Origin of the sequence: Acinetobacter amyesii (genome assembly GCF_023499985.1) — a bacterium.
Lineage (GTDB): Bacteria > Pseudomonadota > Gammaproteobacteria > Pseudomonadales > Moraxellaceae > Acinetobacter > Acinetobacter amyesii.
On record NZ_JAMCOU010000032.1, the window covers coordinates 1 to 230,686 of the forward strand.

Below are 230,686 nucleotides of genomic sequence, written 5' to 3' on the forward strand. Positions count from 1 at the left end.
CAAGAGTGAACCACCTGATCCCTTCCCGAACTCAGAAGTGAAACCTCTTAGCGCTGATGGTAGTGTGGGGTTACCCATGTGAGAGTAAGTCATCGCCAGCTCATTATTCGAAACACCCCCTGACTAGTGCAGGGGGTGTTTTTTTATGCGTGAGGAAAAAGGGAAAGAAAATGGAGAGGGAAATAGAATGAAATTAATAATATATCTAATTAAATAATTCATTTATAAGGTGAATTGTTCCTAATAAAAGAATAAATTAGCTGAATAATGAGTCTAAAAAAGACAAAAAATCGGGCGTTCTGTTCAAAATTATGCTATAAAAAATAAAACGGCATAAAAATTGCTTATAAAGTGCGGTTAATTATAGGGGGAGTTATTAATGAAATTAGCGATGGGGTTAAAGGTTGCCAATTCCTTATCATTAACACCTCAATTACAACAAGCCATTCGTTTATTACAGCTTTCAAGTTTGGAGTTGGAACAAGAAATTCAAATCCAACTTGACAGTAATCCTCTATTAGAGAAAGTAGAAGAACAAAATACCGTTGAAAGTTTGAATAGCTTACAAGAGCAAGAAAGGGACAATAAAGACTTAACCAATGAATTAAATGCCGATCATTTACCTGATGAGTTACCGGTAGATACGGAGTGGGATGATGTTTATACCCATCAACCCACAAGTTTAGGTGCTGCTGAGTTTGAAGAGCGCGAAGATAATCGTCAGGGTCATCAAAGTTTACAAGCGCATATGCTTGAGCAAGTTAATCTTTTACACTTTTCTATGATCGATAAATTAATTGCACACTGTATTATCGATGCATTAGATAACAAAGGTTTTTTAGATTGTGAATTAAATGAAATTACCCAATCGGTTCAGCATCTTTTAGACTCTATGGATTATGAAGAAGAAGTCGAAGATGACGAAGTTTTGGTGGTTTTAAAGCATATTCAGCGTCTAGATCCTGTGGGGGTAGGCTCACGCAATCTTGCTGAATGTCTAATGGTACAAGTTGAAAATCTTCCTGAGCATATCGAATATCGATATGAAGCTATTTTATTATTGAAAAATTATGAATTGCTGATTAGTAATGAATTACCCAAGTTGATTAAGCAAACCGGTTTAAATACGGAACAGCTTAAACTAGCCATTTCTTTGTTAAAAACATTAAAGGCACATCCAGGGCAAGAATTTGAAGATAAAGATTCAGACTATCAAATTCCAGATGTTGTGGTCTTAAAAAAGAATGAACATTGGTTGGTTCAATTAAATCCTGATGTAATGCCAAAACTACGGGTAAATTCTTTTTATGCCAATATGATCAAGCGTGCTGATCAAAGCGATGACAATCAATATTTACGTAATCAAATGCTTGAAGCTAAGAATTTCATTAAAAGCATTGATGAACGACATAAAACTTTATTAAAAGTGGCAACTTGTATTGTTGAGCATCAACGAGCATTCTTTGAACAAGGGCCTGAGGCAATGAAGCCTTTGGTACTGCGTGATATTGCGGAAGAAGTTGTACTCCATGAATCCACAGTTTCCCGTGTAACTACAAATAAATATATGCTCACACCACGTGGATTATTTGAGTTGAAATACTTCTTCTCAAGTCATGTTGGAACGTCATCGGGTGGGGAAGCGTCTTCGACTGCAATCCGTGCAAAAATTAAAAAGTTGATTGCAGAAGAAAATACACGTAAACCTTTGTCTGATAATGCAATTGCAGTGTTGCTTAATGCAGAAGGTATTGATGTTGCTCGTCGTACGGTTGCGAAGTATCGTGAATCGTTACATATTCCATCATCTTCAGAGCGAAAAGTGTTGATCTAAATTTGAAAATCTGACTATTCTAGAGGTTCATTATGACGAAATAATGAATCTCTTTTTTTTATAAGGAATAGCCGAAATGATCTGATCGTGTAAATGTATGCTTCGCATATTGAGTTGGATAATTCGGCTTGAACTTTTCAGGTCCTGAAAGAAGGTGAGGGATAGAATTATGCAGATTACAATTCGTGGCCACCATTTAACAATTACGCCAGCAATAGAAGAAAATATTCGTCTTAAATTTGCGGAAATGACCAAACATTTAGATCAGGTCAATAGTATGCAAGTTAAGTTGACTAAAGATCATCAAGTTGATAAACGTTCAAAAAAAGGCAGTGATAATCATATTGCAGAAGCGATTATACGATTACCCGGGACCGAACTTTTTGCGCAAGCTTGCGCTGATGATATGTATACCTCGATCAAAAAATTGTCTGAAAAATTAAAAAAACAATTGCATAAACATCGAAAAATGCAGCTCATTTATATGCCTTTAACGGTTTAGATTGTACATTGTACAAAAAGAGGTTTTTTATAACCTCTTTTTTTATATATATAATGTATGTGACTAATGAATTATTTTTTAGATTTATAGTAAAATGACGGGTTTTACACCGTTAGTCCTATATGGGGTCTTGTGATGAATAGTGAACAGCTCACTGAAATTTTAAAAGCTGCTTTTCCAGAAGCTGAGGTTGCAGTTAGTGGGCAAGGCGGCAAATATGATCTACGCATCGTCGATGATCAATTTGAAGGCAAACGTCCTGTTGCTCGTCAACAATCTGTTTATGCACCTTTGAACTCCTACATTGCCAGCGGTGAAGTACATGCAGTAACAATTCGTGCAATGACCAAAGAAGAATGGCGCAAAGCAAGCTTATTCGGAGCTTAATAATTAATGGATAAATTTCTGATTCAGGGCGGTACTAAGCTCGAAGGTGAAGTTCGTATTTCTGGTGCGAAAAATGCTGCATTGCCATTACTCGCTGCAACTATCCTTGCGGATACACCTATTACATTAACCAATGTTCCAAATCTAAAAGATGTGAACACCTTAGTGAAATTGATTGCAGGTTTAGGTGTTCAAATCAGTTATGAAGGTGATACGGTTAAGGCAGATACTTCTAGCTTAGATAACCAATTTGCACCATATGAACTCGTGAAAACCATGCGTGCATCTATTTTGGTGCTTGGGCCGTTATTGGCGCGCTATGGTAGTGCAAAAGTGTCTTTGCCGGGTGGATGTGCAATTGGTTCACGCCCTGTAGATCAACATTTAAAAGCTTTAGAAGCACTTGGTGCTGAAATTGAAGTTGAAGCTGGCTATGTGCATGCCAAAGTGGATGGTCGTCTAAAAGGTGGCGAAGTTGTCTTTGATATGGTCACAGTTGGTGGTACTGAAAATATTCTAACTGCTGCGGTTCTTGCAGACGGTGTCACCACGATTCGTAACGCGGCTCGTGAACCCGAGATTACTGATCTTGCTAATATGTTGATCAAGATGGGTGCAAAAATCAAAGGTTTAGACACAGATACTTTGGTTGTTACAGGTGTTGAAAGCTTACATGGCTGTGAATATGCCGTTGTTGCAGATCGTATCGAGACAGGTTCTTATCTTGCTGCTGCGGCAATAACTGGCGGTAAAATCAAAACCACGCATACAGATCCAAACTTGTTGGAGTCTGTACTGGATAAATTTGAAGAAATGGGCGCGGAAGTTACGCGCGGCGAAGATTGGATTGAACTGGATATGATGGGTAAGCGCCCGAAAGCAGTAAGTTTCCAGACTTTACCACATCCAGAATTTCCTACCGATATGCAAGCACAGCTGATGGCGGTGAATGCAATTGGTCGTGGTTTTGCCACAATTTCAGAAACGATTTTTGAAAACCGTTTCATGCATGTGCCTGAATTAGCACGTATGGGTGCCAATATTCAGGTTGAAGGTAATGATGCTGTTGTTACAGGTGTAGAGAAATTATCTGCTGCACCGGTGATGGCAACTGATTTACGAGCTTCTTTCTCATTGGTTTTAGCAGCACTTGCCGCTGATGGGGAAACGTTGATTGACCGTATCTATCATATTGACCGTGGTTATGAAGATGTTGAAGCGAAGTTACAAGGTTTAGGTGCCCAAATTAAGCGAGTAAGTTAATGAGCGATATGAGAAACGATGATCCCAATTTTGACGTAATGGGCAATTTTGATCATGGTTTAACTTTAGCATTAAGTAAGGGACGTATCTTAAAAGAAACTTTGCCATTGTTAGAAACAGCTGGCATTAACTTATTGGAAGATCCGGATAAATCTCGTAAGTTAATTTTTCCAACGACCCATAAGCACGTACGTATTTTAATTTTACGTGCTTCTGATGTACCAACTTATGTTGAAAATGGTGCTGCAGATATTGGGGTGGCAGGTAAAGATGTGCTGATGGAGCATGGTGCACAAAATGTATATGAACCATTGGACTTAAAAATTGCCAACTGTAAGTTAATGACGGCTGGTAAAGTCGGCATGGTTCGTCCGAAAGGTCGTTTAAAGATTGCAACCAAGTACGTCAATTTAACCCGTCAATATTATGCAAGCTTAGGCGAGCAAGTTGATGTGATCAAACTTTATGGTTCAATGGAACTTGCACCTTTGGTTGGTTTAGGTGATTACATCGTCGATGTTGTGGATACAGGGAATACTTTACGTGCCAATGGTTTAGAGCCTTTGGAAGAAATCTGTAAAGTGTCTTCACGTTTAATCGTGAACAAAGCAAGCTTTAAACGTAAGCAAACTTTGTTGAACCCAATTCTTGCACAGCTAGAAAAAGCCGTGGAAGAACGCGAGCAAGCAAAAAAATCATAAGTTGTTAAGTTTCTAGCTATGCTGATCAAACCGCTCAAATCTGGGCGGTTTTTTTATGAAAACTAAAAAATAATGATAAAACTGTATTTTCACCAATTTTAACGAAGTTATTTTCAATAAAACTCCACATGAACACATGCGATAGATGTCCACAAGCTGCGCTAAAACAGGTAAACTAATCTTTTCCAATAGATTACCTTGTGGGTAAATTGATGCGACGTTTATCGACTCAAGATCAAAACTTCAAGCAAGCTTTTGCTGACTTGTTGGCTTTTGAAACTGTGAATGATCCAGAACTTTTAAAAACCGTTGACCAAATCATTGCTGATGTTCGTCAGCATGGTGATGCTCATGTTCTTAAATTGACACAGCAGTTCGATCGACATCCAGCGCATCAATTCTCAGAATTAGAGCTGACACAAGCACAACTGAAAGCAGCATTTGAGGGTTTAAGTTCAGAAGTGCGTGAAGCCTTAGAACTTGCTGCGAACCGTGTTCGTGAATTTCACCAAGCACAAAAGCAAGACGGCTGGACCTATGTTGATGCTTTAGGAAATACCCTTGGTCAAAAGGTCACACCGCTGGACCGTGTAGGTATCTATGTGCCAGGCGGTTTAGCTTCTTATCCGTCTTCTGTATTGATGAATGCTGTACCTGCGCATGTTGCTGGCGTGCCTGAAATTATTATGGTGGTGCCTGCGCCGAATGGCGATTTAAATCCATTGGTTTTGGCGGCAGCTTATTTGGCCGGCGTACACCGTGTATTTACCATTGGCGGCGCGCAAGCGGTTGCAGCATTGGCTTACGGTACAGAAACCATCCCATCTGTAGATAAAATCACAGGCCCGGGTAACCGTTTTGTTGCTGCAGCAAAACGTGCGGTATTTGGTCAAGTTGGCATTGATATGATTGCAGGGCCATCCGAAATTTTGGTCTATGCAGAAGGTCAAAACAATGCTGAATGGCTGGCGATGGATTTGTTGTCGCAAGCGGAACATGACACTGTGGCTCAAGCGGTGTTCATTACGCCAGATGCAGATCTTTTAGATCAAGTAGAACAATGGATTGAAAAGCATTTAGGAGCTTTGCCTAAAGCAGATATTGCGCGAACTTCAATCGAAAACCGCGGCGCATTGGTTTTAGTCAAAGACCGAGCGGAAGGCGCCGAATTGATTAACCAAGTTGCGCCTGAACATTTGATGCTGTGCTTAGATGAAGCGCAGGAAATGGCTGAAGATATCCGCCATGCCGGCGCAATCTTCATGGGGCGTTATACACCAGAAGCGATTGGTGATTATTGTGCAGGTCCAAACCACGTGTTGCCAACCTCCGGCACAGCGCGTTTCTCATCGCCGCTCGGTGTTTATGATTTCCAAAAGCGCTCAAGTTTAATCATGTGTTCTGAAGATGGCGTGAAAACTTTAGCGAAAACGGCTGATACATTAGCGCAGCAGGAAAACTTAGATGCACATGCGCGTTCAGCACGCTATCGTTATCAGTAATAAAATATAGACTAGGTGAAAAACTTAGTTTTCCAAAACTATAAACCTCTCCCTAACCCTCTCCTGAAAGGAAAGGGGAAATCTCATAAAATGAATATTCCTCTCCCTGAACGAGCTTTAAGGATTCCTTTAAAGCGAAGTGCAAGAGAGGTTAGGAGAGGGTGAAAAAGAGCAAAATAAAATGCCAAATATTACCGCTGAACAAATGCGTTTTTGGAGCCCTGATGTACGTGAATTAGAACCGTACACACCGGGTGAACAGCCTAAAATCCAAAATATTTTAAAACTCAATACCAATGAAAACCCATATCCGCCATCGCCAAAAGTAGTGGACGCAGTACAAAAAGTATTGGCAAATTCTGCTGATGTTTTACGTTTATATCCAGATCCAGATGCGTCTGAGTTAAAGCAAGCGATTGCAAAACAGCAGCATGTGCCTGTTGAGCAGGTTTTTGTCGGTAATGGATCGGACGAGGTGCTGGCGCACATTTTTAAAGCCTTTTTTGTGCAAGAACTGCCGGTTCTGTATCCAGATATTACCTACAGTTTTTATCCGGTATATAGCCAATTTTTTGGTATAGCTGCCAATACTAAAATTTTGCCGCTGAACGATGACTTTGAAATAGTGGTGGATGACTATAAACAGCCAAATGGCGGCATCATCATTACCAATCCGAATGCGCCTACTAGCATTGCTTTAGGTTTGTCTGCAATTGAGGAAGTCCTGCAAGCTAATCCAAATTCAGTGGTTGTGATTGATGAAGCGTATGTCGATTTCGGTGCGGAATCTGCTGTAGCTTTGGTTGCCAAATATGAAAACCTTGTTGTTTGTCAAACGACGTCTAAGTCGCGTTCACTTGCCGGTTTGCGCGTTGGTTTCGCGATCGCGCAGCCGCATTTAATCGCAGCGCTTGAAGCGGTAAAAAACAGCTTTAACTCTTATCCGATGGACCGTTTTGCGATTGCAGCAGCCGTGGCGTCATTTGAGGATCAAGCGTATTTTGAAGCGCAAAATGCCAAGGTGATCGCGAGCCGTGAAAAACTTGTAGGTCAGCTGTCTGAGCTGGGCTTTAAGGTATTGCCGTCTGCGGCAAACTTTATTTTTGCCTCATTGCCTAATAAAGATGCAGGTGAGTTGGCTGCTGAATTGCGCGAACGCGGAATTATCGTGCGTTATTTTAATAAGCCGCGGATTAATCAATTCCTTCGTATCACCATTGGTACAGATGAACAAAATCAGCGCCTTGTAGATACTTTGAAAAAGGATATTTTGGCTTAATCTTTGCAATCTCCGCGAAATGTAAATCTAGCCTAATCTTCCTTATTTAAAAGGAAGTTGGGATAGATAGATCAAAAAAGCGATTCAATTGAATCGCTTTTTTGTTTAATCTGGCGTATACCACGTATTTAACAAATCCAGCATCGCTTCGACTTTATCAAAACATTCTTGATATTCAGCATCGCAATCAGATGCGATGGTGATTCCGCCGCCTGCCCACAGCGAAACCTGATCTTGGTATTTTTGAATAGAGCGGATCAAAATATTCCAAGAACCCGTGCCGTCGTGATTAAAATAACCCATTGAGCCGCAATAGGCACCGCGTGGAGCACCTTCAAGTTCATTAATAATTTGCATCGCACGGATTTTAGGTGCACCGGTAATCGAACCGCCCGGCAGTGCCGACATCAGAACCTCAAAAGGGTTTACATCTGTTTTCAGCACGGCTTCAACTTCACTGACCATGTGATGCACTTGATTAAAACTTTCAATATCAAAAAGTTTAGGTGTTTTTACAGAACCTGTTTTTGCATAAACACTCAAATCATTACGCAGTAAATCGACAATCATGACATTCTCAGCCATGTCTTTTTCAGATGATTTTAACCGTTGTTTTGACTGCTCATCTAAAATTGGATCTTCATAGCGAGGCATCGTGCCCTTGATTGGCTTAGTAATAATTTTGCGTTCAGGCTTAAAATCTATAAAAAGTTCAGGCGAACAACTTAAAATTTCAAAATCATTAATACGTAAGTAGCCTGAATATGGTGCATCAGTCAGTGACCAAAATTCTTGAGCGGTATCTAAGAGTGAACCGTTTGCTTGAGCTGTGAACTCTTGGGTTAAATTAATTTGATAGCAATCACCCACTTTAATATATTCCTGCACTTGATCAAAGGCTTTCGTGTAGTCTGACTTAGACCATCTTGCAGTACATTTTTGTCTTAATTTAAATTGATTCTGAGTGATCTCTGTTTGAATGAACTGATCAATGTAGTCGTAAATCTTAGCTGCAGAATGATCTGAACTATAAAAATACCAACCATCATTCTCTAATTTTAAAAAACTGGAAAATTGTCCTAAAAACAAGCGAGGTTGCGCTTTGGCGTGCAAGGAAATCTGTTGCTGCGCTGCATAATCATAGCTAATAAAACCAGCCCAGCCCCCAGAAAACCCGCTGCCTAAGTTTGAACATAAATCTTGGAAGGCAATATTTTGCAAGGGCTGAGTATCAGATTCCTCATATTGATCTAAATTGGTACGGACATAAGCTTTAAGTTCATCATTCTTCAATTGTTGATATTGATTTGCCAAAAAGCAAATAAAAGGTTGGTTTTGATCTTCTAAAAAAATCACATGTGGCAAGGGCGCAAGCGCTTGCAAAATTTTTTGAGCACTAACAGTTTGTTTGAGAATAAATTTTTTAAAAGAAATTGGTTTTTGCATCAACAGAGAAATTAAATTTAAAGACTAAAATGGATTTTATACCATTCCTAATTCATTTGGCTTGCAAATACCGTTTATCGGTAAGAATTAGATTGCGACCAACGACAGTTGAACAAATTTCAGCTTGGATATAATTTAATCGAGCGAGCAAACAACTCAAGGAAAGATTTAGCAGTTGTCACAAAATAATATTACAGCTGAATAAATCGAGTGGTTGAAAATCAAAAAAAATAAATACTCTTGGGAGAGTACCGTATGAAAAATTTCACTAAATTAGCTCTAGTTTCTTCAATCGCATTTAGTGCGAATGCTATGGCTATGCAAGCAATGGACGATGCTGCACTTAGTTCAACCACTGGTCAAGATGGTATTAACATCGGGATTGGTATCTCTAAAATTGAAATTGAAAAACTTTTCATTCACGATAACGACGGTTTAACGGATACAGCTAAGGGCGGTACAAGTACTGCTGGTGCGATCGTTATTCAAGGTAACAAGAAAGCTGGTGATCCTTTAGAAAATAAAGGTATCGTTATTGGTGCAAACTATGATAACGGTGGGGCTTATCTTCTAGCTTCTCGCAATTTAGCTGATTTACGTATTGATACTGATGCTGGTACTGGTGCAAATGGTGCATTCATTAACATCGCAGCTGATGTTTCTGGTTTAGATATCAAAATCGGTGAAATTGGCGTAACAGCATCTGGTACAGCGGGTACTACAGGCATTCGCCGTGGTGGTGACGATAACAACTACAATGCAATTTTATCTGGCCTTTCTCTAAAAACGGGTCCAATGACTGCAAATGTTCAGTTGGGTGCTGCTCCACAAGGTGCAATGATTAAACTGAGTACGACAATGGTTGGTGGCTTAGAAATTAAAGATCTGGGTATCCTAGATGCATCAACTAAAACGGCTACACGCGAAGCAGGTGAAATCTTTATCGAAAGCATCAAAGTTGCTGATGCTAATAAAACTGACTTAACGATTAACCAAGATGTTCGTGTTTATGGTAAAGAAGGCACAAACAATGGTTATATTCAAATGGTAAGCAACTCTGGTCCAATTGATAACTATGTGAAAGGTATTCATTTAGGAAGTAAAGACGCTGGTTCAATTGGTGATATCGAAGTTCAAGGCTTACAAACGTTCTACAGCCCAGCAATGGGTGTATATAACCAAGGTTCTGTAATTACAATTTCTAGTAAGTAATTTAGAATAAAAATAAGGCGCGTGTTGATCACGCGCTTTTTTTTACAAAAAAGTGCGGAATGACCCAATAAAGCATAAAAAAATGCTGTTTTTTTATAAAAAAAAAGGTATCTTGCATAATACATGGATGTAGAGCAATAGCTCTAAAAAATAATGAAAAAAGGCACATCATTGCCGATAACTAAAAGTTAGAAGATATGTTAGAGATAGCAGTAGGCTCGGCATTGATGTATTACTTTGCCAAAGAGTCCTTTGATTTAAAAGAAAAGCCAGTTGGAACAGTTCACTATACCGAAACATTGGATTCACGAAATGATTCCTTTACTCGGATGCACCGTGAATCTGTAAAAATTAAACCTGCCATAGAAGATCAATTTCGAGGCATCGTTCGGCAAGCTTATGACTACAGTTGTGGTTCAGCAGCCTTAACCACTTTATTAAATGGTTATGTCGGGACACAGCTAACTGAACAACAGACCATGAATGGTTTGCTGAAATTTGGTGAAACTGAAAAAATCATCGAACGTCGAAGTTTCTCCTTATTAGACATGAAACGTTTTGTCGCTGCTGTGGGGCTAGACAGTGGGGGCTACAAAGGTGAGTTTTCAGATCTAGTTAAGCAAGGTCAGCCTGCGATTGTTCCCATTTCATATGCTGGTTTTAAACATTTTGTGGTTTTTAAAGCCTATAAAGATGGGCGTGTTTATGTTGCAGATCCAGCACTGGGCAATATCAGTTTCGATGAAGTTAGATTCCAAGAAATATGGGAAAACAACACATTATTCTTAATCAACGTTGCGCCTGAGCAACGTAAAAATTTATTAGCTTTGCAAGATTCAGACTTGCGACATGTTGAAGATGCAACCGTGAACCGTTATGCATTGGTTGATATTCAATATCCGCAGTTTTACATGGAAAAAATTGCAGACAAGGCATCTACGATACGACTTGATAAAAACATGAATGAAGAGTCGGAGTCTTATGGTAAATCGAATTACAACTTTCTAAGGCTTTACTACAAGAGTAAATAATTAGATGAATGCGTATAACAAAGTGTCAGGATTAAAAAAATAAAAACGGTGGGAAGGAACATGAATCGTAAATGGATGAACAAAACACTACTAGCCATGAGTATTCAGGTGGTGATGGGGGTTGCCTATGCAGCTGAAGAGCCAAGCCTTGGAGAATATGATCCGGTTGAACAAGAGACAGTCGTAGAAGAGTCTGTATCTCCTGCTGCTGTAACTCAAGCTGATACTGCACAAGAAGCTGCTGCCGAGCCAGAAATTGGACAGTATGAATCTGTTGAAGAGCCAGTACAAGCTGAGGCACCACAAGTAGAAAGTGCTACTGCCACTGAAAAGGCATCGACAGCACTTCAACAGCAAGAGGGTGATGCGAGTCAAGAAGCTAACTTACAGGAAGTATTTAGCTCGAATGAACGTCAGTATTCATTGATTAAAAAAGGTGAAATATCATCTTTTTACGATATCGATTATACTTATTACCGTGATACTCAACTTGATATGGAAATGGCACAAGGCCAACTTTATCAACTCCGTGTACAAGAGAATGCCACACATTCAATGACCAATACATTTACCGTGCAATACGGTGTAATGGACAATTTGACATTCTCTGCATCTGTGCCTTTAGTGGCGAAAACTGATTTATTAAAAGATACTTCAACTGCTGGTTTAGGGGATATTTCTTTAGGCGCACGTTGGGAACCATTCCCATTGAAGCAAGGTCGTTTGCCACTGATTTTATTTGGTAATTTGTCTACGAAAACAGGTGATAGTCCATACGAAGTCAATGCAGTAAATGATCTAGCAACAGGTAAAGGTTACTATTCGGCAGGTATCGGTGCGAGTACGCGTAAATATATTGACCCCGTTGTGTTGTTTGCATCTGTTTCAGCTAACTATGGTTTCAAAGAAACGGGTTTAAACCAACGTCGTGGTACGCGTGTCATTGAAGAGTTTGAACCGGGAATTAGTGGTGGTTTTGCATTCGGTTTTGCATACTCGTTTAACTACGATGTTTCCCTCACCATGTCATATCAACAAAGTTTCAACACCGGCGCAGAATTTACATATAGCAGTGGCGAATCCTATTCACCTGCAGACCAAACCAGCTCAACTCTCGCGATTTCTTTAGGTGTACGTGTATCTCCAGATACGATTGTGAACGGTACGGTGGGGCTAGGTTTAACTGAAGATGCACCAGATGTGTCTTTAGGACTTTCTTTCCCGTTAGATATTCTAGGTTTTGGAAAAAAACTTCGTTAAGAGGGCTGTCGTATGCGTAAAATTCGACTCAGCCCACTTTTTAGTGCGATCGTTTTAACGGGCTGTTCTAGTGCTGCTTTTGCACAATTGGGTACCAACCTTTCAGTTGATGTACGGTCACTTGCATTAGGGAATGCAGTGACTGCTGATCCTCCGGGGATTAGTGCCGTGCATTTTAACCCTGCAGCATTAACTAAAATTGAAGGTTTGCAAACCGATATGCAGGGGATCATTGCAAACTTTGATATTCAACGTGAATTTACCGTCCCTGCGGGTTATAACGTCTTTGGTTATTCTGATGACCCAATGGTCTGTAATGATGGCCCTGAAGTAACGGCAGATATCTGTACGGACTTTAAAGATAAGGTTTCTGGTGATGTTGAATATGCATCCCTATATGTACCTGTCTTAAAAAAAATGGTGGATTTTGGTGCTGGCCAACCCATTGCCGCACCAACGATGGGGATTGCCTACAATCCACCGGGTTCAAAAGCAACATTTGCATCAGCCGTTTATGCGCCTTTGATTGCAGGTTTTGGTGCTGAAAATGGCAACCCAGGTAATTTCATGGGGCAACAAGTTGCTCTAGAGCGTATTACTTATCTATCGCCAACTGTGGGTTATCAAGTTAGTGATGAGCTATCGATTGGTGGTGGTGTAGGGATGTCCTATCAAGCCATTGGATTGAAATCAGATCTACGATTTCCCAATGAGTTGATCGGCATGTTAAGGATGATTGATGAAGTCGTCTGTACACCATTCAAGGAAAATTCGGACATTATTACCGACATCTTGCTATTGGGGATGTGTAATACCGAAGAAGGGATGAACCCATTTGGCAAATTTGGTCAGATGGAATTGGCTTTAGAGCAGTCACTGAGCCCAAGTTATAACTTAGGGGTTTTGTGGGAGCCACGCGAAGATTTTAGTTTTGGTATGGTGTACCAAAGCGCTGCGAAAATGCGCATGAAAGGCCGTTATCGCATTCATAATGCAAAAGCGCCTCAGGAGATGATTAAGGGATTAATGTCATCACCAACAGGTCAAATTTTAGCTGCCATTTTAGGTTTCCCAAATGCCGTGCCTAACTCGGAGTCGGGTTTGGTTTCGATGGATTTTGAGTATCCCCAGCACGTACAGGCCGGGATCAAATATAAGGTCATGCCTGATTTACAAATCAATTTTGATGTGGGCTGGACCGATTATCGTGCTTGGGACAAATTCCGTTTTGAATTCGACCGTCAAATTTCAGCGCTGAAAATTGCAAAATTATTATCTGAAAATGTGACCGATAATTCTTTGGCTTTACCTTTGAAATTTACGTCGCCTTGGAACTGGGGTATTGGTATTGAATATTCTGCAACAGACCGTTTGAAATTACGTGCAGGCTATGAACCACGGAGTACCTCTATTCCTGATGGTAAGCGAAATACTATGGTCCCAATTAATGGTGCGCAGCTCTTTGGTATGGGGATTGGATATCGTTTTGATGCAGATACGGATTTAGATTTATCAATCGGCTTTTTACGCAGTAAAGATAACATTCCAGCGAATACTAGTAGTCTTGCAAACTTAACCGGTGTGAATAACTTACTTTTAAACCCATATGCTGGACTGAATGTAAAAACCGATACGAAAATCACCATCCTAGGATTAAATTACAGAACTCGTTGGTAGGATAAGCAGACAGAATGGAAAGGATTTTATTCATAAAAACGTTACTTGCACTGTCTGTGGTGCAAGTGTCGTATGCCAACGCTGGAGCGTTTCATACCATTATTGGGCCAGATGGGCGCCCAATGGTGGTACAAGTGCAAGAAAAACCAGCAAAGAAACCTAAAGAAAGTCCAACTGCTAAAACGATAGACTCTCAACCTGTACAACAAATTACTCAACCATCTGTAAGCATTAGTCCGTCTAAAACCAAGACACCGATGACACGTCAAACGAGTCCAACAGCACAGACTGTTGAACCACTAAAGTCTCAGCGTTTAAGTGCACGTGAGCAGGAAAAACGGGATGAAATTAAAGTAGTCACAGTAGATAAAATTAATGACGTCTCAAGTGATAAAGTTCCGAAATCTGAAAAGTCAGTACAAGCGTCAGATATTTCAGCAAAAGTGGTACCTTCAACCGCATGGACAGAAAAGTTACAGCAATCAGAGCTAACCCAACCTCGTGAAGCGTATCAGTCCACAGTTCTAGCTGAAAAAGATAAACCTGTCGTCGAGAAAAAGATCCTTGCTGAGAAAGTAGTCAGTACTGATCAATCCGTACAATCTTTAGATGCAAACATAGAAAATAATCTGTCAAAACAATTAACTAAGGCCAAACAAGAGCAAGGCTTTTCGACCATGGCTGGTGAAAAGTATGTCAATAATGAATATCTTGAAGATAAAGAGTTTAACTTAGAAGGCAAAAAGCGCTTTTACACCATGCCCGAAGGCGTTATTGATAGCAAGATGGGGCAAACGCGGATGCAAACCATTGAACGTGAAAAAGGTGTCAGTCGCTCCGTCATTGATAATTTATTTAAACGTAATCAACCCGAAGATACAGGCCCAATCACTTTAGCCACATCATATTATCGGGTGTCACAAGCTGATACCATTCAAGGTTTAGGTCAGCAATGTTTTTCAAATAAAAAAATGAAGAAAGCCAAAGAGCTTGACTTGGCACAAGATATTAATTTATGGCCTCGAGCGCCTTTATCAGACGAATTTGACTATGAAGTCGTAAAACTAAAATCACCATTACAAAATATTCGTATACATTCATTTGCATCCAAAGTACAAAATCCTACATTTTATTGGCCATTTGCGGTATTTTTAGACAAAAATGGATGTGTCATGGAAGGCGCAGGTGGATTCAAAAATAACCAAAGTGAAGCGGATCATCTTTACCATGAAAAAATTGAAGGCGTGATTCAAGTGCCTAAAGGTAGCCAGTATTTATTTTTAACGCCTTTAGCAACAGCAATTGACGTCGATGGTCGCGTATTAACCAATCAAGGCCAACTTAAATTAACAGCAATCCGTTAAGGACATAAAAAAGAGAATTAGGATGAAAAATAAAATTTTATTACCGTTTGCTTTAACGGCATTGGTTGCAGCGCTCAGTGGCTGTGGCGGTGAAAGTGCAAATGTGAATCCTGAAATTTATGATACCAGTACAACCAATGGTACTTGTAAAAGTAATACCGAAGGCTGTGTTGAGTTCGTTTTAGATTATCCAATTGAAGGTCTGAATTTTAATTGTTCGAGCGACGTTAAAAATACCTACATTACTTTATTTGATCTAAAAGAAGGTGTTTCGACAGGTGCTTGTAAGATTGGCGATACGGTGACTTTCTTTGTTCAAGGTGAAAAATCACGTCGAATTGATTTGGGTAAAGTAGATTTGAAACAAATTTCAAATGTAGCCAGTGGCACGACACCTCCACGCTTGACCTTATTGGATTTGGCAGCTGGCATCGCGGGTAAACCTGCTGCAACGATTTCAAATACCGACGCAACAGTTAAAGTGGCCATGCGTTTGGCTAAAATTATTCAAGCCTTGGCTTTGAAAAATAACAGCGCAGTTACAGCTACAGATATCCAAGCGGTTTATATCAACAATGCAGATAAAGTATTGATTGATCAAATCACTCGAAATGTCGCGACAGCAGATTTCAGTATCAGTTCAGATACGGAATTTAATGACCTGTTTACACCTTGGCTAGACTTGTCCGAAGTCAGCAATGAAAACGCATTTACCTTAGTTTCAAAACTCATGAATATCTCAACGGCTGCGGTTTACCAGCCAGAGTTTGCGTTGTTCTCAACTGATGGCGTGATTACCAATGCCAGTGGTTCAAATGGACTGGTCGGCTGTGACAAAAATGAATGTTCGCCGACCGATAGTTCAAAAGTCAATTTATTTGGTCATTTCATGTTAATGACGGACCGCCAAGGCATGACTTTTGGTAGTGGTTTACAGTGGAAGGGCAAAGTTGATCAACAGTTAAGTACCATTGGTGGTGTGAATGTCTTGCTCTTGACGCAGGTTCGACCAACACGTTTAACAGCAACGCCACAGGACAATTGGATTGATCCGCTTACCAAGCAAATTGATAAACCTGGCATTCTGGGTTTCCGTTTTGATGCAGAAGAAGCCAACTCTGGCCCTTTGATTATTAAACAAGGGACGCTACTTGCCGACAAAATGGTGGTCGGTACAGGTGGAAGTTTATATAAAACGTTAATGGCTAAAAAAGATGATTACGTTCTGACGGCCGATGATAAGAAAAAATTAGGTCTTTGGGAGCAAAACATTAACCAAGTGCAATTTAAAGGCACGATGGATTTATACAAGCTTTATCCGCTCTCGTATTTAGACAAAAAAGTCTTTAAGTCTGTTGAAAATGTTGCCGCTGGACAAAATTATATCTTCCCGTTGTATGCAGATTTAACCTTTAAATTTACCGATACTTCGATTAAAACAGTGAAATTGGGTGTGGTGATTGACCGTAATGGTGATATTCGCACAAATATAAAATCTGGCGTGCCAGACGATGTATTTACTCGTCAAGATAGCCAAATTGTCGACTTGTCTACACACGCGACGGAAGGCTGTAGCGGAAAAGATGTGCTTGACCCACTGTTAATGAAAGATGACAAAGGTGTACAGCAATATCGTATCGGAACGACAACCCGTACCTTTACGCCTGAAGGAAATATTAATCCAAATACCATTTCGATTCGTATGATTTTAGCTGACCCATATTTCCATACGCTTGATGGCGCGCTGATTGGAATGAACTCAAGTGTGAAAACTTCAGCGGATACATCAATGGTTGTAGGCGGTGCTTTAGTGCAGTTACACAATATGATTAATGCCAATGCAGGCACACGTCCCTCTGGCGTTGCTTTGACAGATTCGGATAATAAAGTGGTGAAGTGGGGGAATAGTTTGGCCAGCTTTAGTTATATTTATAGCTTAAAGAATCCAAATGATACTGCTGCGGCTCAAACGGCGAAGTTAAGCGGTGGTGATATTTCTTTAGATTTGGCTCCTTGTTACACCATCAAGGCAAAATAATCATCAAATATGAGTAAAATAAAAAAGCCCATCTTATGATGGGCTTTTTTAATTAAGAGATCTGTAAATTAACCTGTGTGATCGAGTCGCGTACCAAGGGTTTCGAGATGCATTTCAAACTGACCTGTTTTGCGGTCAGCAAAATAATGCCGCAGCGTTCTTTCCACACTAGGAAAGGCTAAATCATCCCAAGGAATATCTTCTTCGCTAAATAATCGTGATTCAATGGTTTCATCACCCGCACCAAACTCTCCATTGATTAGTTCAGATTTGAACAAGGCATAAATTTGCCCAATACGGGGAATGTTATACATGCAATACAGTTGCTCAATATTGACTTCTGCTTCGGCTTCTTCGCGAGTTTCACGCGCTGCCCCTTGCTCCATCGTCTCATAGAGTTCCATATAGCCAGCGGGTAATGTCCACAGCCCATAGCGAGGCTCAATCGCACGACGGCAAAGTAAAACTTGATTGTCCCAAACGGCTAAAGCACCACAAATGACTTTAGGATTCACATAATGAATAAACCCACATGCGGTACAAATACGGCGTATCTGATGATCTCCAAGCGGGATCGCTTCTTTTGTTTTTTGTCCGCAGTTTGAGCAAAAGTTCATATTCATCGTCATGGATTGTGTGAACCGCCAGAATAACTTAAAAATAAAACTTTGGCATCATTTCTAACCAGCTTAGCCGAAATTCAGCTATGATGAAAATAAGATAATTATAAGGGTGTAATGTGGATGGATGAGGGTTTATTGACTCAGCGATTGCAGCAACGTTTACGTTTTTCTAAGCGTATTCAACCTGCACATGCTGCTGTATTGATTGCGATTACCCAAGAAGATAATCCACGCATTTTATTGACCCGCCGCTCACTCTATATGAATAATCATGCCGGTGAGGTGTCCTTTCCCGGTGGAAAACGTGATGCCCAAGACACCAGTAATATCGTGGTGGCGTTAAGAGAAGCTCAAGAAGAAACCGCTCTAAATCCATTTGACGTGCAACTTTTGGGTGATTTACCAATGCAAAAAGCACGGAATGGAATGTTAGTTAAACCGATCGTGGGATTGATCCCGCCTGACGTAAATTTAATACCTCAACCAACTGAAATTGATCGTATTTTTTTTGCATCATTAAGGCAGCTTTTAGAAACACCGCCAACGCCGTATGAAGTTCGTTTTGCCCAGCAATCGCTTTATTTTCCCAGTTTAAGAGTCGAAAACGAAATCGTATGGGGCTTGACTGCACGGATGCTGATTTCCTTATTTCAATATGGTCTGAATTATCAAAAAGAATGGCCTTTTTTATTAAATTCTCCTTCATTTCATTTGGGCCGTGAGCCATAAATCATTTTTAGAAAGTCAAAATAGGATGTTTGATCATGTTGTACAAATTTCAAGGATATAGCCCGAAAGCCACGCATCAACCTTGGGATGGTTGGGTTGCAGAAAATGCAACGGTCATTGGGCAAGTTGAATTAGGCCGAGAAGTGAGTGTCTGGTTCGGAGCCGTCATTCGAGGGGACAACAGTCGTATCAAACTGGGTGATTTTACCAATGTACAAGAAAATGCGGTGCTGCATACCGATGCGGGCATTGAAATGATCATTGGCGATTATGTCACGATTGGGCATCAAGCCATGCTACACGGATGTACCGTAGGCGATAATAGTCTGATCGGAATCAATGCCGTGGTTCTAAATCATGCTGTGATTGGTAAAAATTGCATCATTGGTGCGAATGCTTTAATTCCAGAAGGGAAGGTGATTCCGGATAATTCTGTTGTGATGGGTTCACCGGGTAAAGTCGTCAAGACTTTAGATGAACAAGCGGAAGCACGTCTAAAAATGAGTGCCATGCACTATGCCGCTCATTTTAAACATTTTACTCAACTCGAAGTTGCTGAACTTTAAAACGCTATACATGGCAAGCAAAAAAGCCTCGACGTTTGTCGAGGCTTTTTTATGGATTAAATACAGAAAGCGCTGAGTCTGAGGTGGAAAATCTCGCGAACTGCGATGGAGTGGAGTATCATATTCAACGTTTTTTAAGATTAAATTTAATTAAGGTTGCGCATGAAATTACTGGCATTGGAAACTGCCAATGAGCAGTGTTCCGTCTCGATTGTAGATGAAACTCAAGAGCTTTATTTTCAACTCGATTTACGGGCAAAAGCGCAGACACAAACCATTCTCCCAATGATTGAGCAAGGGCTTAATCAAACTGCTATTGAGTTAGCGGGGTTAACTGCGATTGCATTTAGTCGTGGGCCTGGCTCATTTAGTGGTGTTCGTATTAATGCAGCGGTAACACAAGCCTTGGCATGGGCCAATGACGTACCTGTTGTTCCAGTATCGACTTTGCAAGCTTTGGCTCAAGCGGCGCATCGTGTACATGGTTTGACTGAAGTAACTGCAGTCCTTGATGCACGCATGCAAGAAGTGTACATCGCCAGCTATCAACTCGATGCCAATGGCATTATGCAGGCTGTTGATGAAGAACAATTATTAAGCTACGCCGATGCCACACCACAGATCAAATTTACTGTCGTGGGTTCTGGTAGTGAGCTCATTCAATCAGAACAAACACAATACAAAGACTTAAGTGCAACAGCACAAGATATTGCTACTATTGCCCGCGAAGCGGCGCAAAGAAAAGCATGGGTGAGTGCTGAACTTGCATTGCCCGTATATTTACGAGATAACGCCTGGAAGAAAATTTCAGAACAAGGCAAGCCATAATTAGGGTTATATATGGATCTTCTACTGCTGCTCAAAGCGGCAATCATGGGTATTGTTGAAGGTATTACCGAATTTTTACCGATTTCAAGTACAGGGCATTTAATTCTGGCTTCAGAATTAATGAACTTTTGGACCAAAGAAAAAAGTGATGTTTTCGTGATCGCAATTCAAATGGGTGCGATTGCGGCGGTGATTTATGAATACTGGGGCCGCCTGTGGGGCGCAGCAACCGGTATGGTGACTGGTGAAGAAAAAGGTCGCCGTTTAGGTTTTGGCTTAATTCTCGCTTCGATTCCAATCGTGTTGATTGGTTTGACGTTTGGTCAGACGGTGAAAGAGCTGCTGTTCAATAACATTGCGATTGCTATGGGGTTGATTATCGGTGGTTTGATCATTATTTGGATCGAAAAAAATCCACCGCAAGTGCGTGCCAAAGAAGTAGAAGATTTAACCATTAAAGATGCGATTTGGATTGGTTTAATTCAAGTTTTGTCTTTAATTCCAGGGACTTCACGTTCAGGTGCGACCATTATTGGTGCCATGTTCTTAGGGGTTTCTCGTAAAGCAGCCACTGAGTTTTCATTCTTTTTGGGTATTCCGGTTATTGTCGGTGCAGGTTTGCTGGATTTATATCAAAGCTATGATGTATTTCAAGGCACTCAAGATTGGACTGTGATCGCTGTTGGTTTAATCGTTTCATTTGTCTCTGCATTGATTTTAATTCGTGCGCTTGTCGCTTATGTGGCAAAACGTGATTTTATGATTTTTGCGTGGTATCGAATTGTTTCAGGTTTATTGATTTTATTGTTCGCATTTACAGGCTGGAAATTATGGTAAGCGAAATCCGCTTATACACAGAACAAGAGTTTCATGAGAAAGCACAGCAGTATTCTGCTGTGCTTTCTTCACGTGGTGTATCTGTAAATATTAAATTGGTTGAAAAATTAAACGCGCGTTTTTTACGTTTAAACTCTGAACTCAGTTTGTGTGTCGATGCAGATGGTTTGTGGTTAGCGGCCAATGGCATGAAGATGCAACCCGATTGGAAAGCAGAAGTTGGACGTTTAAAGCGAGCATCTTTAAAGTCTGAGATGATTGCACGTGCGTGTAATTTGGCTGAAAAACCACAGCTTGTAGATGCAACCGCAGGGCTAGGGCACGACAGTCTCTTAATGGCACATTTGGGTGCGCATGTGACTCTTGTGGAACGTCATCCGATTTTATTTACCCTATTGGAAGACTCACATCAACGTGCACAGCAAGATGCATTTTTAAGTTCGGTTGTAGCTCGAATTGAATTGGTCTTTTCAGATTCGGCAGACTTTTTGAAACATTTGTCGACGACCAATCAAATCTTAGATGTGGTTTATCTCGATCCGATGTTTCCGCAGCGAGATCAAAACCAGCAAGCCGTCAAAAAGCAAGCTCAGGTCAAAAAACAAATGCAATTATTGCATTTACTGTTACCTGAAGATGGTGAAATGGATTTAGGTGATAATTTACTGGATTTAGCACAAAAAATTGCTAAACGTGTCGTGGTTAAACGTCCAAGATTGGCGGTTTTTTTAGCGAATCAAGAGCCGCAACATCAGTGGCAAGGTGATGCTTGTCGCTTTGATGCATATTTCCAACATGATCTTGTGACTTAAAATGATATTTGCTTCAATATTGTTCAAAGATTTGTTATATAGTTAAAAAATAGCATTGCTAAAAACGACATCAGGCATAAAATTATTTGTGCAATTAAGCGAGCCAAGGCCACCATTAGAACTCTATGATTGATTTCAAACCCTCCATCAATTTTTGGCATGATTTTAAAAGCAACCAAACTGCGGGGATGTGGTTATTTTTTGGGTCTCGTCGTTCTTTACAAATCGTTCGTCCATCGATTTTACAATTGGTGTTTTGGGGGATTTTAGGTGGTTGTGCTAACAGTTTATTTAGTTGGCTGAGCACGGGGCGTATTGGTGAATTTAACGCTCAAGGTCTTATAAGTTATGCATTGTGGCCATTTATTGCTTTAATTGTGGGGATTTTCCTATCACAACGTGTAAATAATCCACGGTTAATGTTGGTCCCTGCATTGCTTTGGTTGGTGCTTGATACGCACATCATGTTGTTTCAATGTTTGATTCAATATTTGGGAGATCTCGATTTTCTCCCATACTTTCTGTATGACTACATTCCAACGTTATTCATTATTCTATTTGTTTGGCAAAGTTTGGCTGTCGTTTGGGTGTTTTCACGTGAGCTGAAATGGCCATGGTGGGAGCGAGCACTGATTATGGGTGCGACGCTATTTACTTTGGTCGTGTGGCAAGTCTCAGTCAAAGATCAGCCGATTTGGAAAGTGGAAGAAGTTCCTCCAAGCTTTGCTGAAGATGCATTTTATGCACAAAGCCGTTTGCTCAATAAATCTTTAGACGCAGTGGAATATGGTGAATTTGCCCAATCCCATTGGTACTTCTTAGGGGTGGCAGGTGCGAGTTATCAAGATGTCTTTAAACTGGAAATTGAACGGATTAAAGAACAGTTTGATACACGTTTTGGCACCTATGGGCGTTCGGTTGAGCTTATCAATAACCCTGCAACGCGCACTGAAATTCCGCTGGCATCTAAAACCAGTATGGAGTTGGCGCTGCGTCGTATTGGTCAGCAGATGAACCGAGAAAGTGACGTCTTATTTTTATATATGACCTCACATGGTTTACCAAATGTCTTTGAAATGGAAAATGCACCTTTGGATTTGGCGCAAGTCGATCCTAAATGGTTAAAAGAAGCTTTGGATGCATCCGGAATTCGTTGGCGAGTGATCGTGATTTCTTCATGTTATTCAGGCAGTTTTATTCCAGCGTTGCAAAATGATAATACTTTAATCATTACTGCATCGGCAGCAGATCGTCAGTCTTTTGGCTGTTCGAATGAAGCTGAATACACCTATTTTGGCCGTGCGTTCTTTGATCAGGCGATGCGTGAGCAGACCAGTATTCAAGCGGCATTTAATGAAACCAAAGCGACTGTTGCGAAATGGGAAGCAGCGCAAGGTTTCGAACCTTCTGAACCGCAGTGGTCGATGGGGAAAAACATGGCATTAATGTTGCCTCAATTAGAACAACGATTGTTCCCGCCGACAACTACTGCACCGGCTACGACGGTTACGCCTTAAAAGATCAAAAAAGTTTAGGATAAAGATCATGGAATTAGTACAACGAAATACCTGTTTTGCTGGTGAGCAGCGTATTTATCAATTGGATTCTTCAAGTTTAAAAACCCCAACAAAGTTTGGTATTTTTCTGCCGGAAGCAGCCTTGCAAGGCCAAGCGTGTCCTGCATTGTTTTATTTGGCTGGATTAACCTGTACCGAAGAAACCTTTGCCATTAAAGCGCATGCACAGCGTTTAGCTGCGCAGCTCGGCCTGATTTTAATCAGCCCTGATACTTCTCCACGTGGGGAACAGGTAGCGCAAGGCGATCATTGGGATATTGGGCAGGGCGCAGGCTTTTATATCAATGCAACGGAACAACCGTGGGCCGAGCATTATCAAATGGAACGTTTTCTTACTGAAGAATTGTATTCGCTGGTACAGACTGAATTTCCGGTACAAAAAGGTGCGATTGGCATATTCGGACATTCTAAACAATGTTTTTTTGAAAATATGGAAAATATTTTAGTTTGTTGATTTTTATAAGTTTTAATAACTAAGTTAAAAATTCCATAAAAAAATCCATATTTCAGCAGAATAGATCAAATTTTCTTATTAAAAATTCCATACTTTTTATATCCACGCTACTATATTCAGTAATTAAAATTATTGGAGTATTTATTCGTGGAAAGATTAGAAAGACATGCTTCATTTGGCGGTTGGCAGGAAGTATATAAGCACGAGTCGAAGGTATTGAAGTGTTCAATGAATTTTTCAATTTATATTCCACCACATGATAATAATGAAAAACTCCCTGTAATTTATTGGCTTTCAGGTCTTACATGTAATGAACAAAACTTTATTACAAAAGCAGGAGCACAAAAATATGCCTCTGAACATAAAGTGATTATTGTTGCGCCTGACACGAGTCCAAGAGGTGAGGGGGTACCAGATGATGAAAATTACGATCTAGGTCAAGGCGCAGGCTTTTACTTGAACGCAACTCAACAGCCGTGGTTAGAAAATTATAGAATGTATGACTATATTCTCCATGAATTAAGAACCTTAATAGATAATAGTTTCGCGACAAATAAAGTTCAAAGCATTATGGGGCATAGTGCCGGTGGACATGGGGCATTAGTCATAGGGTTAAGAAATTCTGAGATCTATAAGAGTATTTCTGCTTTCTCTCCAATTGTTGCACCTTCTCAAGTTCCTTGGGGTCAAAAGGCATTTACTGCTTATCTTGGTACTGATCAGGCTTTATGGTCTGACTATGATGCTGTCGAGCTAATCAAATCCAGTTCCGTGAAGATGCCTATTTTAGTTGATCAAGGTAGTGAAGATGCTTTCCTAAAAGAACAGTTGAAGCCTGAAATCTTAGCAAATGTCTGTAGAGAAAAAGACTATCCAGTTACTTTAAACATGAGAGATGGATATGATCATAGTTATTATTTTATAGCTAGTTTTATTGAAGATCATATTAAATTTCATGTAAATAACATTAATCAATAATTAATTTTAAATAATTTAATTTTTAGTAGAAGATAAAGAGGGCGGGGATGATCGATTTTTCAGCATTAGATAATGATTTTTCACAAAAAGAAATTATAGATCCAATTGAAATTTTTAGGGAAATGCCGAAACCTCTTGGATTTAATGATCTATATAGTAGTCAGGCAGATGTACTTAGGGATTGGTTCTTTAAACGAGAGAATAAAGATAATATTCTTAAACTCCACACTGGAGGAGGTAAAACTCTAGTTGGTTTACTGATTGCAAAATCAATTTTAAATGAGTCTAAAAAACCTGTAGTATATTTATGTGTTAACAATCAATTGGTTGAGCAAACATTGGAAAAGGCTCGGATGATGAATTTTCCTGTATGCGAGTATATTAAAGGAGCACCTCTATCTAGAGATTTTCTAAATTCTAAATCAATAATGGTATGTAATTATAATTGTTTGTTTAATGGTAAAAGTAAGTTTGGTGTTAAAGGTGTAACTCGTGATTTTGTTAATTTGGGAGGGATAATACTTGATGATGCGCACAGTGCTTTTTCTATCATAAGAGATGTATATACTTTAAGTATTGATAAAATCAAAAATAATGAACTATATATTAAATTTGTAGAGCTATTTTATAATGCTTTTGAAAAGATAGATAAAATAGTGACATTCGAAGAGATGGTGTCAGGTCAAGATACATCAAATGTACTGGAAATACCTTACTGGGATTGGCTTGATAAATATACTCTTTTAGTATCTGATTTGAGTAAAAATTTCTCAAATGAATTTGCATGGAGCTTAATTAGGGATAATTTAAAGTATTGCCACGTACTTATAAGCCATAATGCGATTACAATTACACCTATTTTACCAATATTAGAAAGTTTTCCATCTTTTAGTGAATGTTCTAGAAGAGTTTTTATGTCTGCTACAATTGCAGATGATAGTGAACTTATAAGAAGTTTTGATGTAAGCAAGCAATCTATTGAATCAGTCATTAAAAATAGATCTTTAGCTGGTATTGGGGAAAGAATGATTTTCATGCCAGATGAAATTCTACCAGAAACGATAAATCGACTTTTTAGTAAAGCCCAGACTAGAAAAGTCGGTTGTTTAGTTTTAACACCATCTGATGTAAAAGCTGAAAAATGGAGTGACTATGGTTATGTTCTTAATAAAGATAATATCAATCAAGGTATAGAGGCACTAATTAAGAGGGAGGCAGATAAACCAATCATATTATCAAATAGATATGACGGTATTGATCTAGCTGGTGATTCTTGTAGATTACTTATTTTAGATGGATTACCTATTGGAACCTCCTCTTATGAAATTTTCAGAAGCAATAGTTTCTTTGGGTCAAAAACATTATCGAAAATGATAGCGCAACGAGTAGAGCAAGGGATTGGGCGTGCAGCAAGAGGTGGTGGAGACTTTTGTGTTGTCATTTTAATTGGTGAAGATTTAAAAAATTGGATTTCACAAAGTCAGAACTATGAGATTTTGACAGCACCTAGTAGAACTCAATTAGAAATTGGTAGAAAGTTGACAGATATGGTGACTAATGAAAGTTCATTAGTTGATGGCTTTATGCAAAGTTTAGATCGAGATCCTAATTGGACTTCTTTTCATGCTAAGACTTTAGCAACAAAAATGGATGAGTTAGATGTTATAGAATCTGATTTAGAACCAGCAATGATTGAAAGAAAGATTTTTAGCTATTGGGTGAATAATCAACATCAAATTGGCTTGGATCAATTAGACAAGTTTTTAGGTATTTATAAAGATAAAGATAAGCAAGCAAGTGCGTGGCTATATCAACTTGCAGGAAGAATCACTTATAGTTTTAATCCAAGCAATTATCAAGATTATCAAAGATCTGCTTATCAACGAAATAGCAATCTTCTTAAACCAACCACAAATATAAGTTATGAGCATCTAACTATACCGCAAAATCAATCGACTGAAGTTGCAAAATTTATTTCGTCTTTTAAATTTAAGGATGGGATTAAAGCTGGGCTTAAAGAGATTACTTTACATTTGAAAGCAGAAAGTAGTGCAAATCTTTTTGAAAAGAATTTAAATGATTTAGCAAAATATTTAGGGTTATGTAGTAAAAGATTTGATGAAAAAGGGAAGGGGCCAGACCTAGTTTGGAGTTTTAGTAATAATCACGCTTGGGTTATAGAAGCAAAATCTAAAAAATCTGCTTCTTATAATAAAGATAATCATGGGCAATTATTAACAGCAGGAAAATGGTTTTTAAATCAATATTCATCATCTGATTATAAGTTGATTGCTATTGTTTCTCATAATATAGCAACTAATAACTCTGAAGCTGATGCTCATAATACATATAGTTTTTTATTAAATGATATTCATATATTAATTTCAAATTTGATAGGATTTTATACTGAAGTTGAGACGGCTCCTTCTGATACGGACTGGATAAGATTTTGTGAATTTAAGTTAAAGGATTATGGGCTTAGAGAGGATGATCTAATTAATTATCTTAAAAAGTTTGTAATAGACTGACTTTGCTCGTTAAATTGTTGGGATTAGTGTAATAAGCTAATCCCAATATCAGTCGCAAGACACTCTAATATTTTTCTATCTAAAGGCCACTCATCAACGACTAAATATTTTTTATTTTCAAGTAGCCAATATACAAATAAGATATAACTTTGTTGATAAAAATTGAAAGTTGTATATTTTGTTTTAATTCTATTTATTAAATATGGGTGTTCATCAAGCATCAAAAGTATTCTTTCAATAATTTTATCATCGATTAAATTTTCAAATGTATAAAAAACAATTAAAGATGAATTTTGATTGTGAGATTGTAATCCAGTTTTTGAAAAATAGATTGAGTCTAATTTTTTGATAATTTGAGACTCAGTAATGACATCAGCATTTAAATCTTTTGTAGCTTCAATAAAAAACTTGTCAGTAGTTTCAATTAATGCCATGCATTTTGCTATAGTACGTAGAACTGTAGGTTTAGTTGTTTGTCTTTTTTTGTATACAGTGCCATGTGTTAACTCAGCATGGGCATGTTGTAAAAGAGTTCTAATTTGAACTTCGCAGGGAATATTTGATGGTATTTTAATACCTTTGTGTTTAATCTCGTTTTTAGATCTCAAAATAAAATGCATTGATTGATAAGAAAATAGTAGAGGTTCTTTATTTTTTTCATCCTCATAATCTCTCGCAATAATACTATCCCAAGAATCATGAGAAGTTATTAATTGACTTAGAATGCGGACATCGTCGGTTAGTAAAACAACAAATCTTAGTCCAATCTTATCTTCAATATCATCATATGGATTTGTATATGCTTTTTCACGATAAAAAGCTTTATCAATCAGAGATTTGATGTTTTTGACTCTAATTTTAGGCTCAATTTTTAAAAATGTTTCGATCTTTAATTGATTTGATTCTAGGGAATTTAAGATTTGAGAGACGATATAGTCTCCCCATGCTTGATAGATAGGTTCTTCTAAAAGCCATTTTTCTTGGAACTCTTTTTCGTTCATTTCTTAATAATTAATTTCGATTTGACGACTATTTGAGTCCATTCTGGTACATTGCCATTTTCATCTCTATCTCCTTCAATAGTTGTAATTGAAACATCATTTTTAAATGTATCTGGATCAGCTTCAATTTTAACATTATTACTGAAAGTAACTTTGTGTAGTTTCAATTGATTTTTGATGTGCTCAACATCTTTTGTAAATGAAGTAATCGGGATTTTTTTATCTTTGAGATAATTTCTATATTCATCAATTATATCTTTTTCAAAAAAACTTTCTGCAAATTCAATAGGATTAACAACAGAAGATTGTCCTAATTTGAGATAAGTAGTTAAGGCATTAGATAATTCATATTTTTCTTCAGAACTCTTATTATCTAAGTTTAAAATAAACTCTTTGGTTGCATCATAAAAAAACTTAGTTGTTCGAGCACTGGTTTCAGGATAACCACATCCAGCAAAAGTACTATAAAAATACTCAGCCGCCGCTTTACCATCAACTTGACTAATTTGATTGTCTGAAATTAATACTGACCATTTATCATTAAGATTAGTGGACGAAGGCGCATAGTCTGATTTTTCACAAAAACCAATTGTTTTATATAGTTTTGATGAAGGTGTTAGTAACAAAGCTTCAATATGCTTTAATGAAATTTGTCCATTTTCAGTAGTAATTTTCTCATAGCCACTATGAAGATCAGCTTTCATTACACCAATAATTTTTTTGTCCAGTATCCCATATGTTCCAGTGAAAACAACAACAATGCCTCCACCAATTGAGCGCCCTTTCTCAAATTGCGCTTTGGCTAATCTAGTTGCGATAGCATAGGATGAATTAATAAATTCATCGTCAGAGTCATCAATTGCTTTATTTATGATGCTTGGTAAGCCAGAGCTTTCTACATCAATAATTTGCATTGAAACTGCTTTAGAATCTGAGCCTAAGGCACCAACAACTCGGCTATCAAAATCAGCTTGGGCTTTTTCATCAAATTTCGTGTATTCAGTACTTTTTTCAGGAGGTGTAATTGTATCGGCAGTTTTCTGAAAAATTTGATGGATAATAATTCGATTAACTGTGAGATTTGTTAAAGACATTATCTTTATAGCATCCGAATATAAAAGAAAATTAATAAGTATTGTGCATGATAATTGTGCATTATTCAATTTAGAAAATATATAATAGATTGATTAATAGCGACATTTGATGTCGTTTATCTTTAAACTTCGATGAAAATACATATGCAAAGTACTGAATCTGAAAATCAAGATCAAAACCTTAAGAATATTGAAAGAAAAATTAAATGGTCTATTAGATTAGCTATTCTCTTAATAGTTGGCGTGATTAGTAGCTATTTTCTTAACTTTCATGGTGAAATTGATTCAGATCATGGTACATGGGGAACATTTGGTGATTTTGTTGGAGGGACTTTAAACCCTGTTCTTGCTGCTTTTGCTTTTTATTGGCTTACGTCATCAATAAGATTACAACTTCAAGAACTCAGGGATACTAGAGATGTACTAAAAGAAACATCAGATCATCAACAAGCAATTGCTGTATTAGAAAAGCAAAATGTGAGCACTCAACAGGAAATACTAAAACTTCAGCGAGAGAATTTAGATAAACAAATTCAATCAGCCAAGGAGCAGCAGAAGCAAATAGCGATTCAAAATTTTGAGAATATATTTTTTGAATTACTCAAGACTAAAAATGATGTTATTCAAGATATTACATATGAATATAATCGAAATTCGTTTAATTCAAGATTAGGGAAAGAGATAGTTAAGCTTCGAGGAAAGGAAGCTATAAGTAGGCATATCATTGACTTTAAAACTAAGTTTAAAGGTACATGGAAAGAGTATTATGAAGATGAGCTAGTTGACTCATTTAGTCCATATTTTAGAGTTTGTTATCAGATTGTTAGGCTGATTGATAATAATGATGCTTTAAAAGATGGTAATGATGATGAAAATGGGTACTCATATAAACAAAAACAGTACTTTGATATCTTTAAAGCAACTTTACAACAGTTTGAGTTAGAGTCATTATTTTTTAATGGATTAAGTGGGTTTAATAAATATAAAAAAATTATTGAAAAATATGGCTTATTTGAACCTCTGATAATTGATGTAAATAAAGTTGGTCTGATTAATTTAATTACTCAATATGCATATATGTATAATGAAAATGCTTTCTGTGATAATGATTATTTTTCGATATATTTTGAAGATATAGGTAAAATAAGTTGTGATCTTGATTTTAATGTAATTAATACCATAAATGATATTTTATTAAAAAGTGGCGTGTTTTCTTATTTCTATCCAGATGAAATAACGAGAGTTTTAGGTTTTAGAGGGGCTAGTTTTTCTGATTTAGAAGTTTTGATACTGAAAGTTATTGAGGATAAAAATACTTTTATTAATGAGAGGGAATGTGAGATTTTAAAATCTGATAGTGCTGAATTTGAAAAACGAACTCGTGATCAAGTAATGTCTATTAAAAGGGAAATAGAGTTTTTAAAAGATACGGATTATATGAAAGCAGTTTATGCCTTAGTACAATATCGTATAAGCTATGATAGCTATCGCAATTTTTTAAAAATTTAAAAATATTTAAGATATATATTTAATTAAAGAGGATAACGCATTGTATTTATTTTTTAAATAATCTATTTGTTTTTTTCTATTTTCTTTAAGTTGTTCAATTTTGAATTGAAGGTCAGGATAACTTTTTTTTAATTCTTCATACATCTCTATTTCATTGCTAAGGTTTAAAATTTCTAATTTAAGCTGGTTTTGCTCGTCTATAAGTTTATCAATAGTATCATAAGGCTCGTTACAGAATTGATCTCTAAGATTCATCATTTCATCTGTTTCGGTATAGGTTGTATAGGGATTTTTAGCATCGTCTATTATTAAATATCCTTTTTTTACAAGTCGTTGTACTAAACGATAGACATTTTGGTAATTGATATTATTGTTTTCTACTCCTAAAAGTATGACTTTAGCTAATATATCACTGACTTGAAATGATGAGATTCGATAGCTACATAACACTCTCATAAATTGAGGGAATAGTGGTAAAGATTCTAGGTGCATGGCAATCTTTGATAAATAATGAGGATTATAGTCCGTGGATTAAAACACTTCAATTCCTGATAGTTCTTGTATTTATGGTTATCAACTATGAATACAGAATTAGCCTTGTCAATTGGCTCTAAAATTAGAGAAGCTCGAAAAAATAAATCAGTAAGCCAAGAACAGTTAGCATTGCTGACAACAATTGATCGTAGTTATCTTGGGCGAATTGAACGAGGTGAGGTGAGTGTGACAGTCGAAAAGTTAGCTCAGATTGCCCATGTATTGAACGTAGATATAAAGAGTTTAATACCTTAAAACTTGTTTTCGAATGTCCGTTCTAGTTCTAATAGTGCCTTTTTCTCAATTTTAAATATTCTTTAATTGACCATAAGAAGCTACCAATAAGAACTATTTCGAAAAAAGCGATACGACGCATTTTTTCGTAGTGTTTTACGAAAATAGGGGTGAAATCAATAATAGACTTTGATGTTTTATTGGCAGCTTCTAGAAGTAAATGTTGCATCCATACATCTAGTAAAATAAATAAAATCATACCAAAACAAGGCAAGAATAATATTGCTTTCCGTCTATGCAGAATTTCTACAAATGTATAAAACTCACTAATTAACCAGTCTTTCATGAAAAATTTCTCTAATTTTTATTGATCTTAAAGCCTATGATTTTATTATTGTTTTCCTCACTAAGAAACTGATTTTCTCGTTTCAACCTATGATTTTCGAAAATTAAAGAGTTGATTTGGCTAAGTTGAACATCATATTTATACTGAAGTTCATTCAATTGTTGCTTGAGCTTTAAAGCTTCATTTTGCATTACAATTTTTGAGTTCTTCTTACTATATTCCTTGCCAAGTCTTTTTGCTTCAGCTTCCCTAATATTATCTAATAACTCTGCAAGTTCAGGACGGGAGCGCTTTACAGCACCTCTTTTCAGGCCAGCTTCTAATGCTACCGTATCATTATTGATTTTTGAGCCTTTAGGTACTCGAATAGGTGCATTAGCAATTAGCCGATTTAGTGCTTCATTAAGATTCACTAAAGCTTTAGACATTTTTTACCTCTATGTATTTCTTACGAAGTTTTTCTAGAAGTTGTTCGACTGCTTTGACTTCTTGCATATACTGCTCATATAACAAAGACTCGTTTGTATTTAATTTTTCATCAGCAATTTTAGCATATGCGTTTTTTGCTAATTCCAGAGCATCAATGGAGTCTTCGTTGAAAATTGAATAAGAGCAGGGGATACATGCGGTAATATAAGAAAATCCTAACTTATTACAACCTGAAGTACGAGAGCATCCACCCAAAACTGTTTTCCGATAAGCAATTTTTCCTTCAAAAATATACTTTTCGGTCTGTTTTTTATCAGTTAAAAATACAGGAGCTTTATTTTGATCTTTAAGTATTTGTAGTCTAGTACCCTCACCTCCAAATAAAGGCGTATCTTTTTGTACTACATCCTTTGTGAAATCAGATAATTGTTCATATAAGGTTTGATTTCTGTATTCCTTGATTAGACTGGATTCATACTCTCTACCTGTAAGATTTTGATCTTGTATTATATTTTGAGCATTCATATAGTTTTTGCCGTAGTACAGCGTCATATCATAAGTGATATGTTTCAATTGACGTTTTAGTGTTGGAAAATTCACTAAACCACTTCGAGCACTGTATACCGTCAAAGATCTTCGAAACTGGTGGGTAGTAAACTTCCAAGGTTTTCCAATTTCAAGTTTATAGTCTTCCAACCAATTAATTAATGGATTAAAAGTATGTAACTCATGTAAATCATCTTCTGTGAAAATGATGGGATCTATCGCTCTATAAATTGAATAATGATCTTCCATAAATCCGCCTAAAGGCATCTCAAAAATGGGATGGAATGATTTTTCATGCTTAATGGCAAATGATGGAAATAGAGGATACGATTCAAGTTCTAAATGTGAAGTGATTCCTCGTTTAGCACACCATGATTGATGTGTTTTTGCCAGTTTCTGTAATGTATCAATAACATGGTGAATTACACTAGATGAAACCCAATACGTTGCGACGGCTCCAACTTGAGTAAACTTACTGGTAGTTCCTTTTAAAACCCATGCTGATGGCAGATTTCTTCTTTTTATCTCCTGATATGATACATAATTTAAATTTAATGCTTCTGATCGACGCATTCCGCTAAAGCACAGTAGTAGAAAGGCACCTAAATTTTGAATAGACTGAATGAAGAATAAGACACGTTGACTAAACCTTATGTCGTATTTCTCGCTTAATTCGGTTAGTCCGTGTTTTTCTAGCATTGCTTTAAATATTTTGGGTTTCTGACGATGATTATTCCCTTCTTTATATGTATGAAAGTCATTTTCACGAACCAAATTATGAATTCCATTCATAAATGGCTGTATTTCATCAAAGAATTTTAAACCACTATCAATAAACTGCCCGTAAATCCTAGATGGAATTAAAAGCGTCTGTTTATGCTCTTTCATTTCAGAATGCTGAGATTTTTTTATTTCTTGAATATATTTTTCACTAAACCCAAAGTTATCAATCTGATAAAGCATTCCTGCTTTATTAATAGAATTTAATACACTTAGATACTTCTTTTTACTTTCCCAACTTAGTTCTGATAAATGATTTTTTAATGCTTTGAGGAGCAATCCATTTTGCTTCATCTTTGTGAAATCACAATTATAATCTAAGCACAGATATGCAACTTTTCTAATCATCACAAAATTATTGTAAATTGTTGCCAATGTTATGTTGTTATCTCTTCTTTTTCTTGAAAATAAAAGATAAAACAAGGTAATTTTTATTTGGTGTGACAGAATGCCCTTATTGTTTGAAGGGTGATTTAAAGTAAAGTCAATTTCGGATTGCTTAGTATAATTATGAGCGTAACAACCTAACTCCCAAATCATACTTTCAAAGTAGCTTAATGGGTTTCCTAATTCATCTAAACTAATTACAGTATCATTTTTAGGGTGGTGATTAAATTCTTGTTTTGATGCTCCAAATGTATTTGCAATAGCAGGGATATTATTCATAAAAACTTACCCCTAAATCTGTAAGTGTATTTAGCATAATTTCAAAAAAAGGACTTAGTTTTCCAGTCCTTATTAATTTCAAACTAAACATAATAGTTTTTTCATTCTTCGGATCATTATTAAGAATAGAATCTAGCACATCATTTATTTTTTGAATAACAAGTAAAAGATTTTCTGAGTTTTGGCTAGAATGTGCCATTTCAAAAACTTTTTTAGCTGATAAAAGCTTATGAATATCCTCTTTGTCTGTATGGATGACATAGTTTTCGCAAAATAAACATGAAATTGGGTTGGAACAATTTGGTGTATCTAGATCAATATCTTGGTAAATACTTTGAAGTTTAGGTGCTTTAGTGAAACAGTGACCCATGTCAGTACTTAACGTGTTAGCCAAATTTAGCCTTATGGTTGAAGCAGTATTCGATATGATCGGTGCTGAAGTAGAGATACTTTGAAAGGTATTTGTCATTTCAGTTAAGACTTGAGATTCAGTAGCTTCTGTGTATGAGCTAGCAACGATTTGTGGGGTATTCCCTAATTTTTTAGCGACTATATTTAAGTTTTTACTTTCATTATGATAAATAATTGCAATAGTGGATCTTAATTTTGATAAGGGAATCCACTCTATTTCATAAAAATGTTTTATAAACCATGTCCTAAATATACCATGTTGGTTTTCAGAATAAGATATAATGAAGTTGTCTTTATAAATAGCTTTAGTGTTATTTAAACCTATGAAAAGTAAATTTTCACTTTCATCTGTATTATCATCAAACTTATAATTTTTTATTATCCATTCTCTAAGGTTTAAATAATCCAATAGTAATTTTCGAAATTTCAAAGGTAAAGCTAATTCAACAGTTTTATAGCCAGCTCTCGGTTTTGTGGTGATAATTCTCATCCCTTTTGTTGAAGAGTGTAAATCTTTTACGTCAGAGACTTTTAAGTTGTATATTTGTGATGTGTTTAGTGCTGATGCTGATACAAAACAGTTTATAAATGCAGTGATTGCCAAATTAGCAATTTTTGCATTATTTTGATTAAGCTTACCTACATTGCTTTGTTCTATTTTTTTGTTATTAAATACTTCATAAAATGAAACATCGATATTGTTTTTTTCATTTCTTAAATGAATTGGTAGAGTCTTTTTATTAATTAAAAAATCAGAAAAAATTAAAAAAATTGTTTTATTGATTTCGAAAAAATTTTGAAATTTATATTCTTCAACAGGAATGTTATGTTCTTTATGCTTGGATGCAATTTCTATATAAGAGTTTTTTACTTCTTTAATATCAATTTCTAGTGATCTTGATAAAATTTCTGCAAAAACATGTTGTTTTCTATTATATTGACCAAGATCTGTAATCGAATTTTTAAGTTTGGTTGCTCGATCCATAATTAAATATTGTGTATAGTCTTTATATATACCTAATGCTTGTGACCTTTCCTGTAATTCAAATACACCATAACGAGAGTATAGTTCTTTAATTACATTTCTAATGACTTTAAAAAAATGTTTAATTGAGGCATGAGAATACCTTTGAGTCATATCTAAAATATATTCATGTAAAGGGGAAATTAACTCTATAAACAATGAGTTTTTATCAACTAACGCATAATGTGTTTGTCTATTCATTGCTGTATGGTTTTGAAAAAAAATTGTACCAAAATCCAAATATGATATTTTTCCTACAACTTTTAATTTTAAAACGACATTAGGTAAATAAGAGCTAGATAGGGCGTCATAATCTTCTGGGAACAGATATTTAATGTCTCTTTCTTCGAACATGATTTTTAATTCATTCCCTGATAGTTAAATAGTATTTCTTCAAATTTCTTGTCGGCCTCAGTATTAACTTTTGAATAAGCAATGTACCTAACATAGTGAATTGTACTCATGATATTTCGATGACCCATTCGGCTTTGTATATACGGTAGAATTTTATCGATATCATTGACATGCTTTGAGGCAGATAGAAGCAGGTTGACTCCAAAAGTTGCACGTAAATCATGTAGAGTGAATGTCTTTATATCTTCTTTATTCTTGTGCATCAGATCAATCAATTTAGTCAGTGCTTGCCTAGCTGCATTACCTCTATGTATTGAAAACTTTATTTTTTTTGAAAATAATTGAAGATTACGATCCTCAATTTCTTTGATGGATGTGTAGTATGGGTTTCCATGTTTAGTAAGAAAGACGTAATTTTGATTTTCAACCTTATAAAGGCTCTTAGATGCTCTTTTCTTCCAAGATTCAGAGCTTAAATATTGATCTATATCTTTGATTAACCATGCTGGTACTTTTAAATTGTGTTCATAGCCACCCTTAGTATCAATAATTGATTTTCCACCTATTCGAATGCTGTAGGTATCATCAGCACTATTCAGCATTTGTTTAGTAAGTAACTCTTTTATATGAAATGCTCTTAACGTACAGATAGTTTGTAATCTTGCCCCAGTGTATAGAGCTATATAGCAAATAAGTTGAAAATCTCTAGAAGCATAATGTTCTAAATATTTAAGAAAAATTTGCTGTTCAATCGTAGAAAGTGGGTGAAGTCTTCCACCATCGATAATTTCATTTCCATATCGAGGATTAGGACTATGCCGAATTTTCAGATTTGAACTATTCACCTGTTTTGTATAAATATCACCTGAAGAAGTAATACATGACACATAGGTTTTAATTTTTTCATATGGTCGATTCTTTAATTCATCAGGGGTAAATACATTTTCTGCAATTAAGAAATCATAAAAACGTAAAATTCTGTTCATCCGTTGACGAGCAGTGCTTGGTGAAATTAAACCAAGTCTTATCCTTTGCAAAAGTGATGTATGAAATTGATAAGTCACTCTTTTTTCAGGCTTAGGAGGGAGGTGCAAGATATCTAATTCATTTTCCTCTAAGAATCTTAAAAAATCTATTAAGTCTGATGCAACAGACTCTAATAGAGCAGTGCTTTTTTTCTCATCGATGAGTAAGTGATTGAAATAATTTGAAGATAGATGCCATACAGTATTGTCAGTTTTGATCAATGACGGAAATCTTGGGCAATAGATACTTTCCATTTGGTCAAAGCTGTTTGTTATAGAGTCAAAATAGGTTGGACGATATTCTTTTATAAAATTTATATGGGCTTTAGATTTAGAAAAATACGGCTCTAATTTTTTGCTCATGTTTACCCACTCACTAAATAGTATCTATTTACAACATGCTATAAATTCCATATAGTTTTTACAGCACGTTGAGAAGGATACTACACAAAGTACATTGAGTATGGGCGGCCATGGTGCATTAACTTTAGCGTTGAAGCATCCTGACCTGTTTAAATCGGTTTCTGCTTTTGCACCGATTTGTGCGCCGAGTCAGTGTCCATGGGGTGAAAAAGCCTTTAGTCAATATCTAGGTTCAGATCGTCAGCAGTGGCTTCAGCATGATGCAACAGCTTTAGTGCAAACAAAAGGGGCTTTGTTTAAAGCCATTTTGATTGACCAAGGCATTGATGATCAATTTTATAGCCAGTTAAATCCGGCGTTGTTTCAGCAAGCGTGTGAGCAAGTTAGGCAGCCACTCGAACTGCGTGAACATGCAGGCTATGATCATGGTTATTATTTTATTCAAAGTTTTATGGATGATCATTTGCAATTTCACGCTGTCCAATTGCAAACAGTAGTTCATTAATCTAAAAGCCAGTGGTTAAAAGTGTTGAGGCATAGCTTGCTTTGATATACGTATAAATAAAGCATGGTGATGAGCATTGCCATGCAAATGAATAAATTCGACATACCAAAAAAAATAATTTAGGGTACTTATGCAAAATTCACAAATGGAAACGCCGCTTCCGCCAGAGCTGCCCGTAATGAATCCACCGAGTCTATTTGGGGAGACAGAACAGGCTAATGTTTTGGGACGAAATTATCATTTTAGGTTTAAAGGTAATGCATCTGAATATTTCGGTATTTGGATCGTGAATATCTTACTGACAATTGTTACGCTTGGACTTTATGCGCCTTGGGCAAAGGTCCGCCGTTTACGTTATTTTTACGGTAATACTTGGGTGTTTCAGCGTCGTTTTGATTTTACTGGTTTGCCTACAAAAATTTTAGTTGGACGAATCATTGCGTTAGTGGTCTATGGTGGTTTCTCTTTTGCTGCAAAATATTCTTGGGAAGCATTTTTAGCGGGCTTTGTCCTGATCTTCTTTGCGGTTCCTTGGCTTATTCGATCTACGATTCGTTTCCGCGCCCGTAACAGTAAGTTTAGTAATAGCCGATTCTTTTTTTCTGGGACGAATAAAAGCGCGTATTGGTGTTTTGTCAAATGTCTTGCGGTGGTTGTCTTTACCCTTGGTTTGTTTACACCAGTTGCGGTCTGGCTATATAAACGTGAATGTCTGAATCATTTGTATCTGGGGCAGTTGAAATTTAATCTGAATAATACTTGGGGCGATTATATGCGTGCCATGTATGTGCCTTTATTTCTGTTTATGGGCTTTGGTGCATTGCTGGCAGTGATCTTTGCGATACTGTTTGGTAGTTCAGATGGTTTAAATGACGCATCTTATGTCTTCATCATTTTTGGGATGTATTTGATTGGCTATATGTTTATTTGGCCACTTACAGCTGCACGTATTTTTATTACCACTTGGAATAACACTACGTTGAGTCGCAGTCAGTTTCATACGGACTGTAATCAATGGCGCTATGCATGGATTGTCTTGAGTAATTGGTTGGCTAAAGTGATTAGCCTCGGTTTACTTACACCATGGGCAGTTGTGCGACTATATAAATATCAGACTGAATCTTTGCACTTAATGTTGGTCGATGATCCAGACCAATTACAAAATCAAATGCAGCAAGATCACAATGCAATTGCTGAAGAATTATCTGATATTTTTGACCTAGATATTTCCTTATAACGTAGGTGAATTACATGAAAACATCAGTAGTGAATGCAACCTATTATGATGGGAAAGTGTCAAAACCCTTTGTTGCTCAAATCAGCGCAGATGGGGAGCATGCTGTGATTGTGCGTTATGGTCAAGACCTAGAACTAACACAGCATTACACCTATCAAGATATGACGCTGATCGGTGCTTTGGGTGATATTCAGCCAGTGATTGAGTTAAAGGACGATGCTCGTTTAGAGTTTCATCAACCTTTGCCAGAGTGGTTTAATCTCGACGTAAAGTCGCGTTGGCATTCGATTTGGAAGTTAGAACGGTCACCTTCTCTAATCATTTTTAGTGTGATTTTCGTGGTGGCTTTTGCTTTTGTATTAATTAAATGGGGCATACCAGCAGCGTCACATGTGGTGGCTAATCAACTTCCTGAGACAGCGTTAAAGAGTTGGGGGGATCAGGCGGAAAAATATATTATCGATATGACTGAACCCACAAAATTGCCACAAGCACGTCAAGACAAGTTGAAGCAAGAATATCAACAATTGGTGGCTGAAAATCGTCCTGCGAAGTTGTTATTCCGCGGTGGTGGCAGCATCGGTGCAAATGCATTGGCGATACCCAATAACACCATTATCGTGACAGATGAGTTGGTTAAATTAGCGAAAAATGATTATGAGCTCATTGGTGTACTTGCACATGAGCAGGGGCATTTAGTTCAACGCCATAGTTTGCAGCAAAGTTTGTCAGGTTTAGGCATCAGTATTATTTTGTTGATGATAACAGGAGATGGTTCAGATATTCTTACCAGTTTACCGGTTGCTGCGGTGGGTGCGAGTTACTCACGAGACTTTGAATCTGAAGCAGATTTATATGCCCTAAAACAACTTTCAAAACATCAAATTCCAACGGCACATTTTGCAAACTTCTTACAACGTATGGAAGATGAAGCTGATGGTGAAACAGCAAAAGAGAAAGGTGCAGAGGATGGAACTGCCAAAGATCAGAGATCTTGGACAGACTTCTTTGAGTCACATCCAGCAACGAAAGCTCGAATTGATGCAGTCAGAAATTATCAATCACATCAGCATTGAGTGAAAGGAATTAACAATATGGCGACGTAGACTACGGTTCGCGTTGCCATGTTGCACTGAGTTCTTCTTGTCCCATGCGGATCAAATGATCTAATACCACATGTTCCAATTGATCTAGATTTGTACTTGGATCTTGGGCTGAAATCACCACATCTAAAAATGCAGCTTGTGGTAAAAGACTGACCTCTGCAGAGGGCAGTTGAATCTTGAATGCAGTATTTTCTCCAATGATCTGTTCATTGACTTCAAATTTATGTTTCCAATGATTGACTAAGCGCTTAGCAACACGTGCTGCTTGAGCGGTGGTGATGTGTGTTGAACTTTTCATAGTTGCAATTTTATTGTTAAGTCGTCAGTCCTTTAACTTAGCAAAGTACATAGATACCCGTTAAGTCTAAATATGCAACGCTGTGTTTCTATCCCTGAGATATTTATCCATATTAATCACTGATGTTACGCACGCAAAAAATAATTTTGCATTTTTAAAATGATATTTAAGTCAATTCGTCGGAGTCTTACATCTAGGGCTTAAATAAAGGGATTAGCCTTCGGCTGGAGGTACTCTTACGAAACGATGTTTCGCATTAGGCAAAATGAGCAGCGAAGCTTCGCAAGGAAACCATCCTGCGGAGCAATGCTCCTCACCACAATACTCGCTCTCTAGCGTCTATTTATTTAAAGTATTGCAAAAACATTTTTGATGAGAAGTCGTGCTGTCTCAAACAATTGCGGATGACGTTACCGCATATCGTTCCTTTATTTGAATCAAATTCCGCTTCTGATGTTACTGCGTAATATCAGTTCATCCTAGGTTTTTTATTATAGAGATCTCAATCATCAGTATCGAAAAAAACGACTAAGGGCATGGGCAGCGAATAGGGGGACAATTTGCTATAATGCGTCAATCACTCCCTTTTCAAAGCTAGGTTTTTCATGTCCAAGCCATTCTTAATCGCACCTTCAATTTTGTCAGCAGACTTTGCGCGCTTAGGTGAAGAAGTTGAAAATGTTCTAGAAGCAGGTGCAGATGTTGTTCATTTTGATGTCATGGATAATCATTATGTACCGAACTTAACTTTTGGTGCGGGCGTTTGTAAGGCATTGAAAAAATACGGCATTAAGGCGCCAATTGATGTGCATCTAATGGTTTCACCGGTAGACCGTATGATTGGTGATTTCTTGGAAGCTGGCGCAGATATCATCACTTTCCACCCAGAAGCGACTGACCATATTGACCGCTCTTTACAGTTAATCAAATCTGGCGGTGCGCAAGCGGGCTTGGTGTTTAACCCTGCGACACCTCTGCATTATTTAGACTACGTTTTAGATAAAGTTGACCAAGTCTTGTTGATGAGTGTGAACCCAGGTTTTGGTGGTCAAAAGTTCATTCCAATGACCTTGGAAAAGCTGCGTCAAGCACGAAAAATTATTGATGCTTCAGGTCGTGATATTCGCTTAGAAGTGGATGGTGGTGTTACTCCAGCCAATATTCGTGATATTGCTGAAGCCGGTGCAGACATGTTTGTTGCAGGTTCAGCGATTTTTGGTAAGCCTGATTATAAAGCTGTGATTGATGACATGCGTTCAGAGTTGGCAAAAGTGCATGCTCAAGAGGCTTAAGCCTTTGGTTATAAGTTATTCCTCACCTGTGGATAACTATATGGATAACCGTATGGATATCTGTGTAGATAACTATATGGATAACTTGGATAAATTATAAACGATTGTGCATCAATGGCTTAATAATTAGACGTATTAAGTATAAAAAGGACTCAATTGAGTCCTTTTTTTATGGGGTAAAGTGTTTGAAATGCTGTATGTTTATTAATCTATGGTAAATAATTAATCAGTTTAAAAAATAACTTTTATGTTTTAACTGGAAGATATGCGCTGATTTTTATGACAGCGCAATAAATTTAAAACTGTTGTGAATAACTGCACAATTAATTATGCTGTTAGCAACTATTGAGATACGCTGCGACTGGCAAAACACATCATCGATCGCACTGGATAGTGCTTTTAGATATTTCTGAATGTATCGTTCATGATGGATAAATTGGTCGAGCTGCATGTCATGTTGATACAAATGTCATGTGATTGCATTTGAATCGTAAATAATATCATCATGGTGTTTCATGCGGATTTCGGCTGAGCCGATCGCTGATGTTTCTAAAGATGTGTTAATAGGGATATGTTGTCACAGTGCATCATTGGGTTGAATTAGGATACTAAATTGTTCAATTTTTTGCGTAAGCATCTTGGCTTTGCTTGGCTCATGGCGTTTGTCATGGGGTGGAGCAGTGTGGTCAGTGCACAGCAAAATTTTCAACATCAACAAATGATGAACGCAAATGCCCATCAGGCATCAGTTCATGCAGCACATGCTGATCCTTCGCATTTAAATATGACAAATTGCCATCAAAATCAGCGGCAAGCTGTTCCTGAGCATGCAGCACATCATGGCAAGCAGACGACACCTGAAGTCATTTCAATGATGGATTGTCATCAATCTTTAGATGTGACATCTGCACAGCAAGATGGTCTGGTGCATCATTCATCGATACAAAACACAGACTGTCAGGACTGTACACTCGCACATTGCCAAATCAGTACCTCTTATGTCGATAGCGCCTTGGTCGCATTGCAGACCTTCCATGTGCATCACTATGCAGAACCTCCTCGTTTCATTTTTGCTGGACAGCATTTAAAAGGCTTTTGGCAAGAAATTCTAAGACCTCCGCAAGCTTAACCTGAGTATTAAATACGTTTTTTCGTTATTTTATAAAGGTTAAGTCATGTCTAATTTATTTAAATCAGGCCTCGTGTTCGGGGTATGTCTGCTGTCTCCAACGTGGGCGTTTGCAGCCATTAAAGAATATCATCTGAATATTGATGAAAAGACCATCAATTTGACTGGTAAAGCGGTCAAGAAAATCAGCGTCAATGGTCAGTTTCCAGCACCATTACTGGAGTTTGAAGAAGGCGATGATGCGGTCATCCATGTGCATAATCAGCTCAAAAAACAAAATACCTCGGTGCATTGGCATGGTCTATTGCTGCCCGGTTTAATGGATGGTGTACCCGGTTTTAATGGTTTCAATGAAATACAGCCTGATGGTAGCTTTACTTACAAATTTAAAGTCCGTCAAAGCGGAACCTATTGGTATCACGCGCATTCCAAAGGTCAAGAACAAGACGGATTGTATGGCGCTTTGGTAATTTATCCGAAAGGTAAACAATCACTTGCCGCACATGAACAGACACAACGTGATTATGTGGTCATGTTGTCGGATTTTCATGAATCATCTAGCGCTCAGATTATGGCAAATCTGAAAAAGTCTGCCGAATACTATCAAAATCAGCGTGAAACAGTTTCAGATGTATGGACGCAAATTCAACGAACAGGTTTAAAAAACACTTGGAAAGATCGTTCGATGTGGAATCAGATGCGAATGCTGAAAACGGATTTGTCTGATGTCACGGGTTATACGTTTTTAGTGAATGGCAAAACACCACAGCAGAACTGGACGGGGATGTTTAAGCCCAATGAAAAAGTCAGACTTCGTTTTGTAAATGCTGCGGCCATGTCGTTTTTTGATGTGCGTATTCCTCAGCTCAAAATGACGGTGGTCAGTGCAGACGGCCAAGCGGTCAAACCGGTCGCTGTGGATGAATTCCGCATCGGTGCTGCAGAAACCTATGATGTGATCGTAGAGCCTAAATCTGCGCATTATCAGATTGAAGCTGAGTCGATCGATCGGACTGGATTTGCGATTGGCACTTTACATGATGAAACGCAGCCTCAGCACTCAGGTATTCATATACCAAAAGCACGGCCACGCGCTTTGCTGACCATGGAAGATATGGGGCATGGTTCAATGTCAGGTATGGACCATAGCAATATGGGACATACTGCTACAGGTTCAACCCAAACTTCAGCAATCCAGCAAGTGAATGCTCATGAGCACAACATGCATACTGTCGATCCGTCAAAGATTCAGCCGAATCAAGCACATGATCATGCAGCTATGGGACATGACATGGATCATTCTCCAGTGACTGCGCATACTACTATGCAGCATCCAGATATGCATAAACAGAATATGTCTGATTCAGCGCATGCCAATATGGATCATAGTGTGATGGATCATTCATCTATGAACCACTCCTCAATAAACTCATCCATGAAACATGATATGCATACAGCGATGGAGCATGCACAGTCTAAAGAGGAGAAGCAGGCAGTTGAAAATTCAGCAACGGTTATGGGTTGGGCCAATGCATCAACACCTATGGGTGATAAGGCACTGCAATATAGTGATCTAAAAGCGTTAACCCCGCAGCCTGATACACGTGAACCGACGCAAGATTTGGTCATTCATTTGGGAGGAACGATGGAACGCTATATGTGGACCATGAATGGCAAAAAATTCAGTGAAGCTGAACCACTAAAGGTGAAATATGGTGAGAGAATCCGACTGAAATTTGTCAATGACAGCATGATGGCGCATCCGATGCATTTACATGGCATGTTTATGCAATTGGAAAATGGGCAAGTATCTTCTGAAATGCCAAATAAACATACGGTGATTGTGCCGCCGGGGAAAACTGTCACGGCTCTGTTAACGGCCAATGAATTAGGGGAATGGGCGATTCATTGTCACTTGCTGTATCACATGTCCGCAGGGATGATGAATAAACTTGTGGTCGCAAATGTCGCGGAGAATACGAAAACAGCATCTGTGCCGAAAAAGGAGGTGTCTCATGCGCATCATTAAATCATGCACATATACAGTACTGAGTTTAGGTTTGGCATCGGTCACTCAAATGACCATGGCGCAAGATGCACATCACAGCATGTCGATGTTAGCTCAACATGAGTCGCATTCCTCACATGATTCGTCGCATCAAGTGATGCAAACAAGGATCGAATCGAACAAGATGGAGCATACTGCAGAACATGCAGAACATGCAGAACATGCAGAACATGCAGAACATGCAGAACATGCAGAACATGCAGAACATGCAGAACATGCAGAACATGCAGAACATGCAGAACATGCAGAACATGCAGAACATGCAAATGCATCATCTATTGCGTCACGTGCTGCTTCTGCGCAGCATCCTGTTGATCATAAGCGTGAACATGGTGGACAGATTTATCAAGCGACTGAGATAGACAATCGATGGCTCAATAATGCCGATGGCCGTGGAAGTTTAAAGACCGAAATTGAGAGTCGAATCGGGACCGATGAAAATAAGCTCTTCATCAAATTACATGCGGATAAAGCAGAATCTCAAGATGCAGATTATGCGGCTCAATTGATGTATAGCCGTATGATCTCCGACTTTTGGGATGCGCAAATTGGTGCGCGTTATCGGGTCGATGAACATCAAGTGACGGACAAAGAACAGTTAGATGCTGTGGTGGGTTTGCATGGTCTGGCACCGTATTTCTTTGAAACCGATGCTTATTTATATCTTGGTGCAGATAAACAGGTCAGTTTTTCTTTAGAAACCGAACGTGATTTGCTGCTGACCCAAAAATTGATTTTAAAACCATATTTGAACCTAGATGTGGTGCTGAGTGATGACTCTGCTTATGCACAAAAAACAGGACTCAGTTCTGTATGGCTAGGGCTAGAAACACGCTATGAAATCAATAAAAAGCTGATGCCCTTTATCGATGTTGCTTACAGCTACGAAAAAGGAAATCAGCATACGGCATGGCAAGCTGAAACTGGAAGTGAAAAACACTGGTGGTATGGCGCAGGCCTTCGTCTGAAGTTCTAATCGGCGAATAGACCAAATAAAGAGGGCATCATCAACTGGTTTTGGTGGTGCCTTTTTTATCTCTGAATCTGTCCTTTGACCAGACATGCTATGTTTTGGCGCAATTCATCTGCACAAGTTTTTTCCTTAACTGAATAACGCCCTGAATTTGGTCAAAAAATGTAAAGACTGCACTAAAATTCAGCATATTTGCTATACTGAGACAATATTCGGAGGAACGACCTCCCTTACATCTTTGTTCGAAGCCAGTAAGAAAAATCGTCAGGACGACCTGACTCTACTAATATGGAGGAAGGCATCATGGCCTGGGTTGTTCTAGTATTCGCTGGTATTTTTGAAATCGTTTGGGCCTATTCGATGAAGCTCTCAGAAGGCTTTACAAAACTTGGCCCAAGTTTAGTTACTTTATTTTTTATGATCCTGAGCTTTGGTTTATTGGCCTATGCCATGAAAACGTTGCCTCTGGGAACAGCTTATACCATTTGGACAGGAATCGGCGCGATTGGCTCATTCCTCGTGGGTATTTTTATACTCGGTGAGCCTGCAACTGCCATGCGGATGTTAGCCGCAGTACTGATCATTTCGGGTCTAATCTTGATGAAATTATCTTCAAGTTAATATGTTCTAAAGCACAGCGGTCATTGATCCCTGTGCTTTTTTTATGGGTAAAAATATGGCTTGGGTTTTATTAATTGTAGCGGGATTACTTGAGGTGGTTTGGGCCTATTGTATGAAAGTCTCTGAAGGCTTTAGCAAACTGACGCCAAGTATTTTGACCATTATTTTCATGATCGCAAGTTTTGCTTTATTGTCTTATGCAATGAAATCCTTACCGTTGGGTACAGCCTATACGGTGTGGACCGGCATAGGTGCAGTGGGATCATTTATCCTCGGCATCGTTGTATTGGGTGAGCCTGCCAATGCCATGCGCATGCTAGCTGCAGTACTGATTATTTCAGGACTGGTCTTGATGAAATTATCGTCCTCCTGAATAATGAAGTGCTGCGATTATGAGCTTGGAGTATCTCATGCAACTTTCTTATCAGTTTTTAAATTCGCCCGTTGGACAATTAAAACTTGTTGCACATGAAACCGCATTGGTGGCTGTTCTTTGGGAAAATGAAAACCCAAATCGTGTGCGATTGGCGGCTTTGGTTGAAGATCTACAACACCCGATTTTGCTCAAAACCGCACAGCAATTAAATGAATATTTTGCGGGTAAAAGACAGCAATTTGACTTGCCGCTAGACTTTGAAGGTACCGCATTTCAGCAACAAGTTTGGCAAGCTTTATTGACGATTCCTTTTGGAGAAACTCGCAGCTATAAACAAATTGCAGAGCAGATCGGCAATGTCAATGCCGTACGTGCTGTCGGTGCAGCCAATGGTAAAAATCCAATTTCAATTATTGCACCTTGTCATCGTGTCGTGGGCGCAAATGGAAAATTAGTGGGTTTTGCGGGTGGTCTAGAAAATAAAGAAATATTGTTAAAAATTGAGAAATTACAATAAAATAGAAAATATACTTATTTAAAATAATGAATCAAATTAATGAATATTTCTCAAATCTTTGCACCCCTCATTTCGACGTTGTGGTGGCTAATTCCATTGTTACTGATTGTGGGGGCAATCAAAGCATTTAAACCTTATTTAAAGGGGAAAATGGGGGAGTTTGCTGTCGCCGTTCATGTCAAACTTTATTTGAAAGACCATTATATATTGTTAAATGATTTGACCTTACCAGATGGCGAAGGAGCTACAACTCAAATTGATCATCTTCTTTTAAGCCCATTTGGTGTGTTTGTGATTGAAACTAAAAACTATAAGGGTTGGATTTTTGGGAATGAAAGAAAAAATAATGGACGCAAAAGATTTATAAAAAAAGTTTTAAATTTCAAAATCCAATTCACCAAAATTATAAACATATGAAAGTGTTAGAACAGGTGTTGAGCGATATTCTGGATAAAGACAATATGCATTCTGTGATTGTTTTTATGCCTGAAGCGGTGTTTAAAACAGAGATGCCGTCGAATGTTTTTCGGGGTACAGCTTGGGTGGACTATGTTCAAACTTTTCAGCAACCCGTGCTCTCTGAAATGAAACTTAAACGAATTCAGTTGCGTTTAGAAAAAGAAATTTTAGAAAAATCATGGAAAACAAATCGACAGCACGTTGAAGATTTAAATCAACGGCATAATTCATAAACTTCCTGTATGCTGTGGATTGTGAACAGTATCTGACTGATAAAAATAGACGGACAATAACAATGAACGACACGCTTCAACATCTTTATGAATCGACTTTAGATCATCCTGAGCAATACCAAGACTTTTATCAGCAACTTTTAGCCAGCCAAGTATATTGTTTGGGTGAGCGTGATACAGAGCAGCATTTACATTTTCAATTGATGGAAACGGAGCAAGGCGAGCAAGCCATTCCATTTTTTCTGAGTCTTGCGATGCTTCAACAGGATGTTGGTGCAGATGCAGAGTTTGTCATGATCAGTGCTGAAAAATTATTTGCGATTACCAAAGGCGCAAGCTTGGTGATGAACCCGACTTCGGAACATCCTAAAGAGTTCTTGGCAGATGAGATCGACGCAATTTTAGAGTTTGCCAAACAACAAAGCCTTTGAACACTGTAGGTATAATCAAAGGCTCTGCGGCTACGCTTAGATAGGTGTTTTCACACTTTTTCGTTTTCATATTGGGCGATGTGCTTTAAAACTTACATACCGGCTTTGAGTTTTTCCACGATTTCATCAAGTGGTTTGACACGTTTTACTTCATCCCAAAGGACTTTGGCTTCTGGATAGTGCTTCGACATCATGCCGAGCCATTGTTTATAACGACCGACCATATTCATTTCTTTTTTATACGAGCCGTTTAAGAAACGAATTTGTAATCCAAGTAATTCATGCCATGTAATCTGCGGTTCATCGGTATTACGACGGATACACTGTGTAATGTCAGGAGTGGTCACCGCAGCACGACCAATCATTAGGTCTTCACAACCAGATTCGAGTTGGCACTGTTTGGCATCGGCATTATTCCAAATTTCACCGTTGGCAATCACATTGATTTTCAATGCTTTACGAATGGGTTGCAACTGATCCCAAAAGGCCGGCGGGGTATAACCATCGGCTTTGGTTCGCGCATGGACTGTAACCCATGCAGCTCCAGCATCTTCGATGGCATGCGCATTTTCCATAGTGAAGTTACGGTCCATATAACCCAAACGCATTTTTGCTGATACAGGAATATGACTCGGAACAGCATCACGCACAGCTTTGACTAACTCATACACCACTTCAGGCTCATCCAGCAGAACTGAACCACCACGGTGGCGGTTGACGGTTTTTGCAGGGCAACCAAAGTTCATATCAATCGCAGGGGCACCAAGTTCTACCGCGCGTACAGCATTTGCCGCGAGCATAGTGGGATTGTTACCTAAGAACTGCACATGAACCGGTGTTCCTGCTGCAGTTTTGCCTTCATTGTTTAGTTCAGGACAATAGCTATGATAAATATGATCGGGCAGGACAGAGTCCGTGACACGGATAAACTCGGTTACACACCAGTCAAAACTCCCCACATGCGTCAACACATCTCGCATAATTGGGTCGGTTAAGCCTTCCATCGGCGCAAGAACAAGTTTCACGGTCACACAGCCAAAAATTGAAAAACGGAGTTATACGTGGTTTTGAAAGGGATGTCTAGGTTTTGTGCTTAAGGTGACGCGGAATACGAAATGACAAGATTTTATGTAACTATTTGGTGAAATTAGGACCAAAGTCGTAAAGTATTGACTGACATAAAACTTTAACAATAAAATGAGTAAATACATATGGATAGTAATAATAAGAAGATGGCTTATACTGTTGTTTTTTAATGGAATCAACAACATATACTGTGCTTGAATCTTTTAAGATTTCATGTATGATGGCTGCAACTAGAAAAAAAGTATTGTTTCGTAAATTTTCTTTAAGTATCGCAGTGTTAGTCATAATCCTTCGTTTTTTACAGAAATGAAGTTCAATTCTTTATTATTTTCCAAGTTATAGTCAGTCATCATCCAATGGCTAAATCAACAAATTAATAGGTATTATTATGTCTAATACAGTTACTGGTACAGTTAAATGGTTCAACGAAACTAAAGGTTTCGGTTTTATTGCACAAGACAACGGTCCTGACGTTTTTGCTCACTTCAGCGAAATCACTGGTTCTGGCTTCAAAACTTTGCAAGAAGGCCAAAAGGTTTCTTTCAGCATCGCTCAAGGTCAAAAAGGCCCGAATGCTGTAAACATCGTTGCTCTATAATTTAGACGTAATGAAAAAAAAGCGCTGTATAGCGCTTTTTTTATGCCTGTTGTTTTTATGTGAATAATCAAGCTATAAAAAAAGAGAGCTGTAGCTCCCTTCTTGATAAAACTTACTTTTTGATAAAATATTAAATCGTTTCATCGTCGACTTAACGGCCCAAAACCATTTCTAAAATAAACTTAGATCCAATAAAGCCAACTGCCAAGAGACAAAAACCAATAATGGTAAAGCGAATAGCTTTTTGACCACGCCAGCCAAATCGATAGTGTCCAATAAGCAAAGCTCCATAGACGAACCATGAAATAATGCTAAAGGCAGTTTTATGCGCCAAATGCTGTGCAAAGAAGTTATCGATGGTGAAGAAACCAAACCCAAGCGCCACGGTCAGTAGTGCAAATCCAGCAATCAATAAATCAAATAGCAAAGATTCCATGGCTTGGAAGGATGGAAGTAGGCTCACCCATACACGCTTTTTCTGCTTGTTTTTTAGTTCACGGTCTTGTAAACGCAAAATAACCGCTTGAATTGTTGCCATCAGCAGGACGGCATATGCGGAAAGTGACAAAATAATATGGATGTCTAAACCCAGTGAATGTTGTTCTATAAATTGATTTTGTCGACTAAATGCAAAGCCCAAAATCAATCCCGTCGCTGCCACAGGAATGCCCAACAGGTTCATCGCAAGCACAGGCCGATAGGTACTAAATAATACACTGAGTAATAGCATGAGACCTGAAGTAAAAGACATCAGGTTGAACACGTCATAGTTCACACCCATAGGCGTCAACATATCGTTATATAAAACACCTGCATGCAATAACATGCCTAAACCAAGTACAACACCAATAAACCAATGGTTCGGCGCACGTTTAGACATTAAATGGCTGAATAAATACCAAAAAGACGTGGTATAAGCGATTAATGCTAGGATCGTGTAAACCAAGGGGAGACTGATCATGTCAAACCTTTTTCAGGATGTTGAATATTCATTTATATAAATTCTGCAAGAACTAAAGTATCCTATAGCATTCTATGCATAAATTTTCTATTTTAAGAAACAATTTTTTGCTCATGGCTATTTTAAGCGGATTTTGCAATGTTTGATACCTTAACAGAACGACTCACGCAGAGTTTAAGAAATGTTACTGGCTCAGGGCAGCTAACCGAAGACAATATTAAAGATACGTTACGCGAAGTACGTATGGCACTTCTTGAAGCCGATGTTGCGTTACCTGTAACTCGTGAATTCATCGCGAAAGTTAAGGAAGAAGCATTGGGCCAAGAAGTGATGACTCAGTTATCACCGGGGCAGGCTTTCGTCAAAATCGTTCATGACGAATTGACCAAAATGATGGGTGAGGCGAATGAAAGCCTAGACCTAGCGGCAAAACCACCAGTTGTTGTGCTTCTTGCAGGTTTACAAGGTGCGGGTAAAACTACTACTGCGGCAAAACTTGCACGTTTCTTACAAGAACGTCAAAAGAAAAAAGTAGCAATGGTGTCTGCCGACGTTTATCGTCCAGCAGCGATTAAACAGCTACAAACAGTTGCAGGTGAAGTTGGCGCGATTTTCTTTGAATCTAGCGCAGACGAAAAACCGATTACCATCGCAAATCGTGCGATTGAGCAAGCAAAAATTCAATTTGCTGATGTCTTGATTGTCGATACAGCAGGTCGTTTACATGTAGACGACGAAATGATGGATGAAATTAAAGAGCTACATGCAGCAATTAAGCCAACTGAAACATTGTTCGTGGTTGATGCCATGACCGGTCAGGATGCGGCGAATACTGCAAAAGCCTTTAACGATGCTTTGCCTTTAACCGGTGTGATCCTGACAAAAACAGATGGCGATGCACGTGGTGGTGCGGCACTTTCTGTTCGTGCCATTACTGGCAAGCCAATTAAATTCTTGGGTATGGGTGAAAAACTCGATGCCCTAGAGCCATTCCATCCTGAACGTATCGCACAGCGTATTTTGGGTATGGGTGATGTACTTTCTTTGGTCGAAGAAGTTGAACGTAAAATCGACAAAGAAAAAGCCGAAAAAATGGCGAAAAAACTGCAAAAAGGCGGTAGCTTCAACTTTGAAGATATGCTTATGCAGTTTGAACAAATGAACAAAATGGGCGGCATGATGGGCTTCTTGGATAAACTTCCAGGCATGAGCAACTCAGGGATTCAAGATGCAATTGCACAAGCAAATCCTGAAAAGCAAGTGAAGAAAATGGAAGCGATTATTCAATCGATGACCATTAAAGAACGTCGTAACCCAGACTTGATGAATCCAAGCCGTAAAAAACGTATTGCAGCAGGCTGTGGTATGGATGTTGCGGAAGTGAACAAACTCATCAAACAACATGCGCAAATGGCGAAAATGATGAAGAAATTTGCCAACCCAACGGGTATGGCAAAAATGATGAAATCATTAGGTAACATGCAAAAGCAATTTGGCGGCGGTGGCATGGGTCCATTGTTCGGCAGTAAAGATCCGAAGTAATTTGGACTTAAAAAAGGCGCATTCAGCGCCTTTTTTTATGGCTAAAACTTGATAAGACCGCATTCAAAAAATTGCTACGAGAATTATAAGTAAGCACTGGATGAAGGAATTTCTATACGAACTGATAAATACCAATTGAGCTAAATCGTTACAAAAACATGCCAAATTGAGATTGAGACCGTGTTGATGACAGGCCTAAAACAGAGGTGAAAGTTTGCCTAACTGCAAATTGAAAGCTTTACCCAAAATAAGCATCAAATAATGAATACACCTCATACGCCAGAGAGCCATAACATCTATCTGATTCATGCTCATCAGGCTTCCCTTAATGAGTATTAGTTTCCTTATTGAGACAAAAGCAGCAAGGGGTAGGACATTATTCTTGGCGCATTGATATGGCAAATGCAGTAAACCAGATTTTGACCATTGTTAGAAGTTTATTTCCCTGCAAATACCTAAGCTCGATGAAAATAAAATTATTATTGTGCACAGTTTGGGTTGTCTGACAGCGCTGTATTGTTTGACAGCGCATTTCAGCCAGCGGTAAGGCAAGATTTAAGCGGGCATTTTTATTTCTGGATTTGTATATTCCTTTAATTTTTTTTTGAATTAGGCAGCTTTATTTTAAAATGCAAATTGAACCGTCATATGCTGCATCAGCATTTGCCATTGGCCGTGCGCATGCTGTCCAGTAATGATCCTTTTGTTCCGCCACCGTTCACGCTGAAGTTATCAATAGTGATCCAAAGGTAGAACACTGAAGGGAAAATACAGGACTTTTACGGCTTCATAATGTTTCCAGAATTATTGGATATTTTGAATCAGCTCATGAAAGTGTTCTAGCAAATAGTCAAGTTTTGCAAAAAAATCACAATTGTTTACCCTCAATCTCTAATTTTTATTTCAGACTGAATTCAAAAAGAGGAATGGAGCATGAAATGGCGCAAGTAATTGTGGTGCATGGCTATACCGCGAGCCCTGAAGAGAATTGGTTTCCGTGGATCGCGCAAAAGGCAAAAAAAGCGGGCGTCAGCCTTAAGGTGCTTCGGCTTGATCCATCCGAAACACCCGTCTTAAATGTGTGGATGAAGCAAATGGATGCGCAGATTGACGCATTAAATGAAAACTCTATATTAATTGCCCATAGTTTGGGATGTATCGCTGCACTGCATTATCTGTCGCAAAAACTGCAGCATCAGAACATAAAAGCTCTTGTGCTTGCGGCCGGTTTTAATGGCCGCTTGGGACGTCTAGAGCAGGTGAATCCTTTTATTGATGCGGCTAAAATAGATTTTGACTTGCTAAAACAGCAGGTTGAGCATCGGGTAGTGATCTATTCAAAAGGCGATGAGCGAGTGCAACCCGAATTCAGCTTGGCTCAGGCAAAAAGCCTAGATGCACAGGTGATTGAAGCGCGTCATCAGGGGCATTTTATTGACTCTGAAGGCTGTACCGAATTGCCCGAACTCTGGGATGCTGTGGAGCCGTATTTGATCCGCGCTTAATCTACGGTTGTTGGCCAATATAGCTTTGCAGGCCTTTTAAAAGCAGATCATTATGGACTTCAGGCGTAAAGCGCTGCAGGTATTTGGCAAATAGCGCAGCATCGCCCCCAGTTAAAATTAAGCGACTGGGATATTTATCAAGCACCTTTTCAATGGTGCTGACCAAACTGAGCAATATGCCATGATGAACAGCGTCGATGGTATTTTTACCAGGAGACAGCTCGTCAAAGATGGCATCTGGAATTTTAATGCCTTTGGTGTTTTGGATGAGCGAATCACGTTGCAAATATAAATTTGGCAAAATATAGCCACCTAAATGTTGTAATCCATCCGTTAAGTCAATGGTGAGTGCTGTTCCACAGCTAATCACACAGTATTTTTGTGTAGGGTCTTTGACCACAGCCAGCATTTGCAGCCAACGGTCGATCCCGAATTTACTGGTATCTTCGTAGGCACAGCGCAAGCCCGCATATTCGGCATGAACTTTGGCAATGGTGACAGGAACGGCTAAAAATTTAAGAATTTTTTGAATCCGATCATTATTTTTCTTGTCGAGTACCGAGGAAATCCCGACCTGATCTAAGTCCAAACTTTTAAAGTGCTGGATTAAACCGAGTAGGAGTTCGGCAGGCGACTGTAAATGCAGTTCCGCAGCATGTTCTATGATTTGATCGTGTTCAGTAATCCAGTATTTCAGCCGAGTATTACCGACATCGAGCCATAATTTTTTCATCAGTAGGCCTTTGCAATCCTGTTTATGATTGATCTGCTAAACGTAAGCGACCTTGGAAATGATTTTCTAAGCGCTGCGAAGTTTGGATGTTGATCGAACCATCATTTTCAATACCGAGAAAGAGACCTTGGCTTTTGCCTTGTAGGTGTTCAAGCTCAACAGGCTGTTGCATAAATGCAGCATAATGGTTGAATCTTGCAGCGAGGTTATAGCAGTTATGATCGAACCATTCACCTGCAAGTTGAATCGCGGCATACAGTTCAGCAATTAACTGTAAACGGTTTGGCGAGTGAAGTCCGAGTTCATATAACGACGTTGCGCGTTGCTCAATTCCTGTGGATGGAATCGGAAATAAGTTCATGCCCACGCCGACAATCGCTTGATGTGGCGAAATTGGTTCAATCAAAATCCCGCCCCATTTGCCTTGTGGGCTATATAGGTCATTGGGCCATTTCACTTGCAACGCTAGATTTTGCAAACTTGGCATTTGCAAGATATTTAAGGCAATTTCAAGTGCAAGCCGTCCATCTATCGCTGTCTGTAAATTCAGCAATGTGCTTAAATAGATATTACCAACGGGTGAGACCCATTGATGATCGCGTTGCCCACGGCCCTGAGTCTGTTGTTCACTGCATACCAAAACATGCTGAATGCCTTTTTTGGCAATCTCACGGACATCGTCATTGGTCGATGTAGTAATGGGCTTCAGTAATAAAACTTCAGGCGGTTGAGGTACTGTGCTCAGCAATTGCTGTAAGTGTCTGGTCTCTAAATCCATTTGAATCTGAGAGTTGTGGAATAATATTGATGGAGTTAATCATATATTTACTGATTGGTGCAATCGCTGGTTTTGCTGCGGGGCTATTTGGTGTGGGCGGTGGTCTGATTATTGTGCCGATTTTATTCATCGTTTTTACCCAACTTCAGTATGATCCCAGTGTGATTATGCACATGGCGGTGGGCACCTCTTTGGCCACGATTATTGTGACCTCACTCAGTTCGGTTTCGGCGCATCATAAAAAAGGTGCCGTGCTGTGGAATGTCTTTCGGAATTTGGCACCAGGTTTGGTGATCGGTTCATTTCTCGGTGCAGGCATTGCTGATTATCTCTCAGGACAGGGTTTGCAACTGTTAATTGGCTTTTTTGCGGTCTGGGTGGCCTTTAAAATGTTTCGCGGTGCAGCGACACCAGTCGATCCGAATAAACATTTACCCTCACAAGCCATGCAAATGGCAGCAGGCGGTGGTATTGGGATTGCTTCTGCGATCTTCGGTATTGGTGGAGGTAGCTTAACCGTCCCTTATTTGAATAAAAACGGCGTCATTATGCAAAAAGCAGTCGCGACATCTGCTGCATGTGGTTTACCAATAGCGATTGCTGGGGCCTTCGGCTTTATGTGGTTTGGTCATCAAGCTGATATCGTGGTTCCCAATACCATTGGTTATATCCATATTTATGCATTTATCGGGATTAGTGTAATGAGCTTCATCACTGCGAAATTGGGTGCGAAAGTGGCTCATATGTTGTCGCCATTTATGCTAAAGCGTTGTTTTGCATGTTTATTAACAACAGTCGGCTGCTATTTTATTTACCAAGGTGTGCAAGCCTTTGGCGCATGATTGTCCGTTTTGACTGAAAAAATTGGCTTTGTTGACACAAGATTGTCAGACAATGTCATGTTCAATTAGGTTGCTTATCGTTTCTAATGCAAATAGATTGAGTGTAAATCTGAACATTGCATCTTATAAAAAAAAGATAGGAACAGTATGCAACAACAAGAAGCGGACAGTTTGTCAGAACAAATTGCCAAACACATCGGTGAACAAATCATTCGCGGTGAGTTGGTCGAAGGCGAGCGTATTCAGGAACTTAGAGTTGCGGCCGAATTGGATGTGAGCCGTGGCTCTGTTCGTGAAGCTTTATTGATTTTAGAACGGACCCAGCTCATTGAAATCTACCCGCGACGTGGCGCCTTAGTCTCTGAAATGTCGGCTTTACAAGTGCGCTCATTATTTGATATTGCAGCATTATTGTTGGGCCAAATTGTGCATCGTATGGCGGAAACGTGGCGCAGCCATGAAGCTGAGCGTATTCAGTTATTACTTGAACAATTAGACGTGGAAACTCGCCAAGGCAATACTGAAAAGTTTTATGATCTGATTTTTCAGGGCATGGCTCGTCAGCATGAAATGGTGGGAAATACCTACCTGATGCGTTATTACCAAGAATTGTTGCCATCACTCAGACGCAGTTATTTTCTGACACTGAATATTTCACGACGTGAACTACAAGAATCTTTTGATTTGTTTAAATTAGTGACTGATGCAGTTTTAATCAGAAAATCACATCAAGCCACTTTATTTATGGAAGATTTTTGTCGACACTTACGCAACCTTGTGTTGGAATCACTAACACGGATGAAACAAATCGAATTAGCGTGGGCGAGACGTTCACGCCGCTGATCAGGACATTATGCGTTTAAGCAGTTTAAAACTTTCCGGCTTCAAATCTTTTGCCGATAGCACAACTCTAAAATTTGAAGGCAACCGTAGTGCGGTTGTTGGACCGAACGGCTGTGGTAAATCCAATGTGATTGATGCCATTCGTTGGGTTATGGGGGAGTCCAGTGCTCGTCAATTGCGTGGTGGCACCATGCAAGATGTTATTTTTACCGGAACGGCAAAGCGTAAACCAGTCGGGATGGCGAGTGTTGAACTGCGTTTTGATAATACCTATGGCAAGCTAGGTGGCGCTTATAATGCCTATACTGAACTAGCAGTTCGTCGTCAGGTCAATCGTGATGGTAAATCCGAATATTTCCTCAACGGCACCAAATGCCGCCGTCGTGATATTACCGATATTTTCTTAGGTACCGGTTTAGGTCCACGTTCGTATGCGATTATTGAACAGGGCATGATCAACCGTTTGGTCGATGCCAAACCTGAAGAAATGCGTGTGTATATTGAAGAAGCAGCTGGGGTTTCTCGCTATCAAGCTCGTCGTCGTGAAACTTTACAGCATCTAGAACACACCACTCAAAATTTAGAACGTCTCGAAGACATTGCATCAGAACTGAAGTCTCAGTTGAAAACCTTAAAGCGTCAGTCTGAAACGGCGGTGCAATATAAAGAATTAGAAACCCAAATTCGTACTATTAAGATCGAAGTGCTGTCTTTCCAATGTGAGCAAAGTAAACGTTTAAAGCAAGAATACACGCTTCAGATGAATGAGCTCGGGGAAACCTTCAAACTGGTTCGTTCTGAGCTGAATACTCTAGAGCATGACTTATCTTCCACCAGTGCTTTATTTCAACGGCTTATTCAACAGTCCACACCATTACAAAGCGAATGGCAACAGGCGGAAAAGAAACTGTCTGAATTGAAAATGACGCTGGAGCAAAAGCAGAGTTTATTTGCACAAAATTCGGCAAGTTTGGTGGAGTTTGAAAAGCAAAAAGCGCAAACCAAAGAACGTTTACAGCTATTAGAGTTACAACTGGAAACGCTGCAAGAACAGCAAGATGGATTTGTTGAGCAATTACAGCGTCAAGAAAGCAGTAGTCAGGAACAGACCCAGCAGTTAGCCGATTTGAAAACTCAGCATCAACAAGCGGTTCAACAATTTGAACAATGCCGTGGGCAAGTTGAAAAGCAGCAACAGCAAAAGCTACAGATGTTGGCGCAGAGTGAACAATTGACCAAAAATATTGGTCGTATTGAGCAACAACGTGAGACTCTGCAACAGCAACGAGGTCAAATTCAGCATCAGGCGCAGCAAGATGAGTTGGAGCAGTATCAGCAAGATAAGCAGCAGCTCGAACAGCAAATTGTGCAACAAGAGCTGGTGATTGCCGAAACTCAAGCACAGCTTGCAGCTGCACAAGAACAGCAGGCACAGCACAAAAATACGGTGTTGCAGCTAAAGTCAGAAATACAGGTGCTGTTGTCAGAGCATAAAAACCTAAATCAATTGATGATTAAAGCTAGTCCAAAGCAGCAAAGTCAGCGTCAACATTTAATGCAGCAGTTGCAGTTGAGCACACAAGGTAAACAGCATGCACAACTGGTCGAGAAATTTTTGTCTAAATGGCTGAGTGCCCAAGTCTTAGGACACAGTGATAATTTTCAAGACGGTATTGCACGTCAGGTCAAAGGCAATCATCACACAGCAGTACAAATCGTTGGATTAGATGCTTTGGCGACGTGGATTGAAGCACCACAGCTTTCAATCTGGCAGCAAGTCGCAATTGCCGAAACATTGCCGATGGCATTGAGCCATCAGGCTAAACTGGCCGCAGGTCAGTCAATACTCACGCTCGATGGTTATCATGTCGGTGCGGATTGGGTGATTGGTCTGGACTATGACGAGGACAGCCAAGCAGGCCAAGGTGCATTGAGCCATCGTATTCGCTTAGATGAATTGACTGAATTACTTGCAGCGCAGCAGCCAAAGCTGACACAACTAGAAGGCCAATTGCCTGAGTTGCAAAATGCCGTACAGGCTTTACAGCAAAGTCTGCAACAGCAACACAGCCAATTAAAAACTTGGCAAAAAGACATTCAAAATACTGATGTTGCCATTGCGAAGGTACAAAGTTCCAATCAGGCTTTTGCTTTACAAAAGCAGCAGTTAGAAGATCAATTGCAGCAACTTGAAGCACAGCTTGAAGAAGATGCCATGCAAAAAGACGATTTGGAAATTGATCTGCATGCGCTGACAATGAAGCTTGAGCAAGCCTTGCCAAATTATAAGACCTTGCAATTCCAAGTTGAGGAATTGAGTCTAGCGCTGGAAAGTGCTCAACAATTGGCATTACACAGTCAGCAAGAATTGGAAATCGTGCGTCGTCAGTCTGTACAGACGAAACAACAGATTGAATTATTAGAAAAAGACACGGTCTTTTTGAAAGCGCAAACTCAGCAAATTATTGGACAGATGGAGCAGGCAAAGAAATTTGTCGATCCAGTACAGTTAGAATTGCCTGCGCTTGAGTCACAGTATTCAGAGCAGGCTCAAGTCACTGAACGTTTACAAAAAACCTGGAATGACTGGCAGCTTGAACTCAATAATGTTCAGAGCAAACAACAGACATTGACGGAACAACGCCATTCACATCAACAGCAAGATGAAAAATTGCGTACGCAATTGGAAGAAAAGCGTCTGGCTTGGCAATCCGCGCAGTCTGATTTACAGCATTATTCTGAACAGCTGAAAGAAATGAACAGCGAAATGCTGACAGGTTTAAGCATTGATGTGGTATCCCATCAGCAAAAACTAGAAAAAGCACAGCAGCAGTTTGATAAATTGGGTGCAGTCAACTTGGCTGCGGCAGAAGAATATACTGAAGTTTCTAAACGCTTTGATGATTTAAGCCACCAAATTGATGACTTGCAAAAGACCGTTGAACAACTGCAAGCTGCGATGAAAAGCATTGATCAGGAAACGCGGAAGCTGTTTATGACCACTTTTGATAAGGTCAATACAGAACTTCAAGCGTTATTTCCGAAAGTATTTAATGGTGGTGAAGCAAGCTTAAGCCTTGAAGATGGTTGGCAATCGGGTGTAAAACTGATGGCACGACCACCGGGTAAACGAAACAGCTCTTTGGCATTATTGTCAGGTGGTGAAAAGGCACTGACCGCATTGGCTTTGGTTTTTGCGATTTTCCGCCTAAATCCCGCACCATTTTGCGTTTTAGACGAAGTCGATGCACCTTTAGACGATGCAAATGTAGGAAGATTTTGTAATCTTGTAAAAGAGCTTTCAGAACAAGTGCAATTTATCTACATTACACACAATAAACTGGCTATGACAATGGCAACTGACTTACTTGGTGTGACCATGCCAGAACCAGGAACTTCAAAATTAGTGACTGTGAATATAGAGCAAGCTAAAGAATACGGTTTAGCTGCGGAGGCATAACATGGAAATCACCACTATAGCTGGGATTGTAATCGCTGTAATTATAATGGTTGTGGGTATTCGAATGATGTTTCGTAAACCTGCAGATGCAGCGCCATCACTTGACACCGAATTACATATTGATCCTGATAGTCAGCAACCTGTTATTCCGCGCCATGTACGCAATCAGTTAAATACACCTGAAACCACGCAACGTGTAGAGCCGACTTTGGCTGAGGAAAAAGTCACAGCGGTTGAAACGACTGAAGCTGTTCAAGCAAATGTAACGCAAGAAGCAACGGCAACGGAACAAGCAGAGCAGAGCATTGAGGCTACGGCAAAGACTGAGACGACAACGACGGATCCCGTTTCAGTTGAAAACGCTCAAACTGCAACAGAAGACAGTACATTGTCTACAGAAGCAACTGAATCTACAACTGTTGCATCTGTAGCCGCCGATGCCAATGACGCAGCGACTGCTGCGACACACGTTCAGGCTGACGCTGTTCCTGCGGAAAAAGCGCTAGAGTTTAGTGTAAATAGCGCAATTGAAAAAGCTGAAATCAGCGATTTTGATGAAGAAAGCAGTATTTTGGATGCTCATTTACATGAACAAAAAATTATTGATGAAGAAAGTGCTTTAGCAACTGCGGAAACTTATATCGCCTTAAATGTGTTCCCAGATAGCCGTGCCTTGTCGGGTGAAAAAGCATTAAAAGTGTTACTCAAATACGGCCTGCGTTTTGGCGAAATGGCCTGTTTCCATCGCTATGATGAAGAAGGTACAAAGTTATTATTCTCTGTATTGCAAATGAATAATGATGGCGCTGCGCAAGGTTTTGATCTTGAAACTTTATCGACTGAAGAAGTAAAAGGTTTGGCTTTCTTCTTAGCGCTGCCACACAGCGATGTACAAAATGCCTTTGATACCATGGATAGCATTTCACGTCTAATTGCCCGTGAAATTGACGGTACTGTGTATGATCAAAATAACCAAGAATTTACACCGCAGATGCGTGAACATTGGCGTCATCAAGCGATTGATTATCGTCAAGGTCAAGCTATCGAAGTCTAAGCGTCTTTGATTGAAACTCACCGAGTGGGTTTCTATAATAGCAACAGATAATGAAATTTGAGGGCGGAGCATGAACCGCCCTTTTTTATGGTGAATGTATGACACAACAATCCACTGTCGTTGCACAGATGCGACAACTGATTCAACTCTTGGCGAAGCATAACCATGCCTACTATGTCATGGACACGCCAGAAATTGAGGACAGTGAATATGATCAACTTTTTCACCAATTAAAAGCTTTAGAAGAGCAATACCCTGATTTAGTACAACCTGATACACCAACTACAAAAGTGGGTGGAAAGGCCTTGTCTAAGTTTGAATCTGTAACCCATGCAGTACCCATGTTGTCATTGGGTAATGTGTTTAATGCAGAAGATTTATTTGCCTTTGCACGCCGCGTAGAAGAGCGTTTACCGAATCAAAAAATTGAATATGATGTCGAATTAAAATTTGATGGACTGGCGATTTCTCTTTGGTATGAAAATGGTATTTTGATCCGTGGTGTGACACGGGGTGATGGTGAAACAGGGGAAGACATTACCCAAAATGTAAAAACCATTCGTAATTTACCTAAAGTACTGACCTCTACACAGACTGAAATTCCAAGTCTGCTTGAAGTCCGTGGTGAAGTTCTGATGCCAAAATCAGGCTTTGAAAAGCTTAATGCTGAAAACGAAGCCAAAGGTGAAAAAACCTTTGCCAATCCACGAAATGCAGCAGCAGGAAGCTTACGTCAACTCGATCCTGCAATTGCGGCTTCGCGTCCTTTGGCTTTTTATGCCTATGGCATTGCACAGTGTGAACCACATCATGGGCAAACCACCATGTCTGCTAGCTTAGAATGGCTGACACAGTTTGGTTTTGCTGTCGGTGAACGTCACTTTATATGTGACAGCATTCAGGACGTACAAGCTGCATATGAGCAAATGATCATTGATCGTCCAAGCCTGAGCGTTGAAATTGATGGCATGGTGATTAAGGTAAACAGCCTGAAGCAACAGCAAACACTGGGCTTTTTAAGTCGTGAACCGCGCTGGGCAACGGCATATAAATTCCCTGCAGTTGCAGCGCTCACGACGGTTGAAAATATTGATTGGCAAGTGGGGCGTACAGGGACTTTAACTCCAGTCGCACGTTTAAATCCTGTTGCAGTCGGTGGCGTAACGGTTTCCAATGTCACTCTACATAATATTGGTGAAATTCACCGTTTAGATGTCCGTGTGGGTGATACAGTCAGTGTCTACCGTAGTGGCGATGTGATTCCAAAAGTGGAAAAAGTATGGCCTGAATTCCGTCCTGTAGATACGGTAGAAGTTCAGTTACCTGCATATTGCCCAGTCTGCTCATCTCCAGTGGTGATGCCCGAAGGTGAAGCCTTGGCACGTTGTTCAGGTGGTTTGTACTGTGCTGCACAGCGTATTGAGGCGATTCGTCACTTTGTATCGCGTAAAGCTATGGACATTGAGGGCTTAGGCGACCGTTGGGCGGAATCTCTTTTACATCTGGATCTGCTTAAAGATGTTGCTGATATTTATAGCTTGCCTGAGCATCGTGAAAAATTACTGACTATTGAAAAAATGGGCGAGAAGTCGGTTCAAAACCTCATCGATTCTATTGAAAATAGTAAGAAAACGACACTAGGCGCATTTATTTATGCACTTGGCATTCGAGGCGTGGGTGAAACCACGGCACGCATGCTCGCCAATACCTTCCAAACCTTTGATGCGATTCGTCATGCAGATCTCGAATCCTTGAAAAAAACGCCAGACGTTGGTGATATTACCGCTGAATGGATTGTCGACTTTTTCCAAGCGCCGCATAACCTCGAAGTGGTTGATCGTTTGTTGGCAGCTGGGATTCATTGGGATGCACCTGTTGCACCAAGTCGTCAGCCGCTGAATGGCGAGAGTTGGGTGATTACTGGAACATTGAGTACCATGGGGCGTGATGAAGCGACGCAAATGCTTCAAGCCTTAGGCGCACGTGTCAGTGGTAGTGTTTCGGGTAAAACCAAATGTGTAGTTGCAGGTGAAAAGGCAGGTTCTAAATTAGAAAAGGCTGAAAAGTTGGGTGTACCTGTGATGAGTGAAGAGGAGTTTATTTCCTTTGTACAACAGCAAAATGCTTCTTAAGTATTGAAAAATTTAACCTGAAAACGTAGTTACTTTTGAACAAACGCCTGATGCATTGCATTGGGCGTTTTTATTTTCGGTGCTTAACATGATTGAGTGAGCGTATCAGTTGTTGGTGATAGATCAGACAGTATTCCTCAACATTACTCACGAAATATTTTGCTAAAGCGTGAATGTATTGAGATACAATTTTAGCCATAAAAAAAGCAGCTCTTATGCTGCTCTTTTTATTCAGTGATCACATTATTCTTGATCAACTTTCATCGGTTTTACATCCATTTCTTGATATGAAACAAACTTAGTTTTGTGTTTCCACTTATAACCGAACCAAATGGCAAGGAATAAGAAAATACCAATATAGGTAGAAACAACGGCCAACCATTCACCATCTAAAACGGCTTGATAGTTCTGACCAAGGACTACGATGGCACACAAAACAAAGGCAAACCACGGTGCAAATGGGAAGAATTTTGCACGGTAAGCAAGATCTTCTAATTTATTGCCTTGAGCCAAGTAGCCTTTACGGAAGCGATAATGTGAAACTGCAATACCGAGCCACACAATAAAGCCACACATACCTGACATGTTCAGTAACCAGTTAAATACCGCTTGTTCACCGATAAAAGTGGTTAAGAAGCACAGTGCCGCAATCGCCGTTGTTGCATAAAGCGCATTCATCGGTACGCCACGTGCATCTAAGCGACCAAAGACTTTCGGCGCACTGCCTTTACGTGCCATATCAAACAGCATACGAGTAGAGGAGTACATACCAGAGTTACCCGCTGATAAAATCGCAGTCAAGATCACCGCATTCATCACCGATGCAGCAAAAGCAAAACCTGCTTTTTCATACAGTAAGGTAAATGGTGATAGTGCAATATTTTCAGTAGATGCTGCTTGTAATAAACGTGGGTCATCATAGGCAATGAGAGTGCCGATAATGAAAATACACACGATATAAAACAACAAGATACGCCAGAAAATTTGCTTAATGGCAATAGGAATGGTCTTTTCAGGATCTTTTGATTCACCTGCAGCCACACCAACCATTTCAGTCCCTTGGAAAGAGAAACCGGCAATCATGGCCACACCAATCAAGGCAGATAAACCGCCGACAAATGGGGCTTCACCCTTGGTCCAGTTGGCAAATGTTTCTACGCCCGGTGTCAGCATGATTTTGCCAATCATAAACAGGCCGATAATGATAAAGGCAACAATTGCGAGCACTTTAACTAGGGAGAAGAAGAATTCTGATTCACCAAAGCCTTTTACGGTCAGTGCATTAATGGCAAAGACGATTGCGAGGAAAATCGCACTCCAGTAGAAGCCCGGAATATCTGGAAACCAGAATTTCATAATGAATTGGACTGCAACCAATTCAAATGCCACGGTAATCGCCCAGTTATACCAATAGTTCCAACCCAAAGCGAAGCCGAAACCACCCTCGACATATTTGGTGCCGTAGGTAAAGAATGCACCCGAAGTTGGGTTATGTGTTGCAAGCTCACCTAAACTGGTCATCAAGAAGTAAATCATGATACCAATTAAGCAGTATGCAAGCAGGGCGCCACCCGGGCCTGCATTGGCAATGGTTGCTCCAGAGGCAAGAAATAAACCTGTACCAATTGAACCACCAATTGCAATCATGTTGAGATGGCGAGCACCCAACTTACGCTGAAGCTGAGCTGGTTTTTGAGTTTCGCTCATCATTGTTCCTTAAGATTTTTTTGCGTGCTCGCAAACAAGACTTTAAATCCTTGTTGGTCGGCTTTGATTGTACATTGACCATAATGTTGCTCAATTAAAGTCGGATAATTGAGGAATCGGTTGGCAACAATCCAAAGCTCACCCCCAGACTTCAAATGTCTGCGCGAAGTTTTGCATAGATTTTCACTGGCATTGTAGTCGGTTTGAATCCCTTGATGGAAGGGTGGATTGCTGACTATGGCATGTAAAAATAGTGGTGCATCCTCGATTCCTGTGACCGCTTTAATCTCAAGTTGTTCAGGTTCAAGCAAATTTTGTTCAAATGTCATTTGTGTAGACGCTAGTGCAAAGGCATCTACATCCATGGCAAAAATACGATTTTTAGGATTCAGTTTGGCTAAATAAGCACTGATGACACCCGCACCACAACCAAAATCAGCAATTTTGCCCGAAGTGACTTGTGATAAATAAGGCAATAACGTAGCCGTACCCACATCTAAACGGTTCTGGCTAAATACGCCTGGCAATGCGCAAATCGTAAGCTCACCATTTGGGGTTTCAACTGGATATTTTTGCACCCAATCTTGCAGTGGCTTCAGTGCGACAGTTTTTTCCAATAGGGTTTGCCACATTTGACAGTGACGTGCACTATCAATTTTTAGGGTTTTACCAAAGGGCTGTAATTGTTTTGCAGCGCGTTCAACACCGCCTTTTTTCTCACCCACGAGGAAAATAGAAGCACCTTGAGCAAGATGACTTGCGACATTGTGTAATAAATAATTTAGCAGTTCTTTTGATTTTGGAACAAAAATAACCGCTTGATCAAACTGACCTTCAGGAAAATCGACACCAAAATGGACGTTTGACTGTTGATTTTGAAAGTACTGAAAATCATTAAAATTCCAGCACCAAATCGATGGCTTAATATTGTCATTCAATTGACTGAGTAAGTCATCTGTCGGTGCATTTACGAAAAGCACGCGATCTTGTAATAAATCGATCTGTCGTATAACGACTTCACTTGTGAGATCCATAGATTTCTCCATCATAAAAAACACTGCCTAGGGCGGAACCTAGGCAGTGTTCTTTGACAAATGAACTTACTTCTTCACTTCAGGAAGAACAATATTCAAAATAAGGGCAGCGATACCACCAGTGGCAACGCCTGAACTGAAGATATTACGGAACAATTCAGGAAGATGTTCAAGGATTTGTGGTACTTGTGCAACACCTAGACCCAATGCTAATGAAATCGCAATGATTAATAGTGCGCGGCGGTCTAAATGAATGCCTGACAAGATATTAATACCCGAGGCAGCCACGGCACCGAACATGACCATTACAGCACCACCAAGCACGGCTTGTGGAACTGCCTGAATGACACCTGCTACAGCAGGAAGTAAGCCTAAAATAACCAATAGGGCAGCAATCCAAATGCCTACATAGCGGCTTGCAACACCTGTTAACTGAATAACACCGTTGTTTTGCGCAAATACAGAACTTGGGAATGTGTTAAAGATACCGGCAAGGAATGAGTTTGCACCATTCACCAATACACCACCTTTAATACGCTTCATCCATTCAGGGCCATCTACAGCTTGATTTGAAAGCTTAGAAGTCGCGGTAATATCGCCAATCGCTTCCAAAGATGTCACAAGGTAGATAAATGCCATTGGAATAAACAAGCTCCAAGAGAAGCTTAAGCCAAAGTGCATCGGTGTTGGAATTTGAACCAGTGGCGCATCTTTTAAACCATCAAAGTTTAAATGACCCATAAAGCCTGCAAGGATGTAACCCACGACTAAGGCAATTAGGATGGCAGAACTTTTTACCCATGTAATACGCACACGGTTCAATAAAATGATCAGTGCCAAAACGGTACATGACATGATGAGGTTGTCTGCATTGGCAAATGTTTTATCGCCCATGGCTTGATAACCACCACCCATGCTGATCAGGCCTTCTTTAATTAAAGTCAGACCAATCAATAGCACCACAATACCTGTTACCAATGGGGTAATCAGTTTTTTCACCCAAGGTAAGATTCGTGACACACCCATTTCAATGAATGAACCCGCGATCACCACACCAAAGATAGATGCCATAACTGCTTCTACAGGTGTACCTGCCGCAACCATTGCAGAACCAATACCGATAATAGGACCAATAAAGTTAAAGCTGGTTCCTTGTACAATCAGGAGACCTGCACCAAATGGACCGACTTTTTTACATTGTAAAAAGGTTGCGATACCAGAGATCACCAATGACATCGACAGAATCATATTGGTGTCTTCTTTTGACACACCAAGTGCCAAACAGATCAGCAGACCCGGCGTCACAATTGGGACAATAATGGCCAATAAATGTTGGAACGCAGCGAGAAAAGCAATAAAAGGTTTTGGTCGATCATTCAATCCATAGACTAAATCGAGTTGATCTTTTGCTTCGGGAGATTGGTTTAAATCAGACATGCGGCACTGAAAATTAAGGCTAGGTGGCGCTATTCTAATCTGTTTACACAGCTTTACAAAACCAAAAGCGTACCAGTCGTCAAAAAAAATGCGATTGTCAATAAACTGTCACTACTAAAATCTATATTTTTTCTGTATAATTTGCCCTCAAACTTTAGGCGTATCGAATTCACATGTCAGATATTAAAACTCTCCGTAACATTGCCATCATCGCGCACGTCGACCATGGTAAAACTACTCTTGTAGACAAACTTTTACAGCAATCAGGTGCTCTTGGCGATCGCGCAGGCGAGATCGAACGTGTAATGGATTCTGGCGCTATTGAAAGTGAACGTGGTATTACCATTCTTGCAAAAAACACTGCAATCAAATGGTTAGACAAGCGTACTAACACTGAATACCGTATCAATATCGTGGATACCCCGGGACACGCCGACTTCGGTGGTGAAGTAGAACGTGTAATGTCAATGGTTGACTGCGTACTTCTTCTTGTTGACTCTCAAGAAGGCCCAATGCCACAAACTCGTTTTGTAACGCAAAAAGCGTTCGCACGTGGTTTGAAACCAATCGTAATTATTAACAAAGTCGACAAGCCAAACGCTCGTCCAGACTGGGTAATTGACCAAGTATTCGATTTGTTCGACAACCTTGGTGGTTCTGACGAACAGTTAGACTTCCCAGTTGTATATGCTTCAGGTCTTCGTGGTGTGGCTGGTCCATCTCCAGAAGAACTTGCTGAAGACATGACTCCATTGTTCGAAACAATTGTAGACATCGTTGAACCACCAGCGGTTGACGTTGACGGTCCATTCCAAATGCAAGTGTCTTCACTTGACTATAACAGCTTCGTAGGTGTTATCGGTGTTGGTCGTATTCAACGTGGTTCAGTGAAATTAAACACTCCTGTAACTGTAATCGACAAAGACGGTAAAACACGTAACGGCCGTATCTTAAAAATCATGGGTTACCATGGTTTAGAGCGTATCGATGTTGAATCAGCTTCTGCTGGTGACATCGTTTGTGTAACGGGTATTGATGAACTTCATATCTCTGACACAATCTGTGATCCAAAAGCAGTTGAAGCTTTACCTGCACTTTCTGTAGACGAACCTACAGTATCGATGACTTTCCAAGTAAACAACTCACCGTTTGCTGGTAAAGAAGGTAAATTCGTAACTTCACGTAATATCCGTGAACGTCTAGATCGCGAATTGATTCACAACGTAGCATTACGTGTTGAAGATACTGACAGTCCTGACCGTTTCAAAGTATCTGGTCGTGGTGAGCTTCATCTTTCAGTTCTTATTGAAAACATGCGTCGTGAAGGCTTTGAAATGGGCGTATCACGTCCACAAGTAATCATTAAAGAAATTGATGGTGAAAAACAAGAGCCATACGAAAACGTAACGTTTGACGTTGAAGAGCAGCACCAAGGCGCTGTAATGGAACAAATGGGTCACCGTAAAGGTGAAATGACCAATATGGAAGTTGACGGTAAAGGCCGTATCCGTATTGAAGCAACAGTTCCTTCACGTGGTTTGATTGGTTTCCGTTCTGAATTCTTAACTATGACTTCAGGTACAGGTATCATGACTTCTAGCTTCTCGCACTACGGTCCTATGAAACAAGGTACTGTTGCGAAACGTCAAAATGGTGTGTTGATTTCTATGGTTCAAGGTACTTGCTTGGGCTATGCACTATTCAGCTTACAAGACCGTGGCCGTCTATTCGCTAAACCTCAGTTAGAAGTTTATGAAGGTATGATCGTTGGTATTAACTCACGTTCAGACGACATGACTGTTAACCCAACTAAAGCGAAACAGCTAACTAACGTACGTGCTTCTGGTACTGATGATGCGTTGACTCTTGTTCCGCACATTGAATTTACGCTTGAACAAGCGCTTGAATTTATTGAAGACGACGAATTAGTTGAAGTAACGCCTAAGTCAATCCGTATCCGTAAACGCTGGTTGACTGAAAACGAACGTAAACGTAACCGTAACGTTTAATTTTACAGTTTCAAAAAAACCGCTGACTTAGGTTAGCGGTTTTTTTATGCATGGGCGTTTTGAATAAAAATGCAAAAATTGAATGACTTTATTCATTTAATTCGACATGCATAATTTTGATAAATCCTTTTTAATAGAATGTATTACCAAAATCAAAAATGTTTTGTGTGAATTTTTATACATGGCATTTAGAATCTAATAAAAACCAAGTAAATTAGGTGGAAATAGTTATACAGATATAATGTATACTTCGTCACAAAATTAAAGCTGAAAAAATTTCTGGAGATCACATGAGTATTATTCAAGAATTTAGAGAATTTGCCGTAAAAGGCAACGTGATGGACTTGGCTGTAGGTGTCATCATTGGTGGTGCTTTCGGTAAAATCATCGATTCCATGGTAAAAGACATTATCATGCCTTTTATTTCTTGGATCCTTGGTGGTGACGTTGATTATTCAAATTGGTTCTTAGTATTGGGTGAAAACCCAAACAATTTAACCACGCTCAAAGCTGCACAGGATGCAGGCCTTAATGTTTTGGCTTACGGTAACTTCTTAACTATCTTAATCAACTTCTTGCTTTTGGCATGGGTCGTATTCTGGTTAGTGAAATTGATGAACAAATTGCGCCGTCAAAAAGTTGAAGAGCCAGCTCCAGAGGCGACTCCAGAAGATATCGAATTACTTCGTGAAATTCGTGATGAATTAAAACGTAAAGGTTAATCCTTTAGCATTTAAAACGGCACTTTGAAGTGCCGTTTTTTATTGAATCCCTTCCGACCTCCATTTTAAAAAGGGAGGGGAATTCCTTCTTTTCAAAGGGGGGATTTAGGAGATTAAAAATCCATCCGGAATTTAATTTCCAGTAAATGCCAGCCAAACTGGCTTTTGATTGGGCCATGTAGTTCACGTTCGGGCAAAGTAAAAACTGCCTTATCAATTGGACCAACCAGTTGGCCTTTTTTAATGTCGCCAAGCTCACCGCCTTTTTTACCCGAAGGGCATGTCGAATGCTGCTTTGCAATTTTGGCAAAGTCCGCACCGCCTTTGATTTTCTTTTTCAGTTGCTCACATAGTTCTTTATCTTTGACTAATATGTGGCGAACAATCGCAGACTTCATGCTTTATTTCCTTTCACGGTTTTCTTAGTCAGCATTTTAACCTTTTTTAAAGGCTGACACTCTGGGCAAAACACCGATGCACGTTGCCCTAGTTTGATATTGTGCAAGATGGTTTCACAGTTGATGCACATTTCACCGGCACGTCCGTAGGCGAGCAGAGTTTGTTGGAAATAACCATTTTCGCCCATCGCATTGGTGTAATCACGTAACGTCGAACCGCCTAAATCAATTGCCTGTTTTAAAATACGTTTGATTTCGATGACCATTTTTTCAACTTGTTCAAAACTCAAACTTGATGCAGGCTGCGCAGGGTGTATGCCTAAGTTAAATAAGCTTTCCGTTGCATAGATATTGCCGACACCAACCACAATATGATTGTCCATGATCGATACTTTGATACTGGTCTGCTTATTTTTAAATTTTTGGAATAAGTATTCAGCATTAAACGCATCACTCAGCGGTTCAGGGCCAAGCGTGTCAATCAGTTTGCTTTGAGATGATGCATCTAACCATAAAATACAGCCAAAACGGCGCGGATCATGATAGCGTAATTGCATATCTTCAAAATGAATCACCAGATGATCATGCTTTCGTAATGCTTCATGACCTTCACAAATCCGAAAACTGCCAGACATGCCCAAATGCCACAACATGCTGTCCTGTTCAAATTCAGCCAAAATATATTTTGATCGACGGCTGAGCTGAAGCAGCTTTTGTCCGACGAGTTTTTGAATGTCGTCAGGAATAGGCCAACGCAGGCTCGACTGAAAAACCTCAACTTTGAGAACCTTTTCATTCAATAATGGCAATAAACTGGTTTTAGTGGTTTCTACTTCTGGTAATTCAGGCATAAAGGTCGAAGCAATGGATCATTCAAGTTATGCATACTATTGGGTCTAGCCCTACATAATGCAAGTTTCATCGCGGCCTAAGGGAGTGTATGAATAGGTTATTGATTATTAATTGTGAGAATAATAAACCAACAAGTCACAATAATGAGTTTGAAAAAGCGATCAGAAGTTAAACAATTGAATTAATAGATATATAAGATATTGAAAAATAATCACTAAAAATATTGCATAACAATAGATTTATTTAAAGTCATTTATTGATAAATTAAAGTTTGGTTAATGATAAAAATAATGCTGAGATAGAACGTGAAAAATTATGTAATTTTTGTGACATTAGATTTCAAGCCTTGTGGCTTGTCTAGAGACTCTCTCCAGATTTAGGTTTTACCATGAAAAAATACAGTCTAGCTCTTCTACCTGCATTTGTTGCAGCAGCCATGACACATGTTCACGCCACAGAAGCATTCGACACTAAAGGTCAGTACATGCTCGGGGATTGGGATGGTAAACGTACCGAACTTGCACAACAAGGTGTGAAGTTTGAGGCCAATATTGCTGCTGATGCTGCCTATCTTGCCGATGGCGGTCGTAATCCGGGACATTCAGCAACGGTAGCCAGCCAATTGTGGTTAGGTACACAGCTTGATATGGAAAAACTCGCAGGTTGGGATGGCGTGACTGTGCGTGCTGTAATGACTGCTCGTCAAGGTCAAAGTACCTCAGTTCGTGATTTGCAAGGGGATGTTCCTCAATTGGCAAATGCACAAGCCAATTTTGGCCGTGGTAACCAAGACAGCCGCTTAACCGAGCTTTCGATTGAAAAGAATTTCAAAGAACAAGGCATTAGTGTAAAAGCAGGTCGTTTAGGTCTAGGTATGGACTTTAACGTGATGGCATGTGACTTTGCCAGCACCGCATTTTGTGCAGCGCAAATGGGTAAATGGCAAGGTTCTATGTGGATGAATACTCCAGTTTCACAATGGGGTGGACGTGTGAAATACCAAGCAACGCCAGAACTTGCGGCACAAGTCGGTGTTTACGAATTTAACCCTGACAATGGTAATGCCAAAGCAGAAGGTCAAGGTTGGAGTCTTGATACAGATCATGCTGATGGCGTAACCATTCCCGTAGAATTGGTTTGGACACCAAAATCATTGGTCAATGGCTTACCGGGGAGCTACCGCTTTGGTGCGATGTACAACACCGCAGATAATGTCAAAAATCAAAAAGACATTATTTCGGGCGAAGCAGAAGATCGTACCTTTGGTGGTTGGGTCGCGATTGAGCAACAGTTAACGTCTACAGGTGAAGGCAAACGTGGTTTGCATAGCTTTGCCAATTTTACTTGGCATGATCGTGTCACCACAAAAGTTGATAACTCACAGCAGTTGGGTTTGAAATACATTGGATTGGCCGATCGTTTGCCTAACGATATGGTTGGCTTGGGCGTGAACCGTGTGCATGTCAATGATCGACTTTCTGCTGAGAAATTTGATGCAAGTGCAGAATATAATGTCGAGTTGAACTATAGCTATAACCCGACAAAATGGTTGATGATTCGTCCAAGTTTACAATATGTGATTAACCCAGGCTCAACAAATCGGGTTGATGATGCTTTCCTAATTGGTTTAAGCTCTAAGGTAATATTCTAATGTCAAAATAGGTGCTCTATGCAAAGTAAATTTAACGTCACATCATTTAAGACACATTTACTTTGCCTAACGGCATGTATTAGCCAGCAGCTGTATGCAGAAACAGGTTCTACGGAACCTGTTTTACTTCCTGAGATTACCATTGAAGCACCACGAACCAATACCACGTGGTTAAAAACACCTGCATCGGTATACCGTGTACAGCAGGCTGAAAATAATAACAATACGGGTGTGAATCTGTCTGAAACCTTAAAAGGTGTGCCCGGACTACAACTGAATAACCGTGAAAACTATGCACAAGACTTGCAACTGTCTATGCGAGGCTTTGGCGCACGTTCAACATTTGGTGTGCGTGGTATCCGTTTATATGTTGATGGAATCCCTGCGACCATGCCGGATGGTCAGGGACAGACATCAAATATCGATATGAGTAGCTTAAATCATATCGAGGTATTGGGTGGGCCATTTTCCTCTTTATACGGTAATTCTTCGGGTGGGGCAATCTTAACAACAACCAAGCAAGGTACTGGAAAAGACTCTATCGAACTCGGCTATTCAGGCGGCAGTCATCATAAAAGCCGTGCTGACATTGTGCTGCAAGGTGGCTCAGAACAGGCCAATGAACCTAGCTATGTCGTGAGTTCTTCTTATTTTGAAACTGATGGTTACCGTGATCATAGTTCCGCAAATAAGGTACTTAGCAATGCAAAACTGACTTGGGATCTGGATGATGGTTCCAAGGTCAATTGGATTGTGAATCATGTGGATATTAATGCCGATGATCCACAAGGGTTGAGTCAACAAGAATGGAAAGAAAATCCTAAGCAAGTTCAAGCAAATGTTTTGAAATATGATGTACGTAAAGAGATTCAACAAACACAAACAGGTTTAACTTGGACTAAACCAATCAATGATCGTCATGAAATTTATGTAATGGGTTATGTAGGACATCGTGAAGTCACTCAGTATCAAGGTATTCCAAATACTGTGCAAAGAAATCCCGAGCATGCAGGTGGGGTGATTGATTTTGATAGGGATTATTATGGAGCAGATTTCCGTTGGACAGGTAAGGATTTATTGCCAAATACACGTCTTAGCTTAGGCTTGGCTGTTGATCAAATGGATGAAGAACGACGTGGTTATGAAAATTTCAAAAGAACTTCTGTTAATACTTCTGCAACAGATTATGATTTTGGTCATAAGGGAAATTTACGCCGAGAAGAAAATAATACCCTTTGGAATATAGATCCTTATTTACAAGCTTCGTGGCAATTTTTACCTACAGTTCGATTAGACACTGGCTTGCGTTATAGCAATGTTCGTTATGAATCTAAAGATCGCTATTTAGCTAATGGTGATGATAGTGGTAAAAATAAGTATGATAAATTTTTACCATCAGCGGCATTATCTTGGGAAATTACTCCTGATTTGACGAGTTATATCAGTTTTGCGAAAGGTTTTGAAACACCGACCTTTACAGAAAGTGCCTACCGTTTAGATCCAGTTGAACCGAGTCAAATCATCGGCGGAATAAATAATGATTTAGATCCATCTTCAAGTGATAACTATGAGTTAGGCTTTAAGGCGCAAAATGATTATGGTTTATTCACTTTGGCAGGTTTTTATACAAAAACGCATGATGATATTGTTTCATACCTGAGTGATGCAGGTCGCACAGTTTATAAAAATGCTGATCAAACATTGAGAAAAGGTATTGAGTTTTCTTGGCAATACAAGCTTTGGAACGATTTAACTGCACAAGCGAGTTATAGCTATATTGATGCAAAATTTGATTCTCCCTATTCAAATTCTGATGGTATAGCAATTGAAAAGGGGAATTACATCCCAGGTATTGCAAAGAACCAAGCTTATGCTGCGCTAGGATGGCAACCTGAAGCTGGTTTTAATGCGGGTGTTGAAGTGCGTTATATGGACAAGATTTATGCCAATGATGCTAATTCAGAAACAGCTCCAAGCTATAGCGTGACGTCTGTTAATGTTGGCTATTTGTGGAAAAACAATGATTGGAAAGTACGTAGCTATGCACGAATAGATAATCTTTTTGATGAAGACTATGTGGGTTCAGTTATCGTCAATACATCAGGATCACAAGGCGTCTATCGTTATTATGAGCCTGCTGATGGTTTGAATTGGAGTGCAGGATTGAGTGTGACCAAAGCCTTCTAAAAGGAGAGTAATGTGGCGTTGTTATTTCAACCAATTCAGTTTGGAACATTGGGGCTGACTAATCGAATTGTGATTGCACCCATGTGTCAGTATTCAGCCAATGAGCAAGGGGAGTTAAGCTATTGGCATGAGCAACAATGGGCGAATTATGCCTTGTCAGGTGCCGGACTTTGTATCGTCGAGGCAACGGCTGTACAGGCAGAGGGGCGCATTAGCTATGCAGACCTCGGCCTTTGGAATGATATGCAACGCGCACAGATGAAGGCACTATTGGCCAAGGTGAAATCACTTTCACCTATGCCATTTGCTATCCAACTGGCACATGCGGGTCGTAAGGCATCGACAGATAGACCTTGGGCAGGACGTGGACAATTACCCCCTGATCATCCTCAAGGATGGCAAACTGTTTCAGCAAGTGATTTGCCCTTTAATGCCACAGATCATGCACCCCATGCTTTAAGCCGAGATGAAATCCAGCAGATCATTCAAGACTTTGCCGATTCAGCAAAACGCGCGGTAGATGCAGGCTTTGACTTAATTGAACTACATGCTGCACATGGTTATTTGCTGCATCAATTTATGTCGCCATTGTCGAATCAGCGTAGTGATGAATATGGCGGCAGTCTGGAAAATCGCATTCGGCTGACGCTTGAAGTGTTCCAAGCCATGAAAAATGCCGTGCCTGAAGATTATCCAATTGGGGTGCGTATTTCCGCAACCGACTGGATGGAATATACTGAAGCACCGAGTTGGGATCTAGACTCGGCTGTTGGTTTGTCAAAAGCGCTTGCACAACTAGGCACAGCCTATATTCATGTTTCTAGTGGCGGCTTAGATGTGGCCCAAAAAATTCAATTACAAGCCAGTTATCAAGTGCCTTTTGCTGAAGCCATTAAGCAAGCCGTTCAGGTTCCCGTAATTGCTGTGGGTTTAATTACCGAAGCAATGCAAGCCGAAGGCATCTTACAATATGGCATGGCAGATGCGATTGGTCTTGCTCGTGCAATTCAATATGACCCGCGTTGGCCATGGCATGCTGCTGCTGAACTCGGTGAAAATCTAAAAATTTCTCCGCAGTATTTACGCTGTCAGCCACATGCACAAAGAAGTCAATTTACGGCTTTCTAATTTTCAAAATTTATAACGGGCCGATCTACACTCTCAGGTTGAGGGTGTGGATAGAAGAGTCTATTACACAGGATATTTCGTATGGTCTTTGAGGTGATTGGTCCAATCTTTTTTCTTTTGGCCTTGGGATATCTATCTGTAAAATGCAGTTTATTGAGCAAGGAACAGGTCGGAACCATTGGTGCATTTGTGATTAAGATTGCACTGCCGGCTTTGTTTTTTCAGTCATTAGCTTCTAAAGATTTGCATCAAATTTGGTATCCCGGCTATTTCTTTGTTTATACCGGAGTCACTTTTTTACTGTATGGCATGGCCTATTGGCTATTGTCGACACATTTTAAAAATAATATGTCGCAAACAGCGGTACTGTCATTAGGCGCTGGCATGTCAAATACAGGCTTAATTGGCACCGCTGTCCTAAGCTTATTGGTCGGTCAAAATGCGATGACCTATACCTCATTAATCGTCATTATTGAAAGTGTGCTACTGATTCCAACGGTGCTGGTCCTTGCACAATTAGGAAGTTCACAGCAAAAAGCCAATATTGGCGACATCATCAAAAATACCTTAATGACCCTGTTAAAAAATCCACTCTTTGCAGGGGTAATGCTAGGGATTGGGTTTGCAATTTTCCAAATCCGTTTGCCTCATCAAATCAATGATGTACTGGCGATGTTAGGTCAAACGGCTTCACCACTGGCATTGTTTGCAATTGGTGGGGGAATTGTCGGTATGAGCTTAAAGTATGTGAATGCTCAGAGCTTCTATTTGGTTATTTCAAGCAACTTGGTGATGCCTTTACTGACTTATTTAGGCTTACGCTATTTGACCGATGTCAGCCAAGAGATGTTATATGCAGGGACGATTATTGCCGCATTGCCGATGCCGACGATTTTTGCCATGCTTGGGCAAGTTTATGGCTTAAATGAAAAGACCTTAACGCCTTTGTTGATGAGTACCATCTTGGGATTTGTCGTAACAGGCGTATTAATCAGTTTGTGGTGGGCGTGATTTTGATCAGCTCAAGATTTGCTTAAACCCATGAAAAAAGCCCTGCATGTGCAGGGCTTTTTTTAATGCTCAATTAACTCTTTTTCGCATTGGCTTTTGGCGCTTTGGCTTGTTCAGCAATCATTTTATCCACGGTTGCCAAAGATTCTTTAGCTTGCGGAATATTTTCTTTGGCTAATGCACTAAATATTTTTTTAGCTTCAGGCAAATTTTGCGGGATGATATTGCCATTTACAAACATATTGCCCACTGCCATCAATGCAGGGACATAACCTTTTTTCGCTAACTCTTGAATGCTATTTAGACCTTGTTGAATAGGCTTTTCATTTTTAGCTTTAAAGCCAGCACTGATGTCATAAAGTGCTTTGGCATGAATCGCAGGGTAGTTGCCTTTTTTAATCAGCGGATCAAGTTTGCTGAGTGCCAATTTATCTGACTCAGGCTTATTTTCTGCAAAAAGTAAAATGGCATAGTCTATAGTGGCATCTTCAAAACCAGCCGAAGATGCACGTTCTAAATATTGTTTGGCCTTATTGGTATCTTGTTTTAAGCCCAGTGTGCCCGTTGCATAATTTTTACCTAAAACATAGTTTGCAACTGGGTAGCCTTTAGCTGCAGCCTGTTCATAGAGTTGGATGGCTTTTTTCTCATCCTTCGCTACGCCTTGACCTGTTTGAGTAAGATAGCCCAAATTATAAATGGCCTGAGCATTACCTTTTGCTGCAAGCTTGCTCAGTGTTTGGTAGGCGCCATTCATATCTTTGGCCTTGACCATAGCTTCCACTTTAGCAAATTCAGGATCGACGGTATCTGTTTTGGTTTCAGCAAAAGCCAATTGAGTGCTCATTGCTAAAATGCTTGCAAGTAAGATTTTTTTCATCTTGAAACCTTTTTTAAATCATACACATAATTCCGTTTATGTGTTTTGGTGGTTATTTTTGTCGGTTTTTACATCATAGGTAGATTTACGTAAATGTAAAGTGAGGAATTGTGATTTAAAGCGTTTTTATAAAATAATGTTGATTGCCCTTAGCGCTTTAAATGCCACGACTTTATTGCATCAAAAGCCTTTGCAAAAAAGCAGGACTCTGATTTAATCGCGCATTGTTATTTTCTCAGAGGCAGCGCGATGTTTATTAAAGGCATTAAACGCAATTACGATAAAATTAATGCAGATGAATCGATTGCAGATGAAGATAAAATTGATGCGCTTTTGATGAAACTGGGCGCAGAGTTTTTAGTCAGTAAAGAGGATCGTGTTTATATTTTCAAAAAAGGCGATTTGGAAGCTAAATTTGATGCCAAACATGCGCGCGCCTATCATTTTAAAGAATATGTATGCAAAGACATGAATAAGCTGTTTCATGGATTTTGATTAAAATCATGATTTAAAAACGAAGAAGTGAGGGGGAGTAAAGTTCCTCCTTATTTTTGTTTGTTGTGTACTGCAACAGCGTATGTGATTTAAAAAAACTTTAATTTTCAAAAGTATAATATTTTCTAAAAATATAAATTGAATAAAATAGATACAAGACATCTATGATGAATACAGATATACATGATTCATTGAGATGTATTTAAATATGATAAAAATAAGTGCCATCTTGATCCTTAGTTTCGTCTGTTCAATAACCAGTTGGGCTCAACAACCCAAGCTTGTTCCGCATCCAATCCATTTAAAAAATGGCAAGCAGTTTTCTTTAAATTTGCCTGCAAATTTCGAGATCATTCCTGCTGCTGAAGGTCTCAAACGGGTACGCTTTTTTGCGCAAGCGCCTGATCGCAGAATGTTTGTCACGGATATGTATGATCTAACAGATAATAAAAAAGGTACTGTGTATATATTGGATGATTGGAATGCTGACACAGGTAAATTTGGCAAAATCATTCCTTATCTGACCGGTTTGAGAAATCCAAATTCAGTTCAGTTTTATACCGATGCTCAAGGACAGGATTGGCTCTATTTGGCAGAAACGCACCAACTGACACGGCAAAAATTCAACAGAGGTGAAACTCAGCCTTTGAGTAAGGCTGAAGTTTTAGCGACATTTCCAGATTATGGTTTGAGTTATAAATACGGTGGTTGGCATCTGACGCGGACGATTGCAGTCGGTGGAAATGGAAAAATCTATGTGTCGGTTGGCTCGAGTTGTAACGCCTGTGTAGAAAAAGAAAAAGTGCGAGCATCCGTCATCGAGATGAATCCTGATGGTTCAGAGCAACGGATTTATGCGACAGGTTTGCGTAATGCAGTTGGATTAAAATGGATCGGTAGATTTCTATTTGCTACCAATCAAGGTTCTGATCATTTGGGAAGTAAAAAGCCTGATGAAACTTTTTATGCGTTAAAGCGGGATGCCGATTATGGCTGGCCCGCATGTTATTCATGGCAGGGCAAAGTATTAGCGGATCCTAAATTTAAACGTGCATCTGGCTGTAAAAATGTTCCATCGCCCTATACTTATTTCCCTTCACATACCTCTGCATTGGGGTTTGATTATTTTGATGACCCTCATACCGATTCCACCATTAAAAATGCTTTTTTAGTGGCTTTGCATGGCTCTACCGACGAGGCGATTGGCCATGGCTATCAAATTGCAATGATGCGTAAAGGACAAAAACTTGAAACCTTTATGGATGGCTTTTTAGTCGGTAAAACGGTGCATGGGCGACCTGCTGATATTTATAAGGTCGATGAAAAATCTTTTTATTTTTCAGATGATCGGGCAGGGGTGATTTATTATGTGAGGGAAAAAATGAGTGATAAAAAGCCAAAGTTTTTAGGCTTTGGCTTTGAGTGCTTAGGGATGGTCAGAAGATTTAGATGGTCAGACCTGATGTCAGAATTCTAGTTTATATACGATCAAAAATGGCTAATCATAGCGTTTCAGTTCTAAGTCTTCATTCTTGAAATGGGCAATCGAAATATGATTATTTGCTGCAATATTCTTAAAGCGTAACCATAGAAAAAATTCAATAAGATTGATTCCAATTCCCCAAAAAGATGTATTTAAGAGGGTGAGTTGGGTGTCGTAGGCAACATGAAACTCGAAGCCTGTGCTACTGAAGCCAAAAGAGCTTTGCATAAAGAGAAAAAAGCCAGTTGTTACTTTTGGATAGTAAATGACTAAGGGTGTGATAATAATCGGGACAAGGCTTAAGCTGATCCAAAACAGTATTTTCAAGCCTAGAACATCTCTTTTCCAATATTTGATAGCGCCCATTAGCATGAAAAAGAGTTGGGCATACAGTACAAGAATAATAATCAAAACAAGTAGAGATAGCTGAATTGAAAGCAATTGATTGCCGAGTATGACCATGCCTAGAAGGGCAAAAATTCCGTAATAAAGGGCAATGATCTTGTGCTTTGGGTCTTGAAATTGTGTCTGATGCATCGTTATATAGTTTATTGTTAAAATTCGGAGTGCATTTTAGTTTAAAAATAGTCAAATTAACATGATGAATTTTAAAATTTAAAACTTAGATTTATTATAAAAGAAGATAGCTAAATGTAGCTATCTTCTGAATTTATTTAAGCTGACTGCGGACGTGCCACATCACCATTCAAAGCTTCAGGCAAGGCTAAAACAGTTACATCTAACTCTTCTAAAGCTTCTGGACGAGCAACAACCAATGCTACATAACCATTATCTACAGCCGCGCTATTGACGACTTGTACGCCTTTATTCAGCTGTTCGCCTTGTGCAGGAGCAGCGCCTGTACCTGAAATCGCATGCAACCAAGCTTTCGGTTTGGCTTTAAACCATAAACGTGCAATCACTTCCTGACCCAAATAACAGCCTTTGTCATAGTGGACGCCTTCACGCTGATGTAGACGTAACTCTTGCGGTTGGAACACATGTTCAATCGCTTGGTCAATATAAGCTTGACCCGCTTGAATCGCTTGAATTTCCCATGCTGCAACATCCGTCGGTTCCGAAGTAAATGTCGTTTCATCACCGACTAAAATCGGAAAAACTGCACCAGTTTCTTCAAGTTTCATCTTAGAAAATGCACCATATTTTTTAATATGTTTGGCAAATTCTTCGGCTTGATCTGCTGTAGTGACAATAGAAAAACTTTCAGCACTGTGTTTGGTGAGCCATAAACCAAAATGAATACGGCCTTTGAGGTCGCAGATTGCGGTATAACGTGTTGCATTTTCTTCAAGGCGTTCAACATGTAAAGTCACTTGCCCTTGTAAAAATTTTTGTGCATCGACACCGTTGAGAGAAAAAGATGTGAATGCCATAGACATTGTCATGACCAGCCTCAGTATAAATTTTAGATATCATTAATCATGTTATTTTGCAGCAAGCCGCAGTGTTAGGCAAACAAAAAGCCCATATTGATATGGGCTTTTGTACAGCAGAGATCGGTCTTAGTGACTGTGTGTCGGCATATCGCTTGCAGTCATATCCATAGTGGAATGATGTGAAGGCGGTTTACTATTACAATCATATTGATCGCCACAAATACGCACGGTTTCCATCATGCCTTGATCTTCATGGTCTAAAATATGGCAGTGCAGCACGAAGTCACCTTCAAATTTTTCGTACTTACTGCGTACAAAGATTTTATAGCCCTGTTTGACGAAGAGCGTATCTTTCCAAACGCCTTTCATTCCATGATATTGCGAGTCAATATTTCCTGCACCATCTTTATCTGAGCTGCCGATCGCACTGACATCGACACCATTTTCATTCAATATTTTCACCACTTGGAATGGATTGACATGAATATGGAAGGGAAGACTGGCAACATTACTGCTTAACTCCCACTCTTGAGTTTGCCCGATTGGAAGCTTGCGGACATAGCTATGGTGGGTATGGTCTTCATCATGGTAGGCATCGCCAAAGCTGATCAAGGTACCTTCTTCGGCATGACGAATACCAAATTTAAAGCTGCCATCTGTATTGAACAGAATGTCAAAGTTGGTGATTTGCTTCGCCATCGTTTTGAGCATTTCATCGACTTCAGCAGTCATTAAACTCGCATGCGAGATAAAGGCTGATAAATCACCCTGTTCGAGCTGTGCAATCACTTCTGGTGCCAGTTTTAGTTGGGTGGCCTGACTTTTTAAGAAGTTAAACGGCGTTTGCTGCGGTAGTTGAGTTGCTTGCACATTGACCCAACCGAGGAGCTGTGTATTGAGTTTTTCTTCTGGTACGCGACGAAGTAACGGACTTGATTCAGGCGCATTAATTTCATCTTCTAGATTCAGCTTGGCATCGTATACACAGTATTTATTGGTGGTCGGGAAGGCGAGCATGGCATCAAAACGATAACCCGGTTGAAAAATTTCAATCCCGTGCTTTTGGATTTTCCCCATGGTTAAGCCGTCTTGTGCAAGGGTATATAACGGTAATGTTTTCAGCGTTTTAAACTGTGAAGACATCGACTTACTTTGATATTTTTGACATTCGCTCAGGGTTTGCTCTGCGGTAAAGAGCGCAGAATCAGGCAGTTCTTTGATGGTCAAACCAATGGTGTCACGGATACCGCCGTGAATCATGCGCCAGCGGTGGTATTGGTTCTGATCCACCTTAATTTCACCAAACATTTTGCCATTGATACTGGTAAAACGATTTTCATCCGCCCATGAGGTGGGTATATCGAGTTTTGAATAATCTTCTAAGCTATAGATGCAGGGTGTACCATTCACTTGGCTTAAATTGCTGTCGCAATCTTCATTGTATTGAATCTGCTGGAATAGCATGATTTTTTCATGGTCATACTGCTGGGTTTTTTGATTTTTCCATAAGATGTCCAAATCTCCAGTCTGCTGAATTTGCCCCTGACGAATGACAGGTTTCCGCTCTCCCTCAATAATCAAAGGGCCAGCCATGCCACTTGAGACCTGAATCGGGGTTGAACCATGCACATGCGAGTGATACCAAAATGTTCCCGCAGGATGATTCGGTTCGATCTTAAATTCGTAATGAAAATCTTGCTGAGGTTTTAAGCTCAAAAATACGTTGTCACTATTTCCTTGCGGGCTAACCCAAAGACCATGTGTATGTAAATTTGTGGTGTTAAAACAGTTCCCTTGGTTAATATTGGTCACTGGACTTGGACAGGTCTCCGTCGATTCAACAGGGAGGTGATTGACCAGATGAATTTTTAAATTGTCACCTTGTTTCGCACGAATTTGTGGGCCAACCAGTACATCAGAGACACTGCCATCGCTATTTTTCGAGTTCCAGAGTTCAGGTTTAGTCAGATAGCCTCTGACCTGTAATAGGTCATTTTCACCGGTTTCAGGGTCGTATAAGGCTTGGCGTTTATAGGCAATCAGCAGTTCATGCTCACCTTGTGCATTGGCTTTCAAACGTGGTGGATTCGAGATGACAGTCGGTGAGTCTACTTCCTCTTCTTGAGTCGTCGAATCTGTTGTCGATTGGTCGTTGTCGCCACAGGCAATGAAGCTGAGACAGCTTAAGAGGCAGCCAGCCCCAATGATGGTTTTAAATTTTGTCATGATCTTTCCCCAAAGCATAATGACGGTAGAACAGTAGTCGCTGATTTATTTAGCTAAGGTTTTGTAAATATTGTGATTATTTTGGCGAGTACAGCGAATTACTGTGCTTGTATGTCGTGTTTTTATTATCTGAGAGAGGAGTGATTCGACGCTATCCCTGCAAATAGGGATAAATTGAGAATTAAGATAAAATAAATAATAAAACCGTGTTTTGATTCACATTATGACTTTGAGGCGCAATAAGCTAATAAAATAATTTAATGCCTTGATTATTAAATACTAAAATTGATAAGACTGATTTTTAATCAATTTGGTTGATATTTAGATTAAATATTATGCAGTGCAATTTTCCTTAGACTAAAGAATGAGGCGGATTTGCAGCTATTTTTCAAAAAAATTCATATTTAGAGCGAATATTCCAAAGTTAGTGTAACTAAATATTTCAAAAACCCCTATTTTTATATTTAACTATATGAAATATATAAGATTTGGGAAATGGGTTTTCGGCAGTGTAGTATGCCTATCGAACAAAGATGAATTGTCTATGAAAAAGACAACGCAAAAAATGAAAGACCGAGGGCAGGAACGCTATGAACAACAACTACCGTAAACCGCTGCAAGGCACTCAGCTAGAATACTTCGATGTACGCCAAGCCGTAGAAGATATTCAGCCAGGCGCATACGCAAAACTCCCATATACATCTAAAGTCCTTGCAGAGCAGTTGGTTCGTAAATGCGACCCTGCAATCTTAGAACAGTCTTTAAAAGAACTGATTAACCGCAAACAAGACCACGATTTCCCTTGGTACCCTGCACGTGTGGTGTGCCATGACATCTTAGGTCAAACAGCCTTGGTTGACCTTGCAGGCTTGCGTGATGCGATTGCAGACCAAGGCGGTGACCCGTCAAAAGTCAATCCTGTTGTTCCAACACAGCTGATTGTTGACCATTCTCTAGCTGTAGAGTTTGGCGGTTTTGACCCAGACGCATTTGAGAAAAACCGTGCGATTGAAGACCGCCGTAATGAAGACCGCTTCCATTTCATTGAATGGACCAAAACAGCATTTGAAAATGTCGATGTGATCCCTGCGGGTAACGGTATCATGCATCAAATCAACTTGGAGAAAATGTCTCCAGTGATTCAAAACCGTGATGGTCTGGCATTTCCTGATACCTGCGTGGGTACAGACTCACATACGCCGCATACTGATGCATTGGGCGTAATTTCTGTTGGTGTCGGCGGTCTAGAAGCTGAAAATGTGATGCTTGGCCGAGCATCTTGGATGCGTCTGCCAGACATCATTGGTGTAGAGCTTGTCGGTCAGCGTAAAGCAGGCATCACCGCAACTGACATCGTATTGGCTTTAACTGAATTCTTGCGTAAAGAACGTGTCGTCGGTGCTTATTTAGAGTTCTTCGGTGAAGGTGCAGACAGTATGTCTGTAGGCGACCGTGCGACGATCTCAAACATGACCCCTGAATATGGTGCAACGGCTGCGATGTTCTACATTGACCAAAACACCATTGATTACCTGACATTGACAGGCCGTGAAGCGGATCAAGTGAAATTGGTTGAAACCTATGCCAAAGAAATTGGTCTTTGGGCGTCGGATATGACAGCGGCAGAATACCCGCGTGTACTACGTTTTGATTTATCACAAGTCACTCGTAATATTGCAGGTCCATCGAATCCACATGCACGTGTATCAACCGCTGATTTAAAAGCGAAAGGCATTGCAGGTAACTTAGAAGCGGCTAAAGCTCAGGAAGCTGAAGGTTTAATGCCTGATGGCGCAATCATCATTGCAGCAATCACCTCATGTACAAACACTTCTAACCCACGTAATACCGTGGCAGCAGGCTTACTTGCACGTAAAGCTAATGAGTTAGGACTTGTGCGTAAACCTTGGGTGAAATCATCATTTGCACCAGGTTCTAAAGCAGCAGCTTTATACCTCGAAGAAGCTGGTGTACTCGGTGATTTAGAAAAACTAGGCTTTGGTATCGTGGCATATGCATGTACCACGTGTAATGGTATGTCAGGTGCTTTAGATCCAAAAATCCAACAAGAAATTATTGATCGTGATTTGTACGCAACTGCGGTACTTTCAGGTAACCGTAACTTTGACGGACGTATCCATCCTTATGCAAAACAAGCGTTCTTGGCTTCGCCTCCACTCGTTGTGGCGTATGCAATTGCAGGGACGATTCGTTTTGATATCGAAACCGATTCACTGGGCAATGACAAAGACGGTAATCCAATTTACTTAAAAGACATTTGGCCGTCTGATGCTGAAATTGATGCATTGGTGAAAAAAGCGGTGAAGCCTGAACAGTTTAAGAAAGTGTATATCCCAATGTTTGATTTGGGTGAGCGTGAAAAAGCGGCAAGCCCACTATACGACTGGCGTCCGCAAAGTACTTATATCCGCCGTCCGCCGTATTGGGAAGGGGCATTGGCTGCACCGCGTACACTTGCAAATATGCGTCCGCTTGCGATCTTGCCTGACAACATCACCACAGACCATTTATCGCCTTCAAATGCGATCATGATGGATTCGGCAGCAGGTGAGTATCTGCATAAAATGGGCGTGCCTGAAGAAGACTTTAACTCATACGCAACCCACCGTGGTGACCATTTGACTGCACAGCGTGCGACATTTGCCAACCCGAAATTGTTTAATGAAATGGTGGTTCGCTCTGACGGTACGATCAAGCAAGGTTCAAAAGCGCGTGTAGAGCCTGAAGGCGAAGTGATGCGTATGTGGGAAGCAATTGAAACTTACATGAACCGTAAGCAACCGCTGATCATCATTGCAGGTAAGGACTACGGTCAAGGTTCGAGCCGTGACTGGGCTGCCAAAGGTGTGCGCCTTGCGGGTGTAGAAGTAATTGTGGCAGAAGGTTTTGAGCGTATTCACCGTACTAACTTGGTCGGTATGGGCGTGTTACCGCTTGAGTTTAAAGCAGGGACTGACCGTAAAACTTTGAAGTTGGATGGTACAGAGCTGTATAGCGTGATTGGCAATATTGCGCCGCGTTCTGACCTGACTTTGGTGGTTGAGCGTTCTACAGCAGACGGCAAAAATGAAATTATTAAAGTGCCTGTGACTTGCCGTTTGGATACCGAAGAAGAAGTGCATGTGTATGAAGCGGGTGGTGTGTTACAACGCTTTGCACAGGATTTCTTGGAAGGGAATGTGGCTTGATGTAATTCTTTAAATCCACCCCTTACGGAATATATTCCTCACCTTTGAAAAAGGAGGGAGTTCCCCTCTTTTAAAAGATGAGAAGTATTACTTCGCAAGGGGGAGATTAAAGTAATTGATATTGTTTAAAAAACACCCTACATTTATGTGGTTTTTTTTATAGAGTAAATAAGTTGAAGCCAAGATTACCAAATATAGGATGATAAATTAGTGGGAGTTAGAAATGGCTTTAATTTAATGGTAGTGATTTAATTAATAGATTTTTTTAAATAAAAATAATAAAGCTGAGATATTTAATTTATGTATTTTAATAATGTGGAACTACTTCCTAAAAAGATTTTATCTGATATTCAATTAGGAACTATGCTTTGCTATTTTACTGTCATTTTATTTTTCAATGTAATGATAGGTGTGTTTTCTTTTGATTGTTTTTTAATCTTAATCACCAATGTTTTATTATTGTTTTTTTACTTTTTCGGCAGTATTTTTTTTAAAGAAACAGCATTAATTTTGTTTAAAGATTGGATGTCAGCATGTTTGATAATTCTTTGTTTTATTTATATGTATTTTCTATTTGGTAAGTCTTATTTTGATTTACTTACTCTAACTATATTGCTTGTTTTTTTATGTGGTTTTTGATGTTTATTATTTATACAGAAAAAATGGATGTATTATTTCGAAAGCTATTGAAGCTGGATTTGAGGGTAAGAAATTTAATTATATAAGTAGAGAAAATTATCGTTTAGAAAAACTCGTTATTCAAAGGAGCTTAATTCATAAGTTTTTCTATATTTTTATTGGTGTTTTTTTGATATTAGGTTTTTTTTTAAGGAGAGTTTACCGTATATATTCAGTATTATTGGTTTGATGATTAATGGGGAATATAATTATTATGATTTTATGTTATTTATTATTGGAAGTTTTATCACATTTATAGGTATCACATATGTAAATATCTTAATGTTTTTTATGTTTTATTTTATCAAAATGAGTAGGTTTTTAGAAAATTCATCATGACTTAAAGTTTTCGTATTGTATTGAACCTATGTAGGTTTTTGAACCTAATGAATTCAAATTAGAAACCCACCAAAATTTCCACACGAAATTATGCTTTGCCTAAATGCCATTATCAATTGTCGAAATGACCAATAGACATTCATCACAAGAGAGTTATACTGAATCTACCATTTCTAAAAACACATGGAGAACAAAAATGGTTACTGCTGGCCAAAAACCCGGAACAGGCTTCTATTTTTGTGTTCAATGCGGACACCGCGTCTACTTAGAAATTGGTACTGATCGTTTACCACCGTGTACCAAATGCCAAGGCAATCAATTTAACAATAAGAATGCCTAAGCTGCAAAACACTAACAGTTATCCGCTGTTTAGAAAGAAAAGCCCTATCACTCGATAGGGCTTTTTGCTAACGTATAACACAGCATATATAAAAACAAATTGTACGTTTAACCGTTCGGAGAAGCCCATGGAAACAATATTAGGACTGTGTATTGGTATTGGCTTAAGTGCTGCCTGTGGCTTCCGTGTCTTTGTACCTTTATTAGTGATGAGTGTTGCTTCAATTTTAGGGCTATTCGAACCGATGAAAGGATTCGAATGGTTGTCTATGCCTGCAGTATGTATCGGCTTAGCAATTGCGACGGTTTGTGAAATCGCCGCATACTATATTCCTTGGGTAGATAATGCGCTCGACACCATTTCAACACCCGCAGCAATGATCGCAGGGACCATCGCCACAATGGCAGTAAGCTCAGGTGAAATGTCACAGTTTGCCAGTTGGGCGGCAGCAATTATCGTCGGTGGTGGTACAGCAACAGCAGTGCAAATGAGTACCGTCGCTGCGCGTGGCGTATCTACCGCAACCACAGGTGGCATTGCAAATCCGATCTTATCTACAGGGGAATGGATTGGCGCTGCTGTCTTGTCAGTATTGGCCTTTTTAGTCCCATTTTTCGTGGTGGTCTTAGTGATTGCGATCGTGATCTGGTTGGTTCGACGTATTCGCCAAAAACGAGCTGTACAGGTCGATACCCCTTTATAAACCAATCAACATTCCACTCTAAAATGAATCCATCTTTTAGAGTGAGTGATCTGCGTTTTGTTTAATAAATATAGAAATAAAAATCAGAAACTGAGTATTAGCAAAGTTTGATAAAGATTATAAAAATTATAAGAAGCGCTACTGATACACAGACCATCATACAGTTAGAGATAGTACTTTCGGTTGTCTGATTTGGACACCGTATTTGTTAATGCCAGTTCGAGTGAAAAATACCTTTATTCAACATTCCAAGCACTCGGCTTAAGCGCAAAAAATGAAATCGAGAAATCCCACCTATCCATCCTAAAAGAGTACATCATTCTGCGTTTAAGTCATCCAAGAGACGCCTAAAAATATCTTTAAAATATGGTTGATTTTTAAACAATAAAGGCATAATTTTAGTATGTGATTATAAATCACATAGTTTTTATATGGATTTATTAATCTTTGAATTTTATAAAAAATAATGAGGGGAATGGTAGATGATTAAATTTATAGTGGATGAAAATGCCTTAACGAATGGCTCGCATTTAATTCACAATGGTACGCAAGGATGTGTAGACATGCCGCAATTTGACCAGCAAATATTGATTGGTTATTTTGCCAATTTCGAACTCGCTTATAAGCGTGCACGTATGAGTTGGCCAACAGAAAAAGTGGTCGGTTGCGATAAATGCTGTAGTCAAAGCTAGAAATTCAACATGCATTAACTTTGAAATAACGCTGTATATCCAAGAAAAATGGCGCAGAAATTGCTAACTAAAACAGGTAATCGCGTTATTAATAGGATATGCAGCATGACCACAGAAACCATCCGTTCTACAAAATATCCAGCACAGGCACATGCCTATGCAGCATGGCCTTTGATCCTGATCATCATTGGTGGTGCGATTGGACTGGTATATGCTGTGATTGCTTATTTGATCAATCTCAAAATATATGCATCAGACCTCAGCCGAATGAATAAAATTTTGGCCAATTTACTCTGTGGTATGGCAGCATGTAGTGGTTGGTGGTTTAGCGCACAGTGGGTGCAAAGCTATTTAGCTCAATGACCAATCATGCGTTGAATAGATCATCCATTAAATAGCTGATGTTACACACTTAAAAGTAGTTTTGCATTTTTAAAATGATTTTTAATTCTATTCGACGGCGTCTTATATCTAGGGATTGAATAAATGGATTAGCCTTCGGCTGGAGGTACTCTTACGAAACATTGTTTCTCATTCGGCAAAATGAGAAGCGAAGCTTCGCAAGGAAACCATCTTGCGGAGCAATGCTCCTCACCGCAAAACTCGCTCATTACCGTCAAATTATTCAAAGTATCGCAAAAACATTTTTGATTAAAAGTAGCTCTGTCTCAAACACTTGCGGATGACGTGACCGCGTATCGTTCATTTATTTGAAGCAAATTGCGCTTCTGATGTTACTGCGTAACATCAGTTCAATAAGTAGAACAAAGATAGATCTAGATCATTAGTTACTCATTGAGCGGTGTTTTGTGAGTCATGATTAATGTAGATAATTCAAATGAAGGGATGAATGCTCAGTGGCGATACATTTTAGAATTTAGCGCTGTGTTTGGACGTTTTGTCTGTTGTAAAAGAAAATTTTCTTATAATTGGGCAAATCTGCAGATAAAAAACGCTGAAATGAGCTGAAAAGATAAAATATCCTGCTAAACCTAAAATGGCTGAAAAAATTTGCTGAATTTGCAGAAAATTAGAAAAACTTAGGAAATTAATCCCGATCCTCTTTGGTTAAAGTATATATCAAGGGTGTGATAGAGATTGAAAAGAGTAGCATGCTGTCAGTGGTGCAAAACACGTGTACAGTACTCACCCAAAAGGTCTCGATTCAGCTTAGGACGCTATAAACCAGAAGTTTATAGGCTATAAGATCATGACTTACAAAGTGATGATAGTTGAAGTAAACAATATTGTTTTCTCTTATACCACCCCAAAATTTAAGCCAAAATAAAAAAGAATAATGAATCATTACTCCTTTAATCCGCATAAAACAAACCACACCAGTTTAATCACCATAAGCTTAAAGATCATCAGGCATCTCCCGTAAAAATAGTCCTAAGCCAAGTGTTAAATCTGAACGAATTTCATTTTCATCGCATTGAATAGCTTCTGTGCTTTTTGCTACTTTTTTCAAGCACACCTCAATTTTCAAATCTCGCTGTGGTATGCATTATTGACTCTTAATCCAATTGGAGAACTCATTTCAATACAAGTTCTCATTGGTTAAAAGTCCTGTCTAGAATTCAAATGATCCCGATGGTTTGAGTGCTAAGTTATGGCGAAAATTCTCGGGAAAAGTCATTTATCAGATGGAAAAAATGCTAAAACATGATACGAGAAGAAAATATTTTCAATATATCTTTAAATGTGAAAAATATTTTTAAAATAAGCCAAAAATAGTAATTTTCAGGGAAACAATCCCTCATCGATACCACTACTATATATCTCAAGGGTGTGATAGAGATTGAAAAGAGTAGCATGCTGTCAGTGGTGCAAAACACGTGTACAGTACTCACCCAAAAGGTCTCGATTCAGCTTAGGACGCTATAAACCAGAAGTTTATAGGCTATAAGATCATGACTTACAAAGTGATGATAGTTGAAGTAAACAATACTGTTTTCTCTTACACCCTAAAAAATTTTTAAGAATTCAATCAATAATAAATCCTTCCATCTTTTTCAAAATTCCAAACTTCGTATTCATTCCCAACAAATTTTGATCACTGCTGATGTAATAAATATCACGCAGAACAACTCAAACTTAATCTAAGCTTCGGATTGTCCTTTTTCACAAAGTTGTTATGCTTAACTATCTAAATTTTAAATAATTTTATTGTGGGTTATCTTGATCAATTGATACAGGATTGTCTGCAGGCACAGCAGACTAAAGCTGAGCGTATATTTGAGTTTTCAAGTTTTGATGATCTTACTCAACACGCACATTATATTTATGTGATACAGCAGGTTGGTGGCGATATACAGCAGACATATCAGGATTATGCCGCATTTAAGGCATTGAAAACCCATGCTTGCGCCAAGTTAAATCAACCCAATCACATTCTGTATGTCGGATCATCACGGACAGGTATAAAGAACCGTTTAAAACAACATCTAGGTCTTGGGCCTAAACAAACTTATGCCTTGCATTTGTCGCAGTGGTTTCAGGGCAAATATCGCATACACTACATCAGTATCCTTTAACCACGAGTGCAAGCATCTTACAGTTACTGGAGGATGATTTGTCTCATTCATTAGCACCAGCCTTTGGTAAATTGGGGGCCAATAATCGTTAGGGTTAGACCTGATCGGTTAAAGTCGATTGACAGCGAATTAGTCAGTTGTTATTTTGCCGACATTCTCCCAGTACACAGTCTGTCCATGCCTTTAGATCCCAACTTTGTCTATGCGCCGCCTCAAGGTCCTCTACGTATTTTGTATGAAGATGCAGACTTGGTTGTCATCGAAAAACCAGCGGAATTGCTGTCGGTTCCGGGACGTTTGCCTGAGCATCATGACAGTGCCTATCTTCGTGTTTTGGAGCAGTATCCTGCTGCAAAAATTACCCATCGTTTAGACATGGCAACATCAGGCATTTTGATGTTTGCGAAACACCGCGATGCAGAAGTGGCGGTGAGTAAAATGTTCCAAGCGCGAACGGTTCAGAAGCAATATGTAGCTTTGGTTCAGGGTAAGCTAGAAGGTGAGGGCAGTGTTGAAGTGCCCCTCATTACGGACTGGGAAAATCGACCACGACAGATGGTGCATTTTGAATTGGGCAAACCTTCAAAAACCTTGTATCAAGCCATTAGCTATGATGCAAGCAAGGATATTAGCCGAGTATTATTAACACCAGTGACAGGGCGTTCTCATCAGCTACGCGTACACATGATGCATATTGGGCACCCCATTACAGGGGATCAACTGTATCACCCGAATGCAAAGCAAAGCTCACTCGGACGGATGGCGTTACATGCTTGCGATCTGGCATTTACCCAGCCCTTAACCCAACAAGCTGTTCATATTCATTGCGCAGCAGAATTTTAAAGCATATTCATGTGAATGCTCACTGTTCATAAAATCTGCTGTGTTGCATTGAAAATTTTATGCAGCTTAGCAAGCTAAGAAAAATTACAGCTTTAAATAGGTTTTTCTGCTTAAAAATAAATCATGATATACACTATATCCCCAATTCTGGGGATTTATAATTACTCCAAATATCTCTATAAAATGTATGAAATATTTACAAATAATGGTATTAAGTTGATTTGTATCTTTTAGTAAATAAACACCTTTTTTAAATTATTATTCTATTTTCTAAAGTATATTGATTGATTATTTTTTAATATGAAAATTTTTTATTAAATTAATTTAAAACAGTATTTTAGTTGAATTGTGTGCAAGTGTGTATTTGGTCAGATAAATACGGTTTTTTGCATTTGTTCTGCTAATATGAAATGAATTATAGATTTTAACTTTTGTAACTTAGGTTTGTTTTGGGGAATAAACTTAAATTATTGAAGCTTATTTTGAGGATTAGCAAATGATCAATATTGCTTTAATCGTCCTTATCATCCTATTAATTGTGGCTCTCCTTTTTGTATATAACCGCAAATTGAAAAATGATAAAACCCTACGTTCACTGCAGGAAAACTTCGATCGTGCGCGGTTAAAACTGGCTGAAACAGAGTCTCAGCAAGATGAATTGAATTATGCAATCAGTCAATTACGTATTCAAAACAGTGGCTTAAAAATCCAAGTCGATAAAGTGGCAAAATATCAACATATTGTAGAGATTGAACAATATGTTGAGTATCGAACTTTACAGGCTGATGGTTTGGTGGAAGTCACCAAAGCCAATGCCGATATCATGTTGAATGATATTCGCGCACAGATCGAACAAGTGCGTCAGTATTTGAGCAAATATCAAGAAAGAGCTAAATCACAAATACAGGAACAAGCCCGTGCCGAGTTAAAGGATTTGTATAGCCAAGCGCTGGATCAGCAGCATTTGGAAAACATCAACCGTGCTTTGGACAACAAAATACGGGGCTATCAGTCAGCATTCTTTTTACCTTTACAGAGTATTTTAGATCAGCTGATGGATGGCATGAATGAATCTGCGGCAAAGCAAAATTTGACTGCGGTACGTTGCAAAATGATTGATGCAATGGAGCAGCAATCGACTGCAAAATGTAATTATGTTGATGAAGAACGTCGTTTGGCTGCGATGCAATTATTTACATTGGTGTTTAATAGTCGTGCTGATTTGTATTTAGCCCAATTAAATACCAAAAACTTAGGTGAGCTATTGCAGGCTTTGGCGGATGATTTCACCTTGCTCAATGTGCATGGTGTACATTTTAGTCAGGCACGGGTACTCGACAGTTATCTACAATTACGCTTAGAAGAATTGAAAATGGCAGCTTTGGTTTTACATTTCAAAGAAACTCAGGCCAATATGGACGTTGTGGTTTAATTTGAATTGTTATAAGAAAGATCACTTCGGCGTTCTATTTCTGATTAAAGAGATTTAGCTAATGCAAATTGCAACAATTATCCGTTAATCTAAGTCAACAGAATAAAATTCATAAACGATAAGGGAAAGTACAATGACTCGTGATTTTAAACAATTTCCAGATGATGATAATGGCAATGTGCTGTGGCAGATGCAGCAAGATGGTGATGATTTATCTGTGCCGCACGAAATCGAATATTCAATTGCCTTTTCCAACGAAGCGCAGGCTGAACAGTGTGCATTGTATTTATTGAAAGAAGAGCAAAAAATTTCATTGTTCCAAGATGAAGAATCAGATCGCGTGGAATGGATTATCACGGTCTATGTTTATATGGAACCTGATTATGAAGATATCGTTGATTTAGAGCAGTGGTTTATTAAAATTGCGGAACAACATTCGGGCGAATATGACGGCTGGGGTTGTATGGCTTATATCTATGAAGATGATGATCTGGATGAAGATGAAGCACAATTGAGCTAAGTCTCACTATTGTATCGTTAGAAATAAGAACCCAGTGATTTAACTGGGTTTTTATTTTTTTAATTGTAGGAATGTTGGGTTAAGTATATATTTTTAAACAATTTAAATTCAAGTTAATATGAATGCAGCTCACAAAACATAACAAGGCATTGCGTTAAAGTGATGGGATCAATCTGTAGGATTCGCTATAGTATTGAACAGCAATAACCTTTCTCGCACGTTTCAAAGCTGTTTCATTTAGAACGTTTCAGTGTGATAAAAATTGACGATAAAGCGAGGGTGAATGCATGTGGATGATTCAGTGAAAACAATGAAAAAGGACATCATCATGAGCAATACTGTTCGATTACATCGTGTTTTTAGTGCGCCTGTAGAGCGCGTTTATCGTGCCTTTGTGGAGCCAGATGCTTTGGTTAAATGGATGGCACCGCATGGATTTACTGCCCATGTGGAACATTCGGATGTGCGTGTAGGTGGCTCGTACCGTATGTCGTTTCAAAATTTTTCAACGGGAACCACACACGCTTTTCATGGTGATTATCATGATGTCGTGCCGAATCATTTACTGCGCTATACAGACCAATTTGATATGCCAGAGTTAGCCGGTGAAATCGAAGTCACTGTTGAGTTTAAAGCGGTATCAGTAGGAACCGAAGTGACGATTGTACAGGCAGGGTTGCCGAGCGTTATTCCACCAGATGCCTGTTATTTGGGTTGGCAGGAGTCTTTACAGTTGCTGGCTTTTTTAGTGAATCCAGCGATCCCCGATGAATAATTTGAAGAATGATCGAAAACTATAAATAGGCGAAGGAGGGCTTAATGACTGTACACATTAAACGTATTTATGATGAGATAAGCCCAGACGACGGTAAACGCATATTAGTCGATCGCTTGTGGCCGCGTGGTATCAGTAAAGTGAGCGCAGAGCTAGATTTGTGGCCGAAGGCATTGACGCCATCTACAGATTTACGTCGTTGGTATCATCAAGATGAGGCAATGGCTTCTCGTTGGGACGAATTTAAACAGCGCTATTTGCAAGAAATACAACCCAATCAAGCCGAGTTAGAACAACTGCGCGCATGGGAAAAAGAGGAGCCCCTGACCTTACTCACAGCGGCCAGACATATGGATAAAAATCATGCGCATATCTTAAAAGCTTTAATATTAAATACCTCATTAGAGATCTAAAATTTAAACCTTCAAGTGCTGTAGCGTTGTGAAATTTACGACCTTCACAATGTGATTAAACCATACGAAATTTATGGTTTTTAAGTTTATGAAATACATAAAAATGTTATATTAAGTTTCTGTGGATTTTTACATCCATCTTTTTTTGAGGTCTTGTATGTCTTTACCCAATTGTCCCCAATGTAATTCTGAATATACCTATAATGATGGCGATTTACTGATTTGTCCCGAATGTTCACATGAATGGCGTGAAGGCGAAAGCGCTGCAGATGAACAGGTGCTGATTAAAGACGCCAATGGCAATGTATTGACCGATGGTGACACGGTTACTGTGGTGAAAGACCTTAAAATTAAAGGCTCATCCTCAGTGGTGAAAGTTGGCACCAAAGTTAAAAATATCCGTCTTTTAGCCGATGCAACAGATGGTCATGACATTGATTGTAAAATTGATGGTATTGGGGCTATGAAACTCAAATCTGAATACGTGAAAAAAGTTTAAGTTTCGTTATTGTTCGCTTTAAAGCAATCTTCAATCATCCTAAGCGAAGGCCACACTTGGCTTGGGATGTCTACTTAAAGATGAAATAGATAACTAATCCGCTATAGATTTTATTTTTCAGCCTGCATAATAGACGCATTACGGGTTTGAAATGTCTTTACTATGCCGCATATTCATTTGGAATATTCCAATAACCTTGAGCTGGAGCCTCGTCCTTTACTTAAAGCGCTGAACGCTGCCTTATTTGAATCGGGTCATGTCAGTGCCATTAATGATATTAAGAGCCGAGCTGTCGCTCAGGAAGATTTTGTTGTGGGTTTGGATGAACACGCTCAACATGCGTATATGCATGCCAAAGTTTCATTATTGACGGGTAGAACGGTTGAAGTTCAAAAGCAAATTTCATTGTTGTTATTGGACGTGTTGAAACAACATGTCACAGCTTCAGCAGTAGAAGTGCAACTTTGTGTGGAAATATTAGAAATGAATAAAGCAACATATTCAAAGCAGATCGTCAGTCCTTAAGGCCTTTATTCAATGCGTTGAGTAATGCGCCTCTATTCACAAATACATCATGATGAAAGAATGATGAAATCCGACTTCGGTCGGATTATTTTTTATTGGAATTATTTATTGAAAATCATTTTCTTAGTGATTAAATTTTAAGCCTTGACACTGATCAAAAAAGACATTGAAAAATGTGACCGAGTTCATTTATATTCTGTAGATCAGGTTGAATTTCCAACAACAAATCCTGATCGAATAATAGATAAAACAATGAAAATGAAGGGGTAACATATGTCGGAATGGTACCAGATCACTCATTCTAATGATCAGCAGTTTCGTTTTGTATCAAAAGCATGGAACGGTGAAATCATTTTAACGAGTGAATTATATAAAGTTTAAGCATCATCACAAAACGGGATTGAGTCTGTCCAAAACAACAGTGCAGATGATAGTCGCTTTGAACGACTGAATGTTAATAATGGTAAACCATATTTCAATCTGAAAGCGGCAAACCATCATATTATTGGGATCAGCCAATTTTATGCCAGTGAGCAATCGCGCGATAAAGGCATTTAGTCAGTTAAAACCCATGGTGCGAATACCCAAATTAGAGAATTAACAGCTTAAATTTGAAACAACCTGATTAAGACAGCCAAAGCGAGATGAACAAACCTGAAGGCTCGTCAAAATCACAAGATCAAAAGCTATATGGTTCTCAGATAAGCGCTGTTAGGTTGGATGCTATTCAATCTAGAGCAGGCTTATTTAACGGTACAAGGAAGTACCACAACTTCACTGGCTAGAGTGGTGAACGATGAATAAGCAGAATCATATTTTGTATTATGGGCTCATTGCGATCTTGATCATCGTCTTGGGTTGGATGATTGCGTCTCCGTATTGGGTGCTGTTCCAAATACGTCAAGCCTATGAGCACAATCAACCTGAAAAAATTGCTCAATATATCGATTTTTCGGCAGTCAAATCGAGTCTAAAACCACAAGTCGAAGACCTCATTCAACAGAAAACTGGGCTACAGCATTTACCCGAATTCGCCCAGTCTTGGGGTGGGCAGCTCAGCACAGTCCTGAGTGCAACGCTAGTCGACAGTCTGGTCAATCCAACCAGTATCATGCTGCTTTTACAAGGCAAAGCATTAAAAGAGTCGATCCAACTACCAGAAATAACCAAACTGACCAATCCGAGCATGATTAGCTCAGGGATTGAACTATTCACGCATGCTGAAAATAAGGTCGCAAAACCACCTCATACATCAACATTATCCAAAAATGATGCAACTACAACCGCTGCAGCTTTAAAGCAAAGCCAGCCACTTGAACCTAAAGCCAGCTACAGCGCTTGGAATCGATTTGATCTGTATGTGCCGCTCCAAGGCCTAAGCGAAGCAAAATATACCGTATTTAGTATGCAACGCCGTGGTTGGAGCTGGAAGATCGTTGAAATTCAACTTCCAAACGCCGCCCAGAACAATGCTTCATAAAAAATAAAATAAATAGGTGCCAGAGATGCAAGATAAAATCAAAATAGTCGGTGACCAACAGGCCGCTGACGAAATTCTGCAATTTTTAGCCAATTGGGATGAGGTCATCTGCCAATTGAAAATTGAAAATATTGCTGAATCCTGCGCAGCAGATGTGTACTTTTTTGATGCCAGTTGTGAAATGCGCGGCTTAATGGCATATCAAAAAATGTGGGAATTTTATCGGGAGTATTTTCGTGAAGGTTTAAAGGTGTTTAGGCGGGAACTGGTCATCCATGCAGAACCTGATATTGCCTTTCTGCACTGTTATTCCAAAATTGATGATAAGAGTGGAATACCAACGCCAGGGATCTCATGGTGTCGTAACACCATTGGGATGAAAAAAACACAGACTCAATGGAAGATCGTTCATCAACATATTTCTGTTCCAGTGGATATTGTGACTCACCAAAGTAAAGTGATTACCTTTTAATTCATCCCAAAACACAGTATGAAAACAGAGCCATGTCGCTCTGTTTTTTTCTTTGCAAATCATTACATGAAATGCGTATGCAGTTCTAAAACTTCAGCCTAAATTAAAAAATAATGACCATCGTTCAGGATAAGAAAATGGATCATAAAAATAATAAATTAGCGCAAGATTTTGAATCATCACCATCAGGTCAAAAGCAAGGCTTACAAGACCTGAACGCCTCGAAGCAAATGCCTCCCGCAGATTTACATAAAGTGATTCGAATCACGGCAGGATTCATCATCTGCAGTTTGCTGATTGCAGCCTTATATCTTGGTAAAGATATTTTTATTCCATTGGCACTCGCAATCTTATTGGCTTTTTTAGTTGACCCTTTGGTGATGAAACTCCGAGGTTGGGGACTACCACAGATGCCATCGATATTTATTGTGGTCGGTTTGGCTTTGGCGATTTTGTCCGGCGCGGCCTCTTATTTGGGTTATCAATTGGGGCAATTAAGCCAAGAGTTACCGCAATATCACGGTACGATTCAAAAGAAAATGGATTCAATTCGTCAATTTGCACGCGGCCCAAGTGTTTGGGATGGCGCAAAAACCACCATAGATACTGTTGAAAACTCGATAGATGATGTGGTGCCTGAAGAGAAAAATCCTAAAGTGCAGCAAGTGGAAGTGGTGGGACAACAACAAACCACGGCTGAAGCGGTCATGGCTTGGAGTGAGCGGGTGCTCAATCCCTTGGCAACCGCAGGTATTGTATTTTTGTTTGTGATTCTGATTTTGGTCAATCGGAAAGATTTGCATGACCGTTTCCTTAAGCTGCTGGGCGGCAATTTAAATATCGGAACAGACGCACTAGATGAAGCCGCCAATCGTATCGGTAAATATTTACGTATGCAGCTGATGGTCAATGTGACCTACGGTATTCCGATGGCCTTGGGACTTTGGTTTATTGGGGTGCCGGCAGCAATTATGTGGGGAATGGTGGCGATAGTGATGCGCTTTGTTCCCTATGTCGGCCCAATGATTTCTGCGATTTTCCCCATTGCATTGGCTTTTGCGGTAGATCCCACATGGAATATGGTGCTATGGACAGTGGGTTTAATTTTGCTCTTGGAATTGGTCAGTAATAATATTATTGAGCCTTGGTTATATGGGGAAAGTACCGGACTTTCAACCTTAGCCATTATTATTGCCGCCATGTTTTGGACGGCTGTGTGGGGGCCAATTGGTTTAATTTTATCGACGCCTTTAACCGCATGTTTATTGGTGCTTTCGAGCTATGTACCATCCTTAGGTTTTATTAAAACCCTGATCGGTAGTACGCCTGCATTGGCACCGCATGAGCGCTTCTATCAAAGATTAGTCGCTGATGATGTGCAAGATGCCGTGGATGTCGCACAAAATTTTATTGCTGAAAAGTTACCGAAGGAGGCGAAGGATGAAATCAAGGCACGTCGGGTTAATGCGTTTTATGCCAAAGTCGCGATTCCAGCCATACGGATTTTTTCGAGAGGCCACAACACCGAGGCCAGTGCTGAACATCGACTACGTTTACATCAGGGATTAAAACTGTTTAATCATAGTTTTCAACGGGCATATCCAGTGGCACAGCAGGATCAGAAAACTGAGGTTTTTTGTATCGGCGCACGTTGGGAAATAGATGTTCAAGTATCGGCTATGTTGGCGCATGGCCTAAGCTTAAGCGGTATTCCGGCACAGGCATTTAGCGACGTACTGATACAAAATCAGCATCAAAGTATAGATGATATCCAAGCAGATATTCAGATCGTCTGTATTTCGATTTTCCATACGGCACCCGAAGCTCAAATTCGCCTACTAAGCCATGTTTTTAAGGCACAGTTTCCGGATAAAAAACTGATTTTTGCACTCTGGAGCTGTGATGAAGTAAAGCAATTAGATGCAATCAAAGAAAATTTCACCGTCGATGCTGTAGTCAATAATATGAATGACTTGTTATTAACCATTGAAGCTTTTCAATTGAAGCAGGGTGAATCTTGGTTGGATGAGCCTGATCCTAGTGTTGAAGCGCAGCGCTTAAAAGCATTAGAAGAACTGAATGTTTTGGATGAGCGGAATTTACCGATCTTTGAACAATATATTGAAGAAGCTCGACAAGCCTTCGATGTGAAATATGCGCAAATTTCTTGGGTCAAGCAAGATTGGGTTTATACCCCAGGTAGTCCTTTGGCTGAGGCTACTGAGCAACCGATGCAGGTGCGCCAGTCGAAGCAAGACTCGATCTGCAGCCATTTGGTGTATCAAAATGAACGCCTGATTATTGAAGACTTACAACGTGACCCACGCTTTGCGCATTTACCTGAATTGATGCATAACCGTATTCGCTTTTATGCAGGCGTTGCACTTAGAGATCGTAATGGGGTGGCGTTGGGAAGTTTCTGTGTTTTAGATCGCCAACCGAATCAAATGACCGATGATGATATGAGTCTGTTAAAAGGCCTGGCGGCAGATTTGATGAATACGCTCAGTGATGAAAATGTGAAGCGAAAAAAATGTGAGGAGATACAGCAACTGAATGATTCGTCTTCATAATTTCAAATGATGCAGCAGATCTTTTAAGACTGGAGTTTCGGTGAAAAGCATTTTAAGATGGTTCTAATATAATTATTTTGAGCCAAAGACATGAACAAAAATAATGTCATCTGGCAACTTCTATTGGGCTACGTTGCTGCATTGGGTTGTAGTGTGAGCTTTGCTCAAATTCAAGGAAACTATTTTTCACATAAGGATTGGGAAATCGCTTGTGATAATACGGGGACTTGTCGCGTTGCAGGTTATCAAGCGGAGGGCAATCAGCCTGCTATTTCTGTGTTATTACAACGTGCTGCGGGAGCTCAAGCGCAAGTCAGCGCACGAGTGAAACTCGATCCTGAAACCTTCAGTGCGGCAAATCAACCACTTCAACTTTATATTTTAGGTAAAAATCAGGGAACTGTGCAGCTTGATGCCAAAACTGCGGAAGGTCAGTTAAGTGCAGCTCAAACTCAAAAACTGATTCAAGCTTTGCAAGCCAATCAACCGATTGTGTGGAAAGGCAACAACAAAACATGGTTATTGTCCGTGCAGGGTGCTAGTGCGGTTTTGCTCCGTATGGATGATTTTCAAAAGCGCATAGGGACAAATTCTGCATTATTACGTAAAGCCAATAGCAGTTCGGCCAATGTACTCAAACCGAAAAGTATTCCAAAAGTGAATATTCAAAATTACAGTAAGGGCTTACAAACGCGGTATGCCGTCAATGCGCCCACAGCCAAACAATTATTTGGATTGATAAAGAAAAAAACGACAGTAGAAGATTGTCCTCAACTCTTTGATGCAAATTTCTTAGAGGATGATCGAGTCGTGGTGTTTCCAATCAATGGAAAAAATGCCTTGGTCGAAGTGCCATGTTGGCGTGGGGCATATAACAGTGGTAATGGTTATTGGCTGATGGATCGTAACTTAAAGCAAATCAAACAATCCGTGACCTTTTCTGGAAGTGGGTTTAGTGAAGGACAAATTTTCTCCAACCAACGTGGACGAGGCATTGGCGATTGTCAAAGTAAAGGGGAATGGTCGTGGAACGGTCAGCGCTTTATCCAAACTTATATGGCAAAAACCACACAGTGCAAAGGATTTGCTGGAGGTGCATGGGAAATTCCAACCTTAGTATATTGGGTTCAACTCGACTCTTAATTACAAAAAGCCCTGATATACAGGGCTTTTAAATCATATAAAGTAGTTTTTATCGGCTTAACATGAATAACCAACAATACTAAAAACGTTTTGGAATTTTTTGTCCGCCCACAACCGGTGATTCAGCGATTTTCAACACACCAAATAGCCATGTTTCGGCATGATGAACAGCCGCTTTGAGCTCATCACCTAAGGCTAAACGCCCAGCTATAAAACTCGCCAATGAGCAGCCTGAGCCGTGATATTCCCCATCTAGTCGTGGACAACGGGTTTCAGAAACTAATTCACCCTGAATGTACAACGAGTTTTGGATATAGTCTGGCGTATTTTCATGGCCACCTTTTACTAATACCGCTTGAGCGCCCATCGCAAAAAGTTTTGCTGTAGCTTTAGATATGTCGTCTTCACCTGTGAGTGCGCGTAATTCTACGGTATTGGGTGTAAGCACAGTGGCAAGCGGAATCAATTCCGCAAAGGCTTTGACCAAAGTTGCTTGATCGCCCAAAGAACCACCACTATTGGCAACTAAAACGGGGTCGAGAACATAATGATATTCGGGATGTTCACGTAAAAACTCAGCGAGAGCCGCGATATTTTCTGTCGTTCCTAGCATTCCTGATTTTACACAGCGAATAGGGAGGTCACCGACGACAGCATGTGCTTGAGCCAACAATAACTCACGAGAGGTTGCTTCAAACGAATACACTTGTTGTGAGTTTTGAACGGTTAATGCTGTACACGCAATGGCAGCATGTGCACCACTTTGACCAATGGCTTCAATGTCCGCTTGCAGTCCTGCACCACCTGAAGGGTCAAGACCTGAAAAGCACAGTACAGTAGGGCGCACAATGATGTCCTTATTACACAAAATTTGCGATAGTATAGGCAACTTTGAGCGAACACTCGATAGTATTTTTGCAGAAGTGAATGGATAAGGTAAAAGCTGTGATTAAGAATATATTGATTGATCTCGATGGAACATTAACAGATCCAAAAGTTGGCATTACCACTTCAGCACGCTATGGACTGGCGAAAATTGGACATCCCATTTCGGATGAGACCAATATCGATTGGATCATTGGGCCGCCTTTGAAAGCCTCTTTGGCCAAAATCCTCAATGTCGATGTGCATAATGTACTTGCAGATCAGGCTTTACTAGGTTATCGCGAGCGCTTTGCCGTTACCGGTTTATTTGAAAATAAAGTCTATCCTGCCGTTGCTGAAACTCTAGCAACCTTACAACAGCAAGGTTTTCGCTTGTATGTTGCTACAGCAAAGCCGACGGTCTATGCTCGCCAAATTTTAGAACATTTTGATTTGGCGCAATATTTTACTGTAATTTATGGCAGTGAACTAAATGGCGAGCGCACCAACAAAGGCGATTTAATTGAATACATTTTGCAGCAAGAACAGTTAGATGCAAAAGAATGTGTGATGGTGGGAGACCGTGAGTACGATATTTTAGGCGCACGCCGTAATGCAGTGCCGAGTATTGCTGTGAGCTATGGTTATGGTAGTGCAGAAGAAATTCAAATGGCTGCACCAGCGCTAGTAATTGACGGTTTTAACGATCTGATTTCGAGTATTGAGCAATTGCAGCAGCAGAAAGTGTCATAGTTTGATTTACCCTTGTGAATGAAGCTGATTATTTAAAGATAATCAGCAAAATCAGAAAGATCAGCCCACAGAAAAACCATTTGAGCAAAGGTGACTCATCATTTTTGATGGTTTCTGCTTCGAGTGCGATACCATGTTTGTCGTAAACAAATACAAAATGTGCATTTGCGCTTAGTGCCATTTCTTGAATGGCTCGTAGCTCGAGCGCGCTGACTTCTTCACATAAGCGTTCTTTTAACTGAATAAAAATAACCGGCTGTCCAAACTCATACCACTTGAAGTGGATCTGTTGTATGAGTTGGTTGAAGCACTGTTCTGCAACCTGATAGTTTCGGACAAAACTTCCACGTTCTATAAAAGCCAGATGGCAGTTTTGTTCAGCTACAATTTGATGATCGTGCGTTAAAACTTGCATTTGATCATAATGGATCTGTACCCAAACTGCGTCAGGAAAAGACGCTAATTTTTCTTTTAACATCACTTTTCGGTTTCATTATTATTTTAGTGGATAGCAGTATGTCATTAAAATTTAGTGAAAAATATAGCTGAGATATAAAAAATACAACGATCTATCGAGTTTTTGTCTTAAAACGTCTTTCGCAGTTTTGTCACTTTGAATTTTTACTTCCATAATTGAAATATCTAACGCTTAAGTAGGTTTTTAAAACCATTATCCTTTTTCTAGAAAACTGTTTCTCATCTGATTTATGTAATCGACCTTGTAACTATTTCAGGCTTTTGAAAAAATTCAGACAGAAAATAATAAAGCTGAATGCTATGTCCAAATCATTTTTATTCCCTAGTCAGTGGCTCAAACCATTGCACCCACGTGATCCACATGAGCACCATCGTGTCGCGACCTCTTTAGAATTGCTTTTTGACTTGATCTTTGTTGTCGCGATCGCAACAGCAGGGCAGCAATTGCATCATGCCATTGTTGAAAATCATTTGGCTCAGGGTTTAACGCTGTATGGCATGGTGTTTTTTGCTTTGTGGTGGGCGTGGATGAACTTTAGTTGGTTTGCTTCGGCTTATGATAATGATGATGCGCTCTATCGAATCTTAACTTTTGTTCAGATTATTGGCTCTTTGGTCATTGCTGCTGGTATTCCAAGCGCTTTTCAAAAGCAGGATTTTGATGTGATTGTGATTGGCTATGCCATTATGCGTCTCGGCTTAGTTACGCAGTGGTTTCGCGTTGCTAAGCATGATCTGTCCCGTCGGAAAACTGCATTACGCTATGCGTTTGGCATCATACTGGTACAAGTCGGGTGGCTGTTCTTTCATTTTTCGCCGCTGCATTTCACCGTTTATCTTTTCATTTTGCTCGCAATTGCTGAACTGTCTGTGCCAGTTTTTGCAGAGGCTGCAAGCCGTACACCTTGGCATGCGCATCATATTGCAGAGCGATATTCACTGCTCACCATTATCGTTTTAGGCGAATCTATTGTCGGATGCTCGATTGCTATAACCGATGCATTAACAAATCAGCGTTTTAGTACTGAACTGATCTTTTTGATGGTAGGCGGCCTGATGATGATGTTCACCATGTGGTGGTCTTATTTTGATACCAGTATTGCAGAGCGTTTAAATAGCCGAAAAATGGCATTTACTTGGGGGTATGGACATTTCTTTGTCTTTATTAGTATCGCGGCGATTGGTGCAGGTTTAGCTGCCGCAGTTGATGTAGTTTCGCATGAGGCACTGATTAGTTCTGAAAAAGAAAGCTACTTTGTGGCGATCAGCCTTGTGATTTATACGACAAGTTTATATTTACTCCATGAATTGCATCATCAAAGTGGCTTTAGAAAACTTTTATATCCTTTAACCGTGGTGATTGTTTTATGTATTCCGTTGTTTATTACTCCTGCGGGTTATGCAATATTTGCGATGGCAGTGGTATATGCATTGAGATTGATGTTTACAAAATGCTATTTAAAATGAAGGTTTATTGTCATAGTTCCGTCTGCGATGAAGGGACTATGACCTTGGTTTGATGATGGTATCCGTCCGTAATCTGCATAACGACAGTCATTTTTAGCTTGTCTATTTTGTAGTTTGAATGTGAGGAAGGTGTGATTTGAATAAATAAGAAAAATAAATAAATCTCTTAATGGTGTACTCCCAAATGAAAAAGGAGAGAAATAAGCTAACAGGTACGTAAAGAAAATAGCTGTTTTCTAATCTCGATAGAAAAGCCAATGGAATACTGAATAAAATTACTAAATAGAGTAAAGGCAGGTGATATTTCCGTTGCCATATTCTCCCGTGGATCAATTCATGGTCAAGACTGAATTGGTCTATATTGGAAATTACTGTAGGGATCGACTGCATAAAATCAGGTTGTTTGAGCACCGTTTTTATTTTCTTTTGTACAAGATATCCATCAATTAAACAGTAGCTTATGAAGATAATCGAAATTGTATGATTAAAAATGATAAGAGGGTAAAAGCATATGCTGAATATGACCAAGATATTAAACGTCAGTGCTCTAAAATAGCAGTGATGACAAGTTCTTGTTGCAGCAATGAGTGTTACTAGAAGCGTAATGATGATTGCGATAATGAGTAGGTAAAAGCGTTGTATGAACAGGTAATACATGCTGAAAAGAAGCCCTATAATAATGACGCATATCCACGACCTATAAATCAGTGAATTTTCTTTTGTTGTTGTATTTATTATTATTTCCATGCTTTATTCTCAAAAATAAACCCTCCGAAGAGGGTTTAAATACGTCACACGACACATCCTTTGTCATTTTCGAATACTTAAATTCAAAAAATTAGCAATCTTTACGACACATAATGACACTTGGATGCGACACATCCAATGACATTTTGAGAAGAAAACGACACATCTTGTGTCATTTTAATAAAAGTATATAAATTAATGAAAAACAATAATTATGAAATTTAAGTTAACTAATATTAATTGTTTTTAATTTTTTATTAAAAAGATATCTATATATCTATCCTAGACGTCGAAAGAATACTAATGCCTAAATCTTTGTACGACAAATTTTGTCGTTGAATTTGTGCTTTCATCTATTCAACAACAGACTTAATGTTAATATTTCAAAACTAACTTTACTAAAATTTAAAAGAGGAAAATATGTCTAATAATGTATGGACAACCACGATAATGTTCGATGAAAACTATCGAGTATTTGGTTTATCCTTTCCAAATACTTTCAATTATGTTGAGTTTCATAAACTTAACAGAGTTGGAGCAACTGCAGAGGAAAAAGAACGTGTAGCGAAATTACTTGATGCTCGGATAGAAGTGACTAAAAAATATCATCTAGCTGAAGAAATATTAACTGCAAATGCGCCTACAGTTCTATATGCTCACGGTTTTAGTAAAACAGTCAAACTCCCTAGTTTTTTCCGTACACAAGAAGGTTTTGTTATTCTCTCTGAAGAGTGTGCGAATGTATTGAAAAAGTTTCGCTTAGGCGAAAGCACACTCTATCCATTATCTTTTTTTGATATTCAACTCAATGAGTTGGTAAATGATCAAACTTATTATTTTTCCAATATTGCTGAGTTAAGAAGTTATTTACGTCCTGAATATTGCACTGAAGAACTAGATAAACGTTCATACACAAAACATGAAAATTATCAACTTTTCAGTTTATACCATGCCGATTATGCCGATTATGCGGTAGCCATAGCGAATGAAGCTACAACATGTGATGTTGATCTATGGCAAGACCCAGAATTAAATCATTCAATTTTTATTTCAGATGAGCTTAAAAAAGCATTAGATGAAGCGCAATTGAGTGATGCATGGCAATTATTCTTATGTGACCTTAAATAAAAGCTAGAAAATAAATATAATAATGCTGTTATACATTCAGTAGATCTATTATTTTGATGGTTGTCATTATACTAAAATTTAAAAACTAATTTTAAAAACTTAAAAGAGGAAAATATGTCAAATAACGTTTGGACAGTAACGTCTATGAATCAGAATAATTTACGAGCATTTGGGCTCTCGTTCCCAAGCAAGTTTGACTACGCTGAATTTTATGCTTTAGGAAAAATATCTAATAAATCTCAAGATGAGATAAAAAAGAGAAAAAACTCTTAAAAAGTATAATTGATATAAGTGACGAATATAAACAATTTAAGAAAGTAGATGATAAGAATATCCCTTATACTTTATATGGGCACAGTATAGATAAAAATATTGATTTCCCAAATTTTTGTCGTACTTTAGAAGGTTTTTTATTAATTAGTGAAAAAAGTGCGAATATTCTAAAAAAATTAATTTGGGCGACACAAAGTTCTATCCTGTTTCATTTTTTGATTTAGATTTAAATGAGCCCATTAATGATAAAACCTATTATTTTTTGAATATAGCCGAATCAAGAAATTATTTATAGCCTGAATTCTGTACGAAAGATTTAGAAGCAGAACCATTTACTGAAAATCTTTATGGATTACATTACTCAGAATATAAAAATAACGCTATTGCAGTTTCGGAGCAGGCAACAGGGAGTGACTTAGATCTTTGGCATGACCCAGAGTTGATTTACTCAATTTTTATGTCTGATGAACTAAAGAAAGCCTTGGATGAAGCTCAATTGAGTGATGCATGGTAATTATTCTTATGTGCTCTTAAATAAAAATGACTTTGTTGCACGTGCCTGCCGATAATGTCTTATCCCGCAATATAATTCGCAAATGAATAAGCTTACTCCCAAAATTTATCGTACCCTCAATTAGTCTATATACAACCGAGCGCGCATTAATTGTGGAAATATTTCCACTGGGTTTGATCCCAAAACTTAATGGTATGCTTGGTCAAAAGGCCAACACGGACGCAATCAAACTTATTCTGACGCAGTCATCTAATGCTGTCTTATAATTCAATTTCTATTCCGTCTATTTTTAGGCTTGCTCACTGGCTTTGTTCAAAGTCTCATTAACCTGTTTGGCCTATATTGAACAACTTTAGAATATTTGACTTTTTATGGTAATAAAAAAGCGGAATATTAAATTCCGCTTTTAAAAATCAAAAATTTACCAGCTTAACGCACCACCAGTTTGGTAATCCGTTACGCGAGTTTCAAAGAAGTTCTTCTCTTTACGTAAGTCCATCATTTCTGACATCCACTGGAATGGGTTATTCACACCAGCAAATTGTTCAGGCAAGCCCAATTGGCTTAAACGACGGTTACAGATGAACTTCAAGTATTCTTCCATCATGCCTGCATTCATACCCAATACACCGCGTGGCATAGTGTCACGTGCATATTCGATTTCAAGCATCGTACCTTCAAGAATCATTTGAATGATTTCTTCTTGGAACTCAGCAGTCCATAGGTGAGGGTTCTCGATCTTGATTTGGTTGATCATGTCGATACCAAAGTTCAAGTGCATAGATTCATCACGTAAGATGTATTGGAATTGTTCAGCAACACCATTCATCTTGTTACGACGACCCATAGACAAGATTTGGCTGAAACCACAGTAGAAGAAGATACCTTCAAGTACGCAGTAGAACGCGATCAAGTTGCGAAGCAAGATTTGGTCGTTTTCAGGTGTACCTGTTTTGAACGTAGGATCACTTAAAGATTGTGTATATTTCAGCCCCCAAGCTGCTTTACGAGCCACTGAAGGAATTTCACGGTACATGTTGAAGACTTCGCCTTCGTCCATACCTAAAGATTCGATACAGTATTGGTAAGCGTGCGTGTGAATCGCTTCTTCAAATGATTGACGTAAGATGTACTGACGGCATTCAGGGTTGGTAATGTGACGGTAGATTGCAAGAACCAAGTTGTTCGCAACCAATGAATCCGCAGTCGAGAAGAAACCTAAAGAACGCATAACAATGGTACGCTCATCTTCGGTTAGGCCATTTTCAGACTTCCAAAGTGCGATGTCATGGTTCATGTTCACTTCTTGCGGCATCCAGTGGTTTGCACAACCGTCTAGATATTTTTGCCAAGCCCATTCGTATTTGAACGGTACAAGTTGGTTTAAGTCAGCGCGGCAGTTGATCATCGCTTTATCGTCAACTTGAACACGCTGAGCACCCATTTCTAGCTCTTCTAAGCCAGGTGCAACGTCTAGATTTTCTAGAGCGTTAGATGCTCTTGCCAACGGATCGGTTGGATCTGTTGGTCGATTTGTACTGGTTCGAGCGGGTTGTGCAGCTGCCAAATTCGGCGATGAGTGCTGTGCATTAGATACCACTTGCGAATCAGTCGTTTTTTGCGGTTCGACGGGCGCAGGCTGGTGAGCTTGTGCAGCTTGTTTCGGTTCATCATCTTCGAAATCGTCCCAACTTAGGATAGACATAACAGTTCTCTCTTCGTTGCTTTATATCTTTTATAGACATCCAGCGTCGCTGAGATGTCCTACTATACGCTCAATTTGTGTAAGCAAAATTAAGTTTTGTCGATCACTGCTCTAAAATTGTTCGGTAGAGCAAATATCCCCACTACTTATTTTGATTACGCGATTTATATGCCTTAAACCAGAAATAGGCGATCGGGACATAAAAAGTCAAAATAAAGGAAACCACCAAAGCAATAAGCCCTAACTGATAGTTATGCGTCATATGTGGCATGGTGGTGTCCTTTATTTCATTGGTAATTCTTAGTCGAGACTAAGAATTACATTAAAATCATTTTTTAGATGATTTAGTTGGCTTCACGGTTTCAACAACAGTAGTTTTAGGATGCTTTTTAGCATATTCCAAAGTTACATATTGACCCGTGATAGCACTTCGAGCAGCTTTATTCGCCATGGCTAAGTACCTCATAATAATTGCTTAGATGACTTCTACTGGCTCGATTGTAAATTCAATGATAGAATTACTATCGCATTCTCTAATGCCAGCCTCGGGGTGACCTCTTAGCAATGCCACATCGAGATTGAAAGCCTTCTAGTTAGTTTTGACGGACGCTAGAGGGCTTTTTTATTGCCTAAATTTTTAATCCCCCTAAATCCCCCTTTTGCAAAGGGGGACTTGCATCCCGCCATTTGCTTCGAGGAATCTCCCTCCTTTATTAAAGGAGGGTTGGGGAGGATTTAAAACCTGTCAGATTACTGACAAGCTTCACAATCAGGGTTGTCAATTGAACATGCCATAGGCACTGGAGCTGCTTGACCAAAACCTTCTTCTTCAGCAGCAACTTCAGCTTTAGGTTCTTCTTTCGCAACAGCAGTTACAGGTGCTGCAACAGTAGCAGGCTTAACTGCGTTCAATGCGCCAGTGTTAATGGTTGATTTCTCAGCAGAAGTCGCACCCAATGCACGTAGGTAATAAGTAGTTTTTAGACCACGTAACCATGCCATTTTGTACGTCATATCGAGTTTCTTACCGTTTGCACCAGAGATGTAAAGGTTAAGAGACTGAGCTTGGTCGATCCATTTTTGACGACGTGATGCAGCATCAACAATCCAACGTGGTTCAACTTCGAACGCAGTCGCGAAGATTGCTTTAAGCTCTTCAGGAATACGTGCAATTTTTTGAACCGAACCTTCGAAGTGTTTCAGGTCGTTGACCATTACAGAATCCCAAAGACCGCGATCTTTTAACGCACGTACTAGGTACGGGTTGATCACTGTGAATTCACCAGAAAGGTTAGATTTCACATACAAGTTTTGGAAAGTTGGTTCGATTGACTGTGATACGCCACAAATGTTCGAAATGGTTGCAGTCGGTGCAATTGCCATCACGTTTGAGTTGCGCATACCGTCTTTTTGAACTTTAGTACGTAAACTATCCCAGTCCAAACGTGTTGTACGGTCAACTTCAAACATACGGTCAGGACGCGCTTTTTGTACGATATCTAAAGAGTCAATTGGCAAGATACCTTGATCCCAAAGTGAACCTTTAAATGTCTCGTAAGTACCACGTTCAACTGCCAAGTCGCTAGACGTTTGGATTGCGTAGTAAGAAATCACTTCCATAGATTCGTCAGCGAACTCAACCGCAGCATCAGAACCATAAGCCAATTTCATTTCGTATAAAGCATCTTGGAAGCCCATGATACCCATACCCACTGGACGGTGTTTCAAGTTCGAGTTGCGTGCTTGAGGAACAGCGTAGTAGTTGATGTCAATCACGTTGTCGAGCATACGAACAGCAGTTTTTACTGTACGAGCAAGCTTTTCACGATCTAACACACCGCCTTGCACGTGTTGTACAAGGTTAATTGAACCTAAGTTACATACTGCGATTTCATCTTCGTTAGTGTTCAGCGTAATTTCTGTACACAAGTTAGAAGAGTGAACTACACCAACGTGTTGTTGTGGTGAACGTAAGTTACATACGTCTTTGAATGTGATCCAAGGGTGACCAGTTTCAAACAACATAGACAACATTTTGCGCCATAAGTCTTTCGCACGGACTTTCTTATGTAGCATGTTGGTTTCTTTCGCAATGCCTTCGTAGTAAGCATAGCGTTCAGCAAATTCTGCACCTGTTAGGTCATGCAAATCAGGTGTTTCAGATGGTGTGAACAGAGTCCATTCAGCATCTTCGAATACACGTTGCATAAACAAATCAGGAACCCAGTTCGCTGTGTTCATGTCGTGTGTACGACGACGGTCATCACCCGTGTTCTTACGAAGTTCTAGGAATTCTTCGATGTCCAAGTGCCAAGTTTCAAGGTATGCACATACTGCACCTTTACGTTTACCACCTTGGTTGACTGCAACAGCAGTATCGTTGGCAACTTTAAGGAACGGTACAACACCTTGTGACTTACCATTTGTACCTTTGATGTACGAGTTAAGCGCACGAACTGGTGTCCAGTCATTACCTAAACCACCTGCCCATTTAGACAACATTGCGTTATCACGCATTGCGCCATAAATGTTGTAAAGGTCATCTGAAATCGTTGTTAAGTAACAGCTAGATAACTGTGGACGTAAAGTACCAGAGTTAAATAGAGTAGGCGTAGACGCCATGTAATCGAAGCTAGACAATAAGTTATAGAATTCGATTGCACGTTCTTCACGGTTTGCTTCGTTCAATGAAAGACCCATTGAAACACGCATGAAGAATAATTGTGGTAATTCGAAACGTACACCATCTGAGTGGATGAAGTAACGGTCAAATAAGGTTTGTAGACCTAAATAAGTAAATTGGTTTGAGCGTTCTGGTTGAATCGCAGCAGCCAATTTTGCAAGGTCAAAGTTAAGTAGTTCTGGAGAAAGAAGATCAAGCTCGATACCTTTCTTCAAGAAAGTTTCTAAAGCGTCGCCTTCATTCGTGTCACTATCTAAACCTAAGAACTCTAACCCTGTAGCAACAAGGTCGTTACGCAATAAACGCGCAGTCACATATGTATAGTTTGGTTCTTGTTCGATACGTGTACGAGTAGCCATCATCATGGTCGTTGAGATGTCTGACTCTTTTACGCCGTTATAAAGGTTTTTTACAGTCTCATCGATAATCGCTCGAACATCGATGCCTTCTAAACCTTCAGCTGCTTTAACAATATTTGCCTCAAGTGCGCCAAGATCAAGCGGTTTAAGCTGACCGTTTGAACCTGTCACTTGTAAAGTAGGGTGGTGGTGAGCACCAGTTTGTTTACGAGCTTCGGCACGTTGTTCGCGGTAAATCACGTAAGAGCGAGCAACTTTTTGCTCACCTGTACGCATAAGCGCAAGTTCAACCTGATCCTGAATTTCTTCAATATGAATGGTACCGCCAGAAGGTAAACGACGGTTAAAGGTATTCAATACCATCTCAGTTAATTGAGAGATACGGTCATGAATACGGCTGGAGTCAGCGCTTTGCTGGCCTTCAACGGCCAAGAACGCTTTACCAATCGCCACAGAGATTTTTTCTGCATCAAAAGGTGCAACGTCACCGGTGCGTTTAATCACCTGAATTTGACCAGGGGTTGAATTCGTTACGCTCATGCTAGCATAGCTCCATTTGTCATCTATTTTTATGTTAGGACCGTTTGAACTGGGCAATTTTTATGCCACAGTGTTTGAGGTTTAAACACAAGACCTAGTGGTTTAAAAATTTATTGAACACAAGATACGGGAAAATTCAGGGTATATCAATATTGACATTTTACTAAATGCTTTGAACTTTTTTGGCAGAAATCCATCTCAAAAAATCCCTATTTTTTATCTTTGTTATATATGCCTTATCCGACAAGGGCATAGCATAGCAAAGTCGAAAAAGAGTGCTTATAGATAACATTGTGGATAACTTCAGAAAGCCTAAAAAGTTGTGAATTAATCAGTCAGTTTTTATTCGATGAAAATGTATCCAAATTTATAATTGTTGGTATTGTGAGCAATAGGTCATGGAAATGATTGGTAAATACGGCTGCAAAAATGTAGCAGGTTAAAATTTATTACAAAATACGATATTGATGTATCAGTTTGGTGAATGCCATCTTGTTTACAATGTAAACGTGTGTATATTGCAAACTATGTTTAAGCGTATCTATCGGATTTCAAATAGGATACGCCCAATCAAATAAGGGGCAATCAATGAGCCAAGAAGAAAAGTTACCTAAAATTTTAATTGTTGAAGACGATGAGCGTCTTGCTCGTTTAACTCAAGAATACTTAATCCGTAACGGACTTGAAGTTGGGGTAGAACCAGACGGTAATCGTGCGATTCGCCGTATTATCGCTGAACAACCAGATATGGTATTACTCGACGTGATGCTTCCGGGTGCAGATGGTTTAACCATTTGTCGTGAAGTTCGTCCACACTACCATCAACCAATTTTAATGTTGACTGCACGTACCGAAGACATGGACCAAGTGTTGGGTCTAGAAATGGGTGCAGATGATTATGTTGCAAAACCTGTTCAACCTCGCGTTTTACTTGCGCGTATTCGTGCATTATTACGTCGTACAGACAAAGCACCAGAAGATGAGGTTGCACAGCGCATCGAATTTGATGATCTTGTAATTGATAATGGTGGTCGTTCTGTCACACTCAATAATGAGTTGGTTGACTTTACCAGTGCAGAATATGACCTTTTATGGTTGTTGGCATCTAATGCGGGTCGCATTCTTTCTCGTGAAGATATTTTTGAGCGTCTGCGTGGTATTGAATACGATGGTCAAGACCGTTCAATTGACGTGCGTATCTCGCGTATTCGTCCAAAAATTGGTGATGATCCAGAAAATCCGAAACGTATTAAGACCGTACGTAGTAAAGGTTATTTATTCGTAAAAGAAACCAACGGCATTTAATGTAAAATACCGTCCCTTAGTTTGGAAAAGTAGGACACTTTTACGTGTTTAAACACAGTATATTTTTGCGCGTTTATGCGGGGCTACTGATTTTAGTCTTTTTAGTCGCTACATTTGGCTATTTGCTGGTGCAAATCATTAACTACCAGCGCGCGCAAGAATATCGTGAATCGCTTACTGACGGTTTGGCTTTCATTATAAGTGAAGGTATTGCACGTCAGCCAAATGAACAACAAAAGTCAGATTGGGTGTCAGATGCATCTGATCTACTTGAGTTGCCTATTTATTATGTAAAAGCTAATCAGGTTGATTTAACCCGAGCGGAAACAAAACGTATAGAAGAGCGTAAAGCTGTAGTGCGTTGGGACGCACAAACCACAGCAGCTTATATTATTATTGGCTTAAAAGATGACCCTGCACATCTACTGTATATAAAAGCTGATAATATTTCAGAACGCCAAATGAAAGCATTGCCTGTATTTATACTGGATTATTTGGTGTATTACCCAGGTCAAGAAAAACAATATCTTGAAAAAATCCAACATCATTTTTCTTATCCAATTTCAATTCAAAATGTTCAAAGTTTACCTTTAGACTCTGAGCAAATCGGCCGACTACGTTTAGATCACAGCATTATTTTGTATCGTGATAGTGCGACTGAGCGCGGCACAACTATTTCGATCGTATCACCAATTCCAAGCTCAACTTCAGAAGTCTTGGTTATGGGGCCTGTGCCACTGTTTAATTGGATGCCTTTCCAGTTGGCAGCGGGTATTACGCTACTGAGCTTGTTTGTCTTGAGCTTGGGTGTTTATGGTCTATTGGTGCCGATGCAACGTAAGCTGCGTGCTGTAAATTATGCGTTAAATAAAATGAAGGGCGGGGACTTATCTGTACGTCTGCCTGTCGAAAGCACGGATGAGTTTGGTACTTTAGCATCGAGCTATAACTCCATGTCAGATCATATTGAGCGTTTAATTGAAGCACAGCGTGAGTTGATGCGCGCGGTATCGCATGAACTGCGGACACCCGTGGCACGTATTCGCTTTGGTGTAGAAATGATGGCGGATGAAGATGATTATGACTACCGTCAGCAGCAAGTCGAACAGATTGATAAAGATATTGAGGCTCTAAATACTTTAATTGATGAAATCATGACTTATGCCAAACTTGAGCAGGGCATGCCATCTTTAGAATTTGAAGATGTTAGCTTGTTTGAAGTTTTAGATCAGGTCTTGATTGAAACTGAAGCCTTAAAGACTGGGAAAACCTTGGAATTGCAAGCACCACCAATTGGAGTAGTTGTGGAAACCGAGCGTCGCTATTTACACCGTGTTGTACAAAACTTGGTGGGGAATGCAGTGCGATATTGTGACGATAAAGTGCTGATTAGTGGTGGTGTGAATGATGAAGGTATGGCTTATATCTGTGTTGAAGATGATGGCCCCGGCATTCCAGAAGAAGATCGTAAACGTATCTTTGATGCTTTTGCACGTTTAGATGATAGTCGCACACGTGCCTCAGGGGGCTATGGTTTAGGCTTATCGATTGTTAGTCGCATTGCATATTGGTTTGGCGGGACTATTGATATTGATGAAAGTCCAATATTAGGCGGGGCGCGTTTCACCATGACATGGCCTGCAACTCGTTTTAAGAAAAATAAACCGAAGTTAGATGTTAAAGAACCGAGTACCAATGAAAATTAAGTAAGCTTAGATATGTAGCTAAGCTGATTTTAGTGAATGATAAGTATAAAAAGCCATTCAATTTGAATGGCTTTTTGATATCAGTTTTCTACTTATTCCGTAATTGTTGCATCGGGTTCAATAATAGGTTTGCCATTTTTTAATGCGGCAAGAGCATCTGCATTAAAATCGATGAGTAAGGAGTTGTTTTTAGCATCGATAGAATAATTGCTAATAAGTTTTTGATCACCGTTTAAAGTTTCAAGTTTATATTCATCTGCAATATTCATAATCCCGTTAAGGTTGGTTGTTGCAGAAGCTAAATCTTGTCGTAACAACTCATAAATATCACGTAAATCAAAAATGGCATTTTGAGCATCAGGATGCTTATCTAAATAGCTTTTAATATGGTGAATCACCAATTGTGCAGATAGAAAATAATCAGGTTTATGCGTAAATTCTAAAGTCATTATTGTCTCTCCGTTGTGATTGCTTTTTGTGTTTTAACTACAAATATCACACTCTTTGTGGGTCGTGTCAAAGAATTGCAAAAAAGTCACAAGAAGCTAAAAAAAGACTTTTTTCTTTGTGCTAATTCAACTTGTTTTTCATTTTAGGGGAAAGATCAAAGCTAATAGATGGGATAAAAAAGGCAACCAATTTGAAACAAGATGGAATTTATTTAATAAATGATACGGCCATGAAAATTTAATACATGAGCTAAAAGTTGAAGGATTTGTTCATGAAACTGAACAGTCATAATTTTCTGTTAAAATCACATAAATGTAATAATTAATAAAAAAACAAGATCTAATCTAATTAAACGATTAATCCTAAATTTAAGGGAGTAAACCCAATTTAAATCCTGAAATGATTAAAAAATCATCCTAAAGACGAATATCGATAAGCTAGCAAGAAGCCTCCTCAATCAGGTACAATTGGCGGGATTAATTTTGTGTTTGGTGTATTTGAAGGCCAATACATACATTCTTTGTTAATAAATAGGCCTGCCAGGAGTTATCCCCGCATGAGTGCCATTACTCCATACGATTGGGCAATTATTGCCTTCGTGATCGGCGTTACATTCCTTTGCGTCTTTATGCTGACCGTCCCTTTACTCCTTGGGGGTAAATCATGGGGTCGTGCTAAGCAAGAGCAGTTTGAGTCAGGTGTAGTAGGTGCTGGTGGTGCACGTATTCGCTTGTCTGCGAAATTCTATTTAGTTGCGATCTTCTTCGTGGTGTTCGATATCGAAGCACTTTACCTTTATGCATGGGCATCTTCTGTTCGTGAAACTGGGTGGGTTGGTTTTGCAGCTGCAGCAGTCTTTATTTTAGTTTTACTTGCTGGTTTGGTTTATGAATTGTCTTCTGGTGGTTTGAATTGGTCACCTTCTGACAAGCGTAAAGCGGCGGGAATTAAACCTAAAATTGGTTCGCCAAATATGGATATCGCAGAAATCACACGCTTTAACTCTATTGAAGAGTTGGTTATGGACCCTACAGGTCAAATTCCAGCGCAATCATCTGGTCGTGTGAAATCTAAGTCACCGACTGCATCATCTGACAAGGAGTAAGACGGGATGAAATATACATTAACCCGTGCGAATCCGGATGCTGATCAATATCCACTTCAAGAGCGTCAAATCGTTACCGATCCGCTTGAAGAAGAAGTGAATAAAAATGTGTTCATGACTCGTTTAGAGGATGTTGCACATACAGCAGTAAACTGGGGTCGTAAAAACTCAGTTTGGCCGTTCAACTTTGGTACATCTTGCTGCTACGTAGAGTATGCAACGACTTTAACAGGCGTGCATGACTTGTCACGTTTCGGTGCCGAGGTTATTCGTGCTTCACCACGTCAGGCTGACTTGATGATTGTTGCAGGTACATGCTTCATGAAAATGGCGCCAGTAATTCAACGTTTGTACGAGCAAATGCTTGAGCCTAAATGGGTAATCTCAATGGGCGCATGTGCAAACTCTGGTGGTATGTACGACATTTATTCAGTTGTACAAGGTGTGGATAAAATCATCCCTGTCGATGTGTATATCCCGGGTTGCCCACCACGTCCTGAAGCTTTAATTCAGGCATTGATGTTATTGCAAGACCAGATTCAACTTGAGCGCCGTCCTTTATCGGCCGTGATTGGTGATGATCTTAAGCCAGTGTATAAGCCAAAGATGATGCCAGAACGTGACCGTAAGAACGCACAGCGTATTGCAGTGAAAAACTTACGCTCAATGGATGAAATTAAATAATCACTGCGACGAAATATTGATACACCCGGACTGGGTGTAATTGTCGTTTTGATTGACTGAATTTGTATTAAATAGGAAGCCAAGCCAATGGCTGAAACTGACATTGCTATGCCAGAATCAACTCCAGTTGATTCCCGCCCTGCATTTGCAATTGTAGAAGAGCTCAAAACCAAATTTGGTGAGAACTTCTACGTGCAAACGACTTTTGAAGACTTTCCAACAGTCTGGGTTGAGCGCGCACGTGTACAAGAAGTTTTAATGTTCTTGCGTACAGTGTCACGTCCATACGTGATGCTGTTTGACTTGTCTGCGGTTGATGAGCGTTTACGTACACACCGCGATGGTCTGCCTGCATCTGACTTCACTGTGTTCTATCATCTGTTATCGCTTGAGCGTAACAGTGATATTCGTATTAAAGTTGCATTGAATGAGTCAGATTTGAACATTCCAACGGCAACCAACATTTGGCCAAATGCCAACTGGTACGAACGTGAAGCTTACGACATGTTTGGTATCAACTTCGAAGGGCATCCAATGCTCCGTCGTATCTTGTTGCCAACATATTGGGAAGGTCACCCGTTACGTAAAGAATATTCTGCACGTGCGACTGAATACACGCCTTATCGCCAAAACCAAGCGAAACAGGATTACGAACAAGAACATCTTCGTTTCGTACCTGAAGATTGGGGTATGAAGCGTGGGAACGATGATGAAGACTTCATGTTCCTAAACTTGGGTCCTAACCATCCATCTGCGCACGGTGCATTCCGTGTGATCTTGCAGTTGGACGGCGAAGAAGTGAAAGACTGTGTTCCTGACATCGGCTATCACCACCGTGGCGTGGAAAAAATGGCTGAGCGTCAAACATGGCACTCATTCATCCCGTATACAGACCGTGTTGACTACTTAGGTGGTTGTGCGCAAAACATGCCTTACGTTCTTGGCGTAGAGCAAATGGCAGGGATTACCGTTCCTGATCGTGCACAATGTATCCGTGTCATGATGTCTGAATTGTTCCGTATCAATAACCACTTATTGTTCATTGGTACTGCGATTCAGGATGCCGGCGGTATGACCCCAGTATTCTATATGTTCGCTGACCGTCAAAAAATCTATGACGCGATCGAAGCGATCACGGGTTACCGTATGCACCCAGCATGGTTCCGTATCGGTGGTACAGCGCATGACTTGCCAAACAACTGGCAGCACCTCATTCGCGAAATCCTAGATTGGATGCCGAAGCGTATGAACGAGTACTACACTGCAGCACTGAAAAACTCAGTGTTTATCGGTCGTACCCGTAATGTTGCTCAGTATGATGCTAAATCTGCATTGGCTTGGGGTGTAACGGGTACTGGTCTACGTGCTACAGGTATTGATTTCGACGTTCGTAAATACCGTCCTTATAGCGGCTACGAAAACTACGACTTCGATGTGCCTTTAGAGTACGAAGGCGATGCTTATGCACGTGTTCTTGTTCACTTCCGTGAAATTGAAGAATCGCTGAAAATCATCAAGCAATGTTTAGACAACATGCCTTCTGGTGCATACAAAGCAGACCATCCACTGGCTGTTCCACCACCAAAAGATAAAACTTTACAAGACATCGAAACATTGATTACGCACTTCTTGAGCGTATCATGGGGTCCTGTAATGCCAGCAGGCGAAAGCTCTGTAATGGCGGAAGTGGTAAAAGGTGCGTCGAACTACTACTTGACTTCAGACAAGTCAACGATGAGTTACCGTACACGTATCCGTACACCAACCTTCACGCACTTACAGCAAATGCCTTCTGTGATTAACGGCAGCTTAATGTCTGACTTAATCATTTATTTAGCGACAATTGACGTCGTAATGGCTGACGTGGATCGCTAAGGGGTAATCGCATTATGATGATTTTGACTGACAAAAAACCACGTGTGAACGTTGAAGGGATTTTAACTGCGGAAGAAATCCACGATATCGAACATCACATTGGTCACTATCCGTACCCACGCGCAGCATGTCTTGATGCGTTGAAGTGTGTACAACGCCGTAATGGCTGGGTAGATGATGCACAGATGAATGCTATTGCGCAATTGCTTAGCATGAGCCTTGCAGACCTAGAAGGTGTTGCAACTTTCTATAACCGTATTTACCGTCAACCAGTTGGTCGCCACGTAATTTTATTATGTGACTCAATTGCTTGTTTCTTGATGGGTGCGGAAACACTTGCTGAAGCATTCCAGCGTGAATTAGGCATTTCATTTGGTCAAACGACTGCAGATGGTCGCTTTACTTTATTGCCAATTTGCTGCCTAGGTAATTGTGACAAAGGTCCGACGTTAATGATTGACGAAGACACTCACGGTCTAGTTGAAGTGACTTCAATTAAACAGTTATTGGAGAAGTATGTATGAATACTGAACCAAAACCAATTTATGGCGACGGTAACCCAGAAACTCACCCATTAACTTGGCGTTTGAGTAAACAGGAACACGTTCGCAGTGCAGATGATTACGAAGCACTTGAAGGTTATGCAGGCTTTAAGAAAGCTGTTGGCATGCAACCGAAAGAAGTGCTTGAAGTGATCAAAGCTGCGACTGTAAAAGGTCGTGGTGGTGCGGGCTTCCCTGCAGGGATCAAATGGTCGCTTATGGCGCCAAATGATAACTCAGGCCCTCGTTACCTCATCTGTAATGCCGATGAAATGGAACCTGGTACCTTCAAAGACCGTCTGTTGATGGAAAAACTTCCTCATCAGTTGATCGAAGGTATGTTGATTGCTGCTTATACATTAGAAGCAACACAGGGTTATATCTTCATTCGTGGTGAATACGTCGAAGCGGCTCAATACTTAAATGAAGCATTGGACCAAATTCGTGCCAAAGGTTACTTGGGTGAAAACATCTTAGGTACAGGTTGGAACTTCGAGTTACACGTGCATACCGGTGCGGGTCGTTATATCTGTGGTGAAGAAACTGCATTGATTAACTCGCTTGAAGGTCGCCGTGCGAACCCTCGTACTAAACCGCCATTCCCACAAGTTGCAGGTGCTTGGGGTCGTCCTACGATTGTTAACAACGTAGAGACTTACAACAACTTACCCGCAATTATGCTTCGTGGTCCTGAATGGTATATCGGTTTATCTGAAGGTAAGTCGAAAGATCCAGGTACTAAAATTTATGGCGCTTCAGGCAAAGTAAAATTCCCAGGTCTTTGGGAACTTCCATTTGGTACAACTGCGCGTGAAGTGATTGAAGATCATGCGGGTGGTATGCGTGATGGTTTAAAACTCAAAGCATGGTTACCGGGTGGTGCTTCTACAGACTTCCTTGCTGCTGAACATATTGACCTTCCTATGGATGCTGAAAGCATCATGAAAGCAGGTTCACGTTTAGGTACGTGTTTGCTCATGGTAGTCGATGAAACTCAGTGTATGGTTTCTGCGACACGTAACTTAGAAGAATTCTTTGCGCGTGAATCTTGCGGTTGGTGTACACCATGCCGTGATGGCTTACCTTGGGCGGTTAAAGCGCTTAAAGCCTTGGAAGATGGCACAGGTAAGAAAGAAGATATCGATCACTTACAAGAACTTACTCGTAAGCTTTGGATTGGTAAAACTTTCTGTGCGCATGCTCCAGGTGCGATGGAACCGTTAATGGGCGCACTCAAACATTTCCGTGGCGAGTTTGAAGCTAAAGTCGTAAATGCGGCAGCTCAAACTAGCAACGTAGAACAAGCTTAAGGAATTCGACTATGGCTACAATTCATGTCGATGGAAAATCGTATGAAGTCAATGGCTCAGAGAACTTGCTACAAGCATGTCTTAGCCTTGGCATCGACATCCCATACTTTTGTTGGCATCCATCCTTAGGTTCTGTCGGCTCTTGCCGTCAATGTGCTGTGACTCAATACGCGAATCCTGAAGATACTCGCGGTCGTTTAGTTATGTCATGTATGACGCCTGCGTCTGACAATACCTACATCTCGATTGAAGATAACGAAGCAAAGAATTTCCGTGCTTCTGTTGTTGAATTCTTGATGACCAACCACCCACACGACTGTCCAGTCTGTGAAGAGGGTGGTCACTGTCATTTACAAGATATGACTGTAATGACTCAGCATGACCGTCGTCGTTACCGCTTCACAAAACGTACGCATTACAACCAAGAGCTAGGCTCTTTCATTTCTCATGAAATGAACCGTTGTATCGCGTGCTACCGTTGTGTGCGTTACTACAAAGATTATGCAGGTGGTACGGACTTTGGTGTGTATGCAAACGCTTCGCGTGTTTACTTTGGTCGTCCAGAATCAGGTACTTTAGAATCTGAATTCTCTGGTAACTTGACTGAAGTGTGCCCAACAGGTGTATTCACAGATAAAACTCACTCTGAACGCTATAACCGTAAATGGGACATGCAGTATGCTCCAAGCGTATGCCAAGGCTGTTCTTCAGGTTGTAACATCTCTCCGGGTGAACGTTATGGCGAACTACGTCGTGTAGAAAACCGCTTTAACGGTGACGTGAACCAATACTTCCTTTGCGATAAAGGTCGTTTCGGTACAGGTTATGTGAACCGTGAAGATCGTCCACGTCAACCACAATTCCGTTCTGGTGCAAATGTAACTACAGTTTCTGTAGACCAAGCATTGGATACCGTAATTGAAAATATCCAAGGCAAAAAAGTATTGGGTATCGGTTCACCACGTGCATCACTTGAATCAAACTTCGCGCTTCGCGAACTTGTAGGTCAAGACAACTTCTCAACGGGTATGTCTCAAAAAGAGCAAAAACTTGTTGAACTTGCAGCTTCTATTATGCAAACCGAAGGTGTTTATAACCCTGGTATGCGTGAAATCGAAAGCTACGATGCTGTGTTGATTTTGGGTGAAGACTTAACTCAAACTGCACCACGTATGGCTCTATCTGTTCGCCAAGCTGCGAAAAATAAAGCCAAAGAAATGGCTGCAGAGCGCCGTACGCAAGAGTGGTTGGCTGAGCCTGTACAACGTATTGCTCAAGATGCGAAATCTCCGATTTACATCCTTGCTGCAACTCAAACACGTTTAGCTGATGTTGCTACCGGTGAAGTTGTTGCATCACCTAACGACATTGCACGTTTAGGTTTTGCGGTCGCTGCTGCTGTCAAAGGTGAAGTGATCTTAGGTTTGGATGACGATGCAAAAGCATTTGCACAAACGATTGCTGACACTTTAAAAGCTGCGAAAAAACCATTAATCATCTCTGGTACAAGCTTGCAAGACGCATCAATCATGGAAGCTGCTGCACAAGTTGCACAGAACCTTGGTAATGCGGGCTTAACATTGACTGTTCCTGAAGTGAACTCAATGGGCTTAGCGATCTTTGGTGGTCAAAGCTTAGAACAAGCATTTGCACAAGATTACGATACTGTGATCGTGGTGGAAAATGACCTTTATCGTCGTTTACCAGCCGCGCAGGTGAATGCTGCACTTTCTGGTAAAGAAGTGATTGTACTTGATCATTCTGAAACTGAAACTGTGAAAAAAGCCAACATCGTACTTTCTGCTGCTTCATTTGCTGAAGGTGATGGTACTGTGGTCTCTCAAGAAGGCCGTGCACAACGTTTCTACCAAGTGTATGACCCAAGCTACTACAAACCAGAACTTGCGATCAAAGAATCTTGGCGCTGGTTACATGCCATTGAAACTGGCGTGAAAGGCAAAGCGATTTCTTGGACAGTTCTTGATGATGTTATCGAGTCAGTAGCGAAAAACGTTCCTGCACTTGAAGCAATTCAAGACGTAGCACCAGATGCTGGCTTCCGTGTACATGGTCTGAAAGTGGCACGTGAACCACGTCGTTACTCAGGTCGTACTGCGATGCGCGCACCACTTTCTATTCATGAACCAAAACAACCAGTCGATAAAGACTCTGCGTTGACGTTCTCTATGGAAGGTTATGTAGGTAACCAAACTCCAGCTTCACTTGTACCATTTGCTTGGTCTGCAGGTTGGAACTCTCCACAAGCTTGGAACAAATTCCAAGACAACGTGGGTGGTCACTTAAAAGGTGGTGATGCAGGCGTTCGTTTATTCGATCGTTTAGCGAAACGTCCAGCACGTACTTTCGTTGCACCTGCACCTGTTGCGGTTAATGGTGAGAGCTTCCGTCTTGTGCCGATGCATCACATCTTCGCTTCTGGTGAATTTACAGTGAAAACTCCTGCGATGGAATCACGTATTCCTGAAGCAATGTTTGCTGTGGGTGAACAAGATGCAGCACGCTTAAATGTTCAAGATGGTCAACGTATCGCTGTGAAAGCAGGGGATGCTGAAATCGTCCTTCCAGTTCAAGTGATTGAATACTTACCTACAGGTTATATCGGTTACCCAGTGGGTCTAGCACCTACAGTATCGCTTGCAGAACCTGTTTCAGTCGCGGTAGGAGTGTAATTCATGGAACAAGAATTAATCCGTCAAACGCCGCTGTGGGCTGAAAATTGGCCAATCGCCTATTCAGTTCTTCAAGCAATTGTGATCTTACTGGTTGTGGTATTGATCGCTGCGTTGATGTCTTTTATTGAACGTCGTTTACTCGGCTTGTGGCAAGACCGTTACGGTCCGAACCGTGTAGGTCCGGGCGGTATGTTCCAGATTGTTGCCGACATGCTGAAAATCATGTTCAAAGAAGACTGGACACCAAAATTTGCTGACAAATTGACTTTCCGTATGGCTCCAGCAGTTGCGATGGCAACTGCGGTGCTATCGTTCATGGTTATTCCTGTTTCACCTTATCTAGGTGTTTCAGACATGAGCATCGGTCTATTGTTCTTTATGGCAATGGCTGGTATTGCGGTATACGCAGTATTATTCGGTGGTTGGTCATCAAATAACAAATACGCATTACTTGGTGGTTTACGTTCTGCTGCTCAAACCATTTCTTATGAAGTGTTCTTGGGTATTTCACTGATGGGTGTGGTTGCGATTGCAGGCTCATTCAACATGCGTGAAATTGTTGAAGCTCAACGTGATGTTTGGTTTGTTATTCCTCAGTTCTTAGGTTTCTTGATCTTCGTGGTTGCGGGCGTTGCGGTAACTCACCGTCATCCATTTGACCAACCAGAAGCAGAACAAGAATTGGCGGAAGGTTACCATGTCGAATACGGCGGTATGAAATGGGGTATGTTCTTCGTTGCGGAATACGTCAACGTCGTACTGATCTCTGCATTAATCGTGACTTTATTCTTCGGTGGTTGGTTAGCGCCTTTCAACCTAGATATTCCATTCATTCCAGCTGCGTTCTGGTTCATTATTAAAACAGCATTCTTTGTAATGATGTTTGTCTTGGCTCGTGGTTCTTTAATGCGTCCACGTTATGACCAAGTCATGAACTTTGGTTGGAAAATTTGCTTGCCATTGGCGTTGGTTAACCTTCTGGTAACTGGTGCTGTGATTCTGATGAATCAGGCCTAAGACAGCAGGGAGAATAAAATGTTTAAATTTCTAGCTGGATTTGGGTCAATTGTACGTTCGTTGTGGATGGTATTCTCACACGCGACACGTAAACGTGACACCATTTTATATCCAGAGGTTAAAGCGGAAGACATCGTACCACCACGTTTCCGTGGTCGTATCGTGTTAACGCGTGACCCTGATGGTGAAGAGCGCTGCGTTGCATGTAACCTTTGTGCGGTTGCATGTCCAGTCGGCTGTATTTCACTACAAAAAGCTGAAAAAGAAGATGGTCGTTGGTATCCGGAATTTTTCCGTATCAACTTCTCACGTTGTATTTTCTGCGGTATGTGTGAAGAAGCATGTCCTACGACTGCGATTCAAATGACACCTGACTTTGAGTTAGGTGAGTATGTTCGTCAGGACTTAGTATATGAGAAAGAAAACCTTCTTATCTCAGGTCCTGGTAAATACCCAGACTATAACTTCTACCGCGTAACAGGTATGGCTGTTGCTGGTAAAGATAAAGGTCAGGCTCAACGCGAAAGCACACCAGTTGATGTACGGAGTCTATTACCATGATGTGGCCATTTTATTTGATGGCGCTTGTGGCCATCGTCTCTACCGTTCGTGTTGTAACTAACACGAACCCAGTACACGCTTTATTAAGCTTGATTATCTCTTTACTTGCAGTTGCAGGTATCTTCATGATCGTGGGTGCGCCGTTTGCCGGTGCCCTCGAAATTATCGTTTACGCTGGCGCAATCATGGTGCTATTCGTATTCGTCGTGATGATGCTGAATCTTGGTCAAAATACAGTTGAACAAGAAAGCAAATGGCTGACTTCTTCAGCGTGGGCATATCCTGCGTTGATGAGCTTCCTGATGGGTCTAATCCTTGTTTGGATGTTGAAGTCAGACTACACAACTGCTGGCACTGTCATGGGTGCTCAAGTTGTCGGTCCGAAAGAAGTGGGTACTTCACTCTTTACTCAGTACTTATTGCTGGTTGAAGTTGCTGCGATGTTATTGCTTGGCGCACTTGTCGCTGCATTCCATCTTGGCAAACGTGAGCCAGGTGCAGAAGAGGACAAAGAATAATGGGCAACATCCCTTTAGAACATGGTTTGATCGTTGCAACCATTCTTTTTGCACTGGGTTTTTACGGTGTGATGGTTCGACGCAACCTACTATTTATTTTAATGAGCCTTGAAATCATGATGAACGCAGCTGCTTTAGCGTTCGTTTTGGCAGGAAGCGCATGGGCACAGCCAGATGGTCAAGTGATGTTTATCTTGATCTTAACGCTTGCTGCAGCAGAGGCTTGTATCGGTCTTGCGATCGTCCTTCAGTTCTATCATCGCTTCCATCATCTGGATGTGGATGCTGCTAGTGAGATGCGCGGATGAGTTATTTATATTTAACAGTACTATTCCCGCTAATTGGTTTTATCCTGTTGGCGGCAGGTCGTAAAAATCTTCCTGAATCAGTTGCTGCAATTATTGGTGCAGGTTCAGTTGGTCTTTCAGCTTTATTTGCATTAATTGCCGGTATCGACTTTGTTAATAATGGTTCAGTTGCAACAACTCAGCATCTTTGGACTTGGTTCAGTGCAGGTAACTTAGCACCGGGCTTCACGCTTCATTTAGATGGCTTATCATTATTGATGATGGGCATGATCACAGGTGTGGGTTTCTTAATTCACATCTTTGCAACATGGTACATGCGTGGCGAAGAAGACTTTGCACGTTTCTTCTCATACTTCAACCTATTCGTAGCAAGCATGCTGCTTTTAGTGTTGGGTGACAACTTAGCGTTGTTATTCCTCGGTTGGGAAGGTGTAGGTCTATGTTCATACCTATTGATTGGTTACTACTACCAAACACCTGCAAACGGTTTTGCTGCAATTAAAGCATTCACTGTAACACGTGTGGGTGACGTATTCCTACTGATCGCATTGTTCTTGATCTACCAACAATTCGGCACTTTAAACATTGCAGAAGTTGTAGCTGCTGCGCCAACAGTTTTGGCTCAGAGTTCTTCAATTGCGATTTGGACTGCATTGATGTTGTTCTTGGGTGCTGCAGGTAAATCTGCTCAGATCCCATTACAAACATGGTTGGCAGATGCGATGGCTGGTCCTACACCAGTATCTGCATTGATCCACGCAGCAACAATGGTAACGGCGGGTGTTTACCTATGTAGCCGTATGTTCAGCGTGTTTGAACAAGCGCCAGAAGTGATGATGTTCATCTCAATCACAGGTGCGGTGACATTGTTAGTTGCAGGCTTTGCTGCATTGGTACAAACAGACATCAAACGTATTCTTGCTTACTCAACTATGAGTCAGTTGGGTTATATGTTTATGGCTGTAGGTGCTGAAGCTTACCAAGCAGGTCTATTCCACATGCTGACTCACGCATTCTTCAAGGCATTATTATTCTTGTCTTCTGGTGCAGTGATTTTGGCTTACCATCACGAGCAAAACATCTTCAAGATGGGTGGTCTATTCCACAAAAACAAATTCTTGTTTGCTTGTTTCGCGATTGGTGGCGGTGCATTGGCTGCGATTCCATTCATCACGATCGGCTTCTTCTCGAAAGATGCGATTCTTGGTGCGGTATGGGTGAAAGGTCAAGCGATTGCAGTTTATGACTGCTTGTACTGGACTGGTGTAGCAGGTGCGTTCTTAACTTCAATTTATACATTCCGTCTTATTTGGGTTGTATTCTTTGGTAAAGAAAACACGCCTTACCATGAAATCAAAGGTGTTACTTACTGGGGTCCATTGGCGATTCTTGCAGTGCTTTCAACTGGTTTAGCTTATGTATTAAAAGCACCAGTAACGAATATTTTAAATGCTGCACAAATCCCAGCGTTTAATATTCCAGAAGCACTAGAACACGGTATGCATAGCGCTGAATACACAGCTGTTGGTATTGCACTTGCAGGTCTTGCAGTGGGTGTGGTGTTATTTGCCTTTGCTTATGGTGCAGTGAAATCGTTCGCGAAAACTTCACTGGGCGCGGGTCTTGCAAATATCTGTCGTAATGCACTTGGTTTCGATGCTTTGTACAACATTGTTTTCGTTAAGCCTTATTTGCTACTGGCTAAAATCTTTGGTCGTGATCCAATTGACGGCTTATGGCTTGTATTGCCTGCACTTGTTAAAGGCGGTAATAGCTTTACAAGTTCACGTCAAACAGGTTCATTGCGTGAATACGCATCTAGTATGGCATTCGGTACGTTTGCATTACTATTGATCCTGGTCGTGATTCAGGTCGTGGGGAAATAAAATGGAAACTCCAAACAATTTAATTCTACCCGCTCTGATCCTTATTCCGTTCATTGCAGGTTTTGTATGCTGGCTTGTCGATAAACTCGACAAGCACTTACCACGCTATATTGCCTTAATTGGTATGCTATTAACGTTGGTGTTAACCGTCGTTTTATGGCAAAGCGGTACTTATAACTACGAGTTGGGTACACAAGCTCCACAGTGGGCTGCTCAATTTAACCTACCGTGGATTACCACTTTAGGGATTAACATTCACCTTGCGGTGGATGGTCTTTCACTGCTTATGGTGGGTTTAACTGCATTACTGGGTGTACTTGCGGTCGGCTGTTCATGGGGTGAGATTCAAAAGAACGTTGGTTTCTTCCACTTAAACCTACTGTGGTCTTTAGGTGGTGTGATCGGTGTATTCTTAGCGATTGACATGTTCCTATTCTTCTTCTTCTGGGAGATGATGCTGGTACCAATCTACTTCTTGATCGCACTTTGGGGTCATAAAGGGGCAGAAGGTAAGTCACGCGTTTACGCTGCAACTAAATTCTTTATCTATACTCAGGTTGCGGGTCTGATCATGTTGATCGGTATCTTGGGTCTAGTGGTTGTTGGCTTCCAACTTCACGGTCAAATCAGCTTTAACTATGACTTCTTGATGAGTGTTGCACACACTGTTGAGGCGAAAGCTCCAGCACTTGCGTATGCATTCATGATCTGTATGTTCATTGGTTTTGCGGTAAAACTTCCAGTTTTCCCATTACACGGCTGGTTACCAGATGCACATGCACAAGCACCTACAGCGGGTTCTGTCGACCTTGCAGGTATCTTGATTAAAACTGCGGCTTATGGTCTTTTACGTTTCGTTATTCCATTCTTCCCAGTAGCATCTGCTCAGTTTGCTGACATCGCGATCATTCTTGGTCTAATCGGTATTTTCTACGGTGCATGGTGTGCATTCCAACAAACAGACATGAAACGTCTGCTTGCGTACACATCTATTTCGCACATGGGCTTCGTACTTCTTGCCTTGTATGCAGGTAACATCCTGACATTCCAAGGCTTGATGATTATGATGCTGGCTCACGGTCTATCTTCTGCTGCATTGTTCATTATGTGTGGTCAGGTTTACGAACGTCTGCATACACGTGACATGCGTTTGATGGGCGGTATTCGTGGTCAGTTCCAATACCTTTCATTCTTCTTAATGTTCTTTGTTGCGGCACTTGTAGGTATTCCGGGTCTAGGTAACTTCATCGGTGAATTCCTGATCTTGATGGGTTCTTATGACAAGTTCCCTGTGTATACAATCCTTGCTGCAGTAAGCTTAGTATTTGCCGGTCTTTACGGTTTAATCCTGATCCACAAAGCGTTGTTTGGTACACCAAACGAAGAACAAAAACAGCATTACGCAAATCCGTTGAAAGACTTAAATGCGCGTGAAGTTGTGCTTCTTTTAATCTGTGCTCTTGGTCTAGTATGGCTTGGTCTATTCCCACAAAGCTTCCTTGATATTTCAAATTCAAGCATGGCGTGGATTGCAAATAGCTATATCCCAGTTCAAGAAGTCGTTGATGTTGTGCAGCAGATTGCTGTACAACCTGAAAATGTGGAGATGCAATAAGCCATGGACTTCACAATGTCATTTTCTGAGCTTATGCCATTAGCTCCTGTGATGATCGTGGCTTTAACTGCGATCGTCGTGATGTTGCTAATTGCAATCAAGCGTAACCACAATTTAGTTGCAACGACTTCCGTTATCGGTCTGAACCTTGCAGCCTTTTATATTATTTTTGTTTTCGTTGCAGGGCAGTATGCACCTGCAAACGTAATGAATTTGTTCATCGTAGATCCATTTACGATGTTGTACCAATTCGTGATTTTGATTGCAGCACTTGCTTGCTGCACATTGTCACATGCGTATATCGAAACCTATAAAGATAACCGTGAAGAACTTTATATCTTGATGCTGTGCTCTGTAACAGGTGCATTGTTAATGGTTGCAAGTTCTCACTATGCGTCATTCTTTATCAGCCTTGAGTTAATGTCGATTCCTGTATACGGCCTATTGGCTTATACACACCAACGTTCACAGTCGCTTGAAGCGGGTGTGAAATACTTGGTGCTTTCAGCAACCGCTTCTGCGATGTTGTTGATGGGTATGGCTTATGTATATGCGTATACAGGTACAATGGCATTCGTTGCTGAACCAGGCAAAATGTTCACAACATTCAGCCAACCGGGTGTAGTCCTTGGTCTTGCACTGATTGTATTTGCTGTTGCATTTAAATTGTCTCTTGCGCCATTCCACAAATGGACACCAGACGTGTATGCAGGTGCGCCAGCGCCAATCGCGACATTCTTAGCGACTGTGGCTAAAGTGGCAATGATCGGTCTATTCGTTCGTTACTTCTTGGCTTCTGGCTTAATCCTTTCTGACAGCTTCATCACGATCGTGACCATCATTGCAGTATTGTCTATCCTTGCGGGTAACTTACTAGCAGTACGTCAAGTGAACTTGAAACGTATCCTTGCATACTCTTCAATCGCTCACTTTGGTTACTTACTTGTTGCGATTGTCAGTGCACGTAATACTGACTTTGTTCAAGTACAAGGCTTTGCAACATTCAGCAGCGTCAACGTTTATGTGATTACTTATGTATTAACAACGATTGGTGCGTTCGGTGTTGTGACACTGATGTCTAGCCCTTACAACAACAAAGACGAAGCAGGTAGTCTTGCTGAGTACCGTGGTTTGTTCTGGCGTCGTCCAGTGTTGACTGCAACACTCACTGTCATGATGTTATCTCTTGCAGGTATCCCATTAACAGCGGGCTTTATTGGTAAGTTCCTTGTGATCAAAACAGCAGTTGCTGGTGGTTCATGGTTCTTAGCTGCAATGGTGATCCTTGGTTCAGGTATCGGTTTGTACTACTACCTACGTGTGATGGTTGTGATGTACATGACTCCGCCGGAAAACCCACGTATCGACGCTGTCGATCATTGGGGTCAAAAAGTGGGTGGTATTATGGTGCTTGGCGCAGCTGCACTTGTGTTGTTGATCGGTGTATATCCAGATCCAATCATTGCAGTATCTCAAGTGGCATACTTTGCGATCTCACCTGAATTACAACAGTTCATTTTTAGCTTAATTCAAAGTGGATTTAACTAATGAATTAAGCAATTAATTTGCTTATTACAAAAAAGCCTCCTGTAAAGGGGGCTTTTTTATTTTTATCATTTGTTAAATAGCTTTATAATGGTTGAAATTTTATCTTAACCTTTTAGGTGTTCTCCCGTGGCTATCCATGAAATCCGTCATCCGCTTATTCGACATAAACTCGGCTTACTTCGTCGTGCAGATATTAGTACTAAAAACTTCCGTGAGCTTGCTCAAGAAGTGACTATGCTTCTGACTTATGAAGCAACGAAAGATTTACCAATGGTCGATCATGAAATTGATGGTTGGAATGGTAAAGTAACTGTAGATCGTATTGCCGGTAAAAAAATAACAGTCGTACCGATTTTACGTGCAGGTATTGGTATGTTGGATGGTTTCTTAAACCTGATTCCAAGTGCGAAAGTATCTGTATTGGGTTTAGAGCGTGATGAAGAAACTTTAGAAGCGCGTACTTACTACAAAAAATTAGTACCAGACGTACAAAACCGTTTAGCGATGATTATTGACCCAATGCTTGCAACAGGTTCATCGCTCGTTGCTGCTATTGACGTTCTAAAAGCCAGTGGTTGTAAAGATATTCGTGTCATGGTGCTTGTTGCCGCTCCAGAAGGCATTAAACGTGTGAATGAAGCTCACCCAGATGTGATCATTTACACAGCATCTGTAGACCAAGGTTTAAATGAAAACGGTTATATCGTTCCTGGTCTTGGCGATGCAGGCGATAAAATTTTCGGTTCAGTTCAAAAAGACTAATTTTTGCATCATGAACAGAAAAGGGGCTTTTATAGCCTCTTTTTTATATACTAAAGACATTGGAATAAATGGAATAGGGTACTTTATGAAGTCCGAACAATATAAAGGTAAAGTGAAGCAGTACAATCCTGAAAAGGGCTTTGGCTTTCTTTCATGTGAAGAAGGTGATGTATTTTTCCATATCTCTGACTTTCCCGCAGATGGTGTCGAGCCAAAACGTAATGATCGTGTGAAATTTAATGTGGTGAAAAATGGTGATCGTTATAAAGCCATAAACATTGAGCGTGAAGAAGACAAATCTGCAAAAGCTAAAAAATCTAAAGTAGTGGCAAATAACCAGTCAATTACTTCAGCTTTGCTTTCGAATTTGCGTAAATAATGTGATTGTAAGATTTCATGGAAATCTTTGAAATAAAAAAGAGGTCTATCTAGCCTCTTTTTTTATTATCATAAGAGTATTAAAAGAAAAGATGAGAGACAATTTTTATGTTTAAAGAGGGGAAAATCAAAAGCTATAACGTTGAGCGCGGCTTTGGATTTATACAACAAGATCAAGCACAGGATTTATTTTTTCATATTCGTGATTTTCCTAGCAGACACATTGAACCACGTGTTGGAGAAAATCTCAAATACAGGATTGAAGAAGATCAAGGTAAATTTAAAGCTGTAAATATCATCCGTTTAGATTTGAAAAAAGAGCAGTCCACTCATGAACAGATAAATCCGTCATTTGAATCAAGGTCGGATCGAGTGAACGATCAAGTTACTCGTCACGATATAGCCAAAGGCACAGTCTGGGGCAGTAAAATCTTCAGCATGATTGGACTCATTGTAATTGTAGTATTAGCTGTGGCTGTATATGGGAAATATCAGCAGTACCAAGAACAGAAGCAGCTACATTTACAACAGCTCATGCAAGAAAATGAAAAAATCGTAAAAGAACAACGTAAAGCTCAGGGGGATTTACCCGATCGGGTGCTGTCTGAGCAAGGTGAAAAAAATCTATACGGAACAGCTTCAACGCACGCTCAGTCTGTTGTTCAAGACACTGCGCAGGCACCTGCTTCAAGTGATTCGCCAAGGGCAGTAGAAAAAGCTCAGTTTAGTTGTGATGGACGACAGCATTGCAGTCAAATGCGCTCAAGAGATGAAGCTCAGTGGTTTATTAAGAATTGTCCAAACACGAAGATGGATGGTGATAATGACGGTATTGCTTGTGAGAATGATTCTAGGTGGTAATGGAAGCATTCACAAAAAAAGCGCCATTAGGCGCTTTTTTTATTTAGACAGATTTTTCACAAAATTGCATAAAGGCTTTGAGACCCGGTCCTTGGTATTTCTGACGATGTACCAACATAAATAATGGACGGGCTAGTTGCCAGAACGGCGTATCTAAAACCACCAATTGACCTTTTTCACGTAAAGGCTCAATTGCCAGTTTAGAAATACATGACATACCAAGACCACCTGCCACGATTTTTAAAATGGCTTCGTTATGACCCAAGGTTAAACGAATATTGGCATCTGGCAGGTCTTTTAAAATTGCGTTGTCAAATACTTCACGTGTGCCTGAACCTTCTTCACGTAAGATCCATTCCACGTTCTCAAAGTCAGCTGCAGTGAGTGCACGATCCAACTTCGCTAAAGGGTGCTCTGGTGAACAGCACACGGCAAGTTCATCGTCACGCCAGTGAATACATTGCAACTGTGGCAGATGGCATGAACCTTCAATTAAGGCCAAATCCAACTGAAATTGGTTTACCGCTTCAATCATTTGGCGGGTATTGCCGACTTGAAGTTGTAAATGTGCTTGAGGCTGAATTTGTAGGAAATCTGCCATGAGGTCTGGCATCAAGTAGTCACTGATGGTCAGGGTCGCACCTAAACGCAGATCAATACTTTGTAGTTCGCCTTTGGCTGCTTGTTCAAAAGCTTCGCAGCGCCCTAAAATTTCCAAAGCTTGTGGCAATAAAAAACGACCCAAGTCATTCAATTGCAAGCGTTTACCTAGTCGGTCAAACAGTGGAGCACCGAGACCATCTTCGAGGTCTGCCAATGCCATACTTGCTGCACTTTGAGTAAGTTTGACAGCATCACTGGCTTTGGTAACGGTACCTTCTTGAGCGACTGCTACAAAAACAGCCAACTGGCGTAAAGTCATGCGCATGAATCAGGCCTTAACATTTAAAAAATATTAATAAATTATGCTGTCATGCTAACATGAGCACAGTCTGTCACGCCACGTTCAAATCATGTCAATTGAAAAATTTAGCTTAGAAAAGGTTTTATCTGTACACCGTTGGACCAATACTTTGTTCAGTTTTACCATGACACGCCCTGCACATTTTAAATTCACCGCTGGTCAGTTCGCACGAATTGGTTTGAAAGTGGGCGAAGAATTGGTGGTTCGTGCCTATTCTGTTGTGTCGTCACCCTTTGATGAAACTTTAGAGTTTTTTTCTATCGTCGTTCCAGATGGTGCGTTTACTTCAAATTTGCAGCATCTACAAGTGGGCGATGAGCTGTATTTAGAAAAAATACCATATGGCTTCCTTACCTTGGCGCGTTATCAGTTGCCATTGCCGAAGGACTTATGGCTGTTGGGAACAGGAACGGGGCTGGCACCATTTTTATCGATGTTACAAGACTTTGAAACGTGGTCTAAATACGAAAAAATTAATCTAGTCTACAGTGTGCGCACCGTATCAGAACTGGCTTATGTCGAGCGGATTCAAGAAATCGCCGAGACCTTTGGTGAAGGGCATACGGGCTTTAAATTTATTCCTATTGTGACACGTGATCCAAATGCACCGCTGCATGACCGTCTACCAGTTTTAATTGAAAATGGTGAATTAGAACAGGCGGCTGGCTTTGCATTTAATGTGGAAACGACGCATGTCATGCTGTGTGGTAATCCACAAATGGTTGACGACACAAAGGCGGCTTTAAAGGCGCGTGGTTTGACCATGAACCGTCGTGGTGAAGGCAATATTGCTGTAGAAAATTATTGGTAATCTGTCATGAAAAAAGCTCATCGAAGGATGAGCTTTTTTATTTTCGGAAATTAAATAACTGATGTTATGCATGCAAAAGTAATTTTGCATTTTTAAAATGATTTTAAGCCAATTCGACGGAGTCTTACATCAAGGGAATGAATAAAGGGATTAGCCTTCGGCTGGAGGTACTTTTACGAAGCACGCTTCTTATTAGGCAAAATGAGAAGCGTGCTTCGCAAGGAAACCATCTTGCGGTGCAATGCACCTGACCGACAAAACTCGTTCACTAGTGTCTAATTATCTAAAGTATCGCAAAAACATTTTTAATTAGAAGAAGTCCTATCTCAAACACTTGCGGATGACGTTACCTCGTATCGTACTTTTATTTGAATCAAATTACGCTTCTGATGTTACTTCGTAACATCAGTTAAATAAACGTTTTGATGTTAATGCAGAATTTTATTTAAGAACTGCTGCGCTCGTTCACCACGAGGGGCATTAAAGAAATCATCTTTACTGCAGTCTTCCACAATTTTTCCTTGATCCATAAAGATCACACGGTCCGCAACCTGACGCGCGAAACCCATCTCATGGGTTACACACATCATGGTCATACCTTCTTTGGCAAGACCCACCATCACATCAAGCACTTCGTTAATCATCTCTGGATCAAGTGCCGAAGTCGGTTCATCAAACAGCATGGCAATCGGGTCCATACTGAGCGCACGTGCAATCGCAACACGTTGTTGTTGTCCACCTGATAACTGTGCAGGGAATTTAGCGGCATGCGCACTTAAACCCACACGGTCTAAATAAGCCAAACCTTTTTTCTTGGCTTCGGCTTCTGATCGACCCAAGACTTTAACTTGCGCAATGGTCAGGTTTTCGGTAATGGATAAATGTGGAAACAATTCAAAGTGCTGGAACACCATACCGACACGACTACGCAATTTATTTAAATCGATTTTGGGGTCATTAATGGAAATACCGTCGACTAAAATCGTACCGGCCTGAAAAGGCTCAAGTCCATTAACGGTTTTAATGAGCGTTGATTTACCTGAACCCGAAGGTCCACACACTACAACCACTTCACCTTGTTTAATTTGAGTCGTGCAATCGGTAAGCACTTGAAAATCTTTATACCATTTACTGACATTTTGGAGGTCAATCATCGTTTTTTGATCGGTCATACACTTAACCTCCGTTGTAATTTTTTAACTGCATAGGTAGCGATCATACTAATAGTGAAATACACCAGACCGGCAAACAGAATGTATTGAGTTAACAATGACATGAGGTCGCCTCGAACATAGTTGGTGCGGAAAAAGTCTAACAGTCCGATGGCATAAACCATGGTTGAATCTTGGAACAGAATGATGGTTTGCTGTAAAAGCAGTGGCGTCATTTTGCGAAAAGATTGCGGCAAAATAATTAAGCGCATCGCTTGGCTATAGCTCATACCGAGAGCATAAGCTGCAGAAGTTTGACCTTTAGGAATCGATTGGATCCCGGCACGGACAATCTCTGAAAAGTAAGCCGCTTCAAATAACATGAAGGCCACGATACTCGACACAAGGGCAGTATCAATCGTTAGATAGTTACCTGTGATCCCTGTGTAGATAAAGGGTACGGCAAAGTAGAACCACATCAGCACCAAGAGCAAAGGTATAGAACGAAAGAGGTTCACATAGCCTTTAGCAAAAATATTAAAAGCCTTAATCGAGGACAGGCGCATTAACGCCAATAAAGTCCCAATAAAGACACCACCAATGGTTGCCGTGATCACCACTTTGAGTGTGATGCTGAAACCATGCCATAGCGCAGGGCCAGACGCTTGGAGGTCTTGAATAAAAGAACTGAGCCATTCCATTATTTATCTCCTGCAATTAAGCCAGGAACGCGTAGGCGTTTTTCCAGAAAATTCATGAAACCAATTAAACAGATATTGATCACGATGAAAATAATGGTGACGTAGGTATAAATTTCGATGGTGTTTTGCGTGTATTCACTGATGGTTTTCATCTGTGAAATGATTTCTGCAACACCGACCAAAGACGCAACTGAGGTGTTTTTGACACAGTTGGTCAACTCAGAGCTGAGGGGTGGCAAAATCGTGCGGAATGACTGCGGTAAGATCACATAGCGGTAAAGTTGAGCCGTGCTAAATCCCATGGCATAACCTGCATTGGTTTGCCCCAAAGGAAGTGCTTCAATACCTGTCCTGACTTGCTCACAGACCCGTGCAGCTGTAAATAAACCCAAACCGACACTTGCAGAAATTAAGGCGGTCGTATTTGCCCCAAGGTCATTCATCCACCAGCTTTTAATCGCAGCAGGGAGGAAGTTGGGTACAACATAGAACCATATAAACAGTTGAATCAATAAGGGTACATTTCGGAAAATAGTCACGTAGGCCGTACCAATACTTCGTGCTACAGGACTCGGTAGGGTACGCATAATACCCAAGATGCTGCCAAGCACCATCGCAATGCTCCATGCCACCAAAGCGATGACAAACAGCCAGCCGATCCCAATTAAAATCCAATTCAGGTAGGTTGAATCACCTACACCTGTAGATTGGAACAGCACACCCCAATTCCAGCTATAATTCATAGGAACTCCCTATAATGAGCTTAAGCCAAAATCCGTTTGGCTTAAGCATCTTTAGAATGTTTAGGGAAAGTTATTCGTCACGGTCATGTGGATTACTAATCAATGCTTTTAATTGATCAGACATCGGGAAATTTAAATTGATATTTTTTGGTGGAATTGGCGTTTGGAACCATTTTTTATACATGTCATTGATTTCACCAGAGCTATAAGTTGCTTTGATTGCATCATCAACCACTTGTTTAAAGCCAGTATCGCCTTTACGCATCATACAACCATAGATTTCATGAATCGGTGCTGTACCCACGATTTCCCATTTATTTGGATCTTTGGCTTTTGATTTTTCACCCGCCAGTAAAATATCATCCATCATAAATGCTGCTGCACGACCATTTTGTAGCATGAGGAAAGACTCAGCATGGTCTTTGGCAGAAATGACTTCACCAATACCTAATTCTTTTTCATGTTGACGAATGTAACGCTCAGATGTAGTCCCTGCTGTGGTGACTAATTTTTTGCCTTTTAGGTCAGCAAAGTCTTTAATCCCAGAGTCTTTTGCAGTAAGTAAGCGTGAACCCACTTCAAAGAAACCTGTTGAGAAATCAACTTGTTGTTGGCGTTCTTTATTGTTGGTGGTAGAACCACACTCTAAGTCGACGGTGCCATTAGAAACCAATGGAATACGGTTTTGGCTAGTCACTAAGTTATAACGGACTTTTAATTCGGGAAGATTTAATTGCTTTTTAACCGCCTCAACGACTTTTAATTGAAGATCGTGTGCATAACCTACAGGTTGGTTTGGATTATCTGCGATATATGAAAATGGAATCGATGAATCGCGATAGCCTAATACAATCGTGCCGGATTTTTTGATCTTATCTAAAGTCCCTGAGTCAGAAACAGCAGCTTCACTTCCTGCAGCTTTATCCGTTGTAGGTGCTTTATTGTCACTACATGCGCTAAGCCCTAAAGTGAGCGCACTTGCATAGAACAAAGTTGTTAAATGTTTTTTTGACGTCATCGTTAAAACTCCTTTTACCCTGATTTAATATCCACTTTTTATGATCTTGTTTCTCGTTTGATTTTATTGCTTTGTTTTTAAGAATGTTTCAACAATAAAAAAGAGATCATTTTCTACATCTTAGGTGATAAATCGAGCAAGGCTCAAGCAAAATTTATTGCCGAATTGTTACTAAGAAATGGGATAAGTTATGAACATTTTTTATAAGAAGGTTTGCTATAAGTCATTAAATATAAAATAATTTAATTTTATTGTGAAATAAATAATTAAAATAAAAGGGCATAAAAAAACCTCCAGATGGAGGTTTTTGGGATTAAACTTTAGTTTAATCTCCGTATTAATGCACAAACATATCCATAAATTCACGAATTTCTTGAATCGCTGTGTCTACGTCAGAAGTCAACCAAGTGGGTTCAAAAAATCCAGCATAATGCTCCAGTCGATCTTGGGGAACAACTAAGCGAATCGGACATTCTTCTTCGAGCAAGCGCCAAGGAATAATAGGCACTTCATTATCTAAAAAAGCCGCAATATTTCGAATATCAATCACCATCGCATTGATGCATTCAGGGAATGGCATCACTGAAAACTCTTCAGTACGTCGGCGAAAATATTCCAAATCACCCCATTTCAATACATAACTTGGCTTACTAAATTCAATAATGCCAATAAGATGTTGATCGCGAGTGTAATGAAGGGAACATTGATGAGTGACGTCAGTGTCAAGATCAAGCGTTACACCTTGTTGATGGTACGCCATAGATTTGATAACAGGTGAAAAATAAGGTGCATGATTATAGCTCATTTCATCCATCAAAAGCAGAGAATTCCATCTAGCTCAAAAAAGCAGTTATTTTCGAAAAACTTATCACTCTGAAAATGAATACGATTGAAATGTAGTATTCAGTTCATTGTCCGATATTTATACCTTAGCGATTGATTTTAAATCTAAAATTAAGGGAATTATCTAAACAGAAAAACGGATATAAATTGAATTGATCTTTCAAGTTACACGTTTTCACTGATTGTAATTGTTCTTCACACAATACAGGATATTGTATTGCTAGTATAAAAATTCAACTATGAACAACAAAATAGCGAGGGGAATATGACACACGATTTTAATAAACCACCCCATACCACCAGTACGGAAGAAACAACACAAAAAAAACGTATCCCTGTGTACATACTGATCTTAGTGGGTATCTTTTTAATCGCATTATTATTTTATATGTTTGCAGATATGAAACCTTCTGCTTCGGATGCACCGCCTGATCATCCTGCACCGAATGCACAAACTGCAACAGCCAATGATACGACTAGCGGTACAGCGGGGGATGAAGCTGTTGCCAATGATTCAAATACAGCAACTGCGACAGATCATTGATAATAATTGATGATAAACATGAGTCAGAGTTACATGAGTGCAAGATCTGAACCTTAAGAGTCTCTTCAGAGTGACATAAATAAAGCCTTGGTTATCCCAAGGCTTTTTTACATTCAATTGTGAGCTTTTGTTGGAGTTATGCATACTTTGGTTGATTAAAAAATACGCAAAAACTAAGGTGGAAAAGAAAGCTTAAGTTCAAAGCACTAATGCTGTGTGATATCGCGGCATACGTAAAAATGCACATAACAACAGATCATGTATAACAATGAGGGCGAACGTATGAATGATTATCTGGGTGGTCCGCGTGGCCGTTTTGATGCCATGTATTATTGGGAACAGTTTCACCCCATTTTAAGTGCAGTAGCAATTCTCCTGATAGGTTGGGTCATTGCCTTATTGATTGCTGCTGGCGTCAAAAAAGTTTTGCAAAAATTAGGTACAAATCAAAAACTTTCAAATGCAACTGGGCACCGTTCCAATGTTGAAAATATAGTCTCCAGAGTTGTGTTCTGGATTATTTTGATCATTGCCGTCATTGGTGCACTCAATGTGCTGAATTTGACCAGTGTCAGCGGCCCATTCAGTAATATGATTCAGCAGTTCTTGTTATTTATTCCACAGCTCTTGGCTGCAGTAGCTGTAGGTTTTATTGGTTGGATCGTGGCAAGTTTGGTCAAAGTCGGTTCAAAGAAACTGCTGGATAAAACCCAACTCGATGAAAAACTCAGTTCTGAGGTTGGCGTCAGCCCAATCAGTCAAAATATTAGTGAAATTGTTTATTGGCTGATATTACTACTCTTCCTACCGATTGTTTTGTCGATCTTGGGTTTAAACGGTCTCTTGTTCCCAATCCAAAATATGGTCACTGAAGTTGTTTCTTATCTTCCCAATATCTTTATTGCCGGTGTCATCGTCTTTGTTGGTTATATCTTGGCGAAGATTGTACGAGGCATCGTGGAAGGCTTGGTGAACAGTTTGAGTTTGCAGCAGCAAGTCGAAAAAGTGGGCATGTTTAAAAACGCAAAACTTGCTCAAGTTTTGGGTAATTTTGTCTTTGCTATAGTCATTATCACTGCATTAATTGTGGCTTTCGAAGCACTTGGTATCGAGGCGATTTCTCAGCCGGCAACGGCCATGTTACATGAGATCATGTATGCGATACCGAACATCATTGCCGCAGGTTTAATCTTAATCTTGGCCTATGTGGTGTCACGCTTTGTAGCGCGTCTAGTTGTGGATGTGATCTCGGGTACAGGTGTTGATACTGTGCCAGAAAAATTAGACATTCAACGCTTTTTGGGCAAAACCAAAGTGTCGGATGTTGTCGGTTGCCTCATTGTATTTTTCACCATGTTATTTGCGGTATCTGAAGCTGCTAACCGTTTAGGCTTTGAGCAAATCAGTGCCCTTATTGCTATGTTTATCCAGTTCGGTGCAAGTATTTTACTTGGTGCTGTAATCTTGGTGGTGGGTTTCTGGCTTGCCAATATTGTGGCAAATGTGGTGCAACGAGGGGAATATAACAGTTCACGTTGGTTAGGTAATTTGGTCCGTGTGCTGATTATGGGCTTGGTTGTAGCCATGGGCTTGCGTGCCATGGGTATTGCTGATTCGATCGTGAATTTGGCCTTTGGTTTAACTCTCGGTGCGGTTGCAGTTGCTTTCGCTTTGGCCTTTGGTTTAGGTGGTCGCAATCCGGCGGAACGATTGTTATCAGATCTTATCGATAAAGCGAAACGCGAAGCCAATGAACCGAATCCAGTACAGGAGCAGGCAAAGGCGAAAACCACCTTTAATACACCTACATCGTCTGTAGCGAGTCCAACGCTATCAACATCTGTGATGACTTCTGAAGTGAAAACCGACGATGGCTATCCAAACATTCAACAGGCTGCTCCCGGTGTCAGTGAAAAAGAAACGGCCACGCCAGATCAGTTGGATGTAAACCCAAGTGATCAACCACAAAATAATCCATTTGGTTCAACTGGTGAGGCTGAAAAACAGGTCGATGCACCTTCGGCACCTTTAACCCCGCCAAAACCAGATGATCCAAATTAAACTATTCTGTCTTTAAAAAAATCGGCCACGTTTATGTGGTCGATTTTAATGCTTTATAAGGAATATTTGTATGGCAAAAGCACCGAGTAAATTTTTAGCCCCAGTGATTATTGCAGGGATCACAGTTGGTTTTTTGGCGAGTGCACGACGCTTTATTTTTGCAAAATCAAAACGCACTGATTTGGAGCAGACAGAACAATCACCGCTAAACAGTGAAAATAAAGATACCAATCAGTCCAAAAATAATGATTGAAATTTACCCGAAAATTGGTATTTTAAGTAATAGTGATATATGGAATATTACTTAAAATATAAAAACTTAGGATTCATATTGCTGTCATGAATGACACTTATGATCTGTGCAAAGGAATGGCAAAATGGGGGTAATTTCAATGCTCAATACTTTAGTATCGACACTCAAACAAACCGCAAGCGTGCAACCACAACATATTTCAGTTGCCGTTGAAAAAATGGATCTGACAATTCAACGAACTTCGACGTCGTCAGTATCATTATTTAAAACCGACTATCTTGAATAAGTTAGATCGGGCAAGAAAAAGGGCTGAATGAATCAGCCCTTTTTTTATGCAGAGATCTTCTGCAGGTTATATTTAATTCATTCTATGTCGAGATCAGACGTATTCAGAAGCCGCATGCGCAGAAGCCCATGCCCATTGGAAGTTGTATCCACCTAAATGACCTGTTACATCAAGTACTTCGCCAATAAAGTACAAACCTTTCTGTTTTTTACTTTCCATGGTTTTTGATGAGACTTCAGTGGTATCGACACCACCCAGTGTAACTTCAGCAGTACGGTAACCTTCAGTGCCTGATGGTTTTACTTCAAAGCTTTCTAAACGGCTTGCAATGAGTTCTAGTTTTTCATCACTGATATTGCCAATGGCTAATTCAGCTTGTTCAGGCCAAATCAGATTTTGTAATTCCACAACCACGCTTTTCGGTAAGTGTTCATTGAACAGTGTGCGCAGTAACACTTTTGGTTGACTGGATTTTTTAGATTTGAGGAAATCTAAAACATCTAAAGCTGGCAGGAAATTGATATTAAAACGTTGACCGACATCCCAGTAGTTTGAAAGCTGCAATGAGCTTGGGCCACTTAAACCGCGGTGAGTAAAGAGTAAAGCCTCGGTAAAACTATTTAACTCATTCGATAACGTGGCTTCAACAGCATTGCCGCTCAAGCGAGTGGTTACTTCTTTAAAACTATCTGAGAAAGTGAAGGGTACTAAGCCTGCGCGAGTGGGGTAGACGGAATGTCCGAATTGTTTGGCAATTTCATAGCCAATTCCTGAACCACCCAAAGTAGGAATAGAAAGACCGCCACTGGCAATAACCACCGATTCTGCTTCAAAATAGCCTAGATTGGTTGCCACTTGAAAGCCTTGTTCAGGCAAGGCATTGACTGCTTTTACTTCACAGTTGGTTTTAATATCGACCAAACCAGTTTTGTCACATTCTGCCAATAGCATGGCGAGAATTTCTTTTGCACCATTTTGGGTAAATAACTGCCCATGTTTGCGCTCTTCGTACTCAATGCCATATTCGCAGACCATACCAATGAAGTCCCAGTTGGTATAGCGAGTTAATGCTGAAATAACAAAGTGCGGATTATGTGAAATATAATTTTCTGGTTCGACATACAAATTGGTGAAATTGCATTTACCACCGCCAGACATCAGGATCTTTTTGCCAACTTTATTGGCTTTTTCAACCACCAAAACTTTGCGTCCACGCTGCGCCGCTTTATATGCCGTCATTAAGCCTGATGCACCAGCACCTAAAACAAGGACATCATATTGATTTTGCGACATGGTAAGTTTCCGCGTGGAAGAAAGGACGCAGGATTATACGCTTTTTAGCGCTTCGGTTGAACCTTTCAGGCGACCTTGTAGGCCACCAGTATGAATCACTAAAACACGTTGATGGCTTGTAATTTGACCCCGCTCAATCATGCAGAAAATACCTCGCAGCATTTTAGCCGTATAAACCTGTTCCAATGGAATCGCAAAGCGTTGTTCAAAGTCATGCATAAACTGTAAAAGTTCCGGCGTTGTTTTGGCATAGCCGCCACAGCAAAATTCATCACTGATGCTCCAATTGGTTTTCTGCGTCAACTGAGCAACATCGTCGCAAAGAAAATTGCCTTTGAGCGCTGAAAAGCCAAGAACATGTTGATGTTCAGCACTGGCTTCAATCAAGCCTGTTATGGTTCCACCTGTGCCGACTGCACAGCAGATGAGATCAAAATTTTGTTGATTTTCATGGCTTAAGATTTCCGTACAGCCACGGATAGCCAATGCATTGGTTCCACCTTCAGGAATGACATAATGTTCGGGATATTGCTGTTGTAATTGCGCTAAAGCGTCAACTTGTTTCATTTCCCGATACTGTTGGCGTGTGACAAAACTGAGCTGCATACCAAACTGTTCGGCGGTGGCTAAAGTAGGATTTCGGGATTGATGTTGTAATTCTTCTCCACGAATGATGCCTAGACTACCGAATCCAAATAAATGTGCAGCATATGCTGTGGCTGCAATGTGATTTGAATAAGCACCACCAAAGCTAAGCACCTGTTTAAACCCTAATTTCTGCGCCTCAATAAAATTATATTTGAGTTTATAAAATTTATTGCCTGATATTTGTGGGTGTACCAAGTCCAAACGCTTAATACACAAATCAACCCCTTGATATTGAATAGTCTGCTCAGGAATGGCGTGGGCGATAGATTCAAACATGTTGGTAATCGTTATCTTGGTGGTTAGAGTTCAAATAGGTAGGCATTGTAAAACGGGAGGTGCAGAAGATAAAATCCTTTGCATCTTGGCCAGTTCAACTCTGCTTATAGCACTTCACTGTCGATATCTGCTAACTAGCAACATCAACGGAGGTGACGACAGACATACCGGGTCTTAAGTTTTCTAAACCTTGTTGATTAGGATCAATCGCAATTTTTACGGCAATGCGTTGCACGACTTTGGTGAAATTTCCTGTGGCATTGTCAGGTTTCAATACACTAAATTCAGAACCAGCCGCAGGGGAGATTTGCTCAACTTTGCCGTAAAATTTTTGATGTTTCATGCCATCGACGCTGAACCACGCTTTTTGACCAATATGCATATCTGCAATTTGCGTTTCTTTAAAGTTGGCAGTCACCCAGCGCTGCTGTGGAATTAAATACATCAGTTGAGAGCCTGCCGCAACATATTGACCAATCCGTGGGCTGACTTCGCCAAGTTGACCATCCATAGGTGCCACAATCGTGCTGTAGTCTTTAGTGGTCACTGCCTGATCAAATTGTGCTTTGGCACTATTCACTTGCGCTTTAAGCCCTGTCGCTGCAACTTGTGCAGTTTTGAATGATTCTTTGGCAACTAGTAAATTGGCTTCTGCTTGATGAAGTTGGGCCAAACTATTTTTAGCGTCTGCAATCGTTTTATCTTGTTCTGATTTCGATGCAGCGCCAGTATTGCCGAGTTGTTGGTAGCGCGTCATTTGTGCAAGAGCTAATTCATAGGCCGCACGTGATTGGTCCACTTTCGCTTCGGCTGCCGTAATATCTGCTCTGCGTTGTTCAATGGCCTGGCTTTGATTGGCAAGTGAGTTCTGTGCTTGTTCCACCCCAGATTCAGCCTGTGTGACTTTTTGATCATAGGTCGTTGCATCGATATGCATAAGCACTTGACCTTTTTTCACATGATCAAAATCCGTCACCAAAACATCTTTCACATAACCATTAATTTGTGATGAAAGCACCGTGGTTTTGCCTTTGACATAGCTATTTTCAGTCGACTCGATACTGTTATGAAATGGACCAATTCGCCACGCCCATAAGATCAGCGCAATCCCCAACAAGAGGATAATCAACATGAAAATCAGGGTACGCTGCGGCGTAGAAATAAGCTTGCTCGATGGTGTAGGCATAGTAGCTTCTGTTTGTGGTTGCTGCGGTGCTGCTTGCTCAGTGGGTTTATGGTCTTCTGTCATGTTGTTCTCAATATCAATTAGGTCATTTGGCTGTGGCTTATGTTGTGTAAATCGAAGAAATCTAACTACTATCCGTGCGTTGCTGTTGGCGTAATTGATATTTATTTTTGCCCATCAGCAATAAACCCCAAAGCAACAATAAAACGGCGAATATGCCATTTAAAAAAATCACATCGTTATAGGCTCGAACTTGGGCTTCTCGAGTGATGGTTTGATTAAGGCTACGTATGGCTTGTTGTTGGTCTAAATTGGGGTCTAAAGAATATTGATGCGCAATTTGAGCCAATTGTTGTAGGCGCTGTTCCACTACAGGTGAGGTTTGCGATAAATCATTATAAATCTGTGCCTGATAGGTTTGGGTACGCATTTGCTGGTAGGTCGAAAAGAACGAGGATCCGACCAATCCCCCAAAGGTTTGCGTTGCAGAAAACAGCACGATAAACGTCACCATGTGAGATGGGCCTTTTTGCAAAGCACTGACAATGCCTGTAAGCAAAAGTGGGCCAATAAACATGCCACTGGCAAAGCCCACCAAAAACTGACTCCAATAAAAATCATGTGGTCGTACATCACTGGTCAGGTGGTAATCCAGTGCACAGGCGAAGAGCACGAGACCTGCTGCACCAAGTAGATGAAGTACGATTTTTTCTTTGGAAAAGGTCAGGGCACTAAACACTGTGCCTAAGACAATTCCGATCAGCACAACGGTATAAAAAGAAACGAATTGGTCGGGTCCCATGCCCATGGTTTTCAAAAAATTCACGGCCGCATAGCTTTGTTCTGACATAAGAAAGCGAATGGCAAAGGCACCAATAATAAAACTCACGGTCGACGATGTTCCGAGCCAGCGTGTGACAATGAGGGGATTGATCCGAAAATGTTCATAGGTCAGGCCGACGACTAAAAGAATCAAAGCGGCGATGAGTAAATAGGCCAACCATTCAGCTTCAAACCACCAAAGAATCGGGCCTTGAGTCAACACGATACATAGCAACGCAAAGCCGGGTGCTAATAATGCAAAGGTGAATAAATCCTGCTTTTCAAACACTTCGATTCTTAAACTGCGTGGCAATTTGAGTGACACCACCATCGCCAAACAACATAAGGCTAGACCTAATTCAAAGGTGTAAAAAATAGACCAATCATTTACATCGACCAGATAAGGCGACATGATCCAGGCCAGCGGAATCCCCAACTGCTGAAAGCCCAAAGCTAGATAAAGCCCACGACCAAAATGAGCACGTTTAAACGCTTGCATGATGTAATACATCCCAAGCGAACTGAGTGGAGCTGCAAGTAAGCCGCTAATCACCCGTGCAAAAATTGCCATTTCATAGGTATGGACGAATAAATGCAGCACCATCACCGCGATAAATAAAACCAAACCAATTTCTGAAAATAGCCTAAGTCCATACTGTTGACGGGCTTTAAATAAGATCAGGTTAGAGCTGACATTTGCCATAACAAATGCCGCAGGAATCCATGCCGCTTCTGAAGGCGTTAAACCATATTCACCTTGTAGAAGGGGTAAATTTGCCGTGATAAATCCATTACTTAAACTCCCCGAGATCGCAACAAATAAACCGATAAAGAAGTATAAAAAACGCTTATAGGTCGGATGTGCAATCGCAGCAGGAGAGCCGGGCAAAGTCGGTTTTTCTTCGGGTGTCCAATCCGGAGCAGGTTCCAATAAACGCGGAGATTTGGACATGACGTATTACCCGCAAATACCATGTAGTAAAAACTCCACAGCACGTTTGGCGAGTTTTTCCTGATCTGCCTCGGTATGGCCTTGCAAAGCTGCACGTAAAATGGAGGTGACCATGGCATAGTCTGCCGGTTTAAAGTCTGCTCGGCAGCGACCATTTTGAATGGCCTGATCAATCATCGGTTGCAAAATGGCATCACGTCGTTGGTATATTTCAACCATGGCGGGATCATCCCGATCGATCACACGCCAATATTCCATTAGGGCTGTGAGATAGGGAATATTATAAATATGGTCTTGAATGAGGCGAATAAATCCATCATCGAACTGTGCATAATTAAGCGCACGTTGTTCAAGTCGGTTTAAGGCAGCTTGCATTAAGGCGAGTACCAACTCACGACGGTCATTAAAATTACGATAAAACGTCGCACGTCCAACTTGAGCCTGATCCATGATGAGTTGTAGAGGAGCATTGATTCCGTGAATACGGAATACCTCAATCGCAGCTTCTAAAAGGATTTCACGATTTTGTGCAGCGAGTTGTTGACGTGTGGACATTATTCTTTGACAGCATCATTTTAAATTTATCTAGATATTAAACGGACAAAAGTGTCCGAAGTAAAATCGTATTCGATAGCAGTTTTGTAACTTGTCTTCTATGTAGTTAAATAAAATGAATCAATTATTTATTTTTAAAAGGAAATATTTTTCTATCGGCATCAATCTGCATCCGCATTGGAAAGACCGTCGAGACATAATTACTGACAATTGACCCTAAATCGGCAGATAAATAAGGTGAATATCTGCACAAAAATGCTATGCTGAATTTATAAACAAGATAATTATAAAAATGGAGGGCATTCAATGAGCAAATTAAGTCGGGCTGTGCTGCCTATGCTGTGCCTGTGCAGTTTTTGGATGGTGGGTTGTGATACGACAGACGAATTGCATCGTCCTCAAAATGAACATCGCACCATGATCATTGGCGGTGTCCCTGTAAATGACCATGACTATAAATTACCGCGTGAAGATGTTGCGCTCAATGAAGCCGCTGCAGATGACGATTAGCAGATGGATCCGTAAAAAAAATAGGGTGGACATACTGTCAGTACACGGTAGTGAGACGTGACATGTAAAGGGTCACAGATGCAGTGTGCTACGTCAGATGTGTGAACATTTTGAAGTAGACGTCTTACTTCTGCAGTTTAGTTTGTTGGATTAAAGCCTTACAAACATTTAAAAAGGCTCTGTACTCGCCCAGTATGCCCGAACTGGAATGAACCGTGGTTCAGATGCTTAAATCAGGTCAATCTATCAGGTCTATTTGCCAATTGGATGCCTGAATTTCTAAGTTATTTTGTCTAAGTTGCTGACTAATGCTATCGGCCTGTTTTTGTAAATCTGCCACTGCAATGGTTTTAATCCAACGGATTTCACTCGAGCTATAACGACCATTTTCACGGCGTGAGCTGTCAATCGCTTGTTGCAAGATACGATGCTGTTGGGTCAATAAATCACGTTCATTGAGCACTGAAAGCACGGAGCGTCCAGAACTGGTTTTAGCCTGTGCATTGGTGGCGTGAATCTTTTCAATTAAGCCATAAAGTTCTGTATTTACGGCAAATGCTTCTTGAATTAAAGCATTCGGTTCTTCGCTAGGTGCATCACCTTCTTGAATGAGCACGTTGTTATTGATTCGTTGTTGCAGCGACGCCAATTTTGTTTGTAAGTCACTGCGTAAAAGTAGGGCTTCGGCTAATTTCATTGTCTTGATATTAATTTGTACTTTTAGCGATCATGCGATGGATTAATGCAGTATTCAAGTTATTTATAGTGAAAAATTTGGTCAATTAAAATAAACATTGCAAATTATAGGGAGAAATTCAGAGATTCTATCTGTAAAATTGCCACGAATTTAAGTGAAAACGGTGTGACAGTGGAATCATTTTGGATATTAGGCTCGATTGCGGCAGCACTATTACTTGGTGCAATGAGCCCGGGGCCAACGTCAATTTATGTGGCGAAGAATTCCATTGCGATTTCACGTAAACACGGTTTATTTACCGCCCTTGGTACAGGTTTGGGTGCTGCAATATTTGGGCTTTTAGCGGTATTGGGTTTGCAGGCATTTTTATTGGCTGTACCTTCTGCTTATTTAGCTTTAAAAATTTGTGGTGGTTTATATCTGCTTTGGATGGCATTTAAAATTATAAAACATGCCAAAGAACCGATTGAAGCTGGTGATGCCAGTAGCTCGCAGATGTCACTCCGTCGTGCATTTACCACTGGTTTAATTACTCAGTTGTCGAATCCGAAAATTGCAATTGTGTTAGCCAGTATTTTTACGGCACTTTTACCGAAAGAGATTCCAACGTATTTTTACTTTGTACTGCCAGTTTTGTGTTTCTTTATCGATGCAGGGTGGTGCTCATTGGTCGCTGTGGCTTTATCGGCAGAAAAAACCCGTAAAGTCTATTTGAAGTTTAAAGCGGGTTTTGATCGGGCTGCAGGGGCAGTAATGACAGTGCTTGGATTAAAGCTGATTTTTGGGATGAAGTGATTGAACTTAGCTCTCTAAAAAAGCCTCTTTGATAGAGGCTTTTATTTATTCATAATCACAAATATCCAGTGTCTTTCTATTTTTAAAGTGATGTTGCCAAAACTCTTTAGGTAAGCTTTTTTCTTGAATTAACTTAACCAGAAAATTGATCCACTCTTCTTGATATAAATAATCATTATGAGCTTCGTCGTAATGACAATATTTTGTATTCGTATCAAAAGGATCACTTACTCCTCCAAACTCTGAGTATGGCCGAATTTTAAATATGCAAAGTAAATACTTATGATCAGTATGATTTAAAGTGAAATTAGTTTTCTCTTTCACTTTTGATAAAACTTGACCCGGTTTCAATTTTCCAATATTTACTGCTTCAACTTTAACAACTTTATCTTTTACAATTGTCGTTAGTTGGTCATATTTCTCTTTATCTTCTTCTGACAATGAACTCCAGTTGACAAACTCAACTGCTAGATCACTTTTTTTTGTATTGGATATTTTAGGGATTTGGATAAGCTTGATACTATATTCTTGAGATTCGAATACTTCATCACGGATATGATCACGATACTTTTTGATGAAATCCACAATATCTTTATATTCATTAGAAAGTAGTTGTTTGCTAGCTTCTTTTTGTTGGCTTGTTCGTACTCTAGAAAACTGTAATGAATAAGCTAAGCTTTCATTAATTGCATATTCCTCACCAAATAATTTTATTAATTCACTTTCATAGTTGTAAAGAAGTGCTTGGCATTCTCCAAAAATTGTTAGTCCTATTTCATCTTTATCAATTGTTCGATGTTCAATTTTATTGCGAAGTTTAATGAAGAACTCTAAGTTGGTTTTTACAGCTTGAGATAATTTCCCATACTCTTTTATACAAGTTTTTAATTCCCAAGCTTTTTTTTCAGCATCTATGAGTTTATAGCGTCCATTTTTTTCTTTATAAAAGTATGTTTCACCAATAGTAAAATTAAAATGAGCTTGAAAAAGCCTAGTCCAAGCCATAATCATATGTGTAACAAAGGTTTCAACTCTGAATGGAGCTCTCGGTTTATTGTAAATTTCAACTGCTAGCAAAGCACAATCAATTGAACTTTCTAATAGGGATTTAGTTTTACCTTTTCTAAGTATAGGTGCTTTCATATTTGCTTTGATAATTATATTTATCTGAAATATTAGCAAATTTATTCGTTTTTAGAATTATCTAATTTACTTTTGTCGGGGCAAAAGTAACCAAACCCCTTTGTTCGTTAGAGGGCACATCCGTATGCCCCTAACGAACGGGAGACATCCATGTCGCAAGTCACCTGATTAAATGCTGATTTGGAACTCAAAAGAATTTCCCTCTCCTTTGAGGAGAGGGTTAGGGAGAGGTAAAACAAAAAAGCCCCTACAACGTAGAGGCTTTTTCTTATCTTAATCTAAAAATTAAGACACTTTATCACCAGCTTTAGCACCAGATTCAGGTGAAATCACCCACACACCATCGCCATTACCCGCAGCTAAAACCATACCGTTAGAAATACCGAAACGCATCTTACGTGGTGCAAGGTTTGCCACCATCACCACCAATTTGCCTTTAAGGTCTTCAGGTTGGTAGAACTCACGAATACCGCTAAACACGTTACGTGGCTCAGCTTCGCCGACATTTAAGGTCAATTGAAGCAGTTTATCTGAACCTTCAACGTGAGCAGCTTCTAAAACTTCCGCTACACGTAAGTCAACTTTTATAAAGTCTTCGATACCGATAATTTCAGCTTCGCCAACTTTAAGCTCAGGTTTCTTTTCAGCTTTTTTCTCTTTTTTCTTCTCAGCTTTTGGTGCTTCCGCAGGTGCAGCTAAAGAGTCTTTAGACGCATCAACCATAGCAGCAACAGCTTTTGGATCTACACGCTGCATCAATGGTTGGAATTGAGCAATTTCATGATCCACCAAAATGGTTTTACCAGACGCAAAGTCGAAAGATTCAAGTTTTAAGAAGCTTTGAACTTCTGCTGCCAATGTAGGAAGTACTGGTGCAAGATACACAGCCAATTGACGGAACAAGTTAATACCGACAGAACATACGTCATGAACTTGTTGTTCTTCGCCTTCAATTTTCGCAAGTGCCCAAGGCTTTTTCTCGTCGATATATTGGTTGGCTTTGTCAGCAAGCGCCATGATTTCACGGATGGCTGCAGAGAACTCACGTGCTTCATATTGAGCAGCGATTGAAGCGCCTGCATCAATAAAGCTTTGTACCAATTCAGGCTCTGCACACGTTGCAGAAAGTTTGTTATCAAACTTGGTGTTGATGAACTTGGCACAACGGCTTGCGATATTGACCACTTTACCAACGAGGTCAGAGTTTACTTTCTGAACGAAGTCATCAAGATTTAAGTCAGAATCTTCAACTTTGTCGGAAAGTTTAGATGCGAAGTAGTAACGCAAATATTCAGGGTTTAGATGCTGTAAATACGTTTCCGCTTTAATAAACGTACCACGAGATTTAGACATCTTCTGACCATTTACAGTCAAGAAACCGTTGACGAACAGGCTTGTCGGTGTGCGATAGTTTGCACCTTCAAGCATTGCAGGCCAGAATAATGCGTGGAAGTAAACGATGTCTTTACCAATGAAGTGATACACCTCATTTTTAGAATCTTTTTTCCAGTAGTCGTCAAAGCTTAGGTCAGGACGTTTAGTCTTGATGTAGTTTTCAAAGCTCGACATATAGCCAATTGGCGCGTCTACCCAAACGTAGAAATATTTGTTTGGCGCATCTGGAATTTCAAAACCGAAGTAAGGCGCATCACGTGAGATGTCCCAATCAGACAAACCTGCTTCAAACCATTCATCGAGTTTGTTGGCAATTGACACAGGCAGACGGCCTTCGTCTCTTGTCCATTTTTGCAGGTATTCACCAAAGTTTGGCAGTTTAAAGAAGTAGTGATCTGAAGATTTTTCTACAGGTGTCGCACCGCTCAAAGTCGATTTTGGATTGAGTAACTCAGTTGCGTTGTAGGTTGTACCGCACACTTCACATGAGTCGCCGTATTGGTCTTCCGCTTTACATTTCGGGCATGTGCCTTTAATGAAACGATCCGACAAGAACATTGCTTTTTCAGGGTCAAACAATTGCGTCACAGGGCGTACAGCAATGTTGTCCGCTTCACGGTTCTTAATGTAAATCTCTGAAGCGCGTGCTTGGTTTTCAGGGCTATTAGTTGAGTCGTAATGGTCAAAGTCAACTCTAAAGCCAGCAAAGTCGCGCTCATGTTCTTTTTGTACATTGGCAATTTGCTGTTCAGGCGAAATACCATTGGCTTCCGCACGCAGCATAATCGCTGTACCGTGAGCATCATCCGCACATACATAAGTCACGTTATGACCCATTGCACGCATGGCACGAACCCAAATATCAGCTTGGATATAACCGAGTAAATGACCCATATGAATTGGGCCATTCGCGTATGGAAGGGCGTTAGTAACTAAAATATTACGCACGGATATGACTCTCTCATTCGTATTTATGCAATGGGCTGTAATTTTACATGAGATAGCCAGTACTTGCACAAGGGAATAGGTGAAATCTTTGCAAAAGTAAAAAAATCTATATTGCTGACACAATTACAGTGATAATAGGGCATATCTGTGATGCCTTTAGAGTGACAAGCCCATGTACGACGACGATTATGATGACGACCAGCCTGTGACCCGTATTCCGCAAAATCAACAGCCTAATAAACAACTCGGTCAGCACATTGTCAAAGAAGCACAACAATACCTTGAGCAGATTTCGGCAGATGAACATGCATTACTGATTCAGACTTTACGTGATTTGGCTACAACTGAACCTTACTTCGAGGTATTGGCCGATGAACTAGATCAGCCTATAGAAATGAAAGTAGCGAATGATGCTTTAAATTTATTGTATTTTTGGCAACTGCTCCATCAACATGAAGATCAAAAACAGTTTCATTTACTCGATGCGATTAACACCGAGTTTTTTCAGACAGAAATGTTGAAAGCCTTTGATGCCTTAGAGATTGGTGAACATAAAGCACAGCGCCGTCAGGTACTTCTAGATGCGTTTAAACTGTATAAATTAGACATCCATGCCGGTTGTATCCCTGTGTTATATGCACAGCTTGAAGGTATTTTGACGGACGTGCTGATTCAAACCGGTTTCTTAAATCAAAACGGCACTAAATTTGTCGATGTCTATAAAATTGTACCGGGGCTTAAAGGCAGTGAAATTAAAAGTCTGTGGCACAAATCTAAAATTGCCAATGAGTTGAATCCGTATTTTGCCGAATTGGCAGCCTACCAAATGGATAGCAGCTCTACTGTAGCCATGACCCGTCATAATATTTTGCATGGGACTGACGTCGCGCATTTTAATCAGGGACGGAGTTTTATTCTGTTTATTTGGCTGTTTTCCGCAGTGAGCTTTATGAGTACGGTCAGCAAATAATCTTTTTATGTAGCGGTAAAGTGCGTCATTAGGGGCTTTACCGTTATTCCTTTTGCTTAATTTAGATTGATGAATATCAATACAATAAAAATAGCCTTTATATTTTTCAATGATTTAATACATTTAAACTCGGATCAATTTTAACTCCTAACTTTATGCCAAAAAGCATAAATGCAACGTCATGTAGCTCAATTGTTTCTAAATGCATATTTTTAAGGTCATCCCGTCAAAGCACGTTATAACTATTGTTAGACAATAACAGAGAAGAGGCGAGAACGATGACAACTGAAAATAAAATTGATCAATTGAAAGATAAAGCGTCAGAATTGGGTGATGATCTAAAGCTCAAAGCCAAAGAAGCTCAGCTTGAAGGTGAAAAAGCCCTCGATGGTGCAAAGCATAAAGCTGAAGAGTTAAAACTCGAAGGCGAAAAAGCCTTAAATGATGCCAAGCATGAACATACCGAGCAGAGTAATGAAGCCAAAGATAAATTTGAGCATCTCAAGGCTGAAGCCAGTCACAAATTAGATGAAGCCAAAGTCAAAGCCGCCGAACTTAAACATGAGGCTGTCGAAAAATTTGATGAACTAAAAGTGCAGGCGACAGAGAAATTTGACGAGTTAAAAAAGAAAGCCACTGACACACTGAATAAGTTTAAAAAAGATGATCAAGCTTAATTGGGGCTGATCAAAAAAGCCGTTCTATCAAGAGCGGCTTTTTTAGGATTCATTGTTTTAATCCATCTAAATTTTCAGTCTTAATATTTTTGACTTGATCATCGACTACGGTAATCACATAGCGCATATTGGCAATTTCATAGGTGTAATCTACCGCTAGTTTCGCAGGCAGATTTTTCTCTTGCAGCGGATAAGACACCATTTTCATCGGAGAAGCTTGCATACGCGAGCGCATAAGATCAAGGCTATCACCAATCGCCACAGTTTGTCGGTCAGGTGTTTGAATGGCTTCAGTCGCAATTTCTGCATAGGCTGCTGAAGTCAGGACCATCAAGGCACATAAAGTTGTTTTATATACAGACTTCTTATAGATAGTCTTCTGATACATCGTCATCCCCATTTTAAAAATTAAAAAGCACAAAATGTGCCGTTAGATTGCACATCCATCACTATAATTATTCTGTTGAAACGATTGAAATATAAACTGAAATTACGCTGTAAAAGTATGGTTGATATGTAATCAATTTAAAATTTAATGGCATTGGTTTAGCCGCATAGATCAACTACAAGGGCATTTTAAGTGGCGCACGCTTGAAAACTTGCTTAAAAGCCGACTAAATTACTCAACTTTATAAGCTTATAGGAATAAGTCATTCATCTCCCTCTTACTCTGGGGCAGATGAACAGGTAAACTATCGCTATTATCTTTTGATGTTCCTGTTTGGAGACAACATAATGTCGTGGCTTTCTTCTCTAAAATCTGTGTTTTCACCCTCCCAAGAGGTGAAAGAAGAGGAAATCCAACAGGTTTTACAAAACTATGTACTTCCCAATTCAAATAATGCCTTAAAAGACCGTATTACACAGGTAAATGTGCAAGGTCAGATCTTACAGATTACAATTAATACCTTTCCTTCAGAAGCCGATGACTTACAAAAAATCCATGATGATTTGGCCGATGCATTGGAAAAATGTGGCATCACAGAATTAAATATGCACGTGATTCAGCAAAAGACTGGACATACATCGGGTGGTTGCGGTCATCACCATGCAGAAGGCGAAAGCTGTTCTAGCCAAGAAAAAGCTGAAAGTTCAGCAGCAAAAAGTCAGTTACCTCCAGTTGTGGATGCGTCTGCGAAAACACCTGAAGCACCTGCTGAAGTTGATCCGAATAATCCGCCGATTCAAAAAGCGGCTCCACAACAGCGTGATGTACCGAAACATCCACGCATTAAAAATGTCATTTTGGTGTCATCTGGTAAAGGTGGTGTGGGTAAATCGACCACCACAGTGAATTTGGCGCTTGCATTACAACAACTGGGTTTAAAGGTTGGGGTATTGGATGCAGACATCTATGGTCCAAGTATTCCAACGATGCTTGGCAACGCAGGCTGCACGCCGATGATTGAAGCTGAGCAATTTGTTCCCATCGAAGCCTATGGTATGGCTGTGCTTTCAATTGGTCACTTAACTGGAGATAACAATACGCCAGTGGCTTGGCGTGGGCCGAAAGCGACGGGGGCGTTAATGCAGCTCTTTAACCAAACTTTATGGCCTGATCTGGATGTATTGGTCATTGATATGCCACCAGGTACAGGTGATATTCAGTTGACGCTTGCACAGCGTATACCGGTGACAGGTGCTGTGATTGTGACGACACCACAGAACGTTGCATTAATGGATGCGACCAAAGGTATTGAGTTGTTTAATCGTGTACACATTCCCGTGATGGGCGTGGTTGAAAATATGTCGACCCATATCTGTTCGAACTGTGGACATGAAGAGCAAATCTTTGGCACAGGTGGTGGCGACCAACTTTCAGCTCAATATGACATTCCACTCTTAGGTCGTTTACCGTTGAACGTACAAATTCGTGAAAATGCCGATGCAGGGAAACCGTCTGTGATTGCTGGTGATGATGCTGCTGAAAGCTATATGGCGATTGCGCAAAAAATTGCAGATGCATTGCCTCAAGCTGAAAAAGATAAAAACCGTATTTTCTAAGGGTTAACTGAAATTTAAGTTGCTCGCATTAAATCTGGCCTCGTGCCAGATTTTTTTTTCTTAATAAGACCCATTTTGATTTTTTATAGGCAGTTGGTTGCTGTAATTACACAATATTACATTGTATGCATATGTAACGATATACTTTAGCGCTTAATCACACTCATTAAATTATCTTGATAAATAATGAGTTAACCAAATGAAAACTTTAGTCAAATCTATCGTTCTTGCTATGAGTACAACTGTGTTCGCTGCTTCTGCAATGGCAAATACAACGGCTCCTACGGCGAAACAAGTTGCAGGTCAAATTGCGCAACAAAAAATCGCTGCAAATTCAGATGTACAAAAAGCGGTAAAAGCAAAGTCTGAAGCTGAAGCGAAAGCGGCAAAAAAAGTCAGTGATCAAAAATCAAAATTGACTGCAAAAGAACTTAAAGCGAAAAAAGCAGCTGAAGCTAAAGCAGAGAAAGCTGCAAAAGACTTGAAAAAAGCGATTGTGGGTTAATCACTGACAATTGATTTTTCAGTGCGCCTGACTTCGGTCAGGCTTTTTTTGTCAAAATGAAAAACAGCAGCGTTAAACATAGACTTTTAGAGGATTTTGACTGTACAGTTTCATAAATTATACGCTGAAATATTTGCTTAATATTTTGATATTTAAACATAAAAATTAGTCATCACTAAAATTCATTAATCATCGTAAAATAAGTTTTTGCTAAGTCCAGCAAACTGAATTAATCTTCGCGGATTAAGTTTGAGGTCAAAGTATGATTTCATGGTTTTTTATTGGTCTAGTTATCAGTATTTTGTTAACGCCGGGACCAACCAATACGTTACTCGCATCTTCGGGTATTCAAGTTGGGCTACGTAAATCATTCCGACTCATTCCAGCGGAAGCCTTTGGTTATCTTATTTCGATTAGCCTATGGGGTTTTCTCATTGGTAAAATTTCCGTACATCTCCCTTTACTGCCGACCATTTTGAAATTGTTTAGTGCCGGCTATATTCTATTTCTGGCTATGCGATTATGGCGTACAGCAACTGTCGCTGAAAATTTTAATCAAAAGGGCATTCGTGCACGCGAACTTTTTGTTGCAACGTTATTAAATCCTAAAGCACTACTATTTGCATCTGCGATTTTTCCTGCATTGGCTTGGCAAAATGCGCAGTATTATGTAGCACACATGCTGATCTTTTTGTTGTTGATTGTTCCTATTGCATTCTTTTGGACCTTTCTTGGTTCCGTTTTGGCATCGAATAAAATTAGTTGGCTCAATCAAGCCAATCTACAACGAACAGCGTCACTGGTCTTGGTTAGTTTTTCGATTCCACTGAGTTATTCTGCGATTTTAAAACTCTAAATTGATTTGAAAATGACTAAATCCGCTTAGTTCGGCAAAGCTTATTTTCATTAAGTCGGATTTCAGTTAAAGTACCACGCAATAATTGATTTAAGTTTTTGGATAGAGATAAATGGCTATTAAGTCTGATCGTTGGATTCGCGAAATGAGCGAAAAACACGGCATGATTGAACCGTATGCAGAAAACCAAGTCCGTTATGATGAAAATGGCGAAAAGCTTATTTCGTATGGCGTGTCGAGCTATGGTTATGACGTGCGCTGTGCTCGTGAATTTAAAGTCTTTACCAATGTTCATTCAGCAATTGTTGACCCTAAAAACTTTGACGATAAAAGCTTTATTGATATCGAATCAGACGTTTGTATCATTCCGCCAAACTCGTTTGCACTAGCACGTACAGTCGAATATTTCCGTATTCCTCGTAATGTGTTAACCGTTTGTTTGGGTAAATCAACCTATGCTCGCTGCGGTATTATTGTCAATGTGACGCCTCTTGAACCAGAGTGGGAAGGTCACGTGACTTTAGAATTTTCGAATACAACCAACTTGCCTGCACGTATTTACGCGGGTGAAGGTGTCGCACAAATGTTGTTCTTCGAATCAGACGAAGTGTGTGAAACTTCTTATAAAGACCGTGGTGGTAAATACCAAGGTCAAACCGGTGTGACATTACCGAAAGCTTAATCCTTCGGATTTAGTTTAAAAAGCGGGCGAATTAGCCCGCTTTTTTTGTTGGGTCATTCATCGGAAAATAGACCATTCGGTGGGGAAGTTTTTGCAATTGAGTAATTATTCAGCATAATAAAAAGTTAAGTGACTGGTCTATCACAAGTCTCCATTTAAGGAATAAATGGACAATAACATCAAAGCCAGTTCTCAGGAATAAATATAAGAGAGATGCAGAGCATCTGATAAAAGGAAGGTCGAGATGACTCAATTCACCCAGGCTAAGTTATTCCGCCAGAGTTGCTTAGCAGCCGCAGTCAGCATGTTTGCTGCACCATCTGTTTATGCGCTTCAAGATTTATCAGATGAAGCACTTTCAGCCACAACGGGTGAAGGTGTTGCACTCACTTTAGAAAATTTCAAAATGGTCTTTCAAGGGCCAAATGACCGTTCTACGGCTTCTAGTTATGCGTCTGGTATGGTTGATCCAGGGAAAAGCGATACAGGTTTTATTCGGATTATTCCTACTGGTGAAAACTATGAACAATTAGGGCAGCGTGCTTACGATAAAATCTACAAAGCAGCTTATGTTGATGCTTATCAGCAAGGGCGAGTTACGGGCTATAACGGTGTTTATGACTCCACTTTCTTAAGTTCTAAAAGCACCTATGAGACCAATAATGCTACACGTATTACCAATGAAACCATAGCAACATATTCAACAGAATATCGTGGCCGATTAGTACAGTCTTATCTTGAATCACCAACGATGAAGGCATATTACGATCAGCGTTATGCAGATTATTATGATGGTTCATCGGCTGGCTTATCTTTTGAAAACGATGGCACAACGAAAGAATCAATTACACCGTTCTTAAAAGAAAAGTCTCAAGCTGCCGCTTTAAAAAATACCTATGAGATGATTGAGTTACTATACGGTAACAATAGTACGGGTAATTTACCGACCACTTCGACATTTTATAAAAATTATGTCTCAGGAAAAATTACACGTTCAAATATTATTGATACAACAAAAGATGCTCAGTTAAATGCCAAAGCTGCAGAAACCCTCAATCAGTTGGCAACGGACTATGCCAAGCTTGAAGCTCAAAAGGCAAGTGATGCAGCATTAGCAACCGTGAAGAAAAATGCTGAGATTACAGCAAAACAAATTGCTTCGACTGCGACCGTATCGAGTCTCAGATCGAAAGCAGATGTATTTATATATGGCTTAGCCCTGTCCAATAGCAAAGATAAAAATGGCAAAAGTTCATTAGCAACGCGCTATACAGACCAAGGATTTAATTGGGGTACAGCAGAAAACCCATGGCTTTTCCATGCGGGGAATCAAGATGTTGAACAATTTGCGAAAGATAATAAGGGGAATGTTGGTTACTTAGCGATTGAGGCACCATTAAAGAAAATTGCGGCAGATGATGCATCTAACAACATCAAGCTTGGTTTGTGGATGGATGTATTTTCACGGTCTTTAAATTCAAGTAATGTCGTCGATCCGATTACCGGTGCGCCGATCAGTGGCTTAGATAAAGACTATCGTTTACGTACTCAAATTGTTGCGAATGGTTTGAGTTTTAATGGTTCACAAGTTCGAATTTTTCAAACCCTAAAATCAACAAATACCAACTATAACCAAACTTTAGGTTTAGCCAGTTTAATTCGTATTAATACCAATGATCGTGCTGAGTCACTGAGTATCAATGACGGTGATTTGGATGCTCGCGGTATGCGTATCAGTACAGCTGCACGCTCCGAACTGGATGATGGTACTGCAGCGACACCAGCGATGGATCGATCTGCAGCTCCAATCTTTCATGAAACTGAAGGTCTATATTTATATAGCCCAAATATCAATTTAGTTTTAGGAAATATGTATCAGCCCTTTATTGTGGGTTCAGAAGGTCGAAATATTATTCTGGAAGTAACTCGTATTCCTAACGTGCCTTCTATATACAGTAAAATTTATACTTACTATACAGATATCGCTGGAAATACTACAGGTACATCAGGCTTAACGGCTGCAGACTTTAAAGGATCAACCTGTAACGTCTATAGTTGTGGCACAGAATTAAAAGCCAATGCTTCAGATGCTACAGCACTGTATCAAGGGCGTGATGCAACACATAGTAGTATTGCAATCGGTACAGTAGAGCGCTTGCCTGGTAATCTGCTGAATGCAAAAAGTACGGATACGGCGACAGGTGTGGTCTTTAAAGGTGTCAATGGACAAAGCACGAATTTAGGATCTGTTGCCATAGATGGCGTCTTGATTCAGCACTTAAAAATAAGAACAACAGGGCTGTAGGAGAAATTACATGTATAAAATTTTATGCGCTGTTGTTTGTGCTGCACTGACACAAACTCATGCAGGCTTAGTGTCTATGGATAATACCGAACTCACTGCTGCAACCGGTCAAGGCGGTGCTGATCTCAGTTGGACACTTTCATTAAACCATCAATACGCCAATGATATGTCGAAAAACAACATTTCTATCATGGATGCGAATGGAAAAACGACTCAAGCTTTTTATGGATATCAATGTTCATCCAATGAGTTTTGTCGCTTAGCACTTGCGCCCAATAATCATGTGGATGCAAATGGTAATAAGAAATGGTTGGTGTTTAAACAGTTTCAAGGAACGTTACAGATCGATCAATTTTCACTAGATGGTGTGACGATTATCAATCGTGAAGGTAATCCACAAACGGCTATGCAGTTGACATTTTATGATGATAAGCCATTAAAAATTAGAAATTTAGGTTTTGCTACGTTGGCGGTGGAAACAGGGACGACAGGTAAGGAAGGTTATGAAAATACCAGTACTTATACGACCTATACCGAAAAGAAAGCTGATGGAACAACTTCAACTTTAGCAGTGCCTGATTTTGATCGTGGTTCAGAACAGGGATTTATGGGTGTTAATGTGCATGGCAACATGCACATGAGTGGAAAGTTAAACATCTTCAGTTTTAACTGCACTGGAAATGGTGCAGGTCGCTGTTAATCAGCTTTGACTGAATATAAGGATATTGTGATGAAAAAAATAACAACTTTAACGGCACTCGCAACCAGTATTTTACTTGCTCAACACGCCTATGCTTTTGAAGCGATGACCGATGAAAGCTTGGGTGCAGTTACTGGCCAAGATGGTATTTCGATTACCCATGAAGTTTCTAGAGTCAAAGTTGATCAGTTAAATTGGGTTGACCCAACCGACCAAAATAAGATGAAAATGGGTTTGCACAATGTGCAAATAGATGGCGTTGGGCAAAGCACCATTACATCAAAATTAGATTTTGATGTCGGGACTACGGATGCTGGTGTAGGCATGCGTATAGCTGCGAGTGTCAGCCCATTTACGGCTGTTGCACAAAATATTATGTTGCTGTGTCAAGGTGCAACGTGCCAAACGCCTACACAAAATTTAGGTTCACTTACGATTGCAACATCTTCACCTTTAAAAGTATTACTTGAAACCAGTAATGGTCTATTTAACCGTAATGATACGGCATATATGGAATTTCAATTGCAAAATGCCAGTATTAGTCATGGTATGAATGGACATAGCGTAACCTTAAAGGACTTTAACTTTAACTTTGCTGGTTCAGGTTATATGTATGTCGCAGCTGATGAAGGCATTGTTCTCACCACAAAGTCCACAGGGAGCAAAGACCATGCGGTCAATTTGGGGCGGGTAAAGGATACTTCAGATGTACATAGCTCACGTAGCGATGCCACAAACCCCGGCGTTAATATCGATTTACGATACGGTACCGATGGTGGTGCACAGCGCAATTTAATTCGTATGGGAGCATCGGGTGCTGTCACTAATGCACGAGTTGCCTTAAATGCCAATCAAGAAGGAATTAAAGATTTTGGTCTAGCAACGAAAGCTTCAGGATATGAGTCCGTTGGTTCAGGTGGTTTACATTTAGGTGTGCGCGCGGATTTCACTTCAAAGGATGATCCTAGTCTTGTTGCAGGTCAAGCACAGACAACCTTAGAAATTGGCCATACGGGTATTGGTAGTTATGCCATTGAATTTTCTAATTTAACGTCTTTAGTTGCTGATAAAAATGCCTATATTGATTTTGGCGATATTTATATCAATACCATTCAAGCAAAAAGCCTTGATTTTCTGGTAAATGATAAATTAAAAGCGACATTAGGTTTAACCAATAATGTTTTAACCCAGAATCTGTCAAATCAAACGGCGGGTAGAAATTTTGCACTTGTGGCGATTCGTGGTATGGATTTTCAGTCCATCGCGCGTACCGCACGATTTATTTCGGATAACTCAATTGCTGCAATTGCAAGTAATGACAACAGTTGGGGGATTGGTATCCCGATTTATAATATGAATGCCAACGTTGCATTATCAGAGAAAAAATACAGTTATAAAAATGCGGCTGAAAAATCAGGTATTGGCTATAACCTTGTAATGAGCACAGATGGTTATGGTGTTGATAAAAAAACAGGAACACCAAGTACAACTTCCATTATTTTGATTGATGGTAAAAAAGGTATTAATGGTCAAGAAGTCAATTATTATGCAGGCTTACGAAACATCAATGCACTTATTCAATCTGATGGTGTGATTGGCTATGAAAATGATGGCATCTATGTACGTGCAGACAATTTATTGATTGCAGCCAATGCCGAGTTAGCGATTGGTCAACTTCCGGGTTCAACCTATAACTGTGCGACTACAGCTTCTGCCAAATGTGGGACCACAGTACCTTTAGATAATTTCTCTAAACGTGATGATGTGTTGACGAATATTGCGTTTAAACTCGATGGTAAGGGTGAGCTATTTATAGTGACGGGTCTAAATGACAGTGCAGAAAATAACTATTTGTCTTTCCGTGGAAGCTTTGAATTTAAAGCATTAACTGATGCTGAAAAGAAAGATCAAAAAGTTATGGGAAGCTATTTAAGTTTGATGAATGAAGATGTAAATGCCAGCGGTGTCGTTTCAGCTTCAAGTATCAATATTAATAAAATGCAGGGCGATCTAGGCTTTGATGCTCGAATTAAAATGAAACAAGATTCGGTAGAGTTTGATAATCAGGTAAAATTCAATCCAACCAATAATATGTCTAAAGCGTTTCGTGCAGAAGTTTCGATGTTAACAAATGGCAATATGCAGAAGATGGCGGATATTGCCCTAACCGGTGGAACAATGCGAAGTACGATGGGGATTACTCCACGCTAGTAAAATTAAATCAATAACAAATAAATAAAATAACGAACAGGGAATTTGTTATGAAAAAGAAGTTAATCAGAGGTTTGATATTCTCGACATTTGCGATGAGTAGCTTATCTCATGCAATGATGGCTTTAGATGATGAAAGCTTATCAAAAGTTGATGGTCAAGCTTTACTCTCCATGGAATATACGCAGGGGTATAATTCTGTGGATGAGAGTGGACAAGCCGTTGACCAATCCAAAGTTGGCTTTTATAAACTTGGTTTGGAAGCTGAAATGGAGCTCAATGCCAATATTAAAAAGCTCCAATTGGGTTGTGGTGGTGCAAATGGCTCAGGTGCTTGTGATATTGATATTGATCATATTTCACTGAGTGGCTTGCCTGCAAATAGCAATTATACGTCGGATGAACGTGCGGCAACTTCAGCTTTGCTGACCAATCCTTTTATCGAAATTGCAATTAAAGATCCGAAATCAGCGGCAACACGTGAAGTGATGGGCTTTCGTTTGAGCGCTGAAAAAATTTCTGGATTAATGACATTAGGTACAGAAAATAGCAATACACCCAATGGTATCAATACCTTTAGTGGTTATATGAAAACAAAAGCGTCTGCGGGTGTTGCAACAACTGCCGAGCGTGTGATGGACTATGCTTCTACGCAGCAATACATTGAAGGGGCTGTTAAGGGGACATTATTTGGTGCTGAAGTTGATCTACCGCTTCACTACAAATCAGATAATTATTCTTTTAATTTAAAATCAACCACGGCTCCTTTTACGATTCCAGCCACTGTTGTAAGTGGGAATCGAATGACAGATGTACAGTTAAAGGGTACAGGAACTGTTGATCGTCTAGATTTTAGTGGTCCATTAGAAGCTCAAATCTCTTTACTCGGTTTAAACATTAATTTGAATAAAGATGTGACGGGGTATCTTACTGGGCTAAAAACCGATATTACGGTAAATCAAAGTTTAGGTTTGATTCACGCACTTTATCTAAATAACCCTGCTTCGCTATCTTTACAAGCTCAAAAAATACTCTGGCCTGGTGCTGCAGTCGCAGCAGAAAGAGGGTGGTGGCTGGCGATGGAAGATGAAGTCGATTTGGGCAGTATTACACCATCAGATAAAGTGGCGATTACGGATGAAGTATTGAAACAAACGATCGCCGGAATTAACCATGACCTAAGTACCAATGTTCGTAACTGTGGAGATTTACTCTTTGGTTGTGTTGCAGGTTCTTCTTTGGATGTTAAAGAGATTAAAAACCCGTCATTAATTGATTTCCCATTAACCAATTTAAAACTGTCTGGACAGGAGTTTCGTTCTAACTGCTTCGGCGGTCTGAAATTCTGTTAAGGCTTAAAATATTTCATATAAAAATCCCGCACTTAGCGGGATTTTTTATGTTTAGCGCAAATTATTTTGCAATTTTCGCTAAAAGGTCTTCTTTACTTAAGTTGCTTGATTCTTCATCACGGCGACCTTTGTACTCAAATGTACCAGCATCCAAACCTTTCTCGCCAATGACAATACGGTGTGGAATACCTGTTAACTCGATATCAGAGAATTTAACACCCGGACGTTCATTACGATCATCAAGAAGAACATCATAACCAGCAGCAGTTAATTCTGCATACAGTGCTTCAGCTGCTTCCATTGTACGTGGTGACTTATGTGCATTCATGGGCACAATAGCAACTTCGAAAGGAGCAATTGCAGACGGCCAAATAATACCTTTGTCATCGAAGTTTTGTTCAATCGCAGAAGCAACAACACGAGTTACACCAATACCGTAGCAACCCATAGTCACAACGAGTGGTTTGCCATCTTCACCTAAAACTTTGCAGCCAAGCGCTTCAGAGTATTTTTGACCCAATTGGAAGATATGACCAACTTCGATACCACGTTTAATCAAGATTGTACCTTGACCGTCTGGAGAAGGGTCACCTTCAACAACATTACGCAGGTCATAAACTTCGGTGAATTGTGCATCACGTTCCCAGTTTACACCTACAGCATGTTTATCAACTTGGTTCGCACCAGCAACAAAGTCTGAAAGTACAGACGCTGCACGGTCAACAATAACGGTAATGCCTTTTTCGGTTAAGCCTTGAGGGCCACAGAAACCAGCAGTTAAGCCTAAGTCAGCTAATTGTGCTTCAGTTGCAAAAGTTAATGGAGCAGCAATTAATGGGTGTTTTTCTGCTTTAATTTCATTCAGTTCATGGTCGCCACGTAGGAATAAGGCAACCACTGGTGCAGCTTTACCTTCTTCAGCAACACCTTGAACCAATAATGCTTTGACAGATTGAGTAGGGTCTGATTTAAGGAATTCAGAAACCTCAGCAATGGTTTTCTGATTTGGTGTATCAACAATTTCAAGTGCTTTAGTCGGAGCAGCACGTTCACCTACTAATACTGCTTCCGCCATTTCTACGTTAGCAGCATAATCTGACTCTGTAGAGAATGCGATGTCATCTTCGCCGCTAGACGCAAGGACGTGGAATTCGTGTGAACCCGAACCACCAATTGAACCTGTATCCGCTTGAACTGGACGGAAATTTAAACCTAAACGAGTGAAAATTTTGCAATAAGCTGCATACATCTTGTCATAGGTTTCTTGTAAAGAAGCTTGGTCAACATGGAAAGAATAGGCATCTTTCATGATGAATTCACGTGAACGCATCACACCGAAACGAGGGCGGATTTCGTCACGGAATTTGGTTTGTACTTGGTAGAAGTTTGCAGGCAATTGCTTATAGCTTTTCAATTCATTGCGAGCAAGATCTGTAATCACTTCTTCATGTGTAGGGCCAAGTACAAAGTCATTGTTATGACGGTCTTTAAAACGTAAAAGTTCTGGACCATATTGTACGAAACGACCTGATTCTTCCCATAAAGATGCGGGTTGAGTGACAGGCATCAGGACTTGAAGTGAACCAGCACGATCCATCTCTTCGCGGATAATCGCTTCAACTTTATTTAATACGCGAACGCCCATCGGCAGCCAAGTGTATAAACCTGAAGCCAATTTACGAATCATCCCGGCACGAAGCATAAGCTGATGTGAAATAACTTCAGCATCGTTTGGGGTTTCTCTTAACGTTGCAAATAAAAAGCGACTCGCGCGCATGGAAACTGTCCTAAAAAATTAAGCGTTAAAGTGGAGAGTATACAATAAAAAATGAGGTGAACATTTTCCAAAGTCACCTCATTTTAGATTTTGTCATTATGACATGATTTTTTTGGCTTGACGTGCAAGGAAGTTTCGGAAATCATCCAAATAGGTAAAAATCACCGGCACAACCACAAGTGTTAGTAGGGTAGAGGTAATTACCCCGCCAATCACGGCATGTGCCATTGGCGCGCTTTGTTCACCGCCTTCACCTAAACCAAGTGCAAGCGGAACCATACCCATCACCATTGCACTGGTGGTCATTAAAATGGGACGTAAACGGGTTTTGCCTGCTTCAATAATCGCTTCATAACGATCTACACCATGATCCATGGCTTTTTTAATAAAGTCGATGAGTAGAATTGCGTTCTTTGTCACCAAGCCCATGAGCATAATAATCCCGATAATGGAAAAGAGGTTCATGGTTGAATTAAATAAGAATAGGGCTAAGAAAACCCCAATCAATGATAAGGGTAATGAAGCCATAATGGCTGCAGGGTGAATGAAGCTATTAAATTGTGAACCCAAAACAATATAAATAAATACAATAGAGAGGGTAATCGCTGTCATTGCATAACCCGCAGACTCAGCCATATCTTTATTGGCACCTTGCGTGACAAAACTATAACCTGGTGGCAAGTCGAAGTTTTTCTCTATCTCATTGATTTCGGAACCAATATCACCCGAAGGACGTCCTGCTGTGTTGGCTTCAACCATCACTTCACGTGCCAGATCACGACGGTTAATTTGTGAAGCACCGAGAGTTTCTTCAAAGCTAGCCACACTTGCCAATGGAACCAAGATAGGTAAGCCTGCGGCATCGGTTTTTTGTGATGTGATGTACATGCTTTGAATGTCAGTTGGCAGACGACGCTGATCTTCAGTGAGTCTTAAATTTACATCATAGGTTTCGCCTTTATCATCCTTCCACGTTGTTACATTATCACCCGCAAGAAGAGGGCGTAATACATTGGCGATTTGATTGACGGATAAACCTAAATCACTGGCTAAAACGCGATTGATATGTACACCTAAGGTCGGTTTAGGTTCTTTGAGTGAGCTTTCTAAGTCGACAATACCGTCGACTTTCGAAATTTCTTTCATGAAGCGGTCAGAAATGCGTTGTAACTCATCTAAGTCTGGTCCTTTAATCGAGATCATAACCGGCTTTTGGCCGCCCGATACTGTTTCATCAGCTGAGGCAATCGAGGTAATGGTAATACCTGCTACATGTTTTAAGCGGGTACGGAATTCATTGTTGAGATCCGTTAATGTTTGACTACGCTCCGAACGTGGTGAAACAGTGACACGAATGCTAGCATGGTTTTTACCCCGATCAGTGGCACTATTAATTGCACCATAAGTGGCTTTGACTTCTGGATGTTGGCGAATGATACGATCTACTTGCTTAAGCTTAGCCTGCGAATATTCAAGGGTTGCATCAACTGGTGTTTCAAATTTGATCCGAATTTCACCTTTGTCTGGTACGGGTACAAATTCAGTTCCGATCAGTTTGGATAAACCCAATGCACCAAATAAAGACGCGACAGCGATTAAAAGGGTAATGAGCCTAAATTTTAAAGCAAGCTTGAGTAATTTTTCATAATGATGGCTTAGGTTGTCGAGCTTGCCCGAAATCCAGTTAAAAAAGCGTTTGATTTTTCCGGGCTTTTTATTTGGATCGTGGCGCTCTGCCCAGTGAGCAGACAACATCGGGTCAAGTGTGAAACTTACAAACATTGAAATCAGTACAGCGGTACTGACGGTTACACCAAATTGATAGAAGAAACGCCCAATAATGCCGCCCATAAATGCCACAGGTAAAAATACCGCGACAATGGTCAATGTTGTGGCCAATACAGCTAAACCAATTTCTTTCGTGCCGTCGAGTGCAGCGGTGACGTGGTCCTTGCCCATATCGGCATGGCGGACAATATTTTCACGAACCACAATGGCATCATCAATGAGTAGACCGATACTTAGTGAGAGAGCCAGTAGGGTCATCATGTTGATGGTAAAACCAAAAATCCAAACAAAGGTGAGGGTACCTAGTAGCGAAATCGGTAGGGTTAAACCTGTAATGGTTGTCGAACGAAATGAGCCGAGAAATAACAATACAATGAGTACCGCAAGTACTGCACCTTCAATAATCGTACGTGCCACGTCTTTAATGCTGCCACGAATACCTTTTGAAGAATCAACCACAATTTCTGCAGTCGTGCCTTTTGGCAATTGCTGTTGGATTTTACTTAAGGTTTTACGGGTATTATCAACCACCTCAATTACATTAGAGTCCGAACTTCTCAGAATGTCGACAGCGACGGCTGTTTTACCATTCAGATAGGCACTCGACTCCATTTCAGCCTGGCTATCTTCTATTTCTGCAATTTGTTTGAGATAAATCGGCGCGCCATTTTTATTGGCAACCACTAAATCTCCGAAAGAATTTGGGTGAATAACGCGAGATTTAATTTCGACCACCAATTCTGAATTCTTTTGTTTTAAGGTTCCTCCCGGAACTTCAATATTTTCAGATTTTAGGGTGTTTATAACTTGATCGATCCCAATCCCGAAACTTTGTAATTTTTGCGGATTTACTTGAATACGAATTTGACGCTGTGCATCACCCAATAAATTGACCGTACCGACACCGGGAACTGTTCTGAGTTGTGGCACAATCCGTTGATTGAGATAGGAACTCAAATCACGTAAAGACATGTCCTTCGATTCAAAAACAATCGACATAATCGCACTGGCAGTAGGGTCGTAGCGCTCTACAATCGGGTCATCAATTTCATCACGAAATTGTGCAGTTACTGGTGCAATTTTATCTCGAATATCTTGTGCAGCTACAGAGGACGAGACATCTAGATTAAATTCGACAATGACCGTGGATAAACCTTCACTGGACTGTGAAATGACTTGCTTAAGGCCTGAAATCGTATTGATCTGATCTTCAAGTTTCTTGGTGATCTCAGATTCGACAGACTCAGGAGAAGCACCCGGATAGTTGGTGTAGACTACAACAAAAGGGAAGTCGACATCAGGAAACTCCTCAACGCCCATACGTTGCCAAGAAGCAAGTCCTAACACCATCAGACAAAACATCATCATGATGGTGAAAACAGGATATTTCACACTAATTCGGGTTAACCACATAACAACTGTCCTGCCTTATTCTTTTAATTTTGGCTGATACTTACATCTTGTTTAATATCTGAATCATTAAATTTAATTCGGCTGATCAGATCGCTATTTTGTAAGCCCTGAACAATCGCGGTGTTATTGCTATAACTCTGATTCAAAATTTGTACAGGTACTTTGGCAATTTTATTTTGACGAATGACCCAGACGTAAGGTTTATCTTTTAGACTTTGAATGGTGTCGAGTGGAATTTTTTGGCCTGAAATATTATCCGTGCCTAAGATGTGGCCTTCGACAAAAGCACCAATACTTAATGAAGTAATAGTTTCATTTGGGGCTGCAAAAAATTCAATTTGACGACTAGCCTGATCGGCAATTGGTGAAATCCGGCTGATTTGTGCTGTGAGTAAATTGCTATTACCTTGGATGCTATATTCAATCTTTTGTCCAATTTTCAGTGCAGCTTGCTGATCACTTGGTAATTTGGCTTGAATTTCTAATTGGTCTGGATTGACGATTTCAAAAAGGGTTTGTCCGGCAGCAACCGTTTGTCCCGGTTCAACATCACGTTTGGTAATCACGCCTTGGATAGGGCTATAAATGGTGCCGTCTTGATTGGCTTTACGTGCAATATCGACATTGGCTTGTTGAGCGCGAACATTTTCCATTTGAGCTTGGTAATCGACACGACTTTGTTCAAACTCTACTTTGGAAATAAAGCCTTGATTCAGCAAACGCTGTTTACGGTCCATCATCAGTTTAGCTTGATTGGCTTGAGCTTGTGTGGATGCAAGGTTTGCTTGTGATTGAGCAAGACGTGCGGCATTGTCTTGATTATTTAAACGCACCAACACTTGGCCTTTGCTGACACGTTGTCCGACCTCTGCATTAACATTGGTTGCAGTCGCAGTGACTTGGGCTTGAATACTGCTCTGATTGACCGCCCGAATGGTACCAGTAAAGGCCGTTTTTGAAATGGCGTTGCCTTGTTCGATCGTGACCAGATCTTGTTGAATCAATTCAATCTTATTTTCTGGTTTAACACTTTTCTGCGGATCTTCTTTTTGACATGCAGCCAAAGCCAGGCTTATGCAAAGCAGGCTAAGCTTTAAAAATGGGGATGATTGCTGTGCAGAGTGCATAATGGTCCTTATATCAGCGGTCTACAAAAGCAATTGAATAACAAGTTTATTCCATCGCTTTTAAACGCGTAATAATTCTGTCGTATTCAGCTTCTGTATTTCGATAGCGAGTTTGTAACGATTGAATGTATTCTTTTTTCGCTACCATATTTTTTTGATTATTATCCAACATTGTTTTTAATTTTGCCGGAACGGTTTCACCTTTTCGAAAATGTTCACGTTCTTGGCGAACAAATAATACACGATCATTTTGTAATTGTTTTAATTGTTCTTGTTCAAACACGATCTGTTTACGTATACCAGTCAGTGCATCACGCTTTTTGATGGCCGCAGTTCGTCTATTGGTATAGGCTTTTTTAAGTTTGATATCTGATGCTTGCTGACGTGCTTGGGCAGCACGCTGAGGAGCTTGTCTAACATCAGCTTCAGCATTGTAGGGGCGGTTACGTTTAATCACTTGCATATTTTGATCAAGTGCTTCATAACCATAGCGGATGTGATTTGGTGTCACATTGGTACTAATGTTTGCTACACCTTTACTGTCATAGTAACGATACCAAGTCGCCTTTTGTGGTTGCTGTATATTGGTTGGTGCAGCAAATAAAAGCGGGGTATAAGCCAGTAAACAAGTCGTCAGAATGATTTTTTTTGAGAAATGTTTAAGGCCAATCAAGTGAATTTTTTTTGTAAGCGGACTCAACCTTGTACTCCCCAGTTTAAAGTTGACTAAATTACTTATTTTAAAGTAATAATCTTGCTATAATATGCTTAATTAAGACAATTAAATACTATTCCAAGTTAAAAAAAAATCGTTGGTCATCGGAAAGTGTGAAGCAGTTAATAAAAACAAGAAATCTTGTGTGTTTGCGCAGAAAATGTTCATTGAAAACGCAAGTAAAGATATGTTAAAAATGTTCATAACTTGTAAATAATAATGCTGCTAACTTAATTGTTTGTACATCCTCAATGGGTAGGGTCAATAAATGGACGATAAATTCCAAAATCTAAAAGTCATGGTAATTGATGATTCAAAAACCATTCGTCGTACGGCCGAAACGCTGCTTCAGCGTGAAGGATGTGAAGTAGTCACTGCTGTAGATGGTTTTGAAGCACTTTCAAAAATTGCAGATGCGAATCCAGATATCGTATTTGTCGATATTATGATGCCACGTCTTGATGGCTATCAAACTTGTGCCCTGATTAAAAACTCTCAAAATTATCAAAATATTCCTGTGATTATGCTTTCAAGTAAAGATGGTTTATTTGATCAGGCGAAGGGTCGTGTTGTAGGTTCTGATGAATACTTGACTAAGCCATTCAGTAAAGATGAATTGCTGAATGCAATCCGTAATCACGTTACAGCTTAATTAGATTTTTTATTTTTTGGGGAAAAAGCATGGCACGTATCCTAATCGTTGATGATTCACCAACAGAAACATTCCGTTTTAAAGAAATTTTAGGTAAACACGGTTTTGAAGTGATTGAAGCTTCAAATGGGGCAGATGGTGTGACAATGGCTCAAGCTGAGTTACCTGATTTGGTCTTAATGGATGTGGTAATGCCGGGTGTGAATGGATTCCAAGCAACACGTCAAATTGCACGTGGTGCGACCACCAAACATATCCCAATTGTCATTGTAAGTACCAAAGATCAGGCAACTGACCGTGTTTGGGGTAAACGCCAAGGTGCTTCTGATTATCTGACTAAACCTGTAGACGAAAAACAATTAATTGATGTGATTAAGCAACACCTCAATGCAGGATAAAGCTCTATGGCAGCAAATGGATTTATCGAATTACTTCGAATCGCAAAACGAGGAAACAAAAACTACGTTTCCACTGAAAATGAAGTAAACCGATGGTCAGGCATTGCTTTTGAGATGATGGGGCAATATTACGTTGCTCCTTTAGGTGAAGTAGCTGAAGTGATCTACCCACCAAAATATACGCCAGTTCCCAATACCCAACCTTGGGTGATGGGATTAGCCAATATTCGGGGACGCTTACTTTCTTTGTCTGACCTAGCACAATATATAACCGGTCATCGAAGTAGTTTTTCACCCACTCAAAAAGTTTTATGTATTAGTCATAATGACCATTATGTCGGTTTGGTAGTCGATCAAGTTTTGGGTATTCAACACTTTAATAAGAAAAGTTATTTTTCTAAACATAATGAGTTGGATCGAAATTTGCAGGAATATTGTCAGGGGTATTTCCACCAGCATAACCAGCAGTGGAATGTATTTCTCTTCAGTCGTTTACTGCAAAATCCAAAATACATGAACGCATCTATAAAATTTATAAATTAATTGTCGCGCACGAACGAAAGAAGGCGTAATCGGGGAGAAGCTGAATGGGCTTTAAACTTAAAAAGAAAAATACGGGTGAAAGCACCAGTGGTCGTAAAGGCGGTAATGCTTTTCTGGCAAAACTGCAATCACAGACAGATCAATTATCTCGAGTTTTTGGTGATAGTGAAAAATCCAAACCATTTATTTATGGTGCGATTGGTTCATTAGTACTGGCAACGATTATTTTATTATACCTATTCTATAGCGTTCCTCGCGGTAACCAATTAACGCAAAGTTTGGGTGAGCTCCGTCTTCTTTCGCAAACAATTTCGCGTCAAGCAACTGAGGCAACTGCATCAGGTACTGAAGATGCAATGAAAAAATTAATTGCCTCTCAAGATTCGTTCAAAGAAAACTTAGAAACTGTAAAAGACATTCATGCAAATACAGATGCGCTGAAATCTGTAGATACGCAGTGGGCTGAGGTTTCAAAAAGTATTGACTTGATTACTTCGCAACAAAAAATCATTAATAAATTATATGACACGAACATCGCGATTGGTGAAACCATTCCGGGGATTCAGGCGGAATATAACTTGATGGTCGACCAAATGGCACGTCAAGACATGCCTTCGAACCAGGTGGTGATTGCGAAAAACCAAGTATTCATTGCAGAACGTATTTTACGTTCGATCAGTTCGGTGCTTTCAGGTTCTGATAGCTCACGTGAGTCTGCAGATGACTTTAGTGCCGATACTGAAACCTTCGGTTTGTACTTAAATGCCCAATTGGATGGTAGTACAGAGCTTGGTGTACAACGTATTGAAAGCCCTGAATTACGTGAGTCACTTGAAGGCATTAAAGCTGAATATGACGATGTATTAAAATCAGCGGCTGCGACAATTTTGAAAAACTCAACGCAAATTGTGAACGTACGTAAAGCATCTTCACAAATTTTTGCTGAGTCAGACAAATTGTTGGACAACTTAAATCAATTGTCTTCTAGCACAGGCTTGAAAACCATTTTACCTGCGGTACTGTTGATTCTTGCTTTAACAGCCTTCTTGATCTGTGTGTTCAAACTTCTTTCTTTACGTGGTCAATCGGATAAATTCCGTGTAACCCGTCTTCAAGAAGAATATGACCGTAACCAGAACGCGATTTTACGTTTACTCGATGAAATTGCCGATCTTGCAGACGGTGACTTACGTTCGTATGCGACGGTATCTGAAGACTTTACTGGTGCGATTGCCGACTCGATTAACTTCGCAATCGACCAATTACGTGACCTTGTATCGCGTATTACAGAAACTTCTCAAGAAGTTGCGCAATATACCGCCAATACGCAGGGTATTACCAACCAGCTTGCAGAAGCATCTGAACATCAGGCGCAAGAGATTGCTGGTGCATCTGCCGCGATTAACGAAATGGCAATGTCGATTGACCAAGTATCTTCGAACGCTGAAGAATCAGCTGTCGTAGCAGAACGTTCTGTACAAATTGCTGCAAACGGCGCAGATGTCGTAAACCGTTCAATTGAAGGTATGGATACGATTCGTGAACAGATTCAGGAAACTTCAAAACGTATTAAACGTCTAGGTGAGTCTTCTCAAGAGATTGGTAACATTGTCGCATTGATTAACGATATTGCCGACCAAACAAACATTTTGGCATTAAACGCAGCAATTCAGGCGTCAATGGCGGGTGAAGCAGGTCGTGGTTTCGCCGTGGTAGCGGATGAGGTACAGCGTCTTGCGGAACGTTCAGCGTCTGCAACCAAACAGATTGAAGGTTTGGTAAAAACCATTCAAACGGATACTAACGAAGCCGTAATTTCAATGGAACAAACGACTTCGGAAGTTGTACGTGGTGCGAACTTGTCTAAAGATGCCGGCGTAGCACTAGATGAAATTCAGTCTGTATCGGGTAACTTGGCGAAACTGATTGCAAACATTTCTGATGCTGCAAAACTTCAGTCTGCTTCAGCTGGTCATATTGCGACAACGATGAACGTTGTACAAGAAATTACCTCGCAAACTACCAGTGCAACATTTGATACTGCACGTTCGGTATCTGAATTGGCGAATATGGCTGAATCATTACGTGAATCTGTATCTGACTTTAAACTCCCAGAGTAAGTCAGGCGCAAACCTGTAGTACCTTAGCTGCGGCTAGGGTACTGCACCGATTACAGATAACACATCGATAAGGTGAACTTAACGTCACAGTTAAGTCTTAGGTGATGGTTACAATTAAGTTTGAGCAACCTTCTTGGTGGCAAAACATAAGAAGCCTTAGCTATGAAAGAAATATTAAAAAATTTAGTTGAAACAACTACGCTTCCTGAAGATAGTTATCTTGATCAAGATGCAGAAATTTTAGAGATTTTTGTTGAAGAAATAGAAGAAATCTTTGAAGAACTGGCGGGTTTATTTACAACTTGGTTGGAAAATCCACAAGATAAAGAGACTTTAACGACGATTCGTCGTCATTTCCATACCCTGAAAGGTTCAGGTCGTATGGTCGGGGCAAAATCGGCGGGTGAAACTGCATGGGCAGTTGAAGATACGCTGAACCGTGTCATTGCGGGTTCAGTACAGTTAACGCCGACCGTTCAAAAGTTTGCACAAACAGTTTTAAATGTTTATCAATATAAGCTCTATCCACGGTTTAAAAATGTTGCCGAATTGGATGTTGACTTACGTCCATTGGTTTTAATGGGGCAACAATTACAACAAAATATTAGCCTTGAGCCTGCACTCGAAGAATTATTAAAACTGGCAGATCAATTAAAATCTGAAGATGGTGTCACTGGTTTAGAACTGACTGATGTTGAAGCTACAGCACCTGTAGAAGTGCTTGAAAACACGATTGATGCGGTTGTTGAATCAGAACCTGCTCCTGAACAAGTGGATGCAGATGCATCTCTGGTCGAAGAGACAGTGAGCATTTTTATTGAAGAAGCTGAAGAACATCTACAAACGATTGATCAGTTCCTCCAATCTGATGACAGTAAATCACAAGATTATAATGGTTTGATTCGCGCGCTACACACCTTGCGTGGTAGTTCGTCGATGGCGCAAATCGAAGAGATTTTTGAAGCCAGTTCAAAAGTTGAAAACTTATTCAAAACCTTATTACAAGACGAAATCGTATCGAGCTCGAAAGAAACTGCTTTATTGATTCAATATGCTGAATTTGTTCGTGATTATTTACACGTGCTGCGTTCAGGGGGTAAGGCAAATCTTGCATCTATTTATGAAACCTTCAAAGCTGCTTGGGATGATTATGGTTTTGCTAGCCAAGATCAATTGGCGCCTGAAGATAATCCGCAAGGTTTGGTTTCTAAACTAATCGAATTAAATATTGATCAGTTATTAGATGCTGAATTTGAGTTTGATAAACGTGCCCTTGCTGAATTCCCTGACTATATTCAACAGCTCAGTCAGCAAGCTTTAGAGTTGATTGAACATACGGATAATCGTGCGTCTGTTGGAATACATGATTTCACAACTCAACTGCGTGCAGCGTATCAGTCTTTAATTGAAAAGCCTGAATTACTCCATGCTGATTATGGTTATGAGTTATTTGCGCAAGCACATCAAGAGTTCATTCACTTATTTGACACTTTAGCTGCGGGTCAGCGTGTAGTGTTAAGTGAAGAGGTTCAGCGTTTCTTAAATGAGCTGACTGCATTTGTTCAACAAGACATTGAAGCAGTTGCAGCGACGACAACACCAGAAGCCCATGTAGTTGCTGAACCTGTTGCCACAGTAGAAGATAAAGCCGCTGTTGCAAATACAACAGCAGTAGACTTTGCACAATTAAGTCAGCGTATTCAACTTGATCATCAACAGATGCAAGCGGCGGATGCGAATAATGACTTTGATGAAGATCTTTTAGGGATCTTTATTGAAGAGGCAGAAGAATTATTGGTGGGGATTGATCAAGACCTCAGTACTTGGACACGTGATCAGACCAATACTTCAGCTTTGAATAATTTAATGCGCTATTTGCATACCCTAAAAGGTGGTGCAAATATGATTGCCGCGTCTCATGTGGGTTTAATTTCGCATGAATTGGAGTCGATTTATGAGCGCATTATTCGTCAGCAAATTTCGATTACGCCTGCGTTAATTCAAATTATTCGTTTGGTGCAGGATGATATTTCAGATCGTATTCAAACCATTCGTGACCAAGGGATCGACTACCCAGCGAATAATGTGATCGATATTCTTAAGAATATTCAGTCAATTGTGGCAGGAGAGCGTTCAGAACCTGTTGCATTGGCTTCGGCTCCTATTTCAGCTGAAACTCTACAAGCTACAGTAGAGCCAGATGTGTCGGTGTCAGAGCCGATGGACGCTGCTGAAGACACTGCAGAAGCAGTGGTTGAAGCTCAAACGACTGCTCACACTGAGTCCGCTGTTGAACATCTTGAACATGCGGTTGCTGAACATGTTGAGCATCCAGATGATGATCTACGTTCGGTCATGGAAGAAACCTTCCTTGAAGAGTCTGAGGAAATTCTTGAACAAGCCGTTCAATTATTAAATCAATGGACTGAACAACGTAGTGACCGTAACGTATTGCTTCAATTACAACGTGCTGCCCACAGTATTAAGGGTGGTGCGCGTATGGTTGAAAATGAACCTGTTGCCGCAATTGCGTATCAACTTGAGACGACGTTTGAGCATTTTGCGGTTCATCATTTCAACTCAAATGCATATGACGGCTTACTCAAAACGACGTTGGCATGGTTAAAAGAAGCAATCTTCAACCATGACTATAGTAATTTTGACAGCATCAAATTGAGCTTAGAATCCATTCAGTATGTGGATGTTACGGTTCAATTGCCAAACCGTGTTGCAGAATTAGAACAAGGTATTGTCAGTAAAGGCTTTGAATTTATTCAAGGTGATGGTGTTGAACCTCCATCTATGTTGGGTGAATGGTCTGAAGCTAATTCTTCTGATAACAGTAATGAGATGATTCGTATCTCGGCTGATCTCGTCGAGAAGATGATTGACTTATCAGGCGAGAACTCGATTAACCGTTCACGTATTGAGATGGACTTAGGTCAGCTAGGCAATACCTTGAATGAAATGGAGTTAGCAATTAAGCGACTTGCTGACCAGTTACGTCGAATGGATGGTGAGCTTGAGTCACAAATTATTGCCAAACATGGTTCTGAAAATTCACGCTATGCGGATTTCGACCCATTGGAGATGGACCAATATTCATCGATTAACCAATTGTCAAAATCTCTAGCCGAATCTGCGTCGGATTTGGTTGACTTCAAGAGTACTTTGGCAGAAAAAATCCGTGATGCGGAAGGTTTGTTATTACAACAATCACGTATTCAGTCAGAAATTCAAGAAAGTCTGATGCGTACCCGTTTGGTGCCATTTGATCGTTTGTTACCACGTTTACAACGTATTGTGCGTCAAACCTCTTCGACCTTGAACCGTCCTGCAGAATTGATTGTTCAAAATACAGAAGGTGAATTGGACCGTACGATCTTAGAGCGTTTGGTGACACCATTTGAACATATGCTGCGTAATGCGGTCGACCATGGTTTAGAAGATACTGCTGACCGTTTGGCTTTAAAAAAGCCAGAAGTAGGTAGCATCGTCTTGAACATTAGTCGTCAGGGTACTGATGTACTGGTGTCTTTCAGTGATGATGGTAAAGGGATTGATGAAACCAAAATTAAAGACAAAGCCTTAAAACTTGGTTTAATCAAAGCGGATCAGTTCCTCGATAAACAAGAAATCTTGCAATTGATCTTCCATCCAGGTTTCTCAACGGCACAATCGGTAACGCAAATTTCGGGTCGTGGTGTTGGTCTGGATGTGGTGCAAAGTGAAATTAAAGCCTTGGGTGGTCATGTTTCCGTTGAGTCTGAGTTAGGTAAAGGGACGACCTTTACCATTCGTGTACCAACCACAGTAGCGGTCAGCGATGCCTTGATGGTGAAAGCGGGCGATCAGCAATATGCGATTTCATTAGCGCAAATTGAACGTATTGTCCGTATTGCACCTACGGCACTCGAAACTTACTTCAATAGTAAGGATGACGTGTTTAAAATTGACAACACCAATTACAAACTACGTTATCTATCAGAGTTTGTGGGTAATCAGCCAATTCCACGTTTAAATAATGTCGGCCATTCATTGCCTGTACTACTAATTAAAGGCAACAGTGGTCAAACCATTGCTTTATTGGTCGATCAGCTGGTGGGTTCACGTTCTCAAATCGTGGTGAAACCAATTGGTCAACAATTTACCAGTGTAGCCGCGATTGCAGGTGCCACGATTCTAGGTGATGGTCATGTATGTTTGATTTTGGATGGGCAAAATATTGCACGTCAAATTCAAACTACGCAGCGTGTTAAACATTCAGCTGAACAGCGTGATTTGGGCCGTCAAGCCAATGCGCGTCGTTTAGTGATGATTGTCGATGACTCGGTAACTGTACGTAAAGTGACTTCACGCTTACTTGAACGTCAAGGTTATGACATTGTGACAGCGAAAGATGGTGTGGATGCAATTGAACAGCTTGAAAATGTCCGTCCAGACTTGATGCTACTCGATATTGAAATGCCACGTATGGATGGTTTCGAAGTGACAAACTTAGTTCGTCACCATGACATTCACCGTGAGCTGCCAATCATTATGATTACATCACGTACAGGTGAAAAACATCGTGAGCGTGCATTTAGCTTAGGTGTGACTCACTATATGGGTAAACCATTCCAAGAAGCTGAATTGCTTGCCAATATTGAAGCTTTAATTGCAGAAAAGCAGGGGTAATCTATGAGCCAAAATACTGTTTCTCAGATTGTCAGCGATAAAATTGATCAACAGGAACTGCAACATCTCATTACGGTATCTACCGGGTTTATCGATGCATATATCATTGATTGTCATGGTAAAGAGCCAATGTTGTTGCCACAAAATATTGTGCTATCAGCGCTCGATAGTGCAACCAAGGTTCCTTTTGTTGAATGGCATGAATTGAAATTGCCTGTTTTCTCAGTCAATGATCCTGCCAAAAATCAGGGTGTGGCTTTGGTGATTGAAGGTGATGATGTTGGGCAGCGTTTTGCACTGATGTGTAATGAAATGCCGAAAACCATTCGTCTGCGTATTTCTGAAGTGGTTGATGAAGAAAAAGCTGTGAAAGACGCCAATATTTTCCAATATGTACGCATGGCCGATCAGGTATTTCATATTCCAAATTTAGCTAATATTCAAAACAGTATTGGGCTTCAAGCAGCTTAATATTTGCAAAACGCGATATAAAAAAAGGAACTCAATGGAGTTCCTTTTTTTTGACTATGCAGGGAATATTTAAGCCAACAGGTTTTCTAAAATCTTTTCGTAAATTTCAGAAAGTGGCTCCAATTCTTCCACATTGACATGTTCATTGATTTGGTGAATCGTGGCATTTAAAACACCCAGTTCAAGCACCTGCGCACCTGTAGGCGCAATGAATCGACCATCAGAAGTACCACCACTGGTCGAAAGTTCAGTTTCAGTCCCAGTAACTTCTCGAATGGCATCACGTGCGGCATTCACTAATTCACCTACAGGGGTTAGGAATGGCAAACCAGATAACGTCCATGTGATGTCATATTCAACGCCATGACGATCTAGAATTTCCAAGGTACGTGCTTTGAGTTCATCTGCCGTTACTTCAGTTGAATAACGGAAGTTAAACAGTAGATTCATCGTGCCCGGAATAACGTTGGTTGCACCTGTACCGGCATTGATATTGGAAATTTGGAACGACGTTGCAGGGAAGTATTCGTTACCATTGTCCCACACGGTATCGCAAAGTTCAGCCAGTGCTTTTGACGCAGTATGGATTGGGTTTATTGCTAGATGTGGGTAAGCAACATGCCCTTGTTTACCTTTAACCGTTAAATTGGCATTTAGCGAACCACGACGACCATTTTTAACAATATCGCCGAGTGTGTTGGTGCTAGATGGCTCACCCACCAAACACCACGTCATTTTTTCATTACGCGCTTCTAAAGTTTCAACAACTTTGACTGTCCCGTTGATCGAAGGGCCTTCTTCGTCAGAAGTAATGAGAAAGGCAATCGAACCTTTATGATTTGGATGCTTTGCAACGAAACGTTCTGAAGCTACAACCATAGCTGCCAACGCTGTTTTCATATCTGCGCTGCCACGACCATACAGTTTACCGTCGCGAATTTCAGGAATAAATGGGTCAGAACCCCATGCATCCAAGTTACCCGTAGGTACTACATCAGTATGACCTGCAAAGCAAAATACTGGTGCTTCAGTCCCTTTACGTGCCCAAAGATTATCTACATCATCAAAACGCATATTTTCAATGTTAAAGCCAATCTTGGCTAAACGTTCCGCCATAATGTTCTGGCAGGTATGGTCAATCGGTGTTACCGAAGGTTGGCGCAGTAATTCTAGGCTGAGATCAAGAGTTGCTGTTGAGGTCATGCTAAATACAGAAGTCAAAAATGTCGCAATATAATAGGCGAATCGACAAGCGAAGGGAAATTTAGACGTGAAAAAACCCTATTTAAAAAATAGGGCTCTTTTATAAATTCTTGGGAAAGAAATTAATTGCGTCGAATTTCTTCCGAAGTTTTCTCAGCAGTATTGGTTACAGCATCTCCAGCTTTAGATACGTCTTTACCAACACCTTTTACTGTATTACAACCTGTCAGTACGAAAGCAACCATAAGTGATGCAGCTAAAATTTTTTTCATTGAATGTAATCTCCATTATGAAAGAATAATTTTTAGAAGACTAAATTATTCTGTTGTGAGATTTAGATTAAAAAATAGCCGTATCAAACAGTAGGTGGTTTTTACGGTGGTTGAGTAAATAAATGTAAATTTCTACTAAATGGTGCATTGAGTCTTAAATTGTTTGAGGCAAAATTAAGCGTGGTAATCTATACATATAATAGCTTTCATCGCTGTCCTTTTTATATAAACCATCTGTCCACCAATGTGCAGTTTTACTTGTGGGTTGCTGCTGTACGCAGATCCATTCATGTCGTTGTAGGCGATAGAAACCTTGACTTATGGACGGAATGACATGTCCCCATTGACCTATTCTACGCGCAGGATTGACCCAGTTTGGCAATGTGTTGGTACACTGAATAGGTAAATATAATTGACCCTTTAAAACGCAATAACGTTGTTGAATCTGCTGCCCAAGTGCTTCATCAAATTGGAATTGTTTTTGGGTAAAATGATTAAGCTTTCGAGCCAAAGTATCACTACGATTTAAGCCATACCAATAGGGTAATTGAAAATCGCGCTCTGCTAGATAGTATTTTAAAGCCACTTCCCAATGTTCAACTTCACCACTTTCAGTATTTTTTAAAACAAAGTCGAGTTCACCTACTGTACGAGGGCCGTCAATTTTTTGAATGCTATGTCCGAGTAACTGGTAGGGATGGTATGGGTGATCGAGAAGCCAAAACCATATAAACATTTCGAAACGTAAACCAAGGCGAGTACTTTTTAATTTTTGTAAAAATTCTACTAATTCACTTGGGTGTTGTTCGAGTTGTTTTAAACGGGGAAGGTAGGCTTCAAAATATTTATGCCAAAGCTCGTTTGGATGAAAATGAAAGGGATAGCGGATTTCGAGTTCATTGGGAATTTGCTGCAGAATATTTGGGCTAGCAATACAGAAAGCCAATTGGCGAACTAAGGGCTGTTTAAATTGCAACCATGGCTCAAAATAAGACGACGTTGTCGGGGCTACAGCCATATTGAAACCTTTCGAATAATGCAGAATAACAACGGATAATTGTTAAAAACATCTTATACTACCTGAATTGAAAGTTCAGGGTAGCGGTATGAAGACGTTGTTTTGGCGAAGCTTAGTGGTTGTCTTTGTCATTTTAGGCTTTATAGGGGCTTTATTGCCGGGAATGCCCACGACAGTCTTCTTAATATTAGCTGCATGGGCGGCTTCAAAAGGTTGGCCTCAAATGGATGCTTGGTTGTTGAATCATCCTAAATATGGGCCAACCTTACGCGGTTGGCGCGAAAATGGCACAGTCCCACGCAAAGCAAAATGGTTTGCATCGATCATGATGTTGGTGAGTGGTCTGATTATGCTTTTTACATCAGCACCGATTGCCGTCAAGATTTTCACTGACTTAACCATGTTGATTGTTGGCATTTGGTTATGGACACGACCAGAGCCAAATAAGATTAGGACTATTGAACATTCGCCGCAGACTAAACCACAAGATAAAGATAAGCAGAAAGAGCAAGAGCATGTCTGAATATACCCAAGATCAAGCAGATATCCTGATTAACTTAAAAGATCAAACTTTAACTTTGCCGAAGCTAAATAAATTTTATCTCATTTCATCGGGTAAAAATGGCATTGGTGAGCAGGAAAATAGTGGCAAGACGCCACGAGGCTGGCATCAAGTGGCTGAAAAGTTTGGTGGACAACAACCTCAAAATGCAGTTTTTAAAGCACGTCAGTGGACCGGAGAGGTTTACGACGAGCAACTTGCTGCATCACACCCTGATCGGGATTGGATTTTATCTCGAATATTATGGCTCAGTGGTTTAGAACCCGGCTTTAATGCAGGTGAGGGCTGTGATACTTATCAACGTTATATTTATATCCATGGCACACCAGATAGAGAGCCTATGGGTATACCGATGTCACATGGTTGTATTCGCATGCGAAACAGCGATGTTGTAGAACTTTATCAATTGATTCCATTAAATGCGCTGGTTTACATCACTGAACATTGAACACGTCGTTAAAAGCACAAGCCATGAAAGCCGAAGTTCATGACATCAAACCATGGTTTGAAGAATTAAAGTGAGTTTGAAAGGCGTTTTTTGTCAGAAGTAATACACGCAAACTAACAGAAAATCGTGTTTGAATGTATTTTGTACACTGTGGTGTTTTAGAATGTAGTGTATGTGATGAATTAATCGTCGGTTCGCTGAATGATTAGTTATGAGTCCACGCGAAAAACTGTTTTTTATGTGAATGATGCAGAATATAAGTCATATTTTTAGTAATAAATTTACAGGTTTATAGCTAAAAAATGTTCAAAAATACTGATTTTTCCGCAATATAACTTATTTTTTAATCACTCAAACAGAAAAAGTGCAAAAGAGTTAGAAAAGCGTTTGACAGACCGTGAGGATTCTCTATAATGCACCTCATCAAACGATGAACATGTTTTGAAAAGGGCGCTTAGCTCAGTTGGTAGAGCGTCTGCCTTACAAGCAGAATGTCGGCGGTTCGATCCCGTCAGCGCCCACCAAGCCTTTTCAGTGTTAAGATATTTAGAGTGCAGCGGTAGTTCAGTTGGTTAGAATACCGGCCTGTCACGCCGGGGGTCGCGGGTTCGAGTCCCGTCCGCTGCGCCACTTTAAATCTTAATTCGTTTGAACCACAATAGCGACATTGTGTAAGTGCAGCGGTAGTTCAGTTGGTTAGAATACCGGCCTGTCACGCCGGGGGTCGCGGGTTCGAGTCCCGTCCGCTGCGCCATTTACATGATAGACCTTTTGAGGGCGCTTAGCTCAGTTGGTAGAGCGTCTGCCTTACAAGCAGAATGTCGGCGGTTCGATCCCGTCAGCGCCCACCATATTTTTTGCGATGCAGCGGTAGTTCAGTTGGTTAGAATACCGGCCTGTCACGCCGGGGGTCGCGGGTTCGAGTCCCGTCCGCTGCGCCATTACAAAGAATATAATTGTTGTACCCTTTAAGGGCGCTTAGCTCAGTTGGTAGAGCGTCTGCCTTACAAGCAGAATGTCGGCGGTTCGATCCCGTCAGCGCCCACCATATCTTTTAAGATATAGGTTGTGTTTCGAAAGAAACTACGTGATGCAGCGGTAGTTCAGTTGGTTAGAATACCGGCCTGTCACGCCGGGGGTCGCGGGTTCGAGTCCCGTCCGCTGCGCCATTTATCTTAAAAATCTCTGTTCAAGAGAATGCCTTTAGAAAAATCTTCGATTTTTCTCTTGCGCTCAGACAAAGCTTCGCTTTGTTACTCTTCGCTCAGGGCGCTTAGCTCAGTTGGTAGAGCGTCTGCCTTACAAGCAGAATGTCGGCGGTTCGATCCCGTCAGCGCCCACCATATTCTTCTATAGAAACTTCTTTCCCCAAAAGCTTGCCTAAATTTTCTGATTTACATAGAATCCGCTCTATAATAATTTTAATATTGTATGTGATCTATGAGAAATCCATATCAGCGCAAGGCAGCGTCTAAAACTCAAACTACAAATTACAATCCTCAAGAAACCTATAAACAATTTATTGAAAATATGGTCGCTCAAGGTGGCGTGATTGCGTTATATCAAGATGGTTGGGCACTTTGTGCGACACCTACAGGTCAGCGTTCCTTCGCCATTTGGCAAAATCGTGGTTTGGCACGTTTATTAATTAAAGACAATTGGTCCAATTATGAAATTCAGGAAATTTCATTAAAAGACTTTATCGAAAAAGTCATTCCGTTTTTACGCAGCGAGAGCACTACGGTATCTTTAGATTTGACCCCAGAAGGACAAAATATTTTGGTTGCGCCTGAAAAGATGCTGTTAGATATTAAAAATTATTTATATCAAGTCTATCAACAGCGCCCAGAAATCTTTGAAAACCTTAAAATTCCTTTGCCACGTAACATTCGTTTAAATTAATGGTTTATTTACAGCATAAAAAGCCCTTGTTTACTGATCAAACAAGGGCTTTTTTTAATATTCATTGAGTACAAAACCGCTCAAAAAGGCAAAATATTCTCGTAGCCAAGAGTTGTAGCGGATGTACAGCGGTGTAGGCGCTGCAATGGTATACACCTGTGTATAGCCTAACTTTCGTGCAATTGCTTTTGCACGTGGAAGGTGAAAGTCACTACTGGCAATCGCAATGGGGGCATCAAGAGAAATCTGATGTTGTTTTAAAATCTTTTTACTATTGATCAGGTTGAGTTCTGTACTGGTACTTTTACTTTCTTCATATATGCCTGCCGCTGAAATGTCATAGTGTTGAAGTAAATAGCGTTTCATGACGGAAGATTCGGTCATTTTTTCATTAAAGCCTAAACCACCCGTCATGATCATAATAGTATTGGGTTGTTGCAAGGCATACGGTGCTGCGGCATCGAGACGCGCCTTTAAGGTCGGAGAGGGTTGACCATTTTCAATACCACTACCCAAAACGATGATGGCTTGGACGGAAGTAAATGGCTTGGATTGCTGGCTATTGAAGTGTAAATACGCAAAAAACAGTAAAAGGCTCAATAGCCAAAGCCAAAACAACCACCATGTAGCACGCCAGAGCCTTTTGAGTTTAGGGTATTGATCTAAAATATTGTGGATTTGCGTTGCAAATAGTCCAGATAAAAGAAAAATACACCCAATGACTAAGGGTAAAAGGATGCCTAAATGAATTTTATCTAATGTAAGTAACCAAATGGCATCTACGCAGAGCAGCAAGCCTACACAAAGCAGTAGTATTCTTTTCATTCAAAAAATTAAAGCAGTATCCGTATTTGCCTAAGTATAGCGAAAAAAAACCAGACACGAGGTCTGGTTTTGAGTTGGGACTATTTATGAGTAAACATCTTATTAATAAACATCACGGCGGTAGCGCCCAGCTTGACGCAGTTCAGCAACAACGTCTTCACCTAATATATCAATCAGTGCGTGGTCAACGTCCGTTGCCATACCGTTGATACTACCGCAAACGTAGATCACGGCACCTTGTTCTACCCATGATTTTAATAAGGTCGCATGGTCACGTAGCTCATGATGCACATAGCGTTTCTCCGCTTGATCACGAGAGAAGGTGAGATCTATGCGTTGAACTAAGCCTGTGTTTTGCCATGCTTCAATGATGTCTTGATAGAAGAAATCATGTGCGCGTTGACGCTCACCAAAAATCAGCCAGTTTTGCGTATAGTCTTGACGAACGCGTGCATGTAAAAGACTGAGTAAACCTGCAATACCTGTACCGTTACCAATACAAATCACAGGACGATTATCTGCAATCAGATGGAATGATTCATTGGTACGAATACGCAGTTGTAGTGTGCTGTTGATCGCTGCATGTTGTGTTAACCAACCAGAGCCTAAACCAAGCTCACCATCCGCATTGGACTGCTGACGTACCACTAAGCGTAATACTTGCTGACTTGGAATACTGGCAATGGAGTATTCGCGAGTTGGAAGCGGTGGAAGCTGTTCGAGCAAATGATCAAGATTGGCAAATGGTTCAACATCCGTATTTAGGTTACGATCCCATAATGCATCTTCAATGCGTTGCTGAGTAGAATCAACCACTTGCTGACTTTGAATTTGGTACTTTTGCATGAAGTTTGCAATACGTTCAGCACTATTACCCGGCTGAATCTCTGCAATATCACCCGCTTGCCAGTTGGCTTCATGTTGAGGTTTTAACTCAATATTAAATGCAGGGGCACCTAAACTGTTCGGGTTGAGTAGATCACGTTTGGTCAATGTCCATGCATCAAAAGTTTTTTCAATTTGCATGTGCTGAAGTTCAAGTTTAGTCGCTTTGGCTAAAGCGCTATTCCATGCTTGAATGGCTTGGGTGTCGCCATTATTGACTTCAATTGTGTCAAACAGGGGCTTCGCAGCATTACTTTGCATCCAGCGATGAATCGCATGACCAAAGCTACAGAAAGTATCAGGATATTCTTCTGAACCTAAAGCTAATACGGCAAACTGAACATGACTCAAATCGAGGCTTTGTGTCATCAGTTTACGTTCAAAGCTTGAAGCGAGGTCAGGTGCTTCGCCAGTGCCATAAGTACTTGCAACAAATAAAACCTGAGCGGCTTGCGTTAAGTCATCAGCAGAAAGTTGCTGAACAGCTTTCACTGTGACAGGCTGACGAGCCTCTTGTAAGCTTGTTGCTGTACGCCATGCCAATTGTTCAGACTGACCTGTTTGTGATGCATAGCAAATTAACCAAGGCTGTGCATTTGGGTCGATGGTAACTGGTGCTAAGCTTTGACGGGCTTGCTGTGTCAGTTTTTTCTGTTTACGACGTTTGAGATAGAGCATCCATCCTGTGACAAAGAACAGCGGCATCATGAGGGATGCAATAACCACAAAGAACTGATAAATCGGTCCGAAGAAACTACCGCGATGTACAGGCAACATGCTGGTCATGATTTTTTCATTTAGCTTTTTATCTTCGTATAACTCGATATCGGTAAGAGCAGACGTTTTGTAGTTATAAGTCGCTTTGTTGCGAGCACGTTCATGTTGAGGGACGGCATCCACAAAGTTAATTTCTAATTCACCATTGGCTTTTTTCGGAATATTAAAAGTGACACTTGAGTATTCACGACCAATATTTTGATTAAAGCCATTCCAACTTTGGGTAAGGGCAATATTCACTTGTTCTGGTTTTAGACCACGTTTTTCTCCGCGACCTTCAGCACCATGTTTGTTTTCTTGAGAGCCGTGTTCAGAGGGACTCGACGTTGCAGGGTTTCTTTCAGAACGTGCTTGGTGTTCACCACGAGTTTGTCCTGCTTCAGTGGCTTGTTTTTCAGCGCTTTGCTTTTCGCCCGCATGTTCAGCAGGTTGTCCATTCGTTTTTGGACCTTCTTGCAATTGGGGCTGTGGACGTTCAACGCCCATGACTTTAAACATGCCATTACGCCACCAATCATAAGACCAGTACAGACCTGTACATGCCAAAATGAGATAAAAAACAATCACCCATGTGCCGACGACTGCATGTAAATCCCATAGGAAATTACGTCCTTTGAGCTTCGGTTTTACTGCAAGCCATTGTTTTACAGAATGTCTTTTTGGCCAACGCAGATACAAACCACTCAATACAAAATAAATCAGCATCAGTGTACATGCGCCGGTAATTTGTTTACCAACAGGGCCAACAGTTAAATTACGGTGTAGCTGTTGTACAAACTGGAAGAATTTTTGACCTTTAATTTCAGGTAAAACTTCGGCTGTATAGGGGTTAACCATCATGTTATAGCCACGACGAGCACCTTCTTTGACAATATTCACGGTACTTGAGGTGGTCGCATCTGAGGCAATAGAGATGCTATTAATTTTCATGTCAGGATCAGACTGACTAAAGTGCTGATAAAGCTCAGCAGGGGTTAGTTTAGGCTGCTGTTGAGCCTGAACCACATAACTGTCCTGATTGATTGCTTTAAGTATTTGCTGTTCATAGGAATAAATGGCACCTGTAACCCCCATGAGTGAGAGTATTAAGCCGGCACTAATCCCCAAGAACCAGTGAATCTGGAAAAGGGTTTTCTTAAACATGATGAATTTAATATTGATAAAAGGTTGCTGAATTGCGACGAATTATAAACGATGATTTAGTCGAGAATGTGGAAAAAGTAAGTAATATTCATTCTCATTATTGTAATTATCAATAATTATTCAAAAATTAAACACATAAAAAAAACCTCCAAAGAGAGGAGGCTTTTTATACACAAATGTCTGTTAGGCTTAAATTGGTTTAGCAGGGCCTACAGTTTCATTTAAATGTTTACGAATGGTCGAAAATGGAAACTTCTTGCTATCCATACGTTTAGGCAAGATGTATGCGCCGTCTTGACCCTTTACTTTAAAGTTCAAAAGGATGAAGTCTTTGGTGTCATACCATTCATGAATGTCTTTCCAACCGACAGTCATCGTCCCCATGTTTGCGCCCATACGTTGCTGCATAGAGATCCCATGCGGCTGGACACCCATACGGATGCCTTTAATTTCTTGAACAGGGACTTCGTTCAGTTTGCGTTTCGCATACCATTCGATTCCGAATTTACGCACAAGGAAGTAAATCACGACACAGACAATAGCTACCCAGCAAAATACTGTTGAATAGTTCTTAATAAAGATGAGGCCCAAGAGTGCCAGTGCAAGAATTGCACCCATAATTAGCCATGCTTTTTTGCCAATTTTGAAGTTACTGCGAGACAGAACAAGTTGAGCATAACGTTGTTCTGCTTCAGAAATTTCATAAGCCACTGGCTCTAGCGTGTAGGCGTATAAATTTTTTGCGGTCATAGTGAAAGTAACAGATTTAAAACTGTAAAAAGTTTAGCATTATTTATACCAATTCAGTGAGTATATTGTTCCAAAATCATCCAAATTATAGCGAAGCCAGTTCAGTCGATGCCTGATCATGCTCATGACTGAGATTTTGTTTCAATTGGCTAAATTGGTTCAACACGTTAAACATCAAAGAAAGCTGTTGTAGCACAATCAAGGATTTTTGATCTTCCTCACTGTTTTGTGACAAACGCTGACGGATTTCTTGCAACATATTTTGCGCCGTTAAGTCCGGCACTTCGTCACGTAGTAATGCACCTTGAATGTCATCCGTGGCTTTATCCAATAAGGTTAAGACCTGTTGATCTTGAATTTTTTCACGATGCGCACCCAAGGCTGCGATATAACTAATAAAGGTATGATTGAGGCACAAAAACTCAAAGGCTAAAGCTTTTTGAGTCGGATCGGTATCGGGTTCGGTAGCTAAGGTGGAAATCAGTGAAGCTACTTCTGCATCGGTATTATGGGCTGCACGACGGACCACACGATAATTCAAGCCGTTATTACGACCAGATTTGTATTGTTCAACCACTTCGGCCAAATAATCACACTGCGCTTGAATAGAACGGCTGATGGTCCGAGGCAGGCGACGGAATTTCCAATCTGGGAAAATGAAACTCACACCAAACCATGCCAAGGCACAACCAATCAGTGTATCAATCATACGCGGCATTGCTGCGGCAAAACCCATTCCATCTAAGTTAAAGTTGATCAGCGCCAAAATGGTAATAAATGCAGTGGCTTGTGCATATTGCTTACTGCGTAATTCAAAAAACAGCACGCCACTTAAAATGAGTAGCAGTAACTGACCTTCGACAGAAGGAACAAAATATAAAATCGCATAACCTAAAATAATTCCGACCAAGGTGCCAATGATACGTAAATAGAGGCGGCGCTTGGTGGCGTTAAAGTTCGGCTGGCTGACAAACAGGGCAGTCAATAAAATCCAATAGCCATAACTGATATTGGTCACTTGGACAAAAATATAACCAATAAATAACACGGTCGATAAACGCACAGCATGACGGAACAGCACCGATTCAGGGCTCAAATGTTGTTTGAATCGAATGACGATGTCGTCCCAACCTTTTAAATCATCATCTTTTAAACGATTTTCAATCAGGGCTTGTCGGTCAATATAACGCTCGGTTTCGACATTACGTAATTGCGCATCGATGCCTTTTAGGTTTTGGTATAAAGCAAATAAAGAGTTGATCCAGACCTCATCGTATTTTTGCTCTTCACGCAGCTTTTCGAGTGACAATTTTAGATTGTGGAACGCATGTTTAAAACGTTGATTATGATGATAAGGTTTTCGCTGTAAGATGCTGATACTTAAATCTTTACAGGCTTTACCTTGAATCGAAAGCACACGTTGAAAGCGAAATAAAATATCACTATGTTCAAAAATACGGGTCAATTTTTGATAATCAATATGCGCGGAATCGGCACGTTCATGAATGTCTTGCGCGACAAAATAATATTGTAGGCTACGACGTGTATCTTTTTGTCCACGGTCGCCTTTTAAACGCGTTAATAAGGCCGTTTTCATATCGTTGAAAATGCCAATTAATTTGCCATTTTCGAGCGACAGCTCAATCAAACTTTGCTGGTAACTTTCCGGTGTCATATCGACATCAAACAAGTTAGATTTTGCAAATAAGAAGTCACCTAGAGACGAATAGCTTTGGGCCAATTTGTCCTGAACTTGACGTACAGGAAACAGTAGAAAGCTCAAAGTCGAAAGCAGTCCATACCACATCGCACCGATGACCAATAAACCTGCTTGTGTATACCAATTTTCAAAAAGTTCGACCCCTAGCATGGAATACACGGAGATCACCAGACAGCCATAAGAAATGGTGGCGTAGCGACGACCTAATGAACCCAAAAGAATCCAACCGATACAAGACACAATCAGCCCCAATGCAAATAAGATCGGATGCGGGAACAACAGATAAATGGATACCGCAGTAACAAAGAACCCGATATAGGTATAAATTTGATTGAGCACACGGACTGAAAAGCGGTCATCGATATCACTTAGACCAGCGGCAACCACACCCAAGGTGAGGGGAATGGTCATTAATTGCTGATCTAAAAAATATGGGACAAAGGCTGTTCCTGCGAAGGCAATGACCATGCGCAAGTTATACATAAAGGTCGTGTTATAGGTTGCTTGTTTCAGTCGTGCGAGCCAGGCGTTCAAAATTTTTCCTTTGCTAAAGCGATGGGGCAGTAAGCAATGTGTATCGTGTGAATTTTCACATTGAAGCCAAGAAATAATACTATGTGCAGTGTAAACTTGTCTGCAAAACTTGCTTGCAATAAATGAATTATTCTTATGAAAAGCGTCGAATCACAAAAGGAATTTTCTCAACGCTGGATCGTCTTATTGGCGTTGCTGACTGCTTTGGGGCCACTTTCAATCGATATGTATTTGCCTGCTTTACCTCAAATGGCCGATGATTTTGGTGTCACAACGCAACAAGTGGCCAATAGTCTTCCTGCGTATTTCTTGGGTTTGGCGATTGGGCAGTTAATTTATGGGCCAGTCAGCGACCGTATTGGGCGTAAAACACCGCTATATTTCGGTTTGGTTTTATATATTTGTGCCAGTTTTCTGTGTGTCTTTGCCAATAGTGAATGGAGCTTGATCGCGGCTCGTGTTTTGCAAGCGTTGGGTGGCTGTGTCGGTGTGGTGATTGCCCGTGCTGCAATTCGTGATCGCTTAAGTATGCAAGCTTCTGCTCAAGCCTTTGCGAGTATGATGATCGTGACAACAATTGCACCAATCATTGCACCTACTTTAGGCGCGTGGGTGTTACAGGTGTTTGAATGGCAATACATATTTGCGGTATTGGTACTTGTCGGTATTTTTTGTCTTTTCTGCGTACATTTTTTCTTTCAAGAAACCCTCCCTGTTGAGCGGCGCTTAAACTTAAGTTTAAAACAAGTCTTTGGTTTATATGGTGCGATTTTGCAAGACGAAACCTTCCGTAAACCGATGCTCACAGGCTGTTTTTCTGGCGCAATTTTATTTTGTTATATCAGTGGCTCATCTGCCATTTTAATGGATGGTTATGGTCTGAGCCAACAGCAATTTGCTTATGTATTTGGTGCGAATGCTTTAGGGATTATGGTGTTTTCGACCCTCAACAAGAAACTTGCAAATCGACTGGATGTTCGCCATCGTTTGCAATTGGGTAATGCACTTCAATTGTGTGGTGTGCTGATCTTATTGGCGGCGGGGCTATTTTATCTTTCATCTATCGTTGTTGTAATGTTGGGCATGTTCTTATGTGTTGCATCAATTGGCTTCACTGGGCCAAATGCGATGGCTTTGGCGATGTCTGAACAAGGCTCACGAGCTGGCACAGCCAGTGCAATCATGGGAAGTATGCAATTTGCCTGTGGTCTATTGGCTGGAGTGTTTTTGAACTTTTTAGTATGGTCAGCGCTGATCAATATGGCCCTGATTATGCTTCTATTTGTGGTTGTTGCAATGTTCACCATGCGTAGTTTAAGAGCTTCAGCCATGGGGTGAACTGAATGAGGGTGAAGACGTTTAGCTGGTTTGACTTAAACGTCAGTCATCAATGTCCATATATTTTTGATGAAATATGTGTGTCATTCATTATAAATGTTCATCATCATAACGATGAATGATTGTGCTATTTTCCCATTGTGAGGTCAGTTTCTATTTTCTCGAAACTTATATCTAAGAAATCATCCACTTGAAAATAATTAATGAAACTGCGCATCATTGTTGTCTTAATCTAAGGAAATAGAATAATTATTAAATAAGTATTATTCGCATTAAATACATTACGTTATGCTGGATAAATACATTGTGAATGTCTCTATCGGTAATATGTCGGATTTTATAGTTTTTATTGCATACCTACAGGGTATGGGTTTTTACCTTTAAGGTATGAATATTGAGATTTTTTGCCATCTGAATCGGCTAAGTCCGAATTTTAACTAAATATTTCAGTCTATTTTCAGTAATGGATTCAGGTTTCGTGCTTTTTGCTTTCAAGTATTTCGTTATTGGGGGCTACAAGTTAAGGTTTTAATGCGACTAAAGCACGGATATGCAGCATGAAATTTGTCCGCTCAAATAGCTGAATAACAAAGCACCCGGATTTAGGGTATACAACAATGACAGGACAATAGAGAGCTTAGGATGAAAACTCAAACTGTATTCCACCCAATGAAAACCCTTGTTGTTGCCATGAGTTTGGCAACGGTATCAATGGCTCATGCAGGCAGCAATACTTCTGAAATTGAACAATTACGTGCAGAAGTTGCAGAACTGAAAAGTTTGATTAAAGCGCAGCAGCAAGTTCAACAACAGCAACAAACAGAGATTCAGCAAGTTAAAGCGCGTCCTGTTGCACCACCACCGCAACCAGCTACTCCAGCTGCAAGCTTAAAATCTAAAACAGGTGCAGATGTAAGTCTTTACGGTTTTGTTCGTGGTGATGCGAACTACATTATTGAAGGTGCGGATAACGACTTTAACAACGTACATACGTCTAAAGAAGAAGCACGAGATAAACTTCGTGCAACTGCAAAAACCACACGTTTTGGTTTAGATTTTACAGCACCCGTCGGTGGTGATGATAAAGTGGGCGGTAAAATCGAGGTCGATTTCAATGGAAGTGGCGAAACTATTCGTCTACGTCATGGTTACTTAACCTTTAACAACTGGTTATTTGGTCAAACGACATCTAACTTCTTGTCTAACCATGCACCAGAAATGATTGATTTCAATACAAACTTGGGTGGTGGTACTACACGTATTCCTCAAGTTCGTTATAACTACAAGTTAGCTCCAGATACTCAATTATTTGTTTCTGCGGAAGAAGGGGATAGTAAAGGGACTGTTGCTGCAGATCCGACGTATCGCCTTCCAAACTTAACTGCCAAAGTGACTCAAAGTTTTGCCGCAGGTAAAGGTAGCGCTTCAGCTCGTGCATTGGTTGAAAACTACAAATCTAAAGCTGCGGATGATACTGAAACAGCTTGGGGTGTAGCAGCGGGTGCATCTTATGCAGTGACTGATCAATTGAAATTGAATGGTGATGTTTCGTATACAGAAGGCAACAGCAACTATTTATATGGTTCTAACTCGGCTTACTCTGTTGTAGATGGCAACATCGAGCAAAACAAATTCACTGCTGTACAAGTGGGTGCAACTTATAAGTTTAATGAAAAACTACGTTCGACTTTAGCTTACGGTGCGCTATTTGCGGATGATGGCAGCGCGTATGCGAAAGATGCATCTAACTCAAATGCGAATGAAGAAGCACAGCAAGCTTGGATTAACTTTATTTACGCACCTGTAAAACCAGTTGAACTTGGCTTAGAATATGTGAACGGTAAACGCAAAAACTTTGCGGGTGAATCTTATAACGATGACCGCGTTGGCTTAATGGCTAAATATAGCTTCTAAGCTCAAACTACTGATCTAATCAATCAAAAAAGCCTGACTCAGTTCAGGCTTTTTTGTTGAAACAGGAGATTTTTCAACGCAAATGAACTCACAGTACTAAGTAGATGGACTCACTAAATCGCCTGAGTCATGATGTCGTACAGGTTAAAGCATTCATTTAACCACGTCTTACATGGGCATCATGTTCAAATCTTTAATATTTTATATAGATAAAAAATGCGAATACATTTTAGTAAAAACAAATAGATATAACTTTAAATTATAGTAAATAAAACTTTTTGTAATTAAATTTAATGAAATTTCTCTGTTCTCCACGCATAATGTGCGACTTTTCTAATCAGCATTTGATTTTATGTATTTCATCTATGATGTGAATATTGTGGTAAGTGTTGGTTTAGTAAGCATGAACTGCTTTTATGGATTTGTTTTGTCGAATTGAGTTTTCACTTCTTTTAACTCAGGCATACATATTTGAATCAGATGATGAATATTTATGATTGGCAATGAATAGCTGGTAGCCTGATTTATTGGTTAAATTTACAAATTGGAATTGTATTTTAATTAATAAACGCTACTAATTTCTATTAATTGGACTAATAAATATTCTAACCATTTTGGACAAATTATTATGGAATTTAGCTTTAACGCATTTTATACCTTAATTGCGGCGGTGATCGTTCTTTTATTAGGACGTTTTCTGGTAAATAAAATCAGTTTTTTGAGGCGTTACAATATTCCTGAGCCCGTAGCTGGTGGTTTGGTTGCTGCAATAATTTCATTGGTTGTACATAGCATTTGGGGTTATAGCATTACTACGAGTAGTGAATTACAAACCAGTTTTATGCTGATTTTCTTCGCATCCATTGGTTTAAGCGCAAACTTTGCCAAATTGAAAGAAGGTGGAATTGGTCTTGTTATTTTTCTGGTAGCCGTTGCTTCTTTCATTGTTGTGCAGGATGTCGTTGGTATCAGTCTTGCCACTTTATTGGGTATTGATCCACTGATTGGTTTGATTGCAGGTTCAATTACGTTGACAGGTGGTCATGGTACAGCTGGTGCATGGGGTGAAATTCTTGAAGTTGAACACGGTATACAAGGTGCATTAGCTTTAGGTATGGCAAGTGCAACTTTTGGTTTAATCATTGGTGGTATTATTGGTGGACCATTAGCTAAGTTGCTAATTAATCGTTATAGCCTAGCAACTCCGCGCACGAATGAGCAAATTGAGCGTAGTGATAACACACCACTAGCTGATATTAATTCAACAGAATATGTACCTTTTGAATATCCACATCGTGTTCGTTTAATTACCGCAGATAATGCAATTACGACTTTGGGCTTATTTGCTGGCTGTTTAGCATTTGCTGATTTTATGACGGCTTTCAGTAAAGGTACGATGTTTGAATTACCGACATTTGTATGGGCTTTAGCTGGTGGTGTCATTTTACGTAATGTATTAGAAGGTATTTTCCGCGTACAAATATTTGATCGTGCAATTGATGTATTTGGTAATGCTTCATTATCACTGTACTTAGCAATGGCACTATTATCGTTGAAACTATGGCAGCTATCAGATCTTGCAGGACCATTAGTTGTGATTTTGGGAGCCCAAACATTAACAATGGCACTTTATGCTGCGTTTATCACTTTCCGTGTAATGGGCAAAAATTATGATGCTGCGGTTTTAGCGGCGGGTCATTGTGGTTTTGGTATGGGGGCAACACCTACCGCAGTCGCAAATATGCAAGCCATTACCAATATGTATGGTCCATCTCATAAGGCTTTCTTAATCGTTCCTTTATGTGGCGCATTTTTTGTTGATTTGATTAACGCAACAGTTATTCAATTAATTCTTAAATTCTTTGCTTAATTTAGAAAGGCTCTTCAAAAAAGAGCCTTTTATACTTTTGACCATTTAAAACTAGGGTTGAATATGAATGAACAATTAAACGAAACCCTGATGAGCTGGGTCAAAGTTTTTAATGATCCGCTTTGGGATTTCTTAGTCGTATTTTTAGTGGCGGTTGGTATTTTTTATACCTTAATCACTGGTGCAGTTCAGATTCGTCTATTTTTTCATAGTATTAAAGTGATGAAATCTAGCCGTAAAGAAGGCGATGATGAGCATGGGATTACACCATTCCAAGCCTTTGTGACTGGACTGGCAAGTCGTGTCGGTGTGGGTAATGTCGCAGGTGTTGCAATTGCGATTGCAATTGGTGGGCCGGGTGCAGTGTTCTGGATGTGGTTTACCGCATTTTTAGGCATGAGTTCTGCATTTGTGGAGTCTTCACTTGCACAGCTCTTTAAAGTGCGTGATACGCAAAATCAGCAATTCCGTGGTGGTCCAGCGTATTACATCACGCAAGGCTTAAAGCAAAAGTGGTTGGGTGTGGTTTTTGCCATTGCGCTGATTTCAACCTATGGCTTTGTGTTTAATGCAGTACAAGCCAATGCCATTACGGGTGCAACTTCACATGCTTGGGGTTGGGATAAAGCCAATCTAGTATTGAGTTTGGGCAGTTTTAGTTTTGAAATTTCATGGGTAGGGTTATTCCTTGTCTTTATAACAGCGCTGATTATTTTTGGTGGTATTAAGCGTATTGCAAAAGTGGCAGAACGTTTTGTTCCATTTATGGCATTACTTTATTTGGCAGTCGCGCTCTATATCGCTTTTGCTAACTTTGCAATCTTGCCTGATATCTTCCAGTTAATATTCAGCAAAGCATTTGAGTTTGATGCTGCGGCTGGTGGTTTCTTCGGTGCTATGGTTTCTATGGCGATGATGCAAGGCATTAAGCGTGGATTATTCTCAAACGAAGCGGGTATGGGTTCTGCTCCGAATGCTGCGGCAGCATCAGATGTTAAACACCCGGTCAATCAAGGCCTGGTTCAGATGCTCGGTGTCTTTGTCGATACATTTGTGGTGTGTACCTGTACGGCGATCATTATTTTGGCATCTGGCTTGTATGAAAATGCAGGCTTTGAGGGTGTTGCTTTGACGCAAATGGCGCTTGAAAGCCAGATTGGCGCATGGGGAGATGACTTCCTTGCCATAATCTTGTTCTTATTCGCTTATTCTTCAGTAATCGGTAACTATGCTTATGCTGAAGGTAATGTGCAGTTTATCAATAACAATCCTAAGGTCATGTTTATATTCCGCGTAGTCGTCCTCATGATGGTGTACTTTGGCTCAATCATGAGTGTGCCACTGATTTGGAACTTAGCGGATCTCTTCATGGGCGTGATGGCGAGTATTAACCTCTTTGCGATTTTATTGCTGACGCCATTCTTATTGATGCTGATGAAAGACTACACCTCACAGTTAAAACGGGGTGTAAAAGAGCCAGTATTTAAAATGGATGAACATCCAAAATATAAGGATCGCGTTAATTCCGATATTTGGTAAAGTCAAAAATTAACTTTAAAAAGCTCCGTTATCGGGGCTTTTTTTGCTAGACGATGTTTTGGATCTTGATGTGGAAATTCTGCTAGACACTGAAATTTTGACAGCCAATGACTTTCTAGGTTGTATGTCAATATAATGTGCATCGGTCAGAGGCATTAACGAATAATAACAGTGACGTGAATGTGGACTGATTAGACTACTTTTTCTCTTCAAATCTCGAGTTGCATTTGGAATATCTCTCAATGAAAAGCATAACTGTTTTGATGACTGCATTCGCAATCAGCCTTGTAGGTTGTCAAAGTGTGGGCTCAAAAAAGGTCAGCGCTGAAACAACATCACAAATTCGAACTTATACAGCAGCACCTGCTCAAGTGGCGAATAACCGCATTGACTTTAAAAAAGTGAAAAAGCAGGAAAAGCGTCCGATTGTTGCTTTGGTTTTAGGGAGTGGTGGGGCACGTGGTTATGCACACATTGGCGCCATTCAGATACTTGAACAGCAGGGAATACACCCAGATTTTATTGTTGGAACCAGTGCGGGTAGCATTGTGGGTTCAATCTATGCTTCAGGTAAAAGTGCCAATGAGTTAAGAGATATCGCCTTAAATATGAAAGCCAATGATGTTCGAGAAATACGTTTGGACAAAAAAGGCTTTTTTGACGGTAAAAAAGTTGAAGATTATATCAATGAGCAAGTTGATGATGTGCCTTTAGAGTTGCTAAAAACCCCAATGTATGTGGTGGCAACCGAGTTAAAAGATGGCAAAAAAGTCGTGTTCAATTATGGCAATACGGGGCAGGCTGTTCGTGCTTCGGTGTCAATTCCGAGTATGTTTATTCCAACGATTATTGAAGATACAGAATATGTCGATGGTGGCTTGGTCAGTCCTGTTCCTGTGGACGTTGCACGCGATTTAGGGGCAGATATTATTATTGCGGTGGATATTTTGGCACGACCGATTCATACCGAAACGTCGAATGTTTGGGGCTTGTTTAACCAAAATATCAATATTATGCAAAATCGTTTAGCTCAAGAAGAGCTCAAGCGAGCAGACATTGTGATTCAACCTGATTTACGTGAAAAAGCACATATATTTGATGTGAAAGGGCGTGAAGCGACGATGCTTGCAGGTGAAGAGGCAACCTTGGAAAAACTTGGAGAGATTTCTCGGGTTTATGCTGAACATCAATATAGCAAGGGACATCATATTCCTTATTTGGCAGCCAAAGACTAGGCTGATACGATTCGCAAATTTAAACGCATCCTGTTCACCTCTCAGGGTGCATTTTTATTTCAGCAAAGCATTTTAATTTTTGCTCTCAGCTTTTCCCATGCTCAATAGTATCTAGTAATCATTAATATCTTGGATGTTGATTGGTTTTAGGTCTTAATCAAAAGATTTGCCAAATATAAAAATCTTAATAATACGAAAATATACAGTTAATTATTTGAAATTAATTAAAAAAATCATATTAATTGGTTTTACGTAGATTTTAAGAGTATATACCTATATTAGCGTTTTTATTCATGTGCTTACATTTACCAATACTGTTGAAGTGTTTAGAATATCATCAGGTTATTAATACTTAAAACCAATAAATATTTTAAAGGTAGCTGTAGATGAAAACGCTTGATGTAGGACAAAAAGTAAAGCTTGCGATGATGGAAGAGAGGGTATTTATTGTCACTCATGTACATGTAGATAATTCTTACACGCTAGAAAGTACCAATGATTTTGGGCAAAAAACCAGCTATGACAATGTATCTTTCGAGATGTTAAAAGTCTTAGAAGATTAAGTTTAATGCCGTGCTATGTTGAATCGATGAACAACGCGTTTTAATGAATATGTTTTAAATATAAAACACAGCATAGCTTTGATCAAAAAACTGATAGATAGCGTGATAAATACTTGTTTATCGGGTGTATATCGTTATCGATATATATTTTACTGAATGATGGTGTGATCACTATAAATAATAATGATGGTTTTTTTGCCGATTTGAACATTTAATTTTGATTAAAATCTATATAATAATCACATTAATCATTGTTATATCACGAGTCTAGAGAAACAAGATGTCCCCATTAGATCAAATTGCGAATGCACTAGACGACCAGTCAGAATTATCGATGTCAGTTTTAATGACTCCTGACATGGCGAATTTTTCGGGTAATGTGCATGGTGGAACGATTCTAAAATTGTTAGACCAAGTCGCGTATGCTTGTGCAAGTCGCTATTCTGGTAGCTACGTGGTGACACTATCAGTCGATAAAGTGAATTTTAAAGAACCAATTCACGTGGGTGAGTTAGTGACTTTCCTTGCAAGTGTGAACCATGTTGGTCGTACTTCAATGGAAATTGGTATTCGTGTTGAAGCGCAGAACATTCAAAAACGTACAGTACGTCATACCAATAGTTGCTATTTCACAATGGTCGCTGTTGATGATCAAGGTAAACCGAAACAAATTCCAGCATTGAATCTAGATAATGACTGGAAACGTTGTCGTTTCGAAGCTGCGGAACAACGTAAAGTGGCACGTTTACAGGAAAATCATCATCCTTCTTGCAGTATTTATAAAAAGTCGACACAAAGCTAATCACTTTGGTGGCTGAATATTTGAAAAGATCGCTTAGGCGATCTTTTTTGTATTCTGAAATTCGTCTGGAGAGTGCAGTTGAGATTTGAGTTCCGAGTGTGCGACTAAAGTTTATTCTTCGAAGCTCAGTTAAAGATAGTCATTCAGTCCAATAATGTTTAATATAAAACGATACGTAGCGTTTCGTTTTATATTATGAGTGAAACTGAAAAAACTTCTCGGCGTAAGCAATGTATCTTACAGGCAGTCACAGATGCTTTAGCGGAAAGTGATTATCGAAGCATGACCATTGAAGATATTGCGGCTCGTGCAGGCGTGGGAAAATCGACGATTTACCGTTGGTGGAAGCATAAGTCCGATCTGGTTTTCGATGCTTTTAAAGCGCACACTGCTTCGGTGTTTGAACTCGATTTATCACAAAGTTTAGAGTTCAATCTAAATCAACAATTGCTCAAACTATCAAGGGCTTTAAATCAGCACGTGGGTCGAGCATTGCTCGTGGTTTTGGCGGAGCATCGTGAAGCAGCGGGTGAGTTTTTTAAACAGTATTTGTTACCTCGACGAGAAGCGACACGTGAGCTGATCCAATTGGCCATTCAACGAGGCGAAATTCGGGCGGATTATCCTTTCGAACTCATGTTGGACATGTTGTATGGCCCGATTCATTATCAGATCATTTTCTTTAATACCCAGCCAGATGAAGACTATATCAAGCGACTGGTGCAGTTGGCGCTAAACCCGATTTTTACGCAGTCCCAAGCCACGCGTAGCAGCGAGGAAATGACCTCATGACTACTCAACATCAGGCATCGCTATGGAACAAGTCTTTCGTTTTTTGTCTGTGTAATAACTTGTTTTTATTTAGCTATTACTTTGCGCTGCTGACAATATTGCCCATTTATATTATGAAAGAATTGGGTGGTTCGATTCAGCAAGCGGGTATGGCTTTAACGCTGTTTTTGGTGTCATCCATTGCGATTCGTCCCTTTTCCGGCATGATCATTGAGCGTTTTGGTAAAGCCAATTCTGTGCGTATTTCAGGCTTTATCTTTGTCGTTTTTGCGCTGAGTTATTTGTGGATTGACAGCATGTGGTCGTTGTTGGTCATTCGTTTTTTACATGGTTTTTGGTTCAGTATATTAACCACGGTCAATGTTCCCATCGTAAATGATTACATCCCAGATCATCGAAAGGGCGAAGGCATGGGCTACTTTGTAATGTCGACCAACTTAGGCGTGGTGATCGGGCCATTTTTAGCGCTGAGTATGATTCAATTCAGCAGTTTTAGTACCTTATTTGCAGTATTAGCCTTATTGGTTGCAGTGGGCTATATTTTTACGTGGTTAGTTCAAATACAAGAACACGTACAGCATAAGTCAAGTGATCAAGCGAGCCAATCCGCAGCCATCCAATGGCGTGATGTGATAGAAACACGGGTACTTGCCATCAGTTTTGTGGCATTGCTGACCGCATTTGCATATTCGAGTGTGATGAGTTTTATCACCGCTTATGCAGAGTTGAAGCATTTACTCGCTTATACAAGTATCTTTTTTATTGTCTTTGCTGTGTCGATGTTGCTCGTCCGTCCTTGGGTTGGCAAAGTCTATGATCGTAAAGGCCCGAGTGCAGTCATCTATCCATCATTTATTTGCTTTGCCATTGGTTTGGTGGTTGTGAGTTTTCTCACGAATCAATGGGTGCTTTGGATATCGGCAGTTTTTATGGGCATCGGCTACGGTTCAGTGTTCCCATGTCTGCAAACGGTCGCGATTCAAACGGTAGAAAAAGCCCGAATGGGACATGCGATATCCACCTTTTTTGCCTTGTTTGATATTGGCCTTGCTGTCGGTTCGGTCATTATGGGTGTGCTGATTGCATACTTTGGATTTCAGGCAACCTATTTATTTTGTGCGGTGATGGTGCTGTTCACTACGTGGATGTATCGTCTATTCGTGGCAAACCAATTCAAACGCAGTGCTTTAGGAGCTGAATAATGGAATTACGACATCTACGATATTTTGTTGCGGTTGCCGAAGAGCTAAATTTTACCAAGGCTGCGCAGCGAATGTGTACTGTGCAACCTTCTTTAAGTCAGCAAATTAAAGACCTAGAACAGGAAGTTGGGGTGCAATTATTGATGCGAACCAACCGAAAAGTTGAACTGACTGCAGAAGGTCACGCCTTTTTAAAAGAAGCGCGTTTGAGTTTAGAGCATGCAGAAAAAGCTATGATTGATGCGCGTCAAATTGCGAAGCTCAGTAAAGAACAACTGAATATCGGCTTTGTTCCTGTGGCTGAAATGAAGGTCTTTCCTTATATCATGCCAAATATTCGAGCTCAGTTTCCTGAGTTAAAAATTCATTTTCATAGTTTAATGGATGTCGATCAAATCAGTGCAGTGCGTAAAGGAGAGATTGATATTGCCTTTACCCGTTATGTCGAAGAAAGCCCTGATATAGAATCTGTTCAGATCTTTACTGAGCCTTTGGCGCTGATTGTACCGAAAAATTCGCCTGTTGCAGAACAGCGGCATATCAGCATTAAAAACATTAATAATCAAGATTTTATTATTAGTGATGAACATTCATCACCTGAGCTATACCGAATTATTCAAGATTTCTTTAAGCAAAATAAACTAAATGTGAACTTGGTACAGCACTCGACCAATATTTTGTTAAATGTCAATTTGGTCGGTATGGGCGTGGGATGGAGTTTGGTGCCGTCTTATGTCATTCCATTGCTCGGTGATAAAATATTGGTTAAAAGTACCGTTGAACCTTTGCCGACCATTGGTCTGTATGCGAGCTATCGAAAAGATCGTAAAAATGATGCGATCGAGTTGATTTTAAAAGTATTAAAAGAGCAGTTCTATATGGGCTTTTTCTAGGCCTTTAAATATTGCCCTAAGATTTAAATGAAAAAATCCCGAATTAAGCGCTTCGGGATTTTTTTATTTATCGTATTTTTAATCATAGATTAAATGAAGAATGGAGCTTGTTCAGCTCATTCATTTAAACCATTTTTGTAAATAGGGTTTCATCACACGGTAGGCAATCAAACCGATAATAATAATCAGATAGAGTGGCCAAATCGTAATGAGAATAACCAGCAGGCTCAACACAAATTGCCAACCTTTTTGAATACCGTACCACGCTCTTTGCCAGAAACTATCGCCATTTAACTGCGCAATAGCATCAAGGTTAATATCGATATGTTCACGGACAGTGGCAGGTTGAGTAAAGCCAATCACAATCGTGCTATAGCGGACACGATCTTGAACTTCTAAGCGAGTCAGGCGTGAGATTTCATTGACTTGCGCTGCTGCTACATGGTCTGGCACGACCGTTGTTTGCGACATTTTTTCTTCGAGTAGTTTTAGCTCATAGCGTTTTGCCGAATATTGCTGACGGTTCAAAAAATGCATTAGTGGTAACAGTTGATTGACGAAATGTGCAGCTTTTTCACTTGGCACACGAATGATCATTTCCGCGTTCGGATTTACTTTTTCAAAGATTTTAATTTTGCCGTCAGTAATCGGGTAGGATTGACTCTCTTGCACCATAAAGTCGATATTTTTCTGTTCAATAAAGCCGCCTAAACTTAGCGTCAGTTTTTCAATTTCTAAGGCCGTTTTAACGACATCTTTCGACTCAAAACTGACATTGGCTTCTCGTACCATTTTACGTGAGGCTTCAGCTGGGTTGACCTGCTCATTTAAAATAGTTTCAGGTTTTTGTGTTGTTGCAGGCGTGGTAGACGGCTCATTGGAAGTGCTTTCCGCTGCTTGATCTTGCTGTGTACTGACTTGAGCAGGTTGTGCATCTGCGCTGGCTTCAGTTGCCATTTCTTCGGTTTTTTTGGAACAGCCTGAAATTAAAATCACCGTTAACATGGCAATTAAATATTTATTTTTCATAGATGTAGAGCTCAATTGTTTGATTATCAGAAAGTCGGAGTAAATACTTTTTGCTTTAAATATAGATTCAAATTTAGCGTAATTATTAGTCGGGCGTATTGTATCGGAAAGTGTTTAAAGCAGGGATGAACGCAACATAATTCTACATAGAGCCGCGTATAGTCATAGATAGAACAACAAGGAAGAAAATAAGGATATCTACAATGAACCCAACAATGAAACTCTACAGCAATCCACGCTCACGCAGTAATACCATTCTGCCTTTATTGAAAGAATTAAATATCTATTGAAAGAATTAAATATCGAGTCAGAAGTTGAGATTATTGAAGTGCCATATGAAGAGATGTATCAAGCGGCATATCTCAAGATTAATCCCATGGGCAAAGTTCCCTGCTTGGTCGATGGCACTGTCGTGATTAGTGAGACCGCTGCCATCTTTAGTTATTTAGCCGATAAATTTAGTGAAAAAGGTTTAGCTCCCGCCTTGGATGATCCAAAACGGGGTGAATATTTGAAATGGATGTTTTTCTGTCATGGTCCGCTGACTGAATACATGGACATGAAAAATGTCGGCATTAGCACTGAGTTGATGGATGAGAAACGTGGCAGTTTGAGTTTTGGTAATGAAAAAATACTTTTAGATTTTATTAAAACAGGGCTTGCGCAGGCCCAGCCATATCTGTTGGGGGATAAAATTAGCGCAGCAGATTTATATTTGGCTTATTGGATGGTGTATGCCATTTCATTCAAAATATTGCCATATTTAGATGAATTTAAACCTTTTATTCAGCAGATTCAGCAACGTGAATCGGTAAAAGATGTGCGTTGGTTTCAGTCGGTTTAACTTGGAAGCTTATTTGATTGTTGGCTGAACGTGGTATTGCTATATGTCTATTCATATAACTCTTTCTTTGAGAACTAAAAAGAAAGAGTTTTAAATATCAATCACTAAGATGATAAAGCGATTTTAATTATTGCCTAGATAATGTATGGCATATATTGCGCTAAATTAAATAGACTCAATCGTTGTTGGGTCTATTTAAAAAATCATGGGCTTTATCATCAGATAGAGGTGGGCCTAAATCTCTTTCAAGTTTGGCATATATTTCGAGTAGTCTTTTTTGTTGTGGATCCATATCTAAGGCACGATGCTGCTGATATGTTAATTGATCTTCAATCCAATAATAATCCTGAATCGCAGACCCTGCGAAACTGGTTTTCAAATGGAGTTTGTAATAACCAGAAAAGTTGTGTTTCTTGGTATCTAGACAGAGATAGGCGAAGGTAGACCAACCACTTTCGGGAAATTTAAGGCGAGCTCGGCAGGGCTTCTTTTCTAGTGTAAATGTGGGTGAATAGACTTGGCCTTTTAGAATGATATTTTTATCTTGACCAAAATATTGAGTTTGTAATGCAAATAAAGCAAGAATCACTGTGGTGAGAAAAAAGCTGGCAATGATTGAATAAAAAAATGAAATGTATAAATGGAAGGACAAAAAATTAGATTCTTCGTTTTTGTTCACATCTTTTTCTAAGCGTAATAAATAGCAATTCAAAGAAATAAGAAAACAGAGGCAAAAAACGAAAATAGCTAACCAACTATTGGCATGAAAATGATGTATCTCTACGAAAATAAGTGAACAGATAAAAATAAAGCCCAACAAAATATAAATGAATAATTTCTGAAATCTTTTTTGCATTTTGCGAAGCTTATAATTATGTATTGAACGATTATAGCATGCGATGTTTATAGTGATTATAGAAAAAATCACCATGCTTTATGCATGGTGATTTTTAATTCTTGCAGATCTATTTAGATTATTAAGCATGCAATTTTGCAAACAATTGTTGGCTCACGCTGTCTAAAGTTTGTGGAATTGCAATCGCTGCAACAAAACGGTCTGGGCGAAGAATCGTAATAGATTCAGTGGTTTTACCAAACCAACCACGAATATCGGTACCAATATCACCAATCGTGATCACATTGTCGTACTTGGTGCGATTTTCATTGCTAAGTTGAACAGCAGGCAATACTTGGATAAATTTAACGCCCAATTTTTGCCACTTTTTCATGGTCGCATCTGACAGACCCCATTTTGGATCGACGCCCCAAGCAATGATTGCAAAGTCGTTACCGATGACTTCATCAAGTAGGACTTTCTCACCAGATTCAAGTTGAACATGTGGTTGAATGAACATTTTACCCACAGGTGAGTCTTTAACACCGTTATTGATCAACGCACCGTCGTTGTACTTCGGCATTGGCTTGAAGCGCATTTCCAATAGATATTGCTTGATCGGTTTGATGTAATTGAGCGCATACGCGATACCATCACGCACGAAACCTTGCCATTTTTTTGGTGGCGCAAGGACATGACCCGCCATTACAGAAAGATCAATCATCGCTTTGGCATGATCTTTACGTTCAACTTGGTATGTATCTAAAAGCGCAGGGCCAGCTTTACCTTGTACAACCATTGCAACTTTCCACGCTAGGTTGAACGCATCACGCATACCACTGTTATACCCTTGACCTTGCCAAACTGGCATGATGTGCGCAGCATCGCCTGCTAGTAAAATACGGTCTACACGGAATTTATCTGCAATACGGGCATTGTGGGTATAAACACGCTGACGAATCACTTCAATACCGTCGGTCGTTGGAAGCACTTTCGACAATAATTTGGCAATGTTTTCAGGTTTGCTTAATTCTTCTTGAGTTTCACCAGGCATCACCATAAATTCGAAACGACGAATACCGTGTGGAAGAGCAGCAGATACATAAGGACGCACAGGGTCACAGCATAGGTAAATGTGTGGCGTTGCAAGTGGGTCATTATTGATGTCGATCACGATCCATTGGTTCGGTGCAGTTTTACCATCGAAGCCGATGTTGAGGGTACGACGTACCACAGAGTTACCACCATCACAAGCAATCAAATACTGCGCTTGAATTATTTCAGCTTCACCGTCTTTATTTTGAATATTGAGCGTTACACCATTGGCATCTTGGCTAAAATCAGACAATTGACGAGAGAATAAAACATTTGTGGTTTCGTACTGTTTTAAACCTTGTAGCAGTACATTATCGACTTGCGGTTGAATAAAGGCATTACGACGTGAGAAACCAAATTCACGAGTGAGCGGTTGAATGTCTGCGAAACAACGACCTTTAGGTGTTAAGAAACGCATCGCGTGGTTCGGTGTCGTATGCGGTAACACTTGGTCTACTAAACCTAATGATTGGATGGTACGTAATGATTCATCATCAATACCAATCGCACGTGGGTAGTCAATCAGGGTGTCCAGTTGTTCAATCACAGTGACATTGACGCCTTGCTTACTTAAGTAGTTTGCAATGGTTAAGCCGACAGGACCTGCGCCCAGAATGGCAACTTCCGTTGTGTAATTTGCTTTATTGCTCATGCGTAAACATCCAATCACTTCACATATGCCACTATTAAGTTCTAAAGCGAGGCTTTCAACAAGCTAGGCATAAGTCGAAACGATGAATCGAATTGTCGTGTTTTTTGCAGGGTTTTATTTTAAGTGAGTGATATATATTTATTTATATTAAAATCATCAATCATTTTGAATGATTTATCGATCATTAAAATCTATCAATCAGTGGCTTTGAGCATAAAAAAGCCGAACCATTTTTCAATGATCCGGCGACTTTAATTCATTTAGCACAACATTTTATTAGTGAGGGATAAATGTTGAGCAGCAGACTAAATGAATTTAGCGTGTGGAGTACGCTATCCGTCTATTACTGAGCAGGTTGAGCTGGTGCAGAACCTTCAGCATTTGCTTCTGAAGCAGGTTGAGCAGCAGTACCTTCAGCAGCAGTTGTTTCAGTCGCTGGCTGTTCTTGAGTGCTAACCACTACTTTTTCTTGTTCAGGCGCTTCTTGTTTATCTTTGCTCGCAGCAAAACTTGTTGCAGCTGCAGCAGCTAGAGTAGAAGCAAGTAAAATTTGAGTTAATTTCATTTTGAGCATCCTTATATATTTTAGTAAGTCCTGAAAAGATCATCACGTCCATCAGGAGAGAACTCATGCTAAATCGAGAAAACCGAGTGATCAATGCGAGCAACAAAGTGAAACAGACTGGTTAACTGGATGAATACATAACCGTCCATCCTGTGTTTTAAATGTAAAAAAATATCGGAATCTTCATTTAACTTTGCAAGAAAAAATGACCAAATCGGCTTCATGATTCATTCATTGTTTACATGATGATTACATCGATGTCGTAAATAAGCAGAATCCAGAAATTTCACTAAAATCCAAATGTAAGGATTCTTTTCGATATGACCATTTTTTAAAATATAAGAGTTAACTTTGCCTATAAAGTGTGACCACATATGTAATGCATTCATGCAAGTGGAATAAACAGGCTGTTCAATAGCCAGATGATTATACAATTCGTTGGAATACGAGACTGATCTATGCTTTAGGAAAATGAAGACAGAGAAATGAAGACTGGGCTTGCAGCATTTTTTTGAAATCATTATGGTAAAGGCCATCAATCATTGGCTATTTATTTGAGTGACTCACTTTTGAAATTAGTTTCTACCCACGGTGCGATTCCGGTTCATATTATTTCTGGCTTTTTAGGTGCGGGTAAAACCACAGTTTTACAGCAGTTATTAAAGCAAAAGCCAGCGGGCGAAACTTGGGCCGTACTGATGAATGAGTTTGGGCAAATCGGGGTCGATCAACAGATGTTGCCGCAAGATCAGAGCTTTGCGGTGAAGGAATTATTGGGTGGATGTCTATGTTGTAGCAGCCAACTGCCGATGCAAATTGCGTTGTCACGATTATTGTCAGAGGTGAAACCCGACCGACTGTTTATTGAGCCGACAGGTTTAGGTCATCCGGGACAACTTTTGGAGCAATTGACTGAGCCACATTGGCATCTGCATTTAGCGATGCGAGCATTGGTGACCGTGGTCGATGGCTCACGCTTACATGATCAAGATTGGACGTCACAAAACCTGTATGCCGATCAACTCAAAGTGGCACAAATCGTGGTGGTGTCTCATGTCGATTGCATGAGTGATGCCGATCAAGCTGGTTTGGAACGACTCAAACAAGCATATTTACCGTATCAGCAGCAATGGATCAATGTTGTAAAAGGTGATTTAAAACTGGCAAATATTGATCTCGCCTATGTGGGAAGTCCGCGTAAAATTCAGCCTTTATTGGCGATACAAAAGCAAACGCTGGTCGATGTACCCACAGAAATTAAACAGTTGCCTTATCATTATGTTGAATCCGCTCAGGGCTATAGTGTCGCAGGTTGGAAACTCCCAAAACGATGGACCTTCGACTTTTTTGAGCTGTTAGATTTACTCTGTGAGCAGCAAGATTGGCTACGGATCAAAGGTATTTTTCAGACAGACCAAGGGTGGAAAACCTTTAACTTTAATCCCGATCAGTTTAATTATCAGTCGAGCGAGGAAAGTATAGATAATCGTGTCGAAATTATTTACCAGACTGAACGTGAATGGCTCGAATTTGAAGATCGTTTAATGCAGTGTCGTATCGATGCCGTGAAAGCTGAGAAATAAGTAAATCAGCGCAGCAAAAGCTTGCTAAATCTTATATGCTAGGCGCCAAATTTGAGGACTTTACTATGGCGCTAAAAGCTACAATTTATAAAGCAGATTTGAACATTGCCAATATGGATGTACACCAATATGGTGATTATCAATTGACGATGGCTTTGCATCCTTCTGAAACGATTGAACGTTTGATGGTACGTGTCTTGGCATATGCACGCTATGCAGATGAAGCCTTAGAATTTACCAAAGATCTTTTCGAAACTGACGAACCAGCGCTGTGGGAAAAAGATTTAACAGGGCAATTGGTGAAATGGATTGAAGTCGGTTGCCCTGACGAAGACAAAGTCAAAAAAGCCAGTGCTCGTTGCCCACAAGTTGCTGTGATTACCTATGGTTCTTCAGTAGACGAATGGTATAAACGCAACAGCAAACTGAAAACCCTGAAGAATGTTGAGATTTGGCAATTATCTGAAGCGAGTACAGCCGCCATTCAAGAGTTATGCGAACGGACCATGTCTTTACAATTAAATGTGATGGACGGCGAATGGACTTTGATTGGTGATAAAGCTCAAGCGGTGATTGAATGGACACAATTGCAATAAGCGCATGATATGATTTAACTCATGATGATGGATGCGAGTTTAGGCTTGCATCCTTGTCGCTATAACTATTTTTTCAGCTAATACAATTCTGTTGATTTAAAAGTTGATTTGAAACTCAGTCGATCTAAAACCATCATAAAAATCTAATTTGGGAAAATTTTCAGGCCTCAATTTATGTAATGCTCATGGATGAATCCTCTTTATTATCATTGTAAATAGCGTTGTTCTTACCGCATAAACGTCTTCATTCAATGAACGTTCAAACTTTTAGAGCGCTTTAAATTTTTTATTCGTTTCTTCCCAATGCATCTTAGTGATAACGGAATACTCCTAAATGTTTCAAGACATGTGAGCTTTACTAGTAAATGTTTATTTGCATGCTGATCTAAATCATTGTGTTCTCAACTTTGAGTCGGTAAGTTCTAGCGCATTCAAGGGCATCATGTTCAGACTGATTCTGTTTATAATAGGGCTTTATTTAGATTGCGGCATTTGAGGTTGAGAGCATGAGCACGGAATTAGAAATTATTGACTTAGTGGTAGGTGAAGGTAAAGAAGCGGTTAAAGGCGCTTTGATTACAACTCACTATACAGGCTGGTTAGAAGACGGTACAAAATTTGATTCATCACTGGATCGTGGTAATTATTTTGAAACAGTGATTGGTACTGGCCGTGTGATTAAAGGTTGGGATCAGGGCATCATGGGTATGAAAGTCGGTGGTAAACGTAAGTTAATCGTGCCATCACATTTGGCTTATGGTGAACGTAAAATGGGTAATGTAATTCCTGCCAATTCAAATCTTATTTTTGAGATTGAATTGTATGATGTAAAAACTCGCGATTAATACAGCGACTGTTTTAGATCAGTGACATGGAAGTTATTGATCAATTTGATAAAATAGTAGTTGTTATTTTTGTCTTTTACCGTAGATTAGAATAATTGCTCGAGTATAAACGCAGGAATCAAAGCCGTTGTCTTTACAGTTGCCTTGCACCAGATTGTTCTGGGTTCTTACCTTTATTATTTTTACATTGGCACTCACTGTATCGACTGCTCAAGCACAGTATGAAACTGCTCCTAAATCGTTTTATTTAAAACATCAAAACGAAGTTAACCAAATCTACTTCACGGAAGACACCAGTAGCCTCTTACAAGGCAAATGGTTGTTTTATCCAAATCAATTTTTAACTTCTCCGAGTTCGGTTCTAGTCGGTCAAACGGTCTATCTGCCTGCATCATTTAAAGACATCACAGGGGACAGTAAAGGTTTTGGGACATACACTGGGCATTTCCAAATTCCCAAACAATTTATCGGCCGACGTATCGCGGTATTGATTCCAAATCAGTACGGTGCATATCGGGTATTTTTAAATGGTGATGTGATCGTTCGTTTGGGAGAAGTTGGGCGTACTGAAGCAGAACAAAAAACGGAGAATGCACCACGAATTGCCTATTTTGTGGCACAAGATGAATATTTCACCTTAACCATTCAGGCTTCAAGTTTTAACAGTATGCACGGCGGGTTTGAAAACCCAATGCGTATTGGTATCGCCAAGACAGTAAACCGCCAATTCCAACAACAGATGATGAGTATTGGAATGGTGTCTGGTGCCGTCTTGGGTGTGGGACTATTTACAATCCTATTTTCAGTCTTCCGAGGGTTACGCGGTCGCAATAGCCGAAGTAACTTGGTGTTTGGCTTATTTATTGTCTTTTTAGCACTCCATAATTTATTTTCAGCACCTTATGCCTATACAACTTTTACCGATATTAATTGGTTGTGGGGCACGCGATTAGAATACTTATTTACCTATTTGGCATCGATTTTCTTTTTAAGTTATATCCACTTGCTCAGTCGTCGCTATTTATTTACCTTAAATTATCAGATCGCGATGTTGCTGTTGTCTTTGAATATTTCAGTGACTTTTGTTTCGACGCCTGAGATTTTTCAGCCTTTGGCAACCTACAGCTTTGCCTATGTGATCGTTGTTCTGAGTAATTTTGCGTATGGTTTTTACCTAACACTGAAAAAGAAAGAACCGTATTCAAAATTAAATTTAATCGCGGTTATTTTCCTATGCATTACTTTTTTAAACGACTTTTTGCTGATGATGAATTTGATTGATTCCGTCAATTTATCGTTCATTTCAACCAGTTTGTATGCCTTGTTGATCATGTTTCAGCAATCGCATCATTATGCACAGCAGTCGATGCATACCGAGCAGTTAAATAATAGTCTGCTTGAGCTAAACAGTTCACTCGATCAGAAAGTTAAAGAACGCACCTTACAGCTTCACGAGCTGAATAAAAAATTAGAGCTACAAATTCGTATTGATGCCTTAACGGGGGCATTTAACCGTCGTGCATTGAATGCTGAAATTCAACGCTTATATTCGGAAGTCCGTTTTCATAGCCATCGAACACTGGTCTTTGCCATGTTAGATGTTGATTATTTTAAAAATTATAATGACCACTATGGGCATCTCAAAGGCGATGAGGTGTTACAGCAGATCGTGAAAACCATGCAAAATACCCTGCCAAGTTCAGCCTATGTGGCTCGCTATGGGGGAGAGGAGTTTGCCATATTGATGCATGATGTTCCGTATGCGATTGCCCAAGAGCAATTACAATTGGTACTCGAAGCCATGCGTAATGAACAACTTGAACATGTTAATCGGGGGGATGACAAAAATTACGTCACACTGAGTTTGGGCATGGCATGGATGGATAAGCAAAATGACTTCGACAGTATCGAAGCCTTAATGAAGCATGCAGACCATTATTTATATATGGCCAAACAGGCAGGACGCGATCAACTTAAGCCTTGATACACAGTTGTAAACGGTGAAAACTTTGCGGTGCTATTGTTAGTACCATTGCCAATACTTATTTAGATTGATCTCTTTTTAAATTCACCTATCATAATCATCCTATTTGAAAATCTATCTTTTTATGAGGTTTGCCTCTCTACTAACAGAGCTGTTTGACCAATTTGAGCGGAACATCGGTAGGCTCAAAATCCTGATGTGCGACAAAGCCATATTTTTGGTAAAAGGCGAGTGCCGTATGAGTACTTTGTAGACTGATCTCGGTAATATTCTTTTTCCTGACGCAGTGCATCATGTTTAACAATAACGCCTTACCAATGCCTTGGTACTGACGTTCAGGGCAAATATAGTTCAGTAAAATTTGTCCCTGATCACTGACTAAAATAAAGCCGACCACTCGATTATCACTGACGTAGACCCAACTGTCGTTGTAAAGCATCCACATTAAGATATTTGATTGATTTGCCTCCTCAAGCCAAGTTTGAATCACACTTTCATTACGTTGATGGTCCTGGATACATGAACGAATACTGTTGTGAATCACGTGAATAATTTCGGGTATATCCTGAATTTGTGCTTCGCGTATCATAATTTTTTCTTTTTATAGAAAACTCCAACAGCCTGTCATTTCAGAAGATATCGCCTTGTGCTTAAAGAGGCTTCTTGTTGCGTTTTATGTTTTTTTGCAGCCATTGCGCCGTTGGGTTGCGTTTTTATTTCAAAATTGTTGCAAAATTTACAAATGTATATTTATAAATTAATCGTTAAATACGGATAAATAACCACATAAATGCATCTAACTATACTGTTTTTAAAGTAATAATAGATTTTTTAGAAATGTATACACACTTAATAATTTCAGCAGGTGTAATAGTTTGAAATAAATTAGCAAAGAAAATAGGCAAGATTTCAGCTTTAAAATAATTTTGTATGAATTTTAAACGTTATTGTGCGTTATATTAGTCCATAAAAATATTCGATGATTCAAGATGTGCATGCGCGTCATCGGCAGTAGGTTGTTATTATGGTTAATTTTCTCATTGTGATATGTATTCTGATTGCGTTGTCTGCAGCAGGAATCGTGGTCAAAAAAATGATAAAAACAGAAAAATATCGTCAAAAATATATGCGTTACCAAGCACCAAAAAAATCGAACAGTATCTCTCTAGCATCAAATGATGATGCTATACGCCAAGTCGATCAGGTGATTGAAGTAGATGAATATGAACAGCAACTTTTTGATGATATTGCGGAAATTTTCTTTCAACAACAATACAAATTAGATTCGCTACAGGCAGCCGAACAGTTACAAGAAGTTTTTTTACGTCGCATGCCAGTCAATTGTAAAACTCAAATTCGCCAATTAGATCTGAATGAATGGTCGATTTATTGGAGTTTTTACAATCAATCGCTCGAGTATTATTTAGGCCGATACGGTGAGTTTTATACACATGTCGACCGTTTTGGCGAAGAACATAAAATTGAATATCGCTATCAAGACTCCGCAAGTTGAAGCAAAATGCGATCTTGGACTAAATCGAGATAACTCAAATCATCGGTTATTCGGGCCATTAAAATCGCGCCTTCATAATCCGCCAAGCTGACTTTGGCAAGTTGAGCGGCATGTTCGATGCTCATGCATCGCTGAAAAAACACTTCAAAGGCCAGTTGCCACTCCTGAAAGATGGACTGTAATTTTGCAAAAATCTCGGTAGGCAAATGTTGACGTTCCATACTTAATATCCCGACTAAACAACCTAATCCACCTTGGCTAAAAAACTGGATGGCCAGTTGATGGATGTGCGGGTAAGTCTGTTGAGGTGATGCAGTGGATTGCTGTAATTGCTGAAAAATACTGTGCTTTAACTTCACGTGTGTCAGGTTTAAAATTTCCATCAGCAAAGCGTCTTTATTCGGATAGTCATAATAAAACGCAGCTTTTGAGAGTCCACAGGCTTCAGCCAATTTCCCCATGCTACAGCCCATATAACCATAGCGTTTAAAGGCGTGTGCTGACTGTAGTAATAGATGTTCAGAGGTGTTTTTCCGTGGACGCATGTATCTCTCTATCCGAATAAATCAATGTGCTATGTATGAAGTAAATTGGTCTAGGCGACTAATAGCTCGTTAAACCTTCCAATCACTTCCTGCCATAAGAGTTCAGCACCTTTGCGGAAATATCCCATATGACCAATCTGTTTTAGACCATAATCTTGCGCTTCAATATTGATATAGTGCATTGACGCTTGCGCATAATGTTGCATAAAAGCATGTCGTGAATTGGGTAATGCCCAGTCATCATCAAGTGCAGCGACCGCATAAATCGGCGTTTGAACTGCAGCATATTGTTGAGATAACTCACTCAGCTCAGGGTCGGCAAAGAAATAGGTTGGGTTTTTACACCAACGACGCCATTGTCTATAGACATCGACAGGAAGGTCAGCGCCCATATTGAGTTTGCTCCAAGGCAAATACCCTTTGACAGCAACCATCGGTGGAAAAACGATATTCCACATCACGTGCACTTTCATTTTTTCCTTAAATGGCATATAGCCATGCCAACCTGCGCCAGTGCCAAAACAATACATGGCACGTATCTGATCATGATTTGAGGTGAGGCCTAGTGCTTGACCGCCATAGGAGTGTCCCACTAGAAAAGTTTCCTGACCGTGTTGTTGCATATAAGCTATGGCACCAGAAAGGTCATAACGTCCCCAGTCAAGATAAGACATCTTAAAGCCTTTAAGTTTTGACGGTGCAGAACGTCCTATACCACGATAATCAAAAGTCAGTACTTGATAACCGAGTCCTGCGGCATACTCGGCAAAACGACGGTAAAATTGTTGAGGTACACCTGTCGCACTTGAAATAATAATATTGGCTTTAGCTGCAGAATTAGGCCGATATTCAACGCCTGAAAGCGTATAACCATCGGTTGCAGGGAAACTCACGGGTGTACTATGTATTTCTTGCGTTGCTTGTTCTAAATCCGTTGGCATAATTTTTCTCTGAATAGGCAGGACGGAAAGGGTTTACTCAGTTTAAATAAAGGCTTACTTGCCCTGAAAATTGGCTGCGCGACGTTGTAGCATGGCCATCACGCCTTCTTGTACATCTTGTGTTTTTAGTAATGGCTGTAAGTGCTGATCTAATTGAGCAAAGGCGGCATCGGCTCCCAAATGCACACCTTGCTGTGCTGCAGCGAGTGTTGCCTGAACCGCCAGTGGTGCAGCCTGTGCAATTTGTTCTGCAAGTTCAATTGCACGAGATAAGGGCGCTTGGTCTGTGATTTCAGTCACCAAGTTCATGTCATATGCCGTTTGTGCATTGAAACGTTCACCCGTGAGTAAATAGCGCATGGCTTTATTCCAACCCGCTGCTTGCACAAAGCGAACTGTTGCGCCACCAAAGGGAAGAATGCCACGTTGCACTTCCATTTGAGCAAACTCCGTGTGACGCTGTGCGATCACGATATCGGCATTCAGCATGAGTTCAATACCCGCTGTAAAACAGAACCCTTGTACCGCGACCACAACTGGTTTTTTTCGTTGTCGTGAGTTGGTTCCCCACGGATTAATTTGCTGATCAGGAAAATTAAACAGCCCGCTGCCAAGTTTGGGTTGTAGTTCGACCAGATCTAGACCCGCAGTAAAATGATCGCCATGAGCAAAAATCACCGCACAGCGTAAATTTGGATCATCTTCATATTCAGTGAGCGCCAGTGAAAGGTCATGAATTAAATGACTGTCAAACGCATTTCGTTTATCTGCACGGTCCAAACCGATCAAATAAAGATGACCACGGATTTCTCGACTTACACGACCTTGTTGTTCTGACATTTGGATGATTCCTTCTGATTATTCTTTAGGCATATCTAAGTTTTTAAACGATTGTTAGAAAACTGTCAAAACTGATGCGTTCAAAACATCAAAATCAAAGTAAGTTGGATGAGTGGTTTTATTTAAAAATTACAGAGTTGATATGAAATAGTGGGGGATAGAGCTTGCCTTTGGGCTGATTTTTTCCATAATAGCTGCAGCTTTTTTAAGGCCCAATCAACCATGTCAAACTTAGAAATTTTTGCAGTCATTATTAGCTTAATCGGGGTGACTTTAACCATTAAGCGAAATATGTGGTGTTGGTGGTTTAACTTTGCAGCTTTTTTAGTGTATGCCTACCTGTTTTATACCTACAAACTTTATGGTGAAACCATTTTGCAGTTTTTCTTTGTAGTGGTGAACTTCTATGGTTTCTATCATTGGTTGAAGGGCAAACAACAAGATCATGACATTCGTATTGAACCGATTGCGACCAAACTCGTGATCTTTCAAATGCTCTTAGCAGCGGTGGGTGGTTTGATTTTTGGTTTAAGTTTGCACTATTTTACCGATGCAGCCGTGCCAATTTTGGATGCACAATTGGCCGCGTTTAGCTTACTCGCAACGTATTGGACCAGCCGGAAACATATTGCTACTTGGGTGCTTTGGGTATTTGTCGATATTATCTATGTGGGTATGTTTATATACAAAGACCTGTATCTCACTGCGGCGCTCTATGCTGGTTTTGTGGGCTTGGCGGCATTTGGTTGGTGGCAATGGACACAAGTCAAAAATAAACAGCAGCAACAGGCGATGAAAGCTTTATAAGGATCATCGGGTGATGGCAAAGCTTATTTTCTGATTGCAGCTAGTCTGAACCCGATGAATATGTAAAGAGCGTGCAGAGTCATGATTATCGACTTTCAACTTGAGCAGCAACTGCGTTTTGACCGACAAGCTACGGTTCTACTGCAGCAAAAGGCGAGCTTTTTTCAGTTTGAGCAAATTGCTGATGTGTATAACGCTGAATGGCTCAAGGCATTTCCACAAGGGACGCAATGTAGCATCAGCGGTTTGGATGATGGTGCAGATGAATACGGCATCCAAATCAGTTATAAACACCAAAGCATCTTGATCGATTATTCACAACCGATCAAATTGGTACACCGTGATCGGGATGGTGTAGTGCATAGCATGCTGTTAAATTAACAGCTTAAATTAAACTGAGATTTATAAAAGCAGTACCACAAAGATTTGTTATAGAAATATAAAAATAAGCGCAAGAAGAAATGAAAATGGGAAGCTATTAAAGCAATGACGCAACTTGATCCCAAAGATTCAACATTTAAAATTTTTAAACAGCTATGTTTCGAACTTTTTCATGATTATGGGTCGCACTGCACGTCTTTTGAACCCAGCGCTTTGATACATGCAAAACCAATGCAACAGCTCCCTGAACAAGCCCGCTTTGATATTGTAAGCCTCGACTTTGGTCATTGGTACGCAAAGTTGTCCTACGCGGAGATGTATTTAAAAATTGATGCGGGCTGGGAATTTCAGCTCGAGTTTAAAGATCAGCATGGGCAAATCTATCAAAAAGTCCTTTAAGGCAGAGTCCAATGAGTTGCAGTATGGCAATTCTGTTTTTTCAGTTTGGTTTCAGGTCAATGACAGCCACAGCGCTTTCCGATTTAATCCAAAGCACAGTTTTAGCAACTGTAGACTGGGCGAAATAAAACAATAAAACCAATATTGACCTGAAGGATTACGAGAATGGCACATCAATTTACCGTCAATGCCACAATTCATGGCGTTTCACTTGAAGATTTTAAACGACTAGCCGCAGATATCAGCTTGCATGAAGCGGTGTGCAAACGCATACCGGGTGAAAATCTAGAAATTTTAGAATCAAAAAAAACAGGTGATATGTATACCTTAAAACGTGCCTATAACTTGGATGTAAATATTCCAGATATTGCCAAGAAGTTTTTAAAAGATGCGTTTCGTCTGAAACGTACGGATATTAGTAATTTGGCGGCATTAACCTCTGACGTCAAACTAGATCCGAACCTACCGCTCGAAGCCAGTTGTAAACGAAGTGTCAGTGGTGATGCAACACAAGTGAGTTTCAATTTGGACTGGACGGTGAAAGTCAAAGTTCCACTGATTGGTGGATTACTTGAAAAACATGCAGAAGGTGAAATTCGTCGTTTTAGTCAGCTTGAGATTGAAATTGTAGAAGATGAATTACGTAAAAATTTAAAAGCCTGAATTGATTTGAAAGCAAGTTAAAAAAAGCGGTCATTGACCGCTTTTTTATTTTTAGTGCGAAGTTTTTTCAAAACGTTGACGATAAAGCATCGCAGTAAAGAAGGTCACCAAACAGACGCTCCATATATAATACATGGCGCCAATGTTGCTGTATAAAGTCAACCATTGAACCAATGGCAAAGTGATACCACCCGCGATGGCATAGGCCAAATTGTATGAAAATGAAATGCCCGAGAAACGAATCTGTGCAGGGAACATTTTCACCATACTATAAGACACCATACCAACTGTACCTGATGCCAAACCGAGCAACATATAGAGCGCAAACACGGTCGATGCTGCCACATGGCCCAAGCTGTTATAGAACACGCCCGCAATTATCGCGACAAGGAGGGAACCGAACAGCATCACTTTGCCCGCACCGAAGCGATCTGCCAAAAGACCTGCCAAGATACAACCGACCATTTGCATCACAATAGCGGCACTTTGCATTTTAAAGGCATCGGCCCGTTCAAAACCAAAGGCGCCCGTGAGTAAATTCGGCATCGCTAAAATCAGCACAACAACACAGCCTGTTAAGAACCATGTAAACAGCATACCAATCACAACGCCTGTTTTGTGCTGTTGCAGCACTTGTTTCACAGGAAGCTCTTTAGCCAATTGTTTCTTTTCTTGCATGGCTTTAAATACAGGCGTTTCTTTTAAATAACTGCGGAGATAGAGCGCAACAAAACCAAAGATCCCGCCTAGAATAAATGGAATCCGCCATGCCCAGTCATGGATTTCTGACTCTGTAAATTGTAATGAAATAAACAAAGACATCAGTGCGCCCAATAGGATACCCAAAGATAAGCCGGCAGTAAGTAGGCCGTTGGCGATACCAATTTTTTGCTCAGGCACATGCTCTGAAACAAAAGTCCATGCCGCAGGGATTTCACCACCAATCGCGATCCCTTGAATCACGCGCATCAGTAGGAGCAAAAGTGGTGCTGCATAACCAATACTTTCAAAAGTCGGCATCACACCAATCATCAGTGTAGGCAGAGCCATGAGTAAAATAGACAAACTAAATAAACGCTTACGACCAATCAAATCGCCAAAATGCGCCATTACGACACCACCCAATGGGCGGAAAAAATATCCTGCTGCAAAAATACCGTAGGTATTCAACATCGCCCAAAATGGACTGAGGCCAGTGGGGAAAAACAGTTCCGAAATAATTTTGGCGTAAAACACATAAATGACAAAGTCATAAAACTCAAGTGCGCCACCGAGGGATGACAGTCCGAGTGTGCGTTTATCTTGACGAGTCAGGCGTGGCTGAGCTTCCATGCAAATATTTTCCAGCAGCAAATAGCATTTGACGATTTTAGTGATTCAAATTTTTATTGAATAATCAAACTTTGTTGCATTATTAAAAACTTATAGTTATGAAAATATCATTAATTAAGAACAAAATAATATAGATAAAGTCGCATTAACTTAAAGAATGATTGCTAATAGATAATGGCGTACCTTGATGTATAAATGATAAATATCAATGGTATAGGGTAGTATGATCTACTATTTTACTTTGTGCTCTATATAAACCACAAAAGATTCAAAGCCATAGCATGCTGTTGTTTTATACTCAGAACCGATAATAATGCATATTGCATGATTGTTTTTTTTACGTAATTTAAGCCCGCTAGACTTAAAAGGATAAAAACATGAGTTATGTTGCTGCTGTTGCACAGCGTGGTGAAGCAATTTTGACGCTCACTGCCGCAGAGGTACAAGCATCTGAAATAGGTTCTGCATGGTTAACTGCACTAAGTGAAACACTGCATGCCACTATGCTTGAGCGTCAAGGCGTAGGCATTCCGCGCCGCAAATTTATGTTTCAAAGCGGGTGATTATCGTGGCTTCACGTGCAAATTTACGCTATCCCGATGCGCCTGAAATGGAGGCGATCGTGATGGTGAATCCAGTGATTACATCTCGATCTACGACCACGGTTTTGGGTGAAGAAGGCTGCTTAAGTGTGCCGAATGCACGAGGGCAAGTCCCGAGAGCCGAGCAAATTCACGTGCGATATTTGACCCTTCAAGGTGAAGTCAAAGAGAAAACCCTGAATGGCTTTCCTGCACGGATCGTACAACATGAGGTCGATCATCTGAACGGGATCTTATTCACCGAGCGTTTAGAATAATAAACCGTGTTATTTCAAAAATAAAAAAGTGACCAATTGAGCTAAAAAAATAACGGAAAAGTAATTTGAATAGTGTTGCAAGTGAAGTTTAAAGGCTTTAAATGTTGCATTTTTAATTGTGAAAATAGGCATTCTTTTTGAAGTTAAAACCTTGTATAACTAGCGAAATAATAAAATAAAAAAGTAGATTAATGGGGAGAAACTGGGGCAATGCTGTCTGTACGAACTGGGGCGTACAATGGCGTAAGTTGAAGCATCTTTTATTTGAATCGGACTATCTCATCATCAATTGGTCTGACTATGATAAAGGGCGTTTACTCCTCATCTTTGGCATGCTGAGTCAAGTCAGCGTGTTGAAGTGGTGCATCATGAATTTTTATTATTCGACCAATCGGATTTGATTTAATCCGAGTGAACTCAAGTTGAGGATCATCGTCGCTTGTATAGTCCTACTCAGTTATGGCGTATTGGCAGTACTCAGTCTTTATTTCAAAAAATATTTAAATTTTAGACTGTTTTTTAGCTATTTTGCGCCCGTCCTGTTTGGGATCGGCATGATCTATGGTGGCTATATGATCGGGATCTATAGTCCTGCCACTATGGCGGGGACGGTCAATCTGCTGATGGTCGGTTTGGTTTTTTATCGTCCTGCAATTATGCTCAGTATTACATTTCCGATCACACTGTTTATTGGCTACATTTGCTATCAAACTTCGATTGACCATCTAGAATATGCACCGATTTTCAGCCCAGCTTTAAAACAGAGTGAGTTTTACGACAATGCCTTTTGGCTGATGAGTATGGCGGAGTTGTATTTACCTATATTGATCGTCAGTGCAGTATTTTTTCAGATTTTACTTTTACAGTGGCGACACCGTGAACAAAAGATGGAAGTCCTCAGCCGTGTCGATGGGCTGACCAATGTGTTTAACCGACGTTATGTTAGTCATGAACTTGATACACTCAGCAGACAGACACAGCCTGAATTTGCAGTGGTTTTGCTTGATCTCGACCATTTTAAATTGATCAATGACCAATATGGACATGATGCAGGAGATGCCGTTTTACAACGTGTTGCTCAAATTTTAAATGACAATACTCGTGTACAAGATGTGGTTGGACGTTATGGCGGTGAAGAATTTATTTTAATTTTAAAAAATCAGAGTTTAGAACAGGCGATAGAGGTGGCTGAACGCTGTCGATTGGCCATTCATGAAGCTGAAACCATGATAGCCAACTATCAAATGTTGAAGATTAGTGCAAGTTTCGGTGTAGCAACTGCGATTGAGGGGACACCGTCTGCTGTGGTCACGCGTATGGCCGATCAAGCGCTGTACATGGCAAAGCAACAAGGTCGTAACCAAGTACGCAGCTTTCGTGAGTTAAACTTGGCAGAAGATTAAATAATTTAAACGATAGTTATGCAGCAATTACAATTTCAGCTCGGATTAGCGCAGCTCGACTTTCAGACCGAGCAACGGAATATTCATTTTGATCATGGCTTAGTCGCTTTGGTGCAAAAATGTGTCCGACATCAGCGCTTCGATGCTTTAGCGATTGAATATTTGATCTATGAAATTGAAGAAATTTTAGAACGATTACAGCTCGATTATCAGACGCAGCGCTATGCTCAGTCGAATGACACGATGTTGCATATATTGGCGCAAACCTTTTTTGAACATGCGCCCCGCATTGACCGACAAAGCTTTGAACATGGCTTTAATGAAATGATTGAACATACCGAATATTATCAAAATCTATTTGGTGAGCAGGCAATCATTCAACTTAGTTATTTCATTTTTATTCGAGAAATGATGCACCATTTGAATATACAGCACATACAGGTTTTAGCTCAGAACACGTCTTCACCATAAGGACTTATACAGATGCAGCTCAATTTGTTATAAATAAAAAAGCACACAACAAAAAATAGCCCTTATGAAAACGCCTGTTCCAGATTATTTACAGCATGTCCTCAATGCCTGCGATGCCAATCAGCACGGAGCTTTGGCAGATTATATTCCTGAGTTAGCTAACGCCAATCCGAATAGACTGGCTTTGGCACTATCTACCGTAGATGGCACGATTTATTCTACAGGTGATGATGAAGTCGAGTTCACCATTCAGTCTATGTCTAAACCTTTTGCTTATGCCTTAGTGATTCGTCATCTTGGTCTAGACAGCGTTTTACAAAAGGTCGGTGTGGAGCCATCGGGAGAGGCATTCAATCAAATTGCACTCGATCCACAAAGCAATACCCCGAAAAACCCGATGATCAATTCAGGGGCAATCACCACACATTCACTTTTACCGCATGACGAGCACAGCACTCGAGCTGAAAAACTCCGTGAATTTTTAAGTGAACTGGCGGGGCGTGAGCTGAGTTTTGATGAAGCGGTTTATCAGTCTGAAGTGAAGACGGCTTTTCGAAATTTGTCGATCGGTTACATGCTGCGCACAGTCGGTGTACTTGAAGAAGACCCTGAAGATGTGGTGAACGGTTACATTCGTCAGTGTGCAATATTAGTGACGGTTAAAGATTTGGCAAAAATGGCCAGCGTGCTTGCCAATGGTGGCGTGCAAGCAGCCACAGGTAAACGATTGCTGTCACGTTCGGTGGTGCGTCAAGTGTTGAGTGTGATGATGACTTGCGGCATGTATGATGCTGCGGGAGATTGGCTGACAACGGTCGGTATTCCTGCCAAA

The 230,686-nt window shown here is 40.1% G+C and carries 200 protein-coding genes, 8 tRNA genes, 1 rRNA gene and 9 pseudogenes (1 of these 218 cut by a window edge); 153 read left to right on the forward strand and 65 right to left on the reverse strand.

The features are described from left to right. The 8 genes from rrf to hisC all read left to right on the forward strand — a co-directional run. Positions 1–101 (forward strand): 5S ribosomal RNA (rrf, locus tag M5F03_RS09905); the annotation flags it as partial. A 278-nt stretch (positions 102–379) separates the two neighbouring features. Next, entirely contained in the window at positions 380–1,834 is a 1,455-nt protein-coding gene (locus M5F03_RS09910; RefSeq protein ID WP_249708221.1) for an RNA polymerase factor sigma-54, read from the forward strand. Between the two features lie 169 nt (positions 1,835–2,003). Continuing rightward, positions 2,004–2,336, forward strand: a complete 333-nt coding sequence (hpf, locus tag M5F03_RS09915; RefSeq protein ID WP_078191195.1) for a ribosome hibernation-promoting factor, HPF/YfiA family — start codon at positions 2,004–2,006, stop codon at positions 2,334–2,336. 135 nt (positions 2,337–2,471) lie between these two features. After that, on the forward strand, positions 2,472–2,723 hold the full coding sequence (gene ibaG, locus M5F03_RS09920) for a BolA family iron metabolism protein IbaG (protein WP_180034593.1): 252 nt from the start codon (positions 2,472–2,474) through the stop codon (positions 2,721–2,723). A 6-nt stretch (positions 2,724–2,729) separates the two neighbouring features. Then, positions 2,730–3,986: a UDP-N-acetylglucosamine 1-carboxyvinyltransferase gene (gene murA, locus M5F03_RS09925; RefSeq protein WP_249708222.1), complete on the forward strand. Its 1,257-nt coding sequence runs from the start codon at positions 2,730–2,732 to the stop codon at positions 3,984–3,986. Continuing rightward, on the forward strand, positions 3,986–4,687 hold the full coding sequence (hisG, locus tag M5F03_RS09930) for an ATP phosphoribosyltransferase (RefSeq protein WP_249708223.1): 702 nt from the start codon (positions 3,986–3,988) through the stop codon (positions 4,685–4,687). The genes murA and hisG overlap by 1 nt, the downstream gene beginning before the upstream one ends. Positions 4,688–4,887: 200 nt before the next feature. Then, positions 4,888–6,189, forward strand: a complete 1,302-nt coding sequence (hisD, locus tag M5F03_RS09935; RefSeq protein WP_249708224.1) for a histidinol dehydrogenase — start codon at positions 4,888–4,890, stop codon at positions 6,187–6,189. 181 nt (positions 6,190–6,370) lie between these two features. Continuing rightward, a complete protein-coding gene (gene hisC / locus M5F03_RS09940) occupies positions 6,371–7,468 on the forward strand; it encodes a histidinol-phosphate transaminase (RefSeq protein WP_249708225.1) in 1,098 nt (365 codons plus the stop codon). Positions 7,469–7,573: 105 nt separating this feature from the next. On the opposite strand, the gene M5F03_RS09945 is transcribed toward hisC, so the two are convergent. Further along, on the reverse strand, positions 7,574–8,914 hold the full coding sequence (locus tag M5F03_RS09945) for an anthranilate synthase component I family protein (RefSeq protein WP_249708226.1): 1,341 nt from the start codon (positions 8,912–8,914) through the stop codon (positions 7,574–7,576). A 255-nt stretch (positions 8,915–9,169) separates the two neighbouring features. On the opposite strand from M5F03_RS09945, the gene filA reads away from it, so the two are divergent. The 6 genes from filA (at position 9,170) to filF (ending at position 17,496) form a co-directional block, all read left to right on the forward strand. Continuing rightward, the gene (gene filA / locus M5F03_RS09950) at positions 9,170–10,126 is read left to right on the forward strand and encodes a putative pilus system protein FilA (RefSeq protein ID WP_078192372.1); all 957 of its coding nucleotides are present in this window, start codon (positions 9,170–9,172) and stop codon (positions 10,124–10,126) included. A gap of 197 nt (positions 10,127–10,323) precedes the next feature. After that, on the forward strand, positions 10,324–11,157 hold the full coding sequence (gene filB, locus M5F03_RS09955; RefSeq protein WP_111884773.1) for a putative pilus system C39 family peptidase FilB: 834 nt from the start codon (positions 10,324–10,326) through the stop codon (positions 11,155–11,157). 60 nt (positions 11,158–11,217) lie between these two features. After that, entirely contained in the window at positions 11,218–12,417 is a 1,200-nt protein-coding gene (gene filC, locus M5F03_RS09960; RefSeq protein ID WP_078191187.1) for a putative pilus system protein FilC, read from the forward strand. A 12-nt stretch (positions 12,418–12,429) separates the two neighbouring features. Further along, positions 12,430–14,094, forward strand: coding sequence for a putative pilus system OmpP1/FadL family transporter FilD (gene filD / locus M5F03_RS09965; protein WP_111884775.1), 1,665 nt, complete (start codon positions 12,430–12,432; stop codon positions 14,092–14,094). Positions 14,095–14,108: 14 nt separating this feature from the next. Beyond that, positions 14,109–15,458, forward strand: coding sequence for a putative pilus assembly protein FilE (gene filE, locus M5F03_RS09970; RefSeq protein WP_249708227.1), 1,350 nt, complete (start codon positions 14,109–14,111; stop codon positions 15,456–15,458). 22 nt (positions 15,459–15,480) lie between these two features. Continuing rightward, on the forward strand, positions 15,481–17,496 hold the full coding sequence (gene filF, locus M5F03_RS09975; RefSeq protein ID WP_249708228.1) for a putative pilus system protein FilF: 2,016 nt from the start codon (positions 15,481–15,483) through the stop codon (positions 17,494–17,496). 68 nt (positions 17,497–17,564) lie between these two features. Here filF and M5F03_RS09980 read toward each other — a convergent pair whose 3' ends face one another. Further along, positions 17,565–18,113 carry an NUDIX hydrolase gene (locus tag M5F03_RS09980; protein WP_078192366.1) on the reverse strand — a complete coding sequence of 183 codons (549 nt, stop codon included), beginning with the start codon at positions 18,111–18,113 and terminating at the stop codon, positions 17,565–17,567. Between the two features lie 126 nt (positions 18,114–18,239). Here M5F03_RS09980 and M5F03_RS09985 point away from each other — a divergent pair, with 126 nt between their 5' ends. The 9 genes and pseudogenes from M5F03_RS09985 (at position 18,240) to M5F03_RS10025 (ending at position 27,428) form a co-directional block, all read left to right on the forward strand. Next, positions 18,240–18,848: an NUDIX hydrolase gene (locus M5F03_RS09985; RefSeq protein ID WP_180156414.1), complete on the forward strand. Its 609-nt coding sequence runs from the start codon at positions 18,240–18,242 to the stop codon at positions 18,846–18,848. A 35-nt stretch (positions 18,849–18,883) separates the two neighbouring features. After that, entirely contained in the window at positions 18,884–19,414 is a 531-nt protein-coding gene (locus tag M5F03_RS09990; RefSeq protein ID WP_078192364.1) for a gamma carbonic anhydrase family protein, read from the forward strand. 162 nt (positions 19,415–19,576) lie between these two features. Beyond that, positions 19,577–20,242, forward strand: a complete 666-nt coding sequence (gene tsaB, locus M5F03_RS09995; protein ID WP_078192363.1) for a tRNA (adenosine(37)-N6)-threonylcarbamoyltransferase complex dimerization subunit type 1 TsaB — start codon at positions 19,577–19,579, stop codon at positions 20,240–20,242. Between the two features lie 12 nt (positions 20,243–20,254). Next, positions 20,255–21,079, forward strand: a complete 825-nt coding sequence (locus tag M5F03_RS10000) for an undecaprenyl-diphosphate phosphatase (RefSeq protein ID WP_078191179.1) — start codon at positions 20,255–20,257, stop codon at positions 21,077–21,079. Beyond that, positions 21,073–21,891: a class I SAM-dependent methyltransferase gene (locus tag M5F03_RS10005; protein WP_249708229.1), complete on the forward strand. Its 819-nt coding sequence runs from the start codon at positions 21,073–21,075 to the stop codon at positions 21,889–21,891. The genes M5F03_RS10000 and M5F03_RS10005 overlap by 7 nt, the downstream gene beginning before the upstream one ends. 125 nt (positions 21,892–22,016) lie before the next feature. After that, positions 22,017–23,408, forward strand: coding sequence for a C13 family peptidase (locus M5F03_RS10010; protein ID WP_180021433.1), 1,392 nt, complete (start codon positions 22,017–22,019; stop codon positions 23,406–23,408). 28 nt (positions 23,409–23,436) lie between these two features. After that, positions 23,437–23,877 (forward strand): annotated as a pseudogene (locus M5F03_RS10015) (alpha/beta hydrolase-fold protein); the annotation flags it as partial. Between the two features lie 192 nt (positions 23,878–24,069). Next, the gene (gene fghA / locus M5F03_RS10020; RefSeq protein WP_249708230.1) at positions 24,070–24,900 is read left to right on the forward strand and encodes an S-formylglutathione hydrolase; all 831 of its coding nucleotides are present in this window, start codon (positions 24,070–24,072) and stop codon (positions 24,898–24,900) included. 47 nt (positions 24,901–24,947) lie between these two features. Continuing rightward, complete coding sequence (locus tag M5F03_RS10025; protein ID WP_249708231.1) at positions 24,948–27,428, forward strand: DEAD/DEAH box helicase family protein; 2,481 nt, start codon at positions 24,948–24,950, stop codon at positions 27,426–27,428. 23 nt (positions 27,429–27,451) lie between these two features. Here M5F03_RS10025 and M5F03_RS10030 read toward each other — a convergent pair whose 3' ends face one another. Together M5F03_RS10030 and M5F03_RS10035 are read right to left on the reverse strand one after the other, a co-directional pair. Then, positions 27,452–28,429: a GTP pyrophosphokinase gene (locus M5F03_RS10030; protein WP_249708233.1), complete on the reverse strand. Its 978-nt coding sequence runs from the start codon at positions 28,427–28,429 to the stop codon at positions 27,452–27,454. Continuing rightward, a complete protein-coding gene (locus M5F03_RS10035) occupies positions 28,426–29,523 on the reverse strand; it encodes a nucleoid-associated protein (RefSeq protein ID WP_249708235.1) in 1,098 nt (365 codons plus the stop codon). The genes M5F03_RS10030 and M5F03_RS10035 overlap by 4 nt, the downstream gene beginning before the upstream one ends. Positions 29,524–29,667: 144 nt before the next feature. Here M5F03_RS10035 and M5F03_RS10040 point away from each other — a divergent pair, with 144 nt between their 5' ends. Further along, positions 29,668–31,032, forward strand: coding sequence for a putative phage abortive infection protein (locus M5F03_RS10040; protein WP_249708237.1), 1,365 nt, complete (start codon positions 29,668–29,670; stop codon positions 31,030–31,032). A 6-nt stretch (positions 31,033–31,038) separates the two neighbouring features. Here the strand turns inward: M5F03_RS10040 and M5F03_RS10045 are convergent, their stop codons facing one another. Continuing rightward, positions 31,039–31,524, reverse strand: coding sequence for a VspR family transcription factor (locus M5F03_RS10045; RefSeq protein ID WP_249708239.1), 486 nt, complete (start codon positions 31,522–31,524; stop codon positions 31,039–31,041). A gap of 87 nt (positions 31,525–31,611) precedes the next feature. Between M5F03_RS10045 and M5F03_RS10050 the strand changes: the two genes are divergently transcribed. Further along, on the forward strand, positions 31,612–31,821 hold the full coding sequence (locus tag M5F03_RS10050; protein ID WP_074947864.1) for a helix-turn-helix domain-containing protein: 210 nt from the start codon (positions 31,612–31,614) through the stop codon (positions 31,819–31,821). A 28-nt stretch (positions 31,822–31,849) separates the two neighbouring features. Here the strand turns inward: M5F03_RS10050 and M5F03_RS10055 are convergent, their stop codons facing one another. Genes M5F03_RS10055 through M5F03_RS10075 form a run of 5 tightly spaced genes read right to left on the reverse strand, consistent with a single transcriptional unit; the run spans position 31,850 to position 37,744 of the window. Beyond that, entirely contained in the window at positions 31,850–32,146 is a 297-nt protein-coding gene (locus tag M5F03_RS10055) for a hypothetical protein (protein ID WP_249708241.1), read from the reverse strand. Between the two features lie 11 nt (positions 32,147–32,157). Next, positions 32,158–32,574 carry a hypothetical protein gene (locus tag M5F03_RS10060; RefSeq protein WP_078389964.1) on the reverse strand — a complete coding sequence of 139 codons (417 nt, stop codon included), beginning with the start codon at positions 32,572–32,574 and terminating at the stop codon, positions 32,158–32,160. Next, positions 32,567–34,567, reverse strand: a complete 2,001-nt coding sequence (locus tag M5F03_RS10065) for a site-specific integrase (RefSeq protein WP_249708243.1) — start codon at positions 34,565–34,567, stop codon at positions 32,567–32,569. The genes M5F03_RS10060 and M5F03_RS10065 overlap by 8 nt, the downstream gene beginning before the upstream one ends. After that, on the reverse strand, positions 34,560–36,356 hold the full coding sequence (locus M5F03_RS10070) for a hypothetical protein (protein ID WP_249708245.1): 1,797 nt from the start codon (positions 36,354–36,356) through the stop codon (positions 34,560–34,562). The genes M5F03_RS10065 and M5F03_RS10070 overlap by 8 nt, the downstream gene beginning before the upstream one ends. A 5-nt stretch (positions 36,357–36,361) precedes the next feature. Further along, entirely contained in the window at positions 36,362–37,744 is a 1,383-nt protein-coding gene (locus tag M5F03_RS10075; protein WP_249708247.1) for a tyrosine-type recombinase/integrase, read from the reverse strand. 97 nt (positions 37,745–37,841) lie between these two features. Between M5F03_RS10075 and M5F03_RS10080 the strand changes: the two are divergent. The 3 genes and pseudogenes from M5F03_RS10080 to M5F03_RS10090 form a co-directional block, all read left to right on the forward strand. After that, positions 37,842–38,249, forward strand: a pseudogene (locus tag M5F03_RS10080) (alpha/beta hydrolase-fold protein); the annotation flags it as partial. Positions 38,250–38,379: 130 nt separating this feature from the next. Continuing rightward, positions 38,380–39,486, forward strand: coding sequence for a YjgN family protein (locus M5F03_RS10085; protein ID WP_372491139.1), 1,107 nt, complete (start codon positions 38,380–38,382; stop codon positions 39,484–39,486). 14 nt (positions 39,487–39,500) lie between these two features. Then, a complete protein-coding gene (locus M5F03_RS10090) occupies positions 39,501–40,562 on the forward strand; it encodes a M48 family metallopeptidase (RefSeq protein WP_249708248.1) in 1,062 nt (353 codons plus the stop codon). A gap of 31 nt (positions 40,563–40,593) precedes the next feature. Here M5F03_RS10090 and M5F03_RS10095 read toward each other — a convergent pair whose 3' ends face one another. Beyond that, positions 40,594–40,890, reverse strand: coding sequence for a DUF2218 domain-containing protein (locus M5F03_RS10095; RefSeq protein ID WP_111884782.1), 297 nt, complete (start codon positions 40,888–40,890; stop codon positions 40,594–40,596). A gap of 605 nt (positions 40,891–41,495) precedes the next feature. Between M5F03_RS10095 and rpe the strand changes: the two genes are divergently transcribed. The 9 genes and pseudogenes from rpe to M5F03_RS10140 all read left to right on the forward strand — a co-directional run bounded on the left by rpe (position 41,496) and on the right by M5F03_RS10140 (position 48,989). After that, the gene (gene rpe / locus M5F03_RS10100) at positions 41,496–42,182 is read left to right on the forward strand and encodes a ribulose-phosphate 3-epimerase (protein ID WP_078192356.1); all 687 of its coding nucleotides are present in this window, start codon (positions 41,496–41,498) and stop codon (positions 42,180–42,182) included. A 613-nt stretch (positions 42,183–42,795) separates the two neighbouring features. Then, a complete protein-coding gene (locus M5F03_RS10105) occupies positions 42,796–43,311 on the forward strand; it encodes a hypothetical protein (RefSeq protein WP_249682833.1) in 516 nt (171 codons plus the stop codon). 46 nt (positions 43,312–43,357) lie between these two features. Continuing rightward, on the forward strand, positions 43,358–45,340 hold the full coding sequence (locus M5F03_RS10110; protein WP_249708249.1) for a multicopper oxidase domain-containing protein: 1,983 nt from the start codon (positions 43,358–43,360) through the stop codon (positions 45,338–45,340). Further along, positions 45,327–46,355 (forward strand): copper resistance protein B, encoded by a 1,029-nt coding sequence (locus M5F03_RS10115; protein ID WP_249708250.1) that lies wholly within the window; start codon positions 45,327–45,329, stop codon positions 46,353–46,355. Before M5F03_RS10110 ends, M5F03_RS10115 begins: the two co-directional genes overlap by 14 nt. Before the next feature lie 300 nt (positions 46,356–46,655). Next, entirely contained in the window at positions 46,656–46,973 is a 318-nt protein-coding gene (locus M5F03_RS10120) for a DMT family transporter (protein WP_078191168.1), read from the forward strand. 55 nt (positions 46,974–47,028) lie between these two features. Then, complete coding sequence (gene sugE / locus M5F03_RS10125) at positions 47,029–47,346, forward strand: quaternary ammonium compound efflux SMR transporter SugE (protein WP_111884830.1); 318 nt, start codon at positions 47,029–47,031, stop codon at positions 47,344–47,346. Between the two features lie 37 nt (positions 47,347–47,383). After that, complete coding sequence (locus M5F03_RS10130; protein ID WP_180085890.1) at positions 47,384–47,866, forward strand: methylated-DNA--[protein]-cysteine S-methyltransferase; 483 nt, start codon at positions 47,384–47,386, stop codon at positions 47,864–47,866. A gap of 39 nt (positions 47,867–47,905) precedes the next feature. Next, positions 47,906–48,558, forward strand: a pseudogene (locus tag M5F03_RS10135) (nuclease-related domain-containing protein). A gap of 62 nt (positions 48,559–48,620) precedes the next feature. After that, entirely contained in the window at positions 48,621–48,989 is a 369-nt protein-coding gene (locus M5F03_RS10140; RefSeq protein WP_180023108.1) for an SseB family protein, read from the forward strand. Between the two features lie 92 nt (positions 48,990–49,081). Here M5F03_RS10140 and M5F03_RS10145 read toward each other — a convergent pair whose 3' ends face one another. After that, a complete protein-coding gene (locus tag M5F03_RS10145; RefSeq protein ID WP_249708251.1) occupies positions 49,082–50,014 on the reverse strand; it encodes a tRNA dihydrouridine synthase in 933 nt (310 codons plus the stop codon). Between the two features lie 449 nt (positions 50,015–50,463). On the opposite strand from M5F03_RS10145, the gene M5F03_RS10150 reads away from it, so the two are divergent. Continuing rightward, the gene (locus M5F03_RS10150; protein ID WP_067761877.1) at positions 50,464–50,673 is read left to right on the forward strand and encodes a cold-shock protein; all 210 of its coding nucleotides are present in this window, start codon (positions 50,464–50,466) and stop codon (positions 50,671–50,673) included. A gap of 151 nt (positions 50,674–50,824) precedes the next feature. Here M5F03_RS10150 and M5F03_RS10155 read toward each other — a convergent pair whose 3' ends face one another. After that, entirely contained in the window at positions 50,825–51,634 is an 810-nt protein-coding gene (locus M5F03_RS10155) for a cytochrome C assembly family protein (RefSeq protein ID WP_078191164.1), read from the reverse strand. Between the two features lie 138 nt (positions 51,635–51,772). Here M5F03_RS10155 and ffh point away from each other — a divergent pair, with 138 nt between their 5' ends. Both ffh and M5F03_RS10165 read left to right on the forward strand, forming a co-directional pair. Beyond that, positions 51,773–53,176 carry a signal recognition particle protein gene (ffh, locus tag M5F03_RS10160; RefSeq protein ID WP_078191163.1) on the forward strand — a complete coding sequence of 468 codons (1,404 nt, stop codon included), beginning with the start codon at positions 51,773–51,775 and terminating at the stop codon, positions 53,174–53,176. A 938-nt stretch (positions 53,177–54,114) separates the two neighbouring features. After that, on the forward strand, positions 54,115–54,681 hold the full coding sequence (locus tag M5F03_RS10165; RefSeq protein ID WP_249708252.1) for an RBBP9/YdeN family alpha/beta hydrolase: 567 nt from the start codon (positions 54,115–54,117) through the stop codon (positions 54,679–54,681). 1 nt (position 54,682) lies between these two features. On the opposite strand, the gene M5F03_RS10170 is transcribed toward M5F03_RS10165, so the two are convergent. Continuing rightward, positions 54,683–55,414 (reverse strand): type III pantothenate kinase, encoded by a 732-nt coding sequence (locus M5F03_RS10170; RefSeq protein WP_111884792.1) that lies wholly within the window; start codon positions 55,412–55,414, stop codon positions 54,683–54,685. 22 nt (positions 55,415–55,436) lie between these two features. Beyond that, positions 55,437–56,192 (reverse strand): biotin--[acetyl-CoA-carboxylase] ligase, encoded by a 756-nt coding sequence (locus M5F03_RS10175; RefSeq protein ID WP_249708253.1) that lies wholly within the window; start codon positions 56,190–56,192, stop codon positions 55,437–55,439. Between the two features lie 29 nt (positions 56,193–56,221). On the opposite strand from M5F03_RS10175, the gene M5F03_RS10180 reads away from it, so the two are divergent. From M5F03_RS10180 to ligA, 5 genes are all read left to right on the forward strand, one after another. Further along, entirely contained in the window at positions 56,222–57,034 is an 813-nt protein-coding gene (locus M5F03_RS10180) for a sulfite exporter TauE/SafE family protein (protein WP_180126113.1), read from the forward strand. Positions 57,035–57,181: 147 nt separating this feature from the next. Then, positions 57,182–57,877 (forward strand): GntR family transcriptional regulator, encoded by a 696-nt coding sequence (locus M5F03_RS10185; RefSeq protein WP_180094405.1) that lies wholly within the window; start codon positions 57,182–57,184, stop codon positions 57,875–57,877. A gap of 10 nt (positions 57,878–57,887) precedes the next feature. Then, positions 57,888–61,337, forward strand: a complete 3,450-nt coding sequence (gene smc / locus M5F03_RS10190) for a chromosome segregation protein SMC (RefSeq protein ID WP_249708254.1) — start codon at positions 57,888–57,890, stop codon at positions 61,335–61,337. Position 61,338: 1 nt separating this feature from the next. After that, the gene (locus M5F03_RS10195) at positions 61,339–62,391 is read left to right on the forward strand and encodes a cell division protein ZipA C-terminal FtsZ-binding domain-containing protein (RefSeq protein WP_249708257.1); all 1,053 of its coding nucleotides are present in this window, start codon (positions 61,339–61,341) and stop codon (positions 62,389–62,391) included. Between the two features lie 98 nt (positions 62,392–62,489). Continuing rightward, entirely contained in the window at positions 62,490–64,523 is a 2,034-nt protein-coding gene (ligA, locus tag M5F03_RS10200; RefSeq protein ID WP_249708259.1) for an NAD-dependent DNA ligase LigA, read from the forward strand. Positions 64,524–64,766: 243 nt separating this feature from the next. Here the strand turns inward: ligA and M5F03_RS10205 are convergent, their stop codons facing one another. The 3 genes from M5F03_RS10205 to M5F03_RS10215 all read right to left on the reverse strand — a co-directional run bounded on the left by M5F03_RS10205 (position 64,767) and on the right by M5F03_RS10215 (position 68,701). After that, complete coding sequence (locus M5F03_RS10205) at positions 64,767–66,230, reverse strand: amino acid permease (RefSeq protein WP_180114665.1); 1,464 nt, start codon at positions 66,228–66,230, stop codon at positions 64,767–64,769. After that, complete coding sequence (locus tag M5F03_RS10210; protein WP_180130276.1) at positions 66,230–67,264, reverse strand: methyltransferase; 1,035 nt, start codon at positions 67,262–67,264, stop codon at positions 66,230–66,232. Before M5F03_RS10210 ends, M5F03_RS10205 begins: the two co-directional genes overlap by 1 nt. Positions 67,265–67,330: 66 nt before the next feature. Next, positions 67,331–68,701, reverse strand: coding sequence for a uracil-xanthine permease family protein (locus M5F03_RS10215; RefSeq protein WP_078191151.1), 1,371 nt, complete (start codon positions 68,699–68,701; stop codon positions 67,331–67,333). A 173-nt stretch (positions 68,702–68,874) separates the two neighbouring features. Here M5F03_RS10215 and typA point away from each other — a divergent pair, with 173 nt between their 5' ends. Both typA and mscL read left to right on the forward strand, forming a co-directional pair. Next, the gene (typA, locus tag M5F03_RS10220) at positions 68,875–70,710 is read left to right on the forward strand and encodes a translational GTPase TypA (protein ID WP_078192340.1); all 1,836 of its coding nucleotides are present in this window, start codon (positions 68,875–68,877) and stop codon (positions 70,708–70,710) included. A gap of 290 nt (positions 70,711–71,000) precedes the next feature. Continuing rightward, positions 71,001–71,432, forward strand: coding sequence for a large conductance mechanosensitive channel protein MscL (mscL, locus tag M5F03_RS10225; protein WP_249708260.1), 432 nt, complete (start codon positions 71,001–71,003; stop codon positions 71,430–71,432). 113 nt (positions 71,433–71,545) lie between these two features. On the opposite strand, the gene M5F03_RS10230 is transcribed toward mscL, so the two are convergent. Together M5F03_RS10230 and mutM are read right to left on the reverse strand one after the other, a co-directional pair. Further along, positions 71,546–71,830, reverse strand: a complete 285-nt coding sequence (locus M5F03_RS10230; RefSeq protein ID WP_086198859.1) for a peptidylprolyl isomerase — start codon at positions 71,828–71,830, stop codon at positions 71,546–71,548. Further along, the gene (mutM, locus tag M5F03_RS10235) at positions 71,827–72,681 is read right to left on the reverse strand and encodes a bifunctional DNA-formamidopyrimidine glycosylase/DNA-(apurinic or apyrimidinic site) lyase (RefSeq protein ID WP_180085867.1); all 855 of its coding nucleotides are present in this window, start codon (positions 72,679–72,681) and stop codon (positions 71,827–71,829) included. Before mutM ends, M5F03_RS10230 begins: the two co-directional genes overlap by 4 nt. 389 nt (positions 72,682–73,070) lie before the next feature. Here mutM and M5F03_RS10240 point away from each other — a divergent pair, with 389 nt between their 5' ends. The 4 genes from M5F03_RS10240 (at position 73,071) to M5F03_RS10255 (ending at position 78,659) form a co-directional block, all read left to right on the forward strand. Further along, positions 73,071–74,333 (forward strand): carbohydrate porin, encoded by a 1,263-nt coding sequence (locus M5F03_RS10240; RefSeq protein ID WP_249708262.1) that lies wholly within the window; start codon positions 73,071–73,073, stop codon positions 74,331–74,333. A gap of 18 nt (positions 74,334–74,351) precedes the next feature. Continuing rightward, positions 74,352–76,520 carry a TonB-dependent receptor family protein gene (locus M5F03_RS10245; protein ID WP_249708263.1) on the forward strand — a complete coding sequence of 723 codons (2,169 nt, stop codon included), beginning with the start codon at positions 74,352–74,354 and terminating at the stop codon, positions 76,518–76,520. Positions 76,521–76,532: 12 nt separating this feature from the next. Further along, positions 76,533–77,648 carry an NADH:flavin oxidoreductase/NADH oxidase gene (locus tag M5F03_RS10250; RefSeq protein ID WP_249708264.1) on the forward strand — a complete coding sequence of 372 codons (1,116 nt, stop codon included), beginning with the start codon at positions 76,533–76,535 and terminating at the stop codon, positions 77,646–77,648. An 81-nt stretch (positions 77,649–77,729) separates the two neighbouring features. Then, positions 77,730–78,659 (forward strand): AEC family transporter, encoded by a 930-nt coding sequence (locus tag M5F03_RS10255; protein WP_180027265.1) that lies wholly within the window; start codon positions 77,730–77,732, stop codon positions 78,657–78,659. Positions 78,660–78,732: 73 nt separating this feature from the next. Here the strand turns inward: M5F03_RS10255 and M5F03_RS10260 are convergent, their stop codons facing one another. Further along, positions 78,733–79,539: a tetratricopeptide repeat protein gene (locus M5F03_RS10260; RefSeq protein WP_249708265.1), complete on the reverse strand. Its 807-nt coding sequence runs from the start codon at positions 79,537–79,539 to the stop codon at positions 78,733–78,735. Positions 79,540–79,788: 249 nt separating this feature from the next. On the opposite strand from M5F03_RS10260, the gene M5F03_RS10265 reads away from it, so the two are divergent. Together M5F03_RS10265 and M5F03_RS10270 are read left to right on the forward strand one after the other, a co-directional pair. Next, entirely contained in the window at positions 79,789–80,034 is a 246-nt protein-coding gene (locus M5F03_RS10265) for a hypothetical protein (RefSeq protein ID WP_078191141.1), read from the forward strand. Between the two features lie 208 nt (positions 80,035–80,242). After that, complete coding sequence (locus tag M5F03_RS10270; RefSeq protein ID WP_249708266.1) at positions 80,243–81,511, forward strand: PQQ-dependent sugar dehydrogenase; 1,269 nt, start codon at positions 80,243–80,245, stop codon at positions 81,509–81,511. 21 nt (positions 81,512–81,532) lie between these two features. Here the strand turns inward: M5F03_RS10270 and M5F03_RS10275 are convergent, their stop codons facing one another. The 3 genes from M5F03_RS10275 to M5F03_RS10285 form a co-directional block, all read right to left on the reverse strand. Next, positions 81,533–82,054 (reverse strand): hypothetical protein, encoded by a 522-nt coding sequence (locus M5F03_RS10275; RefSeq protein WP_078191139.1) that lies wholly within the window; start codon positions 82,052–82,054, stop codon positions 81,533–81,535. 137 nt (positions 82,055–82,191) lie between these two features. After that, the gene (gene ygfZ, locus M5F03_RS10280; RefSeq protein ID WP_249708267.1) at positions 82,192–82,917 is read right to left on the reverse strand and encodes a CAF17-like 4Fe-4S cluster assembly/insertion protein YgfZ; all 726 of its coding nucleotides are present in this window, start codon (positions 82,915–82,917) and stop codon (positions 82,192–82,194) included. A 123-nt stretch (positions 82,918–83,040) separates the two neighbouring features. Beyond that, positions 83,041–85,140 (reverse strand): multicopper oxidase family protein, encoded by a 2,100-nt coding sequence (locus M5F03_RS10285; protein ID WP_249708268.1) that lies wholly within the window; start codon positions 85,138–85,140, stop codon positions 83,041–83,043. A gap of 590 nt (positions 85,141–85,730) precedes the next feature. On the opposite strand from M5F03_RS10285, the gene acnD reads away from it, so the two are divergent. From acnD to M5F03_RS10375, 18 genes and pseudogenes are all read left to right on the forward strand, one after another. After that, positions 85,731–88,349 carry a Fe/S-dependent 2-methylisocitrate dehydratase AcnD gene (gene acnD / locus M5F03_RS10290; RefSeq protein ID WP_180165038.1) on the forward strand — a complete coding sequence of 873 codons (2,619 nt, stop codon included), beginning with the start codon at positions 85,731–85,733 and terminating at the stop codon, positions 88,347–88,349. A gap of 1,141 nt (positions 88,350–89,490) precedes the next feature. Next, positions 89,491–89,706, forward strand: coding sequence for a zinc ribbon-containing protein (locus M5F03_RS10295; RefSeq protein WP_180009912.1), 216 nt, complete (start codon positions 89,491–89,493; stop codon positions 89,704–89,706). 127 nt (positions 89,707–89,833) lie between these two features. Next, a complete protein-coding gene (locus tag M5F03_RS10300) occupies positions 89,834–90,409 on the forward strand; it encodes a DUF4126 domain-containing protein (protein ID WP_249708269.1) in 576 nt (191 codons plus the stop codon). A gap of 482 nt (positions 90,410–90,891) precedes the next feature. Then, positions 90,892–91,101 (forward strand): hypothetical protein, encoded by a 210-nt coding sequence (locus M5F03_RS10305; protein WP_078191130.1) that lies wholly within the window; start codon positions 90,892–90,894, stop codon positions 91,099–91,101. Positions 91,102–91,206: 105 nt separating this feature from the next. Beyond that, positions 91,207–91,464 (forward strand): hypothetical protein, encoded by a 258-nt coding sequence (locus M5F03_RS10310; protein WP_111884816.1) that lies wholly within the window; start codon positions 91,207–91,209, stop codon positions 91,462–91,464. Between the two features lie 1,808 nt (positions 91,465–93,272). Continuing rightward, entirely contained in the window at positions 93,273–93,638 is a 366-nt protein-coding gene (locus M5F03_RS10315; protein ID WP_249708271.1) for a hypothetical protein, read from the forward strand. 177 nt (positions 93,639–93,815) lie between these two features. Then, on the forward strand, positions 93,816–94,481 hold the full coding sequence (locus tag M5F03_RS10320; protein WP_078191125.1) for a pseudouridine synthase: 666 nt from the start codon (positions 93,816–93,818) through the stop codon (positions 94,479–94,481). Between the two features lie 496 nt (positions 94,482–94,977). After that, positions 94,978–95,913 (forward strand): SNIPE associated domain-containing protein, encoded by a 936-nt coding sequence (locus M5F03_RS10325; protein ID WP_249708273.1) that lies wholly within the window; start codon positions 94,978–94,980, stop codon positions 95,911–95,913. 133 nt (positions 95,914–96,046) lie between these two features. Further along, positions 96,047–96,433 (forward strand): ribonuclease E inhibitor RraB, encoded by a 387-nt coding sequence (locus M5F03_RS10330; protein WP_111884820.1) that lies wholly within the window; start codon positions 96,047–96,049, stop codon positions 96,431–96,433. A gap of 328 nt (positions 96,434–96,761) precedes the next feature. Further along, on the forward strand, positions 96,762–97,208 hold the full coding sequence (locus tag M5F03_RS10335) for an SRPBCC family protein (protein ID WP_180173141.1): 447 nt from the start codon (positions 96,762–96,764) through the stop codon (positions 97,206–97,208). Between the two features lie 44 nt (positions 97,209–97,252). Further along, a complete protein-coding gene (locus M5F03_RS10340; RefSeq protein WP_180126141.1) occupies positions 97,253–97,621 on the forward strand; it encodes a DUF488 domain-containing protein in 369 nt (122 codons plus the stop codon). Between the two features lie 157 nt (positions 97,622–97,778). Continuing rightward, complete coding sequence (locus tag M5F03_RS10345) at positions 97,779–98,120, forward strand: zinc ribbon domain-containing protein YjdM (RefSeq protein WP_078192316.1); 342 nt, start codon at positions 97,779–97,781, stop codon at positions 98,118–98,120. A 162-nt stretch (positions 98,121–98,282) separates the two neighbouring features. Continuing rightward, on the forward strand, positions 98,283–98,645 hold the full coding sequence (locus M5F03_RS10350; protein ID WP_078191119.1) for a 5-carboxymethyl-2-hydroxymuconate Delta-isomerase: 363 nt from the start codon (positions 98,283–98,285) through the stop codon (positions 98,643–98,645). A gap of 273 nt (positions 98,646–98,918) precedes the next feature. Next, positions 98,919–99,203 (forward strand): annotated as a pseudogene (locus tag M5F03_RS10355) (YegP family protein). Between the two features lie 238 nt (positions 99,204–99,441). After that, positions 99,442–100,125 carry a DUF2939 domain-containing protein gene (locus tag M5F03_RS10360; protein WP_180094360.1) on the forward strand — a complete coding sequence of 228 codons (684 nt, stop codon included), beginning with the start codon at positions 99,442–99,444 and terminating at the stop codon, positions 100,123–100,125. Between the two features lie 25 nt (positions 100,126–100,150). Next, entirely contained in the window at positions 100,151–100,597 is a 447-nt protein-coding gene (locus M5F03_RS10365) for a YybH family protein (RefSeq protein WP_218954980.1), read from the forward strand. 137 nt (positions 100,598–100,734) lie between these two features. After that, complete coding sequence (locus M5F03_RS10370; RefSeq protein ID WP_249708274.1) at positions 100,735–103,170, forward strand: AI-2E family transporter; 2,436 nt, start codon at positions 100,735–100,737, stop codon at positions 103,168–103,170. A 90-nt stretch (positions 103,171–103,260) separates the two neighbouring features. Continuing rightward, positions 103,261–104,313 carry a DUF1176 domain-containing protein gene (locus tag M5F03_RS10375; protein WP_249708275.1) on the forward strand — a complete coding sequence of 351 codons (1,053 nt, stop codon included), beginning with the start codon at positions 103,261–103,263 and terminating at the stop codon, positions 104,311–104,313. A gap of 79 nt (positions 104,314–104,392) precedes the next feature. Here the strand turns inward: M5F03_RS10375 and M5F03_RS10380 are convergent, their stop codons facing one another. Further along, positions 104,393–105,160 carry a hydroxymethylpyrimidine/phosphomethylpyrimidine kinase gene (locus M5F03_RS10380; RefSeq protein ID WP_078192312.1) on the reverse strand — a complete coding sequence of 256 codons (768 nt, stop codon included), beginning with the start codon at positions 105,158–105,160 and terminating at the stop codon, positions 104,393–104,395. A 98-nt stretch (positions 105,161–105,258) separates the two neighbouring features. Here M5F03_RS10380 and M5F03_RS10385 point away from each other — a divergent pair, with 98 nt between their 5' ends. Further along, entirely contained in the window at positions 105,259–105,930 is a 672-nt protein-coding gene (locus M5F03_RS10385) for an HAD-IA family hydrolase (RefSeq protein WP_249708376.1), read from the forward strand. 28 nt (positions 105,931–105,958) lie between these two features. Here M5F03_RS10385 and M5F03_RS10390 read toward each other — a convergent pair whose 3' ends face one another. Next, positions 105,959–106,411 (reverse strand): hypothetical protein, encoded by a 453-nt coding sequence (locus tag M5F03_RS10390; RefSeq protein ID WP_249708276.1) that lies wholly within the window; start codon positions 106,409–106,411, stop codon positions 105,959–105,961. 296 nt (positions 106,412–106,707) lie between these two features. On the opposite strand from M5F03_RS10390, the gene M5F03_RS10395 reads away from it, so the two are divergent. The 3 genes and pseudogenes from M5F03_RS10395 to M5F03_RS16680 form a co-directional block, all read left to right on the forward strand. Next, a complete protein-coding gene (locus M5F03_RS10395) occupies positions 106,708–107,874 on the forward strand; it encodes a low temperature requirement protein A (RefSeq protein ID WP_249708277.1) in 1,167 nt (388 codons plus the stop codon). Between the two features lie 1,167 nt (positions 107,875–109,041). After that, a complete protein-coding gene (locus tag M5F03_RS10400; protein ID WP_249708278.1) occupies positions 109,042–109,749 on the forward strand; it encodes a hypothetical protein in 708 nt (235 codons plus the stop codon). A gap of 914 nt (positions 109,750–110,663) precedes the next feature. Beyond that, positions 110,664–110,876 (forward strand): annotated as a pseudogene (locus M5F03_RS16680) (transposase); the annotation flags it as partial. An 81-nt stretch (positions 110,877–110,957) separates the two neighbouring features. On the opposite strand, the gene M5F03_RS10405 reads toward M5F03_RS16680, so the two are convergent. The 3 genes from M5F03_RS10405 to M5F03_RS10410 all read right to left on the reverse strand — a co-directional run bounded on the left by M5F03_RS10405 (position 110,958) and on the right by M5F03_RS10410 (position 115,823). Beyond that, entirely contained in the window at positions 110,958–112,241 is a 1,284-nt protein-coding gene (locus tag M5F03_RS10405; RefSeq protein ID WP_078191110.1) for a ribonucleotide-diphosphate reductase subunit beta, read from the reverse strand. Between the two features lie 328 nt (positions 112,242–112,569). After that, positions 112,570–112,692 (reverse strand): hypothetical protein, encoded by a 123-nt coding sequence (locus M5F03_RS16645; RefSeq protein WP_265937026.1) that lies wholly within the window; start codon positions 112,690–112,692, stop codon positions 112,570–112,572. Positions 112,693–112,991: 299 nt separating this feature from the next. Further along, on the reverse strand, positions 112,992–115,823 hold the full coding sequence (locus tag M5F03_RS10410) for a ribonucleoside-diphosphate reductase subunit alpha (RefSeq protein ID WP_249708279.1): 2,832 nt from the start codon (positions 115,821–115,823) through the stop codon (positions 112,992–112,994). A 588-nt stretch (positions 115,824–116,411) separates the two neighbouring features. On the opposite strand from M5F03_RS10410, the gene bfmR reads away from it, so the two are divergent. Together bfmR and bfmS are read left to right on the forward strand one after the other, a co-directional pair. Next, a complete protein-coding gene (gene bfmR, locus M5F03_RS10415) occupies positions 116,412–117,128 on the forward strand; it encodes a response regulator transcription factor BfmR (protein ID WP_067764711.1) in 717 nt (238 codons plus the stop codon). A 44-nt stretch (positions 117,129–117,172) separates the two neighbouring features. Continuing rightward, positions 117,173–118,834, forward strand: coding sequence for a sensor histidine kinase BfmS (gene bfmS / locus M5F03_RS10420; RefSeq protein ID WP_180034533.1), 1,662 nt, complete (start codon positions 117,173–117,175; stop codon positions 118,832–118,834). A 92-nt stretch (positions 118,835–118,926) separates the two neighbouring features. Here the strand turns inward: bfmS and M5F03_RS10425 are convergent, their stop codons facing one another. Beyond that, positions 118,927–119,283, reverse strand: a complete 357-nt coding sequence (locus M5F03_RS10425) for a hypothetical protein (protein ID WP_078192296.1) — start codon at positions 119,281–119,283, stop codon at positions 118,927–118,929. 557 nt (positions 119,284–119,840) lie between these two features. On the opposite strand from M5F03_RS10425, the gene ndhC reads away from it, so the two are divergent. The 16 genes from ndhC (at position 119,841) to M5F03_RS10505 (ending at position 136,947) form a co-directional block, all read left to right on the forward strand. Then, a complete protein-coding gene (gene ndhC, locus M5F03_RS10430; protein WP_078192295.1) occupies positions 119,841–120,389 on the forward strand; it encodes an NADH-quinone oxidoreductase subunit A in 549 nt (182 codons plus the stop codon). A 6-nt stretch (positions 120,390–120,395) separates the two neighbouring features. Then, positions 120,396–121,073, forward strand: coding sequence for a NuoB/complex I 20 kDa subunit family protein (locus tag M5F03_RS10435; protein ID WP_078191105.1), 678 nt, complete (start codon positions 120,396–120,398; stop codon positions 121,071–121,073). Positions 121,074–121,160: 87 nt separating this feature from the next. Next, the gene (nuoC, locus tag M5F03_RS10440; RefSeq protein WP_078192294.1) at positions 121,161–122,948 is read left to right on the forward strand and encodes an NADH-quinone oxidoreductase subunit C/D; all 1,788 of its coding nucleotides are present in this window, start codon (positions 121,161–121,163) and stop codon (positions 122,946–122,948) included. A gap of 14 nt (positions 122,949–122,962) precedes the next feature. After that, positions 122,963–123,472: an NADH-quinone oxidoreductase subunit NuoE gene (gene nuoE, locus M5F03_RS10445; protein WP_078191103.1), complete on the forward strand. Its 510-nt coding sequence runs from the start codon at positions 122,963–122,965 to the stop codon at positions 123,470–123,472. Next, positions 123,469–124,800 carry an NADH-quinone oxidoreductase subunit NuoF gene (gene nuoF, locus M5F03_RS10450; RefSeq protein WP_078192293.1) on the forward strand — a complete coding sequence of 444 codons (1,332 nt, stop codon included), beginning with the start codon at positions 123,469–123,471 and terminating at the stop codon, positions 124,798–124,800. Before nuoE ends, nuoF begins: the two co-directional genes overlap by 4 nt. Before the next feature lie 11 nt (positions 124,801–124,811). After that, entirely contained in the window at positions 124,812–127,490 is a 2,679-nt protein-coding gene (nuoG, locus tag M5F03_RS10455; protein WP_249708280.1) for an NADH-quinone oxidoreductase subunit NuoG, read from the forward strand. Positions 127,491–127,493: 3 nt separating this feature from the next. Next, complete coding sequence (gene nuoH / locus M5F03_RS10460) at positions 127,494–128,510, forward strand: NADH-quinone oxidoreductase subunit NuoH (protein WP_078191100.1); 1,017 nt, start codon at positions 127,494–127,496, stop codon at positions 128,508–128,510. Positions 128,511–128,528: 18 nt separating this feature from the next. Continuing rightward, positions 128,529–129,071 carry an NADH-quinone oxidoreductase subunit NuoI gene (nuoI, locus tag M5F03_RS10465; protein WP_078191099.1) on the forward strand — a complete coding sequence of 181 codons (543 nt, stop codon included), beginning with the start codon at positions 128,529–128,531 and terminating at the stop codon, positions 129,069–129,071. After that, complete coding sequence (nuoJ, locus tag M5F03_RS10470; RefSeq protein WP_171262661.1) at positions 129,071–129,589, forward strand: NADH-quinone oxidoreductase subunit J; 519 nt, start codon at positions 129,071–129,073, stop codon at positions 129,587–129,589. Before nuoI ends, nuoJ begins: the two co-directional genes overlap by 1 nt. Then, positions 129,589–129,897 carry an NADH-quinone oxidoreductase subunit NuoK gene (gene nuoK / locus M5F03_RS10475; protein WP_067665227.1) on the forward strand — a complete coding sequence of 103 codons (309 nt, stop codon included), beginning with the start codon at positions 129,589–129,591 and terminating at the stop codon, positions 129,895–129,897. The genes nuoJ and nuoK overlap by 1 nt, the downstream gene beginning before the upstream one ends. Further along, a complete protein-coding gene (gene nuoL, locus M5F03_RS10480; RefSeq protein ID WP_078191097.1) occupies positions 129,894–131,783 on the forward strand; it encodes an NADH-quinone oxidoreductase subunit L in 1,890 nt (629 codons plus the stop codon). Before nuoK ends, nuoL begins: the two co-directional genes overlap by 4 nt. A gap of 1 nt (position 131,784) precedes the next feature. Then, complete coding sequence (gene nuoM, locus M5F03_RS10485) at positions 131,785–133,398, forward strand: NADH-quinone oxidoreductase subunit M (RefSeq protein ID WP_249708281.1); 1,614 nt, start codon at positions 131,785–131,787, stop codon at positions 133,396–133,398. A gap of 3 nt (positions 133,399–133,401) precedes the next feature. Further along, on the forward strand, positions 133,402–134,946 hold the full coding sequence (gene nuoN / locus M5F03_RS10490; RefSeq protein WP_078192290.1) for an NADH-quinone oxidoreductase subunit NuoN: 1,545 nt from the start codon (positions 133,402–133,404) through the stop codon (positions 134,944–134,946). A gap of 126 nt (positions 134,947–135,072) precedes the next feature. Beyond that, a complete protein-coding gene (gene upp, locus M5F03_RS10495) occupies positions 135,073–135,708 on the forward strand; it encodes a uracil phosphoribosyltransferase (RefSeq protein ID WP_078192289.1) in 636 nt (211 codons plus the stop codon). Positions 135,709–135,793: 85 nt separating this feature from the next. Next, positions 135,794–136,087: a cold shock domain-containing protein gene (locus tag M5F03_RS10500; protein ID WP_078192288.1), complete on the forward strand. Its 294-nt coding sequence runs from the start codon at positions 135,794–135,796 to the stop codon at positions 136,085–136,087. Positions 136,088–136,194: 107 nt separating this feature from the next. After that, positions 136,195–136,947 carry a cold shock domain-containing protein gene (locus tag M5F03_RS10505; RefSeq protein ID WP_249708283.1) on the forward strand — a complete coding sequence of 251 codons (753 nt, stop codon included), beginning with the start codon at positions 136,195–136,197 and terminating at the stop codon, positions 136,945–136,947. A 43-nt stretch (positions 136,948–136,990) separates the two neighbouring features. Here the strand turns inward: M5F03_RS10505 and gigC are convergent, their stop codons facing one another. Next, positions 136,991–137,875, reverse strand: a complete 885-nt coding sequence (gene gigC / locus M5F03_RS10510; RefSeq protein WP_078192286.1) for a LysR family transcriptional regulator GigC — start codon at positions 137,873–137,875, stop codon at positions 136,991–136,993. Between the two features lie 85 nt (positions 137,876–137,960). On the opposite strand from gigC, the gene M5F03_RS10515 reads away from it, so the two are divergent. Further along, complete coding sequence (locus M5F03_RS10515) at positions 137,961–138,722, forward strand: ferredoxin--NADP reductase (RefSeq protein ID WP_249708284.1); 762 nt, start codon at positions 137,961–137,963, stop codon at positions 138,720–138,722. A gap of 428 nt (positions 138,723–139,150) precedes the next feature. Here the strand turns inward: M5F03_RS10515 and M5F03_RS10520 are convergent, their stop codons facing one another. The 5 genes from M5F03_RS10520 to M5F03_RS10540 form a co-directional block, all read right to left on the reverse strand. Further along, complete coding sequence (locus M5F03_RS10520) at positions 139,151–139,894, reverse strand: amino acid ABC transporter ATP-binding protein (RefSeq protein ID WP_372491140.1); 744 nt, start codon at positions 139,892–139,894, stop codon at positions 139,151–139,153. Then, positions 139,891–140,574 carry an ABC transporter permease subunit gene (locus M5F03_RS10525; RefSeq protein WP_078191088.1) on the reverse strand — a complete coding sequence of 228 codons (684 nt, stop codon included), beginning with the start codon at positions 140,572–140,574 and terminating at the stop codon, positions 139,891–139,893. Before M5F03_RS10525 ends, M5F03_RS10520 begins: the two co-directional genes overlap by 4 nt. After that, on the reverse strand, positions 140,574–141,317 hold the full coding sequence (locus tag M5F03_RS10530) for an amino acid ABC transporter permease (RefSeq protein WP_111884897.1): 744 nt from the start codon (positions 141,315–141,317) through the stop codon (positions 140,574–140,576). The genes M5F03_RS10525 and M5F03_RS10530 overlap by 1 nt, the downstream gene beginning before the upstream one ends. A 70-nt stretch (positions 141,318–141,387) precedes the next feature. After that, entirely contained in the window at positions 141,388–142,335 is a 948-nt protein-coding gene (locus M5F03_RS10535) for a transporter substrate-binding domain-containing protein (protein WP_249708285.1), read from the reverse strand. A 337-nt stretch (positions 142,336–142,672) separates the two neighbouring features. After that, positions 142,673–143,095 carry a hypothetical protein gene (locus M5F03_RS10540; protein ID WP_078191199.1) on the reverse strand — a complete coding sequence of 141 codons (423 nt, stop codon included), beginning with the start codon at positions 143,093–143,095 and terminating at the stop codon, positions 142,673–142,675. A 348-nt stretch (positions 143,096–143,443) separates the two neighbouring features. On the opposite strand from M5F03_RS10540, the gene M5F03_RS10545 reads away from it, so the two are divergent. The 4 genes from M5F03_RS10545 (at position 143,444) to M5F03_RS10560 (ending at position 146,322) form a co-directional block, all read left to right on the forward strand. Continuing rightward, on the forward strand, positions 143,444–143,722 hold the full coding sequence (locus M5F03_RS10545; protein WP_180055540.1) for a hypothetical protein: 279 nt from the start codon (positions 143,444–143,446) through the stop codon (positions 143,720–143,722). Between the two features lie 282 nt (positions 143,723–144,004). Then, positions 144,005–145,783 carry a mechanosensitive ion channel gene (locus M5F03_RS10550; RefSeq protein ID WP_249708286.1) on the forward strand — a complete coding sequence of 593 codons (1,779 nt, stop codon included), beginning with the start codon at positions 144,005–144,007 and terminating at the stop codon, positions 145,781–145,783. Between the two features lie 70 nt (positions 145,784–145,853). Beyond that, complete coding sequence (locus M5F03_RS10555) at positions 145,854–146,036, forward strand: hypothetical protein (protein ID WP_249708287.1); 183 nt, start codon at positions 145,854–145,856, stop codon at positions 146,034–146,036. A 124-nt stretch (positions 146,037–146,160) separates the two neighbouring features. Beyond that, the gene (locus tag M5F03_RS10560) at positions 146,161–146,322 is read left to right on the forward strand and encodes a hypothetical protein (protein WP_162689753.1); all 162 of its coding nucleotides are present in this window, start codon (positions 146,161–146,163) and stop codon (positions 146,320–146,322) included. Between the two features lie 93 nt (positions 146,323–146,415). Here the strand turns inward: M5F03_RS10560 and M5F03_RS10565 are convergent, their stop codons facing one another. The 5 genes from M5F03_RS10565 to M5F03_RS10585 all read right to left on the reverse strand — a co-directional run bounded on the left by M5F03_RS10565 (position 146,416) and on the right by M5F03_RS10585 (position 152,054). Beyond that, entirely contained in the window at positions 146,416–147,615 is a 1,200-nt protein-coding gene (locus M5F03_RS10565; protein ID WP_078192279.1) for a BaiN/RdsA family NAD(P)/FAD-dependent oxidoreductase, read from the reverse strand. Positions 147,616–147,648: 33 nt separating this feature from the next. Beyond that, positions 147,649–148,539 (reverse strand): 1-aminocyclopropane-1-carboxylate deaminase/D-cysteine desulfhydrase, encoded by an 891-nt coding sequence (locus M5F03_RS10570; RefSeq protein ID WP_249708288.1) that lies wholly within the window; start codon positions 148,537–148,539, stop codon positions 147,649–147,651. A 130-nt stretch (positions 148,540–148,669) separates the two neighbouring features. Beyond that, positions 148,670–149,788, reverse strand: a complete 1,119-nt coding sequence (locus tag M5F03_RS10575; RefSeq protein ID WP_249708289.1) for an HlyD family secretion protein — start codon at positions 149,786–149,788, stop codon at positions 148,670–148,672. 61 nt (positions 149,789–149,849) lie between these two features. Further along, positions 149,850–151,499 (reverse strand): MFS transporter, encoded by a 1,650-nt coding sequence (locus M5F03_RS10580; RefSeq protein ID WP_249708290.1) that lies wholly within the window; start codon positions 151,497–151,499, stop codon positions 149,850–149,852. 6 nt (positions 151,500–151,505) lie between these two features. Next, positions 151,506–152,054 (reverse strand): TetR/AcrR family transcriptional regulator, encoded by a 549-nt coding sequence (locus tag M5F03_RS10585; RefSeq protein WP_180059305.1) that lies wholly within the window; start codon positions 152,052–152,054, stop codon positions 151,506–151,508. A gap of 306 nt (positions 152,055–152,360) precedes the next feature. Between M5F03_RS10585 and M5F03_RS10590 the strand changes: the two genes are divergently transcribed. Then, entirely contained in the window at positions 152,361–152,564 is a 204-nt protein-coding gene (locus M5F03_RS10590; protein WP_078191077.1) for an NF038215 family lipoprotein, read from the forward strand. Positions 152,565–152,802: 238 nt separating this feature from the next. Here M5F03_RS10590 and M5F03_RS10595 read toward each other — a convergent pair whose 3' ends face one another. After that, positions 152,803–153,261: a DIP1984 family protein gene (locus tag M5F03_RS10595; protein WP_180004754.1), complete on the reverse strand. Its 459-nt coding sequence runs from the start codon at positions 153,259–153,261 to the stop codon at positions 152,803–152,805. Between the two features lie 171 nt (positions 153,262–153,432). Here M5F03_RS10595 and M5F03_RS10600 point away from each other — a divergent pair, with 171 nt between their 5' ends. Continuing rightward, positions 153,433–154,056, forward strand: a complete 624-nt coding sequence (locus M5F03_RS10600; RefSeq protein WP_249708291.1) for a LysE family translocator — start codon at positions 153,433–153,435, stop codon at positions 154,054–154,056. Between the two features lie 45 nt (positions 154,057–154,101). On the opposite strand, the gene M5F03_RS10605 is transcribed toward M5F03_RS10600, so the two are convergent. Then, positions 154,102–155,199, reverse strand: coding sequence for a DUF3644 domain-containing protein (locus tag M5F03_RS10605; protein WP_249708293.1), 1,098 nt, complete (start codon positions 155,197–155,199; stop codon positions 154,102–154,104). Positions 155,200–155,484: 285 nt separating this feature from the next. Continuing rightward, positions 155,485–157,542 carry a methionine--tRNA ligase gene (gene metG / locus M5F03_RS10610; protein ID WP_249708296.1) on the reverse strand — a complete coding sequence of 686 codons (2,058 nt, stop codon included), beginning with the start codon at positions 157,540–157,542 and terminating at the stop codon, positions 155,485–155,487. A gap of 172 nt (positions 157,543–157,714) precedes the next feature. Here metG and M5F03_RS10615 point away from each other — a divergent pair, with 172 nt between their 5' ends. Continuing rightward, positions 157,715–158,512, forward strand: a complete 798-nt coding sequence (locus M5F03_RS10615) for a hypothetical protein (protein ID WP_249708297.1) — start codon at positions 157,715–157,717, stop codon at positions 158,510–158,512. Between the two features lie 278 nt (positions 158,513–158,790). Next, positions 158,791–159,189: a hypothetical protein gene (locus tag M5F03_RS10620; RefSeq protein ID WP_111884912.1), complete on the forward strand. Its 399-nt coding sequence runs from the start codon at positions 158,791–158,793 to the stop codon at positions 159,187–159,189. A 49-nt stretch (positions 159,190–159,238) separates the two neighbouring features. Here the strand turns inward: M5F03_RS10620 and M5F03_RS10625 are convergent, their stop codons facing one another. Then, positions 159,239–159,577, reverse strand: coding sequence for a hypothetical protein (locus M5F03_RS10625; RefSeq protein ID WP_249708298.1), 339 nt, complete (start codon positions 159,575–159,577; stop codon positions 159,239–159,241). A 347-nt stretch (positions 159,578–159,924) separates the two neighbouring features. Here M5F03_RS10625 and apbC point away from each other — a divergent pair, with 347 nt between their 5' ends. The 8 genes from apbC to M5F03_RS10665 all read left to right on the forward strand — a co-directional run bounded on the left by apbC (position 159,925) and on the right by M5F03_RS10665 (position 169,804). Continuing rightward, positions 159,925–161,193, forward strand: a complete 1,269-nt coding sequence (gene apbC / locus M5F03_RS10630; RefSeq protein ID WP_249708299.1) for an iron-sulfur cluster carrier protein ApbC — start codon at positions 159,925–159,927, stop codon at positions 161,191–161,193. A 199-nt stretch (positions 161,194–161,392) separates the two neighbouring features. Then, complete coding sequence (locus M5F03_RS10635; protein ID WP_249680508.1) at positions 161,393–161,698, forward strand: hypothetical protein; 306 nt, start codon at positions 161,393–161,395, stop codon at positions 161,696–161,698. A gap of 262 nt (positions 161,699–161,960) precedes the next feature. Further along, positions 161,961–162,554: a LysE family translocator gene (locus tag M5F03_RS10640; RefSeq protein ID WP_078192265.1), complete on the forward strand. Its 594-nt coding sequence runs from the start codon at positions 161,961–161,963 to the stop codon at positions 162,552–162,554. 112 nt (positions 162,555–162,666) lie between these two features. Next, the gene (gene dcd / locus M5F03_RS10645) at positions 162,667–163,236 is read left to right on the forward strand and encodes a dCTP deaminase (protein ID WP_005008040.1); all 570 of its coding nucleotides are present in this window, start codon (positions 162,667–162,669) and stop codon (positions 163,234–163,236) included. 244 nt (positions 163,237–163,480) lie between these two features. Continuing rightward, the gene (locus M5F03_RS10650) at positions 163,481–165,541 is read left to right on the forward strand and encodes a hypothetical protein (RefSeq protein WP_249708300.1); all 2,061 of its coding nucleotides are present in this window, start codon (positions 163,481–163,483) and stop codon (positions 165,539–165,541) included. A gap of 10 nt (positions 165,542–165,551) precedes the next feature. Then, positions 165,552–166,241 carry a hypothetical protein gene (locus M5F03_RS10655; protein WP_067764582.1) on the forward strand — a complete coding sequence of 230 codons (690 nt, stop codon included), beginning with the start codon at positions 165,552–165,554 and terminating at the stop codon, positions 166,239–166,241. 30 nt (positions 166,242–166,271) lie between these two features. Further along, positions 166,272–168,452 carry a DUF6160 family protein gene (locus tag M5F03_RS10660; RefSeq protein WP_249708301.1) on the forward strand — a complete coding sequence of 727 codons (2,181 nt, stop codon included), beginning with the start codon at positions 166,272–166,274 and terminating at the stop codon, positions 168,450–168,452. A 50-nt stretch (positions 168,453–168,502) separates the two neighbouring features. Beyond that, a complete protein-coding gene (locus tag M5F03_RS10665) occupies positions 168,503–169,804 on the forward strand; it encodes a hypothetical protein (RefSeq protein ID WP_111884918.1) in 1,302 nt (433 codons plus the stop codon). 61 nt (positions 169,805–169,865) lie between these two features. On the opposite strand, the gene M5F03_RS10670 is transcribed toward M5F03_RS10665, so the two are convergent. The 4 genes from M5F03_RS10670 to M5F03_RS10685 all read right to left on the reverse strand — a co-directional run bounded on the left by M5F03_RS10670 (position 169,866) and on the right by M5F03_RS10685 (position 176,549). Then, on the reverse strand, positions 169,866–171,581 hold the full coding sequence (locus M5F03_RS10670; protein WP_249708302.1) for a proline--tRNA ligase: 1,716 nt from the start codon (positions 171,579–171,581) through the stop codon (positions 169,866–169,868). A gap of 96 nt (positions 171,582–171,677) precedes the next feature. Next, positions 171,678–174,782 (reverse strand): efflux RND transporter permease subunit, encoded by a 3,105-nt coding sequence (locus M5F03_RS10675; protein ID WP_249708303.1) that lies wholly within the window; start codon positions 174,780–174,782, stop codon positions 171,678–171,680. A 23-nt stretch (positions 174,783–174,805) separates the two neighbouring features. Then, positions 174,806–175,909, reverse strand: coding sequence for an efflux RND transporter periplasmic adaptor subunit (locus M5F03_RS10680; protein ID WP_180021272.1), 1,104 nt, complete (start codon positions 175,907–175,909; stop codon positions 174,806–174,808). Between the two features lie 46 nt (positions 175,910–175,955). Then, positions 175,956–176,549 carry a hypothetical protein gene (locus M5F03_RS10685; RefSeq protein WP_372491141.1) on the reverse strand — a complete coding sequence of 198 codons (594 nt, stop codon included), beginning with the start codon at positions 176,547–176,549 and terminating at the stop codon, positions 175,956–175,958. Positions 176,550–176,892: 343 nt separating this feature from the next. Here M5F03_RS10685 and pilG point away from each other — a divergent pair, with 343 nt between their 5' ends. The 7 genes and pseudogenes from pilG to M5F03_RS10715 all read left to right on the forward strand — a co-directional run bounded on the left by pilG (position 176,893) and on the right by M5F03_RS10715 (position 185,485). After that, entirely contained in the window at positions 176,893–177,276 is a 384-nt protein-coding gene (gene pilG / locus M5F03_RS10690; RefSeq protein WP_078191060.1) for a twitching motility response regulator PilG, read from the forward strand. 29 nt (positions 177,277–177,305) lie between these two features. Then, the gene (locus M5F03_RS10695; RefSeq protein WP_078191059.1) at positions 177,306–177,674 is read left to right on the forward strand and encodes a response regulator; all 369 of its coding nucleotides are present in this window, start codon (positions 177,306–177,308) and stop codon (positions 177,672–177,674) included. 6 nt (positions 177,675–177,680) lie between these two features. After that, the gene (locus M5F03_RS10700) at positions 177,681–178,217 is read left to right on the forward strand and encodes a chemotaxis protein CheW (RefSeq protein ID WP_078191058.1); all 537 of its coding nucleotides are present in this window, start codon (positions 177,681–177,683) and stop codon (positions 178,215–178,217) included. Positions 178,218–178,261: 44 nt separating this feature from the next. Continuing rightward, positions 178,262–180,337, forward strand: coding sequence for a methyl-accepting chemotaxis protein (locus M5F03_RS10705; protein ID WP_078192256.1), 2,076 nt, complete (start codon positions 178,262–178,264; stop codon positions 180,335–180,337). A 162-nt stretch (positions 180,338–180,499) separates the two neighbouring features. Beyond that, positions 180,500–181,040: pseudogene (locus M5F03_RS16740) on the forward strand (Hpt domain-containing protein); the annotation flags it as partial. A gap of 89 nt (positions 181,041–181,129) precedes the next feature. Next, positions 181,130–185,014: pseudogene (locus tag M5F03_RS10710) on the forward strand (hybrid sensor histidine kinase/response regulator); the annotation flags it as partial. Between the two features lie 3 nt (positions 185,015–185,017). Further along, positions 185,018–185,485 carry a hypothetical protein gene (locus M5F03_RS10715; RefSeq protein ID WP_078192254.1) on the forward strand — a complete coding sequence of 156 codons (468 nt, stop codon included), beginning with the start codon at positions 185,018–185,020 and terminating at the stop codon, positions 185,483–185,485. Positions 185,486–185,554: 69 nt separating this feature from the next. Here the strand turns inward: M5F03_RS10715 and dapE are convergent, their stop codons facing one another. The 3 genes from dapE to M5F03_RS10730 all read right to left on the reverse strand — a co-directional run bounded on the left by dapE (position 185,555) and on the right by M5F03_RS10730 (position 187,978). Continuing rightward, positions 185,555–186,688, reverse strand: coding sequence for a succinyl-diaminopimelate desuccinylase (gene dapE, locus M5F03_RS10720; RefSeq protein WP_249708306.1), 1,134 nt, complete (start codon positions 186,686–186,688; stop codon positions 185,555–185,557). A 122-nt stretch (positions 186,689–186,810) separates the two neighbouring features. Further along, on the reverse strand, positions 186,811–186,960 hold the full coding sequence (locus tag M5F03_RS10725) for an entericidin A/B family lipoprotein (protein WP_078191053.1): 150 nt from the start codon (positions 186,958–186,960) through the stop codon (positions 186,811–186,813). Between the two features lie 154 nt (positions 186,961–187,114). Then, positions 187,115–187,978 carry a DUF1853 family protein gene (locus M5F03_RS10730; RefSeq protein WP_249708307.1) on the reverse strand — a complete coding sequence of 288 codons (864 nt, stop codon included), beginning with the start codon at positions 187,976–187,978 and terminating at the stop codon, positions 187,115–187,117. Between the two features lie 88 nt (positions 187,979–188,066). Here M5F03_RS10730 and M5F03_RS10735 point away from each other — a divergent pair, with 88 nt between their 5' ends. From M5F03_RS10735 to M5F03_RS10785, 11 genes are all read left to right on the forward strand, one after another. Beyond that, positions 188,067–188,501 carry a YbaN family protein gene (locus tag M5F03_RS10735; protein WP_249708308.1) on the forward strand — a complete coding sequence of 145 codons (435 nt, stop codon included), beginning with the start codon at positions 188,067–188,069 and terminating at the stop codon, positions 188,499–188,501. Further along, on the forward strand, positions 188,494–188,988 hold the full coding sequence (gene elsL / locus M5F03_RS10740) for a cell wall-recycling L,D-carboxypeptidase ElsL (protein ID WP_078192250.1): 495 nt from the start codon (positions 188,494–188,496) through the stop codon (positions 188,986–188,988). Before M5F03_RS10735 ends, elsL begins: the two co-directional genes overlap by 8 nt. 448 nt (positions 188,989–189,436) lie before the next feature. Continuing rightward, positions 189,437–189,512: transfer RNA gene (locus M5F03_RS10745), tRNA-Val, on the forward strand. Between the two features lie 29 nt (positions 189,513–189,541). Then, a tRNA-Asp gene (locus tag M5F03_RS10750) sits at positions 189,542–189,618 on the forward strand. A 47-nt stretch (positions 189,619–189,665) separates the two neighbouring features. Continuing rightward, a tRNA-Asp gene (locus M5F03_RS10755) sits at positions 189,666–189,742 on the forward strand. A gap of 21 nt (positions 189,743–189,763) precedes the next feature. Continuing rightward, a tRNA-Val gene (locus M5F03_RS10760) sits at positions 189,764–189,839 on the forward strand. Positions 189,840–189,852: 13 nt separating this feature from the next. After that, positions 189,853–189,929 (forward strand) — tRNA-Asp (locus tag M5F03_RS10765). Positions 189,930–189,960: 31 nt separating this feature from the next. After that, a tRNA-Val gene (locus tag M5F03_RS10770) sits at positions 189,961–190,036 on the forward strand. A 44-nt stretch (positions 190,037–190,080) separates the two neighbouring features. Then, a tRNA-Asp gene (locus tag M5F03_RS10775) sits at positions 190,081–190,157 on the forward strand. Positions 190,158–190,255: 98 nt separating this feature from the next. Next, positions 190,256–190,331: transfer RNA gene (locus M5F03_RS10780), tRNA-Val, on the forward strand. A 97-nt stretch (positions 190,332–190,428) separates the two neighbouring features. Continuing rightward, positions 190,429–190,890 carry a DUF2750 domain-containing protein gene (locus tag M5F03_RS10785; RefSeq protein ID WP_180023173.1) on the forward strand — a complete coding sequence of 154 codons (462 nt, stop codon included), beginning with the start codon at positions 190,429–190,431 and terminating at the stop codon, positions 190,888–190,890. A 54-nt stretch (positions 190,891–190,944) separates the two neighbouring features. Here M5F03_RS10785 and M5F03_RS10790 read toward each other — a convergent pair whose 3' ends face one another. The 4 genes from M5F03_RS10790 to yccS all read right to left on the reverse strand — a co-directional run bounded on the left by M5F03_RS10790 (position 190,945) and on the right by yccS (position 197,524). Next, a complete protein-coding gene (locus M5F03_RS10790) occupies positions 190,945–191,715 on the reverse strand; it encodes a YdcF family protein (RefSeq protein ID WP_249708309.1) in 771 nt (256 codons plus the stop codon). A gap of 102 nt (positions 191,716–191,817) precedes the next feature. After that, on the reverse strand, positions 191,818–194,520 hold the full coding sequence (locus M5F03_RS10795) for a PepSY domain-containing protein (protein WP_249708310.1): 2,703 nt from the start codon (positions 194,518–194,520) through the stop codon (positions 191,818–191,820). A gap of 189 nt (positions 194,521–194,709) precedes the next feature. Further along, on the reverse strand, positions 194,710–195,270 hold the full coding sequence (locus tag M5F03_RS10800) for a YcxB family protein (RefSeq protein ID WP_180110910.1): 561 nt from the start codon (positions 195,268–195,270) through the stop codon (positions 194,710–194,712). 85 nt (positions 195,271–195,355) lie between these two features. Further along, complete coding sequence (yccS, locus tag M5F03_RS10805; protein WP_078191437.1) at positions 195,356–197,524, reverse strand: YccS family putative transporter; 2,169 nt, start codon at positions 197,522–197,524, stop codon at positions 195,356–195,358. A 135-nt stretch (positions 197,525–197,659) separates the two neighbouring features. Between yccS and M5F03_RS10810 the strand changes: the two genes are divergently transcribed. The 10 genes from M5F03_RS10810 (at position 197,660) to M5F03_RS10855 (ending at position 209,672) form a co-directional block, all read left to right on the forward strand. Then, complete coding sequence (locus M5F03_RS10810) at positions 197,660–198,862, forward strand: multidrug effflux MFS transporter (RefSeq protein ID WP_249708311.1); 1,203 nt, start codon at positions 197,660–197,662, stop codon at positions 198,860–198,862. A 642-nt stretch (positions 198,863–199,504) separates the two neighbouring features. Next, positions 199,505–200,776, forward strand: a complete 1,272-nt coding sequence (locus tag M5F03_RS10815; protein WP_180107359.1) for a DcaP family trimeric outer membrane transporter — start codon at positions 199,505–199,507, stop codon at positions 200,774–200,776. 628 nt (positions 200,777–201,404) lie between these two features. After that, the gene (gltS, locus tag M5F03_RS10820) at positions 201,405–202,646 is read left to right on the forward strand and encodes a sodium/glutamate symporter (RefSeq protein ID WP_249708312.1); all 1,242 of its coding nucleotides are present in this window, start codon (positions 201,405–201,407) and stop codon (positions 202,644–202,646) included. A gap of 63 nt (positions 202,647–202,709) precedes the next feature. After that, positions 202,710–204,185, forward strand: a complete 1,476-nt coding sequence (locus M5F03_RS10825; protein WP_180126246.1) for an alanine/glycine:cation symporter family protein — start codon at positions 202,710–202,712, stop codon at positions 204,183–204,185. A gap of 242 nt (positions 204,186–204,427) precedes the next feature. Further along, a complete protein-coding gene (locus M5F03_RS10830; protein ID WP_180009823.1) occupies positions 204,428–205,420 on the forward strand; it encodes a patatin-like phospholipase family protein in 993 nt (330 codons plus the stop codon). A 386-nt stretch (positions 205,421–205,806) separates the two neighbouring features. Then, positions 205,807–205,983 (forward strand): hypothetical protein, encoded by a 177-nt coding sequence (locus tag M5F03_RS10835; protein WP_171319286.1) that lies wholly within the window; start codon positions 205,807–205,809, stop codon positions 205,981–205,983. 280 nt (positions 205,984–206,263) lie between these two features. Continuing rightward, positions 206,264–206,785: an acyl-CoA thioesterase gene (locus M5F03_RS10840; protein WP_078192241.1), complete on the forward strand. Its 522-nt coding sequence runs from the start codon at positions 206,264–206,266 to the stop codon at positions 206,783–206,785. A gap of 195 nt (positions 206,786–206,980) precedes the next feature. Beyond that, positions 206,981–207,577 carry a TetR/AcrR family transcriptional regulator gene (locus M5F03_RS10845; RefSeq protein ID WP_180083657.1) on the forward strand — a complete coding sequence of 199 codons (597 nt, stop codon included), beginning with the start codon at positions 206,981–206,983 and terminating at the stop codon, positions 207,575–207,577. After that, a complete protein-coding gene (locus M5F03_RS10850) occupies positions 207,574–208,779 on the forward strand; it encodes an MFS transporter (protein ID WP_078192239.1) in 1,206 nt (401 codons plus the stop codon). The genes M5F03_RS10845 and M5F03_RS10850 overlap by 4 nt, the downstream gene beginning before the upstream one ends. Then, positions 208,779–209,672: a LysR substrate-binding domain-containing protein gene (locus M5F03_RS10855; protein WP_249708313.1), complete on the forward strand. Its 894-nt coding sequence runs from the start codon at positions 208,779–208,781 to the stop codon at positions 209,670–209,672. Before M5F03_RS10850 ends, M5F03_RS10855 begins: the two co-directional genes overlap by 1 nt. A gap of 120 nt (positions 209,673–209,792) precedes the next feature. Here the strand turns inward: M5F03_RS10855 and M5F03_RS10860 are convergent, their stop codons facing one another. Next, positions 209,793–210,701, reverse strand: a complete 909-nt coding sequence (locus M5F03_RS10860) for a DUF4349 domain-containing protein (protein WP_249708315.1) — start codon at positions 210,699–210,701, stop codon at positions 209,793–209,795. 215 nt (positions 210,702–210,916) lie between these two features. Here M5F03_RS10860 and M5F03_RS10865 point away from each other — a divergent pair. Then, a pseudogene (locus M5F03_RS10865) lies at positions 210,917–211,545 on the forward strand (glutathione S-transferase family protein). A 175-nt stretch (positions 211,546–211,720) separates the two neighbouring features. On the opposite strand, the gene M5F03_RS10870 reads toward M5F03_RS10865, so the two are convergent. The 3 genes from M5F03_RS10870 to M5F03_RS10880 all read right to left on the reverse strand — a co-directional run bounded on the left by M5F03_RS10870 (position 211,721) and on the right by M5F03_RS10880 (position 214,692). Continuing rightward, a complete protein-coding gene (locus tag M5F03_RS10870) occupies positions 211,721–212,224 on the reverse strand; it encodes a hypothetical protein (protein WP_249708318.1) in 504 nt (167 codons plus the stop codon). Positions 212,225–212,522: 298 nt separating this feature from the next. Then, a complete protein-coding gene (locus M5F03_RS10875; protein WP_249708320.1) occupies positions 212,523–214,127 on the reverse strand; it encodes a bifunctional 3-(3-hydroxy-phenyl)propionate/3-hydroxycinnamic acid hydroxylase in 1,605 nt (534 codons plus the stop codon). Between the two features lie 343 nt (positions 214,128–214,470). Beyond that, positions 214,471–214,692 carry a hypothetical protein gene (locus tag M5F03_RS10880; protein WP_078191424.1) on the reverse strand — a complete coding sequence of 74 codons (222 nt, stop codon included), beginning with the start codon at positions 214,690–214,692 and terminating at the stop codon, positions 214,471–214,473. Positions 214,693–215,261: 569 nt separating this feature from the next. On the opposite strand from M5F03_RS10880, the gene M5F03_RS10885 reads away from it, so the two are divergent. The 4 genes from M5F03_RS10885 (at position 215,262) to M5F03_RS10900 (ending at position 219,700) form a co-directional block, all read left to right on the forward strand. Then, positions 215,262–216,275 carry a CobW family GTP-binding protein gene (locus M5F03_RS10885; protein WP_249708322.1) on the forward strand — a complete coding sequence of 338 codons (1,014 nt, stop codon included), beginning with the start codon at positions 215,262–215,264 and terminating at the stop codon, positions 216,273–216,275. Positions 216,276–216,340: 65 nt separating this feature from the next. Further along, positions 216,341–216,871, forward strand: coding sequence for a YaeQ family protein (locus tag M5F03_RS10890; RefSeq protein ID WP_168379277.1), 531 nt, complete (start codon positions 216,341–216,343; stop codon positions 216,869–216,871). 506 nt (positions 216,872–217,377) lie between these two features. Further along, positions 217,378–217,716: an FKBP-type peptidyl-prolyl cis-trans isomerase gene (locus M5F03_RS10895; protein ID WP_078191421.1), complete on the forward strand. Its 339-nt coding sequence runs from the start codon at positions 217,378–217,380 to the stop codon at positions 217,714–217,716. A 187-nt stretch (positions 217,717–217,903) separates the two neighbouring features. Further along, the gene (locus tag M5F03_RS10900; RefSeq protein ID WP_249708380.1) at positions 217,904–219,700 is read left to right on the forward strand and encodes a sensor domain-containing diguanylate cyclase; all 1,797 of its coding nucleotides are present in this window, start codon (positions 217,904–217,906) and stop codon (positions 219,698–219,700) included. 142 nt (positions 219,701–219,842) lie between these two features. Here the strand turns inward: M5F03_RS10900 and M5F03_RS10905 are convergent, their stop codons facing one another. Continuing rightward, positions 219,843–220,289 (reverse strand): GNAT family N-acetyltransferase, encoded by a 447-nt coding sequence (locus tag M5F03_RS10905; protein ID WP_249708324.1) that lies wholly within the window; start codon positions 220,287–220,289, stop codon positions 219,843–219,845. A gap of 435 nt (positions 220,290–220,724) precedes the next feature. Between M5F03_RS10905 and M5F03_RS10910 the strand changes: the two genes are divergently transcribed. Next, positions 220,725–221,213, forward strand: coding sequence for a hypothetical protein (locus M5F03_RS10910; RefSeq protein WP_180021233.1), 489 nt, complete (start codon positions 220,725–220,727; stop codon positions 221,211–221,213). Here the strand turns inward: M5F03_RS10910 and M5F03_RS10915 are convergent. The 3 genes from M5F03_RS10915 to M5F03_RS10925 are packed head-to-tail and all read right to left on the reverse strand — an operon-like array spanning position 221,195 to position 223,539. Further along, positions 221,195–221,758, reverse strand: coding sequence for a TetR/AcrR family transcriptional regulator (locus M5F03_RS10915; RefSeq protein ID WP_180126257.1), 564 nt, complete (start codon positions 221,756–221,758; stop codon positions 221,195–221,197). The two genes, M5F03_RS10910 and M5F03_RS10915, sit on opposite strands and share 19 nt — an antisense overlap. Positions 221,759–221,808: 50 nt before the next feature. Next, a complete protein-coding gene (locus M5F03_RS10920) occupies positions 221,809–222,699 on the reverse strand; it encodes an alpha/beta hydrolase family protein (RefSeq protein ID WP_180126259.1) in 891 nt (296 codons plus the stop codon). Positions 222,700–222,753: 54 nt separating this feature from the next. Further along, complete coding sequence (locus tag M5F03_RS10925; RefSeq protein ID WP_180007551.1) at positions 222,754–223,539, reverse strand: crotonase/enoyl-CoA hydratase family protein; 786 nt, start codon at positions 223,537–223,539, stop codon at positions 222,754–222,756. A gap of 222 nt (positions 223,540–223,761) precedes the next feature. Between M5F03_RS10925 and pnuC the strand changes: the two genes are divergently transcribed. The 4 genes from pnuC (at position 223,762) to M5F03_RS10945 (ending at position 225,789) form a co-directional block, all read left to right on the forward strand. Next, positions 223,762–224,346 carry a nicotinamide riboside transporter PnuC gene (gene pnuC, locus M5F03_RS10930; protein ID WP_249708326.1) on the forward strand — a complete coding sequence of 195 codons (585 nt, stop codon included), beginning with the start codon at positions 223,762–223,764 and terminating at the stop codon, positions 224,344–224,346. Between the two features lie 81 nt (positions 224,347–224,427). Further along, on the forward strand, positions 224,428–224,727 hold the full coding sequence (locus M5F03_RS10935; protein WP_180023193.1) for a hypothetical protein: 300 nt from the start codon (positions 224,428–224,430) through the stop codon (positions 224,725–224,727). A 231-nt stretch (positions 224,728–224,958) separates the two neighbouring features. After that, on the forward strand, positions 224,959–225,126 hold the full coding sequence (locus M5F03_RS10940; RefSeq protein ID WP_249708328.1) for a hypothetical protein: 168 nt from the start codon (positions 224,959–224,961) through the stop codon (positions 225,124–225,126). 165 nt (positions 225,127–225,291) lie between these two features. Further along, complete coding sequence (locus M5F03_RS10945; protein ID WP_078192225.1) at positions 225,292–225,789, forward strand: DUF2505 family protein; 498 nt, start codon at positions 225,292–225,294, stop codon at positions 225,787–225,789. A gap of 51 nt (positions 225,790–225,840) precedes the next feature. Here the strand turns inward: M5F03_RS10945 and M5F03_RS10950 are convergent, their stop codons facing one another. Further along, positions 225,841–227,121, reverse strand: coding sequence for an MFS transporter (locus M5F03_RS10950; RefSeq protein ID WP_249708330.1), 1,281 nt, complete (start codon positions 227,119–227,121; stop codon positions 225,841–225,843). 377 nt (positions 227,122–227,498) lie between these two features. Here M5F03_RS10950 and def point away from each other — a divergent pair. The 5 genes and pseudogenes from def to M5F03_RS10975 form a co-directional block, all read left to right on the forward strand. Further along, positions 227,499–227,980 (forward strand): annotated as a pseudogene (gene def, locus M5F03_RS10955) (peptide deformylase). Between the two features lie 191 nt (positions 227,981–228,171). Continuing rightward, the gene (locus M5F03_RS10960) at positions 228,172–228,381 is read left to right on the forward strand and encodes a hypothetical protein (RefSeq protein WP_249708331.1); all 210 of its coding nucleotides are present in this window, start codon (positions 228,172–228,174) and stop codon (positions 228,379–228,381) included. A gap of 21 nt (positions 228,382–228,402) precedes the next feature. Further along, a complete protein-coding gene (locus M5F03_RS10965; RefSeq protein WP_249708332.1) occupies positions 228,403–229,383 on the forward strand; it encodes a GGDEF domain-containing protein in 981 nt (326 codons plus the stop codon). Positions 229,384–229,401: 18 nt separating this feature from the next. Then, a complete protein-coding gene (locus M5F03_RS10970; protein ID WP_249708333.1) occupies positions 229,402–229,854 on the forward strand; it encodes a hypothetical protein in 453 nt (150 codons plus the stop codon). A 64-nt stretch (positions 229,855–229,918) separates the two neighbouring features. Then, positions 229,919–230,686, forward strand: the 5' portion of a protein-coding gene (locus M5F03_RS10975) for a glutaminase (RefSeq protein WP_249680436.1). Its footprint extends 510 nt past the window's final position; only the first 768 of its 1,278 coding nucleotides appear in the window; the start codon lies at positions 229,919–229,921; the stop codon falls past the right edge of the window.

Excerpts from the sequence above, each read along its gene's own strand:
- M5F03_RS10825 (WP_180126246.1), top strand. The coding sequence starts at position 202,710 with ATGAATGAACAATTAAACGAAACCCTGATGAGCTGGGTCAAAGTTTTT.
- M5F03_RS10895 (WP_078191421.1), top strand. The coding sequence starts at position 217,378 with ATGAGCACGGAATTAGAAATTATTGACTTAGTGGTAGGTGAAGGTAAA.
- mscL (WP_249708260.1), top strand. The coding sequence starts at position 71,001 with ATGAGTATTATTCAAGAATTTAGAGAATTTGCCGTAAAAGGCAACGTG.
- M5F03_RS10920 (WP_180126259.1), bottom strand. The coding sequence starts at position 222,699 with ATGCCAACGGATTTAGAACAAGCAACGCAAGAAATACATAGTACACCC.
- bfmR (WP_067764711.1), top strand. The coding sequence starts at position 116,412 with ATGAGCCAAGAAGAAAAGTTACCTAAAATTTTAATTGTTGAAGACGAT.
- mutM (WP_180085867.1), bottom strand. The coding sequence starts at position 72,681 with ATGCCTGAATTACCAGAAGTAGAAACCACTAAAACCAGTTTATTGCCA.
- rpe (WP_078192356.1), top strand. The coding sequence starts at position 41,496 with ATGTCCAAGCCATTCTTAATCGCACCTTCAATTTTGTCAGCAGACTTT.
- ygfZ (WP_249708267.1), bottom strand. The coding sequence starts at position 82,917 with ATGTCTATGGCATTCACATCTTTTTCTCTCAACGGTGTCGATGCACAA.
- smc (WP_249708254.1), top strand. The coding sequence starts at position 57,888 with ATGCGTTTAAGCAGTTTAAAACTTTCCGGCTTCAAATCTTTTGCCGAT.
- gltS (WP_249708312.1), top strand. The coding sequence starts at position 201,405 with ATGGAATTTAGCTTTAACGCATTTTATACCTTAATTGCGGCGGTGATC.
- M5F03_RS10855 (WP_249708313.1), top strand. The coding sequence starts at position 208,779 with ATGGAATTACGACATCTACGATATTTTGTTGCGGTTGCCGAAGAGCTA.
- M5F03_RS10625 (WP_249708298.1), bottom strand. The coding sequence starts at position 159,577 with ATGTATCAGAAGACTATCTATAAGAAGTCTGTATATAAAACAACTTTA.
- hpf (WP_078191195.1), top strand. The coding sequence starts at position 2,004 with ATGCAGATTACAATTCGTGGCCACCATTTAACAATTACGCCAGCAATA.
- nuoM (WP_249708281.1), top strand. The coding sequence starts at position 131,785 with ATGGAAACTCCAAACAATTTAATTCTACCCGCTCTGATCCTTATTCCG.
- M5F03_RS09990 (WP_078192364.1), top strand. The coding sequence starts at position 18,884 with ATGTTGTACAAATTTCAAGGATATAGCCCGAAAGCCACGCATCAACCT.
- M5F03_RS10275 (WP_078191139.1), bottom strand. The coding sequence starts at position 82,054 with ATGCATCAGACACAATTTCAAGACCCAAAGCACAAGATCATTGCCCTT.
- sugE (WP_111884830.1), top strand. The coding sequence starts at position 47,029 with ATGGCTTGGGTTTTATTAATTGTAGCGGGATTACTTGAGGTGGTTTGG.
- M5F03_RS10575 (WP_249708289.1), bottom strand. The coding sequence starts at position 149,788 with ATGACAGAAGACCATAAACCCACTGAGCAAGCAGCACCGCAGCAACCA.
- M5F03_RS10675 (WP_249708303.1), bottom strand. The coding sequence starts at position 174,782 with ATGTGGTTAACCCGAATTAGTGTGAAATATCCTGTTTTCACCATCATG.
- M5F03_RS10115 (WP_249708250.1), top strand. The coding sequence starts at position 45,327 with ATGCGCATCATTAAATCATGCACATATACAGTACTGAGTTTAGGTTTG.
- M5F03_RS10670 (WP_249708302.1), bottom strand. The coding sequence starts at position 171,581 with ATGCGCGCGAGTCGCTTTTTATTTGCAACGTTAAGAGAAACCCCAAAC.
- M5F03_RS10310 (WP_111884816.1), top strand. The coding sequence starts at position 91,207 with ATGACCACAGAAACCATCCGTTCTACAAAATATCCAGCACAGGCACAT.
- M5F03_RS10680 (WP_180021272.1), bottom strand. The coding sequence starts at position 175,909 with ATGCACTCTGCACAGCAATCATCCCCATTTTTAAAGCTTAGCCTGCTT.
- M5F03_RS09910 (WP_249708221.1), top strand. The coding sequence starts at position 380 with ATGAAATTAGCGATGGGGTTAAAGGTTGCCAATTCCTTATCATTAACA.
- M5F03_RS10345 (WP_078192316.1), top strand. The coding sequence starts at position 97,779 with ATGTCTTTACCCAATTGTCCCCAATGTAATTCTGAATATACCTATAAT.
- nuoC (WP_078192294.1), top strand. The coding sequence starts at position 121,161 with ATGGCTGAAACTGACATTGCTATGCCAGAATCAACTCCAGTTGATTCC.
- M5F03_RS10795 (WP_249708310.1), bottom strand. The coding sequence starts at position 194,520 with ATGTTTAAGAAAACCCTTTTCCAGATTCACTGGTTCTTGGGGATTAGT.
- M5F03_RS10285 (WP_249708268.1), bottom strand. The coding sequence starts at position 85,140 with ATGACAAAATTTAAAACCATCATTGGGGCTGGCTGCCTCTTAAGCTGT.
- M5F03_RS10215 (WP_078191151.1), bottom strand. The coding sequence starts at position 68,701 with ATGTCTGATTTAAACCAATCTCCCGAAGCAAAAGATCAACTCGATTTA.
- M5F03_RS10530 (WP_111884897.1), bottom strand. The coding sequence starts at position 141,317 with ATGAATTATAGCTGGAATTGGGGTGTGCTGTTCCAATCTACAGGTGTA.
- M5F03_RS10620 (WP_111884912.1), top strand. The coding sequence starts at position 158,791 with ATGACAACTGAAAATAAAATTGATCAATTGAAAGATAAAGCGTCAGAA.
- typA (WP_078192340.1), top strand. The coding sequence starts at position 68,875 with ATGTCAGATATTAAAACTCTCCGTAACATTGCCATCATCGCGCACGTC.
- M5F03_RS09945 (WP_249708226.1), bottom strand. The coding sequence starts at position 8,914 with ATGCAAAAACCAATTTCTTTTAAAAAATTTATTCTCAAACAAACTGTT.
- M5F03_RS10195 (WP_249708257.1), top strand. The coding sequence starts at position 61,339 with ATGGAAATCACCACTATAGCTGGGATTGTAATCGCTGTAATTATAATG.
- M5F03_RS10340 (WP_180126141.1), top strand. The coding sequence starts at position 97,253 with ATGACTGTACACATTAAACGTATTTATGATGAGATAAGCCCAGACGAC.
- M5F03_RS10005 (WP_249708229.1), top strand. The coding sequence starts at position 21,073 with ATGGTAAGCGAAATCCGCTTATACACAGAACAAGAGTTTCATGAGAAA.
- M5F03_RS09985 (WP_180156414.1), top strand. The coding sequence starts at position 18,240 with ATGGATGAGGGTTTATTGACTCAGCGATTGCAGCAACGTTTACGTTTT.
- M5F03_RS10405 (WP_078191110.1), bottom strand. The coding sequence starts at position 112,241 with ATGTCTATCCTAAGTTGGGACGATTTCGAAGATGATGAACCGAAACAA.
- ibaG (WP_180034593.1), top strand. The coding sequence starts at position 2,472 with ATGAATAGTGAACAGCTCACTGAAATTTTAAAAGCTGCTTTTCCAGAA.
- M5F03_RS10040 (WP_249708237.1), top strand. The coding sequence starts at position 29,668 with ATGCAAAGTACTGAATCTGAAAATCAAGATCAAAACCTTAAGAATATT.
- filF (WP_249708228.1), top strand. The coding sequence starts at position 15,481 with ATGAAAAATAAAATTTTATTACCGTTTGCTTTAACGGCATTGGTTGCA.
- M5F03_RS10230 (WP_086198859.1), bottom strand. The coding sequence starts at position 71,830 with ATGAAGTCTGCGATTGTTCGCCACATATTAGTCAAAGATAAAGAACTA.
- M5F03_RS10925 (WP_180007551.1), bottom strand. The coding sequence starts at position 223,539 with ATGTCAGAACAACAAGGTCGTGTAAGTCGAGAAATCCGTGGTCATCTT.
- M5F03_RS10960 (WP_249708331.1), top strand. The coding sequence starts at position 228,172 with ATGGGGAGAAACTGGGGCAATGCTGTCTGTACGAACTGGGGCGTACAA.
- M5F03_RS10500 (WP_078192288.1), top strand. The coding sequence starts at position 135,794 with ATGAAGTCCGAACAATATAAAGGTAAAGTGAAGCAGTACAATCCTGAA.
- M5F03_RS10035 (WP_249708235.1), bottom strand. The coding sequence starts at position 29,523 with ATGTCTTTAACAAATCTCACAGTTAATCGAATTATTATCCATCAAATT.
- nuoH (WP_078191100.1), top strand. The coding sequence starts at position 127,494 with ATGGAACAAGAATTAATCCGTCAAACGCCGCTGTGGGCTGAAAATTGG.
- dapE (WP_249708306.1), bottom strand. The coding sequence starts at position 186,688 with ATGACCTCAACAGCAACTCTTGATCTCAGCCTAGAATTACTGCGCCAA.
- M5F03_RS10890 (WP_168379277.1), top strand. The coding sequence starts at position 216,341 with ATGGCGCTAAAAGCTACAATTTATAAAGCAGATTTGAACATTGCCAAT.
- apbC (WP_249708299.1), top strand. The coding sequence starts at position 159,925 with ATGTCGTGGCTTTCTTCTCTAAAATCTGTGTTTTCACCCTCCCAAGAG.
- M5F03_RS10395 (WP_249708277.1), top strand. The coding sequence starts at position 106,708 with ATGTCCAAATCATTTTTATTCCCTAGTCAGTGGCTCAAACCATTGCAC.
- M5F03_RS10255 (WP_180027265.1), top strand. The coding sequence starts at position 77,730 with ATGGTCTTTGAGGTGATTGGTCCAATCTTTTTTCTTTTGGCCTTGGGA.
- M5F03_RS10245 (WP_249708263.1), top strand. The coding sequence starts at position 74,352 with ATGCAAAGTAAATTTAACGTCACATCATTTAAGACACATTTACTTTGC.
- M5F03_RS10295 (WP_180009912.1), top strand. The coding sequence starts at position 89,491 with ATGACCAATAGACATTCATCACAAGAGAGTTATACTGAATCTACCATT.
- nuoN (WP_078192290.1), top strand. The coding sequence starts at position 133,402 with ATGGACTTCACAATGTCATTTTCTGAGCTTATGCCATTAGCTCCTGTG.
- M5F03_RS10425 (WP_078192296.1), bottom strand. The coding sequence starts at position 119,283 with ATGACTTTAGAATTTACGCATAAACCTGATTATTTTCTATCTGCACAA.
- M5F03_RS10330 (WP_111884820.1), top strand. The coding sequence starts at position 96,047 with ATGACTCGTGATTTTAAACAATTTCCAGATGATGATAATGGCAATGTG.
- M5F03_RS10070 (WP_249708245.1), bottom strand. The coding sequence starts at position 36,356 with ATGTTCGAAGAAAGAGACATTAAATATCTGTTCCCAGAAGATTATGAC.
- filA (WP_078192372.1), top strand. The coding sequence starts at position 9,170 with ATGAAAAATTTCACTAAATTAGCTCTAGTTTCTTCAATCGCATTTAGT.
- M5F03_RS10110 (WP_249708249.1), top strand. The coding sequence starts at position 43,358 with ATGTCTAATTTATTTAAATCAGGCCTCGTGTTCGGGGTATGTCTGCTG.
- M5F03_RS10835 (WP_171319286.1), top strand. The coding sequence starts at position 205,807 with ATGAAAACGCTTGATGTAGGACAAAAAGTAAAGCTTGCGATGATGGAA.
- M5F03_RS10695 (WP_078191059.1), top strand. The coding sequence starts at position 177,306 with ATGGCACGTATCCTAATCGTTGATGATTCACCAACAGAAACATTCCGT.
- M5F03_RS10375 (WP_249708275.1), top strand. The coding sequence starts at position 103,261 with ATGAACAAAAATAATGTCATCTGGCAACTTCTATTGGGCTACGTTGCT.
- M5F03_RS10260 (WP_249708265.1), bottom strand. The coding sequence starts at position 79,539 with ATGAAAAAAATCTTACTTGCAAGCATTTTAGCAATGAGCACTCAATTG.
- M5F03_RS10650 (WP_249708300.1), top strand. The coding sequence starts at position 163,481 with ATGACTCAATTCACCCAGGCTAAGTTATTCCGCCAGAGTTGCTTAGCA.
- M5F03_RS10850 (WP_078192239.1), top strand. The coding sequence starts at position 207,574 with ATGACTACTCAACATCAGGCATCGCTATGGAACAAGTCTTTCGTTTTT.
- M5F03_RS10635 (WP_249680508.1), top strand. The coding sequence starts at position 161,393 with ATGAAAACTTTAGTCAAATCTATCGTTCTTGCTATGAGTACAACTGTG.
- M5F03_RS10010 (WP_180021433.1), top strand. The coding sequence starts at position 22,017 with ATGATTGATTTCAAACCCTCCATCAATTTTTGGCATGATTTTAAAAGC.
- dcd (WP_005008040.1), top strand. The coding sequence starts at position 162,667 with ATGGCTATTAAGTCTGATCGTTGGATTCGCGAAATGAGCGAAAAACAC.
- hisC (WP_249708225.1), top strand. The coding sequence starts at position 6,371 with ATGCCAAATATTACCGCTGAACAAATGCGTTTTTGGAGCCCTGATGTA.
- M5F03_RS10550 (WP_249708286.1), top strand. The coding sequence starts at position 144,005 with ATGAATGATTATCTGGGTGGTCCGCGTGGCCGTTTTGATGCCATGTAT.
- M5F03_RS10185 (WP_180094405.1), top strand. The coding sequence starts at position 57,182 with ATGCAACAACAAGAAGCGGACAGTTTGTCAGAACAAATTGCCAAACAC.
- nuoE (WP_078191103.1), top strand. The coding sequence starts at position 122,963 with ATGATGATTTTGACTGACAAAAAACCACGTGTGAACGTTGAAGGGATT.
- M5F03_RS10570 (WP_249708288.1), bottom strand. The coding sequence starts at position 148,539 with ATGTTTGAATCTATCGCCCACGCCATTCCTGAGCAGACTATTCAATAT.
- M5F03_RS10240 (WP_249708262.1), top strand. The coding sequence starts at position 73,071 with ATGAAAAAATACAGTCTAGCTCTTCTACCTGCATTTGTTGCAGCAGCC.
- M5F03_RS10165 (WP_249708252.1), top strand. The coding sequence starts at position 54,115 with ATGGCGCAAGTAATTGTGGTGCATGGCTATACCGCGAGCCCTGAAGAG.
- M5F03_RS10725 (WP_078191053.1), bottom strand. The coding sequence starts at position 186,960 with ATGAAAAAAATTTTAGCTGCATCACTTATGGTTGCTTTCGTACTGACA.
- M5F03_RS10785 (WP_180023173.1), top strand. The coding sequence starts at position 190,429 with ATGAGAAATCCATATCAGCGCAAGGCAGCGTCTAAAACTCAAACTACA.
- M5F03_RS10270 (WP_249708266.1), top strand. The coding sequence starts at position 80,243 with ATGATAAAAATAAGTGCCATCTTGATCCTTAGTTTCGTCTGTTCAATA.
- M5F03_RS10790 (WP_249708309.1), bottom strand. The coding sequence starts at position 191,715 with ATGAAAAGAATACTACTGCTTTGTGTAGGCTTGCTGCTCTGCGTAGAT.
- M5F03_RS10945 (WP_078192225.1), top strand. The coding sequence starts at position 225,292 with ATGGCACATCAATTTACCGTCAATGCCACAATTCATGGCGTTTCACTT.
- nuoG (WP_249708280.1), top strand. The coding sequence starts at position 124,812 with ATGGCTACAATTCATGTCGATGGAAAATCGTATGAAGTCAATGGCTCA.
- M5F03_RS10880 (WP_078191424.1), bottom strand. The coding sequence starts at position 214,692 with ATGAAATTAACTCAAATTTTACTTGCTTCTACTCTAGCTGCTGCAGCT.
- M5F03_RS10050 (WP_074947864.1), top strand. The coding sequence starts at position 31,612 with ATGAATACAGAATTAGCCTTGTCAATTGGCTCTAAAATTAGAGAAGCT.
- M5F03_RS10300 (WP_249708269.1), top strand. The coding sequence starts at position 89,834 with ATGGAAACAATATTAGGACTGTGTATTGGTATTGGCTTAAGTGCTGCC.
- M5F03_RS10845 (WP_180083657.1), top strand. The coding sequence starts at position 206,981 with ATGAGTGAAACTGAAAAAACTTCTCGGCGTAAGCAATGTATCTTACAG.
- M5F03_RS10935 (WP_180023193.1), top strand. The coding sequence starts at position 224,428 with ATGATTATCGACTTTCAACTTGAGCAGCAACTGCGTTTTGACCGACAA.
- M5F03_RS10515 (WP_249708284.1), top strand. The coding sequence starts at position 137,961 with ATGTCAATTGAAAAATTTAGCTTAGAAAAGGTTTTATCTGTACACCGT.
- M5F03_RS10370 (WP_249708274.1), top strand. The coding sequence starts at position 100,735 with ATGGATCATAAAAATAATAAATTAGCGCAAGATTTTGAATCATCACCA.
- M5F03_RS10580 (WP_249708290.1), bottom strand. The coding sequence starts at position 151,499 with ATGTCCAAATCTCCGCGTTTATTGGAACCTGCTCCGGATTGGACACCC.
- M5F03_RS10365 (WP_218954980.1), top strand. The coding sequence starts at position 100,151 with ATGCAAGATAAAATCAAAATAGTCGGTGACCAACAGGCCGCTGACGAA.
- M5F03_RS10560 (WP_162689753.1), top strand. The coding sequence starts at position 146,161 with ATGGGGGTAATTTCAATGCTCAATACTTTAGTATCGACACTCAAACAA.
- murA (WP_249708222.1), top strand. The coding sequence starts at position 2,730 with ATGGATAAATTTCTGATTCAGGGCGGTACTAAGCTCGAAGGTGAAGTT.
- M5F03_RS10120 (WP_078191168.1), top strand. The coding sequence starts at position 46,656 with ATGGCCTGGGTTGTTCTAGTATTCGCTGGTATTTTTGAAATCGTTTGG.
- M5F03_RS10205 (WP_180114665.1), bottom strand. The coding sequence starts at position 66,230 with ATGAGCGAAACTCAAAAACCAGCTCAGCTTCAGCGTAAGTTGGGTGCT.
- M5F03_RS10730 (WP_249708307.1), bottom strand. The coding sequence starts at position 187,978 with ATGGCTGTAGCCCCGACAACGTCGTCTTATTTTGAGCCATGGTTGCAA.
- M5F03_RS10350 (WP_078191119.1), top strand. The coding sequence starts at position 98,283 with ATGCCGCATATTCATTTGGAATATTCCAATAACCTTGAGCTGGAGCCT.
- M5F03_RS10860 (WP_249708315.1), bottom strand. The coding sequence starts at position 210,701 with ATGAAAAATAAATATTTAATTGCCATGTTAACGGTGATTTTAATTTCA.
- ndhC (WP_078192295.1), top strand. The coding sequence starts at position 119,841 with ATGAGTGCCATTACTCCATACGATTGGGCAATTATTGCCTTCGTGATC.
- M5F03_RS10075 (WP_249708247.1), bottom strand. The coding sequence starts at position 37,744 with ATGAGCAAAAAATTAGAGCCGTATTTTTCTAAATCTAAAGCCCATATA.
- M5F03_RS10545 (WP_180055540.1), top strand. The coding sequence starts at position 143,444 with ATGACACACGATTTTAATAAACCACCCCATACCACCAGTACGGAAGAA.
- M5F03_RS10700 (WP_078191058.1), top strand. The coding sequence starts at position 177,681 with ATGGCAGCAAATGGATTTATCGAATTACTTCGAATCGCAAAACGAGGA.
- M5F03_RS10655 (WP_067764582.1), top strand. The coding sequence starts at position 165,552 with ATGTATAAAATTTTATGCGCTGTTGTTTGTGCTGCACTGACACAAACT.
- M5F03_RS10595 (WP_180004754.1), bottom strand. The coding sequence starts at position 153,261 with ATGAAATTAGCCGAAGCCCTACTTTTACGCAGTGACTTACAAACAAAA.
- M5F03_RS10130 (WP_180085890.1), top strand. The coding sequence starts at position 47,384 with ATGCAACTTTCTTATCAGTTTTTAAATTCGCCCGTTGGACAATTAAAA.
- M5F03_RS10090 (WP_249708248.1), top strand. The coding sequence starts at position 39,501 with ATGAAAACATCAGTAGTGAATGCAACCTATTATGATGGGAAAGTGTCA.
- M5F03_RS10175 (WP_249708253.1), bottom strand. The coding sequence starts at position 56,192 with ATGGATTTAGAGACCAGACACTTACAGCAATTGCTGAGCACAGTACCT.
- tsaB (WP_078192363.1), top strand. The coding sequence starts at position 19,577 with ATGAAATTACTGGCATTGGAAACTGCCAATGAGCAGTGTTCCGTCTCG.
- M5F03_RS10360 (WP_180094360.1), top strand. The coding sequence starts at position 99,442 with ATGAATAAGCAGAATCATATTTTGTATTATGGGCTCATTGCGATCTTG.
- M5F03_RS10065 (WP_249708243.1), bottom strand. The coding sequence starts at position 34,567 with ATGAATAATATCCCTGCTATTGCAAATACATTTGGAGCATCAAAACAA.
- acnD (WP_180165038.1), top strand. The coding sequence starts at position 85,731 with ATGAACAACAACTACCGTAAACCGCTGCAAGGCACTCAGCTAGAATAC.
- M5F03_RS10910 (WP_180021233.1), top strand. The coding sequence starts at position 220,725 with ATGGTTAATTTTCTCATTGTGATATGTATTCTGATTGCGTTGTCTGCA.
- ligA (WP_249708259.1), top strand. The coding sequence starts at position 62,490 with ATGACACAACAATCCACTGTCGTTGCACAGATGCGACAACTGATTCAA.
- M5F03_RS10815 (WP_180107359.1), top strand. The coding sequence starts at position 199,505 with ATGAAAACTCAAACTGTATTCCACCCAATGAAAACCCTTGTTGTTGCC.
- M5F03_RS10940 (WP_249708328.1), top strand. The coding sequence starts at position 224,959 with ATGCAACAGCTCCCTGAACAAGCCCGCTTTGATATTGTAAGCCTCGAC.
- filC (WP_078191187.1), top strand. The coding sequence starts at position 11,218 with ATGAATCGTAAATGGATGAACAAAACACTACTAGCCATGAGTATTCAG.
- M5F03_RS10840 (WP_078192241.1), top strand. The coding sequence starts at position 206,264 with ATGTCCCCATTAGATCAAATTGCGAATGCACTAGACGACCAGTCAGAA.
- M5F03_RS10875 (WP_249708320.1), bottom strand. The coding sequence starts at position 214,127 with ATGAGCAATAAAGCAAATTACACAACGGAAGTTGCCATTCTGGGCGCA.
- M5F03_RS10435 (WP_078191105.1), top strand. The coding sequence starts at position 120,396 with ATGAAATATACATTAACCCGTGCGAATCCGGATGCTGATCAATATCCA.
- M5F03_RS10140 (WP_180023108.1), top strand. The coding sequence starts at position 48,621 with ATGAACGACACGCTTCAACATCTTTATGAATCGACTTTAGATCATCCT.
- M5F03_RS10155 (WP_078191164.1), bottom strand. The coding sequence starts at position 51,634 with ATGATCAGTCTCCCCTTGGTTTACACGATCCTAGCATTAATCGCTTAT.
- M5F03_RS10950 (WP_249708330.1), bottom strand. The coding sequence starts at position 227,121 with ATGGAAGCTCAGCCACGCCTGACTCGTCAAGATAAACGCACACTCGGA.
- M5F03_RS10305 (WP_078191130.1), top strand. The coding sequence starts at position 90,892 with ATGATTAAATTTATAGTGGATGAAAATGCCTTAACGAATGGCTCGCAT.
- M5F03_RS10095 (WP_111884782.1), bottom strand. The coding sequence starts at position 40,890 with ATGAAAAGTTCAACACACATCACCACCGCTCAAGCAGCACGTGTTGCT.
- M5F03_RS10905 (WP_249708324.1), bottom strand. The coding sequence starts at position 220,289 with ATGATACGCGAAGCACAAATTCAGGATATACCCGAAATTATTCACGTG.
- M5F03_RS10335 (WP_180173141.1), top strand. The coding sequence starts at position 96,762 with ATGAGCAATACTGTTCGATTACATCGTGTTTTTAGTGCGCCTGTAGAG.
- M5F03_RS10830 (WP_180009823.1), top strand. The coding sequence starts at position 204,428 with ATGAAAAGCATAACTGTTTTGATGACTGCATTCGCAATCAGCCTTGTA.
- nuoJ (WP_171262661.1), top strand. The coding sequence starts at position 129,071 with ATGTGGCCATTTTATTTGATGGCGCTTGTGGCCATCGTCTCTACCGTT.
- M5F03_RS10810 (WP_249708311.1), top strand. The coding sequence starts at position 197,660 with ATGAAAAGCGTCGAATCACAAAAGGAATTTTCTCAACGCTGGATCGTC.
- M5F03_RS10970 (WP_249708333.1), top strand. The coding sequence starts at position 229,402 with ATGCAGCAATTACAATTTCAGCTCGGATTAGCGCAGCTCGACTTTCAG.
- M5F03_RS10265 (WP_078191141.1), top strand. The coding sequence starts at position 79,789 with ATGTTTATTAAAGGCATTAAACGCAATTACGATAAAATTAATGCAGAT.
- gigC (WP_078192286.1), bottom strand. The coding sequence starts at position 137,875 with ATGCGCATGACTTTACGCCAGTTGGCTGTTTTTGTAGCAGTCGCTCAA.
- M5F03_RS10150 (WP_067761877.1), top strand. The coding sequence starts at position 50,464 with ATGTCTAATACAGTTACTGGTACAGTTAAATGGTTCAACGAAACTAAA.
- M5F03_RS10030 (WP_249708233.1), bottom strand. The coding sequence starts at position 28,429 with ATGAACGAAAAAGAGTTCCAAGAAAAATGGCTTTTAGAAGAACCTATC.
- M5F03_RS09980 (WP_078192366.1), bottom strand. The coding sequence starts at position 18,113 with ATGAACTTTTGCTCAAACTGCGGACAAAAAACAAAAGAAGCGATCCCG.
- pnuC (WP_249708326.1), top strand. The coding sequence starts at position 223,762 with ATGTCAAACTTAGAAATTTTTGCAGTCATTATTAGCTTAATCGGGGTG.
- filB (WP_111884773.1), top strand. The coding sequence starts at position 10,324 with ATGTTAGAGATAGCAGTAGGCTCGGCATTGATGTATTACTTTGCCAAA.
- hisG (WP_249708223.1), top strand. The coding sequence starts at position 3,986 with ATGAGCGATATGAGAAACGATGATCCCAATTTTGACGTAATGGGCAAT.
- M5F03_RS10170 (WP_111884792.1), bottom strand. The coding sequence starts at position 55,414 with ATGAAAAAATTATGGCTCGATGTCGGTAATACTCGGCTGAAATACTGG.
- ffh (WP_078191163.1), top strand. The coding sequence starts at position 51,773 with ATGTTTGATACCTTAACAGAACGACTCACGCAGAGTTTAAGAAATGTT.
- M5F03_RS10915 (WP_180126257.1), bottom strand. The coding sequence starts at position 221,758 with ATGCGTCCACGGAAAAACACCTCTGAACATCTATTACTACAGTCAGCA.
- filD (WP_111884775.1), top strand. The coding sequence starts at position 12,430 with ATGCGTAAAATTCGACTCAGCCCACTTTTTAGTGCGATCGTTTTAACG.
- M5F03_RS10640 (WP_078192265.1), top strand. The coding sequence starts at position 161,961 with ATGATTTCATGGTTTTTTATTGGTCTAGTTATCAGTATTTTGTTAACG.
- nuoI (WP_078191099.1), top strand. The coding sequence starts at position 128,529 with ATGTTTAAATTTCTAGCTGGATTTGGGTCAATTGTACGTTCGTTGTGG.
- M5F03_RS10410 (WP_249708279.1), bottom strand. The coding sequence starts at position 115,823 with ATGAGCGTAACGAATTCAACCCCTGGTCAAATTCAGGTGATTAAACGC.
- M5F03_RS10045 (WP_249708239.1), bottom strand. The coding sequence starts at position 31,524 with ATGCACCTAGAATCTTTACCACTATTCCCTCAATTTATGAGAGTGTTA.
- M5F03_RS10715 (WP_078192254.1), top strand. The coding sequence starts at position 185,018 with ATGAGCCAAAATACTGTTTCTCAGATTGTCAGCGATAAAATTGATCAA.
- M5F03_RS10085 (WP_372491139.1), top strand. The coding sequence starts at position 38,380 with ATGCAAAATTCACAAATGGAAACGCCGCTTCCGCCAGAGCTGCCCGTA.
- M5F03_RS10555 (WP_249708287.1), top strand. The coding sequence starts at position 145,854 with ATGGCAAAAGCACCGAGTAAATTTTTAGCCCCAGTGATTATTGCAGGG.
- M5F03_RS10565 (WP_078192279.1), bottom strand. The coding sequence starts at position 147,615 with ATGTCGCAAAATCAATATGATGTCCTTGTTTTAGGTGCTGGTGCATCA.
- nuoL (WP_078191097.1), top strand. The coding sequence starts at position 129,894 with ATGAGTTATTTATATTTAACAGTACTATTCCCGCTAATTGGTTTTATC.
- M5F03_RS10180 (WP_180126113.1), top strand. The coding sequence starts at position 56,222 with ATGGAGTTAATCATATATTTACTGATTGGTGCAATCGCTGGTTTTGCT.
- M5F03_RS10800 (WP_180110910.1), bottom strand. The coding sequence starts at position 195,270 with ATGACCGCAAAAAATTTATACGCCTACACGCTAGAGCCAGTGGCTTAT.
- nuoK (WP_067665227.1), top strand. The coding sequence starts at position 129,589 with ATGGGCAACATCCCTTTAGAACATGGTTTGATCGTTGCAACCATTCTT.
- M5F03_RS10400 (WP_249708278.1), top strand. The coding sequence starts at position 109,042 with ATGTCTAATAATGTATGGACAACCACGATAATGTTCGATGAAAACTAT.
- M5F03_RS10590 (WP_078191077.1), top strand. The coding sequence starts at position 152,361 with ATGAGCAAATTAAGTCGGGCTGTGCTGCCTATGCTGTGCCTGTGCAGT.
- M5F03_RS10325 (WP_249708273.1), top strand. The coding sequence starts at position 94,978 with ATGATCAATATTGCTTTAATCGTCCTTATCATCCTATTAATTGTGGCT.
- M5F03_RS10025 (WP_249708231.1), top strand. The coding sequence starts at position 24,948 with ATGATCGATTTTTCAGCATTAGATAATGATTTTTCACAAAAAGAAATT.
- M5F03_RS10535 (WP_249708285.1), bottom strand. The coding sequence starts at position 142,335 with ATGACGTCAAAAAAACATTTAACAACTTTGTTCTATGCAAGTGCGCTC.
- M5F03_RS10210 (WP_180130276.1), bottom strand. The coding sequence starts at position 67,264 with ATGGATCTCACAAGTGAAGTCGTTATACGACAGATCGATTTATTACAA.
- elsL (WP_078192250.1), top strand. The coding sequence starts at position 188,494 with ATGTCTGAATATACCCAAGATCAAGCAGATATCCTGATTAACTTAAAA.
- M5F03_RS10705 (WP_078192256.1), top strand. The coding sequence starts at position 178,262 with ATGGGCTTTAAACTTAAAAAGAAAAATACGGGTGAAAGCACCAGTGGT.
- filE (WP_249708227.1), top strand. The coding sequence starts at position 14,109 with ATGGAAAGGATTTTATTCATAAAAACGTTACTTGCACTGTCTGTGGTG.
- M5F03_RS10060 (WP_078389964.1), bottom strand. The coding sequence starts at position 32,574 with ATGTCTAAAGCTTTAGTGAATCTTAATGAAGCACTAAATCGGCTAATT.
- M5F03_RS10735 (WP_249708308.1), top strand. The coding sequence starts at position 188,067 with ATGAAGACGTTGTTTTGGCGAAGCTTAGTGGTTGTCTTTGTCATTTTA.
- M5F03_RS10505 (WP_249708283.1), top strand. The coding sequence starts at position 136,195 with ATGTTTAAAGAGGGGAAAATCAAAAGCTATAACGTTGAGCGCGGCTTT.
- M5F03_RS10660 (WP_249708301.1), top strand. The coding sequence starts at position 166,272 with ATGAAAAAAATAACAACTTTAACGGCACTCGCAACCAGTATTTTACTT.
- M5F03_RS10665 (WP_111884918.1), top strand. The coding sequence starts at position 168,503 with ATGAAAAAGAAGTTAATCAGAGGTTTGATATTCTCGACATTTGCGATG.
- M5F03_RS10520 (WP_372491140.1), bottom strand. The coding sequence starts at position 139,894 with ATGACCGATCAAAAAACGATGATTGACCTCCAAAATGTCAGTAAATGG.
- M5F03_RS10615 (WP_249708297.1), top strand. The coding sequence starts at position 157,715 with ATGTACGACGACGATTATGATGACGACCAGCCTGTGACCCGTATTCCG.
- M5F03_RS10540 (WP_078191199.1), bottom strand. The coding sequence starts at position 143,095 with ATGGCGTACCATCAACAAGGTGTAACGCTTGATCTTGACACTGACGTC.
- M5F03_RS10320 (WP_078191125.1), top strand. The coding sequence starts at position 93,816 with ATGCCTTTAGATCCCAACTTTGTCTATGCGCCGCCTCAAGGTCCTCTA.
- M5F03_RS16645 (WP_265937026.1), bottom strand. The coding sequence starts at position 112,692 with ATGGCGAATAAAGCTGCTCGAAGTGCTATCACGGGTCAATATGTAACT.
- M5F03_RS10605 (WP_249708293.1), bottom strand. The coding sequence starts at position 155,199 with ATGAAAGCACCTATACTTAGAAAAGGTAAAACTAAATCCCTATTAGAA.
- pilG (WP_078191060.1), top strand. The coding sequence starts at position 176,893 with ATGGACGATAAATTCCAAAATCTAAAAGTCATGGTAATTGATGATTCA.
- nuoF (WP_078192293.1), top strand. The coding sequence starts at position 123,469 with ATGAATACTGAACCAAAACCAATTTATGGCGACGGTAACCCAGAAACT.
- M5F03_RS10525 (WP_078191088.1), bottom strand. The coding sequence starts at position 140,574 with ATGGAATGGCTCAGTTCTTTTATTCAAGACCTCCAAGCGTCTGGCCCT.
- M5F03_RS10585 (WP_180059305.1), bottom strand. The coding sequence starts at position 152,054 with ATGTCCACACGTCAACAACTCGCTGCACAAAATCGTGAAATCCTTTTA.
- M5F03_RS10000 (WP_078191179.1), top strand. The coding sequence starts at position 20,255 with ATGGATCTTCTACTGCTGCTCAAAGCGGCAATCATGGGTATTGTTGAA.
- M5F03_RS10055 (WP_249708241.1), bottom strand. The coding sequence starts at position 32,146 with ATGAAAGACTGGTTAATTAGTGAGTTTTATACATTTGTAGAAATTCTG.